Origin of the sequence: Peptoniphilus lacydonensis (assembly GCF_900106515.1) — a bacterium.
In the GTDB taxonomy this organism is placed as follows: Bacteria; Bacillota; Clostridia; order Tissierellales; family Peptoniphilaceae; genus Peptoniphilus_A; species Peptoniphilus_A lacydonensis.
Genome location: NZ_FNWF01000003.1, coordinates 576,717 through 807,402, shown reverse-complemented (window position 1 = coordinate 807,402; position 230,686 = coordinate 576,717). Strand labels below are relative to the sequence as shown.

Genomic DNA, 230,686 nt, shown 5'->3' with positions numbered 1-230,686 from the left:
GCAAATTCTGGTATTAATCTGACTAATGAAAATTTTGACTTTGTTGGAAACTTTAAGGATAGAATTTCATCGGGATCATGGGGAGTAAATTTAATTCCCTTTAGGACTATAAAAAATTATATAAAGTATTCTGGTTTTCTTCACACGCTTACAAATGTCTTTGGGAATATAATAATTTTTATACCTTTTGGGATTTTAATTCCTGAAATTTTTAAGAAATATAGAAATGTTTCAAAAATTGTTAAATTGTCTTTTTTCACATCTCTTTCTGTGGAGTTTATTCAATTTTTTATTGGAAGATCAGTGGATATTGATGATTTGATTTTAAATGTACTAGGTTCAGCTATTGGATATTTTATTTGGAAAAGTTCTTTGAGATTTAAATTTGCAAAGAAGAATAGACAAAAATAAAAAATTTGAGAGTGTACCTAAAATTGACAAAAATAGCAAATTTTAGTATAATTTTAATCTAATTAAATAGGGGGGCGAAAATGGTTTCGACGGGGATTTTGAGCTTTAAGTAGCGAGTCGTTGATGGATCATACAACGTAAAAATGGTCTATAAAAAATAAACGACGAAAATAATTTCGCACTAGCTGCCTAAGTTTAGGTAGCAATCCGGCCAGATGCCGCGAACTGTAACCGGGTTTCAAATTAGCGGGCAAACGAACTCTGTGATTCGCCATAGCAGAGGGGGTTAGTGGCGATACTCTGTATGAGTTTGACACTCTAGTAATGCAGAGGAAAATTAAAGAGGAGTCTGCACTCGGAGAATCTTTCTGTAAGAGGTCTTCGGACGCGGGTTCGACTCCCGCCGCCTCCACCAATATTTTAAGTCATTCGTTATGGATGGCTTTTTTTAATCCTATTTATTTAAGATGTAACGTATGCGAAACAAAAAATCACCTCAATATTATAATAGAGTTTTTTAGACATAAAATAATAAGAGGTAGTTATAATATGACTAAAAAGGCAAATTGATTATCACAGACAAATGTATGCGTAAATATAATATTGTATTTATCCAAAGGATATACGAAAATTATGTTTAATCGATACAGACCTGATTATTGGTGAGCAAGTAAGACAGAAACAAAAATAAGATGTTTCAGCATTAGTTATGGAATTTGTACACGAGAAAGAAAATTCAAAGCATGAAATGTTGTTGGTAAAACCATTATAGGAGGAGAGCAAATCATCTGATTAGAGGTGGTTATGATTAACTTATTAAGTATTGTATTTTTATATTTTTTAAGGTTAAAATTTATATTTTTTAAAATAATAAATACTTAATGATGGTACATAAATGTATTTTAAAGGATTTTGATGTTAATATTCAATTGAATTCAATTAATACATAAGAAATAATAGCTATCATTGTAAAAATGTTTTCTATTTTTTTAAATTAACTAGACGGTAAAAATCATTAAGGTTATAATTAATTTAATCATGCAATATATATGAGAGGAGAAATACAATGCAAGATTCACAAAAGAAAATTAAGTGGTATATGCTTTGCTTTATGGCGTTTTCCACTTTGTGGGGTTTTGGAAATGTTGTTAACGGTTTCGTATTCTTTAACGGAATTCAAGTAATATTTTCATGGGTCCTAATGTTCGTACTTTATTTTATTCCTTATGCACTCATGGTAGGAGAACTGGGATCTGCTTTTAAAGATGAAGGTGGAGGAGTTACTTCATGGATGAGGGCAACTACTACTGATAAAATTGCATATTATGCTGGTTGGACTTATTGGGCAGTTCATATAACATATATTGCCTCAAAGGGCTCTGGTGGACTAAAGGCACTTAGCTGGATGATTTATCACAATGCAGAATTTTATGATTCTTTGCCAACAGTTTATGTTCAAATTGCTACTTTATGTATATTTTTATTTTTCTGCTGGGTAGCAAGTAGAGGTCTTAATCCTCTAAAAAAATTAGCTACTATTGCAGGTTCTAGTATGTTTATCATGGGAATTTTATACATTTTAATGATGTTAGCTGCACCAAAAATTAATCCAAATGGTGGATATTTAAAAATGGATTGGTCCTTTGACAACATAATTCCAACTTTTGATATGAAGTATTTTACAAGTTTATCTATACTTGTATTTGCTGTTGGAGGAATTGAAAAAATGAGTCCCTATGTCAACAATATGGACGGAGATCCAGCAAAAGAATTTCCTAAGTCAATGATTTTTGCAGCTATAATGGTAGTTGTTTCTGCTATTTTTGGAACAATTGCAATGGGTATGATGTTTGATCCAGCTATTATAAATGCAGATCAAGCAACTTTTGATTCTTATGCAGCTAATGGTGCTTATTGGGCATTCCAAAAATTAGGAGATTACTATGGTGTTGGAAATTTAATAATGGTTATTTATGCTCTATGTAATATGATTGGACAGTTTTCAACTCTTGTTGTAAGTATTGATGCACCACTGAGAATGTTACTAGACGATGATAGAACTAATAAATTTATTCCGAGAAATCTTTTAAAGAAAAATAAATATGGAGCATATAAAAATGGAATTAAACTTGTAGTTGTACTTTCTGGTTCAATTATTCTTGCACAAATTTTGGTGCCAGGAGCAGCAACAGTTTTAAGACAACTTACAAAACTAAATTCCATTATGATGCCACTTCGTTATCTATGGGTATTTTTGGCATATATTTATCTTAGAAAAAATAATGATAAATTTGACAGAGAATTTAAATTTTCAAAAAATAATGGAGTAGCACTTTTCTTTGGATTTTGGTGTTTTCTAGTAACAGCATTTTGTTGTGTACTAGGTATGGCATCAGATGATCCTTTCCAATTAAAACTAAATATTATTACACCAGTTGTTTTAATTGCTCTTGGGGTAATATTGCCAGTTATTAGAGCGAAAGAAGATAAAAAATTAAGCTGATTTTAAAAGGAGGAAGTATGGGTTATTTAGAAATTTCAAAGGAATTATTAGAATTTATAAATAAAAGTTCAAGTATGTTTCATACAGTGGCAACTGTAAAAGAATATCTTGATGCAGAAAATTTTATAGAATTAAAAGAAGGTGAAAGTTGGAATATTGAAAAGGGAAAAAATTATTACACAACTAGAAATGGTTCAAGTATAATTGCTTTTAAAGTTGGATCTGATCTTTTAGATTATCACTACCAACTTGTAGCATCTCACTCTGATTCACCTACTTTTAAAATAAAAAGCGTTCCAGAACTTGAAGGCCCAAAGGATTATTTAAAATTAAATGTAGAAGTATATGGCGGTCCAATTGATTCGGTTTGGTTCGATAAACCTCTTACAATTGCAGGAAGGATTCTAGTCGAAGAAGATGGAGAAATTGTTTCTAAACTTTTATATATTGATAGAGATATTTTAATAATTCCAAATGTGGCAATCCACATGAATAGAGATGTAAATAAGGGTTATAATTACAATAGACAAGTTGATTTACTTCCGCTATTTACAACAGGTGCACTTAAAAAAGGTGACTATGACAAAATGATTGCAGAAGAACTTGGCGTAGAAGTAGATCAAATAATTTCAAAAGATTTATTTCTTGTAAATAGACAAGTTGGAAAAATATGGGGATATAAAGATGAATTTGTTTCATCACCAAAGCTTGATGATTTAGAATGTGCTTTTACATCATTAAAAGCTTTTATCTCAGGAGAAAATAAAAAAGCGGTAAATGTATATGCTTGTTTTGACAACGAGGAAGTTGGTTCAAATACAAAACAAGGTGCAATGAGTACACTTCTCCACGATACTTTAAAAAGACTTAATGTATCACTTGGTTTTGATGAAGAAGAATATTACAAAGCAGTAGCAAAATCATTTTTAATTAGTGCAGACAATGCCCACGCAGTTCATCCAAATCACAAGGAACTAACTGATGATGAAAATAGAACTTTTATGAATGAAGGAATTGTTGTAAAAGAGGCAGCAAATCAAAAATACACATCAGATGCTTTTTCACAAGCAATATTTAAAAAGATTTGTGCCCTTGCAGATGTTCCAGTGCAACATTTTGCCAATAGAAGCAATATGCAAGGAGGGTCGACTCTTGGAAATCTTTCTAACACACAAGTTTCCCTTCACGCAGTGGATATTGGACTTGCTCAACTTGCAATGCACTCAAATTATGAAACAGCAGGTGCAAAAGATCCAGAATATATGATAAAGGCACTTACAAGATATTACAGCACAAATATTAAAATTGATGGTGCAAATAAAGTTTCTATTGAAGAATAAAATTAAAAAGTTTTTAGTTAAAAGAGCGGCTCTTGAGGTTGCTCTTTTTTTTCGTGAAAAATTATTTAAATAATCTTGTTTTACATATTATTTACTCAAATTTATTTAAAGATTAAAAAAGTTAAACTATATTAACAATGAATACAATAATGGAGGTTTTTTAGATGAATAACAAATTTAAGAAAAAGTATTTGTCATTATTTTTGATTATTGCAATAATTTTTACTCTAATTCCAAATGGAATTTTTGCAAAATCAAATGTTGTGGCAGAATGGAATTTTAACAAAGATAATTCCACAGGTTCTATTGAAGATGGAACTCTTAAGATTAAAGATGAAAGTGGAAATAATAACGACTTAGAAATGCAAACTTACACAGGAGGACATCTTACTGATGATAAGAGTGCTGAAGAGTGGGAAAAATATTTGAAGTTTTCAAATGAATCAGTATTAGGAAAAGGTTCCGTTGAATTTAGTGGAATCGCAAAGGATAGAGGGGCAGATTTTATAACGACTCAAAATGCCCCAATAAATAAAGAAACTTTTAGTGATGGTTATACAATTGAAATTTTATATTATTTGCCAAAGACTTGGACTAATAGCGATAGATGGATGGGAATGTTGGCAAGACAAGTTGCTGATCCCAAAAATGTCAATACAATGGACGAAGCAGAACTTGGTTCAACATCTGTTGCAGTTTCAAATTGTAAAGAAATTCAATATTTGACAGTGAATGAAAAGGATTCACATCTTATGAATTCATCTGTGTGGTCTGTTGCAATGGATAAGGGTGGTCAATGGTATCATATTGCTATAACTTGTGATGATAAGGGAAATATAAAGTCTTTCTTAAATGGAGCGGAATCATTTAGAAATTATAATTCAACAGATGGAGGAGCTATGAAAGGTATTTTTGCCGATCCACAAGATGGAAGATTTAGAGTTGGATCATCTTGGTGGAAGGAAGGAAATCAAACTTTAGATAAATTTTTAAATGGAAATATTGAAACAATTAGAATTTCTAAAGGGGCACTAGATAGAAGTGAGTGGTTGATACCAAATCCAGAAAGTCTTGCAGGAGATTTTGGCACAAATAAGGAATTTGCCTTAGAAAATAAAGATAATTACAATTTTGTATTTTTACCAGATACGCAAAACACTGTCAAATTTAAACCAGATGTAATGGATAGTGCTATTAGGGGATTAATTAATGACAAAGACAAGGGAAATATTAAAGCAGTTTCACACCTTGGAGATATAGTTGAAGATTACGATTCAAAGGAACAATTTGAAAATTCTAAAAATACATTTTATAAGCTTGCCGATTCTGAAATAAAAACTTTGATTATTCCAGGCAATCACGACTATCTGCCTGAAGATGGATATGGTTATGATGATAAAGAATTCTATATGAATCCAAACAACAATCCTAAAGATTTATTTTATAAAGATTATTATGGAAAGGATTCAGAATTTACCAAAAAGGCAAATTATGTAGTAAATGATTCTCCTTCTGGAAGATCATCTTACATGAAAGTTAGAGCAGGTTCCTATGAGTATTTAATGATTGGCCTTTCTTGGTATGATCTTGGTCGTGACATGGATTGGTTTGAAAATATTTTAAGAAGTAATAAAGAAAATCCAACAATAATTGTGGCTCACAATGTAGTTGACTGTTCTGACACAGAGCCATCTTCTGTTCAGTTTTCAGGAGTTGGAGAAGAAATTTGGAATGTAATTAAAAAGTATGATCAAGTATTTATGACAGTATCAGGTCACTATCATGGAGCTGGAAATAAAGTTTATATGAATGACAATGAAAAGCCAGTCTTGACAGTTTTGGCTGATTATCAATTTTCATACAATGGCGGAAATGGATTTTTCAAGTATATAGAGTTTGACGAAGATGCGAATAAGATTTTCTTAAAAACTTATTCACCTTATGCTGCAAGTCTTTCTAATGATGAAAAAACTTTCTTTGATGTAAATTATATGCTTGGAAAGGGAAATGACGATGTAGTTAATTTTAACTTCAATGATAGATTTGACTTCGCAAAAAAATATGAATATGAAAAGAAAGATCAAGATTCGAAGAAAATTCCATGGACAGATATAGAAGACAATGCGGAATTAATTAAAGATAAAGAAAATAAAAATAATAATACTGAGGATAATTCAAAGGAAGATAGGGAAAGTTCAACCAAGAAACATCATTCTCATAACAGAAAAACTTATTCAGTATTTGCAGGAAGCACACTAAAGAAAGAAAATAAAAAAGAAAGTGTTGTATCAAATAAAACTTCAGATGAAAGTGACTATAAAGATCACTGGGCAAAAGAATATATAGAAAAAGTTTTAGATAAAAATCTAATGGACTTAAAAAGCGGAAAATTTTATCCAGACAAAAAGGCCACAAGAATTGAACTTGTAAAGGCACTTGCAAAGATGCAAAATGTAAGTCCTAAAGATTACAATGAAAAAATCTTTAAAGATTTGGACAAAGATTCAGATGACAATGGTTATGTAATTTGGGCAAACAAAAATGGGATTATCTATGGATATGAAGATGGCGAATTTAAAAAAGATAGAGAAATTTCAAGAGAAGAAGTTGCAGCTATCTTAAATAGATATGTTGAAAAGCTTGGAATTGAAAGAAAAGAGTTTAAAGACATTGACTTTAAAGATTCTGAAAAGATTTCAGACTGGGCAAAGGATGAAGTTAAAAAGGCTGTAAATAGAGGTCTTTTTGAAGGAAGAGATAATGGAGAATTTGCACCAAAAGATAATATAACGAGATCAGAAATATCAAGAGTAATTGTAAATTTACTTTAATAATTCCAAAATAAATTTATTTTAAAAGATGCTTAAGACGAATTAAGATTGTAGAAAAACTTCGCACAAAGGAGTTTTTAATTTGTAATCAATCTAAAAGACGTCAAAGGGCATCTTTTTATATTATTTATTTAAAAATTTAAAAAATAATTGTAAAATGAATTTGGAGGTAAAATTTATTTTATATAGGGGGGAATAGTGGAAAAGTTAAAGAAAATTTTAAAGAATATAAAGCCAATATTTTTATCTGGCGTTATTTTATTAATTGTTCTTGAATTTGGAAAACTTAGAAAAGAAATATCTTTAGAAGAAATTTCTAGGATATTTTATGAAATAAATTTAATAAAAATTTTTGCCATGGCAATTTTAGGATTTGTATCTTTTTTGCCAATGCTTGGCTATGATTTTTTGCTCAAGAAATTTTTAAAAATAAATAGGGACAAAAAGTATATTGTAAAGAGATCTATTACAATAAATTCTTTTAATAATTTAATAGGTTTTGGCGGAGTAATAAACTTGGGACTTAGAATGAGATACTTTGGAGAAGAAAAAGAGGACAAGCACCTCTTTGAATTTCTTGTGAAGTCCCTTCTCTTTGATTTGGCAGGAATTTCTTTTCTTGCAATTATATCTTTAATATTTTTGTTAATTTCAAAAAGTAAAATTTTAATAAATTATAAGATTTGGTTAATTGGAGGAGTGCTATATTATCCAGTTTTATTTCTCGCTTCAAAAATAAGAAATGATGGAGAATTTGCAATTTCAAAAAAATATGCAGCAGAAGTTTCTTTAGTTTCTTTCTTGGAGTGGTTTGGAGCTTGCCTATTTTTTATTTTTATTGGATTTGTTTTGGGAATAAAAGTAAAATTTTTTAATATACTATCAATTTTTGTAATTGCAAATATAATTGGAATTGCATCCTTTATACCGGGATCCATTGGTTCTTTTGATTTAGTGGCACTTGCTGCACTTACATCTGTTGGAGTTAAAAGCGAAGTAGTTTTTTCTTGGATTTTACTTTATAGAATTTTTTACTATATAATTCCCTTTGCAATTGGATTTTTATTTTTTATGGAAGATTTGGGCTCAGTCTTTGACGAAAAAAAGGACAATATCCCTTCAAAGATAATAAAATCTTTGGGGCTCGATTTATCCTCAACGATGCTTTATATAACAGGTGCTTTTATGATAATTTCCACCACAATACCAGATGAGCTTGGAAAATTTCAGTGGCTAAAAAATTTTAGTCCCCTTCATGCGAATTTAATTTATCAATTTCCAAGCCTCTTCTTTGGATTTTCTTTTATAATACTTGGGCGAAGCACAAGAGAAAAAGTAAAGAGGACTACAAAAGTTACTTTGATTTACCTTGTACTCGCACTTACCTATTCAATTTTAAGTGGATTTGGATTTATTGAAATGTTTTTTATAATTATTTTAATTTTCTTGACAATAACAACAAGAAAAATTCCTCATAGAGAGCAGCTTGTCTACTCATCTGAAGCTGTTACAACGGATATGGTTATACTTGGAATAATTTCTATTGTAACAATTTATTTTATGGCAATAAATTATAAATTAAAACCTATAAATCCAAAGGATTTCTTTATAGTGCCCTTTGAAAATAGCTTTTTACACTTTGCCATTGTATTTACACTTTTAATAGTGTCAGCGTCTTTTCTATCAAGATATTTAAAAGGAAAAAGGATAAAGCTTGGAGAGAAAATGGATCCAGAAAAAATCTTAAGCCTTTTAGAAATTTATGATTCTCATCCTGAATCAGGGCTTGCCCTTGTTGGAGATAAAGAAATTTATTATTACAAAGATGAGGAAGTTGCAACTTGTGGGATGTCTATTTACACTTATAAAGACAAAATAATTGTAATGGGCGAACCTTTTGGCAATAAAGAAGACTTTGATAAACTTTTGGATAAATTTATAAGAGATGCAGATACTTACGGATACAGTCCAATTTTTTACGAAATTGGAGAAAAACAAACTATAAAACTCCATGATTATGGATTTTCTTTTCTAAAATTTGGAGAAACTGCAAATATAGAACTTGAAAAATTTTCATTGGAAGGTAAAAAACACAAGATGCAGAGGAAAGTTCTTTCAAAATTTGAAAGAAATAATTATACATTCGAAGTTTTAAAACCTCCCTATGATGAAGAATTTTTGAATAAGTTAGAAAATATTTCCGCAAATTGGCTTGGCGATAAAAAAGAAAGAGGATTTTCTCTTGGGTATTTTGACAGAGATTATTTAAAGTTTTGCGACATGGCAGTAGTGCGAGATGAAGATAAAAATATCCTTGCTTTTGCAAACATTATGCCAAATCCAAATAGTGTTTGTGCCACAATTGATCTTATGAGATACAAAAAAGATGAAAATTTAGATAGTATTATGGAATACCTGCTTTTGAAACTTACGATATATTTCAAAGAACAAGGGAAAAAATATTTTGAGATAGGGATGGCGCCACTTTCCAATGTTGGCATTAATACAAATAGTTTTGTAGAAGAAAAGGTTGCATATTTAATTTATAAGTTTGGATATAAATTTTATTCTTTTGAAGGACTTAGGGCTTATAAGGAAAAGTTTTCACCAACATGGGATCCAGTTTATTTAAGTTATCCTAATAAAACTTGGATTTTAAACAATATGATTGCGATTTTTATTGTAGATATAGTTTCTGTAAAGTATAGGGAAAAGTAATATCACAATTTAAAAATTAGATGTAATAATTACAATTTCATATATTTATGATATAATTATTTTATTATGATTGGAGGATTAGTTGATTTTATGTTTTTATTTTCTGCGTTTTCAAAAAGTTTTTATCATAGAGATCATGGACTTAGAAACGCAATTTTTGCGACTAATTTTTCATATAGATAATTGAGGCTCATCTTTTGATGGGCTTTTTTATTTAGAGAAAGCAGTGGGTAATTTTATTTTAATTTGAAAATAATTTATAGAATTATAAGAGGGTGTTATTTTAATGTGTGGAGTTATTGGAATTTATTCTGAGAGTGATGTAAGTAAAAAACTATTTTATGGACTTAACTCTCTTCAACACAGAGGTCAAGAGGCAAGCGGAATCTGTGTATTTGATGGAAAAAATATGATATTAGATAAGGGTATGGGTCTTGTCTATGATAATTTTGATGATGAAAGTTTTTTGAAACTAAGTGGAAATATTGGCATAGGTCACGTTCGCTATGCCACAGCAGGTGGATCTTATGAGTATAATTCACAACCACTACTTGCTTTCTCAAAGAACAAAGAATTTGCTCTTGCACACAATGGGAATCTCGTAAATCACAAGTCAATTAGAAAAGAACTTGAAGATGAAGGTATGCTTTTCCAAACTGCAATTGACACAGAAGTAATTTTATCTCTTGTCGCAAAATATTATAAAGGCGATATAATTGAAGCTGTTAAGAAAACTATGGCAAAGATAAAAGGAGCTTACAGTGTTGTAATGCTTTTTGAAGATAAACTCATAGCCTTTAGAGATCCCTATGGATTTAGACCTCTTCTTATAGGAAGGGCAAAAAATGGTGAGGTTATAATTGCATCTGAAAATGCTCCTCTTGAAATTATTGGAACAGATGCCATAAGAGATGTAGAACCTTCAGAAATTATTGTTGTAGATAAAAATGGAATCCACTCAGATTTTTATGAAAACAAAGAAAAAAAACATTGCATCTTTGAATATGTTTATTTTGCAAGAACAGATGCAACACTTGACGGAGTAAATTCCTACAATTTCAGAAGAAGATGTGGCGAAATTTTGTCCAAGGAAGCACCAGTTGATGCAGATCTTGTCATTGCAGTACCAGACTCTGGGACACCTGGGGCAATGGGATATGCACAAGAATCAGGCATTCCTTTTGCAGAAGGTCTTGTAAAAAATAGATACATGGGCAGAACTTTTATAAAGCCTACGGCAGAAGAAAGAGAACTTTCTGTAAAATTAAAATTAAATCCTTTAGAAACAGTTTTGCGCGACAAGAGAATTGTAGTTGTAGATGACTCCATAGTTAGGGGAACAACTTCAAAGAATTTAATTACGAGAATGAAAAAAGCTGGAGCAAAGGAAGTTCATATGAGAATTGTTTCGCCTCCAGTAAAATATCCTTGTTACTATGGGATAGACACACCGTCTAGAAGAAAGCTTATTGCAGCAAATTATTCTGTTGAAGAAATGAGAGAAAAGATTGGGGCAGATTCTTTAGCTTTTATATCAATGGAAGGCATGCTAGATGCGACTTTAATGGAAGAAAATATTTTCTGCGAGGCCTGCTTTAATGGCAATTATGCAGTTGAGCCAAAGGAGTTAGTTGAAGATGAAAAATAATATTAAGAGAATTTATGTATGCAAGAAAGACGAATTTGACCACGATTCAAAAGCACTTCGAGAAGAAATAAAATCATCTCTTGGAATTGATGCTTTAAGTTTAAAAAAATACAGAAGATATGATGTTGAAATTTCTGACAAAACTTTGGAAGAAACAATTTCAAATGTATTTTATGAACCACCAGTAGAAGAAATTTATTGTGAAGATTACAAAAGATTAGAAGAAAGTTTTTACAAGACAATTGGAGTTGAGTATCAAGCTGGACAATTTGACAATAGAGAAGATGGACTTATTCAAACACTTGCACTTTTTACCGATGAAAAAATAAGGGCAAAGGTGGCAGAAGTTTATGACATAGAGGGCATAAGTGATGACGAACTTAAAAAAATTAAAGAATTTTTAATAAATCCTGTCGATTCTCACGAAGTAGATGTATTTGAAAAAATAGATTTAAAAGATGACGCAAAAGAAAATCACGAAAATCTAATTTATAATGGTTTTAACAATTTAGATGAAAATGGATTAAAAAACTTTGTAGAAGAAAAGTCCCTTGCCATGAGTAAAGAAGATTTAAAAGTTCTTCAAGATTATTTTAAATCTGAAAATAGAGATCCTAATGAAACAGAAGTTGCAATAATAGATACTTATTGGTCTGACCACTGCAGACACACAACATTTAATACAGAATTAGATATAGATTTTGATGTTGTGACAGAACTTGATAGAGAAATAAAAAGAGCTTTTGACTCATACATGGACATGAGAAAAGAACTAGACATAAAAAAACCAATTACACTAATGAGTCTTGGTACAATTTTGTCCAAAGAACTTAGAAAAAATGGAAAGCTAGAAGATTTAGAAGTTTCCTCTGAAATAAATGCTTGCTCTGTTAAGATAAAGGCAAAGGTAGAAGTAGATGGCAAAGAAGAACTTCGTGACTATCTACTTATGTTTAAAAATGAAACGCACAATCATCCGACAGAAATCGAACCAGTTGGTGGAGCAAGCACTTGCCTTGGTGGAGCAATAAGAGATCCACTTTCTGGCAGAAGTTATGTATATCAAGCTATGAGAGTAACTGGAGCGGGAGATCCTTTCACTCCAATAGAAAAAACTTTAGAAGGAAAACTTCCCCAAAAGAAAATCGTAACAGAAGCAGCACTTGGTTATGCATCCTATGGAAATCAAGTTGGTGTTGCAACGGGTCTTGTCGATGAAGTTTATCACAGTGGATATGTTGCAAAGAGAATGGAAACGGGTGCAGTAATTGCCGCAGCACCTCTTGAAAATGTAAAGAGAATTGAACCAATAGAGGGCGATGTAATAATTTTACTCGGAGGTAAAACTGGTAGAGATGGAATTGGTGGAGCAACGGGATCATCAAAGTCACACAATGTTTCTTCAATTGAAACAGAATCAGCACAAGTGCAAAAAGGTAATGCACCTGAAGAGAGAAAAATTCAAAGACTTTTCAGAAATCCTGATGCAGCAAAATTAATTAAAAAATGTAACGATTTTGGAGCAGGCGGAGTTTCCGTTGCCATAGGAGAGCTTGCAGATTCTATTGAAGTAAAGCTTGATAAAGTTCCTCTAAAATATTCTGGACTAAAGCCAAGAGAAATTGCAATTTCAGAATCGCAAGAGAGAATGGCAGTAGTTATAGATAAAGAAGATGTAGAAAAATTTATAAAACTTGCAGATAAAGAAAACTTAGAAAGCACAGAAGTTGCAAAGGTAACTGGCGACGGCAGACTTAAAATGTATTATGAAGATGAACTAATTTGCGACATGAGCTACGACTTTGTAAATCAAACTGGTGCAAAGAGAGAAGAAAAAGTTGAAGTAGTAAGCGAAGACTTCCCAGAATTTTTGACAAATAAAGATGGAGTAGAAGATTTAGAAAAGTACTTATCAGATTTAAATATCACATCAAAGAAAAATATGGTAGAAATTTTCGACTCATCAGTGGGAGCGTCAACTGTACTTCAACCTTTTGGCGGTAAAAAACAAAATACACCTTCACAAGTTATGGCAGCACTCATACCAACAGATGATGGCAATTCCAAAACAGCATCTGTTATGAGTTATGGCTTTAATCCAAAACTATCAGAAGAATCGCAATATCTTGGAGGATATTATGCAGTAATAGAATCAATTGCAAAACTAATTGCAGCAGGTGCACCCCTTACTGGAATTAGACTTTCTTTCCAAGAATTTTATGAAAAGATGGACAATAAAAAATCTTGGTCAAAGCCACTCAAGTCACTACTAGGAGCACTTACAGCATCAAGATATTTTGATGCACCTCCAATTGGCGGCAAGGATTCAATGAGTGGAACTTTTGAAGATATAAATGTAGCTCCAACATTAATTTCCTTTGCAGTAAATACACAAGATGCAAAAAATATTATAAGCCCAGAATTTAAAGGCAAGGGAAAAATCGGAGTTATAAAAACAGACAGAGAACACATTGGAACACTTAACTTAGAAGAAGCAAAAGAGAACTTTGAACATCTAGAACAAGAAATAAAAAGTGGCAATATAATTTCAGCAGCAGCAATAAATCACAAGGGAACACTTCCACAAATATATGAAATGGCAATAGATAATGTAGGTTTTGACTTACAAGTAGTTGACCTTTATTCACCACTTTATGGTTCTTTTGTCGTAGAATATTTAGAAGACAGAGATTTTATCGAAAAAATTGGCGAATTTAGAAGTGACATGAAGATGAAAGTGAATGGAAAAGAACTTGACAAAGGAAAATTAGAAAAAGCTTATCTTCACACAATGGACAAAATATTTAAGCCAACTGACTCCCATAAATTAAGTGACATAAAACAAAATAAAGCACCAGATAGAAGAAGAAAATCTAAAAAACCAGTTGACGAAGTAAAAGTAATAGTTCCAGCCTTCCCTGGGACAAATTCAGAGTATGATACAGCAAGAGCCTTTGAAAGAGCCGGAGCAAAAGCAGAAATTGTAATATTTAAAAATAAAGACGAGGCCAAAGTTTTAGAATCAATAGAGGAACTTGCAGAAAAAATATCAGAAGCACAAATACTTGCTATACCAGGGGGATTTTCATTGGGAGATGAACCAGGAGGATCAGGAAAATTTATTGCAAATGTAATAAGATCAGAAAAAGTAAAAAGAGCGATTGAAAAACTTTTAAATGAAAATGACGGACTGATTTTAGGAATTTGTAACGGATTCCAAGCACTTATAAAGACAGGGCTGCTTCCTTATGGAGAAATAAAAGAATTAAAAGAAGAAGATCCAACGTTAACGTATAACACTTGTACAAGACATATAGCAAGAGTAGTTGACACAGTGGTGATGTCTAACAATTCACCTTGGCTTTCAAAACTAGAAGTTGGAAAAACTTACAAAGTTCCAGTTTCACATGGAGAAGGAAGACTTATAGCAAGTGAAGAAAAAATAAAAGAAATGTTAGATAATGAACAAATCGCAATTTGTTACGAAGATGCACCAAATGGATCAGCACTAAATGTAGAGGCACTTATGTCAAAGGACGGAAAGATTTTAGGAAAGATGGGTCACAGTGAGAGAGTGACAGAAGACACATTTAAAAATATTGATGGAATAGAATTAGAAGATATATTTACAGCAGGTGTAGAATTTTTCAAAAAAGACTAAACACAAAATTAGGGCTATCAAAAGGTAGTCCTTTTTATTTAGTGCGAATGTAAAATCGTAGAAAGTTTTTATTTATATTTTACAATCATCTAAATCAATAGAAAAAATCTAAGGATTATGATATTATTGGATATGAAAATCGTTGATGTTTTCAAAAAATAAGGAGGGACTATTATGTCAAAAAGAATTAATTGTCTGGTCCTTGCATTAGTAATGGTTATGTTAACATTTGCAGATGTTTTTGCACTGCCAGAGTTTGATCATACTATTGGAAGAGATCAAAAAATCGAAACTTTACAAAAGAAAGGCTACCTACATGGTTATGCAGACGGATCTTTGAAACTTGAAGATAAGATTAAAAGAAGTGAATTCTCAACAATAATTGTGTACGCCTTAGAAAAACAAGAGGAAGCAAAGAAATTACAAGGAAAGGAAAAACCATTTACTGACGTAGAAAAAGAATATTGGGCAAATGGAATTATTTCGGTTGTAAAAGATGAAAAGAGTGCAAATAATATTGATATTATTGCAGGATATCCAGATGGAACTTTTAAGCCCGAAAATAAAATCTCTAATGCAGAAGTAATCAAAATGTTAGTTTGCTTAAAGAAAAAAGATTTGACTAAGGAAATGTATGAAAATGCTACATGGCCAACATCTTGGATAGCTTGGGCAAGGGAACTTGGAATTATTGGAAAAGACTCTAATATAAAAGAAGACTTAGATTTTTCAAAAGAAGGTCTAAGAGGCGATGTTTTCACAATGTTTTACAATGCTTTTATGGAAGAAGAAAAGACTACTACAAAAGTAGCAAAGAATTCTTTACCAGTAATGGATATTAAAGATAGCAAATGGCCAACAGGTGGAGGATCAAAATCACATAGAAGTACTAGAAAAGAATCAAGTCCATTAGTTCCATTAATACCAGCAGAAACAATAACACCAGCAGAACCATCAAAACCAACAACAGATGAATTTACTTTGAAGGTAATTGATGAACAAAGTGGAATAGAAAATTTAACAGCACCAAAGGAAAATGAAAAATACGACAAAGGTACAGAAATTTCATTTACAGTAAAAGCAGTGCAAGATAAAGTTGCAAAAGTTGAAAAAATTGTTGGAGAAAATTCAGAAGAATTATCAATAGGAGAAGATGGAAAATATACATTCACTATAACAGAAAACACAACAATAAAATTGACTTATGAAGATGAAGCATCAACATGCCCAACAGAAGATGAAGTGAAAAATAACTTTGCAAATGAAGTAGAAAAAGCAATAAATGAAATAACTTTGCCAGAAGGATTAACACAAACATTTGACAAAGAAACGAGAACATCAAAGGTAGAAATAAATAATTTACAAACAGCACTTGAAAATATAACAGGAACAAATGCAATAGTAAAGTTAAAAGATTTAGCAGCAAATCATGGACTAAAGTCTTTTACAATAGGCACAACAACTGTTGATAATATTGGAGAAAAAACAGATGAAAAATTAAAGAACGCTGTAATTGATGCATTATTAAATGCACCAGAACTACAAAATTTAAATATTACAACAGCAGATGGCTATAAAAAATTAGAAGGAAAGAAAATAGAAGCAACAGTAAAATTCGAATCAAAAGAAGAGAATTGTGAGAGAGAAGTAACAGATAATTACAAAATTGTATTTGACAAAGTGACAGTTCCAGAAGCACCTGTTTCAGAAGAAAAATTAAAAGAAGACTTTGCAAATGCCGTTTCTAGTGCGATAGATGAAATTAATTTTGAAGGAATGACAAAAACATTTAACAAAGAAACAAGAACAGCAACAGTTGATATAGAAAATTTACAAACAGCACTTGAAAATATAACAGGAACAAATGCAATAGTAAAGTTAAAAGATTTAGTAGTAAATCATGGACTAAAGTCTTTTACAATAGGCACAACAACTGTTGATAATCTTGAAGAAAAGTCAGATAGAGAATTAAAGGAAGCTGTAATCGAAGCATTATTAAATGCACCAGAAATAAATATAGAAGATTCATCCCCAGAAAGCATTAAAAAATTAGAGGGAATGACAATAACAGCAACTGTAAATTTTGAATCAACAAAAGATGATAAAACTGTTAGTGCTTCAGATGACTATAAAGTTAAAATTGGAAAGATTACTCTTCCAGATAAAGTAGAAGAAAATAATTAAATAAAATTTTTACAGCCCTGGCAATATGTTAGGGTTGTTTTTCATTCAATTATTTTTCTTCATATAAATCTCTTTTTATAATATAATTTATATTGTGAAGAGTAAAAATTAAATAAGATAAAGGATAAAAATTATATTATAAGGAGGACGGTATGGATCCTGTTAAAAGAATTACTGAAATGGAAAGAATTTTAAACGATCACGAAGATTTAATTAAAAACTTGAGAGATGCAATCGAGAAGTTTGAAAAACATCAAGGTGAATACCAAAAGCTAAGCGATTATTACAGCTCTGAAGTTTATTTTGACGATTTAAAAAGATATGATAAAGGCGAACTTCCTAAAAATTTGCCTTGTGGAGTTTTGTCTGAAGATGCTGTGTTTGATTTATTTGGGGACAATTTTAATGTTGCAATTGAAATGCTTGAGCTTGCAACGAATATTTTAAAAAATCACTAAATTTTAAATAAATATGATACAAATTAAAAAATCCGCAGGATAGACATTGTCAAAACTGCGGGTTTTTTATTATTTTTCAAAATTTTTGCTAATAGCTTCTCTTATAAGATTATTTAGAAAACTTAGCACGATACTTGCCCAGAAAGCCGTACCAAAACTTCCGATGGAAGAGTTTGGTGCAAGACTAAAGGAGATTTCCAAAACAATTGCGTTTACTACAAGTGAGAATATACCAAGAGTTACAATTGTAATTGGCAGAGATAATACTTTTAAAATTGGCTTGATTGTCATATTCACTAGTGCAAATATTATTGCCATGGCAACAATTGATCCAGCATTTGCGAAGTGAATTTTGTCAAATAGTAAATCTAAAATGTAAAATGATAAAAAGTTCGCCACTAAAGCGCCAAATAATTTTTTCATAAGCACCCCCATCCTTATATTAACTCAAATTACCCAAAGTTAAAAGCAGTATTTGTAAAATTTTGTTTATAATAGGTTTAAAAAGTTAAGTAAAAAATAAATACTTAGAATATAAGACTAAGAATATTAAAAATTTGACTAATAGAAAAAGAGAAAACGTATTAAAAAAAAAAAAAAAAAAAAAAAAAAACTCAAAATTCCTCATTTAATTATCTTTAAGTAATTAATTTAAAAATAAAAATTTGTTTTTGGTTATCAATTAAAGGAAAAAGCAAAGAATTTACTGGAATTATAGCCATTTTTTTTGATAATCCACGAAAATAGTATTGATATTTTTGCTCAGTTGTAATATTATACATATACCAATATTAGTGAATTATTATTTCCTAATATAGACAAAGACTTGTGATAGATAGGAGAGAAGTTATGGAGAACGCATCAAAAAGGGTTATAAGTTTTTTACTTGCAATGTTAATGATTTTAGAAGTTTTGGAGCCTACGATTGTAAGCGCCCAAAGTCTTTTAAATGAAGATACTGGACAGGTGCAACGAGAAGACAAAATATTTGACGACAGTCCAGGTGATAGAGGGAGTAGTAAAAATGAGTTTGTAATAGAGTCGAAAGACCCAAAAGAAAATGAGCAAATAGAAAAACCTAAAGCTGAACCTAAGAGGGAAGATACATCAAAAGGAACTCAAAGAAAAGAAAATCCAAAAGAAGAAAAACAAATTCCCAAAGAGGAAAAACAGAACTTCAAGGAAGAAAATAGAAAACAAAATCTCAAAGAAGAAGCTCCAAAGGAAGACATAAGTAAAAATGGATATGTGTCTTGGAGAATTAAGAGCAAGGGAAAGACAAAATATAAAAGTGGCGAAAAAATAAATTACGACGGTCTATTGATAGAAGTTACAGACCAAAAGGGAAACAAGAAAGAATTAAATTATAGAGAAGTTATAAACGATAAAAATATTCGTGCAAAAGAAGAATCAAGTGGTCTTTTTGGAGCAGGATCAGTTCCTCAAAAATTAATTCTATCAACAAATGGACTTAGAGATTTAGTAATTAATATTGATGTCCAAGATAATAACGACAAAAAAGAAGAAAAATCAAGTCAAGTTCTAGATAAGGAAAATTCTAAAGATAAATTAAATAAAGATGCTATATCAGAAGAAAACAAAAATTCCGAAGATAAAGATGAAGAAAAAGAAGGTCTACTAGATAAAATAAAAGAAGGTTTAGGATTAACAAATCTTCAAAGAGCAGACAAGGAATTAAAAGAGGCTCTTGCAGATGAAGAAAATGATATAGAAAAAATCCAAAGTCTTTTAACAAAATTAGGAGAAAAATACGACTTATCAAGAGAAGACCAAAAGAAACTAATGGAAGACAATGAAGATGCAATCAAGAAGTTAATAGATAAAGATGGGGAAAAGAATTTAAGACCAAATGTACTTAAGGGAGAAGAAGAAGGTCTAGAAAATAAAAAGTTTACTATTAGAACGGTTTTTAAAACATCGAATATAAGTGGACCAATCCAAAACTATCAATATTTTAAGATTCACCTAGATGATAAGCTTACAGTAAATGATCCATCTAGCCTAAAGTCAATAAAATATAATGGAAGAGTAATAGCAAGGCCAACTTATGATAAGGGAACTAATACTATTATCTATAATATAGAAGGAACTATTCCAGATGATATTCAAGTCCCAATTAATATTGATGTGGACTACAACAAAGAAAACATTAAACTTGATAAAGATGGAACTTTTACCGTTGTAAATAAAGTATCAGGCCTTGGAGTTAAAGCACCAAAGGATTTATTGCCACAAAAAGTTGACAGAAATGGTAATCCTGCAGGCTCTATTATCGAACCAGGTAGAAAAGATGTTGGTGAAATTATTGAGAGAGGTAAAGAAGGCTACAAAGTAAATACAGATGCTTATGCAAATCCAGTAATACAAGACGGAGAACTTAAAGGATATAATTGGACTATAAGAGTGATTTCAGATAAAGATCTAAAAGGCCTAGGGTATAAGGCTAACTTTACAACTGTAAAGGGCTCAGGTCTTGGAGATATTACAAGTAGAAGTGGATCAGTTAATTTATTAGATAATAATATAAAGGATAGTTTAGGTATAAATGATTCCAAACACCATAGTCTGGCATCACCTATGCATGAAATTACTTATGAGTTATATACACCAGTGATAAATAAACAAGGTTCATATATGATGGATCTATCTATTATTCTTACAGAAAAAGGTAAAGTTGGCGCAAAGAGAATAATTATCGATGAGGGTTATCCCATTGAAAAAGTAAAAGAAGCTACTCCAACACGTGTGGGGATGAATAATAGAACTACAATAATGGGTGAATTTTCTAGTAATAATAGTGCAAAATGGACAGTTACAGATGGAGTATCCACTGGAGATAAAGATGCAAAACTTCCACTAGAAGATAGAGAATTATTGGGAAATCAAAAATTTAATACTGGTCAAGTTGCAGTTTATAAAATAGATAAAGATACAGGTAGAATGGTTCAAGATGGGGCCATTGAAGTGGTGGATTCTATTCCTCAAAAGGAAACCAATCCTCAGACTATCCAAGATATTGGTACAATTGCAGTATATGAATACGATGCTAATATTAATCAAGAAGAAGATAAAAATCCATTGTCATTAAGTGGAGTTGAAATATCAAAATACGAAGATTTATTGATTGACCAAAATTGGAATCTTGAAGAAGGTCTAAAGATGCCAGAGCAAACCATAAAGGCAATTGATCCAAAGACAAATGATAAACTTGGGGAAGTTAACGTTCCAGCATCAACTAATGACGATTCTACAAGATCAATCTTAGTTCCATCTGCAAAAGTTTGGGATATTGATGAAAGAGGAAATGCAACTAGATTTATTCCAGAGATTAAACAAGACCTTCCAAAGACAAATACAATTGAAAGTGACACAGTAAATTATTACGAAAACGTCAATTACTATGATAGAAATATTGAAGGTTACTATATCCACAATAGAGCAACTAAGGAAAATATACCTAATCGAGGGAACTTCACTATTATTAAAACAGATAGCAAAGACCCTAATAAAAAACTTGCTGGAGCAACATTTAAGCTATTAGGCGGCTCACAAGTGACAACAGATGAAGAAGGCGCAGCTTTATTTTCAAATGTTGAACCAGGAACTTACACCCTATATGAAACAAAAGCACCTTATGGATATAAGGTGAACAAAGAAAATCCGACAATTACTGTAAGTAATGATGGTAGAGTAAGTGTCGTGGGAGGTAATGCAAGTATTTCTGTAGGTGACAATCCCACAAAGACTGTTGCACATGGAGGCTACCCAGAATACATGAATGCAATGCAGTATGCAGCCATCGACGAGGAAGGTAGAGTAGTAACTTATATATATTTAAAAGCTGACGAAGCGAGAAAGGGAGGCTCTACTAATAAAGACACAAGATTAAGTCTTAGAATGAATGATGGTTCTATATCCAATGTTGAAGTCTATGACGTAGATCCAACATATCAAAGAAGTAAGCTTAAGTCTAACATGGCACAGCAGACAGCTGAAGAAGTGATTCCTGAGCTAGGAGTAAGTGTATTAAATGCAGCCCATGAAGCACCTATTAGAGGCAATGGAAATGTAAGAGATTCTTTTACAAATAATCTTGGATATGAAGTAAAGATACCTGCATCAAGATTTACAAGAGATTGGGGATTTTTAGTAAAAGTTACAGGAAATGGAACAAGTCTAACTTATGATTGGTTGACAGAACAAAATACAGGCAATGAAGCAAGACTTCAAAATCAAAATGTAGTTCCCTCTTCTCCAACAGATAATAAACAAACGACAATCACAATAACAAATGATGCTTTCGAAACTCGCCCAGTAGAAGTAACAAAGATGACAAAAGATAAAACTCCTGTACAAGGAGCAACTTTTGTTATAAAAAATTCTAACAAAGATGTAATCGCAACAGTATCTTCAGATGAAAATGGTAAGGCATCTTTTGGAAACCTACAAGAAGGAAAATACACAATAGAAGAAACTGAAGCCCCAGAAGGCTACGTCAAATCAAATGTTGTATTTGATGTAACAGTGGATGGTTCAAATCAAGTAACCTACAAGCCAAGATTTAAATCTGGATTGGGTTCTCCTATAAATGGTGAAGACTACTGGTTAGAAGATACAGAAGAAAGCGACTCACAAGTTAATGCAAATGTTACAGGAGTAACTCAAGACTTAATAATTAACGAAAGCCAAGCAGGAGATATTGGTATAAAGCCAGGTGTATGGGAGGCCTATAGATTAGAGTCTTTGAAGTACAATGCAAGTATAGATTTAAGTGATTCTGCGCCAGGAAAGAGATTTTCAATTCAGTTTGACCCTAATTTGGACTTCACACAATATTTTGGAGAGTTTCCTAAAATAAATATTGGTGGAAGAGAAGTAGCAGACCCATATTTTAACTATGCTACAAACAAACTAACTTATGTGTTTAACGAGAAATCTAAAGGAGGAGTTGCTACAGCAAAGATTGAACTAACTGGTATAATACCAAATAAATTCTATGCACAAAATGATGGGGAATTCCCTTTTACAATAACAGTAGCACCAGGACAAACTGGTTTAGGAAATCAAACAATAACAAGAAATATAAAAGCGGACTATGAGCAATATGACTATGACCCTGCAGGAAGGAAAACATCACAATCATATTATTTTAGAGATGTTTACAAGGCTGAAGATGGTCAATGGTATGTAACAGCATTGGCATATTATAATCCAGTATACGCAAATAAAGGGAATAATGATGTCCTCAATTTCAACTGGAAGTCTACAAAGTACCAATCTGGCAACTATGTTAATTGGATGGGCAAGGGTATCACACCTGCATTCACATTGCGAGATGTGAAAGTGTATAGAACATCTCCAAAAATTATAGAGTTACCAATAGCAGGGGCTAATGATATGTATAAGAAGGTTAACACTAATATGCCATTGTCTTATGGTATAAGACCAGAGCAGGACTTAAACACATATCATCTTATATATAGCAAAAGCATAGACCCTAATCGTTCTATAACAAATGATAGACAAGGTAGCATCACACTTAATTACAATCCAGACAAGCTAGATACATTTGGTGAAATGAGAGATAAAGGGCCTTTAAATATACAAATGCCAAGTGTTGATAGATCTCATGATTACGGCTATATAATTGAACAAACATTTAAAATCGATGATATGGATAAGTTCAACAATAGTTGGAGAGCATTTAATATGTCCAATGGTTCATTTAATTCTGCATTCGTAACAAGGGCCAACTATAACAAGGCAAGCGGGGATCAAACTGGCGGAGAAATTCCTAAGTTCTACAGTCAAATAGTTGGACTAGTAAACAAAAAATACACTCCAGGTAACTTTAACATCAAGAAGCTTGATGATGCAAATAGAAGTAAAACTCTAGCTGGAGCAAGTTTCTCCTTAACAGATTCAGATAAACACGTTATTTATAGAAGCTCCGGAGAAGATGGAATTGTAAGTTTCGATAATCTAAAGCCAGGTATCTATACTCTGAAGGAAGAAATGGCACCAGATGGCTATATTAAATCTGACAAAGTGTGGAGAGTAAATGTAGGTAATGATGGTTATGTAACAATTACAGAAATAGGATTAGACTCAACAGGCGAAAGTTTGACAGGAAAAGATATCACTCTAGAAGTAACTAATAAGCCAAAAGCCACAAAGTTTGTAGTATATAAAAAAGATAATAATGATACACCACTTAAAGGAGCAGAGTTTAAACTCACTAAAAAGGGCGACAAGGATGCTTTTGCAAAAGGCACTTCGAATGAAAATGGTGTAGTAAACTTTAATAAAGAATTAAATAAAGGAACTTATATCCTAGAAGAAACAAATCCACCGTTGGGTTACAAGAAACTTAATAGTAAATGGGTGGTAGAAGTAGATGGTTCTAACAAGGCTAAAGTTTATAAATACATCGAAGGGCCTAAGAATGAAACAGATGCTAAAGTTAATGAGTCCTTACTTGGAGAAAGTGGAACTAAATGGGTCAATGTTTCTAAAAGACCACTCTATGGATGGAATTTAAATGACAATAGAAGCACTGGATATGTAGATAATTATCCAGAACCATACAAAATGGGTACGAGAATTGTAGCTATAAATAAAGAAAAAAATTACGTCATTCAAAGATATGTAATAAATCCAGAAGGAAATTCTGTAACTATAAATAGGGCAATTTTTCATAGAGAAAAACCTCACTATGATAATATGACTTGGTATTATGGCAACGAAGACATTAAAATCTTTAGTCTAGATAAGAAAGTTACTGGCAATGTAGAAGATATAAGGCTAGAAAACTATAAGCTAGAAGAATTAGATAGAAAAGTTGGGAAAAGCAAAGTTGTTGTTTCAGGTGAAGGTAGATTACAACTTGATTTCAAAAATCAAACTTACACTAAGCCTATAATAGTCGATGTCAAAGTCCCTTATAAATCTGTAAATGGAGGAGTAGGTACAGGCATGGACCTCTATTATAAGGATGGTTCAATAGCATGGAAGTCCGATTACTACGAGTCTGTTACTTATATAGTAGAAGGAGAACCCGTAGTAACAGGTAGTGAAGCTGGAAGTATTAAAGGTGCTTATGTATCAGAAGACTTTTTAGATGTAACTAATAGTCGAGAAGAACATGGATTTTCTTTCAAAAAGATAGATAATGATAGTCATGATGCAGTAACAGGGGCAACTTTTAAATTGCAAGGACCAAAAGTTGATGATAATAACTTAGGCGAAGAGAGATACCAAAGGTCTGGAACTGATGGTATGGTTAATTTCAAAGATTTAGTTCCAGGAATTTATAAACTTACAGAAACAGGTCCAGCTCAAGGTTACGAACCTTCCAAGACTGATTGGAGAGTAGCAATAACTAAAGATGGCAAGGTTTATATAAGAGATAATAATCCAAGTGCGGAAGTTCCAGAAGTGCCAAAATCAACATGGCAAAAAGTTACTGACATTAATGAACAAAATTCAAGTAGAACTAGAGCATTTGGGTCTTACGATAACAATCCAGCCAATTCTGGTAAGATTGTCAAAACTTATATAACAGAAGTTGACAAGAAAAATAATAAATTCAAACAGGTTTTTGTATTTAATAAACACCCTGTATATATGGGTAATCCAGTAGTGGAAATTCATTCTTATCCAGAAAATATAAGCTTAAACGAAGAGAACACAAAAATTTTGTCTGTCAAAGAAGTTAATAAAGCTTCTGAACCAGATAAAATAGTAAACCCAGGGGCAGATGTTTCATATAATCTAAAAACTACAAATAAAAATGGAAAAGATAGATTAGTTTTAGAAACTACTTTAGCTCAAAGCAAGACCTTTGCAATAGAAGTAGAATCAACAATACCAAATTCTGGTGGTTTTGGAATTGGTTCAGATCTTAAAAACCAAGGGAGAACATATTGGGGAGCAGAATCTTATGAGTCACTAGATGGAGTAAAATTAGCACCACTAGAAGAATCCACAAGTGATAGGAATGCTACATTATATGTTGGAGAAGATAGATCTGCTAGAACTGGTAATGGTGTAGAAAATAGTTATGCACTCAAATCTAACCCTATGATGCTAGCTTTCTCATATAATATAAAGGAAGAAGAATTAGATAGAGGAGAAACACCTATACCATTTAAAACTGACACAGAATTAAAAATTGAAAGTGTCAATAAAAATATGAACTCAGTCTATGAGGGTACAGTCCTTGCAGGAGATACCGATATAATAACAAATATTCAAAGAGCAGGATTTTCTGCATACACAGATGATAAAACTATAACATCTAAGATGGCAAATACAGAAATAGCATCTAATGCAAGTTCAGAAAACTCAAATGACGAATTAAATATAGAAGATGAAGAAATACCAACACCTCAAAGAGCAGGAAGTGGTTGGGAAAAAATTGATACATCAAGATCAGAAAAACCTGATTCTAGAGCAAATCCTAATAATCCTACAAGAGTTCATACTAAAATTACAGAAATAAATAAGGATACAAAGCAGTTTAAGCAAATATTCCTAATAGATGGAAGAGATAATGCAAACAATGATTTTAACCTTAATATTCATAGGCAACCTTCAGGTTCACTGAATAAAGGAGATGTAAGTGTAAGAGTATTTACAGTAGGAAATGGATCAACTGTGGATAATATATTATCACCAGGTAAGGATTTAGCATTACAGGGTCATGTAGTAGAAGATGGTCAAAATCCAGGGCAACTAAAGATAAGATTTAATGGAACTGGTAACAGGGGATTTTCAAAAAATAATTTATTTGCAATTGAGGTTACTTCAACTTATATTGATAAGACAGACCTAGGATTAGGTATGGATTATTACTATCATAGAATCGGTAGACCAGATCAATGGCAAAAATATTGGGGAGCACAATCCTACACAAGTGCAGATGCTATTAATAGAGAATCTTACTCTGTAAGTGCAAGTTCACAGGAAAATGGAAGTGTTACTGCTAATCCAAATAAAGACTTAAAGCAAGGTGATTCTGTAACTATTACAGTAAAACCAGACCAAGGCTTTGAACTTGATAAGTTAATAGTAAATGGAAAAGATGTAACTAGAAATGTAAATAATAATAATTATACATTTACTATGCCAAATAATAATGTTACAGTTTCTGCAAGCTTTAAAGAGAAAAAAGCTACAACTTATAGTGTTTGGGTTCAAACTGTAGAAGGTGGTTCTGTAATAGCGAATCCAAGTACATCTGTGACTGAGGGAGAAGATGTAAACTTAACTATAAATCCAAATGACGGATATGAATTAGATAAAATAACTTATAATGACCCTGAGGGAAATAGTCATAGGTTGACTTCAAATAAGTTTACTATGCCAGCCTATGACGTAACACTTATGCCTGTATTTAAAAGGATACCAGAAGCAAATTATAAAATCACAATTAACCAATCACAAAATGGTTCTGTGACAGCTGATAAACAAAGTGCAAAAGCAAATGAAACTGTAAACTTAACAGTAAGTCCCGATGAAAATTTCGTGCTTGATAGCTTAACAGTGACAGATGATAAAGGCGGTAATGTAAATGTAGATAATAATAAATTTACAATGCCAGAATCAAATGTTAGAGTCTCTGCGACTTTTAAGGAAAAAGAAAATTTGGCTCCTAGCGATCCAATAGATGAATTTATTCCAGAAGAAGGAAAAGATATTCTAATAAATCCAGATGGAGAGAGTCCAAAAATTGTAGAAATCACAAATAAAAAGGCAGGTATTACTCCAAAAATCTTTAAAAGAGATGGATTTGGAAATCCTCTTGAGGGAGCAACTTTTACTGTAAAGAAGATGACGGATGATACCTATAAGGTGGAAGATAATAGTTTTGCACCGTTTACCGGCACATCTGATAAAGAAGGAGTTATAAGTTTTAAAAATCAATCTGGACAAGAGATTAAGCTAGAAAAGGGTTACTATCTTCTTAAAGAAGATAAAGCTCCAATGGGATATAAAAAAGCCGCAGCTGACTGGAAGATTGAAGTAAAAGACGAAGGCGGTCGTATGTATGCTGTATATCAAGGGCCAGAAGATACAGCATCAAGCCTTATAAATGATGATGAAAAAGCTAATGCAGGGAAGTCCGCTGATAATGATGCAATTAAATACAAGTCAAGACTAACCTCAATAGATCCAGAATCAAAGACTTTCGTTCAAAGAATTTATGTAGATACTAGAGGATACAAAGGAAATGAACTATTAAATGTACAAATCATACCAAAGATTAAAAGAGAAGAAATAGATACTCCAGGAGAACATCCCAAGACTATAAAAGAAGGTGTAAAGACAGCTTATAGGACAACTTATGAGATAACAAACCCAGATGGCAATAGTGACATTAATAATGCTGAATTTGATAAGATTCTAAGAACTTATGACTTGTCAAAAAGGAATATGGCTATGATAAACACTGCAAGGTGGAGACCATTTGACTGGGGCTTTGATGAAGATCAATTAAATCTTGATAAGGGAGTCTATATAATAGATGTAGAAGGCTATTATGATGACAATATTACTGAGGAAGATATAGGAAAGATTGAACTTCACGTTGACTTCTATGAAGGAGCAAGAAAATTCGAACAGTTTACCTATAAAGATGGTAAAGAAGGCTGGTATGATGGCTATGATGCATCTTATCAAAAAGGTATGCAAGCTGTTAGAGATTTAATAGAAGAAAAATATGGAAAAGAAGAAGCAGATAAGTGGTTTGCTTCTAAGCCAGATGATCAAAAATATCAAAACTTTTTGAGTAAAGAAGCTTATTATGGTAGTGATAAATATATAGCTGGTAGAGTTACACCTTCTGTAAATGAAGAACCATTTTATCATGCAGATACTAGCATAGATATAAGTACTCTCTATAATTCAAAAAGTAAAGAAGAGATACCAAAGGATGGTTTGACAATAACAAATGATGAAGAATCTTATAATATCACTTTCTCTAAACATGGTCGTGATGATTCAGATTGGAAAGACAACAGTAAAGAAGTAACAAACAACAGACTTGAAGGAGCAGTATTTAAACTCCAAGTAAGAGGTCCAGGTGGTATTTATGAAGATATGCCAGGTACAACAGTAGCATCTGCATTCAATGGTTACTTTGGTTTTAGAGGACTAAAACCGGGACGTTATAGACTAATGGAAGTAAAAGCACCAAAAGGATACATTCCAATTGATGAGCCAATCCTCCACATGACAATAGCCTATGATAAGGGCGGCATATCAGAAGAAACTGGCGAAATTACACCAGGTAGAGGAGTTATAACTCTAGAATATAATCAAAACGCAAATGGTATTATCCAGTACGCGCCAGAAACTAGAGATGAAAATGGAAATCTGATTACTCCAGAGGATGGTAAGTTAGTAGACTATGTAACATCTGCCACAGCGAAGAACATGGGTAAAATCATTAACGAGAAACCAGACAAAGGTAAGATTACAATCACTAAGAAAGATGATGATATGAACTTACTAAATGGAGCGGAGTTCAAGTTATCTAAAATTTCTGCAACTGGAGGAAAGGAAAATCAAGGTCAAGTTGAAGTAAAAACTGGTGTAGTTGGTAAATCTCCTAATGAAAATGGTAAATTAGTATTTGAAAATCTTCCAATTGGCAAATATGTATTAGAAGAAACAAAGCCTGCACCAGGCTATGAAAATAATGCCAAGAAGTGGTATTTAACTGTAGGTGGTGAAGGTCTTGACCCATATGTAAATGACACAAGTTCAGGTGGTAAAGATTTATCTAATAGTATAGAGCTTATTTCATCTGATATGGCAGTTCTTAGACCACAAACAGATGATACATCTACTGAAAATAACATTATAAAACCTCATCAAGGTGAAAACTTACAATTTACAAATAAATTTAAAGTTAAAAGCAATGTTAAAATAAATCCTGGAGATTATTTTGTATTAAAACTAAGTGACAATATTGACTTGGAAGGAATTAAACGAGGAGATAGTGCAAACTTTGATTTATTTGCAGATGGTGTAGGGACTGTAGCCAAGGCAAAATATGACAAAGAAGCCGGAACTATTACCTACAAATTTACAGAGTATGCAAACCAATATGGCTTGGAAGAATTCTCAAATACTTTGGAAGCCTATGTTAATCTAGATAGGGTCAAAAAATCTGGAAATCAAAATGTGGGAATGGGTATTGAAAATGATACAAGTAAATACAAGAATGTTGATGTTAATTATATAATTGACACGATAGAATCTAGTGACGGATCTAATAACATTAATCTAGCATCAAAGATTGTAAGCTTTAATACAAAAACTGGCGAGTTTGAACATTATTTCTATATAAATAGAAATAGAGAAGATGATACAAAAGAATTGACATTTAGTTATTCACCAAATATTGATGTTTCAAATTTAAAGTTCACGTCATATATATTGAGAAATAACGGTGATGATTATTTGAAAGATAGCATGCCAGAATCCTTTGGAGTTGATGAAAGAAATTCCAACTTATATTATGCAGGAAGTCAAGGATTTGGAAATGTATCCGCTAATGAAAAAATTACAAATAGTATAGGAACTTTTCCTATTAACAAGTCAATGATTATCAAAGTGACTGGGAAAGTAGATACAAATGAATTTGAATATTTTAAGGGAACTTCTGAACTTTATCATAAGTATTACACAAATGATAGTAATGACAATTCACAGACAAATAAATACCCGTATGTATCTAGATTCGATGAAATTTATTCATTTGATCACTCTGTTGAGGCTAGTAAAGAATTAGATATTAGAGCCATAAATCCTAAAAATAAAATAAGATTTAAAAAGATTGACCAAGAAGGTAACGTGCTTGAGGGAGCTAAATTTGCTCTTGTTAAGTATGATGAAACTAATAAAAATTGGTCTGATGTAGCTGGTACAGAAAAAACTTCTGGAAAAGATGGTTTCATAACTTATGAAAAACTACCTTCTGGTAAATATGCCCTAATAGAAAAAGAGGCACCAACAGGATATAACAAGATAGAAGGTCATATCGAAGAATTTACAGTTGGGGAAAATGGTGTAATAACTAGAGAAGTAGAAAGAACTAATAGAGAAGAAACTTCTGGTGTTAATATTGCTAAAGCATTTTCTGAAACAGCTGAAGACCTGCGAAATATTATAACAAGAGGAAATGGAAATTCTAAAAAAGTAAGTGAGCCTGTGACAAACCCAATAGACGTAATAAACTACAAGGATATTGAATTTATTAAGATAGATGCTGATGATTCCACTAATAAGCTAGAAGGTGCAGAGTTTGAACTTTATTACAAGGAAAATGCAGACGACAAAAAGTATCAGCCTTATAAAGTTACAAATGATATTGGTAAAGAAGAAACAATGAAGGTAACATCTGATAAAAATGGTAAGTTCAAATTAAATATTTCTAAAGACGGCTACTATGCCCTAAAAGAAACTAAAGCACCAGATGGATATTCTAAATTCCCAGGTATGATTAAAGAATTTAAGCTAGAAAATGGCAATATTAAGATTTTAGAAAAAGATCCATTAAAAGAAAGTTACACTAAGAGTAATAAGGGAAAACTCACAAGTGAAATACTTGAAGTGGATAAAGATAAGAAGACTTTCAAGCAAAGGATAATTATAAATCCAAATCACGACTCTTGGACATTTGACTATGATACTCAGTTTAGAATCTATACAAATAATAATTGGAGCATAGACCCGACAGATAATGATTCTAAGAGTACTGTAAAAGTTGCTGTGGTAGATAAGAATAAGAAAATATCTGATCTTACAGACAAAGACTTTACTGATAAAACAAGTTTCAACTACAATAGAGTCGATAATATTAGAAGATTTAGACTAAAAGATTTGATAAATAATAGGAATCAAACTATCACAACAGAAGATGCAATAGTTGTGGATATAAGTGGAAAACTTGCTGATAAGGCAGCTGATCCGATAGAATTAAAATCAGATATACGTTTTGACTTACAAATAATAGACGAATTAACTTATGCATTTGATATAAATGCTATTGGTGAAGCTAAAGGAGCTTATGTAGACTTTGAGGGTAAAGAACCAATTCAAGTTGAAAATAAGAAGGGTGAATATCCTCACACAGGTGGTAGAGGTACTTTAATCTTTACAATAACAGGTTTAGTGATTATGAGCGCTGCTGCTTATGTTTACAAGAGAAAAAGGAGCGTGCCTTGTGATGAATAGTACAAAGGATAATCAGAAACACCCTCCGTGAATATTTTGGTATAAGTATGAAAAGAGTTTATTTATAAATATTTTAAATAAACCCTTCAATAAGATAAGTTTGAGAGCAGTTTTCATTTCTGCTCTCGGATTTATAATTTTTTTAAAAACACAAAGGTAATAATTTGCGTTGGCAAATAATTATAGAAAAATTATAAGGAGTTATATTATGAAAAACAAAAAACTTTTATCGCTAATTTTAGCATTAGTGATGATGGTGGGAGTTTTCTCACCACTAACAGCTCTAGCGGCTGGTGAAGATGAAGGTGAAAAACCTACTGCAAACACAGTAAAAAAAGAAGACATGGTTGGTACTATAAGTTCTAATGATGTTCAAAAAGCAAAACCAGATAACACTACATTAACTATCCACAAATTAGTTGCTGATAGTTATAATGGTGGTGTTCCTGTTGATCACAATGGAGGTTCTTTAACTAATGAACAATTAGGAAAATTAGGTACAAATGTTAAAGGCCTTTCAGGAGTTAAATTTACAATCTATAAGATTGAAAAAGAAGATGATTTCAAAACTATTAAAGAAGCTTCTCCTAAAACAGTTGAAGCTATGAAAACTTATGTTGACGGTGGAAAAGCTACTCTAGCAACAGCTACTGGTCTTACTAATGGTGAAACTAATGCAACTGGATCTGATGGTTCTGTAACTGTAAATCTGCCAGATGGAAATTATTGGGTAGTTGAATCCGAAAGACCTTCAAGAGTAACAAGTTCACTTGCAGTTCCATTTGGTATTACTCTTCCACTTCTTAACCAAGTTAAAGTTGGAGATAATGAAGCTGGAACTATGTATATGAAAAATGTTCACGTATATCCAAAGAACACTGAAAAGAAACCAGAAATGGATAAATACTTTGGTGAGCCAGTAGAAGGAACAGAATCAAAGAAACTAACTAAAAATCATGAAATGCATCCAGATTATCAAAAATATCTAGAAAAGAAAAAAACAATCGATGCAAGAGTTGGTTCAAAAGTTCCTTATGAAGTAAAAACTTCACTAAAAGCTGGACAAAAATATACAATATTATCATGGTCAGATATTATGACTACAGGTCTAAAATATGACCAAGGTAGTCTTCAAGTAACTTATAAAGACAACGAAAATGCTGAAACAATAGTACTTGATCTTAAGTCAACTAATAAAAAAGAATTAGTTAGTCAAAGTCAAAATAAAGAATCAGATTTTGGTTTTGATTTAACAATTAAGGATGAAGAAACAATTAAAGCTATTAATGAAGCTTTAGCTAAAGGTGATGTAGAATTTACATTAAAATACACTGCTACATTAACAAATGATGCTGTAGTTGATTTACCAGAATCAAACAACATTACATTTACTCCAGGTGAACCAACACATAAAAATGATAATGAGCCAATTAACCCAACTAATGGAGAATTAGCTGTTACAAAGACTTGGGCAGAAGGAACTGCTCCAGAAGGAGTTCTTGTAACTTATATCTTATTTGAAGGAGAAAATCCAGTAGCTTCTGTAACATTAAATAAAGGTAAAATTGAATCAACTAGTTTACCAGAAGGCGTTACAGTAACAAATAATGGTTATAACGTAACATTTAAAGGTTTAGATAATAATAAACAATATAAGATCGAAGAGTTTGCTAATGGATATGATCCAGAATACACTTCAGCAAATGGAGTAAAGAATAAAGTTAACCCTGATACAATTACTCCAACTCCACCACAAGTAGAAACTTATGGTAAGAAATTTGTTAAAACTGATGATACAACTGAAAAGAATAGATTAGCTGGAGCTGAATTCGTTGTTAAAAATGGTACTGGTGAAGGCGCTAAGTATTTAGTTGCTAAAACAGGTGATCAAATAGCAAAAGAACAACAAGCAGTTAAAGATGCAAAAAAAGCATTAGATACAGCAGTAGAAACATATAATAATTTAGAAAAAGCACAACAAACAGATGATGAAAGAGCAAAAGTAACAGCTGCTCAAGAAGATTACAACAAAGCAGTAAAAGCAGCAGGAAATGTTTATGAATGGGGCGATAAAGCCAAGGCTATAACTCTTGTTTCTGATGGTCAAGGTAGATTCGAAATTACAGGACTTGTAGAAGGAACTTACTACCTAGAAGAAACTAAAGCACCAGAAGGATTTGCAAAACTTACAAGTGATGTACCTTTCACAGTTAATAATAAATCTTACACAACAGGTGGAGAAAAAGCAATTGACTATGTTCCATCATCAAATAAAAATGATGCCCAACAAGTAGAAAATAAGAATTTAACTATCCCTCAAACTGGTGGTAAAGGTACTATTCTATTTACTATCGTTGGTATTGGATTAATGGCTGGTGCTATTGTTGCCATGAAAAAGAACAAGGAAGAAGCTTAATTTGTTAATAAGTATTAGTTTATTGTTGTCAATTGCATTGGCAATGTGAACTTGGTTATTTTATAATGTTTGTTGAATAATTATTAATATTGAAGGGGACTTCCCCTTCTGTTACATATTTTAAAAGAGAGGTAGAAATGAAGAAATTTAATAAGTTAATAATTTTATACATGGTGGCGATTATGATCTTCCTACCTCTTAGAGTGTTGGGAGCATCATCTGTAACCATAGATATAAATACTAAAGAGAATCTTAGTAAAAGTGATTTAGATGGAAGGACTGTTGCTATTTGGAAAATAAATCCAAAGTTTATTGACACTTCCATGGAAAAATCTATGATAAATTCTATTTTGGAAAATTTTACCAATGATGAGCTTGATAGACAGCTTGAAAATTTTTCTTATAAATGGATAGTTCATCCAAGGGAAGAAAATAATTATAATATTATTTTAGAGGATCTTGATCATGGTCTTTATTATGTGAGAGAGATTGGAGGAGAAGATAGAGATAGATTCCTTCTTCCCTTTGTGTTTTCTCCTGGAGAAACGAATATTATAGATGTGAAGTGGGCAAAGAAAGAAACTCCTCCACCTAATCCAGAAAAACCTCCTCATAAACCGCCTGAAGAGGAAGAGAAAAAGAAGAAGGACAATCCTCCCGATTCTCTTTTGTTAAAAAAAGTTGATGAAAAAGGAAGTTCTCTTGCTGGTGCAAAGTTTACTCTTCACTATGCAAATGGCGATTTTGTAAAGACTAAAAATGGCAAAGTTGATGAGAATGGTTCTGTTGAGGAATTTGTAACTGATGACAGTGGTGAAATTTTAATTGAAAGTATTGAGCCTGGTGCTTACTTTATGAAAGAAGTTGAGGCACCAAAGGGTTATGAGATTACAAATGACAAGACTATTTTTGCTATGTTTAAGGATGACAAAAAAGTTGTCACTGTTGAAAATAAAAGAAAGACTGGAACTTACAAGTTTTTCAAAACTGATGAAACTAGAGAAACTGGTCTTGTGGGGGCAAAGTTTGTAATAACTGAAGATGTTAATAATAAGAACAAGAGAATTCAAAGGGATGGAAAAGATTTAGTTCTAAATTCTGGAGAAGATGGCAATTTTGATTCCACAGAACTTCCTTATGGAACTTATTATATTTGGGAAACTAAAGCACCAGATGGTTACAATCTTCTTGAAGGTGGATTAAAGTTTGAGATTGATGATGATTCTGACGAAGAAGTTCTTTTTATTGAAAACAGCAAAAAATCTCCACTACCTAAGACTGGCGACATAACTTTAATTGTTCTTGTAATTGCCGGTGCTATTATGATAGCTTTGGGTAAATATTTAGTTAAGGACAAAAATTAAAAAAGGGCCTTTGGGCTCTCTTTTTATTTTAGGGAGAAAAAATGAAAAAGAAAAAATCTGATAAACTTTTTATATTTATTTTTATTTTGGGGCTTGGGATTTTGTCCTATCCAATGGTTTCTGATTATTATTATAGGATTGAGGCAAATTCTCAGATTGAAGATTTTAAAGATGCAAGATCTCTTTTAAGTGATGAAGAGATAGCTGATAGGATTAGGCTTGCAAAGATTTATAATGATGAGCTTTCTAATGTTATAAAAAAAGATCCTTACAGTGAAAAGGACAAGTCAGATGCTCTTTCAAATTATGCGAGGATGCTTGAACTTAGGACGAAGATTGGAGTTGTAAAAATTCCTTCTATTGATGTGGAACTGCCAATTTATGCTGGGACTAATGAGGAAATTTTACAAAAAGGTGCAGGACATCTTGAGGGGACAAGTCTTCCAATTGGTGGAGCTTCTACTCACACTGTTATCACCGCACACTCTGGTCTTCCAACTGCAAAACTTTTTACTGATCTTGAAAAAGTGAAGATGGGTGAAAAGTTTTATATTGAAAATATTGCAGGGACTCTTGCATATCAAGTTGACCATATTGATGTCATTGAGCCAAGTAATTTTGAGCAGCTTTTGGTGGTAAAGGACAAGGACTATGCAACGCTTTTAACTTGCACACCTATTATGATTAATACTCATAGACTTATTGTGCGAGGTCACAGAGTGCCTTATGTGCCAGAAGTTGATGATGATATTATGAGGGACAAGGGTAAAAACCTTGGCATTGATAAAAGACTTGTTGCCCTTTTAATTTTTGCTATAATTATTTTAGCGAGATTTATTATTTCTAAGATAAAAAAGAAGAAGAGAGAACTTGAAAGGGCAAAAAACATTGAAATGGCAAAGATGAATTCCACTAATGGATATAATAAGATAGAGGGAGATGACCATGAAAGAGAAGATTAAAAAAAATTGGAAAATAATTGTACTTTTTGTCATAGGTCTTTTGATTGCAATTTATCCCGTTATCTCCAACTATTATTACACAGTGGAAAACAACAACAAAATAAAAGATTTTGAAGAGGCTGTGCAAAAGTTGCCCGATGAAGAAGTAAATGAAAGGATGGATCTTGCAAAGGCGTACAATGAAACTCTTGATCCATCAAGACTTGCAGACCCATACACTGAAAGAGAGAAAAAGGGTGTAGAAAATTATGCAAGGATGATTGAAGTAAGAGAAAAAATTGGTTACATTGACATTCCAAAGATTAACCAAAAAATTCCTGTTTATGCTGGTACTTCTGAGGATGTTTTGCAACACGCTTGCGGTCATCTTGAAGGGACAAGTTTACCCATAGGTGGAGTGGACACTCACGCAGTTATAACTGCACACAGGGGTCTTCCTCAAGTTAAACTTTTTAGGGAACTTGACAAGCTTGAAATTGGCGATGAATTTTATTACACAAATGTGAGAGAAACTTTGGCATATCAAGTAGACCAAATTCTTGTAGTTGAACCATGGGATTTTGAACCAGTGCTTGTTGTGGAAGGCAAAGACCTTATGACCCTTCTTACTTGCACACCTTATATGATAAATTCACACAGACTTCTTGTTCGAGGTCACAGAGTTCCTTATATTGAGAAAAAAGCAAAAGAAGATAGTGTTAAAAAGGGATTTGATTACAAAACTTTAATTGTGCCAACAGTTATATCTTTGGCAATTATTTTTACTATTTATTATTATATAAAACGCAGGAGGAGAAAATATGAAGAGTAAGGGTAGAGTGGTCTTTGGATACTTTTTAATTATTTGCGGAATACTTCTGCCACTTGTTGCTTTTTCTTCAATGTCATATAGGGAGATAATGGCAAATAGAAATTATAAAGAATTTGTGAAAGATAAAAAAACTTTGACAAGGGAAGTTGAAAATTATAATGAAAGAGTTTTAAAGGGCGATGGCAATATTATTGACCCATTTAAGAACGAAGACTATGAAGGTTATTATGATATAGAAGGTTTGGATAAAGACGAAGTTTTTGCCTATCTTATTATTCCAAAGTTGGAGATGAAAAAGCCAATTTATCTTGATGCAACTTATGACCATTTGGACTGGGGTGTTGCCCAAGTTGAAGGGACAAGCCTTCCTCTTGGAGGAATGTCCACAAGGGCTGTTATAGCTGGTCATAGAGGTTGGTGGGGCGACCTCATGTTTTACAATGTTGAAAAGCTTGAGGCAGGCGATGAAATTTTAATTGACGGCAGAACTGGGCTTTTAAAATATGAAGTTGTGAATAAAGAAGTCATTGACCCAAGCGAATGGCAGAGAGTGCTACCAATAGGAAATAGAGATATGATTACACTTTTAACTTGCCATCCCAAAAGACCACCTAGACCAAAAAGACTTCTAATTAATGCACAGAGAGTGGAAGAAGTCCCAGAGAAAAAATTAGAAAGTAAAGAAATAACAAAGGATAAAAATACTTCCAATTTAAAATATGCAGTCTATGGAATAACATTAGTGGGATGGATAAGTTTTGTAATTGTATTTAGAAAAATGATTGGATTTTTGAGAGGTAATAGAAGATAATTTTATAAATTTGTTAAACTATGGGTTTAGGCTCATAGTTTTTTTGCGTAAAGTTTTCGCATTGTAGACTAGATTATTTAGAGAAAATTTTATTTTAAATATTTGTAGTATAATTATTTACAAATTATATAATTATGCTAAAATAAAGTTGGGAGTTGATATTGTGGCACAAATTAATATAAGAGTAGATGATGATGTTAAAAGAAAGGCAGAACTTGTCTGTCAAGATATTGGAATTTCTTTATCTTCTGCTATTAATGTTTATCTAAAAAAGATGGGAAGAGAAAGTAGAATCCCATTTGAATTATCAATTGATCCTTTTTATAGCAAAGAAAATATTGAATATTTAGAAAATAAATATGATGATTATAAAAATGGAAAATTAGAATTTGTTGAAAGAGAAATAGAATGACTAGGATTAATAGTATAAAGTGGGATTTTGAAGCATGGCAAGATTATTTATATTGGCAAAAGAATGACAGGGTAATTTTTAAGAGAATAAATCAAATTATTAAAGATATAAAGAGAAGTCCCTTTGAAGGAATAGGAAAGCCTGAGGCATTAAGAAATAATTTGTCAGGACTTTGGAGTAGAAGAATCAATAAGGAACACAGGGTTGTTTATTTAATAGAAGAAGATACAATTGTTATATTTCAATGTAAGGGTCATTATAAGTAAGGATAGATTTGTTAAACTATGGGTTTAGGCTCATAGTTTTTTTATTTTATGTAAAAAAAATACCAGAGTTAAATAATAGCTCTGGTATTAAGTCTTATGGTTTTAATTATCTGATTTGTTTTTATTTATCCCAAGCTGTTATTTCATCAATAAATAGTTCTAATTCTTTTACATCTCTTGGGTTGAATACTGGGTCTTTGCCGTCATTTCTTTGTTTAATATAATCATTGTAAACTCCAACGGAAATTTTTCCAAGGGAAATTAATACTATTAGGTTTATTACTGCCATGATACCCATGAATACATCTCCTACATTCCATACGATAGAGAAGTCGCCAATGCATCCTAAGATAACTGCTATTAGGACTAATATTCTGTAAATTGTTAGTGAGTTTTTGCCAAGGTCAAGTTTTAAAATATTATTTTCTCCGTAGTAATAGTTACCAATAATTGATGAGAATGCAAACATAAGTACGCAGAATGTTAAGAAATAATTTGCCCAATTTCCTACTTCATTTACTAGTGCTGCTTGTGTTATTTCTAGTCCCTTTAGGTCAGATGCATAGATGCCTTCGCCTGCTAGGATTACTACGAAAGCTGTTGCTGAACATACTAGAATTGTGTCAAGATATACTCCAAGTGCTTGGATAAGTCCTTGTTTTGCTGGGTGAGATACATCTGCTACTGCTGATGCGTTTGGAACAGCACCCATGCCTGCTTCGTTAGAGAAAAGTCCACGTCTTATACCATTTAGTATTGCTGTTCCAAATAGTCCGCCAAAGCCTGCTTTAAGATTGAAAGCTCCGCCAAATATTACGCCAAACATATGTGGAACAAGTTTAATGTTTTTAATTATTATAAATAGAACTACGCCCATATAAATGATTGCCATAACTGGAACAAGTAAACTTGTTACATCAGCAATTCTCTTTAGTCCACCAAAGATAATTATTCCTGCTAAGATAATTAGGAAAAGAGCAACTATTTTTTTGTCAAGATTAAAAGATGAATTAAATCCTGCTGCAATTGTGTTTGCTTGCATTGCGTTAAAGTTAATACCATATACTATTGCAATTACAACTGAAAATGTTGCTGCAAGTTTAGGCTTTTTAAGTGCTTTTTCCATATAAAAAGCAGGGCCACCTTTGAAAGTTCCATCAGGATTTTTTTCTTTAAAAACTTGTCCCAAAGTATTTTCTACAAAGGATGATGCTCCTCCTATTAGTGCTGTAATCCACATCCAGAATACTGCACCAGGGCCACCAATGGATACTGCTGCTGCAACTCCAACTATGTTACCTGTACCTATGTGAGATGCTGCAGAAATTGTAAATGCCTTGAAAGGTGAAATTGAATTTTCGTCTTTTGCAGGTGTTGCAATTAATTTTATTGCGTGATTGATATTTGATATTTGTCCACCTTTAATTTTAAATGTATAATAAAGTCCAATACCAAGTAGTAGTGGTATTAATAGATATGTATAGATGACATCACTAAGTAGACCTGTGGTCATGGAGAAAGCGTCGCTATACATTTTTTGTGCATTTAAGCTTCCTATTTCATGAATAGTTTCGATTATATTTATCATGTTTACTCCTTATAAAAAAATATTTAAATTTAAATCCTTTGATAAAATTTTCAAAAGATTTTTTCCTCTAACACTGTTGCCAGACTCATCTAGTCTTGGAGAATAAGTGCAAATTCCACATTTTCCAGGGACGATGCCAAGGATTGCTCCGCTGACGCCACTCTTTGATGGAATTCCAACATTTAATAAGAATTCTCCACTTTCTTCATACATCCCGCATGAAGCCATTTGTGCTAAGACAATTTTTACAGTTTCTCTGGAGATCATTTCATCACCAGTTACAAGGTCAGCACCTCCATTTGCAAGGACTGCACCTAAGTGGGCGAGTTCAGTTGCATTTATACCAATAGAACAATTTCTTATATATAAGTCCAATACTTCTTCTGCATCTAGAGAAAATATTTTTTTACTTCTAAGGTAGTATGCAATGGATCTATTGACATCAGTTGTTTCCATTTCAGAGGAATAAATTTCTTCCAAAAATTTAATTTTTTCGCTGTCAGATAATTTTTTAACCATATTTAAGACTCTTTCAAATTTTTCATCAACGTCTTTACCAACTATTAGTGAAGCGGTTGTTATTGCACCAGCGTTAATTAGTGGATTTGAAGGTTTGTCATCAATTGGTATAAGTGAATTAAATTTGTATTTAGTAGGTTCTGTTCCGACTTTTTCGAAGACATCGTGAATAGTATTGTCATTAAGTGCCATTATTAGAGAAATAATTTTTGAAATGGATTGCATAGAAAATCTAGTGTCCACTTCTCCAAAATTATAGACATTTCCAGCTGTTGTAACGATACTTAGGGCAAAACCATCTGGGTCTACATTTGCAAGTTCTGGTATATAAGTTGCAAGTTCACCTTCACCACAAAATTTTTCACTTTTTTTAATAGACTGTTCAATCTTTTCGATTACTTTTTCTTTCTTTAAAAACATAATTCACCTCCTTAGCCGGAAACTTATTATAGCACAAAAATGAAATCGATTCCACAAAAATTTCATAAAAGTTACAAATCCTAACAAAGTTTTGAAATTTTTACTTATTATGGTAAAATAAAAAACGAAAAGGAGGGTGATCAAATGAGAGATTACAAGTATAGTTCAGTTATTTTATGGCTTCTTACTGGTGGAGTTTTATCAATTATTTTTAATGCAATAATGGAAAAAATGGGAGTTCATGCAGGAGATTATGAAATTTTTCCAACATTTATTTCTTGGATAATAAATTATATTATCTGTGCAGGACTAATTAAAAATAGAATGGGAAGTTATGGGGATTATTTTTCTAATATAAAGACTATTAATTTAAAAGTTTTTTTGATGAATATTTTTATTGGTTTAATAACTTTTGCAATTTATATGCTTTTTCTAGTTGTTACAGTGGAGGGAGTAAATAAAAGTATAAATGATGAAAATGTAACTAGGTATCTAGTTGGATTTATTCCTTTTGTAGTAGTTTATACTATCATTTCTCTTATTTTTGCATATTCTAATTTTATTTTAGCAGATGAAAAATATAGAGATCTTGGATTTTTTGAAACTTTTTCTTTTATAACAAAAACTGGATTTGGTTTAATTGGAAAGACTTTTAAGACAATACTTAGTACTTTTAAAATTCCTCTTATTGTAATAATTGCCGCATCAATTATTGGTCTTGCAACGGCAAATAAAATGCCAATTACTTCAATAGGTTTATTTCCAATAATTATGATAGCAATAGTAGCTTGTTTTTTCATAGCACCAAATTATTTGGCAAAAATTTCAAATATTTATTTGGATAAGTTTGGGAGCATAAGATTAAATGAAAGTGTAGAAAATTCTGAAATTTGATTTTAATAAATAATTTTAACTACGGGTATTTGACTCGTAGTTTTTTTGAAAAGTTTTAAGTTTTGTAGAATTTTTATTAAAAATTAATGTCACTTATTGTCATAAATTCGTCTTTGTAATTTTAGTTTTTTTAAGAATAATAATTTTATTTGCCCTTTAAACTATAAAAGTTTGACAAATAAAGAGTATAAAAATAGAACTGTGAATTAGTCTTCCACAGTTCTATTAATTTTATAATTCTTTTGCACTGAAGGTATCCCAATTAGACAAGTCACCTGTTTCGTAACCTTTTTTAAACCAGCGAGTTCTCTGTGCACTAGTTCCATGGGTAAAAGATTCTGGCTTTACATGACCTTGTGATTTTTTTTGAATTGTATCATCTCCAATTGACCATGCGGCAGAAATTGCTTCATCGATGTCACCTGGGTCAAGATAGCCTTTGTCCTTTTGATATCTTGCAACTACACCTGCCAAGTAATCAGCTTGAAGTTCCAGTCGAACTGTAAGTGCGTTTTGTTCTTCTTCGGACAAATTTGCCATTTGTTCTTGGTACTTTTGCATGACTCCTGTTATAGTTTGGACATGATGACCAACTTCGTGACTTATTACATAGGATAAAATAAAGTCGCCTTCATCAGCACCAAAATCGTTTATTAGGGAATCGTAAAAAGAAAGATCCATATATACTGCTTCGTCACGAGAACAATAAAATGGCCCCATTCCAGCGTTGGCAATACCACAGCCACTTTTTACTTGATCTTTAAAAATATTTAATTTCGGTTCTCTATATTCAATTCCTTCTTTTCCCAAAATATCATGCCAAGCATCTTCTGTGTCTGCGAGAACTACCGCAGAATAATCATAAAGCTTTTGTTCCCTTTCTGAAAGTTCATAATTTTGTTTTGTGCTTTGCCCACCAGATCCAAGACCAGACCTTACAGCATCTCTTGGACTACCTGTTATTAAAAAAACTATTAGTGCTACTAAAAGACCTCCGCCGCCGAGAGCAACGCCACCCTTACTTCTTCCTACATTTGAACTTTTTCTTCGGCCCTGCCATTTCATAATATCTCCTCCTTTAAGATTTTTACCCAATTCTTTTTAAGGGGAACTATATTGGAATAATTTTTATTATTTACTATAATAAAAGTAAAGTGAAAAAAGTTTTAGATTTAAATTAAAGAGGTGAAAAATGAAAGTTGCAGTTTTCGCAGGAACTTATGGAGATACAAAAATGGGAGAGGAAATACTTGAGGAAGAAGGATTTGAAACTTTAAGTTACCCAATTTCCAAAAATCCAAAGGAGCAGTCACGACTTCAATATTATTCTAGAGAAGAACTCACAACAATTGTCAAAGAAAAAGTAGTTGATGCGAAAAAGAAGGGAGCAGAAAAAGTTTTTATCTACTGCAATTCTCTTTCTATTTCGATTGATGTAAAGAGTATAGAAAATTCACAGGATATAGAAATTATAACACCCATTGATTTTTATAAAAATTTAGATGATAGTTATAAAAATATTATAATTTTGGCGGCAAATTCTAAGTCTGCACATGAAATAGATAAAATAATTTCAGAAAAAAGATTTAGGGACACTATTTCTATTGGGATTTTACCTCTGGTAGAAGAAATAGAGAAAAAAGAAAATCCTGAAGAAATTGTGAAAAAACTTGGGCTAGAAAAACTTTTTCAATTTTTTAATTCAATTGAAGAAGTGCCAGATGCCATAATTTTAGCTTGCACACACTTTCCATACATGAAAAAAGAATTTGAAAAACTTACAGATATAAAAATTCTTGATCCTGCTGATGGAATGGTTGAAAGACTAAAGAGTTAACTTTACAAATTTGTAATTAAAAATTTTGGACAAAAAAAGCATCTAGAAATCTAGGTGTTTTTTTGTTTCTAAAATGCAAGAAATTGTTTTAAATATATAAAAAGATAAAATAATATAGTTTATTAAGCTCACAAATGTGGATGATTTTTTTAAAATTGTGGATAAGATTGTATATCTTCTGTAAAAATTTAGTGAAAAATTTGAAAATAGAGAGATTTCTTGTGTATAATGATAATTTTATCAAAATGTGTATGAAATGTGCACTATTTTTAAAGACAAATGTTTATATACCTGTGGATAATGTTAATAACTCTGGGGATAAAGTAGTCATCACAAAAAGATTGTGGAAGAAAATTTTATAACTTTTTTATTCTTCTTCTAATTCCATCCAAGATTCGTAAAGCTCATCGAGAGTATTTGCAAGGGTTTCACGTTTTTTGGATAAATTATTTGCTAAATTAAAATCGTTGTAAGTAGCACTATCTGCAAGCTTATTATCTATTGTGGATAATTTTTCTTCAAAATTTGCAATTTCACTTTCTAAATTTTCTCTTTCTTTCCTTAAAGCTTTATTTTTCCTTCGCTCTTCTCTCTCAAGTTTTTTCTCCTTGGCAATTTCTGTCTTAGATTTATAGTTTCCATCTTCTAATTCAACTTCAGTTGTCTTTTCAAGATAATAATCGTAATTGCCTAAGAAAACATTTATAGAATCATTTTTCATTTCAAAAATTTTGTCCACAGTTTTATTTAGGAAGTATCTGTCGTGAGAAATAGATAGAACAGTGCCCTCGTACTTTAAAAGGGCATCTTCTAGAATTTCCTTAGAGTCAATGTCCAAGTGATTTGTTGGTTCATCAAGTACTAGAAAATTTGCACCTTTTAACATAATTTTTAAAAGAGATAATCTTCCACGCTCTCCACCAGAAAGCTCGTCAATAGTTTTAAAAATATCATCCCCAACAAATAGAAATTCCGCCAAGTATTTTCTTATCTCAAAGTGTTCAAGTTTTGGAAATTCATCCCAGATCTCATCCATTACAGTTTTGTCTAAGTTGAGATTGTCCAGTTCTTGATAGAAAAAGGCAATGTCAACATTTGAGCCAATTTTAACTTTGCCAGAATTTGGAGAAATTTCACCTGCAATTATTTTAAATAAAGTTGATTTGCCCACACCATTTGGTCCAATTAAACCAATTTTGTCATTTTTATAGACAAAGGCATTTAAGTCATGAAAAATTAAGTTGTCGCCAAAGGATTTTGAAAGGTCTTTTATCTGCAAAACATCTTTTCCAGAAGTTTTATTGGTCTTAAAGGAGAGATTAGTTTTTTTATTAGAACTGGGCATTTCAATTCTTTGCATTTTGTCTAACATTTTTTTTCTGCTTTTTCCCTGTTTAATAAATCTGTCACGACCAAGGCTTAAGTATCTTTTAATGATTTCCTCTTGCCTTTTGATTTCCTTTTGTTGATCCTCGTATTGTCTTTTTAAAACTTCAAAGTCCTTTTTCCTCTGCTTCACATAATTATCGTAATTGCCAGAGTATGTTTTTGTAGCACCATTTTCAAGTAAGACGATTTTGGATACAATGTTGTTTAAAAAATATCTGTCGTGACTTATTACAATTATTGCCTTGTCGATGTCTTTTAAATATTTTTCAAGCCAAGAAATTGCATCAATATCCAAGTGATTTGTAGGTTCGTCAAGAAGCAACAAATCAGCATCCTCAAGAAGAAGCATTGCAAGAGCCACGCGAGACTTTTGACCACCAGATAGTGTTGCAATATCTTTTTCAAAATCATCTTCACTAAAGCCAAGACCAATTAAAGTACCCCTAATTTTGGAATGATAGGAGTAACCATCTCTTTTGTGAAATTCGTCTTGAAGATTTTGATATTTATTTAATTCTTCGTCTAAATTATCGGGGTTCTCTGCAAGAATATGTTCTTGCTTTCTCAGACTTTTCTCCAAATTAATTAAATCAGAAAAAATAGAAAGGCAATTTTCATAAATGCTGCCCTTTTGATGTAAATTCAACTGTTGTTCTAAGTATCCTATTTTTAAATCTTTTTTCCTAAAAATTTCTCCATCATCGCAGGACAAATTTTCTGTAATTATATTAAAAAGAGTGGACTTTCCGCTGCCGTTAATCCCAATAAGGCCAATTTTATCCCTTTCTTCAACTATTAAATTTGCATCTTTAATAGTATTTTCGTCAATGTAAGATTTTTTAATATTTGTTAAGCTAAGTATTGGCATAAAGACCTCCTAAATATATTTTAACAAATAATGAATCTCATTAAAAGATAAAGACATTGTTAAACATTGAAAAAGACCTGCACAGCAAGTCTTTTTTATAAATTTTCTATAAAATTTTTTCCCAAAGTATAAATTAAAGGTCTTTCCTTTATGACTTTTATAAGACCATCTTTTTCAAGTTCCTTTAGTTCTCTAATTTTTTTGTTTTATTATTCAAATTAAAAATAATGTTATCTTTATTTTTATTTTTGCAGTATAAAGTGTATAAACAATCCATAAATCCTCAAATAAAATCAAAAAAGCAGCAAATTTTAATTTTATTTTGAATTTTTTAATAAATAAAATCAGAAAAATATCAAAGTTTGATTTTATTTTTAAGCTTTTGGATTACAAAATCAAAAAATTTAGGAAAATAAAAAAGTTGCGTTTATTGACACAACTTTTAAATTTCAGAATAGCCTAAATTTTTTGAAAATTCAATGCCGCAGTTTTTCACTGCTTCTATATATTCTTTTTTACTTTCTTCTGTGACTCTTTCTCTTGGAATTACTACTCCAATTGCTCCCACTAAGTCATCCTTATAATTAAAAACAGGAGCACCAATTCCAATAGCTCCTTCAATATATTCAGAGTCAGAAACAGAAATTTTGGACTTTCTTATTTCCATTAAATCTTTTTTTAAAGTTTCCTTGTTCACAGAAGAATCCAAATAATCTGCAAGATTTTTTTTCAAATAATTTTCAATATATTCATCAGATTGAAAGGCAAGTATAGTTTTTCTAATTGCACCCTTATGTAAATCAATTTCAATACCAAAATTTTCGACTATTTTAAGAGAGTGTTTGCCCTCAGCTTTAGAAATCATAAGTCCTTTGTCGCCAGATTTTATGATAAAAAAAGAATCCTCTAGAGTTAAGTCAGATAATTTTTCTAAAATATTTCGCCCAACAGCTTGAGGATCTATTTTTGCAGAAGCTTTAATGCCAAGAGGAATAAGAGCAGGACCTAGGGAGTAAAGATGAGTCTTTTCGTCCTTAGACACGTAACGAACCTCTATTAAAGTTGACAAAATTCTGTGAGCAGTACTTGGTGGAATATCTAAAGATTCAGAAATCTCTGCAATAGTAAGCTCACGATTTTCATTTTTTAATATATCTAAAACATTGGTTGCCTTGACTAAACTTTGAATCATTTTTTCACCTTCCGATAAAATTATATCATATTATGGAAAGTATTTCACTAGAGGAAAATTAAAGGGAATTAGTTATATAAATTAAAAAAGTCGGATAATATTGTATCCGACTCAAAATTATATAAAGAAAGGGTAAAACGCGGTTTGATGTATTTCACAAGAATTAATTTATTTTTAGATTTATCTAAAATAATAAAGTCCCATCCAGTAAAAGTCGTATTGCAATAATTGGTAGTATTCAACTTCATATTAAATAAAAATAAAGTTTTAAAGTTATTTTGTGAAATATTATTTTCTAAATAGGATTGTAAATTTAGATGGGACATTATTAGCTCGAGATTTGAAGCTTTTTTTAATTTATACAATTTATTGTTTTCAAAAAAACTAAATGCAGTGTAAACTTTTTTGTCATTAATCTTATATTCATATAATTTTATTTCGTCTGAGTCGTTTAAACTGTGAAAAGTGTTCTTGTTTTCTAGTGTTAAAGAGTTAGGATTCTTTAAATTCAGAATTCTATAAATATAGTTCTTTTCTAGATATAAGTCTATTGAAAATAATAAAAAGTTTAGTAAAACAATTAAGAATATAAATAAAAGTGATTTATTTTTACTCCTCATAATATGGTAGTTGCTCTTTAAAGCCTTTTTTGTCATGGAGATACCAATATTTTAAGTGTTCTATAGCTTCGTGAGCTTTGGATTTAGCAGCTAAATCAGAATTGAACCCTTGATGAGCTTGTACATAAAAATTTTCTTTTGATGAAATTGCACTGTTAATAATTTTTTTAGCAGCCAAAACATCAATATCATTGGATTTATTTTGGTTTTTCAAATCCTCTGTTAGTTCAGATTCATGACTAAATACATCTAATCCTAATCCCAAAATTTTCTTTTCGCTATATAGTTTTAAAAGAACACTTTCAGGGGCAATTTCTCCTCTAGTAACATTTATAAAAATGAAATTTTTTTTATTTTTTCTCAAATATTCTTCACTAAAATAATTTACATTGTAAAATTTAGAATTTTTTATTTTTGTTAAGTTCATGACATTTACTATGATGTCAGAGTTTAAAATTGCATCTTCTTTATTTATAAAATTAAAATTTTTGTATTTTTCTTGAGATTTTAATTCTTCGCTCCTAATATCTACAGCTTGAACATTAAATCCTACATCTTCGAAGTATTTGTATACCCTAGAGCCAATTTTGCCAACTCCATAGACCGTTACAGTTCGGTTCTCACTAATTTCCATAAAAGAATTAGTTTTATTTCTTTCAAAGGACTGAGTGTTTTTAACGTATTCATTTAATAAGCCGCAAGTACATAGTCCAAATTTTAGAGCAGTTTGAGCAACTGCATTAACACAATATTCCCTAAGTGAAGCGATGTTTAGATTATCTTGATATTCTTCAAGGTGATCATAACCTGCACTTCTTGTGATTACATTATTTTTAGTTTCACTATTTATATAATCAGAAGGTAAAATTGAGTGAGTCTTTGTAGTAATTATCTCAGGTAATTTAATATTATTTTCTGATAAATATTCCTGAACTGTCAGAGGAGTTATAAGTGATTTAAAATCTTTTGGCAAAATATTTTCTTTTATTAAATTATTTGTTTCTATCTCCAAATAGTCAGCTTCTTTTCCTAAAGCTTCAAAATGTATAATATCGTAATTCATAAAGCACCTCACTTACGTTGATTTCCTTGCATTTTTCCAGGCGTCCACCATTTAAATATAAGAGCAATAATTGTAAGTACAATAAATGCTGCCCACATTACAAGGGTCGTATACATTGGATATCTTCCACCAAAGCTTATAAATAGTGGGGGTAAAACTTGTAGAGCAATAGCTATTGGTCGATTTAATAAATCTGTAAGACCAGTGTCTTCTAAGCCTCTAGATTTTTGATCTGGATCTACCACTCTATTTAATAAAACACCTGTAGCAACTACACCATTAGATCTACCAAAATTTAATATTCCTCTTTCAAACCAATTTTTGGATGAAGCGTATTTACTTACACATAAAAACCAAAGTACATTTAACGCAAAACCGAATATAAAGGTAATGGCAAGTGGTGCTAAATTTGATTTAATAACGCCAAGATTTAATGAAGAAACAGCAGATACTACTAGTAAGTCTGTTGAAGATCCACTGATTCTTTGCATTGTAGGTCTATCAATATATTGATCTGTTTTTGTAGCTTTAAGAATTCCCTGTATGATATATCCAAAAACTAGTGCTAAAACGAAGACAGGAATAGAGAGCCAATCTATTTTGCTACTTATAAATTTTGAAAGGGTTCTACCTGCATAGGCAGTTATTAAAGCTATAGACAGATGAAAAACTAGAGAGTCTAGGGACATATTTGAAATAGTAAGTTTTCCAGAAAATTTTTGTTTTTCTTTTGGAATAATACCTCTTCGTATTTCATCAGGAAGTTCCTTAGGAGATTCAACAAAGTTTGTATACTTTTTTCTTGTTCCCCAATTAATTAAAATCATTCCAACAATGATGCCACCAACAAGTCCTACAGTGGCTGATGTATTAGCTAAATCCAAAAATTCTGGATAGCCCATTTCTTTATACATCGCACCTAGAGCAGCTGCGGTACCATGTCCGCCATAGTATCCAGTAGCAAGTATAAGACCAAAAGAATTGTGAAGATCCCAAAATTTGTTTAATATACCTATAGATAAGGCCATACCAGATGCATATTGAAGAATTAATATACCAGTATTTTGATAAAAGAATCCCCCAACGCCTTTTATATCTTCTTTGGAAAAAGAGTCATCTCCAATAGGAGTACAACCGAATACAATTGCTATAAGTACTCCTGAGTAAGCAGATAGTTGACTTGAAAACGGAAGTATGTTAAAACCACTAGGGCCAAGAGCAAGGCCTATAAATCCACCAATTAGTGAAGCTGGCATAAGTAAACTTTGAAATATTTTTACTTTTGCTCTTAAAAATTGACCTAGTAACATTAACATTCCTAAAATGGCAGTATCTTGTAATAAATCCCATAATGTAAATTCCATAAATTCACCTCATAAATGGAATTATCCGGATAATTGTATTTTTCTTTAATTAGATAAAGAATAGAATTCTATGAACCTATTATATGGTGACTAAACGGAACTTGTCAAGAGATAAATCAAAATTATTCGTCTATTTGACACTTAGAATAAAATAATAAACTTATTGTGATATATTTTAAATATTCTTATATTGGGTGGTTTTATGACATTTGGAGATAATATTAAAAATTTAAGAATAAAAAATAATATGACTCAAAAAGATTTAGCAGGAAAGTTAAATTTATCAAGACCAACTATTGGTAGATATGAATCTGACGAAAGATTTCCAGATAAAGAAACAATAATTGACCTTGCAGAATTATTTGATGTATCAATAGATGAGATGTTTGGGAGAAAAGAAAATAATAACAAAAATGTTTTTATGGAAAATGAGTGTTCCTTTGATTTTAATAGTATTTATGATGTACTCCGTCAAAAAGGAATAGATAATAAATATTTAGAAGATAAAGAATTTCTTGAAGATCTTATTAACTTTGGATATGAAGCAGCAGTAAAAATAAAGCTAGTTAAAGAAGAAAAAGTTGAGAATAAATAACAAATTAATAATTAAAAAAAACCCCTTAAATCAAGACCATAAATCTAGATTTAAGGGGTTTTTTTAATTTGTAGATTTAATTTTAGAAAGAATTCATTGAAAATTCTACAAGTTCTTCTTTTAAAATGGATATAAATGCTTTTAAATAAAGAGGTTTTTCAAGATAAGGATTTGAAACTATATCCACTCTTAAAGGATAATTAAAATCTTTTATAGGGAAAAAATAAATTTCATTATTTTGTAAAAAGTTATTTGCTAGCATTTTTGGGATGATTGCTGACGTAACATTATTTAAACATAAATCTATCTGGACGTCGCATTCGCTAGTATAGCAAACTACATTATTCAGTTCTATTCCATGAGTTAATAAATGTTGTTGTAATAAAGTATTTAAAGCCCCAGTTTCATTATAAAGAGTCATGGGTATTTTTTCAAAGTATTTTAAGTCAACTCCTTTTTTAAACAATTAAACTTGACTGATAGATTTGAGTTATGTAAAGACGATTTCAAAAAAGCTATCACAGTATAGTAATTAATTTGTGATAGCTTTTTTTTATAATTTTCTATTTTGCCTTGAAATTTCTATTGGAAGTTTTTTTCTTTCTCTCTTTACTTTTTCATTTTCTAATTTTATAACTTCTATATTTTCTTCTTCGCCAAGGTCTTTTATTATTTCACCGCTTGGTGCTACGCACAGGGAGTGTGCATATGCGTTTTTAGATAGATTATCGTCTCTTGCTATTGTTGGCGATACTATATAGCATTGTGTGTCAACGGCACGTGCTCTATTTAAGAGATGAAAGTGAGCTTCTCCAGTTTTTTTCATAAATGTTGATGGTGCAAAGATTACTTCTGCACCATAATCTTTAAAGGTTTGAAATAGTTCTGGAAATCTAAGGTCAAAGCAAATTGCAAGTCCAAAAATTCCATATTCTGTTTCAAATACTCCAAGTGATTTTCCTCCAGAGATTGTGTTTGATTCTTTATAGTCTTCTATGTCGAAGAGGTTTATTTTTGAATATCTATAAATTTCTCTGCCGTCTTTGTCAAATACATAGGATCTGTTATAAATTTTTTCTCCAGATTTAATGGGGATTGAGCCGCCAATTAAATATATTTTATTATTCTTTGCAACTTCACTCATTTTTTTATAAGTTTTGCCAAAGTCTTCTTCTGAAAATTTTTTGAAGTAAGAATTTTGATATGGGCAATTCCACATTTCTGGAAGACAAATTACATCTGCACCTTTTTTCTTTGCGATTAAAACAAATTCTTCCATTGTGTTTAGATTTTTATCTTTGTCACCTGTTGTAGGCAGTTGCAATATGCCAACGTTGAAATCTTTCATTTTATTCACCTCAAATTATATTAAAAGCACTAAATAGTAGGACGATTATACCTAAAACTATTCTGTAATAGCCAAATGGGATGAAGTCGTGTTCTCTTATATATCCCAGGAATTTTTTGATTACAATTAATGCCACGATATAAGAAACAACTCCACCAATTAATATTAAGAACCATTGACAAAGAGTTAAGGAAAATCCAATCTTAACAATTTTTAGTACAGTTGCACCTAACATTGTTGGCACTGCAAGGTAGAAAGAAAATTTTGCAGAACTTGTCCTTGAACATCCAAGTATCATTGCACCAATAATTGTTGCGGCTGAACGAGATGTACCTGGCACCATTGCAAGACATTGGAAGAAACCAATAAGAAAAGCTGTTTTAAGTGTGATTTCGTCTAGATTTTCATATTTAAAATTCTTTCCTTTATTATTTTTTTCCATAATTATAATTATTATACCGTAAAAAATAAGTGCAACAGAAACTGTAGTAGTGTTAAAGAGATGAGCGTCTATAAAGTCGTCAAATAAATATCCAAAAAAAGCTGCTGGCAAAAATCCGACAATTATTTTTGCAATAAGTCTCATAGTTTCCATATCTCTATATTTAAACTTTTCATTAAAACTTAAACTATTATAAGTTTCTTCGCCGATTACTGGCACGAGTTTTTCTTTTGCAATTGGGTTTACATCGTAAAAGTATAAGTAGACCACTGCAAGAATTGCACCAAGTTGAATAATTACATTAAAGGCATTGGAAAAAGATTTTGGTTCAAGCTTTATGAAACTGTCTGCAATTATAAGATGTCCTGTTGATGAAATAGGAAGAAACTCTGTCAGTCCTTCGATTATTCCTAAAACAATTACTTTTATTAAATCTAAAATCATATTTACCTCCATATTTTATACAAACTTTATTATAACATTTGAGATAGAAAATATAAATAAAGGCTCTCGCTATAATATGCGAAAGCCTTAAAATTTTATTCATTTCTCTGTAAGTTTAAAAACTTTGTATATTCTTTTTTAAACATCAATTCAACGGTTCCTGTTGGACCATTTCTGTGTTTTGCAATTATTACTTCGCCGATGTTTGGCTTTTCTGATTCTTCTTTTGTGTAATATTCATCTCTATATAAAAACATTACAATGTCTGCGTCCTGTTCAATAGCACCAGATTCACGAAGGTCTGATAAGATTGGTCTGTGATCTGTTCTAAGTTCAGGCGCACGTGAAAGTTGTGAAAGTGCTATTACGGGAACTTCTAATTCCTTTGCAATTGCTTTTAAGTTTCTTGATATTGCAGAGATTTCCTGTTGCCTTGATTCACTTCTTGAACTCATTTGCATAAGTTGCAAGTAGTCTATGACGATTAAATCAAGTCCCTTTTCAACTTTCATTCTCCTGCACTTTGCTTTCAGTTCCAGCGGAGATATGCCAGCGGTGTCATCAATTTCTATTTTTAAGTTGGACACAATTGGCATAGTATTTATTATTTTTGTCCACTCTTCTTCATTTAAGTTACCACTTATAACTTTTTGAAGGTCTACGTGAGCGTTTGAAGAAATTATTCTTTGAAATAATTGGTTCTTGCTCATTTCAAGAGAAAATACTGCCACAGACGCACCACCACGAAGTGCAGCATTTGTAGCTATGTTTACCATAAGAGCAGTTTTACCCATAGAGGGTCTTGCTGCAAGTAAAACTAGATCTGATTTTTGAAGACCTGAGATTTTTCTGTCGAGATCTACAAATCCTGTTGTAAGTCCCGTGAGTGCATTTGGATTTTGTGCTTTTTTCTCTAAATCTGAAAAGGAATCTAGGGCAATATTTTTTATATTTACTAGTCCATTTTTTGTGGAATCTTGAGTGATATCAAAAACAGATTTTTCTGCAAGTTCAATTATTAAATCAGCTTTTGCATCTGGAGAATAAGAAGCAGAGATAATTTTGTCAGATGCATCTATAAGTTCTCTTAAAATTCCCTTTTCTTTTATAATATTGCAGTAAGATTTTATATTTGAAACTGCAGTTACATTGGAAGAGAGGTCGGCAAGATAAGTTATACCACCAACTTCTTCTAATGAATCAGTCTTTTTTAATTCTTCTGCAATTGTTATAACATCAGCAGGCTCATTTCTATTGTAAATATTTAGGATGGCATCGTAAATTTTTCTGTGAGCATCTTGATAGAAGTCTTCTATTTTTAGGATTTCTATTGATGATGTGATTGCTTCTTTTGAAAGCATCATTGATCCAAGGGCAGATTCTTCTGCTTCTAAGCTGTGGGGTGGAAGTTTTAAATTTCCACTTTCATTTAAATTTAATTCACTATTTGTTTCCATAAAATCAAGATTCAGGTCTAATGTTTACCTTTAAAGTTGCAACAACATCTGTGTATAATTTGATGTCAATTTTTTTAATTCCAGCTTCTTTTATATTTTCTGCTAAGTCAATTTTTTTCTTGTCGACGTCTATTTTGTATTCGCTTTTTAAATTTTTCGCAATGTCAGAAGATGTGATTGCTCCAAAAAGTCTTCCGCCTTCGCCAGCTTTTGCCTTAATTGTGAGAGTTATATCTTCAATCTTTTTCTTGTCTTCCATTGCTTTTGCACGATTTTCTTTTTCAATTTTTTCTTCTTCAATTTTATTTTTCTTCCAAGTTTCCATGTTCTCTTTTGTTGCTTCAATTGCAACTCCTCTTGGAATCAAAAAGTTTCTCGCATAACCAGTTTTTGCATTTACAATGCTTCCTTTTGGTCCTAGATTTTTGTCGTCCTTAATTAAAATTACTTTCATTTTTATTCCTCGCTTTTATTATCTTCTAAATATTCTTCTATCGCATCTATTAGAGTTTTTTCTGCTTCGTCTAGATCAGTAGTATCAAGTTGTGCACCAGCCATGTTTAAGTGACCGCCACCTCCAATTTTTTCAAGTATAAGTTGAACTGATACAATTTCGCCACGAGATCTTCCAGATATGTGAGTTTTGCCATCGTTTATTGTTAAAACAAAGGATGCGTCAATTCCGTTAATATCCAAAAGAGCATCAGCTGCTTGAGCTGCAACTAAGACAGAATTATTTGCAGATTTATTAAATCTTGAAACTGCAATATTATCGTGGATTATTTTTGTATTGTGAATTACTTCTGCTCTATAAAGCATAGTGTCCAAATCGTCTTGGAAAAGTGCCTTTACTTTAATCATATTTGCACCAGCTCTTTTTAAAACTGAAGCTGCTTCAAAAGTTCTGACACCAGTTTGAAAAGAGAAGTTTTTCGTGTCGACTACAATCCCACTCATAAGTGCATCTGCTTCGAAGTGAGTTAAGTTTAAATCATCTGACATATAAGTTAGCATTTCAGTTATTAATTCACAAGTAGATGAAGCGTAGGGTTCAACATAACTTAGAACAGGATCTTCTACAAATTCCTTTCCACGCCTATGGTGATCAATTACAACAATTTGATTTGTCTTGTCAATAAGTTCAGGACATTCTGTAAAAGAAGGTTTGTGATTATCGACTACTACTAGAAGTGAAGAATGTTTGATTCTATTTAGTGCAGTTTCTCTTGAAATAACTTTTTCATAAAGTTCTGGCTCTTCTTCCTTCATCCTGTCAATTAAATTGTCAATTGATGGATTAGATTTTTCAAGGACAATATAGCCCTCTTTATTTCTATTTAAAGTTGCACGAAGACATCCAATGGCAGCACCAATGGCATCCATGTCTGGATTTTTGTGACCCATTATATATACATTTTCAGATCTATCTATTAATTGTTTCAAAGCTTCGCCAATGACTCTTGCTTTTACTTTATTTCTCTTTTCCACAGCTTTAGATTTTCCACCGAAAAATTCATAATTGTCGTCAACTTTTACAACAGCTTGATCTCCTCCACGACCTAGTGCAAGGTCTAGGGAAGAATCCGATTCTATATAGGCATCTTTAAAATTAAGTCCATAGGAAGATACTCCAATAGATAGAGTTATTGGAATGGAATTGCCTTTGTTTAAATCTCTTAAATCATCTAAAATATCAAATTTCTTTTCCTTTAGCATCATTAAAGATTTAAAAGTCATAACTACAAGATATAAATCTTCGTCAGATTTTCTAACTAGTGCATCGTACTCTTCAAAGTAGGAAGAAATAGTAGAGTCAATTTCTGCAATTAGAATAGGCCTTATTTCTGATGGAGCAGAACTAACAGCTTCAGAGAAATTATCCACTTCTATTTTTGCAATAATAGGGTATTCATCTGTGTATTTATCCTTTAAATCTTTATAGGCAGTGTTGTCTACAAAATAAAGTAAAACAGATTTGCCATCATCTTTTTCAGATTTATCATCGACAACATTTGTATAGACGCTAAAAGATCTTTTATTGATTTCTACAGGAAGAGTGTTGGCACCGCTTCTATTTATAATATTTGAGATGTCAATTTCTTCTATTAAGTTTTCGAGATCCTTCTCGATAACACTCTCTTCATTAAATAAATTAATAAAGGGAGTGTTATACCAAAGAATCTTTGCCTTTTCATCTGTTACAACAAGAGGAAAGGGCATATCAAATATTACTTCCTTAGTAAGGGAGTCGAACCTGTCATTTAATTTTTCAATATGTTTTAAATTCTTCTCATTTTTTGTTGTTATTTTTTTATAAGTCATATATAAAACATAGGCCATTGCAATAAGTGCAATGATACCAATTATGGGTCTTAAAACTATTAAAAATATAACTATGCAAAGAGCAAAAACAATATATGGAAGAAAATCACTAATTTTAAAATTATTTTTCATAATATTCTCACTCAATTAATTTTTCTAAAGGTTACAATTTGATCAAGGGCCCCTATTATCATCACAAAAATTTGAAGTGAAGAAATAGTAAGGCATAGAGCAATAATTAAAAACTGTAAAAAACTTTTTAGATTTGATCTTGTCATATAAAATTTAATTACAGCTATCCCAGATGCAAAGAGCATAAAAAAGATTACATTCATCAAATTTATAATAAAAACTTGCCCAGAAGGGCCAAAATAATCGCCAGTTAAACTAAAAATAGCAACAGTTACAATTGACAGAATAATAACTTCTTTTGGAAGTTTTAGAAATTCCAAAGAAGAAGGTTGTCTTATAAATTTTCCCTTTGTAATTAAAGTTCTTCCAGCAGTAGTATAAGTTATATAAGAAATAACCACAGAAGAAATAACTAGAACAGAGGGCAAAATTTGCAAAAACTTTTTGTAATAGATTTTTGCATTTTCAGAAAATAAGGCAAGGTCAACATCATTTAGACCAGCTTCACTTGCAAAATTTGTATAAAAATTTATTAATTTATTAATAGTTTCACTAGAATTTAGAACATCTGCATTTATTCCAAAGGCAAAAAATAAAACCATTATGGATATAAAAAAGATTAAAGATGTAGCCAAAATAGTCATGGATACAGATCTATCTGTGATAATCATATAGTGAAAAATTAAAATAAAGGGGCCAAAAATTGTAAAGATAACAATTGCAACAATAGGTCCAGCTAAGGCACCAATTAAAAGCACAAGAAGAGCTAAAGTTGCCATTACTTTGAAAATTCCTTCTTTTACAGATTCAACTACAAACATAGAAGGAAATAAAACATAAAAAAAGGGAAAAATCATTCCAATAATGAAAATAAATAAAGACCTAGTAAAAAGTCTAAAAAGTCCCTTAAAATCAGTTTCTTTTTCCAATAAATCAACTCCTATCTTTTTTATTTTACCACAGAATTATAATTAGATAAAGAAATCTATATTTCATAGAAGAAATTATAAAAAATAATAAAAAAAGACATTTGCCAAAAGACAAATGCCTAAAATATTATTTGTTAAAAAATGCAACATATAGAGAACCTGGTCCTGTGTGAGTGCCAATAACACTATCAATTTGAACAAGTGGTGGATTTGGGACTTCTTTTTCGCAGAATTTTTTAACTTCCCTAAAGTATTTTTGAATTTTTTCACTATCTTTTCCTGTGTATCCAAATATGATTGGCATGGAAAAATCTATTTCGCCAGTCTTTTCAATCTCGTGTAAGAAAAGATTATTTGCATTTTTAGTTCCCTTTGCCTTTCCAATAGCAACAACTATTCCATCTTTCATAGCCAAAATAATTTTTACTGACAATAAATTTCCCACTAGAGCAGAGGCCTTTGAAAGTCTACCGCCTTTTTCCAAATATTTTAAAGTATCAACAACTGCCATAGTGCTAACTCTAAATTTTTCTTTTTCTAAGATTTCAAAAATTTCTTTTGCAGATTTACCTTCTTCGCTAAGTCTAAGGGCATATTCTGCTATTACACCTCCTCCAGTACATGATTGGAGAGAGTCAACTACAAAAATTTTGTCCTTAAATTCTTCGCTTGCCATAAGTGCAACTTCATATGTACCTGAAAAACCTGAAGTAAGACAAATCACGACAGCTTTGTCACCATTATTTACAACTTTTTGATACTCATCAATAAATGCTTGTGGAGATGGATGACTTGTTTTTGGAAGTTCATCTGAACTTTCCAGTTTTTCATAAAATTCGTCCTTTGTAATATCTACTGTATCTATAAAATCTTCTTCTCCAAAAGTAACATGAAGAGGAACTTTTATAAACTTGTCTTCCACATTTTTATCTACATCACAAGTAGAATCAATAATTATTTTTACCGCCATATATTTCCTCTCAATTTTATTCTAATCAATCCTAAATAATACAATATAAAACTAACGAAACAATTAAAATTTATTATGTAAAACTTTTCATAAAAGTTTATTCTATAACAATTAGTATAGAGAAAATTAGATTAAAAATCAACTTTTAAGATTTATCCAAAAGAAATATAAATTTGTGATAAAGATATTTATGTTTTATATGGTAGAATATTTAATAGGTTTTATTGGGAGATGATTTTATAAATAGGTATTCAAAGATAAATAATAAAAATAAAAGAGAGATAGTGCTTTTAAAAGCGAGGCCATGTAAATGGGGGAAGTGCACTTTTTGCGACTACATTTACGACAATGAAATAGATGAAGAAAAAATTGACAAAATAAATTTAGAAGTTTTAAAAAATGTAACAGGAGAATATGGCGTATTAGAAGTCATAGATTCTGCATCAGTTTTTGATTTGACACAAAAAACATTAGAAGAAATAAAAAGAGTTGTTGAAGACAAGAATATAAAAAAGTTATTTTTTGAAGCTCATTGGATTTACAGAAATAGATTAGATGAGATTAGAGAATTTTTTAATGTGCCCATAATTTTTAAAACGGGAATAGAAACCTTTGACAATGATTTTAGAGAAGAAGTGTTAAAAAAGGGTGCAGACTTTAAAGATTATAGAGAAGTGAAAAAATATTTTGACTCTCCATGTGTCATGGTTGGAATAAAAGGTCAGACTAAAGAAATGATAGATAGAGATATGGAAATTATAAAAAAATTTCCCCATGCCACAGTTAATATTTTTATGAATAATAGTACAAATATAAAAAGAGATGAGGAATTAGTCGAGTGGTTTGTTAAAAAATATAAATATTTGGAAGATGATCCTAATGTGGATATTTTATTTGAAATAACAGATTTTGGAGTAGGTTAATTCAGCATATTAATTTAAAGTTTATAATACAAAAATTCCCGATGAAAAAATCCATCGGGTTTATTTTTGAGAATATTAAAATTATTATATAAATAACATTGTAACCATGTCTTGTACATGAAGTGGTGCGTCAGGACCAACTGGAATTCCAAGTAGATACCACACAATCATTAGAAGTGTCCATCCAAGTAGGAAGAACATTGAGTATGGAAGCATCATAGATGTGAGGGTTCCGAGGCCAGAATCTTTGTCATATTTTTGCATAAATACAACTATCATTGCAAAGTAAGACATAAGCGGTGTGATAATATTTGTTGAAGAGTCACCAATTCTATATGCAACTTGTGTAAGTGCAGGAGATAGACCAATTTCATACATCATTGGCACAAATATTGGAGCCATTATTGCCCACTTTGCAGAAGCAGATCCCATAAATAAATTTAAAAATGCTGAAACTAAGATAAATATAATTAAAAGCGGAAGTCCATTTAAGTTAATTGATTTTAAGAAATCAGCACCATTTTTTGCAAGTATCAGCCCTAGATTTGTAGTGTTAAAGTAATTTACAAATTGAGATGCAAAAAATGCTAAAACTAAGTATCCGCCCATTCCTTGCATTGCCTTTGTCATAGTGTCAACAAAGTCATGTGAGTTTTTTATAGTTCCAACTGTTTTACCATAAACGATACCAGGAATCATAAATAAAAGTAACATTCCAGGAATTAAACCGTGACCTAAGAAAAATTTAAGTGTTTTTGCATTTTTGCCTTCTTCTAAAACTCTAAAAGGTGCATTAGATGGGAACATGAGAAGTGCCATTATTACTGCATAAATTATAAGAGCTATAAGAGCTTTATTAAGCCCCTTTTTTTCAAGGTCAGTAAGGGGAGTTTCATCTGCTTTATAAGATCCTGTGTAATTACCTAAATTTTTTTCTACAATTTTATTTGTTACAAGAGTACCTATTATTGTAATTAAAAATGTTGAAACAAATAAGAAGTACCAGTTACAAGTTGCAGCTAGTTCTAAATCAATGCCACCAGCTTTTAAAGCTTCGTTTGTTATGTTAGTGAGTAGCGGGTCAGTTGTTCCAAGTAATAAGTTTGCAGAAAAGCCTCCACTTACTCCAGCAAAGGCAGCGGCGATACCAGCAAGAGGGTGACGACCTGCATTTGCAAAAATCAAAGCTCCAAGTGGAACTACTACTATATAACCTGCATCAGATGCGATATTTGAAATTACACCTGCAAAAACTACTGTTGCAGTTAGAATTGTAGGGTTTACATTAGAAAGTAGTCTTTTTAAACTTGCGTTGAAAAGTCCGCTGTGTTCTGCAACACCAACACCAAGCATAGCTACTAAGACTGTACCCAAAGGTTCGAAGCTTGTGAAGTTTTCTGTTGCAGAGTTAAAAATATAAGCGAGTCCTTCCCAGTTAAGTAAAGATACAGCTTCTTTAGTTACTTTTTCCTTTGCTTTAGCATCAAAATATGTAACGCTAAGTCCAGACTTTGCAGTAAAATGTGAAATAATTATTACAATTAAACAAAGTAGTGCAAAAATCATGGCAGGGTGAGGTAATTTATTTCCCACTCTTTCGACGCCTTTTAAAAATCCGCCCACATCATTTTGATCTTTAACTTTTTTTCTTTCATAAATCCTCCTTGTATAAAGAATATTCTCAGAAAAATATTATAGCATATTTTACATACTTTAAATATCTATTTATTTTGAAATCAATTTTAACTACTAAATTATCTAGTGTTTTTAAAGTTTTTATTTTTAGGTATTGAAATTATTTAATAGTAAAAAGAAAGAAGATTTTGGGAGTATAATTTAATTCACAAAATTAACACTTTATGCTAAAATATCTTTAAAAGTAGGAGGTACATTTAATGAAGGAATACACTTCTTTTGAAATACTTGGACCTATAATGGTTGGTCCATCTTCATCACATACAGCTGGCGCTTGTAAAATTGGAAGAGTTGCAGCAAAAATTTGTCCTAAAAATTATGAGAGCGTGGATTTTTATCTTCACGGATCTTTTGCATATACATATAAGGGGCATGGAACAGACAAGGCACTTTTAGGTGGCATAATGGGTTTTGAAACTTTTGACGATTCTATAAGAGATGCTTACAAAATTGCCGATACAAGAGGAATTAATTATAAATTTATTCCTACTAATTTAGGTGAAGATTATCATCCAAATACTGTAAAAGTAGTGTTTAATTATAAAGATGGCACTAGTGAATATGTAATTGGATCGTCAATTGGCGGTGGAAATATAATAATAGTAGAGATAAATGGAATAAAAGTTAATTTTGATGGAAGATTTCCAACTTTTTTATTTCAATATCCTGAACAAACAGGAGTTATAGCAGAAGTTTCTACTGTACTTGCAGAAGAAGATTACAATATAGAGTCTATAAATACAGCAAAAGATGAACTTAAGAATATTGTAACTTTAACTGTTGAGCTTGATGAAAAAGCTAGTGAATCGGTTAAGAATAAACTTTTAGATAATAGTAGATATATTGAATCAAAATATGTGGAGGTTTAAATGTTAAATACAGCACAAGAGATAATTAAAAAATGTAATGATGAAAACATCCACTTTTATGATTTAGTTTTAGAAGATCAGACTAAGAGTTTGAAAATTAGTGAAGAGGAAATGAAGTCGCGCCTTAGAGAAATTTTAAATGTAATGAAAAAGTCTTCACAGAATACTTTAGAAAAATCTTATGATACTGAATATAAAATGATAGACGGATTTGCAAAAAAAATGTTCGACTATCAAAAAGAAAAAGAGCCTGTAACTAATAAAGCTTTAGTTAGAGCAATGGCTATGGCCTTTTCCACATCTGAAACAAATGCAAATATGGGAACTATTGCAGCTGCACCTACTGCAGGAAGTTCAGGTATTTTACCTGCTGCTTTAATGGCAATGAGTGACAAATTTGATTTAGATGATGACGTTTTAATAAATGGACTTTTGACAGCAATAGGAATTGGGCAAATCATTGGTAAATATGCAACATTTGCTGGTGCTGAAGGAGGATGTCAAGCAGAATGTGGCTCTGCAAGTGCAATGGCCGCAGGTGCAATAGTTGAAATGCTTGGCGGGACTGTCGAAGAAGCACTAAATGCAGCCAGCATTACTTTTATAAATGTAATGGGGCTTGCCTGCGATCCAATAGCAGGGCTAGTGGAATATCCTTGCACATTTAGAAATTCATCTGGTGTGATGAACTCTCTTATTTCAGTGGACATGGCTATGGCAGGAATAAAATCAATTGTTCCCTTCGATGAAGTATGTCAAGCTATGGGAGAAGTGGGGCATCTATTAAATGAATCAATTAGAGAAACTGGTCTTGGAGGACTTGCAGGTACAAAAACGGGTCAAGAAATTAGGGCTAAGTTTTTGAATCTTAAGGAGGATTAAATTAAATGAAAGAAAAGAAAAAAATAGGTCTAATACCTAGACTTATAATAGCAATTGCACTAGGTATCCTAGTTGGCCAATATTTACCAGAATGGGTAACTAAAATTGCAATTACAATATCAGGATTATTTGGAGCGTTTTTAAACTTCATTATTCCTTTAATGATTATTGCCTTTGTATCTAAAGGTATCGCAGATTTATCAGAAGGTGCAGGTAAATTACTTGGTGTTACAGTGGGACTTGCTTATGCATCAACACTTGTTGCAGGATCTCTTTCCTATGTAATGTCAACAAATATATTTCCAAGTTTTATTAGACCTGAACTTGCAGAAAAAGTTCAAGAAGCAACAGCAAATGAAGTTGCACCTTTCTTTGAAATTCCATTAGGAGCTTTCATAGATGTAACAGCTGCACTAGTACTTGCTTTTATGCTTGGACTTACAGTTTCTGGTTTGAGAACAAAGGGAAGTGGAGAAATTTTTTATAAGGCAATTAATGAATTTAATGAAATCATAAATTTAGTTTTAGTAAAATTTGTAATACCTTTACTTCCATTTTTTATTTTTGGTAATTTCTGTAACCTATCTTATTCAGGTTCAGTATTTGCCATTTTGGGAATTTTCTGGAAAATATTTTTATGTATTATTGCTCTACACCTTATTTATATGGTTATTTTATTCTCTATTTCTGGAGGATATACTGGAAGAAACCCATTCAAATGTTTAAAAGAAGCGATTCCTGCATATTTAACAGCAGTAGGAACTCAATCATCAGCAGCTACAATTCCAGTAAATGTTGCTTGTAACAGAAAAATGGGTGTAACAAGACAAATTAGAGAATTTTGTATTCCACTTTGTGCAACAGTCCACTTATCTGGATCAATGATTACACTTACAGCTTGTGTTTATACATTGCTTACAATGTTTAACATGGACAACTCTTTTGGATTATTGGTAAAATTCATAGCAATATTAGGAATTGCAATGGTAGCAGCACCGGGAGCACCAGGTGGAGCAGTAATGAGTGCACTTCCATTTTTGCCAGTAGTTGGAATTGATTCTTCAGGAACACTTGCTACAATTTTAATTTCACTTTACTTAACTCAAGACTCTTTTGGTACAGCAGCTAATGTAACTGGTGACAATGCTATTTCTATGGCAGTTGAAAAAATTTATTATAAACACATTATTAAAAAGCCAATACCGGAAGAAAATTTTGAAGAGGATGCTAGATTGGAAATTTAATAAAAAAGCATATTTACCTAAAAAACTATGTCGATTGGCATAGTTTTTTTGCGTCCAAAAAATTTAAAAAACTTTAAATCAACAAAATTAAATAAATTTGATATAATAAATTTTAAATGGTGGGTGAGAAATGAAGACTGTACTTATAACAGGGGCATCAAGAGGAATTGGAAGAGCTATTGCAAAAAGACTTGCATATGATGGATATAGAATAATAATAAATTACAATAAATCTGAAAAAGAAGCCATAGAACTTGAAAGAGAAATAAGAGATATGGGAGTCGATGCAATTTCAATAAAAGCAGATGTTTCAAAATCAAAGGAAGTCACTGATATGTTTAAAAAGATTTCAGATAAGTTTAAAGGCGTGGACATTTTAATTAATAATGCGGGAATATCAAGTTATTTTCTTTTTCAAGATATTGACGAAGAAATTTGGGATGAAATTTTTGATGTAAATGTAAAGGGAGTTTACAATACAATTCATGCAGCACTTCCTTATATGTTAGAAAAGCATTCTGGGAAAATTTTAAATATGTCATCTATTTGGGGAATTGTTGGCGGCTCAATGGAGAGTCACTATTCTGCAACAAAGGGAGCAATTAATGCTTTGACAAAATCTCTTGCGCAGGAGCTGGGATATTCAGGTATAACAGTAAATGCTATTGCACCTGGTGCAGTAAAAACTTCTATGACTGGGGAAATTGGAAAAGAAAATTTATTAACTCTTACTAGTGAAATCCCTATGGGAAGGCTTGCAAGTGCAGAAGAAATTGCAGAGCTTGTTTCTTTTATGATTTCAGATAAGAATTCTTACATGACAGGGCAAATTATTTCTCCCAATGGTGGCATGATTGTCTATTAATAAGAAGCTTTTAATTTTCAAATTTAGAAAGAGGTAAGTATGAAAATTTTATTTATTTATAATCCGAGTTCTGGAAATGAGAGTGGAGAAAAATTTATAGGAAAAATTGAATATAATCTTAAAAAATATTTTGATGAAGTTATTATAAAGAGAACTGAGAAAGAAAATGATGCAACTAAATTTGTTGGTGAAGTAAAAGATGCAGATGCCATAGGGGTTTATGGAGGAGATGGGACTATAAACGAAGTTCTTTTAGGGATGTATAAAAATAATTCAAGTGCAAAGCTTTTAATACTACCTGGAGGTACAGGAAATATTTTGGCAAAGAGATTGGGCATTCCAAGAAGAATAGATAATGCTATAAGATGCTTTGATTTTAAGAAAACTAAAAAGATAGATATTGGAAAAGCTAACGATAAGGTTTTTAGTTTATTTGCATCTATTGGGGCAGTACCTGAAGCGATACACGAAGTTTCATCAGATGAGAAATCAAGACTTGGAGGACTAGCTTATGTAAAAAAATCTGCGAGGAAATTAGCTTCTTCAGAAGAATATGATCTTATTGTGAAGTCTGATGATGGAAATTACTTTGGGGAAGTTGATCATTTAATCGTTGCTCTTATATCTAAGGTTGGCAAATTTGAATTTACAAGTATAAATAATAGTATGAATACTGGAAAGGCAAACTTGGTAATTTTAACCAATAGTGATTTAAGGTATAGGATGTCTGTTTTAAAAAAATCCATTGAGGGCGATGTGGAAGAAATTAAGGATATAAAGTATTTTTCAGTAAGCGAAGTAGATATAAGTTCAAATAAAAATGAAAAAATTTGTATAGACATAGATGGAGATAAGGGACCTGATCTTCCAGTAAATATAAGGATATTAAAAGAGGCGGTGGAAGTTTATATTCCAAATAAGGAGAATTAAATGACGAGGGTTTTATATGCTAAGGATTATGTTGAGAGCAAAAGCAAAAAGTTAAGCGAAAAAATAAAAAAAGAAAATTTAAATCCAATAATATCTACCATTAGAGTGGGAAAAAATCCGGGCAGTGTTTCTTATGAGAATGGAATTAAAAAGTCTGCCAAAAAACTTGGAGTGAGTGTAAATTTAAATATTTTTGATAAAGATGTAGAAGAAGATAAAATTTTAGAGAAAATAAGAGAGTTAAATGATGATGAAAAAGTTGGAGGTATAATTATTTTTAGACCTCTTCCAAAAAGTATAGATGAGGATAAAATTTCTCTTGCAATTGATCCAAAAAAGGATATTGATTGCATGAATCCAGTTAATATGGCAAAGGTATATAATGGAGATGTCAGTGGTTTTATTCCTCAATCGGCAAAGGCAGCAGACGAACTTCTAAAATTTTATGGATACGATGTAAAAGAAAAAGATATAGTTATAATTAATCATTCAAATGTAGTTGGGAAACCTCTTTCTATGATTTTATTAAATGAGCTTGCGACAGTTACCATTTGTCATGTTGGGACAAAGGATTTAAAAAAATATACTAAGGGCGCAGAAATTATTTTCACAGCAATGGGAAGAGCAGAGTCCTTAGATGAAAGTTATTTTAATAAAGATGCAGTTGTAATAGACATTGGTGTTTCAAAAAATAGTGAAGGGAAATATCGTGGAGATTTAGATGAAAAATCTGTAAATGGAAAGATAAGAGCTTACTCACCTGTTCCTGGTGGAATTGGAAGTATTACAAATTTACTTTTACTTGAAAATGTAATAAATTTCTACTAATTTATTAATTATAGATAATAATTTTATTAGAAATTTGCTCTCGCATTGCGGGAGTTTTTTCTTTTCGATATTATAAGATGAGGAGCAAAGCAAAATGATAACTAATAAAATAATAATGACAAGGCCCTATGCTTTTAAATTTAATGAAGAAACGGCGAGTGACAACATTTATCAAGAAGATTCAAATAAATTAAGTGATGATGAAATACAAAAAAGAGCTTTAGAGGAGTTTGATAGTGCAGTTTATCTTCTCCGAAAAAATAAAATTCATGTTGATGTAATTGAAGACTTTGATGACAGGACACCAGATTCGATTTTTCCAAATAATGTTTTTGTTACTTTTCCTGGAAAGATTTTTGTTGCACAGATGTACACAGAAAATAGAAATAAGGAGTATGAAAAACTACTTCCTCAGTTAAAGAAAGTTATTGATTTTAAAGATGTTCAAGTTATAAATTTTAAAAATGATAAGGGAAAAGTTTTGGAGGGCACAGGAGTTGTTGTAATAGACAGGTGGAATAGTACTGCTTATGCCAGCCTTTCAAAGAGGTGCGACAAAGATGAATTTTTAAAATTTGCAGACGAGTTTAAATTAAAACCAATTTATTTTAAGTCAAAGGACCAAGGATCTTATATTTATCATACAAATGTAATGATGAGTGTATCAGAGAAGTTTACATTAATTGCAGATGAATTTATTGTAGAAAATAAGGGTGAAGTTTTAAAAACTTTAAGAGAAAGTGGGAAGGAGATTATTTCTCTAACATACAATGAATTTATAAATTTTTCGGCGAATTCAATTGAGCTAAAGGGGGAAGGGAAGAATCTTTTTGTAATTTCCAAGGAAGGATACAATTCACTTTCTCCTGACAAGATAAGAATAATAGAAAAGTATGACGAGATTCTCCCCATTGATGTGAAAAATATTTCAAGATTTGGCGGAGGATCTATAAGATGTATGATTGCGGAGAATTTTATTTAAAATATTAATTGAAAAAAGTAGGCCTATCATTTTGATGTTGACCTACTTTTTTGATTATCTAATGTTCTCTTTTGTTGTGAATTTTAAAAAATACAATACCTAGTATTAGCCATACAAAAAATATTATAAGAGCTGTGTAGCCCATAAAAGAAGGAGTTTTTGGAATAAAAGTTGAAAGTACGATTGCACCAGAGATAAATATAGCGGGATAGATTGTAAACTTTCCTCCCGGAGCTTTAAAAGATGTGTAATAATCTTTTTCTTTATTTATTATAACCGCAAGTGATAGACAAGTTAAAAACCATCCTATTACAAAGGAAACAGATCCAAGGCTTGTAAGTGGATCTATTAAGTTCATTCCAACAAAGGGGCCAATGGCTGCAAAGAAAAAGCAAAATACGAGTGCAGTTATAGGTGTGCCATATTCAGAATGTTCTTTTGCAAAAACTTTTGGGATTAAATTATTTTTTGCCATTGACTGAATAAGTCTTGCTGATGCCATAAACATACCATTCCAAGTTGAAAAGAGTCCGGCAACTGTTCCTATTACAATTAATTTGTCTAGAGCGTATCCAAAAGATCCACTATAAGCATTTTTTAAAAGTGATCCCATTGCAGGGGGACTTGAAAGAGAATAATCTTGCCAATTAGAAACACTGCCTGTTGAAATTATGACAAGTGCATAAAAAACTCCAGCAGCAATAATTGAAAGAACCATGGAAATTGCAACATTTCTAAATTTCTTTTCTGGAGAAGTTTCTTCAACTGACTGAGCGATTGTGTCAAACCCAGACATAAAAAATGGTACGATTACAACAATTGCTATTATTCCACCAAAGAGTGAAGAGTGACTTCCTTCTCCAACATTTTTGTAAATTGGATATAAATTGCTTTTATCTCCTGCTTTAAAAGAAAAGATAATGACAATTATACCTATTATAATTATTATAATTGACAAAAGTGATTGAAGCTTTGATGCAAAATTAGAGCCTTTAAAATTTATAAAAAATAATAAAAGTGCGAGGATAACTCCAAGGACAAGTGAAGAAAGATAGATTGGATAACCTGCAACATAATAAAGTATTCTGGAATTTGAAAGCCATGGAATTAAATCAGTTAAAATAGTATTTATATAAATTGCCTCCCAAGGAAGGATAGTTATATAAGAAAGAGTCAAAAACCAAGATGAAATAAAAGATAAATTTTTGCCAAAGGCCTTATTAGTGTAGATCATTACACCTCCACCTTGAGGAAGGGTTGCAAGAAGTTCTCCGTGACAAAGACCAATTGGAATTAAAAGTAGCGTTGCAATTAAAAAACCGAGGAAGGCAGGTATTGGCCCACCAGCTTGTGCAATCCAGTGATTAGACGAAACTGCCCATCCAACTCCTACCATAGAACCAAATCCAAGCATAAAGAAATCAATATAACCCATGTCGCCTTGCTTTCTACTTTGTCTAATCCGCATAATTTTTTTGATATTTGGAATTTTCTTTTTCATTTCTTCATACTTATTTACTTTCAAAAAAAACACCTCGATATAAAATAATTTATAAATTTAGTATAAAAATATACATTATATAATAGTTTATATTGAAAAATAAATCAAATAAGGAGAGAACTTACTAAATTAAGATTAGAAATGATGAAAATTTTTAAGACCAAAATACAATAATTTATTGATACAAGATTTTCAGTACAGGGAATTTTAATTGAGATTGAGTTTTTATTTTAAAATGTTATTTTGGTTAAAAAGCTTATTGCAATATAAGAGTTACTTAATTTACAAAAACAGAAAAGATTGTTATAATATAAACAATTGGAGGTGTTAATTTGCTGAAAGATACAAGGAGAATTTCTGAAACTGTCATAAGAAGAATGCCAGTTTATCACAGATATTTAAAGGAATTAATTGACACTGGTATTGAAAGAGTTTCTTCAAAAGAATTAAGTGGAATGACTGGCTTTAGTGCTTCGCAAATTAGACAAGATTTAAATAATTTTGGCGGATTTGGTCAGCAAGGCTATGGGTATAATACGAGAGCTTTAAAAGAACAAATTGACAAAATTCTTGGAATTGACAAGAGCTATAATAGTATAGTAATTGGAGCAGGAAGACTTGGGCAGGCTATTGCTAGATATAATGGATTTAGAGAATCCGGTTTTAATGTGATTTCACTTTTTGACATCAAAGATGATATTGACGATATAAGTGGAATTAAAGTTAGAAATATGAAAAGTTTGGAAGAATACATAAAGAAAAAAGACGTTGATGTTGCAATTATTACTGTGCCAAAAGAATCTTGTGAAGATGTTGCAAGAAGAGCTATTAATGCTGGCGTCAAAGGTATTTGGAATTTTGCACCTTATGATTTAAAGGGACCAGAGGGAGTTGTAGTTGAAAATATTAGATTGAATGATTCGTTACTCACTCTTTCTTATTTTATGAAAGAAATTGGCTGACCTATTGTTTATTAATAGGCTTTTTATTTGTGGGAGTTTAAATGAAGATAAGTTTTGCTAAAGATTTTTGCATAATAAGTGATTTATATGAATTCGACCCAAAGGATATTTTTACTTGTGGACAGGCTTTTAGGTGGTTTGAAGAAAGTGATGGAAGTTTTACATTTGTAACTAATGGGAAAGTTGCAAATGTAAAAAAAATAAACGGAGAAATTGTTTTAAGAGGAGTAGATAAAGCATCTTTTTATCAAATTTTTTATAATTATTTTGACCTAGATCGAAATTATAAAGAGATAATAGATGAATTATCAAGAGATGAAATAATGAAAAATGCCACAGAATATGGCAAGGGAATTAGAATTTTAAATCAAGAAAAATTCGAAACTATTATTTCCTTTATCATTTCTGCAAACAATCAAATTCCAAGAATAAAAAAGTCTATTGAAAAAATTTCACAGATGTATGGAGATTTTATTTCAGAGGATGAAAATAGAAAGTATTTTTCCTTTCCAAGTGCAGATAGATTGAAAGAAGCTAAAGCAGAAGATCTTAGAGAATTTGCAAGAGTTGGATTTAGAGATAAGAGAATTGTTGAAACTGCGAAATTAATAGATAGTGGAGAAGTAAATATTTCTGAAATAGAAAAAATGGAATTAGAAGATGCAAGAGCTGCACTTCAAATTTTGCCAGGTGTTGGGCCAAAAGTGGCAGATTGTATTTTACTTTTTGCCTTTGATAGGAAAGAATCATTTCCCGTAGATGTGTGGATAAAAAGAGTAATGGAAAAACTTTACTTAAAAGAAGTCACACCAAAGTCAAAAATTGCAATGCGTGGCAGAGAAGTTTTTGGAAAAAATGCTGGATTTGCAAATCAATATTTATTTTATTATGGAAGAGAAAATAAATTGGGAAAATAATTTTTTGTAGCTTAATATTAAAAATATTAATTTGGTTTTATATAATTATTAAAAAATGTTATGGTGTAAGAAGAAATTTTTACACCATTTTTATAGTTATAAAGTTTTAAGAAAGCTATAATGATTTTTTAAATTTATTAAGATGCTATAATTTTAAATTCTTATATATTCTAAAAGTCTATGATATAATTAAATTGATATAAATAATTAAATATAATAAATGGGAGGAATCCTTTTGGATAAAATTTTAGTAAAACCAAATGGTCCACTAAGGGGAAATGTTAGAATTTCAGGTGCGAAAAATGCAGCACTTCCAATTTTGGCGGCAACAATTCTTGGAACAGAAGAAATTGTTTTAGAAGATGTTCCAGAATTAAAAGATGTGGAAATAATGACAGAGGTTTTGAGAAAACTTGGACTTGAAATAGATAAAGATGGGAATAAGCTTGTAATAGATCCAAGTGGTCTTAATTCTTATGAAACAGATTATGAACTTATGAGTAAAATGAGAGCTTCTTTTCTTGTGATGGGACCTCTTCTCGCAAAATTAAATAAGGCACACAATTCTCTTCCTGGAGGTTGTAATATTGGCACAAGACCAATTGATCTTCACTTAAAGGGATTTAGAGCTTTAGGGGCAGATATTGAGATGACTCATGGTGAGATAAAAGCAGAGTGTGATAGTCTTATTGGAAATAGAATTTATTTAGATTTTCCATCAGTAGGTGCAACTGAAAATATTATGACGGCGGCTGTACTTGCAAAGGGAGAAACTATTATGGAAAACTGTGCCATGGAACCTGAGATAGTAGATCTTGCAAACTTTTTAAATAAAATGGGAGCAAAGGTAATGGGTGCAGGCACGTCTACTATAAAAATAAAAGGTGTGGAAAAACTTAGGGGTTGCACACATCAAGTTATACCAGATAGAATCGAAGCGGGAACTTTTATGGTTGCATCTGCTATAACTGGCGGAGATATTACTATTGAAAATGTAATAACTTCTCATTTGAAACCTGTGATTGCAAAGTTAGAGGAAAGTGGTGCAAAGATAATTGAAAATGGAGATTGTGTTAGAGTTATTGGTACAAAAGATATTAAGTCAATTGAAATAAAGACTCTTCCACATCCAGGATTTCCAACAGATCTTCAGGCTCAATTTATGGCACTTTTAACACAAGCTGATGGTCAATCTTCCATAATTGAAACAGTTTTTGAGAACAGGTTTATGCATGCAGAAGAGCTAAAGAAAATGGGAGCAAAAATAAAAGTAATAGATAGAGAAGCTATTCTATTGGGTAAGAGTAAACTATATGGATCTAAGGTTTCTGCCACAGATTTAAGAGCAGGGGCTGCGCTTATTCTTGCGGGGCTTGTTTCTGAGGGACAGACTGAAATTTCTGAAATTCATCATATTGACAGGGGATATGAGAATATAGAAGAAAAGTTTAGAAATCTTGGAGCAGATATAAGAAGAATAAGAAGGGACGATGATTAATGAAGAAAAGAATAATAGTAGTTATGGCTTTAATGATTGCACTTTTTATGACAGGTTGCTCTAATAAAGAAGAAAAAGAGGGAGAAGCACCTGTACTAAAAGTAGCAGTTGCAGAAGATGCAACTACATTAGAAACAAATTCGATAAATGACGACTATGCAGAAAATATTATTATTCAAGTTTACGATACTTTAGTTAAAAGAAATTCAAAGGGTGAACTTGTAAATTCTCTTGCAGAATCAATTGAAAATCCCGATCCACAAACTTTTAAAGTTAAGTTAAGAGAGAAAGTTAAGTTTTCTAATGGAGATCCGCTTACTGTTGATGATGTAATATTCACACTTAAAAGGGCTGCATCAAGCGAAAAGTTTGAATCTTTCTATGGAAAGATTGATCCAAATTCTTATGAAAAGAAAGATGATTTAACATTTTCATTTAAACTTACAGAACCAGATGCTGCATTTTTAAATTCACTTTCACATCCTGCTGTTTCTATTTTATCTAAGAAGTATGTGGAAGGTGGAGCAGATCTTGCAACAAAGCCAATGGGAACAGGACCATTTGTACTTGACGAATGGGTACAAAATGACCATGCAACATTCTCAGTAAATGAAAATTATTGGGGCGATGCACCAAAAATTTCTGGAATTGAAATGAAAGTTATCCCAGAAGCATCTCAAAGAATTATAGAACTTGAAAGTGGTGGAGTTGATCTTGCTTATAGGATTGATCCAGCAGAAGTTCCAAATATTAAAGATCACGATGATTTGAAACTTTATAGAAAACTTGACAATTCAATTCACTTTATAGGATTTAACATGGAAAAAGCTCCTTTCGATAAAAAAGAAGCTAGAGAGGCAATGGTAAATGCCATTGACATGAATACAATTTTTGAAACTGTGTATATGGAAAGTGGAAAACTTGCAACAAGTCCTGTCAATCCAAATTTTAAATATTCTATCGCAGATTCAGTAAAACCAAATGGAGTAAATAAAGAAAAGGCTAAGGAACTTTTTGCAGCTGCAGGAGTTACAGAAGGCACAAATCTTTCTATATACACTTCTGATAATACTCAAAGAGTAAATGTAGCTACAATGATGCAAGATCAGCTAAAAGAATACGGCATTGGTCTTGATGTAGAAAGACTAGAATGGGGTGCTTTTATAGATTCTCTAAAAAGAAAAGAACATAATATGTTTATTATGAGTTGGAATCCTTCAGTTGTTGATGCACATTATGAATTGTTGCAACCTTTTTCTTCTGCAAATAAGGGGCAAGGTCCAAATTATATGTACTTTGGAAATGAAGAACTTGATAATTTAATAAAAGAAGGCCTTTTAACGGTTGATGATTCTAAGAGGGAACAAATTTATAAGAGAGCCCAAGAGCTTATAAACGAAGAATATCCATGGCTATATATTTGTTATGGAGAAACAATTGTGGCAAGTAATAACAAAGTAGAAGGTCTTGATCTTCTTCCAAAATATCCACAAGAACTTAAAGATGTATTTCTTCTAGAAAAATAATTTTTTTTAAATTCACCAAGGTCTTCTTTGGTGAATTTTATCTTTTCTGACAAATGAAAGGATTAGATATGACAAAATATATTTTAAAAAGACTTTTAATATTAATACCCACACTTTTAGGTGTGAGCTTTATAGTATTTCTTCTTCTATATTTATCACCAGGAGATGCAGCTCTTGCAGTTGCAGGGCCTGACGCAACAAAGGAAGCTGTAGATGCCATAAGAGAAAGCTTGGGTCTTAATAGACCTTTTATTGTCCAATATGGAAGTTATTTAAAAAATTTAATTTTCCATTTTGATTTGGGAACTAGTTACCAATCAGGCAAGTCAGTATCAGAAGCACTTCTAAGAGTATTTCCAACAACTATGAAACTTGCAGGGGGAAGCCTTGTTATTGCAATAGTTTTTGGAATTACTTTTGGTATAATTGCAGCTTTAAAGAAAAATACTATTGTTGATTCAATAATAACAACTGTTGGTATGATTGGACTTGCAATGCCAATTTTTTGGTCAGGGCTTCTATTAATAATTATTTTTTCAACAAAACTTAGAGTTCTTCCTGCTTCTGGATTTTCTTCTATAAAGCACATGATACTTCCATGGATTGCTTTGGGATTTCAATCTTCTGCAGTAATTATGAGAATGACAAGATCAGCTATGCTTGATGTTTTGGACAAGGACTATATTAGAACTTCAAAAGCAAAGGGTCTTAAAAAATCAAAAATTATTTTTGTTCACGCACTTAAAAATGCTATGATTCCTGTTATAACAACTATTGGGCTTCAAGCAGGTGGACTTTTAGGTGGAAGTATATTGACTGAAACAATTTTTTCTATTCCTGGTATTGGAAGATTAATGGTGGAGTCAATAAAAACTAGAGATTATCCAACTATTCTTGGAGCAATAATGCTTATTGCAATAGTTTATTCTCTAATTTCAATTGTAGTTGATATTTTATATGGATTTATAAATCCTAGAATAAAGTCAGAGTACAAGTAGGTGGGATATGAAAAAAAGACTAAAAAATTTTTTTAAGTATTATAGCAAAAATAAAGTTGCAGTAGTAGCTCTTGTAATTTTAATTTTAATAATTATTGTTGCAATTTTTGCAGATGTAATATCTCCCTATGATTATACAAAGCAATATCCAAAAGAGAATTTTTTAAAGCCAGGAAGCGCGCATTTAATGGGAACGGATAACTTTGGCAGAGATATTTTTTCAAGAGTTTTACATGGTGCAAAAGTATCCCTTAAGATTGGATTTACATCTGTCATAATTTCAACTGTGATTGGAGTAATAATTGGAGCTTTTGCTGGATATTATGAAGGAATTTTTGATGCAATTATAATGAGAATTATGGACACTATTTTATCCATACCACAACTAGTTCTTGCAATTGCACTTGCAGCAGCACTTGGAGGAGGAATGAAAAATTTAATTTTAGCGGTTTCACTTTCTTCCATACCAAGTTATGCTAGAATTGTTAGAAGTCAAGTTCTATCAGTGAAGAATCTTGAATATGTTGAAGCTGCAAAATTATCTGGTGTAAAAACTTTTAAATTAATTTTTACAGAAATTCTTCCCAATTGTTTTGCACCAATAATTGTTCAAGCAACAATTGGAGTTGGAACTGCGATTTTGTCTGCAGCTTCTCTTTCTTTTATAGGAATGGGAATTATGCCGCCAGAGGCAGAGTGGGGTCAAATGCTTTCAGAAGGAAGAGCGTATATTAGAAATTATCCGTATATGACATTTTTCCCCGGACTTGCAATTGCAATAACAATTTTAGTTTTAAATGTTGTTGGCGATGCTCTTAGAGATACTTTTGATCCAAAATTCAGGAGGTAGTATGTTATTAGAAATAAAAGATCTTGAAGTGTTTTTTAAAAGTTCAGATGGAATTGTAAAAGCAGTAAATAAAGTAGATTTAAATATTTTAGGTGGAAAGACAACGGCAATTGTAGGAGAAAGCGGATCGGGAAAATCTGTTACTTCACTTGCCATTATGGGGCTTCTCGATAAATCTTCCATTGAAAAGATTTCTGGAGAAATAAATTTTGAGGGAAAAAATCTTTTAGAACTTTCAGCAAAAGAGCTTAGACATATAAGGGGAAATGAAATTTCTATGATTTTCCAAGAGCCAATGACTTCTTTAAATCCTGCATTAAAAATTGGATACCAAATGTCCGAAGTTTTTAGGACTCATTTTAATATGGACAAAAAAACTGCAAAGGAAAAGTCTGTTGAGATGATAAAAAAAGTTGAGATAGATAGAGCAGAAGAAATTTATAATTCTTATCCTCACGAACTTTCTGGTGGGATGAGGCAAAGAATTATGATTGCAATGGCACTTTCTTCAAATCCAAAACTTTTAATAGCAGACGAGCCCACAACGGCTCTTGATGTCACAATTCAAAAAGAAGTTTTGGAATTAATGAAAAAATTAAAGAAAGATATGAACACTTCAATTATTTTTATAACTCACGATTTGGCTGTTGTTTCTGATATTGCGGACTATGTGAATGTAATGTATGCAGGAAAAGTTGTTGAAAGAGCTAGCACAGAAGAAATTTTTGAAAATCCTCTTCACCCTTATACAAAGGGATTAATAAAATCAATACCAAGTGCACACAAAAAGAGAGAAAAACTTTATTCTATAAGAGGTGCTGTTCCAAATCCAATTGGCCTAAAGGATTGTTGTTATTTTTGTGACAGATGCGATAAAAAAATGAAAATTTGTGAAGAGAAAATTCCAGAAGAAATTGATATAGATGGCCATAAGGTCAGTTGCTTTCTGTATGGGTGATGTTATGAAAGATAAAAAAATATTACAAGTTATGAATGTAACTAAAGAATTTAAGAAAAAAGATAAAATTTTAAAAGCAGTGGATAATATTTCCTTTGATTTAAAAAGTGCTCAGACAATTGGAATTGTTGGAGAAAGTGGATCGGGGAAATCTACTCTTGCAAGATGTATAATGGGTCTTTATCCTGATGCAAGTGGTAAAATAATTTATGAAGATAAAAATATTTTAGATTGTAATGAAGAAGATTTGCGAAATTACAGAAAAGATGTGCAGATGATTTTTCAAGATCCTTATTCGTCTTTGAACCCTAGGAAAAAGTGTGAAGATATAATTGCATCTGGAATAATAAATTTAAATCGTGAAAAAGATAGAAAAAAAATTCAAAAAAAAGTTTTGCAAACTATGGAACTATGTGGTCTTTCTAAGTACCACATGAATAGGTATCCTCACGAATTTTCTGGAGGACAAAGGCAGAGGATTTCGATTGCAAGAGCTCTTGCCGTTGATCCAAAAATAATTGTTGCAGATGAACCGACATCAGCATTAGATGTTTCAATACAGGCACAAATAATAAATTTATTGGAAGATTTGCAGAAAAATCTTGGCCTTGGGATTATCTTTATATCCCATGATCTTTCTGTTGTGAGATATGTTGCAGAAGAAGTTCTAGTGATGTATCATGGAAAATGCGTGGAGTATAATGAAACCGAAGAAATTTTTGAAAATCCAAAAAGAGATTATACGAAGAGATTATTGTCTTCAGTTCCTGGTGAAAAGCTAGTCAATTTAGATGTATAAAATTTTTTCTTAGGTATTATAAAAGTAATTGTAGAAAGCTGTAGAATACTACAGTTTTTTCTATATAGAGGTGAATTATGTCAAAAGATTACATAGATAATGATTTTGAAGAAGATAATATTTGCGATGAAAATTTGAAAGATCCCTCTTATTATGATGAATTTTATTTGGAAAGAATAGATGAAGTTGAAGAAATTTTAGAAGAAATCTGCGAAAGTATTCCAACTTATGCCTATGAAAACTTAAATGGTGGTATAATCTTGACAGAAGAAAAAAAGTATCATGATGAATCTACTAAGGAAGATCTTCTCATTATGGGTGAGTATCAAAGGTCTGTCATAGGTAGATTAATAAAAATTTATTATGGGTCTTTTATGGAAATGTATAGATATGCATCAAGAGAAATTTTAAAAGAAAAGTTAGAAGAAGTTTTGCTTCACGAGTTCACACATCACTTGGAATTTTTGGCAAATGAATGGGAACTTGTCATTGAAGATAATAAATTTATAGAAGAGTATAGAAAAAGGAAAGATAATGAATAAAATTTTAGGATATTTTTACAAAGGATTGGGTAAACTTTTTGACCTAATTTTGACTTTTTTGATAGTAATAGTAAATATTGCAGTGGATTTGTTTTCTGCTATTAGAAAATTTTTCTTGTATGTAATTTCCATGGGCGGATGTTTGATAATACTTTTATTGTTAAATCCCTTTGCGTGGCAAGGACTTTCTCAAAATAAATGGCTCTCTACAATAATTATATTGGCAATTGTAGTGCCACTTCTCGGGAATGTGTCAGAATCTTTTTTAAAGTATATTCACTACATGGTGACAGAATTTTTCTATGACAGGGCAGATCACTATCTACTTGGAAAAGAAAATGAATTTGAAAATATTTCTGGATATGGTAGAGCATATTGGGAAAAGAAAGAAAGAGAAAGGTTAAGACAAGAAGAGGAAAAGAGAAAACAAAGAGAAGAAGAATTTAACAGACGCTTTAGAGAGTTTGGAGGATTTACTTGGACAACTTTTGATGACTTTTCACAGTTTGACGAATTTTTTAGGCAACAGGGCTATGGAGGATATTATAATGGACAAGGTGCAAACTATGGAAACAGTCATGGAAATAGTAATTCATCACAAAACACAAGTTATGGATTTAAAGATCAATATGAAAAAGCTTGTGATACTCTTGGCATAAATTATAATGCAGACAAGTATGAAGTGAAGCTTGCATATAGAAAAATGGCAAAGAAATATCACCCAGATTTAAATAAGGAACCAGGTGCAAAAGAAAAATTTCAAGAAGTAAATGCAGCTTATGAATTTTTAAACGACTCTAATATTGAGATGTACAAGAAAATGAGTGGGGCAAATTAATTTTATGCAAATATAGAAAAAAGGACCAAGGCGGTCCTTTTTGTATGCTTTGAAGTTTCTAATATTTATTCAAATTATATCTTTTTAAAATTTATTTAATTATATCTCCTACCATATCAAAATATTCATTAACGTCCATATTTTCGTCGGCCATCATGGAATACTTAAGTCCATTGTAATCAAAAATTAAGTGTTTTGAAACAGATTTTAATCTTTCATGTGACGTGTCTCCAATTGCTATGTTAAAGAATGGATCATTTTTTGATCTTTCAAGTTCTTCTGCTGTTGCGTCATTTTCATCTGATATAAATAAGCTTTCAAGCCTTGAGTAGTAGACAGGAGTACCCTTTATTTCTCTCATTTCTTGATACTCCTCTTTAGAAATAGGTGTGGAAGCTTTATCGATTGATAGTATGATTTCTCTTTCAGCATCGTTTTTATAAGTTATAGCGATTTCTTTTCGCTTGTTTAATTTTGAGCCAGCATCATCTATATCTTCTGTATCAACCATCGTAATTCCATCAAACTTATATTTACCTAAATTTTCTGGAACATTTGCATCAAAACCAGCTTTCTTTTCTGCCTTAGCCATATCAGTGTAATTTGTGTAGTTATAATATGAACTTGAAGATGATATTGTTCCAGTTATTTTTCCTGCTGCGAAAACACCCATTGAAAGTACAAGTGCTCCACAAACTATTAATAAAACTTTTTTATTTTTCATTTTAAAATCTCCTTTTCTTTCTGTCGACTTAATTTCTAAGTCAATTTTATTTTTAATGAAATCAGAAGGAAAAGTATCTTCTACACTTTCATTTAATTTATTTTTTATATACTCATCAAAATTATTCATAAATACTCTCCTTCTCACTGTAATTTTGGTCTATTTTTATTAGTTCTTTTTTTAAGTTATTTCGAGCTCTAAAAAGTCTTGATTTGACAGTACCCTTAAATGTTCTTAAAACTTTTGCTATTTCTTCAATAGATAAGTCGTCATAATAAAAGAGAACAATAACTTCTCTTTCCTTTGGCTTGAGTTTTAATAAAGCTTCCTCAATTTCGTTTCTTGTTGCAAATTCGTCCTCGCCCTTTGAATCTATGTCTAAATCTACTTTATTTAAAATAAATTCATCTGGGAATTCTTTTTTTCTTTTTTTATATCTAGTGTAGCAAGAATTTTTTAGTATTGTAAAAATCCAAGGTCTTAGTTTTTCTTTGCTTGACAAGTTATTTATATTTTTGTAAATAGAAAGGAAGGTTTCTTGAAGAACATCTTCCGCATCTTCTTTATTTCCCAGTATGAGAAATGCACTCCTATATAGCATAAGGTGGTATTCTTCATAGAGAAGATCAAAGGAATCTTTATCGCCGGCTTTTAAGTTTTCAAAAAAATTATCTGTAATTACTTGGGCCATGTACTCCTCCTTTCACGATGCATCTACTTATAAGACTTTTGTAAGCGTAAAAAGGTTCATTATTGAGAAAATAAAAAAACCTCCTTAGAGGAGATTTTAAAAATTTTAATTTAAAGTTTTATCAGATATCCAACCTTTTATATTTTCGCCAGATATTTCACTTTTAACTTCGACATTGCACCAAATTCTTTCGCCCTGTTCGATTTTTGTATCTAATATATATAGTTCAGTATTTTTGTCTAAAATTTTAATAATTGCAGAATCTACGCTAGGTTCTTCTCTCAAGTTTGCTTTTTCTGTTGCCACATTTTTGTAAGTGTGCAATAGTTCACTTGCTTTTTTGGCAGTGGCAGCTGCATCTTTGTAATCAGTTTCCTTTTCAAAGTTTTCTTTTTGATTGTTAACTTGATTTATGTCAAAAGCCATATTATTTTCAATTTCTTTTCTTAAATTAATGGCTTTTGCAGACTCTGGCACAACTTCAATATAATTATCAAGTAGATCTATCCCTTTACTAACATTGCCATCTTTCACAGCAATTCTCGCATCAGATAAAATAATATTTTCTATAGACAAAAGTTTGTCTTGAGCATTTGTATAATTTTTTTCGTCTTCTTGTATTACTTTTTTAAAATTGTAAGCTGCATCAATATAATTTTTATTATTGTAAAGAGAAATTCCCTTTTGAAAATATTCATCTGATTTAATTAATTTTTTTAAATTTTCCATTTCACTTGAAACTTCTGGATTGAATTTTTCTTTTGTAGCATCTTTATAAATTGCAAGAGCGGATTTATAATTGCCACTTAATACAAGGTTTCTTGCATCTTCAATTTTACTTTCATTTCTATTTTTTGTAGTTATATTAAATACAAATAAAAAAACAAAGGACAAAAAAACAATTAGTATTAAAGAAAAGAGAAGCTTTTTTATGGGGAAACTTTTAGTGTTTTTTTGACTTATTTCATTAGTTCTGTCGATTTTAAGATTTTCAGTGTTGGGAGCAATTTTAGATAAATTAGTTTGAGTTAAATGTGTTTCTAAAGTTTTTAAGTTTATATCAGAAGATGATTTTGTGTGCTCTATTACATTTAAGATTTTAGAATTTATCAGAGGCTCTGTTAGATTGTTTAGGACAAAGTTTTTATTTCTGCCACAAAAGTTACACTCCTTAGATTCCTTTTCGTTTATGAAACCACAAGTGCAACGCCAGAAGTCAATATGATTTTCACCATAGGTTTTTATACCATCTCCAAGTGTTTCTTTTATTTGTGTGCGTTTCCTTTCAGGAATTACAGGAAGATTCATCTCACTGTTTTTTTCTGTTATGTTGTGAATTTTTCCGTCAGAGGCGTATTTTGTGATGTAAATATCTATAGCCCTTGCATCAAAAAATCTTTCGTCTAATAAGAATGGATCTAGATAATATCTTGTGTAGGGTTCTATTTCTACATTTTGTGAAAAATAAAATTCACTGCCATTAAATAAGTAAGATTTTTCTATTGATTTAAATTTAACGGCAAATTCAATATTTGTTACATAAGAGTCTGTAGCATTTAATATATCTATTGCAATGGCAAAATCTCCACTGGTGAGTTCTGCATTTGCAATTTGAATTTTTTCTTTTGTATTAAAACTAAGTTTAGTTGGCAAAGTTCTAAAAAAACTCATAAAGACTCCTTTCGATTTATAGATTAATTATAGTATACCTAAATAATTTTTACAATATTAATGCTATTTACTAAATTATAGTTTTAGAATATAATTTAAATATAATAATATGTAACTTATTTTAGGGGGCAAAAGATGAAATTAAAGAAAAATTATATAAATATAAATGGCGAGTCAATTTTTTATCTCTGTGGTGGAGAAAAAACAGATGAAAAAATTTTATTTGTCCACGGAAATATGTCTTCATCTTCTTGTTTCATAAATTTAATAGAAAGTTTAGATGGATTTGAGGTTTATGCACTTGATATGAGAGGATTTGGAGAAAGTTCTTACAATAATAAAGTGCAGTCAATTTATGATCTAGTAAGTGATCTAAAGAAGTTTATTTTAGACCTTGATTTAAATAATTTCACTTTAGTATCTTGGTCCTTTGGCTCAGGAATTGCTCTTGAAATTTCAAGGGATGATTTAATAAAAAAAAGAATTAAAAATGAAATTTTTCTAGCACCAGTGGGATATTCACCTTTTAATACCAATGGAGCTGACATTCTTACTAATAATTTTCAAGAGTATCTTTCAGACTTTGACTTTTTAAATCCTGAGAAGAATTTAGAAATTTTAAATAATTTTATGCATTTTAACCTTAGTTTAATTGAAGAAGGTTTTAAAAGTATGGGTATTAATAATAAAAAGTCTACAATTGATATTATAAAAATACTTTTTGAAACCTTTATATATAATGTCAATCTTCCAGATAAAAAAGAATTTGACAGGAATGTTTTAGCGGCGTCAAAACAGAAGAATTTAGAGGATATAGCATCTATTCTAAGAAATTATGAATATTTTGGAAATAATTTAAAAATAAATAGCATTGTGCTTCACGGTTATGATGATAAAGTTATTTCTTATATGGATGGAAAATTTTTGGCACAAAAGATAGGTGCATCTTTTAAAAAATTAGACGATTGTGGCCATTCGGTCATGACAGATAAATTTGACGAGGTTTTAGAAACTATAAAAAAATTTGCGGAGGAATAAATGAAGGTTTTGCTTGATACTTATCTTGAAAAAGAATATGGAAAAGTGATAGAAAAATTGGGATATGAAGTAGTTTCCTTTGATGGGAAAAATCCAAATAAAAGAGAAGATTATGGTGAAGATATTTTAATTGGAGCGAGTTTTTTAGATAAATTAAATTACAAAAATCATAAAAATTTGAAATATATATTTTTGACTTCTGTTGGAATTGACTTTATGGATTTAGATTATATTGAGAAAAAGGGAATAATTTTATCAAATAATAAAGGGGCTTATGACGATCCCATCTCTGAGTGGATTGTCTATGGGCTTTTACAAGTGGAAAAAGATGACAGAAAAAATATAGAAAACCAAGACAAAAAGATTTGGGAAAAGAGAAATTTTTCATTTAATCTATATAATAAGAAAACATTGTTTATGGGGACTGGAACAATTGCCGTTGCGGGGGCAAAAAGACTTAAAGGTTTTGATATGGAATTAAATGGATTTAATACTAGTGGAAGAAAGGTAGAGCCTTTTGATAATGTATATTCCATAGAAGAGCTTGATAAAATTATAGATCAGATGGATTATATTATAATGTGTCTTCCAGAAACGGAAAAAACTCGTCATATTTTAAATAGGGATCGTTTTGAAAAATTAAAAGATGGAGTTGTAATAGTAAATATTTCAAGAGGTGCCACAATTGATGAAAGTGCACTAATAGATGCTATTAAATGTGGAAAAGTAAAGGGAGCTGCACTAGATGTTTTTGAAGAAGAACCATTGAGTGGAGATTCGCCTCTCTGGGAAATGTCAAATGTGTATATTTATCCCCATATGTCATTTTCTTGCGAAGATATAGAAAAGAGGCAGTTTGATGCAGCTTATCACAATTTAAAAGCATTAAAATATGATGGAGATTTTAAAAATATAGTGGACTTTGACAAAGGATATTAGATATTAATAGAGGAAACTTACTAAATGAAAAACAAAAAAGAGCAGAAGCTCTTTAAATAAGATTTAAAATATATTTTGTTGCTATTCCAATAGCAGCACCTAGACCTATTAATTTGAATAGGTCTATTTTTTTTGTATATAAAGTAAAGCCAATTATAAAAGAAATAAGTGCAGATAGACTCATACCGTCAATTTGAAATCCTTCCGGAAATACTGATGACTTAAATAGCTTTAATGTTGTTATAAAAATAAGTGACACAACTCCAGCTTTTATGCCGAGAAGAGAATAGTCCATAATTTTAAACTTTTTATTTTTACTAAATAAATAATATCCAAGTACCATCATCAAAACAAATTGTGGAAGGATAAGACCCATTGTGGCAACAATAGAGCCAATTATTCCATATACATTTTGACCTACAAAGGTTGCAGAATTAATTGCAATTGGTCCTGGTGTCATTTGTGAAATTGAAATTAAATCTATAAATTCCCTAGTTGTGATCCAGGCGTTTTGCTCTACAACATATTTTGATATTAGAGGAATTACTGCATATCCACCGCCAAATGCCAAGCATCCGATTTTAAAAAATATTAAAAATAAATTAAACATTTTTATATCTCTCCATTACGCTAAAATAAGAAATACCTGCAACTGCACAGAATAAAATAATTAATCCTGTGTTTATATCTGTAAAAAATCCAACTAAGAATACTAAAACTAACATAAAAATAGTGAAACGTGGATTTTTTTGGTAGGAAGATTTTCCCATTCTAAAAACAGTTATAAATAAAACAGCTGAAATTATTCCGCTAATACCTTCTAGGGCTGCGTTTATAAAAAAATTAGATTTAAATTCTTGATAAAAATTTGAAATCACAGATAAGATTATTAAACAGGGTAAAGATGATGCTATAAGACAAGTTACAGCACCAATAGGTCCTCTCAAATAATATCCTGTCAAAACGGAACAAGATATCGCCATTGCACCAGGACCACCTTGAGAGATGGCAACTATATCCATCATTTCGTCTTCTTCAATTAATTTATAATCTGATACAAAAATGTCCTTTATTACAGGAACAATTGTATAGCCACCGCCAAAAGTTATTGCGTTAATTTTAAAAAATGTCAAAAATAATTTTGACAAAGAAATTTTTTTCATTAAATCACCTAATTAATTATAGCACATAAATGAAAATTTATATAAATTCGTGTATAATTAAGAAAAGGAGTGATTGCGATGAAAATGGGAATAATTGGACTTGGGAATATGGGATCTGCCATGGCAAGCGGGCTTTTAAATAATGAAATAGAAACTTTTTTATACGATAGAGATGAAGAAAAAAAAGAGACTTTTAAAGATTTTAAAAATGCTAAGATTGTAGATTCGGAAAATGAAGTTGTAAAAAATTCTGATGCAATAATTTTAACTGTAAAACCTTTTGTATATGATGAAGTTTTGGAAAAAATAAAAAAAGATATTACAGATCAGATTATAATTTCGGTTACATCAAGTTATGATTTAAAAAAATTGGAAGAAAAGCTTCCTGGGAAAAAATTACTTATGGCAATGCCAAATACACCTGCAAAGATTTTAAATTCTATGACTGGAATTTGTCCAGGGGAAAATATATCTCGTGAAGAATTAGAAGAAATTAGAGAAATTCTTTCTTCCTTTGGGGAAACAGAAATTGTTGAAGAAAAAAATATAAAAATTCACGAAGCAGTGTGTGGTTGTATGCCTGCCTATGTTTATATGTTTATAGAAGCAGCAGCAGATGCTGCAGTTTCACATGGAATGAAAAGGGATGTAGCTTATAAATGTATATCGCAAGCTGTATTGGGATCTGCAAAATTAGTAAGAGATAGTGAACTTCACCCAGGAGTGTTAAAAGACCAAGTTACAACACCTGCTGGCACAACTATTAAGGGCTTAAAAAGTTTAGAGAAAGATGGTTTTAGATCAAGTATAATAAATGCAATTGATTCTATAATGGAAAAATAATTTTTCTTAGGAGGATATTATGAAAGATTTATTAGTATTTTTAGCAGATGGTTTTGAAGAAATTGAAGCGCTAACTGTTGTAGATATTTGTAGACGTGCTGGACTAAAAGTTGACACAGTTTCTATTACTGACAGATACGAAGTAAGAGGAACACATGATGTAAAAGTAATTTCTGATAAAAATTTTGATGAAATAAATATAGAAGATTACAAGGCAATGTATATACCTGGAGGACAACCGGGAGCTACAAATTTGAAAAAAGATAAAAAAGTAGTTGAGTGTGCAAATTTATTTAATGATGAAGAGAAAAAAATAATTGCAATTTGTGCAGGACCACAGGTTTTAGATGCAGCAAATCTTTTGAAAGAGAATAAATTTACCTGTTATCCAGGAGTAGAAGAAAGCTTAAAGGTAAAAAATCCATTGGATGAAGCAGTAGTGGAAGATGAAAATATAGTGACAGCAATGGGGCCAGCACTTGCGATGCTACTTGGAATAAAAGTTGTAGAAATATTAGATTCAAAAGAGAAGGCAAAAGAAGTAGCAGAAGGATTACTTCTTCCAGAACTTAAAAAATTTATTTAAACTTTATACTTTAAATTAAAATTACTTTGGCGAGGAAACTCGCCTTTTATTATTTTTATAAAAAGACAATAATAAACTAAGAGAATAATAATATATTAATTTGTGAGTTTTGAGTAGCATATTTTCTTTGTCTTTAATAAAAAATATTCTAGTGCTATAATGTTTATAATTAGAGTATTTATTGCTATTTTCAAGTTGTTTTTAATTTTTTATTTTATGGAGATATAAATGTTTTGGAAACTCATTTTAAAAAGAGGTCAAAATAGCTATGGCTATGATAGAGTAAAAATATCCAAGGAAACTTCTTTTCTTGGATTAATTTCAAATATTTTAGTGGCTTTATTGAAAATAATCTTATATATTTTTACAGGCTCAATTTCTATTTTATCAGATGCTGTAAACAATATAACAGATTGTGTTAGCTCAATAATTTCTATTTTTGGAATAAAACTTGCATCTAAGCCAAAAGATAAGAATCATCCCTATGGTCATGGACGACTTGAATATTTGATTTCTCTGGTTGTTAGTGGTATTGTTCTTTCTGTTGGATTTCAATTTTTAAGAAGTTCTGTTTCTAGAATTATCCATCCTGAAAAGATTTTTTATCCAAAGTACACAATTGTAATTTTAATTATCTCAGTTATTGTTAAATTTTGGCAAGCGTCTTTATATTCTCATATAGCAGATGCTATTGATTCTGTGACAATTAAAGCACAAGAGAAGGATTCTCTTAGTGATACTTTGATAACTCTTGTGGTAATTATTTCTATAATAATTGAAAAATTTACAGAAAAGATTTTAGATGGATATGTTGGGGCATTAGTTGCATTATTTATACTTTACACAGCACTGTCACTTATTTACGAAACTATTTCTATAATATTAGGAAGAGGTTTATCTGAAGAAACAAAACATGAAATTAAATCTAAAGTTTCTAATTACGAAGGGATATCCAATGTTCACAATATTATGGTGACGGATTTTGGACCAGAAAATATTATCGTATTAATTGATGCTGCATTAGATTATAATCTAACTCTAGAAGAAGCCCACAACATTGTAGATAAAGTTGAAAGAGAAGTATCTAGGCTTTTGGGGATAAAGTTAGTTATACATGCTGATCCTCTAGGAAGTAGTAGTGCAATTATTAAATCTGTTTCAGAAGATTTAAAGAAAATTATAAGGAAGAGTTTGAATATTTATTCTTTTCACGACATAGTACTTGAAGATAATAAAATTTATATAGATATTGATTACAATGCTGATAGCATTGTAACTTCAGAAGAAAAAGATGCCCTAAAGGATGGGCTTGAAGAAAAATTAGAATCGCTTTATAAAGATTACGATTTTGAAATAAAATTAAATTCAATTTTTTAGGAGGAAGAGATGAAGGCTTTAGTTGTAGGTGCCGGGAAGTTAGGACATAGAATTGCAGCTTCGCTATTAGATGAAAATTATGAGGTAACTGTTGTAGACAACAATGAAGATGTAATTGAAAATATTTCAAATTCTCTAGATGTTTTTAGTATCTGTGCAAATGCTCTTGACTTTGGTGTATTGGAAGAACTAGAGATTTCTAATTATGATTATGTAATTGCAACGACTACAAATGATGAGGCCAATGTAATTTTATGTACAATTTCTAAAAAGCTTGGAGCAAAATTTGCCATAGCAAGAGTAAGAGATCCAGAGTATAGAAAGCATTTAGATTTTATTTCTGAGGAACTTGAGATAGATAAGATTATAAATCCAGATTATGCAACGGCAAGATCAATTGTAAAGTATTTGATGAAAAGATATCAACTTTATTCTGATGAATTTGCTGGAGGAAAAGTTTCTCTAGTTGAATTTAATATTGGAAATGACCCTAATTTTATTGGGAAAAAAATAATGGATATTGAGAAAATAAATGACCTCCTTATTTCTGCAATTTCAAGAAATGGAGAAGCAATAATTCCAAACGGTAGAACAGTACTAGAAGAAAATGATGTAATAATTTTCGCTGGGAAATCAGAAAGTATTGAAAATTTTGACAAAGAGCACACAGGGGTAAATAGAACTAAATCACTTAGGAACACAATGATTTTAGGTGGTGGCAAGACTGGTCTTTATCTTGCAATGTTACTTTTAAAAGAAAATATTGAAGTGACAATAGTTGAAATAAATAGGGAGAGATGTCTTCAATTAAAAGAAATGGTTCCAGATGCAAACATAATAAATGGAGATGGAACTGATATAGCAATACTTCAAGAAGAAATGGTACACACTTATGATTCTTTTGTAGCTGCAACGGGAATTGATGAAGCAAATCTGCTTATGTCCCTTGTTGCAAAACAGACGGGAATTTATAAATCTGTTGCAAAAATTTCTAGGACAAATTATGACAAAGTTTTGGACAGGTTAGATATAGATGCAGTTTTTAATACATCTTATATAACTGCTGCTGAAATTTTAAAAGAAATTAGAGGGAAGAGTTCTCTTTCACTTCATTTACTTTTAAATGGGAAAGTGGAATGTATAGAATTAATTATAAAATCAAGTCATTTAGTTTGTGGAAAAGAAATAGAGAATTTAAATTTGCCTGATGGAGTTTTAATTATCGCAATAGTTAGAAATAAAGAAATGCTAGTTCCAAATGGAAAAACTGTACTTGAGTCAGGAGATAGAATTATTTTATTTTCAATGCACCAAATTGCAGCAAAAGTCCAAAAAATTTTTTCGTCTGAAGGTAGGTTAAGCGATGTGATTAAATCTTTGAAAGGCAGAGGAAAAAAAGATGAATTATAAATTAATATCAAAAATACTTGGTTATATTTTATTAATTGAAACTGCTTTTATGATGCCCTCGCTTATTTTGGGATATGTGGAAAATGATGGAAGTGCAAAGGGATTTTTGATTCCCATGGCAATAGCAATACTTCTTGGATTTCTTTTGTTAAAGTTAAAAATAAAAAAGAGAGCTCTTTCGCCCAGGGATGGAATTTTAATTGTAACATTGTCTTGGATTGTAGCATCTCTTATAGGTGCACTTCCTCTTTTTATAGCAGGCGATATGAGTTATGTAGATTCTTTTTTTGAAATCGTATCAGGATTTACAACTACGGGAGCATCAGTAATATCCGATATAGAATCTTTTCCAAGATCTGTAATACTTTGGAGATCTACAACACATTGGATTGGTGGAATGGGTATACTCGTTTTTACTGTAAGTCTTCTTCCAAGATTAGGAGTAGGTGGTTTTCAAATTTATAAAGCAGAATCCCCTGGACCAGTTGCAGGTAAAATTGAATCAACAATTTCTGGATCTTCTAAAAGACTTTATATTATATATATGATTTTGACATTGACACTTTTTATGTGCTTAATTTTTGCAGGCATGCCTATTTTTGATTCAGTAGTTCACACCTTTGGAGTTGTAGGCACAGGAGGTTTTTCTTCCTATGGAGATTCTCTAATGAGTTATAGTGGATATTCAGTGCACTTTATATTGTCTTTTTTTATGTTTTTAAGTTCGACAAGCTTTACAATTTATGCTCTTTTAGCAAAGAAAAAATTTAAAGAAGTTTTTGCAAATGATGAGCTTAAACTTTGGATAAAAATTATAGTTATATCAATTATTTTAATTACAATTGACTTATATCACAATGATTATACAGAACCACTTATGGCTTTTAGGGATTCAGCTTTTCAAGTTACTTCGATAGCATCTACATCTGGATTTGCCAGTGCAGATTATGATTTGTGGCCAAGCTTTTCAAAATTTATTTTGCTAATACTAATGTTATTTGGAGGATGTGCAGGATCAACTGGTGGAGGAATTAAAATTACAAGAATATCTCTACTTTTAAAATTGATAAAAAGAGAGATGAAAAAAGCTACGCATCCAAAAGCAGTACTGCCTGTAATTTCAGATGGGAAGTCACTTTCCGATGAAGTTGTACTTGGTATAAATGCTTATTTAGGAACTTATTTTGTAATTGCAATTTTATCTACGGCAATTGTAACACTCTCAGGAGTAGATATTGTAACAGGTTTTTCGTCTGTGGCAACTGCACTTTCAAATGTGGGACCTGGATTTGGAGATATAGGGCCAACAAAGAATTTTCATTTTTATAGCGATTTTTTCAAAATATATTTTAGTGCTTTAATGCTTCTTGGAAGACTTGAGTTTTTTACAATTTTAGCATTATTTAGCAAAAGAAGTCATAGAAAGGAAATTATAAAATTATAATGAAAATTTTAATTGTTGGTTCTGGAAAAGTTGGTTCTACAATTGCAAATACACTTAGTCTTGAGAAGTTTGATATAGATGTTGTAGATAGGGTAGAAGAAAATTTTGGAAATATTACAAATACTGTAAATAAAATAAAAGGCGACGTTTTAGATGAAAAGTTCATTCTAAAAATTAACCTTGATTCCTATGATTATGCAATAATTGCAACAGATAGCGATAAGACGAATTTAATAATAGCATCTTTATTTAAAGATTTAGATGTAAAAGTAATTCTCCGTCTAGACGATATGGAGAATATATCAGAAATGGGAATTATAAAAAATGCACTTCCCAATATTGTAAATATTTTTAATTGTAGCATTGAATGTGCCAAACTTGCCACAAAATTAATTGGATCTTCAAATTATTATGAAGCAGATTATTTTGGAAGAGGAAAAATTGAAGTCACAGGTCATTTAATTGATATGGATGAAGATTTTGAAAATTTAAAAATTAAAGATATAGGATCTCTTTCTACGATTTTAGTTGTGGGAATTTTAAGAGAAGGTGAATTGATTGTTCCAGATGGGGACACTATTTTAAAAAGAGGCGATTATATTTATCTTATGGGTCTATCAAAGGACATAAGGAATTTTAAATATTCTCATTTTGAAATAAAAGAAAAAAAGGAAGAAAGAGATATTGTTATAGCATCAGGCGATGAAATTTTTAATGGAATTATATCAGATTTAAAAAATGCAAATTTAAAAATAATTGAACCAAATAGAGAAAAATTTAAAATTTATAGAAAAAAATTTACGAGAGCTTTTGTAGTAAATAAAAGTTTGAGAAATGAAGAAATTTTTGAAGATGAAGGTATTTCTAAGGAAACAGTATTTATTTCTATGACGGATTCAGATGAATTAAATGTAGTGCTTGGTCTTTTAGCTAGGAATCATGGAGTTAAAAGAAATATAGTTATTCAAAATGAAAATAATTATAAAACTGTGTTAGAAAATCTTGGAATACACAGAATAATTGATCCAAAAGTAATTGTTGCAAATGAAATTATTAAGCTTATTAATAGTGAGATGAAGGTTTCTGTAAATTATATGTTTGGAGGAAAGGCTCAGGTTTATGAAGTAAAAATCCCAGATGATTTTATTTATATAGGAAAAAAATTGTCAGAAATTAATTTGCACAAAGAAGTTGTTATTGGAGGCATAATTAGATACGACAATTCTGCTGTAATCCCAAGAGGAAATACTAAAATTGAAAAAGGCGATAGATTAGTAATTTTTGCAACAGAAAATAGCAGAAAAGAATTGGAAGAACTAATTGATCCAACTATCAAAAAGAGTATTTTTGATTTTTTCAGGAGATGATATTTTGAAGAAAATTTTTAATAACGATTGGCAAGAAATATTGGAAGGTGAATTTGAAAAAGACTATTATAAAAGTTTGAGAAAACTTTTAATTGAGGAGTATAGAAATTATGAAGTTTTTCCAAAGGCCACAGATATTTTCAATGCTTTTCACTATACATCTTATGAGAATTTAAAGGTTTTGATTCTAGGACAGGATCCTTATCACAATGTGGGGCAGGCACATGGGCTTGCTTTTTCAGTAAAAGAAGGAGTTAAAATTCCACCTTCTCTTGCTAATATTTATAAAGAATTAAATTCAGATCTTGGATTAGAAATTCCAAACACTGGTTATTTAAAATCTTGGGCAGATCAGGGCATTATGCTTTTAAACACAACACTAACAGTGAGAGCTCATCAGCCAATGAGTCATTCAAAAATTGGTTGGGAAATTTTTACAAATGCAGTGATAGAAAAAATTAACGAAAAAAAAGATCCAGTTGTATATATATTGTGGGGAAACCATGCAAAAGAAAGGAAGAAATTTATAAATAATAAAAATCATCTTATAATTGAGGGGCCACATCCTTCACCACTTTCTGCTCACAGAGGATTTTTTGGTTCAAAACCTTTTTCAAGAGCAAATGAATTTTTAGAGTCAAAGGGAGTTACTCCTCCCACATGGAAAGTAAAGTAATTTTTAATATTAAGAAATAAGCGCCACTCATAAATGGCGTTTTTTATTTTTAATTTCAAAATAAATGTGAAAATTTTTAATTTTAGATATAATAGAGAAGAAGGGAATTATGAAGTATTTAGAAATGGGTTTTCAGATATAGGAGAATTGAAGATAGGAGAAGTTCTAATAGCTATTGTAGAACATCAAGTAACTACACAAATAATTGAGTCTTCAATTATTTTTTCAAAGGAGATTGCGAGGTTTTAATGAAAATAGAAAAATATTTGGTAAATGAAAAGAAGAAGTTAGATTTATATAAGGTTCCAACTTCTTATAATGGAAAGCTTGAAAAAGAAGAAGTAAAAGAAGTTTTAATTCCAGAAAACATCGAAAAGATAGGAAAATATCAAGAGAAGTTATATGCAGAAAATAATAGAGCTCTCTTAATAGTTTTGCAGGCAATGGATGCAGCAGGAAAAGACTCTTTAATAAAAAATATTATGACAGGGGTAAATCCTCAGGGAACTAAAGTAGTGTCCTTTAAAAAACCAAGTGAAAATGAATTAGATCATGATTATCTTTGGAGAATAAATAGAGAATTACCTGGAAGAGGAGAGATTGGGATTTTTAACAGAAGTCATTACGAAGATGTTTTGGTTTCGAGAGTTCATAATCTAGTTTTAGATCAGCCTTTTCCAAAAAATTTGGTGACTAAAGATATTTGGGACAAGAGATTTGATGAGATAAATAATTTTGAAGAATATTTGTCAAACAATGGGATTAAAATTGTAAAATTTTTCCTTCATGTTTCAAAAGATGAACAAAAACAAAGGCTTATGGAGAGAATTGAAAATCCTGAAAAGAATTGGAAATTTGCAAGTTCTGACATAACAGAAAGAAAATATTTTGATGATTATATGAAGGCTTATGAAGATATGCTAGTGAAGACTTCTACGAAAGTTGCTCCATGGTATATTGTTCCTGCAGATAGAAAATGGTTCTCAAGGTATCTAGTTTCAGAAGTTATTTTGGAAAAATTAAAGGAAATGGATCCAAAATTTCCAGAGCTTTCCAAAAATGAATTAGAAGGTTTGGATAAGTGGAAAATTATTTTGGAAGAAAGTTAAAAATTTTAGAAGCCCTCTTTACTAAAAATTAGTAAGGAGGGTTTCTTTTTAATAAATGTTGATGAAATTTGTATAGTAATAAGTTCAAAAATTTTATAAGTTATAAATTTATTTAAAAGACAAGATGTGTTATTATAAGGATAATTTTATTTCAGAAAGGAAGGATATTTATGAAAGATCAATGGGCTTATGCCAATAGTCCGCTTCTTTATATAGCTTGTTCTGTTGGCATTATTCTTGTACTAGTTCAAGGAACTTATATGCTTAGGAAGGCTTTAAAAGCAAGTAAGGAAATGAATATGGACAGGGAAAAAGTAAAAAAAGGAATAGTAACTGCCCTAGTTTCATCTATTGGCCCTGCACTTGGAATTTGCGGATCTATACTTGCACTTATTGTAACATTAGGGGCTCCAGTCACAGCACTTAGAATGTCTGTTATTGGAGGGACAAATTACGAAACTATGGCTGCTAATTTTGGGGCGAAAGCTATGGGAGCAGAACTTTCAACTTCAATGAATCCTGTTGTTTTTGCAAATGCACTTTGGACTCCAGCTCTTGGAGTAATGGGTTGGTTAATATTTATGATAATCTTTGGCCATAAAATGGAATCTGTAAATCACTTTTTGACTGGAGGAAGAAAGGCAATGTTGCCAGCAGTTTCTGTGGGAGCAATGCTAGGAGCTTTTGCATATTTTTGTGTAGATAATTTATTAAAAATAAATACAAATCCAAAGATGACTTTTGCAACAGTGTTTGGATTTATAATTATGTTTATATGTCAAAAACTTGGAAGTAAATATACTTGGCTAAGAGATTGGGGTCTTACTTTTGCAATGTTTTTAGGCGCAATTTTTTCACAATTAATATTTTAAGGAGGACAAAATGACAGCTTACGAAAAATTCTCTAAATCAATTCACAAATTTGGAAGATTATCAATGTTATTAGGAATGATTGCTGTGCTTCTTCCACCAATGCTAATGACTTTTTATTATGGACTAAATCCAGGGATAGCTGCAATAGTTACAGGTGCAATTTCTCAGATGTCTGTTTCAGGAGCGTTTTATTTTTCTGAACCCATTGCAAATTATCCAATAGTTGGAGCTGCGGGTTTATATATGTCAACACTTTCTGGAAATAGTGTAAATTTAAAAATACCTGCAGCAGTTTCTGCGATTGCAGGATCTGGTTACAAGCAAGGAACAGATGAAGGATCAATGATGGGGACAATTGGAATTGCAGTTTCAATTTATGTTGCAACTTTTTTTGTAATTGTTTCTACAATTTTTGCTCAAACTGTAATTGTAAATTTGCCAGAAAATATAAAGGAAGTTTTAACTCTTATTATACCTGCACTTTATGGGGGAATCTTTGCACAATTTTCTGTAAAATCTTTTAAGACAGGAGTTTTTGCACTTGCAGTTTCCTTTGCAATGACAAAAATCGTTGGACTATTTCCATACAACTTGACATTTTTAATTACACTTGTGACAGTTTTTTCTTCAATTTACTTTGCAAGAACACAGCTGGATACTATAAATAAAAATTCTTAGGAGGAATTATGAAAGATTTTGATAAGGGAAAGCTTTTAGAAATTTTTGAAGAACTATTATTAATACATTCACCATCAAAAAAAGAAGAGAATGTGGCAAAATATATTATTTCTTTTTTGGAAGACCTTGGTGGAGAAATTTATTTAGATAAATCAAATGACAGATACGGAGGGAGTGCTCCAACAATTTTTGCAAAGTTTAAAGGAGAAGGAGGAGGAGTAACTTTTTCCAACCACATGGATGTAATAGAACCAAATAAGAATTTAAAAATAATTAAGGATGAAAAAGTTTGGAAAAGTGATGGCGCTACTACTCTAGGAGGAGATGACAAAGGTGGAGTTGCATCAGTCTTATATTCCATTTATTATATTATTAAAAATAATATAAAGCACAGAGATATTTATGCAATTTTCACACCTGGAGAAGAAGTAGGGATGCTTGGAGCTAGAAATATTAATTGGAATAAAGTTTATAAAAATATGAAGCCTGCAAAAAATATGATAGTTGTAGATAACGCAGGCTCTTGTGACAAAGTTGCCTACAAAGCACCAACATCTTATTCTTTTAAATTTAAAATAAAGGGAAGATCTGCACACGCAGGAATTGAACCAGAGAGGGGAATAAATGCCATTGTACTTGCAGCAAAGGCAATAGCAAAATTTAAAACTCTTAGAATAGATGAGTATACTACTTCAAATATTTCAAAAATAAACTCAAATTTCCCTAAAAATGTTGTGCCAGATTGCGTAGAATTTTCTGGTGAAATCAGAGGACATGATGAGAAACATGTTCTTGAAATATTAGAAGAATATGAAAAAATAGTAAGAGAATTTGCAGAAGACTATGAATTTGAAAAGTCCCTTGACTATCCAGCACTTAGACCTACTGATATGGATTTTTCTAAAGATATTTTAAAATCTTATAAAAATGTGGGAGTAGATGCAAAAGAAGTAGTAATAGGCGGAGGATCTGATGCCAACTTTTTTGCAGAAGAGGGTTTTAACTCTTTAATTATTGGAGTTGGAATGGAGAAAGTTCATACAAAAGAAGAATATATTGTCTTAGATGATTTAATTAAAACTACAAAGGCGCTAATTGATTATCTTGAAATTAATTAAAAATAAAAGGCTACTAGATTTAATTCTAGTGGCCTTTTATGTAAAAAAAGAAGGTTTTTACCTTCTTTATAATAAAATTATTCGGCTACTTCAAAGTCAGATTTTTCAGCTCCGCAAAGTGGGCAAGTCCAATCTTCTGGTAAGTTTTCAAATGCAGTACCTGCTTTAACACCGTTGTCTTCATCGCCTACTTCAGGATCATAAATATATCCGCAAAGTGTACATTCATATTTTTTCATTTTAATCTTCCTCCTATTAAAATTACTTGCCATTACAAGTATACTTTTATTATAACAAATTGATAAATATAATACAGTAGTATTTTAAAATAATTTATTGATAGTACAAAATCTTAAGAGTTTAAATTGTAAATAATTTGGGTAATGTTTAAATGGATGGAGTGAGAAGTATGAATACTTTATATAAATTCAAAGGTTCTGTCAACAGTGATTTGTCTTTAATAAAAAGTTTTTTAGATTCTGCAATAATGGATTTAGATTCATTTATAAAAGACGAAGAGAAGCTTTTTGATATAAAGGTTATATTAAATGAACTTGTAATAAATGGAGCAATGCATGGCAATGAAGAGGATTTAAATAAAAAAGTTTGTCTAAAACTTATTTTAGATGATGATTCTTTAAAGATAATTGTAAAAGATGAGGGACGTGGTGTGGACTTTGACACATCTTTATACAATTGTACAGAAAAAAGTTGTAATGGCAGAGGTTTATTAATTGTTGAAGCTTTGACAGATCAATTGATTTTAAATGAAAATGAAGTTATTGCAATAAAAAATTTGTAAATAATATTAAAAATAAAACTATTCGATTTATAAAGAATTAATATTACATATTGAAACCCGATTAGGTTTTTAGACTTATGACAAAGATAGGCATGAAAATAAAAAACACCTGTAATAAAAAAGAGATTTTTAAATTTTTGTATGTAAAAAGGAAGGCTATACCTTCATGGCTAGACCTTCCTTAATTTTTTATATTAAATGCTTTTAAGAACTTTTTTTAAGTGTTCATAAACTCTTTTGGTTGAAGAAATTGAAAGAGTTTCTTTTTGTGAGTGGGCTCCACTGATGTCTGGGCCAATGGAAATTATATCTAAGTCCCTATTTTTTGTGAAGAATACACCACATTCAAGTCCTCCATGAGTAAATTCTTCTTCCATCTTTCTTCCGTTCATTTCTCTGTAAATATTCTTTACAATTTCTCTAAACTGAGATTCTTTTTTGTATTCCCATTCTGGGTATGGATTTTCAAATTCAGCTTCTGCACCATAATTTTTTACAATATCCATATAAATATTTCCAAAATCTTCGGAAAGTGAAGAGCTTGCAAACCTTAGCGAAACAAAAACTTCTATTGTGTCTTCAATTAATTTTACTATTGCAAGATTTGATGAGGATTCAAGTACTTTTTTAGATTCATCTATAAAAGTGTGGGGACCAGTTGGAAGTTCAAGTAAGTATTTTGCAAGTTTTTTTGTATCTTTTGCTGTCAAAACTTTTCCTGTAGGAGAAATTTTTTCGCATCCAATAATTAATTCTCCTTCGACCCCCTTGAATTTATCTTTTACAAATGAGATTGCATCATTTAATTCTTTTTCTTCGCAGACAAGGGAAACTTTTCCTTCCCTAGGTATGGCATTTTGTTTTGTACCACAATCTAATTCGATTAGTTTGGCAGAAGGAATTTTATTTATAATTTCTGCAATTACTTTTATCATATTGCCCTTGTTGTTAGCAATTTCCATTCCAGAGTGACCGCCCAAAAATCCATGAAGGTTAAGTGCAAAAGCATTGCCAGAGTAGTCTTCTCTATCAATTTTTAATTTTGAGTGAAGTAATTTTCCACCGGCAGATGAAACTGTTAAAACACCTTCTTCTTCAGAATCAATATTAATTAAATATTTTCCATCTAAGTATTTTTTATCAAGATTTTTTGCACCATGCATATCAGTTTCTTCTGAAACAGTTACAAGAATTTTTAATGGGCCATGTTCTTCTTCACAAAGAGCCATTGCCATAGCAACACCAATGCCATCATCAGCACCAAGAGTTGTTTCATTTGCGTGTAGATTATCGCCATCTACGATAAGTTCAATTGGGTCAGTCAAAAAATTGTGTTTTGAATCTTTTCCCTTTTCACATACCATATCCATGTGACCTTGTAAAATCACTTTTTCTTTATCTTCAAAACCCCTAGTAGCAGGCACTTCCATAATTATATTTAAGTTTTCGTCTTGAACTACCTTATAACCTTTTTCTTCTCCATATTTTTTTAGGAAATCGGAAACTTCTCTTTCATTTCCAGATTCTCTTGGGATTTGTGATAATTTTTCAAAAAAATCAAAAACTTTTTTTGGTTCTAAATTCATATTAACCTCACTTTAAAATAACTTTGTGATAAACTTTTTTTCCTTTTCTTATAATAATTTCGCCATCTTTAAAATCATCTTTTGTAAGTTCAAGCTTAGGGTCATTTATTTTTTTGTCATCAATACTTACTCCACCTTGATTTATAAGTCTTCTTCCTTCAGAGTTTGTCTTTATAAGGCCAAGTTCTGACATTAAATTTAAAATTCCAACAGGTGCATTGAATTTGTCAGATGACATTTCTGTTGAAGGAATATCTTCGGAATTCTTGTCGCCACCAAATAGAGAACGAGATGCAGAAAGTGCAGATTTTGCAGATTCTTCTCCATGTATATCCTTTACAACTTCGTATGCTAGAACTTCTTTTGCTGTATTGAGTTCTGCTCCTTCTAATTTTTCATATTCAGCAATTTTATCAAGAGGAAGCATTGTTAAAAGTTTCATAAATTTAATTACATCGCGGTCATCGCAATTTCTAAGATATTGGAACATTTCGTATGGAGTAGTTTTTTCTGGGTCAAGCCAAATTGCTCCAGCCATAGTTTTACCCATTTTAATGCCAGACGCAGTTGTAAGAAGTTTAAAAGTCATGGCATAAACTTTGTCGTTTTCTAATTTTCTTACAAGTTCATAGCCACCTAAGATGTTTGACCATTGGTCTGAGCCACCGACTTCTAATTTGCAATGATGCTTTCTGTATAAATATAAAAAGTCATAGGATTGCATTAGCATATAAGAGAATTCAAAGAAAGTTAAACCTTGTTCCATTCTATTTTTGTAGCAATCAAATTGTAGCATTCTATTTACAGAGAAGTGTACACCTATTTCTCTTACAAATTCTAAGAAATTTAATTTCATTAACCAATCAGCGTTATTTTCAATATAGCCTTTGCCTTCTGAAAAATCTAAGAAGTTTGAAATTTGTTCTTTAAATCTAGTTGCATTGTAATTAATTGTATCTCTATCCATAAGAGTTCTCATGTCGCTCTTGCCTGATGGGTCACCAATAGTTGTCGTTCCACCACCTAGTAAAGCTATTGGAATATGACCTGCATTTTGCATATGTTGCATTACTCTAATTTGAATAAAGTGACCAAGAGTTAGGGAGTCAGCAGTAGCATCAAAACCAACATAAAAAGTTACAGGTTCTTTTCCTAACATTTCTCTTAGTTCATCTTCATAAGTACACTGGTCTAGATAGCCTCTTTCGTTTAAAATATCAAATACATTTTCCATAAATTCCTCCAAAAAAATAAAAAGAACCTCACGATGAAAGGACGCATTCGTGGTACCACCTTTCTTCGCCAAGGCCTCAAAATTAAAAAGACTCCGATATTGTAATTCAGCTTTCGCTTACTGTATATCTTCAACATCAAATATTCTACTGTTTATGATATAATAATCGAAAATAAAAGATTTGTCAAATGAGGTGATACATTGATTGGCATAGACATAGTAGATGTAAATAGAATAAAAAAAATAATGAATGAACACGAAAATTTTATAGAAAAAGTTTTTAATGAAGATGAAATAAAAAGAATACAAAAAAAGAAACATCCTTATGAAAGAGCAGCAGGTATGTTTGCGGCAAAGGAAGCAGTTGCGAAAGCAATGACAACAGGGCTTGGACAAATTTCTTTTCACGACATAAGAATAAAATACATAGAAGATGTTCCTCATGTAGAAGTTTTTGATAATAAATTTGAAATCTCAATTAGTCACGAGAGAAATTATGCAGTGGCAGTGGCAAAATTAATTGAAGAAAATTTTACGAAAGAAGAAAAAATAGGGAAAATTATTTTGAATGAAGAAATAAAATCAATCTGGAAAAATAGAGATGAAGACACGCACAAGGGCGACTTTGGAAAAGTTGCCATAGTTGGTGGTTCAATTGGAATGACTGGGTCAAGTTATCTTTCATCAAATGCATCATTAAAATCAGGTGCAGGACTTGTGTATAATATTGTGCCAAAAGAAATATTTGACATAATCTCTATAAAATTTATTGAACCCATAGCCAAAAGTTTTGATGATTTAGATGACATGGAGAAATTTTTAGAAGGAATTGATGTAATAGCTATGGGACCGGGCATGGGTCTTGGAGATTATGCAAAGTCTATTTTTTATAAAATAATAAAAACAGAAAAAGACCTTTTAATAGATGCAGATGGATTAAATCTTTTGTCAAAAAATTTAGAATTATTGAGAAAAAGAAAAGATTTTACAACAATTTTAACCCCACACGAAGGAGAATTTAGAAGGCTCACTGGGCTACCTTTAGAAGAGATAAAAAATAATAGAGAAAAAGTTGCAGTTGAATTTGCAAAAAAATATAAAGTTATTTTAGTCTTAAAGGGGCACAACACAGTTGTGACAAATAGCAAAGAAATTTATATAAATAAGACGGGAAACTCTGGCATGGCGACAGCAGGATCAGGAGATGTGTTGACAGGGATAATTTCTGCTTTTATGAAAAATTATAATTTATTTGATGCGTCAAAACTTGGAGTTTATATTCATGGACTTTCAGGAGATATTTATGCAAATAAAAATTCAAAAACAAGTTTAAGAGCAAGGGACTTAATAGACAATTTAGATAATGTTTTCAAATTAATTGAAGAATAAAAATAATTTTGATTTTTTTATGTATGAAGTATAATAAGATTAAGATAACGTTTTTAACAAAGAGTATATGTCATGTGAAAAAATTAAAAAAAGGTAAATTTATTGGTTATTATTGGAATATTATTTTCCAGTTTTTCAATAAATATTTTTGGAAGAAGTGAAGATGACAAGATTAATTTTGTCATTTTATACTAGGAGAAATTTTAATTTAATTACGTAGTATACAGTTTAGGAGATTTTATATGCAACCTTATCCAGCTAATGTTAGAGCCTTTTGGGAAGTACTAAATATTTTTGTCTTAATCACAATGTCTGATTTAGTCAAAAGTCATAAAAGTCCAATAATTGTAGCCTTGCCTGGTTTATTTGCTCTTATTTTAAATTTTATTTGGATAAAAAAAGAAAAAGACAATTGGACCAAGGGATACAAAATAGCTATGGGAGTTTATATAGCTGTTTTAAGTTTATTTACTATTGCTGCAGTTAGAATGGCAATGTAGATCAATAGCCTGAGGTTTTTCTTGGGCTATATTTTTAAAGGAGTTATTATGTTTAAAAATAGAAAGATACTTTTTATAATTTTATTTGCCCTAGATCTCTTTTATACATATTGTGCAATCACTGGAGTGGCAGATTTTTTTCATAGATTTAGAGGACCAATTTATGTGCAAATTCTTTGGTTTGTAGTGATTTGTGCTCCGGCGATTGTTCACTATCTACCAGGCGGAACAAAAGATAATTTAAAGGAAAGCAGAAAATATACGATTCCTCTTTTTGTAATTATAGCAATAAATATTATAATACCAATGTATGTTAAGTAAAATTAATAATACATTTATTGGACAAAAAATATTTTATATTATAGGGATATTACAAAATTTGTGTTAAAATGATGTAGAGGCTTATAATTAATCTTTCTCTTCAACCGTAAAAGGTGAAAACTATGATGATAAAAAGAGGGGATATATTTTATGCCGACCTGTCACCTGTTATTGGGTCTGAACAGGGAGGAGTAAGACCTGTGGTAGTTGTCCAGAATGATATTGGAAATAAATATTCGCCAACGACTATTGTTGCAGCAATTACATCTCAATTAAATAAGGCGAAGTTACCTACGCATGTAAATGTAAAAGCAAAAGATGTTCCGCTTCCCAAAAATTCCGTAATACTTTTGGAACAGCTAAGGACCATCGACAAAAAAAGGTTGAGAGAGAAAATTGGTAAATTCGACAAGGAAGTTATGCAAGAGGTGGATGCTGCTATAAAGATAAGCTTGGCGATGAAGTTATAAAGGGCAACATACATATTAAAGGTAGTGTTGCAGAATGATCAAAAATCATTCTGTGACACTACTTTTTTGATTTTCCCGTTGCTAACTGCCTTTAAGTTTATAGTTTTTTCTTTTGAAATTTTTTAGAACAGTAATTTCAGCTAAAAATGAGTACACAAAAAACACCTTAGGTATTTTTTCCTTTTTTCTTCAAACTGCTTTTCTGTACTTGATTACCTCGGTTTGATTTTTTAGTAGTTTTCTATGTAATTGATTTAAATTCATTCCCATTGCAATTAAATGTATATCACAGATTACTGCTCTTAAACCTCGATGTCTAAACCTATTGTAGTTTAATCCTTCTTTTAGTTTTGAAAACATTCCTTCTGCTTGAATTGACCTATTTAACCTTTCATCAATTCCTTCAGCACTTGTAATATTTGCATATGATTGTTCTCTGTATTTAATAAACTTGGCATTAAATCTTAGGCTTTTTGTTTGTGGATTATCCGATTTTGAATATTTGTTGCATGATTTTTGATATATGCATTTATCGCATTCGAAACATTTGTAGATTTTTATGCTTTCCTTAAATCCACTTTTCCTAGTTTTAATGTAATCTTTTTGTCTTGTTAATTTTTTTTCCATTTGCACATATATAAAAGTCACCTTCTTTATCATAAATCATGTTCTCTCTTTTGCTAATGTCTGTTTTGTAGGTTCTTTTTTTGCTTATCTCATAATTTGATGGCTTGATGTATGATTCTAATTTTTTATTCTCTAGATAGGTGTAGTTTTCAATACTTTCATATCCTGAATCACAAACTATTCTTTTTAAATGTTTATCGTATCTTGGATATAATTCATCTAAAAATAAAGGTAATGTATTCATATCGCTAGGATAGTGTGAACCATATGCCCCAATAATAAATTGACCACTACTTGCAAATTGGATATTATAGGCTGGTTTTAGTTGACCATTTTTCATGTGATCTTCTTTCATTCTCATAAATGTTGCATCATGGTCTGTTTTAGAGTATGAGTTTCTTTCTCCCATAATTTCTAAGTGTTTTTCATATGATTTTAGTCTTTCTAACCATGACTGATATAGTTCATAGTCTCTTTGTATATGTGTTTTTCTTTTTCCTTTGCCATGCACAAAATCTATATTTTTTGCTTTTTTAATTAATTCATTAAATATCAATAAAAGGTGTTTTTTTACTTCTATTATGTCTAAACTATCTAATAGTCCTAATTCTTTTATGATTTTAATTCTTAATTTTTCTTGATTTTTAAGTACTGCTTTTTTCCATACAAATGTGTATTTGTTTGCGTAAGCTTCAACTTTAGTTCCATCTATGTATATACTTGATAAATCAATGTGTTCATCTTCAATTAATACATTAATATTTTTAGAAAAGATGTCTTTTATTAACGGTTCAAGCTTTTTTCTGTATCTACTAATTGTTGAATGGTCTGGAGGACTATCTTCTTCTAGTAAATATTTTAATCTTAAATCATACTTGCATGATTTTTCTATAGCTCTAGATGAATATATTCCTTCACTGTAACAAAATATTAATATTTGTAGCATTGTAATTGGGTTAACTACTGGCTTTCTTCCTACATTCGAGTACATTTTGACTAAACTTTTTAAATTCATCCTTTCAACTAAATTTTGTACTAAGCCAATTTTACCATCATCTACAAAACTTATTTCTGTATTAAAGTTCATTTTAACTTGTAATAATGAACGATTTAATGTAAGCTTATTATGATAATTATATGTATTAGTCATACGTTAATTATATCAAAAAACCGGCAAACTCATAAGAGTAAGCCGGTTTTTTATTTGGAACTATTTTGCAACAGCCCCTTATTTAGATTTTATCCTTATATAAATAAATATACTTAAGTTTATTAATATACTTACATAGGTCATAACATTTAAGCCCCAAATTATATCTGGATCTATTCTTAATTCTTTAGATATATAATACATAGCTATTAAAATAAGATTTAAAGTATTAATAATAATAGATTTATGTAAATTATATCTTGTCTTTACATCCTTTAAATCAAGTATATTAAAATAAGTTATTATTATAAATAGATATAAAAAACACATGGCATATAGATTACTCATTTTTTTCCTTCTTCTTTAATTTTTAGTTACAAGTAAATGGATTAGTGTATTTTTTGCTCGGTTCTATATTCCATCTAGACTTATATTTTGCTAAAGCAACATGACAATCAAACTGTCTTTTCATTGAATCAGTATTATCCCATCTCCAATCATTACTAAAGTTTCTTGATATAGTATACCACGCCATTCTAGCCGTATATAAATTTGGAGAAGACATTCTAACATTATTTTTTGGATCCATAGATAATGACTATACTCCATCTCTATTAATCCATTCAACTGAATTAAAGTAATTATTTAAATCATAATCATATGAAGCACTTCTTAATTCCGTTGCTTCATAAGTATTCATTATATTACTCGCACTATATAATGAATTTATGGAATCTTTATTTTTAGATTGGAAAACAACTTCTTTTTCTAAAATAGGTTTGTTTTCCAATTCATCATATATTACTTCATATAAATTTTGATTATTATTACATGTATTTTCTGTTTCTGCAAATACTTTATTTTGACTAATACTAAATAAAGCTACCATTGATAAAATTATAATTGATTTTTTCATATATTTACCTCCTTATTACCCAATTACAAATATTCTATTTTAAGAATAAATAAGTTACAATAATAATTGTTATCGATAACAATCATTATTGTAACTTATTTAGATTTAATTTACTAATCTTATAATAAATTAAATTATATGATATAATTATTTTTTAACTCTTATAGTGTCCCTTTGCAACTTATAATATCTATGTTATTATTTTCAATTCTATATATAAATTTATATTCATTATTAATCCTTCTACTATCCATTGACCACTTCTTTTTGCCGTAAGTCCTTTTCCATGAATACGAGGATTTTCACAATTCACAAAATTTTTTTCAATTCAAACTTTAATTATTTTTTTGGTTTATTTGTCTAGCTTTCTAAAAGCTTTATCAAATTTATCTGTTGTAATTATCCGGTATATCATATTCCTAAATCTTCCCAAAGTTCATTAATCGGTCTTGTTTTTAATGTTCCTTTTGCTTTTTCTACTTCATACTCTTCAAAAACTTTAAGATCATATTCATTTTCGATATGTTCAAGCATTGTAGTTCTAATTATTTCAGATAGACTTTTATTATTAAGCCTTGCTTAGGCTTTAAAAATATTTAGTTCGTTCTCTGGAACTCTCAAACTAATTGTAGACATGTGTATACTCCTTTATTCTATGTAATACAAATTTTATTACATAGAGTGATGTTTGTAGAGATAATATTAGTATGATGGCATAAGTATCTTGTGTGAAATAAAATTCCAAATTTATTTTTTATATATTATTAATAGCTTTTAGAGCCTATATAGCCCAGTGATATCAATGGATACAGAAGACATAAAACAACCAAAAATCCAAATAAAAAACTTTTTATATAACGGGTTTTCATTTTAATTGTTACTTAGTAAAATAAAATGAAATATAAAAACATAAGGGGCTGTTGCAAAAGTCCCTTATAAATATAGTTGGGAATATATTAGTGAAGTTATCTCAAGTCCTTAAAACTAAATGATGTAATAAGCTTGAAAGAAGTTATAATATATTTCTTTTATTCTCTCATAGTAAATGTAATTAGCCACTACGTTTGAAAATGGCTGGATGAGAATTAATAAAAAGATAGCCAGTATAATAAAAAAGGTGATGTTGCAGAATAGATGATTCTACTCTGCGACATCATTTTTTTATCAAGTATTTAAGTTTAACCATTGTGTTTTTTGCTTTTAAAATATTTTCTAGATAAATTTTTCTTGTTTCTCTTAAAAATGGGTGCACTTAATAAAGCTATACTTTTGAAAATTTTTTCTCAAGCAGCTTTGTATTTTATGATTTCTAAATTCTTATTTTCTATTTTTGATGCCAGTTTATTTAAGTTTAGTGCTATTGATAATAGACATATTTCACTTATTATGTTTTCTTTTCCTCTGTGGTGGAATCTGTTATAGTTTAAGCCTGACTTTATTTTGGAAAATGCTCCTTCGGCTTGAATCGATCTATTTAATCTTTCTTCTATTCCTTGGTCGAATATTATGTTTTTTAAGGTTTCTTCTCTATATTTTTGAAATGCTTCTGTTATGTAGATTCCCTTGCTTTTTTGTCCTTCTTTGTTCCAATCGAAACATCTGTAGACTTTTGTTGTTGTTACGTATCCACTTTTTCTTTTTCTGTATCTGTCATTACATCTTATGAATTCTTTGCCCTCTTGTGATATGTATTTGTCTTGTCTTTCATCGTATTTTAAGCTTTTCCTAAATTCTTGTTCTTTTTTGTATTTTCTTGTTTTCGACTTTTCATAGTTTGATGGTTTTATATAGGATGTTAAATTATTTTCTGCTAAGAATACATAGTTTTCTTCGCTTTCGTATCCTGCATCTGCGACTATCCTGTTTAGTTTATTTGGATATTTTTCTAAAAGGTCTTTTAAGAATGGTTTTAGTGTGTACATGTCACTTGGATGATGGGATATGTTTTCTCCTATGATGAAGCCTGATGCACTTGCTAATTGGATATTGTAGGCTGGTTTTAGTTGGCCGTTTTTCATGTGGTCTTCTTTCATTCTCATGAAGGTTGCATCATGGTCTGTTTTTGAATAGGAATTTCTATAGTCTCCCATAATTTCTAAGTGTTTTTCATATGATTTTAGTCTTTCTAACCATGACTGATATAGTTCATAGTCTCTTTGTATATGTGTTTTTCTTTTTCCTTTTCCGTAAACAAATTTTATTTTTTTCTGTTTGCAATATTTTCTCAATTGATTAAAGATTGTTGTTACTGCTTGAAGTACTTGGTCTGGAATTAGACTTTTACTTAATCCTAGTTCTTCTTTTATCCTCTCTATTAATTTTTCTTGCCACTTTTCTATACTTCCTCGCCATACAAAACTATATCTGTTGGCATAGACTTCTATCTTTGTTCCATCTATATAGATACTTGATAGGTCTATCTGATTTTCTTCTATCAGTATTTGAACCATTTGTTTTAATATATCTGGTGTTAGTTCTAGTATTTTTTGTCTAAATCTGTTAATGGTAGTGTGGTCTGGTGCTTTACTTCCATCTAGGAGATATCTTATCCTTAAGTCATACTTGCATGATTTTTCTATTTCTCTTGATGTAAATATTCCTTCTGAATAGCAGTATATTATTATTTCTAGCATGGTTACTGGATTTACTTTGGGTTTTCTTCCAAATGATGAGTAGACTTTTTTTAGTTCTGTTAAGTTTAACCTTTCTATTATATTTTTTACAAGCCTTATTTTAACATCATTTTGAATATATATTTCTGTATTAAAGTTTAATCGTAGTTGAATTGTATCATTAACTAGTGTATAGTTATTTAATGATGATGTATTTTTAAAGGTTTTCATAAATACATTTTATCAAAAAAAGACGAGGATTTTTATATTTCCTCGTCTTTTTCTATGATGGGACTTTTGCAACAGCCCCTTTTTATTTTAAAGTTTTAGTTAAATTATTTCTTTATAGAAAAGCTCTTTTTTATGTGATAAACTTATTATCGGAGAGGATTATGGAAAAAGTAAAGATTTTTGGTGTTGAAATTTTTAATATTAGTAATGATGATTGTGAAAATATTTTGAGAGATTTTTTAAAATCGGATAAACTTAATAAGATTTATACGCCAAATACAGAGATTGTAATGGCAGCTAAAAGAGATGAGAATCTTAAAGATTTAATTAATTCAGGGGATTTAGTTTTAGCTGATGGGATTGGTCTTATACACGCTTCTAAAATGAGAAAGAAGCCTTTAAAAGAAAGAGTTACAGGGTTTGATACTTCTATTAAGCTTTTGGAGCTTGCTGACGAGATGGGTCTTAATTTATATTTTCTCGGTGGAAAAGAAAGCGTGGCAAAGGATGCTGCAAGTGCTGTAAATAAAAAATATAAAAATGCCAATGTCGTTGGATATCACAATGGATATTTTAATTCTAGAATTGACGGAGAAAATTCAAAGGAAGAGAAGAAAATAATTGAAGAGATAAATGATAAAGATGTGGATATTGTTTTTGTAGGTTTTGGTTTTCCGCGTCAGGAAAAATGGATAGATGAATTTAAAGATGAAATAAAGGCAAAGATAATTATTGGAAATGGCGGCGTTTTAGATATTTTGTCAGGAAGGGCAAATAGAGCACCAGATGTTTTTATAAAACTTGGACTTGAGTGGTTATACAGGCTGATAAAAAATCCTTCTAGGATAAAAAGGCAAATTGACTTGCCAAAGTTTTTGTTCGCAGTTTTAAAAGATAAAAATTCAGTTGAGTGAGGAGTGGAATTTTGAATATTGATAATAAAGCTATTAATACTATAAGGATGCTTTCAGTGGATCAAATTGAAGAGGCAAATTCAGGACATCCAGGGCTACCCCTTGGTGCAGCGCCTATGGCCTATGCTCTTTTCAAAAATCATATTGTAAGAGATTCTAAAGATTTAAATTGGACAAATAGAGATAGATTTATTTTATCTGCAGGACATGGTTCTGCACTTTTGTATTCACTTTTTTATCTTTTTGATTATGGTCTTACTATTGAAGATTTGAAAAATTTTAGGCAACTTGATTCTAAGACGCCAGGTCATCCTGAATATGGGCACACAAAAGGTGTAGAGGCAACTACTGGACCTCTTGGACAGGGAATTGCAATGGCAGTAGGAATGGCAATTGCAGAAGAAAAACTTGCCGCAATTTATAACAAAAAAGATTTAAAACTTGTGGATCACTATACTTATGCTTTAGTTGGTGATGGATGTCTAATGGAAGGAATTTCCAATGAAGCGTCTTCTCTTGCAGGAACTTTAAAATTAAATAAGTTAATTGTACTTTATGATTCTAACAGAATTTCCATAGAAGGATCGACAGATCTTGCTTTTTCTGAAAATGTAGTGGATAGATATAAAGCTCTGGGATGGGATACTTTTGTCGTAAATGATGGCAATGATTTAGAAGATATAAATGCAAAAATTGAAGAAGCAAAAAAATCTAGTGGGCCTGCACTTATTGAGGTAAAGACAAAAATTGGATATGGTTCACCTAGAGAAGATTCTGCAAAGGCACATGGAGAACCTCTTGGTGTTCAAGATAGAAAATCTACAAGGAAATTTTTTGGTCTACCTGATGAAGATTTTTATGTTTCAGAAGATGTGGCAAAATATTTTAATAAAATTGTTGAAGAAAATACAAGAAAAGCAAAAGAAAAGAAAAAAATTGAAGAAAAATATAAAGAAAAGTATAAAGAAGAATATGAAAAATATTTAAATTCTTTTAAGAATGAAAAGAGAGAACTATTAGAAGATTCTTATTATGATAGTTTTACAAAGGACATGGCAACTCGTGCCGTTTCTGGAGAAGTTTTAAATAAAATTGCAAAAGAAAATACAAATATTTTTGGTGGTTCAGCAGATTTAGGACCATCTAACAAGACAATGCTAAAGGGAGAAGAATATTTTTCAAAAGACAATAGATACGGCAGAAATTTAACCTTTGGTGTTCGTGAAAACGCAATGGGTGCAATTACAAATGGAATGCTTCTTCATGGAGGGCTTAAAACTTACGCTGCAACATTTTTAGTTTTTAGCGATTATTTAAAACCGACAATTAGGCTTGCTGCTCTTATGAATCTTCCAAATGTTTATATATTTACTCACGATTCTATTGGAGTTGGAGAAGATGGTCCAACTCATGAGCCAATTGAACATTTGGCAATGCTTAGATCGATTCCAGGCTTAGTTGTAGTAAGACCAGCAGATGGAAGAGAAACTGCATCAGCTCTTAACCTTGCTTTTAATTCACAAAATACACCTTTTGTACTTGCACTTTTAAGGCAAAATTTGCCACAGCTTGAAAACTCTAAAAAAGATATAAAAAAAGGTGCTTATATAATTAAAAAAGAAGAAGGAGAACTTGAAAAAATTGTAATAGCTACAGGTTCAGAAGTACATCTTGCATTAGAAGCAGCAGAAGATTTAAAAGGTGTTCGTGTAGTTTCAATGCCTTCAATGGAACTTTTTGACGCACAAAATTCAGCTTACAAAGAAGAGATTTTGCCTTCAAAAGTTACTAAGAGAATTTCAATTGAAGCACTTTCGTCCTTTGGATGGCACAAATATATTGGGACAGGCGGTATGGCAATTTCAATAGATACTTTCGGAGCTAGTGGAAAAGGCAAAGAAGTCTTTGAGAGATTTGGATTTACAAAGGAAAATATAAAAAGAAAAATAGAAGAATTTTAAAATATTTTTGGAGATGTTTTGGCATCTCTTTTTTTATTTCAATTAAAATTTAAAAATAAAATTATAAATGATATAATTAACCTGGGAGTGATATTTTTGAAGATAAAAAAAAATCACGCAATTATTTTAATATTACTTATAATTTTTTTAGGATTTATATATTTTAATCACAATAATTTTTCAAAGGACAGAACTATAATAAGACTTAAAGGCGTCAGTACAAATGAACCTATAAAGGATTTTAATATTGCATCTAAGTCTGTATTTTTGTGGGCAGACCCAGTTTTATATATAACTGATAAAGATGGAAATATTATAAAGAAGATTCAGCGTGAAGATGAAAATGTTGAAGCATTTTTTGCGGGCAATTATGCTTTTTTATATGAAAAAGATTTGGGAAAAGTTCACATGTATTCTGAGATGGGAGAGCTTCTTAGTTCTTTAGAAGTTAAGGGAAATGTTTTTAATATTTCTTATGAAAATGCAAATATTGTTTTTCACATAATGGATGAGAACAATGAAATTTTATATTTAATGGACAATGATTCTACGCTTTCAGAGATTTATAAGACGGGCAATAAAATTTTGACTCACGATGTCCTAGATTCCAAAAATCTTTCTGTGGCAGAAATGAAAAATGATGCAAGCGGTTATAGTTCTCTACTTTACTCTTTAGATAAGGGTGAGAAAAAAAGCGAAGTTATAAATCATGAGATAATTATGTTTGTAAAAAAAGATAAAAAATCTGTTCTTGCACTTACAGATAAATCTCTTTACAGATTTTTGGATTCGGGAACGAAATACGAAGAAAAAGTACCGAATATTTCCGATGTGTTAGTAGATGGTAGAAATACTTACCTTCTTCATTCTGGAATTATAACAAAATATAATTATACGTTAAATCCAGTAGACAAAAGAATTATAGCTGCAAATGTAAATAAGATGGAAAATGTTTCAGGCTCCATTTATGTTTATGGTCCAAGTGATATTGGTGGAGAAATTGGGAACAAAGGAGAGTTTTATACGAGGCTTGGATATTCTTTAGATAAAATAAAGATAAATGGACTTTTAATTGGAGCACTTAGAAATGGAGAAATTGATTTATACTCCGTTGTGAGTTCAAATACAGTTAGAGAAGGCGAAGATAAAATAGAAACAACTTACAAAGAAGGTGCAAAGTGAATTTAAACAAAAATACAAATCATGTGGCAAATGAAGCTGATAAAGCACTTAGATCTACATTTAAAGGTATGGGATCTTGGCAGAAGATTTTTATTGTAATAATTATTATAGTAGGAATATGTGTCCTTTTAAAAATAATAGATGGATGTATAGATAGGCAACTAAGTTCAGAAAAAGTTAAAGAAAAGGGATCTTATAACAGGATTGTTACAATTACAAATTTAATAAAAAGAATAATAAAAATTATACTTATTTTTATTGGGGTTACAATAATTATGAGTGTATTTAATATTTCTATTGCACCTATTCTTGCAACTCTTGGAGTATTCTCTCTGGCAATAGGTGTTGGTGCACAAAATCTTGTAAAAGATGTAATCAATGGATTCTTTATAATTTTGGAAGATCAATATTCTGTTGGAGATTTAGTTGAGATAGAAGGGATTGAAGGAGTAGTTGAATATTTAGGACTTAGAGTTACTAAAGTACGTGACTTTTCTAAAATACTTCACATAATTCCAAATAGCAATATTTCAGTTGTGTCAAACAAACAAAGAGCAAATATTAGGACAAAAATAGAATTTTATGTAGATAATTCTTGTGATCCAACTTTTGTAAAAGAAAAAATAGATGAAAGTTTAAAGAAATTTAAAAATGACAGAAAAATGGTTATTGGTCCAGATCTTTGGGGAGTAACAGAAAATGATAAAGACGCATATAAGATGAGCCTTGTTTATTACACAAAGCAAGGCAATCAATATGATTTAGAATATGCAATAAGAGCAGAAATATTAAAAACTATGCAAAGAGAAAATATAAAGACGCCAGTAGTAAAAAACAAAATATTAAAAGTGGAGGATAGCGATGCTTTATTATAATCTTGGGGATATTGTAACTTTGAAAAAAGGGCATCCCTGTGGTGAAAATAAATGGGAAATTATGAGAAAAGGTGCAGATATAAAGTTGAAATGTCTTGGCTGTGAAAGAGTTATCTGGATGAGCCGAATGGACTTTGAAAAAAGGGTTAGAAAGATTTTGGAAGATGATAAATTTGTAAGCATAGTTCATCATAAGAAAGAAGGAGAATAATATGGATGTAAAAGAAATTTATGACGCTAGAGAAAGACTTAAAGGTCACATAAAAGAAACGCCTATCGTATATGCACCTAATCTAGGGGAAGACGTTTATTTAAAAGTAGAAGTTTTACAAGAAACAGGTTCTTTTAAATTAAGAGGAGCATACAATAAAATTGCAACACTGACAGATGAAGAAGCATCAAAGGGAGTTGTAGCTTGTTCAGCAGGAAATCACGCACAAGGAGTTGCTAAGTCAGCAACAGAGCGAGGAATTTCTTCAATAATATGTATGCCTTATCATGCACCGTTATCAAAAGTAAAAGCCACAAAAAATTATGGAGCAGAAGTAGAACTTGTAAGAGATTCCTTTGATGATGCAGCAGCTTATGCACAAAAACTTTCAAGGGAAGAAGGCTATACATTTATAGCACCCTTTGACGATGAAAAAGTAATTGCAGGACAAGGAACAATAGGACTTGAAATACTTGAAAAAATTCCAGACCTTGACATAATAGTTGTGCCCATAGGAGGCGGCGGACTAATATCAGGAATTGCATTGGCAGCCAAAAATATAAATCCAAATATAAAAATAATTGGAGTTCAAACAAAAATATCTCCAAGCATGTATGAGTCAGTTAGAGAAGGAAAAATTTTGACAGTAAAAGGAGGATCTACAATTGCAGATGGAATAGCAGTAAAAACTCCAGGTAAAATTACATATGAACTTGTAAAAGAATATGTAGATGACATAGTTCTAGTAACAGAAGGTGAAATTTCTTCTGCAATTTTGACGCTTCTTGAAAAAAACAAAATAATAACAGAAGGAGCAGCAGCTTCAACAGTGGCAGCACTTATGTATAAAAAATTTAACTTCAAAGGAAAAAAAGTTTGTTGTGTTCTCTCTGGAGGAAACATTGATGTCACAAGAGTTTCAAAGGTTATTGAAAAAGGCCTTTACAAAACAAATAGAAGAATGGAACTTAGAATAAAATTAAATGACCAACCAGGTGAAATGACCCGCATGACTAAACTTTTAGAAAGAGAAGGAGCAAACATAGTTAAAATTGAACAAAATATAGATGTAGTAGGAGATACAATCGATTCAATGATAGTGAGTGTGGTAATAGATACTAAAGACAAAGAACACCAAGAACAAATAATAACCACATTAAACGAAAACTTTTACGTGTTTAAGGCAAAATATAATGACCTACAATTTTAAAATAATTTGTTTATAATATAGTTTAAAGACTGGGGGAAACCTCAGTTTTTTATTGAAAAAAGTAGTGTCGACTTAACAAAATAATAAAGTAGATGAAAATTTTTTTATTTATTATAATTAAGCTGGAGGTATTATGTTAAACTCTAATATTGTTGCAAGAATAGCGACCTATGCTCTTATATATGAAGTTTCACTAAGCCCTAAGCCTGGTCTTGTAAGTTTAATAGATAGAGGCGCTCACAAGGACATGGATTATATAGATTTTTTTAAGTCAGCTTTGGTTCTTCACGATTATTTTAAAATTGCCTATGAACTCGGAGAAAAGTCAGATGGTGAAGATTATGATGAACTAAGAAATTTTGGAATTATATACGAAAAAAAGATGAAAGATGCAACAGGCGGGGCCAACACACACAAGGGAGTTATTTTCTCTCTAGGCTTAATTGTATACGCCACGGCTATTGAAATAAGAAAAGAAAAATTTTCTTTTGAAAAGATAACTTCACGAGTTGCATATTTGAATCGAGGGATTACCAGAGAATTAAATAAAAAAAATGCGACAAGCCATGGAGAAAAAAATTATAAAAAATATGGCTCAAAGGGAATACGAGAGGAAGCTGAGGATGGATTTTCTAGAGTACTTTTGGGACTCGATCTCTTAAAAAAAATTGAAAAAGAAACAAATCTTGATTGCGCACTAAATGGAACCCTTTTTTATTTTATGTCTTTTGTTGAGGATTCAAATATAATAAAAAGAGGGGGGCTTGAGGGTTTAGAGTTTTTAAAAGAAACTTCTGGATATGTTCTTAAAAACAAGTTGTACGAAAATGAAGATGGAATGAGAGAAATCCAAAAAATAAATGAAGAATACAAGAGGAGGAACTTAAGTCCAGGTGGATGTGCCGACTTTTTGATTCTGACACTGTATTTTTATCTCTTGGAGGGAAATATTGATTGATTATAGACAAGTAATGAAGTTCGAGAAAAAAGATGTTGAGAAATTTTTGGAAGGCTTTGATATAAAATATGAGAGAGACGTGGACTACACAATTGTTGCTCTTGATGGCGATAAAGTTGTCGGGACTGGGTCTTGTGCCGGAAGGATCTTAAAGTGTTTTGCCATTGACCCAACTTATCAGGGCATGGGGATTACAAACACAATAATAACTAGACTCCTCGACCACCAATACCAAGTAGGAAATAAGCATCTTTTTATTTTTACTAAGCCAAAAAGTATTAAAATCTTTACAGATTTTGGATTTTCTATAGTTGAAAAGACAGAAGATGTTGCCCTTTTAGATAATAAAATTGAAGAACTCAATCAGCTATTAAAAAATATTGAGGATCAAAGGGAGTCTGGAGCAATTGTTGTAAATGCCAATCCTATGACAAAAGGACATTTGTACTTAATCAATGAAGCGAGAAAGATGACAGACCTTTTACACGTCTTTATGGTGGAGGAGGACGAATCAACCTTCCCTTATGACTTTAGGTATAAGATTGTAAAAGAAGAGTTGGAAAAGTTTGATGACGTGCTTGTTCACCCCGGCAACAACTATATAATTTCAAAAAACACTTTTCCGACATATTTTTACAAGGATGAAAAAACTATATTAAAGGCCTATTCAGAGCTTGACTCAAAAATTTTTGGAAGGTATTTTGCTAGGACCTTAAACATAAAAAAAAGATTTGTTGGGACAGAAGATAAGGATTTAGTTACAAAAAATTATAACGAAACTATGGAAAGAATCTTGCCAGATTATGGAATAGAAGTTGTTGAAATTCCAAGGGCAAGTCTGGACGATGAAATAATATCAGCCTCAAAGGTTAGATTATTTTTAAAAGAAAGAAAATTTGAAGAAGCCTACAAGTTTTTGCCAGAAGCCACAATTAAAGCTCTAAAGTCAGAAGAAGGGCAGAGGATAATAAATGAAAGACTCTAAAACAATTGCAATGCAGAAAATGCTTGATTCCAAAGAAAAGAGATATTACAAAATTAAAAGATTTGTGGAAGAAAATAAAAAGCCTGTACTTTCTTTTATGTTAAATATTCCTGGAAGTGAAAAAAATTTTGAAGATGCAGTAAATTTTCATAAAAAATATATAGAAGAGATTAAAAAAGTTTTAGAAGAAAATAAAATAGAAATTTTATGGGAAGAGTACAATAATCTTGACACAGGGATGGAGTATATTGCACTTATTGATGGAGATGGAAAGTTCATAAAGAGAGAAATGATGAAACTAGAGGAAGGAAACGAATCTGGAAGACTTTTGGATATAGACATATATGACGAAAATTTTAGACAAATATCAAGAGCAAATTTAAACCTGCCTGAAAGAAAGTGTATAATATGTGAAGATGTAGCAAGAAATTGCATAAAAGAAGAAAGGCATAGTTTGAGAGAGCTTGAAGAAAAAGTAAGAAATATATTAAGAAAATAGTATTTAAACATAAGTTTTATTGGAATTTTTGGTGGTATTAAAAACTTGGTTTTAAGTACAAAGATTCTATTAATTTAAAAAAAGCAAAGATAAAATTAAGAAATTTAGTTTTAGCTATTATTATAAATGTGTTATGGATTACAATATTTACTGAAAAATAAGTTTATTAATCCTATAATTTATTGTATGGACTAAATTTCAGATAATAAACTTTAGAATGTTGAACAATATATGCATAGTGATGTATTATATTAACAAAGGAGGTTTTTTCTATGAAGAAAAAATATTTTGGATTAAATCTTCCAATGTTGCTAGTTTTGTCGGCAATTGTTTTTATAGCAACTTATTTGGGAGTTTTATCTAAAGATTTAGCAGGGGGTGTTGCCCTTATGTTCGCAATTGGTATTATTTTATATGAAATTGGTGAGAGAATTCCTATTTGGAACACCTATATTGGTGGTGGACTTGTTTTTGCATTTTTAGGTACAGCAATATTAGTTTTTTATAATTTTATTCCTGAGGATTATGTTGAACTTATTAAGTCTGTTAATTCAAAACCAATGGGTTTGTTGAACTTTTTTATAATTATGCTTATTACTGGCTCACTTCTTGGACTTGACAGACAACTTATGTTGAAGTCTTTTGCAGGTTATATTCCAGCAATTCTTGGAGGTGTACTTGGTGCGTCAATTCTTGGAATTCTTGGAGGATTTATTTTTGGAGTTTCTCCTGCTGACACTGTTTTAAAATATGTTCTTCCAGTAATGGGCGGAGGAAATGGTGCGGGAGCTGTTCCTTTAAGCCAAATTTATCAGAGAGTTACTGGAGATGATGCTGCAAATTATTATGGATTTGCTATTTCAATTCTTACTATTGCAAATATTTTTGCCATTATTGCTGGCGGTATTTTAAACAGAATTGGTGAAAGCAATCCTAAACTAACAGGAGATAAGAAAACTCTTATGAGATCTGCTCCGGAAATTGGAAAGGAAGAAGAAAAATTCACAACTCAAATCAAAGATTATGCTGGAGCAATTCTTATGGGTCTTACTTTTTATCAACTTGGAAATCTTATTGCAGATAAGATTTGGGATCCACTAGTTCCTTCTGTGCCAATTCATCCTTTTGCATTTATGATTATTTTAGTAGCTTTTGCTAATGGATTTGGAATTATTCCAGGACAATTGAGACAAGCTGCAAAGGAAGTTCAAACATTCTTTACTAAGAATATTGTAATTCTTATAATGGTTGGTGTTGGTGCTGAAACAGATTTATTTGAGCTTAGAGCAGCGATTACACTAGGAAATGTTGTAATGGCTTTATTAATTGTTATTGGTGCAATTATTGGTTCAGGTTTAATTGGGCATCTTGTAGGATTTTTCTTTGTTGACTCTGCTATTACAGCAGGATTATGTATGGCTAATAGAGGTGGATCTGGGGACCTTGCTGTTCTTGGAGCAGCTGACAGAATGGATCTTATTTCTTACGCTCAACTTTCATCAAGACTTGGTGGAGGAATTATACTCGTTATAGGATCAATACTCTTTGGAACGCTCATGTAGAGAAGTAGGAGGGATATTTTGAAATTAAAAAAAGAGGCTATGGCTGGAACTCTTGAATCAAATGATATTTTAATTACAGTTGATGATGGAGAAGGAATAACTATTGAACTTGAGAGTTCAGTAAAAAAGCAATTTGGAAAACAAATTGAAAAAGTTATAAGAGAAACTTTAAAGGAATTAGATGTAGAAAATGTAAAGGTTATTGCAGTAGACAAGGGAGCCTTGGACTACACAATTAAAGCGAGAGTAGCGGCAGCGTGCTTTAGAGCAGCTGAAAGTACAGAATATAATTGGAGCTGATATTTTGAAAGAGAGATTGAGAAGAACAATGATGTTTCTTCCGGGAAATAATCCTGCTAATATTACTGATGCTCACATTTATGGACCTGATTCAATTATGATCGATCTTGAGGATGCGACTAGTATCAATCAAAAAGATGCGGCAAGATTTTTAGTTTATAATGCACTTAAAACTTTAGATTATGGCGATACTGAGGTTGTTGTAAGAATAAATTCCCTGGATACACCATTTGGACGTGAAGATATTAAAGCAGTTGTTAAGGCTGGGGTAGATGTAATTAGACTTCCTAAGTCAGAAACGGCTCAAGATGTTAAAGATGTTGATGAAATTATTACTGAAGTAGAAGAAGAAATGGGATGTCTCGGCAGAACTCTTATGATGGCTGCTATTGAATCTCCTACGGGAGTTATAAATGCCGTTGATATTGCCAAGGCATCACCTAGGATGATGGGAATTGCACTAGGAGCTGCTGACTATGTTACTAATCTTAAAACTCAAAGATCCAGACATGGATGGGAGCTTTTTGCTGCAAGAAGTCAAATTGTTTTGGCTGCAAGGAATGCAGGCATTGCTTGTTTTGATACAGTTAATACAAACCTTGATGACATGGACGCTTTTAGAGAAGAGGTTCAATTCATAAAAGATTTGGGCTTTGATGGAAAGAGCGTGATTCACCCTAAACAAATTGGGGTTGTAAATGAAGTTTACACACCGACTGAAAAGGACATTACTAAATCTCTTAGGATTATTGCAGGTTCAAAGGAAGCCGAAAGAAAAGGTTCTGGGGTTATTACAGTTGATGGAAAGATGGTTGACTATCCAGTTATAGCTGGAGCACAGAGAGTTCTTGATCTTGCAGTTGCAAGTGGAGTGCTAGAAAAGGAGGATATTGATGAACTATAATAAAAATGCAGTAGGAAGAGATATCCCTGAATATATTGAAGGCATCGGAGAACTTGTTCCTTTTAAAGGCGAAGGAAAATATTTAAGAACAGATAGAAAGGCATCTCCGAAGGTTAGATATGGAAACAGAAATGAAACTAAACTTTTAAATTCTATTGAAGAAGCTGTAAAGAAGAGTGGACTTAAAGATGGAATGACAATTTCTTTTCACCATCATCTAAGAAATGGAGATTATGTTGTAAATACAGTTATGCAAGTAATTGCAGATATGGGCATTAAGGATTTGACTCTTGCACCATCATCTCTTTCTCCTTGTCACGATAAGTTAATTCCACTTATTGAAAGGGGAGTAATCACAGGAATTCAGTCATCTGGGCTTAGAGGAGAGCTTGGTGAAAAAATTTCTGAAGGAATTTTGAAGAAGCCATGTATTATTCGTTCTCATGGTGGACGTGCAAGGGCAATTGAAGATGGAGAACTTCATATTGATGTAGCTTTTTTGGCAGCACCATCTTGTGATGAATATGGGAATATTAATGGTAGAGAAGGTAAATCTGCCTGTGGTTCACTAGGTTACGCAATAGTGGATGCACAGTATGCAGACTGTGTAATTGCAATTACAGATAATCTTGTCCCATTTCCAAATATTCCTGCATCAATTGGCATGATGTATGTTGATTATGTAGTTGAAGTAGACGCAATTGGAGATCCAAAAGGAATTGTTTCTGGATCAATTAGATTTAACGACAATCCAAGAGATTTATTGATTGCAAATAATGCCGTTAAAGTAATTAAAGCATCTGGACTTTATAAAAATGGATTTAGATTCCAAACTGGTGCAGCTGGATCAACTCTTGCAGTGGCAAAGCTTCTTCGTGAAGAAATGAAAAAAGATAATATCAAGGCATCCATGGCACTTGGCGGTATCACAGGTTACATGGTGACAATGCTTGAAGAAGGATTAATTGATGGAATTTATGATACACAATCTTTTGACCTTGATGCAGTAAGATCAATTCGTGAGAACACAAAACATTTTGAACAAACAGCATCATCTTATGCAAATCCAAATAATCCAACTCCCGCAGTAAATACTCTTGATTTTGTGCTTCTTGGTGCACTAGAAGTTGACACTGACTTTAATGTAAATGTAATGACTAGATCAGATGGAGTTATAAACCAGGCAGTTGGAGGACATCAAGATACGGCGCCTGGTGCAAAGATGTCACTAATTCTTGCTCCTCTTGTTAGATCAAGAAATCCAATTGTAAAAGATAAAGTTACAACGGTTTGTACACCAGGAGAATCAGTTGATGTTATATGTACAGATTATGGTATTGCTGTTAATCCAGGTAGAAAAGATTTAATTGAAAAATTTGAAGAAGCTGGAATTGAAATAAAAAGTATAAAAGAATTACAACAAATGGCAGAAAAATTAACTGGAAAACCAGAAGAAGTTAAATTTTCAAATGATGTAGTTGCCCTTGTAGAATATAGAGATGGTTCTATAATTGATGTAATAAGAAAAGAAGCTTAAAACTAAAAGTTAATTATATTAAGGCGATATTTTAGGATAGAAAATTCTATTTTAATTATCACCTTTTTATTTTAAGTTTAGAAAATTTTAAAGACTATTTTATATTTATAATTTGAATGTATAGTTGACACGAGTTCTAATAGGTGCTATTATGTCTATAAAATTTAAACTCAACAGGAAGAAGAGTAACTTATTTTAATGATTACAGAGAGCTTCGTTTGGTGAAAGAAGTAGAAGAGAAATAGGCGAATATGGTCTTTCTTGAGCACTTTTCGATATTTAGATAAGTGCGGGCGTGCCCGTTATAGCAATAGAGTATGATAGTACTTGAAGAGTTTCTTATTGTGAGGTAAGGGAAAATTAAGGTGGTAACACGAATTTGCTTTCGTCCTTTGTGGACGGAGGCTTTTTTTATTTTACAAGTACAAAATTATAAAATTTTATAAGGAGATAAAAGATGCCATTAATAATACCGAAAGAGTTAATCGTTGAAGATGTTTTAGAAAGAGAAAATATATTTACTATGAGAGATTCTTCTGCAAAGGAGCAGGATATAAGACCTCTTAGTGTTGCAATTGTAAATTTAATGCCTAAAAAAGAAGAAACTGAACTTCAACTTTTGAGAATGCTTTCAAATACTGCACTTCAGATAAATATTGATCTTGTGAGGATGGAATCATATAATCCAGCAAACAGTGATTTAAAAAGATTAAAGGCTTTTTATAAAACCTATGATGATATTAAAGACAATAAATACGATGCTATGATAATTACTGGTGCACCGATTGAACTTGTTGCCTACGAAAAGATAAAGTATTGGGAAGAATTAAAGACAATTTTTGAGTTTGCAAAGGAAAATGTGTTTTCTACAATGTTTATATGTTGGTCTGCACAGGCAGCTCTTCGATATTATTATGATATTGAACACAAAGTTGCAGATGAAAAAATATTTGGAGTTTTTGAGTTTGATAAATTGAAGGATAATAAAATAATAAAGGGGTTTGATGATACTTTTTTGATTCCAACGTCAAGGCATACCTATGTAGATGAAAAAGATTTAGAAGACATCTCTGATCTTGAAGTTCTTGCTGCAAGAAGTGACACTGGGGTTTCTCTTGCAACAACGAAGGATCATAGATTTATTTTTAACTTTGGTCATTGGGAATATGATAGAGAAACTCTTCATAATGAATATATTAGAGATTTAGCTAAGTCTAAAAAAATAAATATTCCGCTTAATTATTATAAAGACAACGATCCGAATAAAGATATTAAGATGAAGTGGAGATCCTCGGGAAATTTATTTTTCTCAAATTGGCTAAACTATTGCGTTTATCAAGAAACACCTTTTGCTATTGAAACTATTAAAGGTAAATCTGTGTCAAAGTTTGGAGGAAGTTCTCTAAAAGATGCAGGACAATTTGCAAAAGTTAAAAAAATTATTTTTTCTAAGAATGATAGAGATGTAATAGTTGTTTCTGCACCTGGGAGAAGATTTAGCGAGGATACAAAAGTAACAGATGAACTAATAGGTTTATCTCAAAAGAATAATAAAATAGAAGAGTTAAATCAAATAATAAAATCTTTGGAAGAAAATTTAGAGCTTCAAAAAGTATATAGAGATACTCAACTGGAAAAGATAAGAAGTAGATTTTTTTCAATAGCAAAAGATTTAAGACTTGAAGGCTTTTGGGATGAAGAACTAAAATATGTCTTTGATGAAATTGAAAATTCCACAGATAAGGATTTTATAGTAAGTAGGGGAGAATTTTTAAATGCAAAAATTCTAGCAAAATATTTAGAATATGATTTTATAGATGCCAAGGATTTAATAATTTTTGATGTAAATGGGAAAGTAAACTTAGAGAAGTCTACAGATGCTATAAAAAGTAAAATTGGAGAAAATAAAAAAGCAGTTGTTCCAGGGTTTTATGGAAGAAATACAAATGGAGATATAGTTACTTTTACAAGAGGGGGTAGTGACTATACGGGAAGTTTAATTGCTTATGCACTTGACAGCAAAGTATATGAAAATTGGACTGATGTAAATGGAATAATGACATCAGATCCAAAAAGTGATCCCCATGCCAAGACAATTGACAAATTAAATTATAGTGAGTTAAAAGAGATTATAGAAAAGGGTGCTGAGGTCTATCAAGGAGATGCAATTAATCCTGTGAAGAAAAAGAATATAACTATAAAGATTTTAAATACAAATGAACCAGAAAATAGTGGAACAATTATAAAAGATTAAAGTAGATTTTTTAAGAGTATGTTTTTGCTTTTGATAAATTATTTGTAAAAGACTTACCTAAATTGGCAAGTCTTTTACATAAATTAAATTATAAACTTTTGGCAATTTTTTCTGTTAGGTCAATTACTCTTTCAGTGTAACCCCATTCGTTGTCGTACCAAGAAATAAGTTTAACCATTTTTCCATTAACTGTTGTTAGAAGGGAGTCAAAAATAGAAGAGTGAGTGTTGCCAATAATGTCAGAAGAAACAAGTTCGTCTTCAGAGTATTCTAAAATTCCTTTTAGTTCATTTTCGGAAGCTTTTTTGATTGCTGCATTGATTTCTTCTACGCTTGCGTCTTTTTCAAGTTCAAAAGTTACGTCGACAAGTGATCCTGTTGGGACAGGAACTCTTAGGGCAAAACCCGTAAGAATACCGTCAACTTCTGGAATAACTTTTCCAACTGCTTTTGCTGCACCAGTTGAAGTTGGGATAATATTTTCTGCACCCATTCTTGCACGACGCATATCCTTTTTGTGGACTCCGTCGTGGATGTTTTGGTCATTAGTGTAAGCGTGAACTGTAGACATAAGTCCTTTTTTAATTCCAAAGTTTTCTAAAATAACCTTAGTAACTGGAGCAAGACAATTTGTTGTGCAACTTGCATTTGAAACTATATCGTGAACAGTAGGATCATATTTATCATCATTTACACCCATTACAACTGTCAACATATCGCCTTTGCCTGGAGAAGTTAAAACGACTTTTTTTGCACCACTTTCTAAGTGACCTCTTGCTTTTTCTTCGTCTTTAAATGCGCCAGATGAATCAATTACAATATCAACACCAAGTTCTTTCCAATTCATTTGGTCTGGAGTTTTTGATTCGACAAAAGTAACTTTTTTTCCATTGATTATCATACCATCTTCTGTAAATTCAATTTCGCCGGGGAATTTTCTATAAATTGAATCAAACTTGAATAGATGAGTTCTTTCTTTTAAAGTTTTTTCTAAATTTCTAACGGCTACATGGGTAACTTCGAAGTTTACATCATCTCTTAGAGCCCAAATTCTTAGAGCATCTCTTCCTATTCTTCCAAAGCCCATTATTCCAACATTTTTTTTCATAAAAACCTCCTGGTTATTCATTGTTACTTTTATTATAACATAAGTAGAAAAAAGTGAAGTTCAAATATTATTTTGGATTTCAAAAGTTTATGTTTAGAGGAATCTAAAAATTATAAAGAAAGAATCAAAATAGGTGTAATCTAAAAAATTACCAAAAAACGTATAAATTCGTTGATTAGGATGGCTTGCTGTGTTAGAATTTATATGTTATAGAAATTTAAGGGAGGTATAAGTTTGCAAACTTTATTATCTGTTATAATTATTATTGCGAGCGTGGTTATAATAGCGATAGTAGCACAAATGGAATCAGAACAAGCTGGTTTGGGAACTCTTCAAGGCGAAGAAACTGCTATGTGGGGTTCACACAAAGGTTCTAGTAAAAAAGACATTCAAAACAGAATTGTCATGATTACAAGCATTGTGTTTGCGATTGCACTTATTATTTTGGTTGCAATTTAATTAAAATTTAAGGAGGATTAGGATTAGAATGAATATTTTAAATCTAGCTCCTATAGCCGGTGTTTTGGCACTTTTATTTGCTTTTTATAAAGCAAGCTTTGTGTCAAAACAAGATGCCGGTAATGAAAGAATGGAGGAAATTTCTTCATATATTTCTGAAGGAGCTATGGCATTTTTGAAAAGAGAGTATAAGGCTCTCGTTGTATTTGTAATAGTACTTGCAATTATATTGGCAGTAGGATTAAAATCAGTTCCAACTGCTATATGTTTCGTTGTAGGAGCTATCTTTTCAGTAACTGCTGGTTATGTTGGTATGAAAGTTGCTACTAAGGCAAATGTTAGAACAACTAATGCAGCTTGGAAAGGTGGACTAGGTAAAGCGCTTGATGTTGCTTTCTCTGGTGGAGTTGTAATGGGAATGTGCGTAGTTGGACTTGGAATTATTGGTATTAGTTTAGCATATTTCTTTACAGGAGGACAAACTGAAATCATTACAGGATTTTCATTAGGAGCATCTTCTATTGCACTTTTTGCAAGAGTAGGTGGAGGAATTTATACTAAAGCAGCGGACGTTGGAGCTGATCTTGTAGGTAAAGTTGAAGCGGGAATTCCAGAAGACGATCCAAGAAACCCTGCAGTTATTGCAGATAATGTTGGAGATAATGTTGGGGACGTTGCTGGAATGGGAGCAGACCTTTTCGAATCTTATGTTGGAGCACTTCTTTCAGTTATTACTCTTGGAGTAGTTGCTTATGGAGATAATGGTGTTAAGTTTGGTCTTTTAGTTGCAACAGTTGGAATTATTGCATCTATTATTGCTGCATTTTTTGTAAAGGGAGATAAAAACCCACAAAAAGCTCTTAATGCAGGAGAATACGTTTCAGCTGCTGTTACTATGATTGCTTCAGCAATTTTATCAAATTCTATTTTTGGAAGTTTAAAACCTTTTGCACCAGTTATAATTGGTATCGCAGTTGGTCTTATAATTTCAAAATTCACAGAATATTACACAGCAGATAATTATGCACCAGTAAAAAGAATTGGAGCTGAATCACAAACAGGAGCTTCTACAAATATTATTGCAGGACTTTCTGTTGGGATGATGTCAACAGTTGGGCCTATTATTGTAATAGCAATTGGAATTATTGCAGCATATGCTGGAGCAGGTGGAACTACAGATCCAGTTATTGGACTTTATGGAATTTCTCTTGCAGCAGTTGGTATGCTTTCAACAACTGGTATGACAATTGCCGTTGATGCTTATGGACCAATTGCAGATAACGCTGGTGGTATTGCAGAAATGTGCGACTTACCAGAAGATGTTCGTGAAATCACAGACTCACTTGATTCTGTTGGTAATACAACTGCAGCTATAGGAAAGGGATTTGCAATTGGGTCAGCAGCACTTACTGCTCTTGCACTTTTCGTTTCTTATATTAATGCAACAGGACTTACAGGAATTGACATTTCTAAGCCACAAGTAATTGCCGCTACTTTTATTGGCGGTATGCTTCCGTTTGCTTTCTCTGCTCTAACAATGTCAGCAGTAGGTAATGCGGCTTCAGAAATGATTGACGAAGTTAGACGTCAATTTAAAGAAATTCCTGGAATTATGGAAGGTAAAGGAACTCCTGACTATGCAAGATGTGTAGATATTTCAACAGGAGCAGCTTTAAAACAAATGGTAGTGCCAGGTCTTATTGCTGTAATAGTTCCAATTTTAGTTGGACTTTTATTTGGAGCAGAAGCATTAGGCGGACTTCAAGCAGGAGCTCTTGTAACAGGTGTATTAATGGCAATCTTTATGTCAAACGCAGGTGGAGCTTGGGACAATGCTAAAAAGTATATTGAAGGTGGAGCACATGGTGGTAAAGGTTCAGAAGCTCACAAAGCTGCTGTAACAGGAGATACTGTTGGTGACCCATTCAAAGATACATCAGGACCATCCCTAAACATTTTAATTAAACTTATAACTGTTGTATCCCTTGTATTTGCACCACTATTTGTATCACATGGTGGATTATTCTTATAAAAAAATAAGTCTGCTAGAGAGAAATCTTTAGCAGATTTTTTAGTTTCTATAATATCTGTTGGGGGAGTAAATCTCTAACAGATATTTTTACATAAAAAATTTGCACTTATACGCATTAAGTCCTAAACTTAAAATAACTAAAAATAAAGTTTGAAGGTGCATATAAATTAAGTTTTTTGTAAGTGATATGTCTAATACTTTTAAGTCTGTTAAGAATAGGTTCTTTAGAAATTCTATTCATATAGTTGATAGGTATCACTTCATAAGGCAAGTTTCATGGGCTCTAGAGAATGTTAGAAAGAGAATTCAAAAGGATATTTCTTTTAAGCTTAGAAAATATTTTAAGAAAAGTAGGAGTTTACTCACAAGACCTCCTTTTGAGCTAACTTCTGAACAGGCTAAAGAGGTTTCTTTAATGCTTGATTTTAGTGAGGATTTAAAATTAGAATATAGGTTAAAAGAATTATTTCACTGTGTGCCCTGTGGGTGCTACTATGTTCTTAGTCAACCCTAAATATTTAAGAGAATGGATAAAAAGAGCAGAAGAATCTAATTTAAAAGAATTTGAATTGGCTCTATGTCAAATAAATTTAATGAAAAACCAAGTGGGCTTAATGTTCATTATATAAAAAAGTCTGTCTAACTTGGGTGTCATATAAATAGAGATAATGTTTGGCAATAAAGTAAGATTATATTTATATGAAAAGACGCTTTGTGATTTTATTTTTTATAAGGATCAAATGGATATAGAAGTCTATGAAAAATTAGTCCGTTCATTATTCTTCATATAAGGAGAAAGATATACACGCTCTTTATAATATAGCATTAAAAATGGGATTGAAAATAAAGTAAGAGAAATTATGGAGCTGGTATATAAATAAAACAAAGTTAACAGTTTTTTGCCACAAGATTAGTAATAGGACAGGCCTACTTTTAATTTAGCAATGGTATATTATTTTTTGAAAGTATATTAAAAAATTAGAAGTAATGGGATTATTTAAAAAAGTTTAAGAAAAGTTAGATATGAAATTATAAAAAGACGATAGTTTGAGAAATCAAGCAATCGTCTTTTTTATATATGAAGAAAAAAAGGAGGTTTTTAGCATATAGAAAATAATTGTAATTATATGAATATCGTTGAATAAGCTGGAATGAAAGTTGGTAGAATCAGTAAAAAGCAAAGATGCAACTAAAATGCAATCAGTAGTTGCGAAAGTGTAATCTTAAAGTTATAGACTGGAAAGAAAAAAATAATAAACTCTAAATATGAAAAGGGAGGTTTTATACAGATGGAAATTTTAAGAACAAACAATTTGTGTAAATTATACGATTCTAAATTAAGCTCTGGAGAAATCATAAGTAATGTAAACTTAAATATTGAAGAGGGAGAGTTTATAGCAATAAAGGGAGAAAGTGGATCAGGGAAAACAACATTATTAAATTTGTTAGCTGGATTTTTAAAACCAACTAAAGGTGAAGTATTCATTAGTAATCAATGCTTAAATGAAATGAATGAATCTCAGAAAGCTATTTTTAGAAGAGAAAATATAGGTTTTATATTTCAAAACTATGATTTACTACAGGAACTTACAGCGTTAGAAAATGTTATGTTGCCATTATTAATCAATGGTATTAAAAATAAGGACGCTATGATAGAGGCAAAAAAATTTATATCCTATATAGGATTAGAAAAGTATATTTCATATATTCCAAAAGAGTTATCTGGTGGTCAGCAACAAAGGATTGCAATTGCTAGAGCTATAGTAAATAGACCAAAAATTATTTTTGCAGATGAACCAACAGGAAATTTAGACAGTAAAAGCAAAAAAATAATTCTAGAAATATTTCAAAATATAAACCGAGAATTAGGCACGACAATATTGATGGTTACACACTCTAATCAAGATATGGAATATGCAAGTAAGGTTATTACAATAAAAGACGGGAAGATAGAATGAATGAAGTATTATTTTATTTAAAAAGGAAGATGAGAAAAAATATTACAAGAAATATTTTATCAATAGCCTCAATAGCTTTAGCTATCATGATTTTTGTTACAACAATAATTTGCGCTGCTTCTACTAAAAATTATTATAACAACTATATTGGTAATAGAGCCTCTGGAACAGATTTAATAATCGAATTAAATGGTGGAGAAAATGATTTAGGCTTAAAAAATAAGTTACAAAATAATAAAGCGATAAAATCAATAATTAGTTATTCAGAAATGGAGAAGAATGTAGAGTTAAAAGATAAAATAGCAACTATATTATTAATAGGAACTAACCCTAAGATTGAGGTAAATAATGGAATCCTATCTGTAGTAGATGGAACTTTACCTGAGAAAAATGAATGTATGATAACAGAATTATTGCGTGATGATTATAAACTATCAATTGGAGATAGTATAAAAATACAAGCAGGCGGTGGCGAAAAAGAATACTTAATATCTGGAATCTTAAAAAATAGTGGAACAGTTATGAAACATTCTTTTTCGTGCATTGTAATTGACCAAGAATTGAATAATGTAATAAGTACAAAAGAATATAGAGTAAATTTATTTAAAAAAACTCAAGTTGAAGAATCGATAAAAAATATTAGCTCTACAATTGGAAGTAAGTACAAAATAGAAGAATCAAGATACAAATCTACGTCTTTTGATAAGGAATTGAATATATTTTTTAATCTTTTTTATATCGTTTCAGCTATAATTATGATATTAGCTTATTATTTAACTTGGATTACAATAGGTTTTTATATTAAAAAAATGAGAAACGACATAGCCATACTAAAAGTATTAGGAACTAGGAAAAGGAATTTATTTTTTATAGTAGGTGGGATTGGAGTATTTATAACATTAATAGGCGTGCTTTCAGGGATATTCTTTGGAATAATAAGTTCTAAGATAATTTTAAATATTATTGGCGGATTATTAAAGGTAGATAAAATACCGTATCTGTTTCCGTATATAGGAATATTTTGGGGAAGTGTAATAGTTGTTTTTATAGGATTTATAACATCTATTATGCTGGGTAAAAAATACTTAAATGAGAGTATTGCAGATGGATTAAATGAAAGAGAAACAATAAGTACGAAAAAAGTCAGTGATAAAAAGATATATTTTTTAATTATTGGTTTTGTTTTGGGAATGAACTTAATATTTAACCATCTTCCTTTCAAACCATATGAAATAATTTTAAGGATAGTTAGTGTTGTTCTTTTGGTAATATCTATTACAAAAATATTCTTAGAAATATTTATAAAGAGAATAATAGGCAATAAATATTTCATAGATAACTGTAATGGTTTGTTAATAAAAAATAATTTTAGTAATAATAAAAATCGAGTTCAAAAAGTGGTAATTCTCACAACATTAATAGTAACATTAGCATTAGGAATGGCGGCTACAGGGAATCAATTTAACAAATTGATAGATAATTTATTGAACTATTCATATTTTGGAGATGTAGTTTTAAATGCTAATTCAGATTCAACCGTTACAAACATGAATTTGGAAAATACAAGAAAAACAAATATGGTTGAAGAAGTATATCCTTTATATCAAAGATACATTGACTATAAAGGTATGGAAATACAAGTTAATGGATATGTAATTGATGATAGAATGGAAAGTCAACTAAAAAGGTATTTGAATTTAAATAATGAAGATCTAAAAAATGTTAAGAATACAAATACTTTGTTGGCTTCGGAACTTGTATTACAAAAAAATGGCTTAAAAATTGGAGATACAATAAAAATTGGGAAAAAAGATTTTGAAATTAAAGGAAGTTATAAATCAGTGATTAATGATGGAAAGTCATTAATTTTGAGTAAAGAAGGTTTTTTGTCAGCTGATGAAAGATATAAGATTAGAAGTGCTAATATAATTTTAAAAAAAGGAAAGACCTTTGAAAATTTTATAAATTCATTTCAACAAATAGATAAGGATTCTAATATATCAATAAGAAGTGTGAATCAAGCGAAGACATACGAGGAAAAAATTGATAAGCAGTTTATGTATATTTTAGATAGTGTAGTAATATTTATTTTACTATCAGGAATATTAATTATCGTAAATTCTATTATTTCTGAAATAAAAGAAAATAATTATACTATGACAATTTTAAAAAGATTGGGATTTACAAAAAGACAAATTAAGAGCAATTATGTTTTTGACATATTAATAAAATCAATATTCTCATGTACATTGGCAGTATTATCTTCTATATTTTTAAATTGGATTTTCATAGATGGAATAAATTCAACTTTACATTGGGGATTGCTTTTTAAAATTGATTACAAATTTTTAATAATATCTTGGACTGTTTTAATTATATTAAATTTGGCAATTGAGTCATTGATTGTAAAAAAAATGTATGGGAAACTTTAAGATGATTTAATTGTAGTACAAAAGGAGAAAATATTGATGAATTTAGGAGAAAAAATTTATAAGTTAAGAAAAGAAAAAGGGATGTCACAAGAACTACTGGCAGAACGATTAGGAACTAGCAGGCAGGCTATAAGCAAGTGGGAAAATAATCAAGGTTATCCTGAAGTAGAAAAATTAATGATGTTATCAAATATTTTTGAGGTGAGTACCGATTATTTAATTAAAGAAGATAATGGAGAAGAGAATAAAAGCGGAGATGATAATTATTATGTCAGTAAAGAGAGTGGAGAAGGATATTTATTCTACAAAAGAAAAATAATAAAGTCAGAATCCATAGGTATAGGAATAATGATTTGTTCGCTTATACCATTTATTTTAAATAATAGTGAGACCTTCATCAATTATATCTTATCCGCGTGCATATTAATTATAGGAAGCATATTTTTTCTAAAGAAGAATATATATAAATCAAATTTAGATAGCTATAAAAAGTGGATTAATAAAAAGTTAATATTTGATCCAAATTATTATAAACAGTTAAAAGATGAGCTTAAAACAATTCAAGAAAAACAGCTAAGAGTAAAGTTGCCAATGATTATATTATTATTTATAGGAGTATTATTATGTATCTATGGAGATGAATTCGACACATCCAAAGGGGCTTTATTTAATTCACTAGGAGTTTTATTTATTGCATTTGCGGTGTCTATGTTTACTTACGTTGATTCTATAAATAGAGAGTATAAATTTTTAATAAATAATTTAGCCTATAGAAATAGTTTTATAATTCGTTTGAAAAATAAAGTAATAGAAATATTTAACAAAAATTAAAGAATGTTCTATTATATATAGATGACTATTTACACCAAAGTGTAGAAGTCCCCTTTTTTATTCTTAAAAACCAGAATTAGAGAGTAGAAAAAGGGGTATATTTATGAACTATAAAGATAAGATTAAAAAATATCTTGAAAATTCAGGATGAATTATAACATGTAAATATTGTAGAGAAAATAATGTACCTATTGTTTATCTTAGTAGATTATCAAAAGGAGTAGAACTTTTAAAAGTTAAAAGTGGAATTTATACTATGTAAAATTAGTCTGTTCATATTCTTCATATAAGGAGAAAGATATATACATTCTTTATGATATAAGATGAATGAGAAGTCAAAGGATTGAACTTATCTATCGTATACGATAAAATATATACGATAGATAAGTAAAGGTTGGTGAGTAAATATGATTAGAGATGAAAATGAAATTCTAAGTCTTATGAGGGAGAATAAGGGTATTTTATCAGCAGAAGAATTAGATAAACTTGGTATTAGTATAAGAAAACTTCAACAAATGGCTAAGGATAAAAAGGTTGAAAGGCTGGTAAGGGGCTTATATCTTCACCCAGAATTTGTAGAAGATCCCTATTACATTACTCAGTATAGGGCTCCTAAGGCAATTTTTTCCAATGAAACTGCCCTTTATCTCCATTCCCTAAGCGATGAAAATCCAGTAAAGATTGTAGCAACTATTCCCAGCGGATATAATAGCAGTCTTCTTAAGGATAAGGGATATAAATTTTATTACCTAAAAGAGGAACTATGGAAATTGGGTCAGGTGGAAATAACAAGCCCTTTTGGAAATAAGATTTGGGTTTATTCAAAAGAAAGAAGCTTGGCTGAAATGATGGCTAAAGTAGAAAGTGGAGATAGAAACTTACTAGTTAATGCTCTGAAAGCAGGCTTAGAGGCAGGAATTTTAAATAGCTTAGACTTAATTAAATATGCAGAAATCTTTGGGAGCAAGGAGCAGATGAGAAATTACATGGAGGTCCTTATATGATATTTAAAGATCCTAGACAATTAAAAGATACAATAAAAAACAAGGAAAAAGAATTAAAATTACCAGCCAACACCTTAATAAATTATTATATGATGGATTGTTTTATAGAGCGTTTATATCACAGTAAGTATAGAAAAAACTTCGTCATTAAAGGAGGCTTTTTAAATTCCTCTCTAATAGGCATTAACATGAGAAGCACCATGGAACATTGATACAACTGTAAAAGGTCTAGCAATAGATCAAAATAGTATAGAGAAAATTATAGAAGAAATACTATCTATAGAATTGGATGATAATATAAATTGGCATATAGAAAAAATTATAAATATTCATGAAATTGGAGAGTATGAAGATTTTAGGGTTACACTAATAGCTAATTTTTTTAATATGAAGGTAGCGGTAAAAATAGATATTACTACAGGAGATCTCATTATTCCTAGAGAAATAGATTATTCTTATCTGCCTATTTTCTCTGATGAGGAAATATATTTAAAAGCCTATCCAATTACTAGTATATTAGCTGAAAAGATAGAGAGTATTCTTGTAAGAAATATTTTAAACACAAGAGCTAGAGATTATTATGATGTATATACCTTATTAAAACTAAATCCCACTCTGGACATGGATAAATTGCTTGAAGCAGTAAAAGCAAAGGCAAAAGAGAGGGAAACTTTAGACTATTTTATAAATCGAAATATTTATATAGACGCCATAAAGGAAAGTGAAGATCTAAGAAATATTTGGAAAAATTATCAAAGAAAAAATGAATATGCTAAAAACATTTCATGGGAAGAAATACTAGCTTCTATAGAAACATTCAGACATAAAACTTAACTATCGTATAAAAAGAAGAATCTACGATAGAAAAGTATATGGTTCTTAAAATTTATATTAAAATCTAAAATAATTTGTGAAACTAAGAGAAGATAATAGTTTGTTAATAAAAAATAAATAAGTGATGTAGTAAAGACTATGATAAATTGCGAGCGAAGGAGAAATCTTTCGCTCTTTTTTTATAAAAAATTAAGGAGGAAAAATGAAATTAGTTATAGCAGAAAAACCAAGCGTTGCAATGTCAATAGCAAAGCTTATAGGAGCAAAGAACAAAAAAGATGGATATTATGAGGGAAATGATTATAGAGTATCTTGGTGTGTAGGTCATCTAGTTCAGATGGCAAATCCTGATAGTTATGATGAAAAATACAAAAAGTGGAGAATAGAAGAGCACATATTGAATTTATACCTAGATATAGAATATTACAGGATATAAAAAAGATTATTTTTATGGAACTTTTTTAGAGAAAACTTTTTTTAGAGTAAGCGAGCCCGTAAAAGTTAATAGATTTGCGGATGGAGAATACATACTAGTATTTGAATAGTCAAAAAAATATAAATAAAAAACAGACGAAAATCGTCTGCTTTTTAGCAATCTGTAGGATCTAGCAAGTTATTTAAGGTCTTTACGTGAACTCCCGTTGCTCTTTTTGGAAGGTAGTTTTCTGCTTTTGATTTGTATGCAGTTGCAGCTATATCAAGGTGTACCCAAGGTATATTTTCTTTAACGAAAGCTCCCACGAAAAGTCCTGCTGTTACTGAACCAGCACCATTGTTTGAAGTGTTTTTAATATCAGCAACTTCTGATTTATTTAATTTTTTGAAATCTTCATCATAAGGGAATGCCCAAATCTTTTCGCCAGAAATTTTCCCTGCTTCTTCTACATCTTTATAAAATTCTTCATTATTTGATACGGCACCAGTATAAACTTCTCCAAGAGCAGAAACAACTGCACCAGTAAGAGTAGCAAGGTCAATAATTTTCTTTGCACCAAGATCATTTGTAGCATAGTGAACTGCATCTGCTAGAGTAAGTCTTCCCTCTGCGTCTGTGTTATCAACTTCAATAGTTAGTCCTTTCATTGAATCAATAATATCTCCTGGTTTGTAAGATGTTCCAGAAATCATATTTTCACAAGCGGCGACAACTCCAACAACATTTACCTTTGCTTTATTTTTTGCTAGAGCATACATTGTTCCAATTACAGTTCCTGCTCCGCCCATGTCGCAGTGCATATAGTTTATTCCAGAGGCAGATTTAAGATTGTATCCGCCAGAATCATAAGTTAATCCCTTTCCGACTAGAGCAATTTTATCTGTGTTAGCATTGTTATATTCCATCACAATAAGTCTTGGTCTATTAGATGCACCTGCTGCAACTCTTAAGAATGCCTTCATGCCAATTTTTTCTATTTCATCTTCTTCGTAAATTTTTACATTTACTCCAACTTTTTCCAATTTTTCTTTTGTTATATTTGCAAGACTTTCTGGATATATTACATTGGCAGTTTCATTTACAAGATCTCTTGCTAGAAAAACTCCGTCCATAATATTTGTGATTTTTTCTAAGCCTTCTTGAAGTTTTTCTTTTGGACCATTAAAAGCTGAATAATTTACTGTGAGTTCAAAGTCTTCTTTTTTATCTTCTAGATCAGTCTTTTTTGTAAATTCATATTCACTTTGGCGAAGTCCTTCGTAAGAAGCCATGAGAGTTTTTCTGTTGCAAAGAGAAAGTTTTGGCATTTTGATTTCAACTTTATGTTCTTTGTTCTCTCTCAAGATATTTCCAAGTTTAAAGAAAATATTTCTAATATCTTCAAGACCAATTTCGTCTTCTCCAAGACCAATAAAAATATGAGAATCATCATTTAAAATTGGAAGATAAATCATTTCATTTAGTTTTCCAATAAATTTTTTATCCTCTAAAAATTTATTAAATTCTCCTTCAGCTTTTTCATTTTTTTTAAGGAAGTGGACTTTTAGTCCTCCTTCTTCGTACAAATTAAATTTAATCATAAATTCACCTCTACTACTATTATACAATAGATTAAAAAAACGTCTATTAATTAAGCACTTAAAAATAATATTGTGAAATATTATAATAAATTTTATTTATCAAATATAAAAAGTGAAAGTAAAAAAACTATAAATAAAATCTCTAGCCAATAATTTTATTTTACAGAGGTATCGAATACATAAACACTCACTTCATAAATTTTTCCATTTATATTTTTTCTAAGATATGCAAATCCACAATTTTTGGCATCTTTATTCAATAAATTTGCGTTGTGACCAGGGGAATTTTTCCACTCAGCAAGTGCTCTACCATTTACATTTTGTTGATTTTTAGTTTTTCCAAATTGAAATCTGCCATAAATATTTTCGCCAAGATTTGCATTTGCATTGGATGCGCTAATGTGGTTTATATTATTTTGTGTTATGTACTGATTGATCTCTTCTTCACATCTTTTTTGAGCAATCTCGACAAGCTTTCTATCTTCATTAACTTCTTTTAGACCAAGAGAAAATCTATAAGCATTCATCATATTTGTGAATTCAGTGGAATTTCCAATGAAGCCTTCTTCCAATTTGTTTTTTGTAGGTAAATTAATATTGTTTTCTTTTGTATTTGAAATAGGTATTGCATTTAATTCTTTAAGGGTCGAAGATATATTTTCATCTTTTGCATAAACATTTGCTGTAAAAAGAGATGTTACTAATAGAGAAATAGACAAAAGTTTCTTCAGATTTTTCATAATTCACCTCCTTAGAATTTTATTTAATGTGTATTAAAAGTTTATAGATTAATAGATAAATATTAAATAATATTTTTACAATATATTAACATAATCTATATAATATAAGATTTAAAATTTTGTGAAATCTTTTGCTCAACTAGATTATACCAAAAAATAGCTAAATATAAACAATAAAAGAATAAAATGAAAAATATATTTATGAAAATACACTAAACAAACATATAATATATAGATACATGCAAGAATTTGGTACTTTAAAATATAGAATACTTCGATACATGAACGTGTGTGGTACTTTAAAGGCATAAAAATATTTTGAAATAAAATTTAAATAAAAAACAAGAAATAAATTTTTATACATTATTGTTTTTGTAAGGTAAATTATGATATTATTGAATAAAAGAAACTAGCACCAATTTAGTTGATTATAATCTTCTGGATTGGTGTTTTTTTGGAGGTGTTTTGATGAGTAGAGAATTTAAATCTTCAATAATGTTATTTGTAACTTCAATAATTTGGGGACTTGCTTTTGTGGCACAGTCAGCTGGAATGGAATATTTGGGGCCTTTTACTTTTACTGCTGCAAGGTGTTTTGTTTCTGTTATTTTTTTGTATCTCACATATATATTATTTAAAAAAAAGTCAAAAACCTTTAGAGAAGAGAAGTTTGATATAAAGAAAACAGTCCAAGGTGGAATTGTGTGTGGAATTCTTTTTACTATTGGAATTAATTTGCAACAGACAGGACTCATTTACACCACTGCAGGCAAAGCTGGATTTTTGACAGTGCTCTATATAGTTTTTATTCCAATAATTGGATTTTTTAGAGGAAATAAAATAAGTAAAAAAATAAGATTTTGTATAATTTTTTCTATGACGGGGACTTATTTTTTATCTGTAAATGGTGGCTTTAGAATAAATAAAGGTGATATAATAATTATTTTTTCTGCAATAACTTTTGCATTACATATTTTATCACTTTCAAAATATTCAAGAGGAACAAATACAGTTTTAGTTTCGACTATTCAATTTGGAGTTTGTGGAATTATTTCTTTTGCTATGGCTTTCTTCTTAGAAGACATAAGTATGGAAAATATTTTAAAATCATACACAACTATTTTATATGCGGGGATTTTGTCCTCTGGAATTGGATTTACTTTACAGATACTTGCACTAAAAGATTTGGATCCAGTTATAGCATCTATGATAAGTTCCCTTGAATCAGTTTTTGGAGCTCTTTTCGGTTGGCTTATCTTATCTCAAAGAATGGACAAAAGAGAGATAATAGGTGCGACTATAATTTTTGTTTCTACACTTTTGGCACAGATACCAATAGAAAATTATTTAAAGAGAAGATTTGAATAAATTTTGAAAATTTTTCACAATAATTTAATATTAATTAAAAAATATTTCACACAGATAGTATATAATATTACAGAGGTGAAGATATGTCACTATTTGGAAAGATTTTTGAGAAGACGGACAAAAAGTTAATTACAATTGACGGCGAGTATGGCAGCGGTGCAAATGAAATTGCAAAAAAAGTTGCAGACAAGTTGCAGTATGAATTTTACGATGAGAAATTAATTGAGTTAATGAGCCTTGAGGGAAAACTTAAGCCTGAAGATATAAAAAAAGATGATTCCTTTTTACAGGGAACAATTTATGATTTGTATAGACAAAATTATTCATATTCACAGGAAGATATTGCTACAAATGATGCAGCTTTTTTGTTGGATTCAAGAACAATAAGAGAAATTGCAAAAAATAAAAAGGCAATAATCTTTGGCAAGTGCGGAGATTTTGTCTTGGAAGATTTCCCAAAACTATCTGTATTTATCTATGCTTCTAATGATTTTAAAGAAGAAAGAATTTTGAATACTTATAACGTGAAGAAAGAAAAGCTTGAGCTTAAAATGAATCGAGAAAATAACAGACGTGCAAATCATTATAGCAGGAATACTGGGAAAACGTGGGGAGAAATTTCAAATTATGATATTTGTATAAATTCTTCTGTTTTTGATTTTGAAAATATTGCAAATTTAATTGTAGATATGTCAAAAAACAAAAAATAATTATTTAGATCTCAACTTTTTGTTGGGATTTTTTTTAAAACTTTAATAAAGTGGACTAGTTTATTTTTATTTATTACAATATTGTTGAGGTGTATTATGAGAAGACGAGATAGAGAAGTAGAGGATATTAAGAAGATAGAAGAGATAGTTTCATCTGCTAGATTTATGCATCTTGGGTTATTTGATGGTGACTATCCTTATGTTGTCCCTTTGCATTATGGATACAAATTAAATGAAGAAAAATTTATTTTTTATATGCATAGTGCAAAGGAAGGTCACAAGTTAGATTGTATCAACAAAAATGAGAATGTTTTTGTGGAAATTGACAAAGACGAAAATATAATTACAGCAAATACTGCTTGTGGTCATGGCGCAGAATATGAATGTGTAATGTGTCGTGGAAAAGCTAGCATAGTTGAAGACATAGAGGAAAAAATAGAAGCTCTTGAAGTTTTAATGAAGGTGCAAACTGATAAAGAATTTAAAGTCACAGAAGAAATGACAAAGTCTGTTGTTGTAATAAAAGTTTTGGCAGAAGATATTTCTGCAAAAGTTAGAGTTAGATAGTTTTTAAATTTATAGAGGTTTATTTTATTTCTAATAAATTTAAGTAAATTATGATTTTAGATAAATGTTTTAAATATGGGGATAATATGATTAAAGATGATTTAATTAAAGAAGAGATAGTTGGAAATGTGGGTGTGATTTATTTAAATAGACCAGAAAAAATAAATGCACTTAATTTTCAGATGATTATAAAATTAAGAAATATACTAGAAAAATGGGAAAAAGATAAAAGAGTAAAGGCAATACTTTTTGATAGCAAGTCTGAAAAGGGGTTCTGTTCAGGAGGAGATTTAAAAGAACTTTATTATGATTTTGTAAATAATTTTGATTGTGATAAAAAAGATGGATTTTTTTCTAAGGAGTTTTCTCTCGATAAGTATATTGCAAATTACAAGAAACCTGTTGTAAGCCATTGGTATGGTGTTGTAATGGGCGGAGGGATCGGACTTAGTATTAATTCTGATTTAATAATATGTGAAGAAAATGTTAATTGGGCTATGCCAGAAACTGGTCTCGGTTTTGTACCAGATGTTGGAGTTTGCCATTATATATCGAAACTTCCTAAAGCTTTAGGACAGTATGTAGGTTTGTGTGGAGCAAGTTTAGAGTCTTATGATTTAATAAAATATAATTTAGCAGATGTTTGTGTAAATTCAAAGGATTATAAAAATATAGTAGAAAAACTTTTTGAGTTTTCCGAAATTTATAACGGAGAAGAATTAATAGAAAAAGTAAAAAAGGAGGCTGAAAAGTATGCAGTAGAATCTGAAAAATCTTTTTTAGATAAAAATATGGAAAAAATTGAAAAACATTTCTCTCACTCCAGTTTAAAAGAAATATTTGAAAATTTAGAAAAAAATTTAGAAGATAAATTTTTACAAGAAAGTTTTGAGAATTTAAAGAAAAAAGATCCCTTTATGCTTGCAACTCAGTTTGAAAAATATTTTGTTTGTAAAAGTTTAACTTATGAAGAAACTCTAAATTTAGATCTTAAAGTATTAAATTATGCAGTAGATACAAGATCTATGAACGAAGGAATAAAATCCAAAATTATAGAAAAGGGATATGAACCAAAATGGAAATGCAAGTCTTTAGACGATGTTTCTTTAGAAAAAGTAAAAAAATTACTTAAAGTAGAAGAAACTTATAGAGAAAGAAAGGATTAATATAAATTTAAAAGATGAGTACTATAAAGATGAACCTTATAGTGTTATCATTTAAGATTTATTCTTTTTTGGATTTACGATCTTGAAAGTTTTTTCGCTTCAATCAAAAGAATCTAATAATTAAAATAACCCTAAGTCACATAAAGACTTGGGGTTACTTTAATTATAAAATATTTAATTTTAAAAAATCAATTTAGTTTGCTGTCAGTTATAATTTGGATATTGTAATCTTTTAAAATAGTATCTGTTGAGAGTATATCTTCTATTGCTCTTTTTGCAGATGTATCCGCTTCTTTTAAAAGGCCTTTTTTAATTGCGTTTTTTTCAACTTCCTTCTTTTGATCCTTTGAAAAGTTGTTGTAATCTTCAATATCAATTCTATTAAAGATGGATTCACGCTCATCAAAAACTTTTAGAGAATCTTCAAAAATTTCATGACTCAAAATTTTTGTGGGAGGAATTTTTATTTTTATATTGTTATCATTTACGCTTACCTTAATTTTATCAAGATCAATTCCTGCATTTATAACTCCATCATAGGAAACGATAAATTTTTTAGAAGTAAAGGGAACTTTGTATCCATAAAAAGTATTTTGATTTTCAAATTCACCTACATTTGTGTAGTAATACTTAAGGGTTGTGAGTTCCTTAGCATTTACAAGTTTATTTTTTATAAGGGAAGAAGTTATAGTTGGTGTCATTTCTTTTTCCATATTTTTTTTGCCAACAGAAAAGGCTATTAAAAGTGCAACTATTAAAATCACAATCCTAAAATAAGGCTTCTTAAATATTTTTTTTAAGTTTTTCATTTAAAACCTCCAATTTCATGAATTTAATTTAAATATACCACAATAATTTTAATAAAAATAATAGAGTTAAACGTTGATTTAATCTAATTTATATTTTTAAAATTTTGTTTTCTTTGTTATAATAAGTTTAAAAGATAGAAAGGAAGATGTCAATGGACGATGGGGCCTTGTGGGCTAAACTTATTTTAATAGCAGTACTAACAGGAATTAATGCGTTTTTTGCTTCAGCTGAAATGGCAATGGTTTCAGTAAATCATAACAAAATAAAAGAGTTGGCAGAAGAAGGAGATAAGAAAGCAAAAATGCTTTTAGAAGTTTCTTCTGATCAGACTAGATTTCTATCAACAATACAAGTTGCAATAACTCTTTCTGGATTTTTCTCATCAGGATCTGCAGCGACAAGTATATCGCAAGTTTTTGGTAGATTTTTGAAGAATCAGGGCGTTACATATGGAACAACAGTTGCTTTTATTTTAGTGACTTTTTTGCTTTCATATATAACTCTTGTTTTAGGTGAACTTGTTCCAAAAAGAATTGCACTTCAAAATTCTGAGAAAGTTGCACTGAACTCAATTCAAGTTATTTCAGTTGCATCAAAAATATTTTATCCTTTTGTGAAATTATTATCCTTTTCAACAGTTTTTGTATTGAAGATGATGGGAAAATATTCTGAAGATGTAGAAGAAAAAATTTCAGAAGAAGAATTAAAAAGCTATATAAAAGTATCCACACAACAAGGTGTGATAAATTCTGCTGGCGAAGAGATGATTGTAAATATTATGGACTTCGACGATAAGCTAGCTTATGAAATAATGACACCTAGGACGTCTATTTACATGGTAGATTACGATGAATTTACTACAGAAACAGTTACAGAAATTTTAAAAAACGGTTATTCGAGAATGCCAGTATATAGAGAGAATACGGATAATATTCTCGGAACTGTTTATATAAAAGATTTATTTGTGGAGTATGCAAAAAATAATTACAGTTCTATAAATCTTGACAATTGCATAAAGTCACCTTATTATGTGCCAGAAACTAAAAAGATTGATATGTTGTTAAAAGAACTTCAAGCATCTAAAAATTATGTTGCGATTTTAATTGATGAATATGGTGGATTTTCTGGCATGGTAACAGTAGAAGATATAGTTGAAGAAATTGTTGGTGAAATTGAAGATGAGTATGATGATGAAAATCACAATATAGAAAAAATTGCCGAAAACGAATATATTGTAGATGGATCAATGGATATTGAAGATATAAATGATGGTTTGGGAACATCTTTATATTCAGAAAATCACGAAACTATTTCTGGGCTTATAATAGAAAAACTTGGATTTATTCCAGACGAAAATGAGAAAAAGAAATTTAGCGTAAAATCTTCAGGTTGTATTTTGACAGAACTTGCAGTTGCAGATAAGAGAATAATAAAGGCTAGCATAAAAGTAATACAAGAAGAGCAAAAAAAAGCGAAAAGAGAATATAAAGAATTTAATTCATAACATAAATAAAAAGTAGGAGTCATAAATGTGATGTGGCGCCTGTTTTTATTATATTTGGAATTTTTCATATTATAGAACTGAAGTTTTTAATCTCTCTAGTCACAAAATATGAATTATAAAATCTGTAATATTAATTATAATTTTGTAATTAGACTTATTAAAGTTATATTAATTTTATTAATAAATATTTCCTTTTTAAAATAGTATTTTATAGATAATAAAGATGTAATGCCATTTAATTTAAGATTAAAGGACACTACATCTTTTTGTGATTATAAAAATTTATTATCTCTCATTAGCTATTTTACAAATTATATATGCAATATCTAAGATTTTTATTTTATTTATTTCTCAAAAATTCGTCAATTGATTTTGCTGCATTTTTTCCTGCACCCATGGCAAGTATTACTGTGGCAGATCCAGTTACTGCATCTCCACCAGCAAAGATTTCTTTACGAGAAGTTTGAGATTCTTCATTTACAATTATTCCGCCCCATTTTTCTATGTCAAGATTTTTTGTAGTTGAAGAAATAAGTGGATTTGGATTTGTTCCAAGCGCCATTATTACAGTTTGGAAATTTTCTTTGTATTCGCTTCCCTTTATTGGAACGGGTCTTCTTCTTCCAGATGAATCAGGCTCTCCAAGTTCATTTCGAACACATTTAAGCGATTTTACCCATCCATCTTCATCGTCAATAATTTCTACTGGAGCAGTTAGCATTTCAAATTTAATGCCTTCTTCCTTTGCGTGGTGAACTTCTTCTGTTCTTGCAGGAAGTTCTTTTTCTGTTCTTCTGTAAACAATAGATACATCTGCACCAAGTCTTTTTGCAACTCTTGCAGCGTCCATTGCAACATTTCCGCCACCAACGACAGCAACTTTTTCTCCAACATTTACTGGTGTGTCATATTTTTCGTCAAAGGATCTCATTAGATTATTTCTTGTCAAAAATTCATTTGCAGAATAAACTCCATTTAAGTTTTCTCCAGGAATATTCATAAATTTAGGAAGTCCTGCACCAGATCCTATAAATACTGCTTCAAAACCTTCTTTTATTATGTCGTCAATTGTCATAGTTCTTCCAATGACAAAATTATTTTCAATTTTAACGCCAAGATTTTTAATATTTTCTACTTCATATTCCACAACTTCATCTGGGAGTCTAAATTCAGGAATACCATAAATTAAAACGCCGCCACTTTGTTGCAAAGCTTCAAAAATTGTCACATCATAGCCCATTTTTGCAAGTTCACCTGCACAAGTAAGTCCAGCGGGGCCAGCACCTATAATGGCAACTTTTTTATTTATTTTTCTTATTTCGGATGAATCTTTTATTTGATGGCGTCTTGCATAGTCTGCTGTAAATCTTTCGAGTTTACCTATAGAAACTGCATCGCCACGATTTGCAAGCACACATTTCTCTTCACATTGTGTTTCTTGTGGACAAACTCTTCCACAGACAGCGGGAAGGGAAGTGTATAGAGAAAGAACTTTGTAAGCTTCTTCGAAATTACCATTTGCAATTTCTTTTATAAAACCAGGTATATCAATTGAAACGGGACATCCATCAACACAGCCAGGTTTTTTACAATTTAAACATCTGCTAGATTCTTCTACAGCTTCTTCTGCAGTATATCCCAAACAAACTTCTTTAAAATTTTTATTTCTTTCGTCAGGGACTTGTTCCTTTATAGGTACTTTTTTAAATCTATCTTTTGCTTTTTTTATTACAAAGTTGTCGTGCTTTTCTCCTTCTAAGTTTTCGTCTTGCACAGATTTTTCTGCCAAGTGATCGGACACAGCAAGATCCATTGTGCAGTGGTGATCATAAATAGTTTTTGTCTTTTTGTTGTCGATATATTGTCTTTGCCTTTTCATTGCAGAATCAAAATCCACAAGGTGACCGTCAAATTCGGGCCCGTCAACGCAAGCAAATCTAGTCTTTCCGTCAATGCTAACACGACAAGCTCCACACATTCCAGTTCCATCCACCATAATTGGATTAAGAGAAACAGTCGTAGGAAGATTATATTTTTTTGTAGTTAAGCATACAAATTTCATCATAATCATTGGTCCAATGGAAACGATGTGGTCATATTTTTTATTTTCATTTTCAACTAAATCTATGATTTTGTCAGTTACCATTCCCTTGAAGCCATAACTTCCATCGTCTGTTGCTATGTATAAATTGTCGCAGACCGATTTTAATTCATCTTCCAAGATCACAAATTCTTTGGATTTTGCTCCAATTATAATGTCACAATTTAGTCCATTTTCTTTAAAGAATTTTGCTTGAGGGTAAACTGGTGCAGTTCCCACACCTCCGGCAACAAATAAGTATTTTTTATCTTTTAATTCTTTCGTATTCATTTCAAAGAAATCAGATGCATGACCGAGAGGACCAACAAAGTCTTTAAAGCTTTCACCTTCTTTAAAAGATACAATTTTTTTTGTTGATTCACCAGAAGCTTGCACAACTATTTGCACACTTCCTCGTTTAACATCGTAATCGGAAATTGTAAGAGGAATTCTCTCAGAATATTTATCGGCTATTAAAATAATAAACTGACCTGGTTTTGCAGAAGCTGCAATCTTAGGTGCATATATGTCAAATAAATAAATATTTGGCGCAAGTAATTCTTTTTTTAAAATTTTTGGCAAAATAATCACACTCCAAAAATATTATAGCATATTGAAAAAGTAGGAGGGTAAAATTTTAAATCTTATGATTATTTATTTAAAATATACTTTTTTAGAAAAATAGAAAAATTATTTACTAAAATTAAGATTTAAAGTATATTATATCTAAGGTGATTGAAATGAGAAATTTTTCAAAAGAAATAAAAAAAGTTGTTATAAAAGTTGGTTCATCTTCCATAACTCATGACAATGGAAAGATAAATTTACAAAAAATCGACGAACTTTGTTTTGAAATAGCAAATTTAAAAAATAGAGGGATAGATGTAATTTTAGTTTCAAGTGGAGCTATTGCAGCAGGGCGTGAAAAATTAAATTTGTCAGAAAGACCAAGGGAAACATCAGATAAACAAGCAGCAGCAGCAGTTGGCCAAGTTGCTCTAACAAATATTTATGACAGGTCTTTAATATCTTATGGATATAATTCTGCACAAATTCTTTTAACTAGGCAAATTGAAAAAGATGACGAGATGAGAAAAAATGCCAAAAATACTTTTGAAAAACTTCAGGGGATGAATGCCATTCCAATAATAAACGAAAATGACACAATTTCCACATACGAAATAAAATTTGGCGACAACGATACACTTTCTGCAATAATTGCAAGAATTACAGAGGCAGACCTTCTTATAATGCTGACAGATATTGAGGGACTTTATACAGATGATCCAAGGAAAAATTCTGATGCAAAAATAATTCGCGAAGTTCAGGATATTAGAGAGATAGAAGGAATGGCAAAAGAAACCGAATCTAACGTAGGCACAGGTGGAATGTATACAAAAATAAAGGCAGCAAAGCTTGCAATAGAAAAAAATATTGAAGTTGTAATTGCGTCAGGGGACAATATGAAAATAATTAGAGATATAGTGAAGGGAGAAGAAATTGGAACATATTTTAAGTGTTAAAGAGTTGGGGCAAGTTGCAAAAGGTTCATCTCATAAATTAAAAAAATTAAACACATCTGAAAAAAATAAAATGCTTGCTTCAATTAAAAATTCACTTTTAAACGAGAGTGAAAATATTTTAAAAGCAAATGAAAAGGACATAAAAAAAGGAAGAGAAAACAATATGCCTGAAGGTCTTATTGACAGACTTCTCTTAAATGATAAAAGAATAGAATCAATGGCAAAGTCAATTGACGAAGTGATTGATTTTAAAGATCCTGTGGGAAAAGTTCTCTCTATGGAAGAAAATTCAGCAGGACTTTTAATTGGTAAAAAAACTGTTCCAATGGGAGTTATTGCAATTATTTATGAGGCAAGACCTAATGTAACTCTTGATGCTTCTATTTTAGCCCTAAAGGCATCTAGTGCAATAATTTTGAGGGGCGGCAAGGAGTCAATAAATTCAAATATTGCAATAGCAGATGCAATTAGACTTGGAATAAAAAATGCAGGATATGATGAAAATTTTGTGCAAATTGTAAAGAATACATCAAGAGAATCCGCAAAAGAACTTATGCAACTAAAGGGTTATGTAGATTTATTGCTACCAAGAGGATCTGAGTCTTTAATTAATTCAGTTGTTGAAAATGCAAAGGTGCCTGTAATTGAAACAGGTGTTGGCAATTGCCATATTTATGTAGATGAAGACTGTGATGTAGAAAAAGCAGTTAAGATAATAGAAAATGCAAAGACACAGCGAATTGGAGTTTGTAACGCAGTGGAATCTTTAGTCCTTAACGAAAATTTGCCTGATGAATTTTTTGATCTATTAAATGAGGTTGTAGAAAAGTATGATATAAAAGTTCACGCAGATGATGCATCAATTTCAAAATTTAAAAATTCAGTTTCTGCGACAGAAGATGACTTTTTTCGAGAATATTTAGACTATGAATTTTCTGTAAAGACGGTTAAAGATGTTGATGAGGCAATAGAACACATAACTAAATACTCCACTGGACACTCAGAATCTATTTTGACAAATTCCTATGAAAGAGCTATGAAATTTTTAGAAGAAGTTGATTCAGCTTGCGTCTATGTAAATGCGTCTACAAGATTTACAGACGGTGGAGAGTTTGGGAAAGGAGCAGAACTGGGAATTTCGACACAAAAACTTCATGCAAGAGGACCAGTTGGTTTAGAAGAGTTAGTTAGCTATAAATATATAATATTTGGTCATGGAGAGTTTAGAAGTTAAAAAGACCGCAAAATTTAAATCGTGGCCTTTAGAGATTATTCGTCTGTTAATATTTTTAATATTTCCGAATAAATATTTTCTGCATTCTTTTTAAAGTTTGCAGAAATTTTTTTTGCCATTAAAGCATCTGATGCTTCAATTTTTAAGTTGAGGACTGGGATTTCTCCATCAATTATTTTCAAATCTGCATAGTGAGATCCATTTTCTTCTAAGGAATTTGCAATAATTGAATTTTTAACTGCAAGTTCGTGATTATATTTTTCCATTTTTTCATCTAAGAAATTTATATTTTCTTTTGGAATTTGTTCATAGAAAATATTTAAAGTTTTTTTACCGTCATCTGACAAATAATATTTTTTATCACTGTCAAAGAGAACCAGACCATTGGATTCCAATTCTTTTAAATATTGTTTAAAATAAAAATAATTAAAAAGTTCTATATTTAAAACAAAATAACTTAGATCGTTTTCTTTTAATTTATGGTTAAAATTATCTATAATATATAAAATTAGAAGTTTATTTAGTGCAAGTTCAAAGGAACTATTTTTCATAAGATCACCTTCCAAATAATTATACCAAAGTGAGGTATACAATATCAATTAAAGATGAATTTTCCAACAATTTTGTATATAATAGATGTGACAAGAAAAATTTTTGATAAGAGTTTATAAGGAAGAAGAATGAGTAATTTTAAAAAGAAAACTTTAAATGTAATGAGTGTAAATACACTCACGCTTATACTTGCAATAATATTTTTAACAATTGGTTTTAATATACAAGAAAAATTTAATTTTTTGGGGACCTTTATTACAGAAGTATTTATAATCTTATTACCTGCAATTTTGATTTCTTCAACGGGGAGTCTTAAAGAGGTTTTAAAGATAAAAAAGACTTCCTTTGAAGTTATTTTAAAAACTATTATTATAGTGATACTTTCCTATCCGATTATTCTATTGATGAATGGAATTTTTTTGTCACTTCTTTCAAACTTTATTGAATACAAAAATTTTCCTATGGAAATAATGTTGCAGAATGTGCCAATTTTTAATTATTTAATTTTTATGTGCCTTGTGCCTGCAATTTGTGAAGAAATTTTTTTCAGAGGGACTCTTGTTAACGCTTATAATGTTTATGGAGAAAAGTTTGCCATAGTTGTTTCTGCTCTTGTGTTTGCATTGTTTCACTTTGATATACAAAATTTTATCGCTCCATTTTTGTTGGGGCTTTTATTTGCTACTGTAATTGAGTACACAGGTTCAATCTTGCCATCTATTGTGGCACATTTTGTGAATAATATAATTGCAGTTTTCACAGCGAGATATGTGAATGAGAGATTATTTGAATTTTTGCGTCGCACGAAATTATCGCGAGAAATTGGCTCTCTTGAACTTTCTATAATTATTTTGCTAATTCTTATTTCAATTCTTTCTGTAATTTTAATTAGAGTTATTTTAAAAAATTTGAAAAAAGAAAGAGAAAGCAGAGAGAACGTAAGAATTAGATATAGAGATGTGGAAGGAATTGATTTGTTTAATTTCGTTCCAATAATTGCACTTGTGATTTTGTACTTTGTGTATCACTATATTGTTTTTTAGGAGGTCGACATGGATAAGATAAAAGAAGCTTGTGATTTAATTTTAAATTCTAAAAAAGTTTTTGCACTAACAGGTGCAGGAATTTCTACTGACTCAGGGATACCAGACTTTAGAAGTAATACAGGTTATTATTCAAAGATGGATCCAGCACTTGCACTTTCAAAAGATAGACTTTTAAATCATCCAGAAATATTTTACAAAGAGGGCTATAAAATTTTAGAAGATTTAAACGATCAAGAACCAAATAAGGGACATATTGCTCTTGCAAAGTTAGAAGAAATGGGATATCTTTCTGGAATAATTACACAAAATATTGACAATTTGCATGCAAAAGCGGGTTCAAAAAATATTTATGAAGTTCATGGAGAAACGAGGGGAATACACTGCATTAATTGTGGAAGTGAATATCCTTTCTCCGTTATGCGTGAAAAAGTAGAAAAAGATGAAATTCCGCCAAAATGTGATAAGTGTGGTGGAACACTTAGACCTAATGTAGTGATGTTTGGAGATATGATGCCTGATGATTTTGAAAGAGGAGCAAGAGAACTTGATAATACAGAAACATTAATTGTAGTTGGTTCGTCCCTTACAGTTTCTCCTGTAAATTTTCTTCCAAATTATGTTGACCACTTGATTATTATAAATAATGATAAAACACCAATGGACAGGCGTGCTGATGTAGTTATAAATGAAAATTCCACAATTGTTTTAGAGGAAATATTAGAGGAGATTGAAAAAAGAATATGATGTACGGAGATTTTGCTTATTTCTACGACAAGTTGATGTATGATCTAGATTATGAAAAAATTTATAAATTTGTAAAAGAGGTTCTAGAGAAAAGGTCACTAGAGCCTAAATTAATTTTAGAGATGGCTTGTGGAACAGGGGGTTTGACAGAAAAACTTGCAAAGAATTTTAAAATTCACGCTTTTGATCTGTCTTACGATATGCTTTCTGTATGTGAGAATAAAATTAAGAGTAAAAATTTAAAATTATTTAGGCAAGATATGGCAGGATTTTCTGCGCCATCAAATTACGATGCAATTTTTTCTGTTGGCGACAGCTTAAACTATTTAACAGAGAAAAAAGATTTTGAAAGAGCAATAGAATCAACCTATAAGCATTTAAATGAAAATGGAATTTTTATTTTTGACTTAAATACAGAGTACAAATTTAAAAATATTGACCCTGTAACAGTGGATGAAGTGGAAGATGTACTATATATTTGGGAAAATATTTATGATGAAGAGGAAAAATTAAATACCTATGGAGTCAATTTTTTCAGAAATGCCAAAGACAATTTGTACGAAAGATTTTATGAAGAACATTTAGAGAGAGCCTATGACTTATTTTATGTGAAGAAATTATTGGAAGATATAGGATTTTTTGAAGTAGAAATTTACGATGACTATGAATTTAAAGATGTTAGTGATAAAACTTCAAGGTATACAATAGTTGCAAGAAAGTAGATTATACTTATTTAAAGCATTATAAAAATTAAATTTGTTTAAAAATATTAAGGATGGCATCTTTTGAAAGTTTCATAACCTGCACTTATTGCTTCTTCTCTATTTATAAGAATACTTAGATTAGAGATTTTCATATTAACCTGTTATAATAATAGATGGTGATATGATGGGATATATTTTAAGGGCAATTGATGAAACTGAAACTATAAAAATTTCTGCTGCTATAACAACTGATGTAGTTGAAGAGGCTGCGAAAATTCATAAGTTATCAAAGACTACTAGTGCAGCTTTAGGTAGAGTTTTAACTGCTGCAGCAATTATTGGCTCTTGGCAAAAAAATGAAGAGGACTCAATAACTCTTTCTATTAATGGAAATGGACCTGCTGGCAAAATTGTTGCAACTTGTAAAAACGATGGATATGTAAAAGGTTATGTTACAAACCCTTTGGCAGATCTTCCTATTAGAGAAAGCGATGGAAAAATAGATGTGTCTGGAATTGTTGGAGATGGAAGCTTAACCCTTGTGATGGATACTGGTATGAAAGAGCCTTATACAGGCACTGTTAATCTTACAACTGGTGAAATTGCAGAAGATCTTGCAGTTTATTTTTTGCAGTCTGATCAAGTTCCATCGGCTGTTGGTTTAGGGGTTTTAGTTGATGTTGATTATTCAATTAAGGCTGCTGGTGGCTTTATAATTCAACTTATGCCGGGTGCAACTGAAGAACAAATTTCAAAGCTAGAGGAAAATTTAAAAAAGGTCACAAATGTAACGTCAATTATTGATGAGTATAATGATGCAGAAAAGCTAATTGAAATTTTGATGAAGGATATTAATTTTAAAGTTTTGGAAAAAAGAGAGATAAGTTACAAGTGCAATTGTTCTCGCGAAAAAGTTGAAGATGCAATTATATCTGTGGGTCCAAAGGAAATAAGAGAGATACTTCATGAAGATAAAAAGGCAGAAGTCAGTTGCTATTTTTGCGATAAGGTTTATAGTTTTGATGAAAAAGATTTGGAAATAATGCTAAAAAAAGCAGAAGATATAAATAAGAATAGAGAGATTATTATAGAAGATAATTTTTAAAATTAAAGATTATAATAAGAAAAGATAGCGAAAGGGCTATCTTTTTTGATGTAAAATTATTTTATATTTTTAAAAACTTTCTCCATTGGTTTTAATATTACAAGTACAATTACAGATGAAACTGCAATTTGAATTAAGTTTCCTGGAATTGATGCAAGTGGTGTTATGAATGATGATAAAATAAAAATTTCGCCGATATAATAAACTGCAACTTTTACAATTGCAACAAGTACAAAGGAAATAATTAAATTTTTTGTATTTAATTTTCCATAATTGAGTTTATTCAATATGTATCCCATTATTAACGCAGAAATGATAGTCATTGGTGCCCACAGTACCCAGCCGCTTGTTAGGTCAAAGAGTCCCATTCCAATTGCTCCTGCAGTCATGCCTACTCTTTTGTCAAAAAATATTGCTGCTAAGAAAAATGGAACATTGCCAAGATGAATTAGTCCTCCGTTGGGTGCAAAGGGAAGCTGAATTTTTACAATCCACGTAAATACATATACAAGAGCGATGAAAAGCGACGTTATTACTAAGTCTTTTACTTTAAAATTTTTCATAAGATCTCCTTTGTTTTTAATTTTATGATAGCATTATTTGTGTAAATAATAAAGAAAAAAAGGTATACAAATAGACTTTAAAAATAAAATGATAGTTTTTAAATTATAAAAGCACCATTGTCATCTATTTCTAAGGGAAGTAAAGTGTAGTCATTTTTTAGATTTTTTATTTTTTCTTCAATGAATTTTTCCGATTTGTGGTCATCTTCTTTTAGAATAATCATAATAGTTGAGCCTGCACCACTTAGGTAATAAGTTATAGCAGAACTTTCATCTATTATTTTTTTAATTTCATTTATCTCAGGAATAAGTTTATATCTGTAAGGCTCGTGAATTTTATCTTCGAAAGCAATCTCTAAATTTTTATAATTGCCTGATATAAGAGATAAAGTCAAAAGGGAAACTCTTGATATATTAAATATTGCATCTTTTTTTGAATAATTTTTTGGAAGAACACCTCTTGCTAAATCTGTTTTAAGTTTAAAATTTGGGATAAGTGCCAAAAATTTTATTTTGTCAGAAATTTTAAATTTTTCTACAAAGACTTCATTATTTTTTAGTATTGATACAGTTGCACCTCCAAAAATAGCAGGTGAAACATTGTCGGGGTGACCTTCTATTTCTGTTGCAATTTTTAAGATTTCATATTTATCAAGATTTTCACCCATTACATAGAAAGCAGCCATAACTCCCATTACTACACAAGAAGCAGAAGAACCAAGACCTCTTGACATTGGAATATTAGAATCTAAATTAAATTCTACTGGTGTTATTTTTTCGCCAAAATATTCAAAGGTATGTGCATAGGATTTATAAATTAAATTATTTTTAATATTTTTTTCAAATGTTTTCTCATCTGCTATTATTTTAAATTCACATTTATTATAAAGTTTTAGTGAAAGTCCTAAAGTGTCAAAGCCTGGGCCCAAGTTTGCAGAAGTTGCAGGTACAGCTATTCTATTGCCCCTTCTTGCAAATTTTAAAACTTCGTTTTCTATCTCACTTTTATTTATTTTATTGTTGTGAATTGTTTTTTTATTTTTTAGTTTCCCAATTTCTGTTGGAATTTTTACATTTGTAATTTTATTTAAAGTTTTTATATTTTCAAATTCATTGTAAGAAATATTTTCGTTAAGGGCAGATAAAACTGATGATGAAAATTTATATGGACTTGCAGTTGAAAGTATAACAGTGTTTTTTAAATCTAATTTATCCACAATATTTTTCGCCACAGCTGTGTGTGGGTCAATGAGGTATCCATCTTCCTTAAAAGTTTTGGCAATTGTATTTTTTGTTTCATCTTCTGTTGCAAAGCCACGTAAAAAATCAGAGAAATCATAATCAAAATTAAAGGCATGAGAATTTTGTAGTTCGTTCATTTTTTCTTTAACAATTACATCAGAAGATTTGTGATAAATTAATCTTTCCAAGTTGCTAGAAATCAAAATATCCATGGATGGAGAAATAGTTTTCTTAAGTTCTCTATTTGCATCGTAGGTGCCTGTTGTGAAAAAATCTGTCAAAATATTATTTGAATTTGATGCTATTACAAGTTTGTCAATTGGAAGACCCATCTCTTTTGCGTAGTATCCGGCCAATATATCGCCAAAGTTTCCAGTTGGTACGCAAAAATTTATTTTTTCACCTGTATTTATTTTTTTGTTTTTGATTAAATCAGCGTAGGCATAAAAATAATATACAATTTGAGGTAGCAGTCTTCCAATATTTATTGAGTTTGCAGAAGAAAGATAAATATTTTTTCTTGCCAGTTCATCTTTTATTTTTTTGTCATTAAAGATTTTTTTCACAGCAGATTGTGCATCATCAAAATTGCCGTCGATAGAGATGACTTTTGAGTTTAGAGAGTCTGTTGTGTCCATTTGAGATTTTTGAATGGAACTTACACCTTCTGTTGGATATAAAACTAAAATGTCAATATTATCTATGTTGTAAAAACCCTCTAGGGCAGCTTTACCTGTATCTCCAGATGTTGCCGTTAAAATCAAAGTTTTTTCTTTTATGCCAAGGGATTTTTTGGCATAGGATAAAAGATTGGGCAAAAGACAAAGGGCAAAGTCTTTAAAGGCAGAAGTCTTTCCATGATAAAGTTCAAGATAAATGTTTTTATTGTAATCTATTTTTGCAATCTCATCTTCAAAACTATCATAGGATTTTTCAATTATTTTTTTCAAATCATCCTTATCAAAGTCTGTAAGGTAAAGTGATAAGATTTTGTGGGCTAAATCTGTGTAACTTAAATCTAGATTTTTAATTATGTTAAAACTTGGAAAAGATTCAGGAACAAAAAGACCGCCATCATCAGAGATGCCCTTTACAATTGCCTCGAGTCCAGAGATTTTTAAATTTGAATTCCTTGTAGATAAAAATTTCATATTTCTTCCACCCTTGCAATAAAAATTTCTTCTGTATAGTTTTTTACAATTTCACTTATTTGAAAAAGAGAAACTTCTTTTGTAATTATATGATGATCTTTTTCTATTAGATTATCTTTTGCGATAATATCTTTTAATATATCTGAAATTTCAGATGTTCTAATATAATATTTTCCTGTAAATTTTTTTGAAACATCAAAGTTATTTTCGTTATTATAAAAGGTTTTGATTTCTCTTTTGGAGAGAATTCTTAAAAGGTCACGCATAATGGCATCAGCTGTTTCAAGCTTTCCAGCCCCAGCACCCTTTAGTTCATATTCACCAAAATTATCTCCCAAAACTTTTATTGCATTGGTGCTGTCAAAAGTTTTGGTAAAGAAATCATCATTTAGTAGAGTGGGCATTACAAAGATATTTATTTTATCATCAATTAATTTTGATTTTGCAATTAGCCTAATGAAATAGCCTTCTTTTTTTATGAAATCTAAATCGGATTTTTTAATATTGGAAATTCCAAAGGTAAAAATCTCTTCTTCATTAATTTGTGCATTGTAAAAAAGAGAAGAAAGTATTCTAATTTTTCTCATTGAATCCAAGCCATCCACGTCAGCAGTGGGGTCAGATTCAGCATAACCGAGAGCCTGTGCCTCTTTTAAAACTTCCTTATAATCTAAATTTTCTTTTTCCATTTTTGACAAGATATAATTAGATGTGCCATTTAAAATCCCACAAATTTCTTTTATTTTGTTAAAGGGAAGTTCTTCCGTAATAGGATGAATAATAGGTATAGCAGCAGCAACAGAAGCCTCATAAGAAAAATAAATATCATTTTCTTTAGCAAGTTCATTTAATTCTTCAAAATGTTTTGAAACCACAGCCTTATTTGCTGTTATAATATTTTTGCCAGATTTCATAAGAGATATAATCCTATTATAAGTTTCATCAACAGAAGATGTGGCGTCAATGACTGCGTCAACGTCAGAATTTAAGATTTCATCAAAATTATCTGTAAAAATTAGATCTTTATTCCAAGGATTTCTTTTTTTATTTACATTTTTAATTAAAACTTTTTCAATTTTTATATCAAAATTATTTTTTAAAAGGTTATCTTTTTTTTTATATAAAATTTCTTCGACACCTGTGCCGACAGTTCCAAATCCCATTAGTGCAATTTTCAATTTAAACCTCCAAAAGTTTCTTTGCAATTTGCACTGCATTAGTTGCAGCACCTTTTCTAATATTATCTGCACAAGACCACAAGTTTATTCCGTTTTCGACAGTAAAGTCTCGCCTTATTCTTCCCACATAGACATCATCTGTGTCCTTTGAAAGAAGTGGCATTGGATAAATTTGATTAGTTGGGTCATCTTTCAAAATCATTCCAGGATAATTTTTTATAATTTCTTTAACATCAGAAATTTCAAAAGGCTTTTCAACTTCTACATTTATGGAAATGCTGTGAGAATTCAAAACAGGAACACGAACAGTTGTCGCTGTCACAAGTAGAGAGTCATCGTGAAGAATTTTCTTAGTTTCATTTATCATCTTCATTTCCTCTTTAGTGTATCCATTTTCTAGAAAGTCGTCGATTTGAGGGATGCAATTATTTTTAATTGGATATTTGTAGGCAAGATTAGTTCCTTCATTTAAGTCAGAAATACCTTTTATCCCAGAGCCAGAAACGGATTGGTAAGTGGAATAAATGACTCTTTTAATTTTGTATTTGTCGTGAATTGGTTTTAGAGGTAAAACTGATTGAATTGTAGAACAATTTGGGTTTGCAATAATTCCATTATTATAAAGAATATCTTCTGGATTAATTTCTGGAACAACTAGGGGAACTTGCGGGGCCATTCTAAAAGCAGAACTATTGTCAATAACAGTTACCCCAGCTTTGGCAGCTATTGGTGCAAATCTTTTACTAACAGATCCACCAGCAGAAAATAAGGCAACTTTTATATCTCTATATTCAAAAGAATCTTCTTTTAACTCTTCGACAGTGTAATCCTTGCCACAGTAATTTATAATTTTACCAGCAGATTTTTTGGAACTAAACAAAAATAAATTGTCTATTGGAAAATTTTTCTCACTTAATACTTTTAACATCATACTTCCAACAAGACCAGTTGCACCAATAACAGCTACATTATATTTCATCTTTTTCCTCCTTATAAAATTCACGATAGATTGCTTCGATTGCCTTTTCAAAATCTTTTGTTTCAACACCAATGATTATATTAATTTCACTAGAACCTTGACTTATCATTTTTATATTTATGCCATACTTTGCAAGGACAGTAAAAATTCTAGCAGAAACACCTTTTTCATTTATCATGCCACGACCGACAACAGCAATGAGAGAAATATCACGTTCCCAACTAATACTATCCACATTTAAATAAATTTTTAATTCTTCCAAAACTTTGTTTAATTTTGGAGTAATGTAAGAATCAGCGACAATTACAGAAACAGAATCAATACTTGAGGGCATATGTTCAATAGAAATGTCATTGCTTTCAAAAACAGTAGTTAGCTTTCTAAAAAAATCTTTTTCAGAGTTCATATTGACTTTTTCAAGATTAATTACAGTAAAATCTTTTTTGCCAGAAATTCCAGTTACAATATTTTTATTTCTAAAATTACATTTAGATAAAATTAAAGTCCCGTCATCATCGGGGAAATTTGTATTTTTAATATTAATGGGAATATTTTTGTCACGAAGAGGAAAAATTGCATCTTCATGAAGAACTTTTGCACCCATATAAGACAATTCTCTAAGTTCTTTATAAGTAATTGTGCCAATAGGGGAGGAGTCTTTTACAATTTTTGGGTCTGCCACCAAAAATCCACTTACATCAGTGAAGTTTTCATAAATTTCTGCATAAAGAGCAGAAGCAATAACAGAACCAGTGACATCTGATCCGCCTCTTGAAAAAGTTTTAATTTTATTATTTTCATCAAGTCCATAAAAACCAGGAACAACAACTCTTTCGTGAGAATTTAAAATATTTTTTATTTTTTCTGTTGACTTATCAAGGTTCAAAACACCCTCAGTAAAGACAATTAAGTCCTTTGCGTCAACAAAATCATATCCAAGATAATTGGCAAGGACTTTGGCACTCATGTATTCACCACGGCTGACAACAAAGTCGTAGCTTGCACCTTCTGTGATTTCATCTTTAACATCTTTTAAAATTTTATCAATGTCAATATCCAAAACAAGATCATCAACAATATTTTTAAAAATATCTTCGATGATCTTGTAAACTTCGTTAAAATTTAAAGCATGGGCACTTAATTCGTGACACATTGCTAGAAGGTCAGTAACCTTGTGATTGTTTCCCACACCCTTTCCAGGCGCAGAAACAACGATGTATTTTCTCGCATCGTCTTTTTTTACAATTTTCTTAACTTTTTTAAGCTGAGTGGCATTAGCGAGAGAACTGCCACCAAATTTTACGACTTTCATCTTTTTCTCCTTTTTAAGTAAATATAAGATGCCTAAAAATAAACAATAAAAATTAAAAGTAATTTTTAAGATTATACAATTATTTAGTAAAGTTGTCAATTAATATGGACGATTGGATTGAAGTTATATTATTATTTATGTGCAAATCAAAAGTAGTTCTATGTATTTTTTAGATATTAAAAAATTTTATCCCCTACGTTTTTATTGATAAGGGGATAAAATATTCAGTGAATTTTTATAAATCAAGATCGGGGACTATTTGAATCTCATAATCTGGATATAATTTTTCAAAATCATTTCTTAATATTTTGAGAGCATCTTCTCTATTTATATCAAAACTTAAAACAACGTCAAATCGCAGAGTCTTTTTTTCTGTATCAGCATATAATCCGTGGACTTGTAGAGCCCAATCATAATTTAAAATTTTCTTTTCAACAGTTTTTCTAATTTCTGTAGCTTTTTTATTTTTGGTATTAAAAGAATAAACTCCAAGGGCAATTAAAATTATGCCAGTATTTTTATATACCTTGTATTGCAATTTTCTAGTGAGTTTATCAACATCAGAAACTGACATAGTGTCAGGAAGTTCTACATGAAGAGAACAGTAATATCTGTTTGGTCCGTAATTAAATAGCGCCAAATCGTAAACACCAAGTACTTGTTCTTCTTCATTTATCAAATCAGCAATTTTTTTCACCATGTAGCGGTCTGCTCTGTGTCCAATGAGATCGTCAATAGTTGAGAGCATCATTTCTATTCCCGCTTTTATCATAAATATGGAGATGATAGTTCCAACGTAGGCCTCAAGAGAAATCTCCCAAGTCATAAAGATTATAGCAGATATAAAAACTGAAAGAGAAAGAATTGAATCGAATAAAGAGTCAGAACCAGATGCAATTAATGCAGTGGAGTTGATCTTTTTACCTTGGCTCTTTACGTATTTACCTAAAATAAATTTTATAACGACAGCAATACCAATAACTATAATAGAAAGCTTTGTGTAGGATGCTGGACTTGGATTTAAAATTTTTTTAACACTTTCAACTAGGGAAGTTATCCCTGCATATAGCACTAGGGCAGATATAATCATTGACGAAATGTATTCGATTCGCCCATAGCCCATGGGATGTCTTTTATCTGGAGCCTTGCTTGATAGCTTCTCGCCAATAATAGTAACAACAGAGGAGAGAGCATCAGATAAATTATTTACTGCATCTAAAACAAGAGCGATTGAATTAACAAGTATACCTAAAGTTGCTTTAAAGGCTGCTAATAAAACGTTGGTTAAAGTTCCAATAATACTTGTCCTTACAATTGTCTTACCTCGATTTTCTGATAATTCTAAAATATCATAATTATCCTTTTTCACTTATAGCTTCCGAATCTAATTTAAAAATTTCTTTGCAAAATCTTTAGCAGCCATTAAATCCTCTTCATTAGGTCTTCCTTTGTGAAGTCCCTTAAACTCTCCTTTGCAGTGAAATTCTCTTTCGTCTAAAGAAATTCCAACTTTATCAGATTCTTTTTTTACCTTTTTCCAAGTAGAATTTAACATAGCAGCAGACCCAAAGTTGACAATTTTGCCAACCATGTCCTTATTGAGAGAATCAATAAATTTAATAACTTCTGGGTCAATACTAAAGGCATAATAAGAATTACCTAAAAATAAAATATCTACAGCTTCATCTATGGGAGTGCTAATAGGCAAAGCTTCAACTCCAAGGACCTTTGCAATAGCATCGGCAAGTTTTTTTGTATTTCCAGTTTTTGTATAATAACGCACAGCAAATTTCATAAAAATACCTCCAATTTTTATATTTAATTTATTCCCAAACAATGTAAATCTAAAACTTAAAGATTAAGTATAAGAAGAAATAGAGTATAATTTTTGGGAAAGAATAGTTGTATTAGATATTAAATTGTATAAAAATAAAAAACCAGAGATATTTTTTCTCTGGCATAAAATTTATTTTATATTTTGTTTTATATCATAGGTCCTTTTCTAATAATTTTCCTGTTGCAATGTCATAACTATAGGAAATATCTTCGCCATCTTTTTCCAATTTTACCTCTACAATATAATTCACATCGTCATAGTAAAGTTTATATTCTGTTACTACATAACCTTCACCTGCATCTTGGAGAGATTTTTGAGTAATACTATCGATTGATTCTAGCATATTTTTTTGAATATCAGAAACTTTGTCTTCATTTTTTTCTTCCTTAACTCCGTCTTTTACTACTTCACCAGACTCTGCATTAAGTTCAAATTCGTATTCTTTTTGAGAATCATAACCTTGGATTACGTAAACTAAATCTTGTTTTTTTGTTTCCAACTTGAAAGATTCTACTTTTGCATCTTGGTGCAATTTTTTAAATTCATCGAAAGCATTTTCTTTTGTGATTTGCACATTTAATAAATCCTTTTGAGAATCAGCACTTTTTTCATCCTTAGAATCTTTTGAATTTTGATTTTTATTATCTTTAACATTGGACTTATTTTTTTCAAAAGATTTATCATCCTTTTTATTTGTTTTATCGTCAGATTCTTTACTAGATTCAATTTGTGAATCATTCTTTTTAACTTCTAATGCTGTATTTCTTGGAGCTTCACAAGCAGAAAGAGTAAGGGCTAAACCAATACCTAAAGTTACTAAATAAATTTTCTTTTTCATATGTCCTCCCTTAAAATTAATACAATTATTCTAATTTTATATTTATTTTTTACCCTTAAATAAAAAATTATAAACAAAATAAAATTATATGATATAATAAAAAAGAAGAAAAAATGTGATTCAGGAAAACATTTTATTAAAAGGGAGGAGGGAAAATTTTGGATCTTCGTAGCAATAAAAAATCACTTAGTAATTTGGTGTACAGAGATTTGAAAGAAAAAATTTTAAAAAATAAATTATTGCCAGGAGATAAACTAATTGAAATGGAAATAGCTTCAGAACTTGGAGTTAGTAGGACTCCAGTTAGAGAAGCCTTAAAAAAGCTTGAGGAAGATGGACTTGTTACAAGCTTTCCGAGAAAATCTTACATAGTTTCTAAAATCTCTGTAAAAGAAGCCAAAAATCTTTATATAGTTAGGAAATCGCTAGAGCCACTTGCTGTTGAACTTTTGGCACAGAATGGTCTTAATAAAAAGACAAAATATTTTGAAGATGTGAATGAACAACTGCGTGTTGCAATCGATAACAAAGATGATGAATTGATTCAGAATTTGATTATTGAATGGAATATGGCACTTGTCAGTTCTCTTAATAATGAAATTTTAATTGAAGTTATGAACATGATAAATCAAAGACTTTACAGATTTGGAAATTTTATTTTTAGAGATAAGAAAAATTACAAAAAACATTTTAATAATTTACAAAAAGTTTATAAATTAATTGAAGAAAAAAAACCTAAAGAAGCAAGAAAAGCTAGTGAAAAAACTATAGAGAATATTTACTCTATGTTTGAAGAACAAGCTGATTATAAAATGTTTAAAAGTTGACTAAAAAACACTTGACAAGAGTGTTTTTTTTAATTATAATATTTTTTGTTGCATTGGTAATGTAAAGAGAAAATATCAAAAATGTAAAATTTGCACCTTTAGCTCAGTTGGTAGAGCAACTGACTCTTAATCAGTGGGCCAACGGTTCGAGTCCGTTAAGGTGCACCATCTAGAAGCTTGTAATCTCAATGGTTACGGGCTTTTTTCTTTGCGATAAACAGTTATATATTTTCTGATAAAAAATATTATTTTGATTAATTTATAAATTTAAGTTAAAATATTTTTTAGTTTATAATTTATTATTTTTTTGTGTTATTATAATAAAAGAGCGGGTGATTTAATGGGCAAAAATTTGATTGGATTTTATGACAGTGGAGTTGGTGGCCTTTCTGTTTTAAAAGTTGCTTTAAATAAAATCAAGAATAAAAATTTTGTTTTTTTTGGAGATACTTTGAGGATGCCATATGGTGCAAGAAGTGCAGAAGAAATAAGAGATTATACCATAGAAGCCATGGGGTTTTTTAATGATCTAGGTGTTGATCTTTCCATTATTGCGTGCAATACTGCAACAAGTTATGGGCTCAAAAAGTCAAATGGAACCTACGATTATCCTATTATTGGTGTTGTCAAACCTGGAAGTGAAAATGCAGTAGAGAGGACGAAAAATAAAAAAGTAGCCTTGGTAGCTACAAAATCCTGCGTTGAAAGTGGAGTTTATGAAAAAGCTTTAAGAGAAATTGATCCTACTGTTGAGCTTAGAAGTGTATACTGTCCTGCGCTCACTCTTGCTGTGGAAAGCGGAGATTTTGAAGAGGAATATGTTGATGGAATTGTAAAAAAATACATAGATGAATTTGGTGATTATGATTTTGATACTATGATTTTAGGATGCACTCACTATCCAATTGTTGAAAATTCTTTTAAGAGGATTTTAAAAAGAGAAGGGAAGAAAGTTTTGATGGTAGATCCTGCATATCAAACTGTTTTAGATGCCATGGATATTTTGGATATAAATGAAAATGAAGTTGAGTATAAAAATCGTAAAATTGATTTTTACATTACAGGTGACATAAAAAAGTTTAAGTATACTATGGAAAAAATTGTTGATTTAAGTAGTTTTGAGGTAAATTTTCACAATGTTAAAATAAAAGATTTAGAAAAGTATAAAAAATAAGACTTCGAATTATGAAGCCTTATTTTTGTTTAAGTCATAAATTATTTTTAAACCCTCTAGACCGAGCATCTCTTCTTCAACAAATTCAAATTCATTGTTATCAAGAAGATTTGCATAAATCCCTGTGGTTAAGATTTGTGTGTTTTTTTTATTAAGTGAATACTTTTTAAATATTTCATTTATAACACCTGAAACTGCATTTTTATATCCAAAGTATATTCCACTTTGGATTGCTTTTTCTGTGTTGTTTCCCAAAATATCTTTACATGATTTTATTTCAACTTGTGGAAGTTTTGAGCTTTCTCGAACAAGAGATTTTTGAAGTAAGTTTACTCCAGGAAATATTAAGCCACCTAAAAATTCTTTTTTTGCATTGATATAGTCGATAGTTGTAATAGATGATGCAGAAATTATTATTAAGTTATCTTTATATTTGTTTGTTGCAGCAACAGCTCTTATTATCCTGTCACTACCAACATCTCGGGGGCTTTCACATTTTATATTAAGACCTGTTTTTACTCCAGCAGAAATAATTTTAGGTTTTTTTCCAATTAAATTTATGGAAATGATTTCGTAATTTTGGTAGAGTTCTGGCACTACTGTTGAAAGTATTATGTCGTCAATATCTTCTAGCATTATATTTCTGTCCTTTAAGATTAATTTTAAAATGAGTTTAACTTCTTCTGTGGATCTATTTCTATCAGTCATAATAGAAAATTTTGTAATAATTTTATCTTCATCAAATACGCCAAAATTAGTATTTTTATTATTTATATCAATTGCAAGTAACATATTAGCTCCTTTTTGATTTTAAAGCTTTTATAACCGCTGTTGTTACAATAACAGATATTATAGCTTCAGGGATGCCTGATGTAACAGAAACACCCAATATCGCAGATTTTGCACTTTCCATGGGAATGTTTAGTGCTTCCACATATCTCTTTGCATAAATTAAATAAATGCCACCAAGGACTAAAATTGTGTTAGTCATTGAACCGATAAAGGCACCTATTGCAATTGGAAAATCTATTTCATTAGATTTAAGAGAATAGATAAAAAGTCCAATACATAAAGCAAGTAAAATTACAACAAAGGTTATATTAATAGTTGATGCTCCCGTCTTAATATCTTTAACAAGCAGTAGAATTAAGAGAAGAGTTACAATTCCCCAAAGAATTTTTGTCAAAACTTTTAGGTTTTTGTCCTTCACTTTTTTCATAGAAGCATAACTGTAATAAGATGTTATTCCAATTAAAACTCTTGGCACAATTGAAATAAGCGGATTATAAAATACAAAAGCAACGGGGCTTGCATTTTTTAAGATGGCATTTAAAAGAGAAGAAATACCAAAAATAAGTCCAACAAGTGCACCAACAATAGGTCCTTCAGCAATGGCTGCAATTATTACAGGAATGTGCATAGTTGTGGCATTAATAAAGCCAAGGGGAATAAGACCAAGTGGAGTCATCCCAAGCACAATTGTAATCGCACCAAGCATTGAAGCTATCACTAGCTTTCTGTTTTTGTTTCGAGCAGTAATTTTATTCATTTTTTCCTCCTGATAGGGTTCTATGTAGATACCCTTCGATAAATTATTTAATACCGTTATAGCTTACCAGTCCGCCAGAATCTTTTGCAGAATAAATTGCATTTGCAATAGATCTAGAAATAGATTTTGCAGCAAGAATTCCAACTAAATTTAAATCTGTATTTACTTCACCACTTGCAAGAGTAAAAATAGTATCTCCATCGTTCATAGTATGCACAGGATTAATACTCCTAGCATAACCATCATGAGCCATTTGTGAGATCTTATTACAATTTGCCTTTGTGAGTTTTGCATTTGTAGAAATTACAGATATAGTCGTGTTGGCAGGACTAAATAGATTATAGTCTTTAAACTTGTTTTCGTAAAGAGTATTAGTATCTAAAAACTTTTTATTTTTTCTGTCATAAACTCCAGCAATTCTTTTTCCAGTTTCACAATCAAAAATATCGCCCAAGGCATTTAGAGCGACAATAGAAGATACAACTAAGTCACCAACTTTTACAGAAGACTGACCAATGGCTGACTTCATTGCAAAATCATTACCTAGAATTTTCCCGACGCTTGCACCACAACCTGCGCCAAAGTTTCCCATAGTTTCATCTTTTTTCTTTGCATTTTTTGCTGCAACATAACCCATATTAAAATCAGGACGAACTTTAGAATCTCCAACAGCAAGATCAAATAAAACCGCACCAGGAACTATTGGCACAACACCGACACCAACATCAAATCCATGATTATTTTCTTCCAAAAATTTCATAATGCCGCCGCCAACATCAAGACCATAGGCAGAGCCACCAGTTAAAAAAACAGCGTGAACCTTCTGAACCAAATTTTCTGCCCTTAGAAGATCAGTTTCGCGAGTTCCAGGCCCAGCACCTCGAACATCGACACCACAAGTAAAACCGTCTTCACACAAGATCACACTTGTCCCAGTTAGTGCAACATTATCTTCTGCGTGGCCAAGCTTTATTCCATTAACATCTGTCAAAAAACCTTCGTACATATTTTCTCCTTATAGAATTATTTTATTAAAAATTTTATCAAAAGCCCCATCAAAAGATGAGGCTTAATCTTCATTATCAATTGTTTATTTTTCTCTTTTCATTTACAGAAGTTACCTTGTCCTTAAAAGTATAATCTTTGTCACGCCTGTCGTCAATTTTAACAACAGAGTAAACTCTATCTGCTCCATTTTCAAATACAGATTCTTGCATTCTTCTTATGACTTCATATAAAATTTTTAGATCGTCATGAGCTAAAGTTGTGCCCATTGGATTAAGTTCATAAGTTAGTCCTTCGATTTTTTCAATAGAATCAAGTGCACCTGCTATGTATTTACTTACAGATGTCGTCTTTGTTCCTATTGGTATTAGTGTTAATTCTGCTACTGCCATTTTATTCCTCCTCTTTTGAAATTCTTGGCAAGTTCCAATCTTTTTTTACGGCTAACAGTCTTATAATTAAAACTGTTAGAAAACAAATTATCATAGAAATCTCGTAAGAAAAGAAGTGTCTTGTAATTATAAAAGTTGTTGCACCCAATATACATGCGCCCGCATAAATTTGTTCACGAAAGATAAAAGGAATAGTACCTGCCAATACATCGCGAATCATTCCTCCACCTACACCTGTTATTGTTCCTACAAACATAAGCAAAAATTTTTTATAATAACCAAGAGAGATCACTGTTGCCATTCCTGTGATTGTAAAAGATGCAAGTCCTATTGTATCAAATATAATCATAAATTTATTCGTTATCTTTAGCCATTTTGGATTTTTAAATTTAAATTGAATGTAAAAGAAAATAAAGACAATTATAGAAAAAATTGTAGATATAATTGCACTTTTTGAGTCTTGAAACATTTTAGGTGGAGTTATTCCAAGTACAAGATCTCTTACAAATCCACCTCCTAGAGCTGTTACAAGTCCAAGTACAATTACACCTAATATATCCATATTCTTTTTACAGCCTAGAATTGCACCAGAAATTGCAAAGGCAATTGTTCCGATTAAATCGAAAAAAATGTTAAAGTCTAAATAATTTCCCTTCATAAATTTATTATATCAAAGTTTAATTTTTCTAGTAACTTATTTGAATAATTTGAAAAAATTTTTTAAACTTTGCTATAATAATACTATTGGAGGAATTATGAGCTTACTTATAAAAAATATTTCTTATTTAGATATAGAAAATGAAAAAATTGTTGATGATGTAGATATTTTTATTAAAAAAAATAAAATAAAAAAAATTGGAGAAAATTTAGATTTAGATGCAGATGAAGTAATTGATGGAAAAAATAAACTTTTAACACCAGGATTTGTAAATGCACATACTCATCTTGGCATGAGCTATTTTAGAAATTATGCAGATGATTTAAATTTGATGGATTGGTTAGTAAACGAAATATGGCCACTTGAAGAGAAACTAAACGCAGAAGATATTTATTATTCTTCAATGTTATCTATTATTGAAAATATAAAATCTGGTGTTACAACTTTTTGCGATATGTATTATGAAATGAATAGAGTTGGGGATGCCGCAATAGAGTCAGGGATTCGTGGAGTTCTTACTTGTGGCATGACAGATGTGGATAAAAAGGGAGAAGAAAAGCTAGAAGAGTTTGATGAACTTTACAAAAATTATCACAATAAGAGTGATGGAATAATAAAAGTCGTGCCTGCACCTCACGCAATTTACACTTGTAGCACAGAATTTTTAAAAGAAATTGCAAAAAGAGCAAAAGAAAATTATGACGGTCTAATTCATATTCACCTTTCAGAAACATTGACAGAAGTTGAAAATTCTAAAAAAGAATATGGAATGACTCCAATTGAATATGTAAATTCTATTGGACTTTTGGAAAATCAAATAATAGCTGCACACTGCGTTCACATAACTGATGAGGAAATTGAGATTGTAAAAGATAAAAAGTTCTACCCAGTTTATAATCCAAGTTCAAATTTAAAACTTGCAAGTGGTTTTACACCAGTGGATAAAATGTTAAAGAATAAAATTATAGTGGCACTTGGAACTGATGGTGACTCATCAAATAATAATCAAGACTTTGTGGAAGAAATGCACATTGGTGGAATTGTAAATAAGGCTGTCACTATGAATGAAAAGGCTGTGCCTGCAATAGAAATTTTAAAAATGGCAACTGTAAACGGGGCAAAGGCTTTAGGATTTGAAAACCTTGGACTAATAAAAGAAGGTTATATTGCAGACCTTACAACTTTTAATTTAAATTCAAATTCCTTTACACCAAAGAATAATTTAATTTCTGCACTTGTTTATTCTGCAAATTCATCAGATATAGAAAGTGTTATTTGTGATGGAAAATTTATTATGAAGGACAGAGAAATTGTAAATGTCGATGAAGAAGAAATTAGAGAAATTGTAAATGAAAGATGGGAAGATATAAAGAAGAGGTAGTAAAATGGATGATAAAAAGATAGTTTATAGTGGGATTCAGCCTTCTGGTTCACTCACTATTGGAAATTATATTGGAGCACTTAAAAATTTTATCGGGCTTCAAGATGAATACAATTGTCTTTATTGTATTGTAGATATGCACGCAATAACAGCACCACAAGAGCCAAAAGACCTTCGAAAGAATACTTTAGATGTCCTTGCACTTTACCTTGCGGCAGGGCTTGATCCAGAAAAGAGTATTATATATATTCAATCTCACGTGCCTGAACACGCAGAACTTGGTTGGGTTTTAAATACGATGACAGGTCTTGGTCAACTTCAAAGGATGACTCAATTTAAGGATAAGTCTAAAAAATATTCTGACGTTCAAGCGGGAATATTAAATTATCCTGTGCTAATGGCAGCTGATATTTTGCTTTATGGGACTTCTTATGTACCCGTAGGTGAAGATCAAAAACAACATCTTGAACTTACAAGAGATTTGGCACAAAGATTTAACTCAAGATATTCTGAAACTTTTGTAGTTCCAGAGATTTTGACGCCAAAAGTTGGGGCGAGAATAATGTCACTTAAAGATCCAAGCTCTAAAATGTCTAAGTCTGATTCAAATAAAGATTCTTTTATTTTAATTTTAGATTCAGAAGATGACACAAGAAAGAAAATAAAAAGGGCAGTTACAGATTCATCTGGCGAATTTAGATATTCAGATGAACAACCTGGTCTGAAAAATTTAATAAATATCCATGCATCCTTCTCTGGCATGAGTACAGAGGAAATTGTAAAGAAATATGAAAATCTTGGCTACGGAGAATTTAAAGAAGATCTTGGAGAAGTTGTAGTTGAAGGTCTAAGACCACTTCGTGAAAGATTTAAGGAGATAAGAGATGACAAAGCTTATCTTGAATCTGTTTACAAAGAGGGGTCAGAAAAGGCATCTTATCTTGCAAGGAAAACTCTTAGAAAAGTTTATAAAAAAGTTGGATTTATCCCTAGATAAAATTTATAAGATTATTGATTTTAAAAGATTTTTGTGGTATCTTTCTTATAAGAAAGTGGGGTTAATTGTGAATAAATTAATAATTATAACAACGATTAGCTTGTTAGGTGTGGGAAATTTATATAATTCAGATGGAGCTGCATCTATTGGAATAATTGGAGGAACAGACGGCTCAACTGAGATTTACACCGAAAAGAAAGAAGACAATGACAAAAATGACAAAAATGAAGGTATAGAAATAACCAGTGGATCAGACGGCTCGACTGAGATTTATACTGATAAAGAATAAAAATAAGCAATAAAAAAGAGGATTGTAAAAATTTATATTTAGAGAAAAACTGCTTGGTGAAAAGTTTTTATAAATTTTATAATTGTAGCTTTTTTGCTTCTTTGGTGAAAATAGTAGCCTTAGACGACTTATCTCGTTAAAGATTCTAAAGTGTTTATTGAAAAATAAAAATTAAGGTGGTACCGCGTCTTTCGTCCTTAGGGATGGAGGACGTTTTTTATTTTTAATTTTATAAAATTGTAAAAATGCAAAAAAAAGATAAATAGTAGGAGGAAAAATGAAGGAATTAAACAAAACTTATGATCCAAAGGATTTTGAAGAAAAAATCTATGATTATTGGATGGAAAATGATTATTTTAGAGCAGAGGTTGACGAAAATAAAAAGCCTTACTCAATTGTAATGCCACCTCCAAATGTTACAGGAAACTTACACATGGGTCATGCTCTTAATAATACAATTCAAGATGTGCTAATAAGAACAAAGAGAATGCAAGGTTACTCTGCTCTTTGGATTCCAGGAACTGACCACGCATCTATATCAACTGAAGCAAAAGTTGTAGAGAAACTTAGAAATGAAGGAATTGCCAAGGAAGATATTGGAAGAGAAGAATTTTTAAATCGTGCATGGGATTGGACTCATGAATACGGTGGAAATATTGTAAATCAACTTAAAAAACTTGGAATTTCTTGCGACTGGTCTAGACAAAGTTTTACCCTTGACGATAATTTATCCAATGCAGTAGAAGAAGTATTTATAGAACTTTATGAAAAGGGACTTATTTATCGTGGCAATAGAATTATAAACTGGTGTCCATCTTGCGAAACGTCTATTTCTGATGCAGAAGTTGAGCACGTGGAAACAGATTCAAATATTTGGTATTTTAAATATCCTTTTGCAGATAGAGAAGGTGGAATTGAAATTGCAACTACAAGACCTGAAACAATCCCAGGAGATCTTGCTATTGCAGTAAATCCTAATGACGAAAGATACACTGATTTAATTGGTGAATATGTAATGATTCCTGTAATGGACAATAAAAAAATTCCAATTATTGCAGATGAATATGTCGAAATGGATTTTGGTTCTGGTGCAGTAAAAATTACTCCATCACACGATCCTAATGACTTTGAAGTTGGTGCTCGCCATGACCTTGGTCAAAATATTATTATGGACGGCAAGGGATATTTGAATGAAAATGCAGGTGCTTATGCGGGTCTTGAAAGATATGAGGCTAGAAATAAAATTATAGAAGATTTTGAGAAGTTAGGTTACTACATTGGCAAAAAGCATCATCACAATGCTGTTGGTCACTGTGAAAGATGTAAGACTGTAATTGAACCACTTATATCAAAACAATGGTTTGTAAAAATGGAACCACTTGCGAAGCCGGCTCTTGAAGAATACAGGAAGGGAAATTTAAATATTGTTCCTGAAAGATTTGGAAAAATTTATGAAAATTGGCTAGAAAATATTCGTGATTGGAATATTTCAAGGCAACTTTGGTGGGGACACAGACTTCCAGTTTGGTACTCAGACTCTGATGATGAAATTGTAATTTCTAGAGTTGATCCATCAAATACAAAGGGACACGAAGAAAAAACTTATACTCAAGATGAAGACACTCTAGACACTTGGTTTTCATCTGCGCTTTGGCCTTTTTCAACAATGGGTTGGCCAGAAAAAACTCCTGAATATGAATATTTTTATCCAACAAATGTACTTGTAACGGGATACGATATTATCTTCTTTTGGGTAATTAGAATGGTATTTTCTGCACTTGAACAAACTGATGAGCTTCCCTTTAAGGATGTACTTTTAAATGGACTTGTTAGAGATGATCAAGGTAGAAAGATGTCTAAGTCCCTTGGGAATGGAATTGATCCACTTGATATTATTGACGAATATGGTGCAGATGCTCTTAGATTTACTCTTGTAACTGGAAACACACCAGGCAATGACATGAGGTTTTATACAAAAAGAGTTGAAGCAAATAGAAACTTTGCCAATAAACTTTGGAATGCAACGAGATTTCTCATGATGAATATGTCTTGTGATATTAAAGATTCAAAGTTTGATTTAGAAAAACTTCATTACGAAGATAAGTGGATTATTTCAAAATTACAAAAAACTATAAAGTCAATTACAGAAAAAATTGAAAAATATGAAATTGGACTTGCAGCAGATGATATTTACGATTTTGTATGGTCTGATTTTTGCGACTGGTATATTGAAATTGTTAAACCAGTTTTATATTCTGATGAAGTAGAAGAAAAAAATAATACTGTAAAAGTTCTTCTATATGTTTTAGAAAATATTTTAAAACTTCTTCATCCATTTATGCCTTATATCACAGAAGAAATTTGGCAAGCACTTCCTAATAGAAGTGAAGCACTAATTGTTTCAAATTGGCCAGAATACAGAGAAGAATTTGTATTTGAAAAGGAAGAGCGTGCCACAGAATATATTGAAAATGCAATTCGTGAAATTAGAAATGCAAGAAGTGAAATGAATATTGAAAATTCAAAGAAATCGAATACAATTGTCTACACGAAGGATGCTGAAGTTAGGGAAATTTTTGAAGAAATGAAAAGTTTACTTTTAAACCTTGGATATTCAAATTCAGTTGAAATAACAGACGATGAAAGTAGAAAAAATTCAGAAAATATTGCAATTGTACTTGATAAGGCAGAAATCCAATTACCATTAAAAGAACTTGTTGACTTTGAGAAAGAACTTAAAAGACTACAAAAAGATAAAAAAGAGGCTGAAGCTGAACTAAAAAGGGCGAAGGGAAAACTTTCAAATGAAGGTTTTGTATCAAAAGCTCCAGCAAAATTAATTGAAGAAGAAAAAGAGAAAGTAACAAAATATGAAGAAATTTTAAAAACAGTAAAAGCACAAATTGAAAAGGTAGAAAAAAATCTATGACATATCAAGAAGTTGTAAAAGATATTGAAAGAAGAATTGGCAAATTTAAATCCAAAGGTAATGTTAGGATAAGAAAATTTTTAGAAAAAAATGGCTCTCCTCACAAAAATTTAAAGGTAATTCACGTTGCAGGCACAAATGGCAAGGGTTCAACAGTTAATTTTATAAAAGACATTTTAAAAGAAGATTACAAAGTTGGGTCTTTTGTATCACCGCATCTAATAACTTATTGTGACAGAATAAAAATCGGAGATGCTGAAATTTCTAGGGATGACTTTGCAGACATTGGAGAGTTTATAATAAATAGAGAGTCTGAAATAATAGAAGAATATGGAGCACTAAATTTATTTGAGTTCTTGACAATAATGGCAATAGTTTATTTTGAAAGAGAAAAAGTTGATTTAGCAATTCTGGAAGTTGGAATGGGAGGTCGTGCCGACTCAACAAATATTTTTACAAGTCGTGAGAAATTAATTTCAATAATCACATCAATTTCTATGGATCACATGGAATACCTGGGAAGTACTATTGAAGAAATTGCAAGTGCAAAGGCTGGTATAGTAACAGAAGGTGGACTTGTTGTAACCACAAATAAAGATAGGAAGATTCTTAGGATTATAAATAAAGAAGTAGAAGAAAAAAATGCAGAAATTTTTTATACAAAGAATCTTGAAAGTGAGATAATAAAGTCAAGTTTGTCTGGGATAGACTTTAAATTAAAATTAGATGATTGGGAAAGTTTTATTTTAACTCAAATTGGCGACTATCAAGTGGAAAATGCAATTGGAGCAATTTATGCACTTTATCTTTTAAATAAAAAGAAAATTTTAAAAATTTCTTTGGAAAAAATAAAATCTAGAATAGAAAAATCAACTTGGGCTGGCAGAATGGAAATTGTATCAAGAGATCCATTAATGATTTTAGATGGGGCACACAATTTTGACGGCATTAAAAAATTAGTCGAATCAATTGACAATTTTAAATTTAAAAAATTGCATCTTATTATGTCGATTTTGTCGGACAAAGAGCACAAGAAGATGCTTGAAGAAATTTCAAATTATACAGATGAAGTTGTCTTTGTGAATTTAGACTATAAAAGAGGAACAAATCCTGAAGAGTTAAAAAGAGAGGCTGCAGATTATGGGCTTCATGCAGAGGTTATGAATGTGGAAGATGCAATAAATTATTACAAAGAAAAATACCAAGATGGTGATTTAATTTTAGTGACGGGCTCACTTTATTTTGTAAGTGAAGCAAGATCAGTTATTTTAAATTATAAATACAGTATTTAGAAAATTTGTAAGAAATTCGGAATAAAGTTTTAAAAATGATTTTATATAATGATTGTGGTGATATTATGAAAAAAATTAGAACTGCAATCATTATTTTTTTATTAATTTTTCTTGCGAGAGGATATTTTAATAATAGAGAAAATATTTCAAGAGAAGTTACTTTAAAAGATAGTGAAAATTTTGTTAGAAGAGAAGACTTATCAGACAAAATAGAAATAATAAAAGAAAAAGCAAAGGATGATAAAAATTATGCTTATGTCTACGAAAATATAGATAAGCTCCCAGATCTTATGGTAAAGCTTGCAGCTAAAAGAGAAGAATCTCTTGGATTTATTATTGGATATTTAAAAGATGACAAAAGTATTGCAATGAAAAGTGAAGATTGTGGCGTGGATAATCCTGTAAAATTTTATCTTCAGTATGATCCTCGCTGGGGATATGTTAAATATGCTGGTGGAATAATTGGCACAAGAGGTTGTATGCCCACAACTCTTTCCATGACTTTAAGTGGATGTGGGATAGATAGAAGTCCAAAAGAAATTGCAGAGTTTGCAGAAAAAAGTGGTTATGTGGAAAGTGGAATGAGTTCGTGGAATCTTGTGGAGGATTATTTAAGTAAAGAAGGTATAAATGTTCATGGAATTATGAAAAGTGAGATAATTAGTGAACTTGAAAATGGAAATTATGTAATTTTATCCTTTGGTCCAGGTTATTTTACAGATAGTGGACACATAGCTTTGGCAAGTGGACTTGACGATGAGGGAAGAATTATTTTAAATGACCCAAATTCTATTTATAATTCAAAAAATAGATGGAGATATGATAGAATAAAAAAACAAATAAAAGCAGCTTGGGCTGTAAATAAAGATTTATAAGTAATTTATTAAAAATGATTTTTAAAAATTTTCAAAATAAAAAAGCCATGGAAAAACCATGACTTTTTTGGTTAAGCTAAATTATTTTGCTTCTTTAGCGTCTTTATCTTCTTTAACTTCGTCTTTTTTATCTTCTTTAACTTCGTCTTTTTTATCTTCTTTAACTTCTTTTTTGTCAGTTTTTTCTTCTACTTTAGCGTCAGCTTTAAGTCCAAGTTTTTCTTGAGCTTCTACAAGAGCCTTAAGAGCATTTTCAACTTGTTCTGGCTTAGCTTCTTTGTCATCTACAATTGATTTTGCAGCTGCAATTGCATTTTCGTAATTAGTTTGAACTTTTACATCAGCTTTTTTGTATTCGTCAGATTCACGAACTTCTTTTTCTTTTGCGATTTCAGATTTAAGAGATTCTTTTACTTCTTCTAATTTTGGAGCAACTTTTTCTTCTTTAGTATCTTTTTCAGAAGTTAATAAAACGGCATTAGCTTCTTTGTCAAAATCTACGCCAAAGTTAAGAGCTTCGCCAAGATCTCTTAATTTGTAGTAATTGCTATCATCAACTTTGTATGCTGTTGCAGTTAATTCTTTGTCGCCAACAAGAACTTTATCGTTTGTAACTGAACCTTTAGAATCAGCTTTAACTTCTTTTTGGTCAGATTCAGCAACTTTGTAATCAGCACCCTTAGTTAGAGTAACAACGTCATCTTTGTATTCAACGCCAAATTTAGCTTTAGTGTCTTTAAGAACAGCAGCTAAATCTCTTAATTTGAAGTAGTTGTATCCATCAATGTTATATCCGTAGATAACAACATCTTTTCCGTCAAGTTTAACTTTTTGAGTAGTAGCTTTAACATCTTTTACTTCAATTTTAACATCTTTAGCTTCTTCTTTTTTGCCAAGTTTTTCGCAAGCTTCATTAAGAGCTTTTAGAGCATTATCAACTTGTTCTTTAGAAGCGTCTTTATCATCTACAATTGATTTTGCAGCAGCAACTGCATTTTCGTAATTAGATTGAACTTTATCTTCAGCTTTTTTATATGCTTCTGATTCACGAACTTCTTTTTCTTTTGCGATTTCAGATTTAAGAGCTTTTAAAGTTTCTTCAGAAGGCATTTCTTTTTTAGCTTCTTCTGATTTACTTAATTCTTCTTCACCTTTTTTAACTAATTGTTCTACTTTGCTAGGTTCTTTAACTTCCTTTTCTTCAGTAGCAGCAAGAACAGGACTTGCAGTAGAAAGTAGCATTACTCCTGCTAAAGATAAAGATGTAATTTTTTTATTCATTATTTATTCCCCCTAAAAAATATAAGTTACCTCCATTATACAGATTTTTAAAGAGAAATCAATTCTAATTGGCAAATTAATGAATTAATTTAGAATATTTAATATTTTTGTAATAATGATTAATTGTTTGAATAACAGTATATAAAACTACCACTTGCATCAATAAATATATAAATGTTTTGTGGAAAAATTATAAGTGCAAGCTTCAACTTTTCTATTGCGGTTCCATTGAAACTATAAATAGATTTTCAGCAACAGTGCGAAGGATAATACAAATTCTATCGTTCTTAACCACAAAAACTTTTTCAAAAACAAGATTATTAATAACAAGAGTTATTTTTTTCTTTAGCAGCAAGAACATTAGCAAAAATAAAAATTAAAGTAACAAAAAGTAGTTATCTTTTTTTAATAAATTTTTCAATAATGGCAATTATATTATGATTATATAACAGTAGAGTGACTTAAATCTTAGATAAGAACTTATTTTTATTATTTAAGTAATTAATTATTATTTTACTCAAAGTATTTACTTTATCTTCTAAAAATGGATCTCTATAAACTATTGTTATATCTGCATAATCTCCTTCTATTGCAAAAAATTCGCAATTAGAAATAGGGTTTATCATACTTAATGAAGATTCATAGACGAAGGTTACTCCTTTTTTTGCAAGAACAAAACTAACGCAATTCATAATACTTGATGTCATCTTTATATTCGTAGGATAAAAGTTATAATCACAAAATATGTCTTCTACAGATTTCCTCAAATTCTTTATAGGATTTAAAAGGTAAAATGTTTCATTGGAAAAATCTTTCAAATCTTTTTTGCTTTTTGATATTGATTTTGGAAATATTAAATATATTTTGTCAGAAGTTACATACGTTGATTTTAATTTTTTATTGTTAATAGACCTGTTAGTTATAAATAAATCTATCTCGTTATTTAATAATGCCCTTTCAAAACTTGATGAGTCATATTTGGTTAAACTTAGTTCTAAGTTAGGATAGGAGTTAATTAGTTTGGGAACTATATTGGGAATTATATATTGCGATAGGAAGCTAAGAGATCCTATTCTAATGAAGTTATTTTTCCCTTCAATTCTTAAGGAATTAATAGAATTAAACATTTCTCTTTCTAAAATTTCCATTTTTTCAATATATTCAAAAAGTATTTCTCCTTCTGGAGTTAAATTTAATGGAACATTAGATCTATTAAAAATTTTAAAGCCTAAATTATTTTCAATTTTTTTTAAAGATCTACTGAGATTGGGTTGAGCTGTGAAAAGTTCCTTTGAAGCTTGACTTATATTTTTGACATTTTTTATTGTTTTTATTATTTCAATATTTTTATGATCTAACATTTATATCACCAAACACATCATATCATTTTTTATATGCAACATATAGCACATTAAGTATTTGTTTTAAAATAGGCCTTTATGATATTATCATGACAAAGATTATAAAAACGTTATCAAGAGGTTTGATGTTTTTATAATTTATTGGGAGATTGTCGTTATTTTGTTATTAAGAGAGGTGTTGTATGGAAAAAGTAAAGAAAAAGAAAGTTCCTCATACTTTGGTAATTCTTATAGTGATTATACTATGTGCAGTAGCGTTAACTTGGATAATACCAGCAGGAGCTTATGAAAGAGTAGAAAGTGCACAAGGTGTTAAGGTTATCGCTCCTGATAGTTTTCATTATATTGAAAAAAGTCCAGTAAATCCATTAAAGATTTTTAATATTGGATTAAATGGATTTAATGAGACGTCAACTTTAATATTTTTAATATTATTTTCAGGAGCATCCTTTAATATCATTACAATGAGTGGAGCATTACAATCACTTATTGGTGCTGTTTCTAAAAAAACAAAGAGTAAGGAATACTTATTTATACCAATTTTGACATTTATATTTGGATTAATCTGCACAACTCAAGGAGTTAATACATTTATTGGGTTTGCTCCAATTATGGTTATGATTGCCTTAGCTATGGGATTTGACTCGATTGTTGGAGCTTCAATTATATTGCTAGGTGGAGCGGTTGGATTTTCAACGGGAACACTTAATGTTAATACAACAATAGTTGCACAAGAAATTGCTGGTTTACCACCATATTCTGGTCTGGGTTATAGATCTTTATGTTTTTTAATATTTTATATTGTTACTAATTTATATCTAGTTAGATATGCTTTAAAAGTTAAGAATAATCCTGAATTAAGTCCAATGTATGAATTAGACAAACTTAGAGTAAAAGATGCAGATTCAAATGATGAGTTTAATTCACCTATGAATGGGAGTAAATGGATGGTTATGCTAATTTTATTTGCTGCTTTAGGTACAATTGTTTTTGGTGGAATAAAATTAAAATGGAAATTGGAAGAAACAGCGGTAGTATTTATTTGGCTAGCTATCGTCGCAGGATTTGTGGCAGGATTTTCTCCATCACAAATAGCAAGGTATTTTGTTGAAGGTGCTAAGAAAATGGTTGGAGCAGCACTTATTATAGGACTTGCGAGAACTGTTTCTGGTGTCTTAGATGCTGGTAATATTATGGATACAAGTATTCACGCAATGACTAATTGGTTAAATTTCTTTCCACATTTGATAAAAGGACCATTAATGTTTATTGTTAATCTTATCGTTAATATGTTTATAACCTCAGGAAGTGGTCAGGCAGCTGCAATTATGCCGATATTTGCACCGCTTGCAGATACTATAGGAATCACAAGACAAACAGCTGTATTAGCATTTAATTTTGGAGACGGATTTTGTAATTATATATTGCCAACATCTACTGCATTGATGGGAATATTAGGGGCAACAGACATCCCGTATGATAGATGGATGGTATTTATGGGCAAATTGTTTGGAATATGGGTAGTAGTTGGCTCAATAATGATGATTGGAGCTCAGATGATAAATTTTGGACCAATGTAAAGGAGAATTATGAAGAGCTTAGTAGTAAAAGAAGTAGACAAAATAAAAGAAGAGTTATTTGAATTATCAGATAAGATTTTTGATAAACCTGAACTATGCTTTGAAGAGTATTTTGCAAGCAAACTACTGGAAGATTACCTCGAAGAAGGGGGATTTAAAGTTGAGAGAGGGCTTGGAAGTTTAGAAACAGCTTTTAGAGCAAAATATTCCAATGGAGATGCAAAATATAACATAGGTCTTTTGTGCGAATATGATGCCCTTCCCATGGGACATGGATGTGGACATCAGATGCAAGGGCCAGCTATAATTGGTGCAGCAATTGCAATTAAAAATATTATAGGGGATTTACCATTCAATTTAATTGTTTATGGAACGCCAGCAGAAGAAGGTGGCGGGGGTAAAATTATAATGTTAGAAGAGGGTTATATAAAGGATATAGATATAGCACTTATGATGCACGGTGGCCCGGCAACACAAGTTGATGTAAAATCTATGGCATTGTCATCTAGATTTGTTAAATTTTTTGGAAAGTCATCTCATGCAGCGTTAAAGCCAGAAGCGGGTAGGTCAGCTTTTGATGCATTACTGCTGGCTTTTCAAGGAGTAGAGTTTTTAAGGGAACATGTAAAGGAAGATACTAGAATGCATTATACAGTGCAGTCTTTGCCTGGACCAGCAAACGTAGTACCAGATCGAGCGGAAGGACATTTTTCTTTAAGATCTTATAATTCGAAATATTTAAATGAAGTTGTAGAAAGGTTTGATGATATTATAAAAGGGGCAGCCTTAATGACGGGAACAACTTATGAGATTATAGAGGATAGAAGACTTGAATCAAAAATACCTGCATATATTCTAAATGAACTAATAATGAAAAATGCAAAAAATTTGGGAGCACCTAGGATTAGAGAACCAAGAGAAAAGACAGGATCTACAGATTTTGGGAATGTAACATATATGTTGCCAGGATCTTGTGCAAGAATAGCTTTTGTACAAGAAGGAACGTCTTCTCATTCTCAAGAGTTTGTTGATTTGGGAAAAACAAAAGAAGCTCATGATTGTGTAGAGTATGGGGCAAAGATAATTGCTACAACAGTGTATGACTTAATTGAAAATCCAAAACTAATAGAAAAACAAATTCGAGAGTTTAAAGAATATAAATCAAAAATGTAAGAAATAAATTATTATAAATCATCCTCCTTAATATATTTTAAAGGGATGATTTTATTTTTATAAAGTTTATGAAAAAAGAAGCGATAGACGCCTCTTAACTTTTTATCTCAAATTTTTTTCCACAATTTTTACAAGTTACTCGTATTTTGCCTTTGCCTTTTGGCACTTTCATTTCAAACTTGCAATTTGGGCATTTTATGTATTTATAAACTTTTCTGTTTTGATATTTATTTTTTGATTTAAAAAATTTTTTTCTAAGTGGGTCTACTGCGTCTAGGTACTTTTTATTTTCAGCGTATCGTGCATTTACATCTTTTGAAAAGGCTCTGTAATAAAAGTAAATTAAAAGGATTATGGCAGTTGTAGCTAGCCAAGTTTTTTTAAGAAATATATTTATTCCACAACATATTATTACTAAAAACAATATAAATTTTCCAAGTTGGTCATTGCCATATCTTCCCATCATAAATTGTCTAAATTTTTCTTTTGTTTTCAAAAAATCAACTCTTTCTAACAAATGATCAAATAAAATTTTAAGTTCAAGATCATTATATTACATGGGGAATTACAATTCAATTAAATTAAAACCTAAAACAATTTTTGTTTGTAGTACTGCATTATATTTTATAAATATGTGATATTGTGATATGATAAATTTAAAATTTTATAGTATTTTATCTTATCTTTGATATTTTAACTTGAGTTTGTAAAATTTTCATAAAAAACTTATAAAAAAGTATTGACAAAGAATAAAAATGTACGTATAATATATTTTGTTCTTAACACTTCATGCGGGAATGGCGGAATTGGCAGACGCGCTAGACTTAGGATCTAGTTCCATTGGAGTGGGGGTTCAAGTCCTCTTTCCCGCACCATTGTTAATCACTATCTGATGTTTTAATTAGATAGTGATTTTTTTTGCACTTTTTGCTTTTAAAAGTTCTATAAATGTTTACAATATTCTTACATTTTAAAGTTTCTGTCGAAAAAATTTTTCTTCGATGTATAATATATTGGGAGGAATTATGAAGAAGACTTTTAAAATATTCTTTACAATTTTAATTATTTTAATTATTTTTATATATGCAGCAGGACTTTATTTTTTTAAGGACAGGTTTATGCCAAGGACTTATGTAAATGGAAGAGATTTTGGACTTACAAAAATTTCTGAGTTTGAAAAAAATTACAATGATTTGTCCAAAAATTTTGTTTTAGAAGTAGTTTCTAAGGACAAGGAGAATAATGAAAAAATCACTGCAAGTGAAATTAATTATGAAGATAATATTGGCAGTGAATTTGTGGATCAGACTCCTTTTTATTGGCCTGTCGCTTCTTTAGTTCCAAAAAATTATGAAATTGAACATGAGATGCACTATGATGATAATGCACTTTCAAATAGGATAAATGATTTAAAGGTTGTAAAAAATGAGAAGGTTCATTCTGCTGATGCCAAGGTCATTTATAATGGAAGGGATTTTGAAATCGAAGAAGAAGTTTATGGAGATTTTGTAAAGAGAAATGAACTCAGGAATTCTATTTTAAATCATTTTGCGGATAAGGATGACAAACTAAATTTAGAAGATGAAAATCTTTATATTGAACCTAAAATAACTTCTGATAGTGATTATATTAAAAATCTGCTAAATTCTTATAAAGAGGTTTATAAGAAAAAAATTATTTATGATTTTGATGACAGAAAGGAAGAAGTTACTGGACAAAATATTATTGCCATGTATTCTAAAACAGATGACGGGAATCTTGTTGTTGACGAAGAAAAAGTTGCAAAGTTTGTAGGGAATCTCTCATCTAAATATGATACTTTTAAAACTTCTAGAGTTTTTAACGCCACAGGAATTGGAAATGTAAAAGTAGATGGTGGGATATATGGTTGGCTCACTGACAGAGTAAAGACGAAAGAAGAATTGATTGCAGCTTTAGATAAAGATGGTGAGGTAATTTTAAAACCTGTTTATAGACAAGATGCCATTAGTAGAAGTGCAGATGATATTGGCAAAACTTATATTGAAGTTGACCTCGCTAGGCAAAAACTTTGGTATTACAATAATGGAGTTATGGAACTTGAAACAAATATTGTTTCAGGAAATCCCAACAGAGGAAATGGAACTCCAACAGGCACTGATAGAGTTTGGTCTCGTGAAAGAGATAGATATTTGACTGGAGAAACTTATAGGTCTAAGGTAAATTATTGGGTTCCAATTAATTGGTCGGGAATTGGGCTTCATGATGCTACATGGAGATCAAATTTTGGAGGAAATATTTATCTTTCAAATGGTTCTCATGGTTGTATAAATGTTCCGCCAAGTGTAATGGGGAATTTATACGGAAAAACTTTTAATGGGATGCCTGTCATTGTTTATGACTCTGCAACTCAAAAAATTTAAAAATATATAAAATTGATACAATTTATCATTGAAAATTTTTTAACAAATGTTATAATTAAATATAAGAAATAAATATTAATTTAAATCTTCAGGGAAGGGTTAAAGTCCCAACCGGCGGTAAAGTCCGCGAGCGAAAGCTGAATTGGTTAGATTCCAATACCGACAGTAAAGTCTGGATGAAAGAATGATTTAAACTTTCATACCCCGAAGGTTCGGGGTTTTTTTATGCCCCAACAGGAGGTAAAATGAATAAAGTAAATTCAAGTTCTATGATTAGAACAAAAGACATGACAAAAATTGGAATGCTATCTGTGATTGGTTTTGTGCTTATGTATTTTCAGTTGCCGCTTACTTTTGTGGCACCACCTTTTATGAAACTAGATATATCAGATCTTCCAGTTCTTATTGGTGCTTTTACTATGGGACCAGTTTTTGGAATTATAATAGCAGCATTAAAAAATATTTTGGCACTTGTTTTTAAGGGGACTATGACAGCGGGAATTGGAGAACTTTCAAATTTTATAATTTCTGCAACTTTTGCTTTTGTATCAAGCTTTCTTTATAAAAGACATAAAACTTATAAAGGGGCAATTTTTTCACTTACAATTGGAGTTCTTGCTATGACTACACTTGCAATGATTTCAAATTATTTTGTAGTGTTCCCACTTTATGCAAAGGTGATGCCAATGGATGCTATAATAGCAATGGGAAGTGCAATCACTTCAAAGATAACAGGGTTATTTTCTATGATGATTTACTCTGTTCTTCCTTTCAATTTAATAAAAGGATTTACAACATCTGCAGTTATGATGTTAGTTTATAAGAAAGTGAGTCCAATTTTTAAAAAATAATTTATTTTACAGGCTGTCTTGTGGCAGCTTGTTTTTTTACGACTATATAATATAATTTATTCAAAAGAAATTTATAAGAAAGAAGGAAGTAAAATGAAAATTTTGTGTGCAGGTCCAACATCAATTGATGAAGAAGTTATGGAACTTATGGGAAAGTCCCTCACGAATCCAGATATTGATCCAGAATACGAAAAGATACATAGAAGAGTAGAAAAGAAAATTTCAAAGCTCTTAAATACAGATGCTACATCTTTTTTAATGCTTGGTGAAGGGATTATTGGTCTTGAAGCTGCAATTTGCAATTTGGTAGAAAAAGGTGACAGAGTTCTTGTCTTAAATAATGGGGTCTTTGGGGCAGGTTTTGCAGATTATGTAAAATTTTATGGTGGTGAAGCTGTTATCTACGAAGATGATTTTAGACGAGGATTTAATATAGAAAAATTAAAAAGATTTTTGGAAAAAGATCATGATTTTAAAGTTGCAACAATGGTTCACTGTGAAACTCCTTCTGGAATAACTAATGATGTTAAAAGCATTTGCAATTTGTTAGATAAATATGGAATTTTATCTGTTGTGGACACAGTTTCTGGAATGGGTGGAGAAGAATTTGATTTTGATGATTTTAAAGTCGACATAGCACTTGGCGGAAGTCAAAAATGTATATCTGCACCGACAGGTATTACTCTTATTACAATTTCAGATAATGCTAAAAGAGTAGTTGAAAATAGAAAGACACCTGTGCCAAGTTATTATATGAATTTTTTAAACTATTATAATTATTCAGATGGTTTTGCCTTTCCTTATACAATGAATGAAAATTTAACTTATGCTTTGGACCTTGCTCTCGACAAACTATTTGAAAAAAATAGCATCGCACTTCATAAAAAATATGCGGAAGTTACAAGAGAAATTTTTACTCATGCAGGTTTTGAACTATATGCAAAAGATTCATGGTCAAATACTTTGACAGCTGTTCTTGTGCCAGAAGGCTTCGTTGCAGAAGATATTTTAGCATCACTTAGAAATAAGGGAATTTTAATTTCAAAGGGTGCAGGAGATATTTTTGAAAAAGTTTTTAGAATAGGTCATATGGGAAATAATATTTCCTATGAAAATTTTTTGGAACTTTATGAAAAGTTAGATGAAGTTTTTGACGAACTTGGAATAGAGAGAAAAATTTCTTTAAAAGATGAATTTAAAAAAATAATGGATAGATAAAAAAATTTTAATAAAACCTTTTGCTATATTATTTTGGCAAGAGGTTTTTTACTTTTAAAGATTTTGTTTTCCTAGAAGTAATTAGATTTATGAATTTTTTAAAATATAAGTATAGTAAAAATTTTAAATTTACTCTTGCATTTTGACGATGAAGAGAATATAATAATTATTGTATTAAGGAATTGACACAACAATACAAAGGAGTTTAGTATGGAATTTGATAATAATAGACCTATTTATATACAACTTCTAGAAGATTTCAAGTTAAAGATTTCAAGTGGGGATTGGAAGAGCGGAGAAAAAATGGACACAGTGAGAAATTTGGCAAAAATTTATGGAGTAAATCCCAACACTGTTCAAAGAGCTTTGCAAGAGTTGGAGCGAGAGGGACTTGCAAAATCTAATAGAACCACTGGTAGATTTATAACAGATGATGAAGAATTAATTGAAAAGATAGCTAAGGGAGCTTTTTATAAATCTTGTGATAATTTAATTAGCGTCGCAGAAGAATTAAATCTCACGAAAGAAAAATCAATGACACTTTTAGATGAATATTGGAGGGAAGTATGAGTAAGTTAGAAATAAAAAATTTAAACATGGGATATAAAAATAAAGTCCTAGATGATTTAAATTTAGAACTTGACAAGGGACAAATTGTTGGACTTGTTGGACCAAATGGTGCTGGAAAGTCAACTTTGCTTAGAATTTTAGCAGGACTTGAACAAACTTATAAGGGAGAAGTTCTTGTAGATGGAAAAGAGTTGGATTATAAAATGGCAGACATTATTTCATATCAGCCAGATAAATTTGCATTAAGCGACAAGCTTGCTGTTAAAGAAGTTGTAAATATCTACAAATTATTTTTTAAAGATTTTGATGAAGAAAAATTTTACAAAATTTTTAATGAATTTAAATTACCTGAAAAAGCAAAGGTAAAAGAAATGAGTAAAGGTATGAGAGAAAAGATGCAAATTGCACTTAGCCTTTCAAGAAATGCAGATATATATTTATTGGATGAACCAATCTCTGGAGTTGATCCTTCTGCAAGAAAAAAGATTATAGATATTATTTTAAATAATTTTCAAGAAGATTCTCTCATAATTTTATCAACTCATCTTATAAATCAAATTGAACCACTACTTGACAGAGTTTTATTTTTATCAGATGGAAAAATTTCCATAAATAAAACTGTTGACGAAATAAGAAGTGAAGAAAATAAGAGTATTGAAGATTACTTTACGGAGGTATTTTAATGGGAAAATTACTTGGACATCAAATAAAAAGACATTTTAAATCTAACTGGTTTATTCTTATATTGCCAATAATATTTGGAGTTACAGGTTTAGCTTTTAATACAATAAATATTAATTGGGGAGGTACAATTTTTGGACTTTGCATTACTTCTGTGATTTTTGGTTATATTGCAGCTGCAATAACTGTTGTAGTAGGAGATTACAATATGTTTTTTGGAGATAGTGCTCTTTTTTATGAATCCATACCAGTTAGCCCGTGGGCAAAAACTTTTTCAAGAGTTTTATATTATTTTATAATGTTTTTAATTTATTCAATATACATGGGACTATTATTTTTTGTACTTGCATCTATTGCTTTAGATTCAAGTCCATCTAATTTCCAAGGCTTTAATTGGAATAGTTTTATAGAAGAATTAAATAAAGTTGGATTAAAAAATATTCTTATTGCACTTTCTTGGGGAATTATAATTTTGATTAGATCAATATCAAAAATAATTTTCGCTATAAATTATGGCAGTGTTAAAAAAATGGGTAGATTCGGTTCTGGAGGCTCAGTTTTAGTTTATATAGCACTATCCATAGGAGAAGGCATAATTCTTCATCTGCTAGATAAGTCTAATGTAATGACAAATATTCAGTTGTATTTAGGCAATGGAGGTGTGTTTATAAAGATGGGATATGCATCTTTAATTCTAATAGCAATTGAGGCAGCTTTATTTATATATGGAACATACTATTCACACAAAAATAAAATTTCAGTAAGTTAAAAATTTAAAATTAATTTTTTAGAGCTTGTCATGAGATAAGCTCTTTTTCCATCATATATAGTGAACTTAAAATAATAATAAGTTGACAAAACTATTTTTTGATGGTACTTTATTTAAAGTAAATATTTACAATAATAATTATGGAGGAAATATTTGAAAAATTCAAAAGTAAGAGATTTAGTTTTGTGCTCTTTATTTGTTGCACTGGTTATTGTGGGAACTTTTATAAGAATACCAATTCCAGTTTTGCCTTTCACATTGCAACTTTTATTTACAATGCTTGCAGGACTTTTATTGGGACCAAAACTAGGTGCTACTTCTGTAATAATTTACATAATTTTGGGACTTATTGGTATTCCTGTATTTACAGAGGGAGGTGGCATAGGATACATTTTTAAACCGACTTTTGGATACATTGTTGGGTTTGCAGTTGGTGCTTATGCGACAGGAAAAATTGCAAATAAAGAAAAAAATCCAAGTATGAGAAGACTTCTCATAGCAAACTTTATAGGACTTTTTATAGTTTATGCTTTTGGCATGATTTATTATTATATAATCAGCAAATTTTATTTGGCGTCGCCAATTGGAGTAAAGGCAATTATTCTATATTGTTTTGTGCTTGCAGTGCCAGGAGATATTTTTCTTTGCTTTTTGGGAGCAATGCTTGGGAAAAGGCTTATTCCAATGATAAATAGAGGATTTAATTAAAACAAAGGAGAAAAAATTGAGCAAAAAGATTTTTGTAACAGGAACAGAAACTGAAATAGGAAAGACTTATGTAGCAGGTCTTATGGTAAAAAAATTAGCTGAAGCGAATCTAAAATCAGCTTATTATAAAGCGGCTATGAGTGGAAATGAAAGGGACGAGAAGGGAGCACTTATTCCAGGAGATGCGAAGTTTGTAAAAGATTTTGCTAATATAGAAGAACCATTAGAAAAAATGTGCCCATATATTTACGAGAGAGCAGTATCTCCTCACTTAGCATCGCAAATAGAAGGTAATCCCGTTGATTTAGGTGTAGTTATAGAAAAGTTTGAAGAACTTGAAAAAGAATATGAATACATAACTTTGGAGGGCTCTGGTGGAATTTTATGTCCCCTTCGATTTGATGAGGAAAAAATATTCTTAGAAGATTTTATAAAAAAAGCTAATCTTTCTTGCGTGATAGTAGCAGATGCAGGACTTGGAACTATAAACGACGTTGTACTCACAGCTTTTTATATGAAAGAAAATAATATAGATTTAAAGGGAATAATTTTCAACAATTTTATTCCAGGAGATTTAATGCAAGAAGATAATATAAAAATGTGCAAATATATGACAGGATCAAAAGTTATCGCATGTATAAAAGAGGGAGATAAAAATCTTGACATTGATGTAGAAGATTTAAAGAAAATTTATGAATAGGAGTTATTATGATTTGGTATCCTTATGAACAATTGAAAACAATGAAAGAGCCTTATAAAGTAGTTGATGCTAAGGGAGTTTATCTCTACACAAAAGACAATAAAATGATAGATTCAGTTTCATCTTGGTGGAGCAATATTTATGGTTATAAAAATGAAAAATTAAATGATGCAATTATAAATCAAGTGAATAAGTTTTCTCATGTGATGCTTGGTGGAATTACTCACGAGCCTGTAGAAAGACTTTCTAATAAACTAAAAGAATTTTTGCCGGGAGATTTGGATTATCCATTTTTTTCAGATTCGGGGTCAGTTGCAGTTGAAGTTGCTCTTAAAATGGCACTTCAATTTTATATGAATAAGGGCGAAAAAGACAGAACAATGATCCTTGCACTTAATCACGCTTATCATGGAGATACTTTTAAAGCCATGGAAGTAGGAGATGACGAAGACTATCATTTTGTTTTAAAGGCCTATGGAAAAAGCAAATATGTAGTTCACATTCCAACAGAAATTGATGCATTAGAAGATGCTTTTGAAAAATATGGAGATAAATTAAATTCATTTATAGTTGAACCACTTCTTCAAGGAGCTGGTGGTATGAGAATGTATGATATTTCTTTCTTAGAAAGAGCAAGAGAACTTTGTGATGAGTACAATGTACTTTTAATTTTTGACGAAGTTGCAACAGGTTTCGGAAGAACTGGAAATAGATTTGTAGCAGATTTAGTTTTACCAGATATAATTTGTTTAGGAAAGGCACTAACTGGTGGATATATTGGTCATGCCGCCACAATTGCAAATAAAAAAGTTTTTGACGCTTTTTATGATGATGATCCAACTCATGCACTGATGCATGGACCAACTTTTATGGCAAATCCTATTGCTTGTTCAGTAGCTCTTCGTGGAATAGAAATTTTTGAAGAAGAAAATTTTATGGAAAAGATAAAGAGAATAGAAGCAATAGAAAGAGAAGAAATGGATGGGTTCACACATCCTAAAATAGAAGATGTAAGAGTAATGGGTGGATGTGTATGCATTGAAGTAAAAGATGAAAAAGATATCTGCGGCTTTCAAGAATTTGCTTATGAAAGAGGAGTTTTTGCAAGACCTTTTATAAAATATATTTATTCAATGGTTCCTTATGTAATAAGTGAAGATGAGCTTAGAAAAGTTATGAGAACTATGAAAGAATGGTTTGAAAAATAATTTTATATTTTATTAATTTTTAAATCCCTTTGATTTGTAAAAACAAGGGGTTTATTTTATTGTAGTATGTCAGAAACTAAAAATAATTAAAACAGGTATAATATAATTGAAAGTATAATGCTGGGGTTAAATACTGAAAACAGTAAAAATTTCAATTTTTTTAATGGATGGAGAAGTTATAGGAAGAATAAAGTGTACTTTATTAAATTGGACAGGTATTGCTTATAAAATTCCAAGACCATATCGTTATAGATGTTAGTATAGAAAAGATTAAAAGCAAAGTGAAGTATGATTTTTATTTTCATCAAGTCCTTACTTGTTTAGTTATATATGCTTTTTGTATATGGCATTTTCTTTGTATTAAAGGTTTAATTTTTCTCTTTATAGCTTATACAAGTAAAAAAGTTTTTCCTTAAGACTTTTTAAGTCGGACTAATTTAAAAGATTTGCACATATAAAATAAAAAATCTGTTAGAGATTTACTCCCCAACAGATTTTTTTAAGTCAAGCTGCATTTTCTTTTAAATATTTTATAATGTCTAGTGATTCATAAAGAGGTTTGTCACCTACAAATAGGCACGGAACTTGTTTTTTTCCTCCATTTTCAACTAAATATTTTTCAGCTTCTTTGTCTTCATCAATATTTTTTATTTCTACGCCATGAATTTTATTTTCATCAATGAAAGATTCTACTTTTTTACAAAATGGACAAGTTGTTCTAACGTACAATGTTAATTTTTCCATAATATCCCTCCACAATTATTTTACCCAATTGAGAATAAAGAAAACAAGGCGAGTGTTTAAAAGACCTTTATTTTTTGGTATAATAACATAGATTCGAGGTGATATTTTGGGATTTTTTGACAGTATAGATGGAAATGTAAATGATATAATGGGAAATTTAAATTATCTAAAGAAAAAGATTGTAAAAGAATCTGCTGAGATAAAGAAAACAGCAAAAATTAAATATGAAATTTTAAATGAAGAGAGATATTTAAGTGAGCTTTTTGAGAAACTGGGACGTCATGAGTATAAACTTATAAAGGGAGAAATTTCCAATTTAAATGTCGAAAGTGCTTTGGAAGAAATTGAAAGGCACAAGGCAAGAATCTCTTCTTTGAAAATGGGCCTCGATTTAAGTGAAAATTTAAATAATATTGATTTTGTAAATGAAAAGAAAGATGAAAAAGATTTTAGTGGACTCTATGTCGATAAAAGTGAATCAGAAGAGAGTGATGGGTCTATTATTTTTATAAAAGAAGATGAAGATGAAGGTAAATAAAGAATTTGTTGATATAGATGGAATAAAAACTGCATATATAAAAAGAGATGGCGGCAAAAAAATTGTTGTAATCTTACATGGATGGGGAGCATATATTGAATCAATTATGCCAATTTTTAATTCTGTGCCAGAGGATTATACAGTCTATGCTTATGATGCACCAGGCTTTGGAGATAGCGATGATCCAAGTTTTGTGATGGGGACCTATGATTATTATGAATTTCTTTTGAAATTTTTAGAAAAGTTTAGTATAAAAAAAGCTACTTTTATAGGTCATTCTTTTGGAGGGAAAACTCTTACCATTTTAGGTGCAAGAAACAAAGAAATTGTAGATAAACTTGTTATGATTGATGCCTCTGGTGTTCTTCCAAAGAGAAAACTTTCTTACTATGGGAAAGTTTATTCTTTTAAGGCGGCAAAGAAGTTATATATGATTACACATGGAAATAGTGAAGAATCACTTGAAAAGTTTTACAAAAAACATGGCTCTGATGATTATCAATCTGCAAATGGAATTATGAGAAAGTGTTTTGTAAAAGTTGTAAATGAGTCCACAAGGGAAGAATTTAAAAACATTGATGCAGAAACTCTTCTTATTTGGGGCGATAAAGACGAGGCAACTCCATTTTATATGGCAGAGATTTTTGAAAAGGAGATAAAGAATTCTGGACTTGTCATTTTAAAAGATGCGGGGCACTATTCGTATATAGACAAGTTTAGTCAATTTAATGCAGTTTTAAATTCATTTTTAGATTAGGAGAATTAGATGAAAAGTTTGTTGAAAGATTTACCAATTTATATAATAGATTTTGTAATAATTTGTTTTGCACTTTATTGTTCCTATAAAAGAAGCAATTATCCAATTCACATGCTCCAACTTGAGGGGTATGACAATGATGAATACAAGACGTTTTTAAAAAATAATAAAAATAAAGTAAATAAATTAGTTTATAAATTAGATAAGGAGCAGAAAACTCCCCTTGTCTGGACTGATAGGGCAAAAAGACTTTTAAAGAAACATAAAATTGTAAATATTATTTGCTTCGTGGTTGCGATAATAATTTCATTTATAATGCTTAATGTTACAGATTCTCATATAGTTTCAGTTTTGGTAACTATTGTACTATCTTTTCTAGTTTATTTTTACCAATATAAAGTTTTAATTTTATCAAATAAGTGGGCAAAGCCAACAGAAGATAGAATAAATATGGGATTTTTCAATCAAGCACAAGATAAAATAAGAAATTATAAGGAGAATTATGATTTAAAAGTTCTTGGGATTACAGGATCTTTTGGGAAAACATCTGTAAAGTTTATTACAGATACAATTTTGTCAGAGGGATTAAAAGTAAAAAATACTCCATCTTCTTTTAATACACCTATGGGACTTTCAAAAGTTATAAATAATGAACTTGAAAGCGATAGAGAAGTTTTTATTGCAGAACTTGGAGCAAAAATTCCAGGAGAGATTCACGAAGTTGCGAGTCTTGTGCAACCAGACATTGGTATAATAACTGCTATTGGGCCAACTCATATGCACCTTTTTAAGACAATTGACAATATAATGAAGACTAAGTACGAATTAATTGAAGATCTTCCAATGGATGGAGTTGCAATTTTTAATTACGACAATGATTATGTAAAAATTTTGGCAGATAAAACTGAAAAGAAGACTTTGAGATACGGAACAAAGGACATTGAAAAGCTTGATGTCTATGCAGATGAGATAAAAGTTGACGAAAATGGTTCGGAATTTATGCTACACATAAGAGGTGAAGGAGAAATAAAGTGCAAGACAAAACTTCTTGGAGTGCATAATATTTCAAATCTACTTGCATCAGCCACTGCGGCGAGTGTTTTGGGACTTAGTTTAGAACAAATTCAAAGTGGGATTGCAAAAGTTGAGCCAGTGGAGCATAGACTTAGTCTTATACCATCAAAAAGCAATACAATTGTAATTGATGATGCCTTTAATTCAAATCCAGTTGGATTTAGAGCAGCTCTTGATGTTTTAAAAGAGTTTAAAGGGCACAGAAAAATAATAATTACACCTGGAATGGTCGAACTTGGCGATATGGAAGAAGATGAAAATAGAAAAATTGGTGAAGTTATCTCAGATGTTGTTGATTTTGTAATTTTAGTTGGCAAAAAGAGAACTGTTCCAATTTACGAAGGGCTAAAAAATAAAGATTTTAACGAAGATAATATATATAGAGTTTCTTCTCTTGCTGAGGCGACAGAAGTTCTCGCAAAAATTTCTATGCCAGGAGATGTTGTTTTATTTGAAAATGATCTTCCTGACAATTACAATGAGGAGTGAAATTAGTGGAAAATATAGGAGTAATCTTTGGAGGAAGATCTGTTGAACACGAAGTTTCTGTGATAACAGGAATGCAAATTATTGAAAACATGGATAGAAGTAAGTACAATCCAATCCCAATTTATATTACAAAAAGTGGAAAGTTTTTGTCAGGAGATAGCTTAAAAAATTTTAAATCATATAAAAGTGAAGATTTTGATGATGCAGTGGAAGTTTTCTTCAAACCAATTTATGGTGACAAAAATTTATACTGTGTAAAGCATAATGAAAAGAAACTTTTTAAACCTGAGTACAATTCTGTTGAGGTTTTTGAAAAGATAGACGAAATATTTTTTGCACTTCATGGAACTTTTGGAGAAGATGGATGTACCCAAGGACTTTTTGAATTAATTGGTATGCCTTACACCGGTTGCGGTGTAATGAGTTCGGCCGTTGGGATGGACAAAGTTGTCATGAGAAAAGTTTTTGAATCAGAAAGTATTCCAATGACAAATTATAAATATTTTTACAAAGAAGAACTCAAAAATTTACAAAATATTGTTGAAAAATGTAAAAATTTAAATTACCCTCTATTTGTAAAGCCAGCAAATCTAGGCTCATCAATTGGAATTTCTAGAGTAGAAAATGCTCTTGATCTTTCAAAAGCTCTTGAAGTTGCTGCAAATTATGATAGAAAAGTAATCGTGGAAGAAGCTGTTGTTAATCCAAGGGAAATTAATGTTGCTGTTTTAGGCTATGAAAATGAGTTTCAAGTTTCTGCAGCAGAAGAGCCAATTGGATTTAAGGACCTTTTGAGATATGAAGATAAATATGTTGCAGGGTCAAAGGGTGCAAAATCTTCACAAAAGAATCAAAATAAAAAACTTCCGGCAGATTTGACGCCTGAACTTGAAAAAGAAATAAAGAATCTTGCAAAAAAAAGTTTTGCAGCAATTGATGCTTCAGGGGTTGCAAGAATTGACTTTTTAGTAGATGGCGACAAGGCTTATGTTAATGAAATAAATACACTTCCTGGTTCTATTGCCTTTTATCTTTTTGAAGTAGAGGGTATTAAAATAGGGGAGTTAATTACTAAGTTAATTGAACTTGGATTTGAAAGACATAAAGAGAGAGCAGAAAACAATTATTCCATTGATTCAAATTTATTTAATATGACAAGTTATGGAGCAAAGATTTAATGATTAAAGATAAGATTTTAAAGATTATTGAAAATTCAAAGCCAAAGTCAAAGGACGAACTCATTAAGCTATTTAAAATTAAAAATAAAGAAAAGAACCAGTTTATGAAAATAATAGAGGAACTTGAATGTGAAGGACTTATTTTTAAGGACAGCAGAAAAAAATATAGAGTCGTCGACAATGAAAGATATTTTTATGGAAAACTTCAGACAAATGCAAAGGGTTTTGGATTTTTGATAACTGAAAATCTTGATGAAGATATTTATATCTCAAGGAATAATTTAAACTCAGCATTAAATGGTGATGAAGTAGTTGTTAAAAGATACAATGATTCTTCAGGAGATAAGCCAGAGGGCAAAGTTATTTCCATTGCCAAGAGGGGCAACACTAAGTTTGTAGGTGTATTTCAAAAGAAAAAAGATTTTGGCTTTGTAATAGCTGATGAAGAAAAAATGACTATGGACATTTACATTCCAAAGAAAAAAATAAATGGAGCAAGAAATGGTCAAAAGGTCGTCGTTAAAATAGAAAAATGGCCAGAAGAAAATAAAAAGCCTGAGGGCAGGATAATTGAAATTTTAGGTTATCCAAATGATCCTCATGTAGATGTGATGTCTGTTGCAAAGTCACTTGATATTCCCATGGAGTTTAACAAGGCAGTTAAATCTCAAGCAAAAAATCTTCCACAAAAAGTTTCTGAAGAAGAAATAATTGGAAGGCTTGATTTAAGAGATTTAATTACATTTACAATTGACGGAAGAGATTCTAAGGATTTTGACGATGCAATTTCTCTTGAAATATCTGATGAGGGAAATTATATTTTGGGAGTTCACATTGCTGATGTGGCACATTATGTTGAAGAATATGGTGCGATTGATGAAGAGGCTTTTAAAAGAGGAAATTCTATTTATCTTTTAAATAAAGTGATACCGATGCTTCCCTTTGAACTTTCCAATGGAATATGTTCACTAAATGAAGGTGTGGATAGACTGACTTTATCTTGTATTATGGAAGTAAATAGAGAAGGCGAAGTTGTAAAATATAATATCAAAGAATCTGTAATAAATTCTCACAAAAGACTTGTCTATGATGATGTTTCTGATTATTTAGAAAATGGAGTTGTGCATGAATCACTTCGTGGAATTGAAAACATTTTGGACAATATGTATGAGCTTTCTAAACTTTTGCAAAAAAAGAGAGAAGAGGGCGGAGCAATAGATTTTGACATTCCAGAGGTTGTAATAGATGCAGATGAAAAAGGATGGCCAAAGGATATCCACAAAAGGGATAGAAGATCTGCTAATAAATTAATAGAAGATTTTATGCTACTTGCAAATGTCTGTGTTGCAAAAGAATATTTTTTTAAGAAGGTTCCATTTTTATATAGAATTCACGAAAGACCTAAGGAAGAAAAAATTTCTGAACTTAATTCTTATTTAAGACCACTGGGATACGTGATAAATTATGATGAAAAAGTGGAACCAGTTGATGTGCAAAAAGTTCTTGAAAAAGCAAAGGGAACAAAAGAAGAAATGTTTATATCAACACTTACACTTCGCTCTATGACAAAAGCAAAATATTCTGAAGTAAATGATATTCACTTTGGACTTGCATTTGAGCATTATTCACATTTCACATCTCCTATAAGAAGATATGCGGATTTGACAATTCACAGAATTATAAAAAGGTATTTAAAGGGAAAACTTTCAAAGGGAATAGTGAAAAGCTTAAAGGTGGTTTTGCCAGAGATTGCAGAGCAAGTTTCGAAGACAGAAAAGATTGCCCAAGATGCAGAAAGACAAGTTGAAGATATAAAAATGGCAGAGTATATGTCTGAGAGAATTGGAGAAGTTTACAATGGGCGTGTTTCAAGTATTACAAATTTTGGTATTTTTGTAGAACTTGATAATTTAATAGAGGGGCTTGTGAGTTACAAATCCATGGATGACTATTATGAATTTGATGTAGATCACTATAAAGCTGTGGACTATGAAACAAAAAATGAATTTCATATTGGCGATGAAGTGAAAGTTGAAGTTGTAAATGTAGATTTAAATATGGGAAATATTGATTTTAAATTAGTAGGTGATAAAGATGAGTAAGGAAAAAGATAATGCAATTGCAAATAATAAAAAGGCGAGCCATCTTTATTTTATTGAAGACACTTATGAAACAGGCATAGAACTTTTTGGCACAGAAGTAAAATCAATTAGAGCAGGACAAGTTAATATAAAAGATTCTTACTGCGATATAAATAATGGAGAAATTTTTATTCATGGAATGCATATAAGTCCTTACGAACAAGGAAACATTCATAATGTAGATCCAATGAGAAAGAGAAAACTTTTGATGCACAAAAGTGAAATCCTACGTCTTGAAAAAGTAAAGACTCAAGATGGCTATACAATTATTCCACTAAAGGTCTACCTCAAGAGGGGAAAAGTAAAGGTCTTAATAGCAAAGGCAAAGGGTAAAAAACTTTGGGACAAAAGAGAAACAATGAAGAAAAAAGAAGTTGATAAGAAAATAAGGCAAGAGCTCATGTATTGAGTTCCTGTCTTATTTTTTATATATTTAATTTTTTCTTTCTTTATAAAATAAAAAACACTCAATTAAGATAAATATAGATGGAATTATAAAAAAATAATTATCATTTAGAGAATTGGCAATATCACCTGACGTAGCTACTGCATCTATAACATTAAATGAAATTAAAATGAGATAGAAATTAAATCCTATTATAGATTTTTTTATTAAAAATATTCCCAGTATATTAAATGTAAGTAGACTTATGAAATAACTAAGAGTTTGGTTATTTTTGGTAAACTTGTTAAAGGCAATGTGACTTCTACTTGAAAGAGATACTTGAAAAAGTATATAGAGTATGGCAAAAATAGATACATATTTTAAAATTTTTTTGCTTTTGGCATTCATAATTTATCTTAATATATTTCAATTTAGATTTTAAATAAACTACTTGTTTTCATAACTTAAAACTAATCAATAAAATAACCATCCCAGAATATAAGTTATAAATACATAATATTATATAATACTGTCATTAAAAAAATATTATCAAATTGAATTATAAAATAAAATTTGATTTACAAATTTTTTACGAATTATATATTTTTTCTATTTAATTTATAAGTAGAATAGTTCAGGTAGAGGGAGGAGAGAAATTGTCCAAAATTAGCTTAAAAAATATATGCAAAAAATATGAAGACAATGAGGAATATTCTGTAAAGGATTTTTCCATAGATATAAGAGAAAATGAATTTATAGTTTTTGTAGGGCCATCTGGTTGTGGAAAATCGACAAGTTTAAGGATGATTGCAGGGCTTGAAGATATAACAAGTGGGGAACTTTATATTGATGGAAAATTATCCAATGAACTAGCACCAAAAGATAGAAATATCGCCATGGTATTTCAATCTTATGCACTTTATCCTCATTTATCTGTCTACGATAATATAGCTTTTGGATTAAAAATAAGAAAATTTGACAAAAATATAATTGATAAAAAAGTAAGGGATACAGCTGAAATGTTAAATCTTACTAATTACTTAAATAGAAAGCCTAAGGATTTATCTGGAGGTCAGATGCAAAGAGTTGCTTTGGGAAGGGCAATTGTAAAAGAGAGTGACATCTTTTTAATGGATGAACCTTTGTCAAATTTAGATGCAAAACTTAGGGCTGAAATGCGTGAGGAAATTTTAAATCTAAAAAATAGACTAGGTTCAACTGTAATATATGTGACTCACGATCAAACAGAGGCCATGACTATGGCAACAAGAATAGTTTGTTTAAATGAAGGAGTAATTCAACAAATTGGAACGCCAAAGGAACTTTACACCAATCCAATTAATGCTTTTGTAGCTGGATTTTTAGGATCTCCATCTATGAATTTTATAGAAGGCAAAATAAAAGATGGAATATTCTATGACGACAATAAAAATAAATTAGTTGAGAAGATAAATATTTCTGATGGCGAAGTTATTCTTGGAATAAGGCCGGAATCTATTGAGCTTTCTAGAGATGAAGGGTTTGATTTTGACATAAATTTAATTGAACTTTTGGGATCTGATTACAATATATCAGGTAAACTTTATAGAAATAAGATAATTTTAAAATGCGATCTTGAAAAAAATCCTAGAGATAATGGTCCTTTATTCGTAAAATTACCAAGAGAAAAAATATATTTTTTTGATAAAGATACTGGCAATAGAATTTTTACAGGTGAAAATCATGAAGAGTAATTGTAAAAAAAGTTATAAGAGGAAGTTGGGACTAAAAGAATTTTTAATTTATTTTTTAGTTCCTTTGACACCATTAATAATTTTTTGGTTTTTGCCTATGATTACTTCTATTTTAATTTCTTTTACAAATTGGAATTATGTAAGCCCAAATTTTGATGTTGTTGGAATAGACAATTATAAAGGTATTTTGCAAGATGAATTTTTTTGGCAAGCTTTTAAAAATACTATTATTTTTGGAGTTGGGACTGTTGTGCCAGTTTTATTTTTTGGGTTTATATTTGCGCTCTTGTTACAAGGAAATATAAAGGGAAAAGTTATATATCAAGGATTTCTATTTTCCCCTTGGGTAACTCCAATGGTTGCTATGTCTATTGTATGGTCTTGGATGCTTAGAGGGGATGTGGGTCTTATAAATAGAATACTTGAAATTTTTGGAATTAATGGACCAGAGTGGCTCTCCAATGAGAAGACGGCGATGTTTGCTGTTATAATGGTAACTATTTGGAAAAATGCTGGCTGGGCAATGTTATTTTATACAGATGCAATGAGTAAAATTCCAAAAAGTTTATTTGAAGTTGGAGAGGTCGAAGGAATAAATACTTTTGAAAAAATAAAATATATTTATTTTCCCATGACTAAGAGGACAACTTTTTTTCTATTAATTATGAATTTAATTACATCAATTCAGGCTTACGATCAATTTTCAGTTTTGACAAGAGGTGGGCCTGCAGGCTCAACTAGAACGCTCCTATACTTGTTTTATCAAAAAGCCTTTGAAGAATTTAACATGGGAAGTGCAAGTGCAATATCTTTAATTATAGTAATAATAACTGCAATATTATCTCTATTTATGATTCATATGAAAAAGAGGTTGGATGCATGATGAAGAAAATATTTAGACATATTATTTTAATAATTCTATCCATAATAACCTTCTTTCCACTTTTGTGGATGATTTCAAATTCTTTTAAGACGACAGAATCTATTATGCGAAAGCCTCTTAGTTTTGTGCCGGATTTTTTGGATTTTAGAAATTTTGCTGGAGCATTAAATTTGGCACCCTTTGATTTATATATTATAAATTCAATTGTGACATCTATAATAATTGTAGTTTTACAAATTATTACAGGAGTTTTACTTGCTTATGGGATGTATAGATTTTCTTTTAAAGCTAGAGGAGTTTTGTTTAAGGGCATTCTTTTAACTTATATGTTACCTGCTGCCACAACTTATGTTCCAAGCTATGTAATAATTGCAAAGATGGGTTTAATAGATACTTTGACAGGAATTATTATTTCAAATGCAGTTGCAGTTTTTACAATCTATATGCTTTACAATACCTTTAAAGAAGTCCCAAAAGAGTTAATTGAAGCGGCAGAAATGGATGGTGCAAGTGACAGAGATATACTTTTAAAAGTAATACTTCCCATTTCAAAATCAACAATACTTACTAGTGCCCTTATACAATTTGTAACAATGTATAACAATTATATGTGGCCATCTCTTATTACCAATTCAAAATCAAAATATTTGATAAGCGTTGGACTAAATAAGTTTTTCACATCACAGGGAAATTTTGGAGAAAATTTGCCTCTTCTTATGGCAGGAAACACTATATCTGTATTGCCACTTTTAATACTTTTTGTAGTCCTACAAAAGTGGTTTATAAAAGGAATATCTGACAGTGGAATAAAGGGATAAGAATTATATTTATAAAAATAAAAAGTTAAAAAGGAGAAAAAATGAAGAAAATTACAAAAAGATTATTAATTATTTTGTGTGCTCTAATGCTATTTACAGGTTGCTCAAATGCATCAAAAACAGCAATGAAAGAAGATGACCAAAAGGAAAATGGTGATGGGCCAACTGAAATTGAATTTTGGTATGGTCTAGGTTCAGTTGCTGGAGAAACTATGGAAGAAATCATAAAAGAATTTAATGAATCTCAAGACAAGGTGAAAGTTGTAGGTGTACAACAAGCTGATTATGCAGAAACTTTCCAAAAGGTTCAAGCTGCTGTTGCAGCAAAAAAACCGCCAGCAGTTTATATTGGTTCAAATGTTGAACTTAGAGTTAAAGATGGAATGCTTGCAGATTTATCAGAATATATTGACGATAAAAAGACTCCACTAGATGATTACTTAGATGTATTTATGAAACCAGAAGTGATAGATGGAAAAATTTATGGATTTCCTGCTTATGGAACTACTCAAGTAATTTATTATAGAAAAGATTTACTTGATAAAGCAGGACTTGATCCAAAAAAAGTTTACGATACTTGGGAAGATGTTTTTAAATATTCAAAAGAAATTCAAGACAAGAAAATTGCAGACTATGGACATCTTGTTATGTATAATCACGAAAATTTAATTGATATGGCACTTTCAAATGGTGGAAAAATACTTTCTGACGATGGCAAGAAAGTTTTAATTAATAGCAAAGAGTGGATTGATGCTTGGAATTTTGTGAGAAAGCAAATTTTTGATGACAAAACTACGAAAATTGAATCAGGTGGACAAGGTTGGGAATATTGGTACAGAACTATTGATGATGTAATGAATGGAGATGCAATGTCCTACACAGGTTCATCAGGTGACAAGGGAGACCTTGATTTTACAAAAATTTCATCACTTCCACAACCAGGATTAAATGGAAATCCAGGAAAGCCAGTAGCAGGGGCACATTCACTTTTAGTTCCAGCTGCTGCAACAAAAGAGCAACAAAAAGCAGCTTACGAATGGATTGCTTATTTTACAAGCCCAGAAGTTTCTGCAAAGTGGTCTAAAAAGATTGGATATATTCCAGTGAGAAAGAGTGCCGCAGAAGTAGATGACTACAAAAAATTTATAGAAGAAAATCCATATGCAAATGTGCCTTATGAACAAGCAATGCACGCTTCACCTGCATTTATAGATCCAACTGATGGAAAGATTACAGATGCATTAAGTATTGCAGCTGACAAAGTTGAACTTCAAAATATTGATGCAAAAGAAGCTCTTGATGAAGCAGCAAAGACTGCTCAAGAAGCACTAGATGCAATTAACAAATAAAATTTTATAAAAAATTAGCTTTGGGACACATTACACTCAAAGCTTTTTTTAAGGAGAATTATGGAAAATATTATAGAAAATCTAAAAGATGGATACAATGAAATTGATTTAAGAATAAGTAAGAATGACGTGAAAGAAGATTCCATTGAAATAAAAATTTGTGGCGAAGAATTTTTTATAAGTTTGTTTATTTATAAAGATGAAAAAATTTGTGGCAGTATTACAACTAATAGAAGTGTAAATAGATTTATGTCAAAGGACATTTTAAAATCTTCAGATGGATTTAAAAGTCTTGAAAGCGGAGATTACAAAATTTCTTATCTTCTATATAAAAAAAGTGATGTTACTTTGACCATCGGAGAAAAGAAAAGTGAAGTCAATTCAAAAAATGAAATTGATATAGAATCTTCAGAAGTTAAATCAAAGGAAGAAAAGTGGTATGCAGGAGATTTCCACACTCACACATTTTATTCTGATGGGAAATTGTCCCCAGAAGAAAATATAGAAGTAGCAAAAAAGAAGGAGTTATCATTTTTTTCGCCAACAGATCACAACTTTAATCACACAAAATTTCCAGAAAGCGAGCTTTTAATAATAGAAGGAACGGAAGTAACATCAAGTTTTGGTCACATAAATATATTTTTTACGAATCAATCTATATTTGATAAGTTTTCTCTTGAGATTTTAAACACGGAAGAGGGACTTTTAAAGATACTTGAAAGTTTGGATGGAGAAATTTATTCTATAAATCATCCATTTATGGAAACTTTTGAATTTTTAGTAGATGATTATAATTTAAAAAATTTGAAATTTATGGAAATAATAAATGATCCAACATATATGACTTCTGTTGACGCCATGGAAAAGGCACTTTTTGCATGGGATATACTTTTACAAAATGGCTATGAAGTCTATGGACTGGGCGGAAGCGATTCCCATCTTTATCCAGATGAAAAATATGAAAATTCAAATTATCCCTCTTTACTTGGAGATCCTAAGACATTTGTATATTCAAAAAATCTTTCAAAGGATAAGTTAAAAGATGGTATGTTATCTGGGAAAATTTCTGTATCTAGGGAAAAGTTAATTGAGCTAAAAGAAATAGAAGATTGTGAATTTTTTATGAAATTAGAAGAAAATACTTTTCACAATAAAAAACTTTTTATAGAATTTATATTAGATGGAAAAATATTAAAGACTTGTGAAAAATCTTTAAACATAAAGCTTGATTTAGATGAAAATTATCATTATGCAAGAGTAAATGTTAGATGCGAAGATGGAGAACTCTATGGATTTACGAATCCCTATTTTTATAATTTAGATAAGAGTTCTAAAAAAATAAAAACTTGGAAGGAATTGAGGAAATTAGTAAATGATAAAAGCAGTATTATTTGATAAAGATGGGACTCTTCTTGAATTTTCAGACTTGTGGATAGATTCTGTCATAGGATTTTTAAAAGAGAAAGATTTGACAGAAGAAGATAGAAGAAGTTTATATAAAAAAGTTGGAATAAATGAAAATAATAAAGTAGAAGAAAATTCCATACTTTCATCAGAAACAGCGAGAGATTTGGCAGAGATATTTTCAGAATTTATAAAAGAAGACGAAGAAAAAATTTATAAAGAATTAGATAATTATCTATTAGATTTTTTAAAAAATAGTAAAAGTGAAATAAAAGAAACTTGTGATTTAAAAAAATTGTTTGAATATTTAAAAAGTAAAAATATAATAATAGGCATTTTTACATCGGACAATTATAGACAGGCAAAATTTTCTATGGAGTATTTGAAAGTAGACAGTTTTATAGATTTTTATGCAGCTGCTGATTTGTATAAAAAGAAACCAGATACTGAAGGGCTTGAAATTTTTAAAGAAAAGTACAATTTAAGAGATAAAGAGATTATGATAGTGGGAGATTCTAAAGTTGATATGATATTTGGAAAGGACACTATAAAGGTAGGAGTGCTCTGCGGCACAGGTTCAAAGGAAATGTTGGAAGAATACACAGAAAATATTGTAGAAAATCCAATGGAAGTTTTAAATTTTATATAAAGTTTTCGTAATAAAAAATAAAAGGGCTCAAAAAGCCCTTTTTAAATATAAATTATTCTTCAGTTTCTTCTTTCTCTTCACTTTCTGAAACAGTAGGAACTTCTGCAGAAGCTTCTTCACCTGTTTCTTCTGGTTCTTTTTCTTCTGTTGGTTCAACAAGAGTTGCAACTGTTTCTTCACTAGCAAGGTCAATTTTAATATTTTCATTGCCGTAAATGTCTAAGTCAGCAACAGTTACAACATCGCCAATTTGCATATCAATAACATTTACAACAGCTTCAGATGGAAGATATTTAGGAAGACAAGTTACTTCAACTTCATTTAATACTTGAATTAATGATGATGGTTGAACTCTAATGTCATCTCTACCTTCAAGAATAACTGGAACTTCAACAGTAAGTTCAGAATTCATATCAACTTCATATAGGTCAAAGTGAACCATTGAATTTTTAATGTGGTGCATTTGAACTTCTTTGAAAAGAACGGATATAGTTTCTCCATCAACTTCGATTTCAAAAATATTTGAGTATCCTTCTTCAGAAAAAGCTTTCAATAAATCTTTTTCAAGACCACTTAATAATTTTGCGTCTTCTCCTTTAGAGTAAAGAACTCCAGGAATTTCGCCATTAGCTCTAAGTTTATCAACTTTATTTTTACCCTTAGAATCTCTTTTGTTTAAAACTAATTTCATATAAACCTCCAAAATTTATTAATTATTTTATAATACCTGAACCAAGACAGACATCATCTTGATAAAAAACACACACTTGACCAGGTGTAACACCCTTTAGTGGATTTTTCAGTTTTACAACATATTTATTATTTTTAATTTCTAAAGTCGCATCTTCATCCTTAGCTCTATATCTTATTTTAACAGATAAATCTAAAGGAAGAGAGGGGATTTCTGTAATCCAAAAAACATCTTCAACTTCAAACTCATCCCTATAAAGAACAGGATTATTAATGCCTTGTGCGACAATTAAAAGATTATTTTTTAAATCTTTGTCGGCGACAAAAAAGGGCTCTCCACTTCCTACGCCTCCAATTCCAATTCCACGTCTTTGACCAATTGTATAGTGCATAAGACCGGAATGTTCTCCAATTACATTGCCCTTTTCGTCCACAATTTTTCCAGGCTTAGTAAAAAGAAACTGATCTAAAAATTCATTAAAATCTCTTTCACCAATAAAGCAGATCCCAGTAGAATCTTTTTTTGAAGCAGTAGATAGATTGTATTTTTTTGCAATATCTCTAACCTCGTTTTTATTTAAATCACCAACTGGAAAGAGGGTCTTTGAAAGTGCATCAGATTTAACTCGTGATAGGAAATAGGATTGATCCTTGTTTGAATCAATCCCCTTTAAAAGGTAAGTTTTTCCATCAATTTTTTTAGTCCTAGCATAATGACCCATTGCAATATAATCAGCATCAAAGTCCATCGCATAATCTAGAAAAGCTTTGAATTTAATTTCAGTATTGCACATGACATCGGGATTTGGAGTTCTGCCTTTTTTATATTCACTTAAAAAATAAGAGAAAACTCTATCTCTATATTCTTTTTCAAAATTGACAGTAAAATATTTTATATTAAGTTGTGAACAAACAGAAACTACATCAATGTAATCTTCTCTTGCGGTGCACATTCCATCATCTTCAGCCCAGTTTCTCATAAAAACAGCAGTGACATCATAGCCAGCTTCTTTTAAGAGAATAGCAGCAACAGAAGAATCAACACCGCCGCTCATTCCTAGAATGACTTTTTTGTTTGTTTGCATCAATACCTCCAATCCACTCAATAACAATACATAATTATACAATAGTTGTACCAAAAAATCCACCCTTATTTCATAAAACTAAGCTTACAAGCAAGTTTAAGAAAAAATAATTATGCGAAAAATTATAAATATAAGTTAAAAATTTTTAAATTTATAAAACTACAAAAAAATTATAAAAAATATTGACAAAGAAAAAAATATAGAGTAAAATTATAGATTTATTTGACAAGAGAAGATTTTTAATGTATAATAATTATGTATTAAAAGTCTTTGGAAGGAATTGATAGCATATGAATCAAATGGAATTAATAAAGAGAGAGCTGGAGAACCATATTGGGAAAAAAGTGATTGTAAAAGCCAATAAGGGTAGAAAAAAAATTGTCACTAGAAAAGGAATTTTGAAGGCAATTTATCCAAGTCTTTTTGTACTTGAAGTCTTTAATGGAGAAGAACTTGTAACAGCAAGTTATACTTATTCAGATGTTTTGACTTCAACTGTTAGAGTTACAGTTTTGGATGAAGATGTTAGTTATAAGGATGCAAAGATGATTTCATAAAGATAGCTGCTTAGGCAGCTTATTTTTTTGCACAAATTTATATAGTTAAGTTAAAAAAATATTTAATTAATTTAAGATTTACAGATTAATTTCAGAAATTTATTTAAGTTAATAATTGTAAAAATAAATTAGTTTTAGATTTGGTTAAAATAAATAAAAAAATAGAAAAGAGTTAAGATGCAAAAAATTTATTTATGAATTATAATTATCTTGAGGTGTTTTATGATTATAAAAAAGGCACATGCCAAATTGAATTTATCTCTAGATATTTTAAAAAAGAGGGAAGATAATTATCATGAAATAAAAACTTTAATGGTTATGACGAGTTTATATGATGAAATGAAATTTGTTAAAAATGACAAAGTTGAGATTTTTCCGAATTTTGATTTTGATATAAAAGATAATTTGATATACAAATCTTATGAGGTTTTAAAAACTGAAGTGGGTTTTGACCTTCCTTTTAGAGTAGATATAAATAAGAAAATCCCCATAGCAGCAGGACTTGCAGGGGGTACTTCTAATGGTGCGGCGACTTTTTATGCTTTAAATGAGCTTTATGATTTAAAAATACCCAAGGATAATTTAATAGAAATGTCCAAATGCATTGGTGCAGATTTTACATATATGATGACTGGAAAAAGTAAGATTGCAAAAGGAATTGGAGATATTTTAGAAGATGTGCCAAATATAGAATTAGAAAACGTGCTTATTGTAAATCCTGGATTTGGAATTTCTACAAAATATGTTTACGATAGGATGAAAGTTGATAAAAGTAGAATTCAATTTGATAGAATTTTGAATTCTATTTACTCTTTAGATATAGAAAAATTAAATGATTGTCTTGAAAATAAAATGGAAGAAGTTGTATTTTCTATGTATCCAGAAATAAAAAAAATAAAAGAAAAATTGATTTCTTTTAATTCGGCAGCGCTTATGAGTGGGAGTGGTGCCACAGTTTTTGGGATTTTTGAAAATAAATATGATTTAGAAGAGGCATTTTTATTTTTTAGAGATAAGTATGAGAATACTTTTAAAGTGAGGGTAGGTGAAGATTTTGGCTGTTTTTGACACAGGACCTGGTATTGTGGGTTTATATGAAAAGCACATTGATAATTTAAATTATTATGTAGATGATAAATTTGAATATTATGGACTTTATAAGAGAAAAGATGTAAATGACAGAATAGAATTTTTAAAAAGTTTTTTCAAAAAAGATAAAAAGATTTATGTAATGGACTTTGATGCAATAAATTTTTTTAAAAATTCTAGTAAAGCAGAATTCGGAGAAAGTTCTCTTAGGAAAAATTTAAAGGACAAAAAAGTCTTATGCCTTTCCACGCCTCTTACTTTTTTCGAGAAATCTTTAGACTATTTTTCCAATGGGAAAGTTGATTATATAAGTGTTCCAATTTTGATAAATGCTTCAAATGACGGTGTTGCTGATGAAATTGTGAGAAAGATTTGCGATGAATATTTTTGTAAAGTAGATTTAAAAAACTATGATTTGATTTTTTTGGCATCAAGTGGTCTGCATTTAAAGAAAGATTTTTTTAAAAATTATTTTTGTGATAAGGAAATTTTTTCAAATACAGATGCAATTTTGGAAGATTATGAGTATAGAAAGGAAAATTATATTAGAGATTATTTTTATGTGACATATTCAAAACGGGGATTTTATTCTCGTGGTGAAAAATATTTAAGGGAGAAAAATATTTTAAAGAGAAATGAAATTTTAAATGTTTCTAAATTATTAAAAAAAGACAATAAAAAAAGTCCCAATAAATGGGACAATATGTAGCCATGCACTCTGTGTCGAAAGTTAGTTTCACACGGTACCCTTACAGTTAGCTCAAACTAGGCTACCCTTGCGGCACACAAAAGATCTTACTTAGTGCTGCTTCGATCAGGACCTGACACGGTTCATAAGTTTCTGTTGCGCAGGACCCAATTATCAACACCACTTATAAGGGGCAGTCTGCAAAAATAAAATCCTCGACAGAGAATTCAGCCCTGCTCTAGCGAATTGCAGGTACAGGACATCGCTAATTTCCCGCTTAGCATGGCAGTGGCGGAGAGAGGGGGATTCGAACCCCCGATACATTTGCATGTATACTCGCTTTCCAGGCGGGCTCCTTCAACCTCTCGGACATCTCTCCACAGTCTAGAAAATAATTTTACAGTAGATTTAATAAAAAGTCAAGAATAAGGTGATAAATTGAAAACTAAAGATATTGTTTTAAAAGAATTAGAAAGAAATAGGGCAAATTATATTTCAGGACAAGAACTTGCAGAAAGGTTAAATATTTCAAGGACTGCAATTTGGAAAGCTATAAATAGTTTAAAAGAAAGTGGGTTTCAAATTGAATCTCAGACAAAACTAGGGTATAGATTGATAGAAAGTGACGATAAGTTGTCTAGCGAAGGTATAAAAAAGGGTCTTCGAGATGAATTAAAAGATATAGACGTAATTGTTTTTGACGAAATAGATTCTACAAATACAGAGGCAAAAAGAAGACTTTATTCAGAAAATGTCAAGGATTTTACAGTAATAGTTTCTGATATGCAAAAAGGTGGACGTGGAAGGACAGGAAAAACTTTTGAATCGCCAAGGGGGAGTGGAATTTATTTTAGTATAATTTTACACCCAGAGGATTATTTTGACTTTTCATATTTTGATTTAATCACTGTAAAGGCAGCTGTATCAGTTGCAGAAGGTATAAAAAATGCCACTGGAAAACAGGCAGAGATAAAATGGGTAAATGATTTATTTATGAAGGGCAAAAAGATTTGCGGAATTCTTTCTGAACTTGATGCAGATTTTGAATCTAGAAAAGTTAATTCTGTAATAGTTGGAATTGGAATAAATGTAAATGAACCAGAAGATGATAGCTTCAAGGATTTAAAAGATATTGCTGGATATATTGACACAGATACTATAAGAAATGAAATTTTATCAAGTATTTTAAATTCTTTTTATGAAAATAATTTTGTAAAAAAAGAAGAAGATGTGATTGATTATTATAAGAAACATTCCCTTGTAATTGGAAGAGAACTTAGCTTTGAATTAAATGGGAAAAAATATTTTGCAAAGGGAATTGATATAAATAAAAAAGGCAACTTAATTGTAGACACTGGAGAGGAAAAATTAACTTTATCCAGTGGAGAAGTTTCCATAAAAGGAGATTTTTATAGATAGGGCTAACTTTTAAATGATAAAAAGTTATAGTATAATTAATTGTAAGATTTAGAGGGAAAAGATGAACACTCCATTGAGAGATGAAATTGAAAAAGTAAAAAATAAAATATCTTTTGGAATGCCAGGGCATAAAGGAAATAAATTTTTTGATCTGTCAGAGGAGATGGATTTGACAGAAATTTTGGGGACAGATAATTTATTAAATCCAGAGGGATCAATAGCAGATCTTCACAAAGAGATAAAAAATCTTTTTGAATCTAAGGAATCTTTCATGACAACCAATGGTTCCACTGGGGCACTTCATATTGCTATTTCTATGGTGACAAAACCAAAAGATAAAATTTTAATTCAGAGGAATGCTCACAAGTCAATTTATAACGCACTTTTATTAAATGATCTTGATCCAATTTATTTAAACACCATTTATGATAAAAATCGTGGAATGTATTTTGGAATAGATAAAAGGGAATTTTTGAAAAAAATAAATGATAATGATATAAAGGCTTGTGTACTGGTAAGTCCAAATTATTTTGGAGGAATCTTAAAATTAAGAGAAATTATACGTATTTTGCATGACAAAAATATTGTAGTAATAGTTGATGAAGCTCATGGAACTCACCTTTATTTCTCAGATTTAAAAAAATATTCTGCACTAGATGCTGGGGCAGATCTTGTCATAAACTCTACACACAAGATGATTCCATCTCTAACACAAAGTGCAATTATACACAGAGGAACAGATAGGTTTTCTCATGAAGATCTTTTAAAATATATTAATATTTATAACACAACTTCGCCTTCGTATTTACTCATGCTTTCAATGGAAGCTGGACTAAAATATATGGACGAAATTGGAAGAAGTGAAATAAAAAATAGAATCTTAGATTTAGAAGAACTAAAAAATGAAATTAATTATAATTTAAATTTAAGCCATGAATCTATAATAGCAAATGACCCAATGAAATTTTTATTCAGAATTCCTAATATGACAGGAAAAGAAATTGTGGAGGATTTTTTAATAAATAAAAACATACGACTTGAAATGGGTGATTTATACTATGCCCTCGCAATAATCTCCCCGATAAATACTAGTAAGGAAATAAAAAAATTAAAAGAGGCAATCTTAAGTTATGACATAAACGAATGCAGAAAAATTTTTCCTATAAATTTTGAGATACCCAAAAGAGAAATGTTTCCTAAAGAAGCATTTTTAAGTGAGGGGGAATATGTAGATTATAGAAATGCTTGTGGAAGAGTTGCGAAAACTATTATTGCTGCTTATCCACCAGGAGTTCCTTTGGTTAGTTTTGGTGAAGTTATTAATAAAGATATAATAGAAAGTATAGATAAATTTTTGAGTGAAGGCATTGAAGTAATTGGTCTTTTAGACAAAAAAATTGAGGTAGTTAAATGAGTGCATTTATAACTTTTGAAGGGCCAGATGGTTCTGGGAAGTCGACAATTGCAAATTTAGTTTATGAAGAAATTCTAAAAAAAAATAAAAAGGTTTTAAAGACAAGAGAGCCTGGAGGCACTAGAATAAGTGAAAAAATAAGAGAACTTATTTTAGATAAAGATTTAGAAGAGATGGATAAAAGAACTGAGGCTCTTTTGTATTCTGCTGCGAGAGCTCAGCACACTTATGAAAAAATAGTTCCTGCTTTAAGGGATAGCTATATAGTTTTGTGTGAAAGATATGTGCTGTCCTCTCTAGCTTATCAAGGTTTTGCAAGAGGACAGGATTTAGAAGATATAATGGCGATAAATAATTTTGCAACAGGAAATATTAAGCCAGATATTGTTTTTATTTTTAGGACAGATAAAAAAACTCTTCTTAGAAAAGACAAAAATTCTTATGACAGATTGGAAAGAGAATCAGATGAATTTCACAAAAAGGTCAGAGAGTATTACAATAATCTGGAAAAAGAGGATAATTTTTATTTTATAGATGTTAGTAAAAGTATTGAAGAAGTTTTTTGCGACTGCATGAAAGTTCTTAAAGAAAGGATGATTGTGTGAAACTTGTAATCGCAATAGTTCAAGATGAGGACAGCGAAAGATTAGTAAAAATTCTTAACGGAAATGATTTTAAAGTTACAAAGATAAGTTCTACTGGTGGATTTTTAAAAGCTGGGAATGTAACTCTTCTTTCAGGAATAGAAGATGAAGACCACGACAAGTTCATGGATATAATCGAAGAAAATTCAAAGACTAGAGAAGTAAGAAGGACAATTCAACCTATAAATATTCCTGGGCAAGCCATGATTCCAGTCCCAATAACAGTAAAAGTTGGGGGAGCGACTATTTTTGTAATTGATGTTTTTGATTTTAAAAAGTTTTAGGTGATATTATGAATACGAAAATGATGATAGCAATAGTGCAAGAGAAGTATACAGATGCGATAATAGATAGATTTTTAGATGAAGATATTTATGTTACTAGATTGTCTTCTACTGGTGGTTTTTTTAAGTCAGGTAATACAACTCTTTTATTGGGTTGTAAAGAAAGCGAACTTGAAAAGATTTATGAAATATTTAAAGAATTAACTGAGCCAGAAGATATTCACAGAGAAGAGGGAGATTTCAAAGTTTCTGGAGCTACAATTTTTGTTGTTGATTTGGAAGAATCAAAGAGAATTTGATGTTTTTAGAAAATAGAAGGGCAATAGATAGCTTGGAAGTGGATTTAAAAAATAAATCCTTTAGCCATGCTTATCTTTTTTGTGGAACCAAGGGAATAGGAAAATTTTCTCATGCAAAAAATTTTGCAAGAGCGATTTTAAAAGAAGATCCAGAGACTCTTAGATTTTTTAATGGGATTGATGAGTATGAAGATACTGATTTATTAGTGGTAAAAAGTAAAGACAGTATAAAAAAACAAGAAATTGAAGAGATAATTGAAGATTCTTTTTCAAAGCCCTATTCTGGAAATTATAAAGTTGTAATTATAGATGATTTTGATAAAGTGACAGTTGAGGGGCAAAATGCACTTTTGAAGACTTTGGAAGAACCTATGGATTACCTGATACTTATTTTAATATCAAGTACAGTGAAAAAAATTCTTCCCACAATTATTTCAAGATGTAGAGTTTTAAAATTTTCAGATATTTCAGAAAATAGAATTGAAAAATTTTTAATTTCTAAAAATATTTCAGAAAAAAATGCCAAACTATTTTCAAGGCTGTCCAATGGAAATGTAAGTCTTGCCCTTAAATATTCAGAAGATCCAGAACTTTTGTCAAAGAGAGAAGAGATTATAAGAGCTTTAGACGAAATTATTAGAAGAAGTGAATTTATCTTTGATGAGATGAATTTTTTTAAGGAAAATAAAGATGATTTTAGAGATATTTTAAATTTTATGCTGATTTGGTATTTGGATCTTATTTACTTAAAAAGTGGAAGAGAAGATAATATTGTAAATGTCGACAAATTAGATCTTTTGAAACTTCAGGATGTTAGTATACAAAGAGCTTTGAAGTCCTATGATGCAATAATAAATGCAATTAAAAGAAGTGAAAATAATATTAATTTTGATTTAAATATAGAAAACTTGTTGATGGAATTGGGGGAATGAGATGCTAAAAATAGCTGGAGTTAGGTTTAAGAGGACTGGCAAAATCTATTATTTCGATCCCGTTGATATAGATATAAAAACTCGTGATTACGTAATTGTAGAAACTATAAGAGGTCTTGAATTTGGAAGAGTTGAGATTGTAAAAGAAATAGATGAAGAAATTATAAAGGGAGAATTAAAACCTGTAATACGTCTTGCTACCGAAGAAGATAAAAATATCAATGTGGAGAATAGAAATAAAGCAAAAGAAGCAATAATAATTTGCGAGCAAAAAGTTGAAGAACATGGGCTAGATATGAAATTAATTTCCTGCGAATATACCTTTGATCGTTCTAAATTATTGTTTTATTTTACAGCAGATGGAAGAGTTGATTTTAGAGAATTAGTAAGAGATTTGGCTGCGATTTTCAAAACTAGAATTGAGCTTAGACAAATTGGCGTGCGTGATGAAGCAAAGTATGTTGGGGGCCTTGGTTGTTGTGGAAGAGCAACTTGTTGTTCCACATTTTTAAGCGAATTTTCTCCAGTTTCAATAAAAATGGCAAAGGATCAAAATTTAAGCCTGAATCCTGCAAAAATTTCCGGAATATGTGGAAGACTTATGTGTTGTTTAAAGTATGAACAGGACGGTTATGAATGCATAAATAAAAAAATGCCTAGACTTGGAGAAATTGTAAAGACTGAAATAGGAAAAGCAACAGTAATTTCAACTTACACAATACAAGAGCTTGTAAAAGTCATCTACGAAATTGAAGATGAAAAAGAAACTGCTTATTTTGAGCTTTCTGAAGTTAAAAGAACTTATGAATTTAATAAAACTTTTATAAATGAGTCTAGGTCTTTAAATGTTGAAGAATATGACGAGAGTGAATTAGTAGAATTAGAGAGGGATTAGGGATAAGTTTAGGGCTTATCCCATTGTTATGAAAATAAATAATTTTTTAATAAAGATTTCAAATAAATTAAATGAATTTTTTAAAAAGCATTTTGGAAGAGCAAGTGAATTTAGAATAGTGACAATATTTATAATGTCACTATTTTCGGCTATATTTTTTTATTACTATATTTCAGATTTAAATGTGCCAAAGATATTAGCTTTTATTATTTCGACACTTATTTTTTTTGTGGGATATTTTGTATTGTATTTCTTTTTAAAATATATTTTTACTTTAATAAAGAGAATTAGGGCAAAAAATATGGCAATTTACGGAATTTTGCTCTATGGGATAAAGTATTTCTATGATGAATGTCTTTATTATGTTGATATTAATCACTTCGAAATAATTTTTATTGTTGTAACATTTCTTATAATTATTATTTTTTCGAAGTCACTTATAAGTTTTACAAAAAATAAAAGGAAAAAAGCCCTAATATTTTTAATACCAAGTACACTTGTTGTTGGAGCATCAATTTATTTTATGCTTTTTAGTGGATTTAATGGCTCTGAAATTTATAGTTTAGATTTAGAAAGGAATAAAATTGCAAATAAACCTGAGAAATACAAAGTTGAGATAATAGATTACGAAGCAAATTCAGCTGATTTGACGGATTTTGTAAGTTATAGCGGGAGAAAAAAGAAAATCAGAGATAAATTCTTTGGAAGAAGCCTTAATGAAACTGAAGTAAAGGGAAGAATTTATGCACCAAAAAATTTAGAGAAGGCTCCCGTACTTTTTGTAGCCCATGGAAATCATAGATTCACAACAAAAAATTATCTTGGATATGATTATCTTGGCAAGTATCTTGCAAAAAGAGGTATAGCTGTTGTTTCAGTTGATATGAATATGTTAAATGGATTTATGAAGTATGGACTTTCAAACGAAAATGATGCAAGAGCAGTTTTATTTCTTGAAAATATACAAAATATTGTTTCTAGGAATAAAAATAAAAATAGCATTCTATTTAACAGATTTGACCCAGAGAAGATTGCACTTTTGGGACATTCTCGTGGTGGAGAAGCAGCTGCCATCGCATATAATTTTAATGAATTAAATCTCCATCCAGACGATGGAAATATTTCTCATAAGTATAAATTTAATATATCAGCTGTGATTACTATTTCACCAACGTATGATCAATATTCTCCAGCTGATAAAAATATTGTTTTAAAAGATGTAGATTATTTGTCACTTGGGGGGACAAATGATGCAGATGTTAAAGGATTTGAAGGGATGTTACTTTATGACAATGTATTTTTCACAGGTGAAAAAGACAAATTTAAAGCTGCACTCTACATAGGATATGCAAATCATGGGAATTTTAATTCTCTTTGGGGGAATTATGATTTAGATCCAGCAGAAGGATTTTTCTTAAATAGAAAAGAACTTTTGGATGGTGAAAAGCAAAGAGAAATACTTTGCACCTATGTTTATAACTTTTTAGAAAATTCCTTTGGAAAAACTTATAATAGAGAAATTTTTAAAGAAGGGCCAGAAAAATATAAAGATCTTCTAGAAACAAATTATTACAGTAGATATATGGATTCAAATTTTATAAAATTGGCAGATTATGAAGAAGACTATGATTTAACAACAGGCTCTATCAAAGGCAGTCTTATAAATTTTTCTAATTTAAATGAAATTTATGAATATAGTCACGACTATGGAAATAGCAGTTCAGATACAACTGCAGTTTTTGTAAAATCAAAAAAAGATTCTAATTATGGGATAAGATTTACAGAAAAAATTCCAAATAAAAAGTATTTGCAATTTGATATAGAAAATTTAAATTATCAAGAAGTTTCAGATGAAATAAATATTGAAGTTCAAGATACTTGGGGAAATAGTGCAAATTTAAATTTAAATAAGTATAAGAATTTAACTCCAATGACAAAATCCTTTATCTATAAGACTGATTACTTGACTGATGATTTTGTAAAGAGATTTGCACCTCAGACAGTAATAATTCCTCTAGATGATTTTAAAGCTAAAAATAATAATTTAAATTTGGAAGAAATAAATAAAATTGAATTTAAATTTACAGGTAATATAAAAATTTCAATAGATAATTTAGGATTGTCCAGTTAATTGTTTTAAAAATAAAAAAGAGGGTAACATATTTACGTAAGCAAATAGAATTTATTGCTAATATAATTATAAATAATCTTAGGAGGAATATATTTATGGAAAGTAAGTTATTAAAAGGACTTAATGAACAATATAACTTTGAAATTGAATCAGGATATATTTATATATCTATGGGACATTATGTAAAAGACAAAGGAATGGACGGATTTGCAAATTTCTTTTACAAACAAGCTTATGAAGAATTTGGACATGCAGAAAAATTGAGAAACTTCTTATTCCAAATAGATGAAAAACCAGTTCTTAGAGAACTTCCAAAACCACAAGAAGAATTTGGAAATTTTACAGAAACATTTAAATTTGCATTAGAACACGAAAAAGAAGTTTCTAAGAGAATTCATAATTTAGTTAATCTTGCAGTAGAAGATGATGACCAAAGAGCAACATCATTACTACAATGGTATGTTGATGAACAAGTTGAAGAAGAAGACACATTTAGAAATATAATTGAAAGACTTGAAAGAATTGACGAAAGCTGGTCTGGACTTTATATCTTTGATGCAGAACTTGCAAAAAGATAATATATAATATAACTTAAAGTTTTACAAAAGATACATCGAGAGAGGTATTTTTTATATGGCTTGAATTACAAAAAACGGGTGTGTGTCAGAATTCAATTATTCTGACACACACCCGTGTAAACTTTTCTTGACTTAATCAGTTAGTTTATTATTAAATTAAAATATATTTACTGCTTACTTTTACAAGAGATTTAAAAGAGTTTACACAAAAAACTTGACACTACCAAATCTTTTATTTTTGTAGTTAGATGATATAACATATAATATATAGGTATTATAAATTTTTATACAGTTTTTAATAACTGCTAAAATAGTATTATTTTTTTTATTATAAAGTTTATATTATTTGTCAAATTAACATCTACAATTTGATTTTGACGGGATATATATTTTTTTATTATTTAAGCATTAGAAATTAAACTTTTTATAGAAACGTTATCAAGGGTATTATCATTATAATAAAATCGAGGTGAGTTAAGATGTTTATACTTTCAAGAGGAGTTAAGAAAATAGTATGTATTTTGCTATTACTCATAACTTTTACTACTGCATGTGCAAATAGAAACCTATATCAATTAAAAACCAACCTATCAGATAGAGAGGGTGTGGAGAATATAATCTCTCAAATGGATTGGGACGGAGATAAGGTAAAAGATTTTGAAGTCAAGGGCAAAAATATAGCAATTACTATGTCAAAGGACTACGAAGATTATGATTTAAAAAATGCAAAGAATTTTGTAGTAAATGCAATAAACTTAATTATATTGACAGATGCACAAAATGTAGACTACTTATATGATGAAAACCTATTTTTCTCTATAGATTATGAAATTGTAGATATGATAATTAATACGAAATCTAAAAAGAGTGTAGAATATTATAGAAATGATGAAGAAGAATTTAAAAAATTACAAAAGTATTTAAAAGGTTTTCAAGTTAACGGTGTTAAACATTAGACTAATATATTATAGGTGGTGATTCCAATGGTTAAGTTTTAATTGTAGTGTATAATATAGTTACAATCAGGAGGGATTTTATGAAAAAGCATATTAGTATAATGTTGTTGTTAACTTTAATTTTAATACCATCTATTATTTTAGCAAAAGAGGATAAAGATTTAAAAGATAAGAAAGTGAGTAAAATTGTTACAGTTGGTTATTCATTAAAAGATAAAGAAAAAATATTTGGGGATAAATCGCTTGATGAAATTGATCAAATTCTGAAACAAAAGTGCGAGGAAATTATGGAAGATGACAGTAAGTATAAAGTAAAAATGAATGCAGATAATTTTATAGATGGAGATTTAATAATAAGTGTATATTATCCCAAACGTGATTTAAGTAAGGATGATTTAACCACAAATTTATATTCTAAATCAAATATATTGCCTTTAGGAAACTCATTTCATGAAATAAGAGATCGCTTTAGGTATACGGTAGGCTTTGATGTTGGTGACATAGGAGTTGCAGCTTATGGAGGCTATCAAAGCAATTTAAGAGGGTCTTATTCTGATGTACATCAACAAGGAGTTATAGATAGCCTAAATACTTATAATATTGAAGGGGCTTATTATCCTGTGAAAGATTATGCGTTCGGTAAATCTAATGCGTATAATGTCTTTTCTAAACCTTATGACATAGGAAGAATAACACTTGGTAGAGGAGATTTTAATGTTGTTAGTGGTGGAAGAATAATATTTTCAGGTATAAGATAATAAAATTTATAACTATATATTATCTTGAGTATTGTGCTTACAAATAATATTTTTTAAAAGCTAATAAAAATTTAATTTAAATTACAAGGCGAGGGTTTTTATTTTCCTCGTCTTTTTAATAAAATATATTTATGAAAAATACTGCATCGTATTGAATAATTTTACTATAGCTAGTGTTAAATATAAAAGTGGACAAAAAATATTGTTTTATAATATAAAGAAGAAATCATTTGGGATTTATGCGAAGATAAAAAATTTTATAGACAAGATTATACATCTGCCTAATTATTATTTTGATAAGTTAATGGATTGTTCATACCTTAATTTTATCAAAAAAATGGTTTTCGCATATGCGAGCCGTTTTTTTGGTTTATTCTATTTTGCAACAGTACCTTTTTTGTGTTATTTTTCTTTAATCTTTTTAATGATATAATAAAGGTGATAATAAACTGAGGTGTTATATGAATTTTAATGACTTTGATATATATAAAAATTTGGGCGAATTTTATTATGATGAACCTATGAAAAATCACACATCTTTTAATGTTGGTGGTCCTTGTAAACTTTTAATTAAACCAAAAGATGAGGATTCTCTTATAAAAATTTTAAAAGAAATTAAAAAAAATAATTACAATTATTATGTATTGGGCAATTGTACTAATGTAATTGTTAGAGATAATGGTTTCGATGGAATTATTATTAAATTAAAGAACAATTTAAATGATTTAAAATTAGTTTCTGATACAGATATTTATGCAGGTGCTGGTGTGAGTCTTAAAAAAGTTAGTGAATTTGCAATGGAAAATTCTCTTACAGGTCTTGAGTTTTGTCATGGTATTCCAGGTTCTCTTGGTGGTGGAGTTACTATGAACGCAGGTGCATACGATGGAGAGATGAAAAATGTAATTAAAAGTGTTAGACTCCTTGATGAAGACTTAAATATAATTGAGGTTTCCTGTGATGGTATGAATTTTTCTTACAGGAATTCTCTTGTGCAAGAGAAAAATTTAATTGTACTTGGTGCAACTTTTTCTCTTAGCTATGGAGATAAAACTGAAATCAGAGAAAAGTATGAAGAATTTGACAGAAGGCGAGAAGAAAAACAACCTTTAGATTTGCCTTCTGCTGGTTCAACTTTTAAAAGACCTACTGGATATTTTGCAGGGAAATTAATTGATGATTCTGGACTTAGGGGTTTTACCCACAATGGAGCTGGTATTAGCGAGAAACACTGTGGATTTGTTGTAAATAAAAATAATGCCACTGCAAGTGATGTTTTAGAAACAATTGAGATTGTGCAAAAAGTTGTCCAAGATAAATTTAATGTTAAGCTAGAAAGAGAAGTAAAGATTATCGGAGAATAATAAATATTTGGTGATTAAATGGAACTTATTATAATTACAGGAATGAGTGGGTCTGGAAAGTCCTTTGCTTTAGATGTTTTTGAAGATTTAGGGTATTATGCAATGGATAATCTTGCACCAGCACTTCTTCCAAAGTTTTGCGAAATGGCGCTTGATGCCAAAAGTAAAAATTTTGACAAAGTTGCAGTTGTCGTTGATTTAAGAAGCAGAGAATTTTTTAATTCCTTTTATTCTGCGTATGAAGATTTAAAGGGAATGAATGTAAAAATAAAACTTTTATTTTTATATGCAGATATGGAAGCTATAATTGCAAGATACAAGGAACTTAGACGACCTCATCCAATGAATAGCTCCATAGTTGAAGGATATAAATTTGAAGAAAAAACTCTTGAAAAAATAAAAAAAGAGGCAGATTTTGTTATTGACACCACAGGTCTTTCTACTAGAAATTTGAGGACTCAACTTATGGCATTTGTATCTTATGAAGAAAAGGACAAATTTGCTATTGAAGTTACAAGTTTTGGATATAAAAATGGAATTTTGAGAGATGCAGATTTAGTTTTTGACGTTAGATTTTTGCCAAATCCTTTCTATATAAAGGAGTTAAAGCATTTAAATGGAAAAACTGAAGAAGTTAAAAATTATGTAATGAAGTGGGACCTTACAGAGGAATTTCTAGAAAAAATAATAGATCTTCTTAAATTCTTAATTCCAAATTATATGGCAGAACAGAAGAGAGTTCTTACAATTGGAATTGGTTGTACAGGAGGCTTTCATAGATCTGTTGTAATAGCAGAAGAGATTGGAAAAATTTTAAGAGAAGAGTATAAATCCACCTATGTTACTCACAGAGATATGGAGAAAAATTTATGGAAAAAAAGATAGCGGTATTGGGTGGAGGTACAGGGATATCTACGATTTTACGGGGACTTAAATATTACACAAAAGATATTTCTGCAATTGTATCTATGTCAGATGATGGAGGGGGAAGTGGAATTCTCAGGGAAGAGTTAAAAATACTTCCTCCAGGAGATGTGAGAAGATGTTTAATAGCTCTTTCTAATACAGATAAGACTTTAAAGGATTTGTTAAATTATAGGTTTAGTTCTGGGAGTCTTGACAATCAGAATGTGGGTAATATTTTAATTGCGGCACTCACTGACATAGCTGGATCCTTTGATAAAGCTGTAATAGAGATGAGTAATGTTTTTAATGTAACTGGAAAGATTATTCCTGTAACTTTAGACGAAACTAATTTAGTTGCAGAATTTCTCTCAAAGGATAAAGTAGTTGGTGAATCTTACATTCCAAAAATGTGTTACAGATTGAATACAAAAATTGAAAAAATGAGTATGATTCCTCACTATCCTAATGCAAATAAAGAGGCTCTAGAGGCAATTTTGGATGCGGATATAGTTATAATTGGTCCAGGATCTCTCTATACTTCTATAATTCCAAATTTTTTGATTAAAGGGATAAATGAAGCTCTTTATAAGACTAGGGCAAAGGTTATCTATATTGCAAATGCAACTACTCAAAGAGGAGAAACAAAAAATTATTCTCTAAAAGATCATGTGGATGCAATTTTTAGGCACTCACAATTTGAATTTATTGATGAGGTAATCGCAAATGACTTTGAAAATGATAAAGAGAAATATAAAAATTATTATAATGAAGAAGAGTCAAGTCCTATTTTTGTAGAAGAAGAAGATAGAAAATATTTTAAAGAAAAGAATATAAGATTAACTGAGGGGAATTTTGTCGAAATCAAAGATGGTCTGATAAGGCACGATGGCAGGAAAATAGGAGCGCATATTTTTGAAACTCCTTTGTTGTAAAAAAATTTTAAAAATGATATTATTTATTTGTTAAAGGAGCGGATTAAATGAGAAAGTATAGAAAGACAGAACATATAGAAAATTTTCTTCGTTCAACTTATGTTGGCGACGCACTTTTTTCTGACATCTTTTTGTACAATGATTCTATTCCAGAAATAGATTATAATGAAATTGATACAAGCGTTGATTTTTTAAATAAAAAAATAAAATTCCCACTTATGATAAACGCAATGACAGGTGGCAGCAGTCTTTCCGAAGAAATAAATAAAGGTCTTGCAAGCGTTGCTCTTGAATTTGATTTACCTATGGCAGTTGGATCTCAATCTATTGCCCTTGAAGATGAAGATTCAAGGAAATCCTTTGAGATTGTAAGAGAAATTATAAAAGAAGGAATAGTAATTTCAAATTTAAGTGGTTTTTCAAATGCAGAAGATGCCAAAAAAGCAGTTGATCTTTTGAATGCAGATGCAATTCAAATTCACTTAAATCCTGCGCAAGAACTTGTACAAATTGAGGGTGAAAGAAATTTTTGTGGAATTTTAAAAAATATTGAAGAAATTGTAAAAAAATCTGGAGTCCCAGTTATAGTAAAAGAAGTTGGTTTTGGAATGTCTAAGAAAACTGTAAAGACTCTTTATGATATAGGAGTGAGAAATGTAGATGTATCTGGATATGGAGGTTCTAACTTTTTTGAAATAGAAAATTTAAGAGATCCAAATACAGATTTCTCTGATCTTTTTTCGTGGGGAATTCCAACATCACTTTCTATAATTGAAGCAAAAAGTTTAAATTTAGATGATTTATATATTATTTCAGCAGGTGGAGTAAAAAATTCAATGGACATAGTAAAGAGCCTTGCAATTGGTGCTTCCATGACTGCGATTAGTGGTGAGATCCTTGCGTATATAGTTCGTGGTGGATATGATTACACGCTAAGATATATTGACGGACTGATAGAAAAAACAAAAATGCTAATGGTTTTAAATGGTGCTAAAAATATTTCTGAACTTCAAAAAGTAGATTATAAAGTTACTGGAAAATTAAAAGAATTATTGGAGGGCTAAATGAAATTTATAAAGAAAAATGAATTTAAAGATTCAAAGTGGTCAGCAGGAGTTACTACGGAAGTTTTTATATATCCAGAGGATGCAAGTGTAGGAGAAAAAAATTTTGATTTTAGAATTTCTACTGCAACTTGCAATGAAAAAGTTTCAAATTATACACCTTACACAGGATTTAATAGATATATCACACCAATTAACAATGTGATGAATATTGAAACTGGCGAAGAAAAATTTAGACTAAATCCCTTTGAAGTTTTGTTTTTCAATGGAGATGACGAAACAAAATCTTCAGGAGATGTGAGAGATTTTAACTTAATTTACAAAAAAGGTCTTGATGCCAAGATGTACTCACTTAATATCAATAATTTTGTTTTTAAATCAGAAAATAAATCTGTAATCTTCAATTACGAATCAGATTTAGAAGTTGATGGAAATAAGTTTGAAAAGTTTTCTGCAATTTATCTTGAAGATGAAAAGATTGAAATAAAGGGAAAGGGCAAAATTATAATTTGTGAATTTTAATTTAATAGATTAACTATTTAGACAAAATAGAGTTGTGAAATAAAAATCACAGCTCTATTTTTGTTTTAGCTAATTTCTTGTGAGAAGACTATCGCCGACAAATGAAGTTTTAAAGGTTTTGTAAAAGTCATCTTCAAAAAATATTTCATATCCACTTTCCTTAGAGTTCTCATAAATTTTTTTAATATTTTCAGTTGTAAGCCCAAAAGATATTGCGAGGATAGTTGCATCTTCTACATTGACTTTGCAATTTAAAAGATCTTTTTCAATTTTTTCAAGTTCTCTAAATTTTTGATTGCCAAGTTCTGTCATTTTTGAAAAGCTTGTTACAAAAAAGGCGTAGCAAATTATTGAGAAAATTATACTAATGGCACCCCAAAAATTTTCGTTATAAACTGTGACAGTTCCAGTGAAAAACAAAAGTGAAAAAATTACAAAAGCTAAAAACATTTTAAAAGTTTTCTTTTCCTTGGAAAAAAGTTTTTTCTCCACCATTTTGTTTTCCATAAAATAGATAAAATCATTAAATTTTTTGTTGTAACTATCTGGTTCAGTTCTTCTTATTTTGTCAAGAGTTCTTGTTGAAATTTCACCATTTCCAAAGGAAAATAAGATGTCTATAATTTTTTTCTCTGCATCACAAAGATTAGATTTTTTTACATTTTTTAAAAGATATTCTTTTTTATTTTCTCCACTTTTTGTAACATAATTATTTTTTTCTATTTTGAGATTTCCTTCGCCATAAATTTTTAAAATCATAGCAATAATTGTATTGTATATAAAATTAGCACCTTTATATAAGTAGCCCTTTTCATAATATTTTAAATTTATAGAGCTGTCTTTAATATTTTTTACTTTTTTATTTTTTAAAATAGTAATCATAATTATAGATAAAATTATTAAAATAATATTTACAAATAAAAAATATGTACTGCTAAAATTCATTTTTAAATTCATTTAATCACCATATACTATTATATACAAAAAAGTAATTTTGGGTATAATAAATATATTGGAGGGATTTAATGTACGATATTATAATAATTGGAGGAGGGCCAGCAGGACTCACTGCAGGTCTTTATGCAGCTAGAAGTAAAAAGAAAACTTTAATAATAGAAAAGGGAATCGAGGGCGGACAAATTGCAGAAACTACTCAAGTTGAAAATTATCCAGGAATCGACACAATAGACGGAGTAGAACTTGGGAAGAAAATGGCAGATCAAGCTAAGAAATTTGGTGCAGAAATTGTAATGGATGAAGTTACTGACCTTGAGCTTGGTGGAGATATTAAGAAAATAAAGGGTCAAGTTGATAATTATGAAGCTAAGGCTGTTATTATTGCAACTGGAGCATCTCCAAGAGAGATTGGAGCACCAGGAGAAAAGGAATACAAGGGACGTGGTGTAAGTTATTGCTCAACTTGTGATGCAGCTTTTTATGAAGATGAAACAGTTTATGTAGTTGGAGGCGGAGATTCTGCTGTTCAAGAAGCAATTTTTATTACGAATTTTGCAAAAAAAGTTTTTATAATTCACAGAAGAGATGAACTTAGAGCATCAAAAGTTTTGCAAGAAAAAGCTTTTAACAACGAAAAAATTGATTTTATTTGGAATACAACTGTTGAAGAAATAAAGGGCGATAAAATTGTAAATGAAATGATTTTAAAAGATACAAAGACAGGTGAAATTAGATCAATTAAATCAGATGATCCATTTGGAATTTTTGTGTTTATTGGTTATATTCCTAAGACAGATTTGTTTAACGGAAAAGTTGAACTAACAGAAGATGGCTATGTAAAGACTGATGAAGAGATGAAAACAAACGTAAAGGGAGTTTTTGCAGCAGGGGACATTAGAAAGAAAAGTGTTCGACAAGTTATAAATGCAGCAGGAGATGGTGCAGTTGCAGCTATGAATGCACAGAAATATATTGATGAAGAAGAGGGAAATCTCTACGAAGGTTTTAAAGAAAGTAAATAAATTGTAAAAAAAACATTGCTGGTGTTTAAAATCACCTAAAGCAATGTTTTTTATATAAAAGTTAAGTTTTACTTTTTAATTTAAATGTGTTTCATCCAATCCACCTTGACAGTGTATATAATCATTAAAATTGTTCCTATAGCCCATGATATTGGATATAACATATATACATTTTCAATTGTGTTATAGTTTGGAATTATAAATTTAACTGCGAGAATTCTAAAAGCACAAAGTGACACTAAGAGTATTATCATTGGCGGAACTGTTCTTCCTGTTCCTCTAACTGTACCGGCAAGTGAGTGCATAATTGCCAAAAGAAAATAAAATGGACAGAAAAATTTAGCGGCGAGGACTCCTGATTCTATTACCTTTGTTTCTTTTGTAAAAAGTGATATTACATTTGGGGCAAATTTGTAAAGTAATGTTCCAGTTATTATCGTATAAATAATGCTCATAATTAAAGTAATCCACATTCCTTTTTTTACTCTTTCAAATTTTGATGCACCATAATTTTGTCCTGAGAATGTTGTTATTGCCATACTTAAACTCATTACAGGCAAAATATTAAAACCGTCTATTTTTATAAATGCGCCAAATCCTGCCATGGAAAAAGCTCCAAATACATTTACACTAGATTGCATGATTACATTGGAAAGTGATATGACTGTGTTTTGTATTGCTGTGGGAATTCCCACTTTTATTATTTTAAGGGCCATTTTCTTGTGTATTTTTATTTTTGAAAGGCGAACTTTATAAATTTGTGGAACTCTCATCAAAAATAAAAGAGCAAGTATAGAAGAAATTGCTTGGCTTATATTTGTTGCCACAGCTGCACCCTTAACTCCATAACCGAGCTTTTTAATAAATAAAAGATCTAGTATTATATTTACAAAAGAAGCTATAAAAAGATATAAAAGAGATCTTTTTGAATTACCTACTGCATTAAGAATCCCTGCTTCCATATTATAAATAATATTAAACACAAGTCCAAAAGAAAATGTTCTAAGGTAACTAATGGATTCTTTCATGACTCCTTTTGGTGTGTTCATACTCTTTAAAAGAAATGGCGCAAGAAAATATCCCAAAATAGATATTAGAAGACCAAGTACAATTGAAATTGCTATTGAAGTGTGAACTGAAGTCCTAATATCTTTTTGTTTATCGCTTCCCATGGATTGAGCTACTATTATGCCACATCCTACTGCGATACCTTGGCTAAAAGATATTAATAAATTAATTAAAGCTGTGCTTGATCCAACAGCTGCAAGTGCATTGCCGCCCACATAATTTCCTACAATCATTGAGTCAACAGTATTATAAGTTTGTTGCAATAGATTTCCAAAAATTAGAGGGATTGAAAATAATAAAATTGTTTTCCAAATGTTACCCTCTGTCATTAAATTTTTTTCAATATTTGATATTGATTTACTTTTCACCTTTGAATCATTCCATATAATTATTTTAAAAAATTATTAATTCGTGTTACTATTAATTAGTAAATATTTTTATAATACAATCAATAATATTGTACTTTAAAAAATAAGAAAACACAAAAATTAGGAAGACATTATTATAATATTTGATTATATATCTATAAGTATTATAATAAATTGTGAGATTTTTACTCTTTTTAATAAATGATAGGAACTTTATGGACAGAACACTAAATATTTGTGAAAAATTTTATAAAACTAAAAATATTTCTTATGATGATTTTTTATATCTCATGAAATTGGAAGAGGAAGACGCTGAAAAACTTTACAAATTTGCAAGAGATTTGACTATTAAAAATTTTGAAAATAAAATTTATATAAGAGGTCTTATAGAGATAAGTACATATTGCAAAAATAATTGCTTTTATTGTGGTCTTAGAAATGCAAATGAAAAAGTTAGTAGAGTTAGGCTATCTAAAGATGATATTTTAAATTTGGCAGAGCATTCTGTGGATTTGGGCATAAAAACTATTGTCCTTCAAGGTGGGGAAGATGATTTTTATACCTTAGATTATTTGAAGAAGATCATTGAAGGTATAAAAAATAAATTTGAAGATACTGCAATTACTTTGTCACTTGGCGAAAGAGATTTTTCTGATTTTGAAGAACTTAAAAATATTGGAGCTGACAGGTACTTACTTCGACACGAAACTTATTCAAAAAGTCATTACGAGAAACTTCATCCAAATTCAATGAGTTTTAAAAATAGGATTGATTCTATTTTTAAATTAAAAGAAATTGGATTTCAAACAGGATGTGGAATGATGATAGGATCGCCTTTTCAAACTTATGATAATTTGTATGATGATTTGAATTTTATTTTAGAATTAAAACCTCAAATGGTTGGATTGGGACCATTTATTCCGCACAAGGATACACCTTTTAGAAATTATAAAAGAGGAAATTTATCTGATGTTCTAAAAATTTTATCAATTGTTAGAATATCAGATGAAAAAATACTTCTTCCAGCAACTACTGCTCTTGGAAGTATTGATGAATTTGGACGTGAAAATGGAATTCTCGCAGGGGCAAATGTACTTATGCCAAATGTAGGTGCAAAGAAACTTAGGAAAAATTATAAATTGTATGACAATAAAATTGGGACAGAAGTTGAAAATTCTGACGATTTTAAAGGCTTAGAAGAAAAACTTAAAAAGATTGGCTATGAAATTTCTCCATATAGGGGAGATTACAGGTGAGAAAGAAGGATAAGATGTATAAAAAAGATTCAAGAGTTGCAGAAGAATTTATAAATCACGAAGAAATTTTGGATACACTTGATTTTGCGGAAAAAAATAAAAATAATAAAGAAGTTTTGGATAAAATTTTAGAAAAAGCAAAAATAGAAAAGGGACTAAGTCACAGAGAAGCAGCTGTACTTTTATTTACTGAAGATAAAGAAGTTCAAAGAGAAATTTATAAACTTGCTAGAAAAATAAAAGAAGATCATTATGGCAATAGAATTGTTTTATTTGCACCACTTTATCTTTCAAACTACTGTGTAAATGGTTGTGTTTATTGTCCATATCATGCAAAAAATAAGAATATTAGAAGAAAAAAATTAACTCAAGAAGAAATAAAAAATGAAGTAATTGCACTTCAAGACATGGGTCACAAAAGGCTTGCAATTGAACTTGGGGAAGATCCTGTAAATAATACTATGGAATACATCTTAGAGTCCATAAAAACTATTTATTCAATAAAACATAAAAATGGACAGATAAGAAGAGTGAATATAAATATTGCAGCTACAACTGTGGAAAATTATAAAAAATTAAAAGCGGCTGAAATTGGAACTTATATACTTTTCCAGGAAACTTACAACAAAAAATCCTACGAAGAACTTCACCCAACAGGGCCTAAACACAATTACGCTTATCACACAGAGGCAATGGATAGAGCAATGGAAGCAGGAATTGATGATGTGGGAATTGGCGTTTTATTTGGTCTTGAAACTTATAAATATGAACTTGTTGGACTTTTAATGCACGCAGAACATTTGGAGGCGACTTTTGGAGTGGGACCTCATACAATTTCTGTTCCAAGGATTCAACCAGCTGATGATATTGATCCAAGTGAATTTAAAAATGAACTTGCAGACGATATTTTTGAAAGATTAATTGCACTTATAAGAGTTTCTGTACCTTACACTGGCATGATTATTTCAACTAGAGAATCAAAAAGAGTAAGAGAACGTGCACTTGAACTTGGAGTCAGTCAAATATCAGGAGGATCAAAAACGTCTGTTGGTGGTTACGTAGAGGAAGAAAAGAAAGAAGATAATTCGGCCCAATTTGATGTTGCAGATAATAGAACTTTAGAAGAAGTAATAGATTGGCTAATAGAACTGGGATATATTCCAAGTTTTTGCACAGCTTGTTATAGAGCAGGACGAACTGGAGATAGATTTATGCAACTTTGTAAATCTGGACAAATTTTAAATTGTTGTCAACCAAATGCTCTTATGACTTTAAAAGAATATATGTTAGATTATGGAAATGATAGGACAAAAGAATTAAGCGACAAATTAATAGAAGAAGAACTTAAAAAAATTCCAGATAAAGTTGTAAAGGGGAAGGCAACAGAATATATAAATGAAATGGAATCCGTTGGAAAGAGAGATTTTAGATTTTGATGGAGCTAAACAAGACAAATTCTGGAAATAGAATTCACATAGGCTTTTTTGGAAAAGTAAATTCAGGGAAAAGTTCTTTAATAAATGCCTTTGCAGATAGGGATATATCTATTGTGTCGAGTAAAGAAGGAACGACGACTGATCCTGTATATAAATCAATGGAAATAAAAAGCCTAGGGCCTTGTCTATTGATGGATACTCCAGGGATAATTGATAATACAGAATTGGCAGAAAAGAGGCTAAAGAGAACTGAAGATGTGATTTTGAAAACAGACATAGCAGTAATAGTTATCTCTGATACAGAAACTAAAGATGAAAAAATTTAATAAAAAGTTTTAAAGATACTCCAATTATTGTAGTTATAAATAAAATTGACATCTTGAGCTGTAGTGAAATAAAAAAAATAAAAGATGATTTTAAAAATTATTCCATTGTAGAAGTTTCGGCACTTAAAAAACTTGGTCTAGATTTATTCTTAGAAGAACTTTTGAAGTTTAAACCAGAAAGAGAAGAAAAACTTTTTGATGGCATGGTAAAAGAAAAAGATTTAGTATTATTAGTAATTCCACAGGATATCGCAGCTCCAAAAAACAGATTGATTTTGCCTCAAGTGCAATCCATAAGAGAACTTTTAGATAAAAATTCAATTGTAACTATGGTTAAACTAGAAGAACTTTCCGATGTACTTTTGCTTTTAAATAAAAATCCAGATTTAATAGTTGCAGACTCATCAGTATTTCTAGAAGTTTATGAAAAGAAGCCAAAAGATGTA

General features: G+C 30.4%; 203 protein-coding genes, 3 tRNA genes, 2 other RNA genes, 2 pseudogenes, 1 riboswitch and 1 other annotated feature (2 of these 212 only partly in view). Of the genes and pseudogenes, 149 read left to right on the top strand and 61 right to left on the bottom strand.

The features are described 5' to 3' along the window. The 10 genes from BQ5450_RS05535 to BQ5450_RS05490 form a co-directional block, all read left to right on the top strand. Window positions 1–411, top strand: the 3' portion of a protein-coding gene (locus tag BQ5450_RS05535; RefSeq protein ID WP_234347000.1) for a VanZ family protein. 66 nt of this gene lie to the left of the window's left edge; only the last 411 of its 477 coding nucleotides appear in the window; its start codon lies off the left edge, out of view; its stop codon occupies window positions 409–411. Window positions 412–481: 70 nt separating this feature from the next. After that, window positions 482–826: a transfer-messenger RNA gene (gene ssrA, locus BQ5450_RS05530) on the top strand. A gap of 651 nt (window positions 827–1,477) precedes the next feature. Continuing rightward, window positions 1,478–2,914: an APC family permease gene (locus tag BQ5450_RS05525; RefSeq protein ID WP_010246196.1), complete on the top strand. Its 1,437-nt coding sequence runs from the start codon at window positions 1,478–1,480 to the stop codon at window positions 2,912–2,914. A gap of 17 nt (window positions 2,915–2,931) precedes the next feature. Then, entirely contained in the window at window positions 2,932–4,254 is a 1,323-nt protein-coding gene (locus BQ5450_RS05520) for a M18 family aminopeptidase (protein WP_071126222.1), read from the top strand. A gap of 164 nt (window positions 4,255–4,418) precedes the next feature. After that, window positions 4,419–7,085, top strand: coding sequence for an S-layer homology domain-containing protein (locus tag BQ5450_RS05515; RefSeq protein ID WP_071126221.1), 2,667 nt, complete (start codon window positions 4,419–4,421; stop codon window positions 7,083–7,085). A 198-nt stretch (window positions 7,086–7,283) separates the two neighbouring features. Next, window positions 7,284–9,803 carry a bifunctional lysylphosphatidylglycerol flippase/synthetase MprF gene (gene mprF / locus BQ5450_RS05510; protein ID WP_071126220.1) on the top strand — a complete coding sequence of 840 codons (2,520 nt, stop codon included), beginning with the start codon at window positions 7,284–7,286 and terminating at the stop codon, window positions 9,801–9,803. A gap of 286 nt (window positions 9,804–10,089) precedes the next feature. Beyond that, window positions 10,090–11,451, top strand: coding sequence for an amidophosphoribosyltransferase (gene purF, locus BQ5450_RS05505; RefSeq protein ID WP_010246184.1), 1,362 nt, complete (start codon window positions 10,090–10,092; stop codon window positions 11,449–11,451). Continuing rightward, on the top strand, window positions 11,441–15,112 hold the full coding sequence (locus BQ5450_RS05500) for a phosphoribosylformylglycinamidine synthase (protein WP_071126219.1): 3,672 nt from the start codon (window positions 11,441–11,443) through the stop codon (window positions 15,110–15,112). The genes purF and BQ5450_RS05500 overlap by 11 nt, the downstream gene beginning before the upstream one ends. 174 nt (window positions 15,113–15,286) lie before the next feature. Further along, the gene (locus BQ5450_RS05495) at window positions 15,287–17,296 is read left to right on the top strand and encodes an S-layer homology domain-containing protein (protein WP_071126218.1); all 2,010 of its coding nucleotides are present in this window, start codon (window positions 15,287–15,289) and stop codon (window positions 17,294–17,296) included. A gap of 152 nt (window positions 17,297–17,448) precedes the next feature. Then, window positions 17,449–17,754: a DUF4298 domain-containing protein gene (locus BQ5450_RS05490; RefSeq protein WP_010246175.1), complete on the top strand. Its 306-nt coding sequence runs from the start codon at window positions 17,449–17,451 to the stop codon at window positions 17,752–17,754. A 69-nt stretch (window positions 17,755–17,823) separates the two neighbouring features. Here BQ5450_RS05490 and BQ5450_RS05485 read toward each other — a convergent pair whose 3' ends face one another. Next, the gene (locus BQ5450_RS05485) at window positions 17,824–18,177 is read right to left on the bottom strand and encodes a phage holin family protein (protein ID WP_010246172.1); all 354 of its coding nucleotides are present in this window, start codon (window positions 18,175–18,177) and stop codon (window positions 17,824–17,826) included. A 426-nt stretch (window positions 18,178–18,603) separates the two neighbouring features. Between BQ5450_RS05485 and BQ5450_RS05480 the strand changes: the two genes are divergently transcribed. The 8 genes from BQ5450_RS05480 (at window position 18,604) to BQ5450_RS05445 (ending at window position 39,064) form a co-directional block, all read left to right on the top strand. Beyond that, window positions 18,604–32,022 carry a SpaA isopeptide-forming pilin-related protein gene (locus BQ5450_RS05480; protein WP_071126217.1) on the top strand — a complete coding sequence of 4,473 codons (13,419 nt, stop codon included), beginning with the start codon at window positions 18,604–18,606 and terminating at the stop codon, window positions 32,020–32,022. A 208-nt stretch (window positions 32,023–32,230) separates the two neighbouring features. Continuing rightward, window positions 32,231–34,438 carry a pilin N-terminal domain-containing protein gene (locus BQ5450_RS05475; protein ID WP_071126216.1) on the top strand — a complete coding sequence of 736 codons (2,208 nt, stop codon included), beginning with the start codon at window positions 32,231–32,233 and terminating at the stop codon, window positions 34,436–34,438. Window positions 34,439–34,575: 137 nt separating this feature from the next. Further along, on the top strand, window positions 34,576–35,802 hold the full coding sequence (locus BQ5450_RS05470; RefSeq protein WP_234346999.1) for an LPXTG cell wall anchor domain-containing protein: 1,227 nt from the start codon (window positions 34,576–34,578) through the stop codon (window positions 35,800–35,802). 41 nt (window positions 35,803–35,843) lie between these two features. Next, on the top strand, window positions 35,844–36,764 hold the full coding sequence (locus tag BQ5450_RS05465; RefSeq protein WP_010245704.1) for a class C sortase: 921 nt from the start codon (window positions 35,844–35,846) through the stop codon (window positions 36,762–36,764). Next, on the top strand, window positions 36,748–37,575 hold the full coding sequence (locus tag BQ5450_RS05460; RefSeq protein ID WP_071126214.1) for a class C sortase: 828 nt from the start codon (window positions 36,748–36,750) through the stop codon (window positions 37,573–37,575). Before BQ5450_RS05465 ends, BQ5450_RS05460 begins: the two co-directional genes overlap by 17 nt. After that, a complete protein-coding gene (locus BQ5450_RS05455) occupies window positions 37,565–38,386 on the top strand; it encodes a class C sortase (protein ID WP_071126213.1) in 822 nt (273 codons plus the stop codon). Before BQ5450_RS05460 ends, BQ5450_RS05455 begins: the two co-directional genes overlap by 11 nt. Window positions 38,387–38,549: 163 nt before the next feature. Beyond that, window positions 38,550–38,798 carry a type II toxin-antitoxin system RelB/DinJ family antitoxin gene (locus tag BQ5450_RS05450; protein WP_071126212.1) on the top strand — a complete coding sequence of 83 codons (249 nt, stop codon included), beginning with the start codon at window positions 38,550–38,552 and terminating at the stop codon, window positions 38,796–38,798. Then, a complete protein-coding gene (locus BQ5450_RS05445; protein ID WP_071126211.1) occupies window positions 38,795–39,064 on the top strand; it encodes a Txe/YoeB family addiction module toxin in 270 nt (89 codons plus the stop codon). Before BQ5450_RS05450 ends, BQ5450_RS05445 begins: the two co-directional genes overlap by 4 nt. Before the next feature lie 121 nt (window positions 39,065–39,185). Here BQ5450_RS05445 and BQ5450_RS05440 read toward each other — a convergent pair whose 3' ends face one another. Together BQ5450_RS05440 and glsA are read right to left on the bottom strand one after the other, a co-directional pair. After that, window positions 39,186–40,652, bottom strand: coding sequence for an alanine/glycine:cation symporter family protein (locus BQ5450_RS05440; protein WP_083379728.1), 1,467 nt, complete (start codon window positions 40,650–40,652; stop codon window positions 39,186–39,188). Between the two features lie 9 nt (window positions 40,653–40,661). After that, window positions 40,662–41,591, bottom strand: a complete 930-nt coding sequence (gene glsA / locus BQ5450_RS05435) for a glutaminase A (protein ID WP_010245722.1) — start codon at window positions 41,589–41,591, stop codon at window positions 40,662–40,664. 144 nt (window positions 41,592–41,735) lie between these two features. Here glsA and BQ5450_RS05430 point away from each other — a divergent pair, with 144 nt between their 5' ends. Beyond that, window positions 41,736–42,485: a hypothetical protein gene (locus BQ5450_RS05430; protein ID WP_071126210.1), complete on the top strand. Its 750-nt coding sequence runs from the start codon at window positions 41,736–41,738 to the stop codon at window positions 42,483–42,485. A gap of 231 nt (window positions 42,486–42,716) precedes the next feature. Here the strand turns inward: BQ5450_RS05430 and ypfJ are convergent, their stop codons facing one another. Continuing rightward, the gene (ypfJ, locus tag BQ5450_RS05425) at window positions 42,717–43,550 is read right to left on the bottom strand and encodes a KPN_02809 family neutral zinc metallopeptidase (RefSeq protein WP_010245729.1); all 834 of its coding nucleotides are present in this window, start codon (window positions 43,548–43,550) and stop codon (window positions 42,717–42,719) included. Window positions 43,551–43,677: 127 nt separating this feature from the next. Here ypfJ and BQ5450_RS05420 point away from each other — a divergent pair, with 127 nt between their 5' ends. Further along, a complete protein-coding gene (locus BQ5450_RS05420; protein WP_010245733.1) occupies window positions 43,678–44,322 on the top strand; it encodes an aspartate/glutamate racemase family protein in 645 nt (214 codons plus the stop codon). A gap of 367 nt (window positions 44,323–44,689) precedes the next feature. On the opposite strand, the gene BQ5450_RS05415 is transcribed toward BQ5450_RS05420, so the two are convergent. From BQ5450_RS05415 to BQ5450_RS05400, 4 genes are all read right to left on the bottom strand, one after another. After that, window positions 44,690–46,579 carry an ABC-F family ATP-binding cassette domain-containing protein gene (locus tag BQ5450_RS05415; RefSeq protein WP_010245736.1) on the bottom strand — a complete coding sequence of 630 codons (1,890 nt, stop codon included), beginning with the start codon at window positions 46,577–46,579 and terminating at the stop codon, window positions 44,690–44,692. 442 nt (window positions 46,580–47,021) lie between these two features. Next, on the bottom strand, window positions 47,022–47,771 hold the full coding sequence (locus BQ5450_RS05410) for an IclR family transcriptional regulator (RefSeq protein WP_010245738.1): 750 nt from the start codon (window positions 47,769–47,771) through the stop codon (window positions 47,022–47,024). 609 nt (window positions 47,772–48,380) lie between these two features. Then, window positions 48,381–49,454, bottom strand: coding sequence for an NAD(P)-dependent oxidoreductase (locus BQ5450_RS05405; protein WP_071126209.1), 1,074 nt, complete (start codon window positions 49,452–49,454; stop codon window positions 48,381–48,383). Window positions 49,455–49,462: 8 nt separating this feature from the next. Continuing rightward, on the bottom strand, window positions 49,463–50,818 hold the full coding sequence (locus tag BQ5450_RS05400; protein ID WP_071126208.1) for a sodium/glutamate symporter: 1,356 nt from the start codon (window positions 50,816–50,818) through the stop codon (window positions 49,463–49,465). A gap of 202 nt (window positions 50,819–51,020) precedes the next feature. Between BQ5450_RS05400 and BQ5450_RS05395 the strand changes: the two genes are divergently transcribed. Continuing rightward, the gene (locus tag BQ5450_RS05395; RefSeq protein ID WP_071126207.1) at window positions 51,021–51,413 is read left to right on the top strand and encodes a helix-turn-helix domain-containing protein; all 393 of its coding nucleotides are present in this window, start codon (window positions 51,021–51,023) and stop codon (window positions 51,411–51,413) included. 82 nt (window positions 51,414–51,495) lie between these two features. Here the strand turns inward: BQ5450_RS05395 and BQ5450_RS05390 are convergent, their stop codons facing one another. From BQ5450_RS05390 to BQ5450_RS05355, 8 genes are all read right to left on the bottom strand, one after another. Next, window positions 51,496–51,879, bottom strand: a complete 384-nt coding sequence (locus BQ5450_RS05390) for a LysR substrate-binding domain-containing protein (protein ID WP_234346998.1) — start codon at window positions 51,877–51,879, stop codon at window positions 51,496–51,498. An 87-nt stretch (window positions 51,880–51,966) separates the two neighbouring features. Next, window positions 51,967–52,761, bottom strand: coding sequence for a carbon-nitrogen hydrolase family protein (locus tag BQ5450_RS05385; protein ID WP_071126206.1), 795 nt, complete (start codon window positions 52,759–52,761; stop codon window positions 51,967–51,969). A gap of 10 nt (window positions 52,762–52,771) precedes the next feature. After that, entirely contained in the window at window positions 52,772–53,647 is an 876-nt protein-coding gene (locus BQ5450_RS05380) for an undecaprenyl-diphosphate phosphatase (protein WP_071126205.1), read from the bottom strand. Between the two features lie 95 nt (window positions 53,648–53,742). Further along, on the bottom strand, window positions 53,743–55,104 hold the full coding sequence (gene dnaB, locus BQ5450_RS05375) for a replicative DNA helicase (protein WP_010245761.1): 1,362 nt from the start codon (window positions 55,102–55,104) through the stop codon (window positions 53,743–53,745). 4 nt (window positions 55,105–55,108) lie between these two features. Then, window positions 55,109–55,558 carry a 50S ribosomal protein L9 gene (gene rplI / locus BQ5450_RS05370; protein WP_010245764.1) on the bottom strand — a complete coding sequence of 150 codons (450 nt, stop codon included), beginning with the start codon at window positions 55,556–55,558 and terminating at the stop codon, window positions 55,109–55,111. A gap of 2 nt (window positions 55,559–55,560) precedes the next feature. Then, window positions 55,561–57,558 (bottom strand): DHH family phosphoesterase, encoded by a 1,998-nt coding sequence (locus BQ5450_RS05365; RefSeq protein WP_071126204.1) that lies wholly within the window; start codon window positions 57,556–57,558, stop codon window positions 55,561–55,563. Window positions 57,559–57,569: 11 nt separating this feature from the next. Then, window positions 57,570–58,487: a DUF2232 domain-containing protein gene (locus tag BQ5450_RS05360; protein ID WP_083379726.1), complete on the bottom strand. Its 918-nt coding sequence runs from the start codon at window positions 58,485–58,487 to the stop codon at window positions 57,570–57,572. A 127-nt stretch (window positions 58,488–58,614) separates the two neighbouring features. Then, window positions 58,615–59,457 (bottom strand): DegV family protein, encoded by an 843-nt coding sequence (locus BQ5450_RS05355; RefSeq protein ID WP_010245771.1) that lies wholly within the window; start codon window positions 59,455–59,457, stop codon window positions 58,615–58,617. A gap of 239 nt (window positions 59,458–59,696) precedes the next feature. Between BQ5450_RS05355 and BQ5450_RS05350 the strand changes: the two genes are divergently transcribed. After that, entirely contained in the window at window positions 59,697–60,380 is a 684-nt protein-coding gene (locus BQ5450_RS05350) for a radical SAM protein (protein WP_026038596.1), read from the top strand. An 84-nt stretch (window positions 60,381–60,464) separates the two neighbouring features. Here the strand turns inward: BQ5450_RS05350 and BQ5450_RS05345 are convergent, their stop codons facing one another. After that, a complete protein-coding gene (locus BQ5450_RS05345; RefSeq protein WP_071126202.1) occupies window positions 60,465–62,039 on the bottom strand; it encodes an AbgT family transporter in 1,575 nt (524 codons plus the stop codon). Window positions 62,040–62,275: 236 nt separating this feature from the next. Between BQ5450_RS05345 and sdaAB the strand changes: the two genes are divergently transcribed. The 7 genes from sdaAB (at window position 62,276) to BQ5450_RS05310 (ending at window position 68,675) form a co-directional block, all read left to right on the top strand. Continuing rightward, a complete protein-coding gene (gene sdaAB, locus BQ5450_RS05340) occupies window positions 62,276–62,944 on the top strand; it encodes an L-serine ammonia-lyase, iron-sulfur-dependent subunit beta (RefSeq protein ID WP_071126201.1) in 669 nt (222 codons plus the stop codon). Beyond that, window positions 62,945–63,826, top strand: a complete 882-nt coding sequence (sdaAA, locus tag BQ5450_RS05335) for an L-serine ammonia-lyase, iron-sulfur-dependent, subunit alpha (RefSeq protein ID WP_010245784.1) — start codon at window positions 62,945–62,947, stop codon at window positions 63,824–63,826. Between the two features lie 5 nt (window positions 63,827–63,831). Continuing rightward, window positions 63,832–65,070 (top strand): dicarboxylate/amino acid:cation symporter, encoded by a 1,239-nt coding sequence (locus tag BQ5450_RS05330; protein ID WP_071126200.1) that lies wholly within the window; start codon window positions 63,832–63,834, stop codon window positions 65,068–65,070. A 130-nt stretch (window positions 65,071–65,200) separates the two neighbouring features. Continuing rightward, complete coding sequence (ymfI, locus tag BQ5450_RS05325; RefSeq protein WP_071126199.1) at window positions 65,201–65,935, top strand: elongation factor P 5-aminopentanone reductase; 735 nt, start codon at window positions 65,201–65,203, stop codon at window positions 65,933–65,935. Between the two features lie 39 nt (window positions 65,936–65,974). Continuing rightward, window positions 65,975–66,865 (top strand): diacylglycerol/lipid kinase family protein, encoded by an 891-nt coding sequence (locus tag BQ5450_RS05320; protein WP_071126198.1) that lies wholly within the window; start codon window positions 65,975–65,977, stop codon window positions 66,863–66,865. Further along, window positions 66,866–67,693: a bifunctional 5,10-methylenetetrahydrofolate dehydrogenase/5,10-methenyltetrahydrofolate cyclohydrolase gene (locus BQ5450_RS05315; RefSeq protein WP_071126197.1), complete on the top strand. Its 828-nt coding sequence runs from the start codon at window positions 66,866–66,868 to the stop codon at window positions 67,691–67,693. A gap of 94 nt (window positions 67,694–67,787) precedes the next feature. Continuing rightward, on the top strand, window positions 67,788–68,675 hold the full coding sequence (locus BQ5450_RS05310) for an arginine deiminase-related protein (protein ID WP_071126196.1): 888 nt from the start codon (window positions 67,788–67,790) through the stop codon (window positions 68,673–68,675). A 58-nt stretch (window positions 68,676–68,733) separates the two neighbouring features. Here BQ5450_RS05310 and BQ5450_RS05305 read toward each other — a convergent pair whose 3' ends face one another. After that, entirely contained in the window at window positions 68,734–70,200 is a 1,467-nt protein-coding gene (locus BQ5450_RS05305; protein WP_071126195.1) for an APC family permease, read from the bottom strand. Window positions 70,201–70,508: 308 nt separating this feature from the next. On the opposite strand from BQ5450_RS05305, the gene BQ5450_RS05300 reads away from it, so the two are divergent. The 10 genes from BQ5450_RS05300 to BQ5450_RS05255 all read left to right on the top strand — a co-directional run bounded on the left by BQ5450_RS05300 (window position 70,509) and on the right by BQ5450_RS05255 (window position 80,064). Continuing rightward, window positions 70,509–71,138 carry a redox-sensing transcriptional repressor Rex gene (locus BQ5450_RS05300; RefSeq protein ID WP_071126194.1) on the top strand — a complete coding sequence of 210 codons (630 nt, stop codon included), beginning with the start codon at window positions 70,509–70,511 and terminating at the stop codon, window positions 71,136–71,138. 41 nt (window positions 71,139–71,179) lie between these two features. Further along, on the top strand, window positions 71,180–72,055 hold the full coding sequence (locus BQ5450_RS05295; RefSeq protein WP_071126193.1) for a DNA-3-methyladenine glycosylase family protein: 876 nt from the start codon (window positions 71,180–71,182) through the stop codon (window positions 72,053–72,055). Window positions 72,056–72,290: 235 nt separating this feature from the next. Beyond that, window positions 72,291–73,553, top strand: a complete 1,263-nt coding sequence (gene murA, locus BQ5450_RS05290; RefSeq protein WP_071126192.1) for a UDP-N-acetylglucosamine 1-carboxyvinyltransferase — start codon at window positions 72,291–72,293, stop codon at window positions 73,551–73,553. After that, window positions 73,553–75,079, top strand: coding sequence for an ABC transporter substrate-binding protein (locus tag BQ5450_RS05285; RefSeq protein ID WP_071126191.1), 1,527 nt, complete (start codon window positions 73,553–73,555; stop codon window positions 75,077–75,079). Before murA ends, BQ5450_RS05285 begins: the two co-directional genes overlap by 1 nt. 68 nt (window positions 75,080–75,147) lie before the next feature. Continuing rightward, window positions 75,148–76,077 carry an ABC transporter permease gene (locus tag BQ5450_RS05280; protein WP_071126591.1) on the top strand — a complete coding sequence of 310 codons (930 nt, stop codon included), beginning with the start codon at window positions 75,148–75,150 and terminating at the stop codon, window positions 76,075–76,077. Window positions 76,078–76,084: 7 nt separating this feature from the next. Next, window positions 76,085–76,927 (top strand): ABC transporter permease, encoded by an 843-nt coding sequence (locus BQ5450_RS05275; RefSeq protein WP_071126190.1) that lies wholly within the window; start codon window positions 76,085–76,087, stop codon window positions 76,925–76,927. A gap of 1 nt (window position 76,928) precedes the next feature. Further along, the gene (locus BQ5450_RS05270; RefSeq protein WP_071126189.1) at window positions 76,929–77,885 is read left to right on the top strand and encodes an ABC transporter ATP-binding protein; all 957 of its coding nucleotides are present in this window, start codon (window positions 76,929–76,931) and stop codon (window positions 77,883–77,885) included. A gap of 4 nt (window positions 77,886–77,889) precedes the next feature. Then, window positions 77,890–78,684: an ATP-binding cassette domain-containing protein gene (locus BQ5450_RS05265; protein ID WP_071126188.1), complete on the top strand. Its 795-nt coding sequence runs from the start codon at window positions 77,890–77,892 to the stop codon at window positions 78,682–78,684. A gap of 77 nt (window positions 78,685–78,761) precedes the next feature. After that, on the top strand, window positions 78,762–79,226 hold the full coding sequence (locus BQ5450_RS05260; RefSeq protein WP_199820673.1) for a metallopeptidase family protein: 465 nt from the start codon (window positions 78,762–78,764) through the stop codon (window positions 79,224–79,226). Then, window positions 79,219–80,064: a DnaJ domain-containing protein gene (locus tag BQ5450_RS05255; protein ID WP_010245834.1), complete on the top strand. Its 846-nt coding sequence runs from the start codon at window positions 79,219–79,221 to the stop codon at window positions 80,062–80,064. Before BQ5450_RS05260 ends, BQ5450_RS05255 begins: the two co-directional genes overlap by 8 nt. Before the next feature lie 91 nt (window positions 80,065–80,155). On the opposite strand, the gene BQ5450_RS05250 is transcribed toward BQ5450_RS05255, so the two are convergent. The 3 genes from BQ5450_RS05250 to BQ5450_RS05240 all read right to left on the bottom strand — a co-directional run bounded on the left by BQ5450_RS05250 (window position 80,156) and on the right by BQ5450_RS05240 (window position 83,150). Beyond that, complete coding sequence (locus BQ5450_RS05250) at window positions 80,156–80,917, bottom strand: hypothetical protein (RefSeq protein WP_071126187.1); 762 nt, start codon at window positions 80,915–80,917, stop codon at window positions 80,156–80,158. Next, window positions 80,910–81,479 (bottom strand): RNA polymerase sigma factor, encoded by a 570-nt coding sequence (locus BQ5450_RS05245; RefSeq protein WP_071126186.1) that lies wholly within the window; start codon window positions 81,477–81,479, stop codon window positions 80,910–80,912. The genes BQ5450_RS05250 and BQ5450_RS05245 overlap by 8 nt, the downstream gene beginning before the upstream one ends. A gap of 105 nt (window positions 81,480–81,584) precedes the next feature. Continuing rightward, on the bottom strand, window positions 81,585–83,150 hold the full coding sequence (locus BQ5450_RS05240; RefSeq protein ID WP_071126185.1) for an SH3 domain-containing protein: 1,566 nt from the start codon (window positions 83,148–83,150) through the stop codon (window positions 81,585–81,587). A 135-nt stretch (window positions 83,151–83,285) separates the two neighbouring features. Between BQ5450_RS05240 and BQ5450_RS05235 the strand changes: the two genes are divergently transcribed. Together BQ5450_RS05235 and BQ5450_RS05230 are read left to right on the top strand one after the other, a co-directional pair. Further along, on the top strand, window positions 83,286–84,188 hold the full coding sequence (locus BQ5450_RS05235; RefSeq protein WP_071126184.1) for an alpha/beta fold hydrolase: 903 nt from the start codon (window positions 83,286–83,288) through the stop codon (window positions 84,186–84,188). Next, window positions 84,189–85,127 carry an NAD(P)-dependent oxidoreductase gene (locus BQ5450_RS05230; protein WP_071126183.1) on the top strand — a complete coding sequence of 313 codons (939 nt, stop codon included), beginning with the start codon at window positions 84,189–84,191 and terminating at the stop codon, window positions 85,125–85,127. 52 nt (window positions 85,128–85,179) lie between these two features. On the opposite strand, the gene BQ5450_RS05225 is transcribed toward BQ5450_RS05230, so the two are convergent. Together BQ5450_RS05225 and BQ5450_RS05220 are read right to left on the bottom strand one after the other, a co-directional pair. Continuing rightward, complete coding sequence (locus BQ5450_RS05225; protein ID WP_071126182.1) at window positions 85,180–85,737, bottom strand: chromate transporter; 558 nt, start codon at window positions 85,735–85,737, stop codon at window positions 85,180–85,182. Then, window positions 85,730–86,290: a chromate transporter gene (locus BQ5450_RS05220; protein ID WP_071126181.1), complete on the bottom strand. Its 561-nt coding sequence runs from the start codon at window positions 86,288–86,290 to the stop codon at window positions 85,730–85,732. The genes BQ5450_RS05225 and BQ5450_RS05220 overlap by 8 nt, the downstream gene beginning before the upstream one ends. A gap of 78 nt (window positions 86,291–86,368) precedes the next feature. On the opposite strand from BQ5450_RS05220, the gene proC reads away from it, so the two are divergent. The 11 genes from proC to BQ5450_RS05160 all read left to right on the top strand — a co-directional run bounded on the left by proC (window position 86,369) and on the right by BQ5450_RS05160 (window position 97,771). Then, window positions 86,369–87,133, top strand: coding sequence for a pyrroline-5-carboxylate reductase (gene proC, locus BQ5450_RS05215; RefSeq protein ID WP_010245859.1), 765 nt, complete (start codon window positions 86,369–86,371; stop codon window positions 87,131–87,133). Between the two features lie 19 nt (window positions 87,134–87,152). Continuing rightward, entirely contained in the window at window positions 87,153–87,719 is a 567-nt protein-coding gene (locus BQ5450_RS05210; RefSeq protein WP_010245862.1) for a DJ-1 family glyoxalase III, read from the top strand. A 228-nt stretch (window positions 87,720–87,947) separates the two neighbouring features. Beyond that, window positions 87,948–89,096 carry a cation diffusion facilitator family transporter gene (locus BQ5450_RS05205; RefSeq protein WP_071126180.1) on the top strand — a complete coding sequence of 383 codons (1,149 nt, stop codon included), beginning with the start codon at window positions 87,948–87,950 and terminating at the stop codon, window positions 89,094–89,096. A 9-nt stretch (window positions 89,097–89,105) separates the two neighbouring features. After that, window positions 89,106–90,506 (top strand): Trk system potassium transporter TrkA, encoded by a 1,401-nt coding sequence (trkA, locus tag BQ5450_RS05200; protein WP_010245869.1) that lies wholly within the window; start codon window positions 89,106–89,108, stop codon window positions 90,504–90,506. After that, the gene (locus BQ5450_RS05195; protein ID WP_010245872.1) at window positions 90,496–91,950 is read left to right on the top strand and encodes a TrkH family potassium uptake protein; all 1,455 of its coding nucleotides are present in this window, start codon (window positions 90,496–90,498) and stop codon (window positions 91,948–91,950) included. The genes trkA and BQ5450_RS05195 overlap by 11 nt, the downstream gene beginning before the upstream one ends. Next, on the top strand, window positions 91,950–93,317 hold the full coding sequence (locus BQ5450_RS05190; RefSeq protein WP_010245875.1) for an NAD-binding protein: 1,368 nt from the start codon (window positions 91,950–91,952) through the stop codon (window positions 93,315–93,317). The genes BQ5450_RS05195 and BQ5450_RS05190 overlap by 1 nt, the downstream gene beginning before the upstream one ends. Before the next feature lie 4 nt (window positions 93,318–93,321). Then, a complete protein-coding gene (locus BQ5450_RS05185) occupies window positions 93,322–93,993 on the top strand; it encodes a uracil-DNA glycosylase (protein ID WP_026038599.1) in 672 nt (223 codons plus the stop codon). Between the two features lie 248 nt (window positions 93,994–94,241). Next, the gene (locus BQ5450_RS05175) at window positions 94,242–95,102 is read left to right on the top strand and encodes a polyphosphate kinase 2 family protein (RefSeq protein ID WP_071126179.1); all 861 of its coding nucleotides are present in this window, start codon (window positions 94,242–94,244) and stop codon (window positions 95,100–95,102) included. A 170-nt stretch (window positions 95,103–95,272) separates the two neighbouring features. Continuing rightward, window positions 95,273–95,974, top strand: a complete 702-nt coding sequence (locus tag BQ5450_RS05170) for a DUF5058 family protein (protein WP_010245889.1) — start codon at window positions 95,273–95,275, stop codon at window positions 95,972–95,974. A 10-nt stretch (window positions 95,975–95,984) separates the two neighbouring features. Next, entirely contained in the window at window positions 95,985–96,653 is a 669-nt protein-coding gene (locus tag BQ5450_RS05165) for a hypothetical protein (protein WP_010245892.1), read from the top strand. A gap of 8 nt (window positions 96,654–96,661) precedes the next feature. After that, window positions 96,662–97,771 carry a M20/M25/M40 family metallo-hydrolase gene (locus BQ5450_RS05160; RefSeq protein WP_071126178.1) on the top strand — a complete coding sequence of 370 codons (1,110 nt, stop codon included), beginning with the start codon at window positions 96,662–96,664 and terminating at the stop codon, window positions 97,769–97,771. Between the two features lie 77 nt (window positions 97,772–97,848). Here BQ5450_RS05160 and rd read toward each other — a convergent pair whose 3' ends face one another. After that, window positions 97,849–98,010: a rubredoxin gene (gene rd, locus BQ5450_RS05155; protein ID WP_010245898.1), complete on the bottom strand. Its 162-nt coding sequence runs from the start codon at window positions 98,008–98,010 to the stop codon at window positions 97,849–97,851. Between the two features lie 170 nt (window positions 98,011–98,180). Between rd and BQ5450_RS05150 the strand changes: the two genes are divergently transcribed. Further along, window positions 98,181–98,573 (top strand): ATP-binding protein, encoded by a 393-nt coding sequence (locus BQ5450_RS05150; protein ID WP_010245902.1) that lies wholly within the window; start codon window positions 98,181–98,183, stop codon window positions 98,571–98,573. A 194-nt stretch (window positions 98,574–98,767) separates the two neighbouring features. Here BQ5450_RS05150 and pepD read toward each other — a convergent pair whose 3' ends face one another. Together pepD and tyrS are read right to left on the bottom strand one after the other, a co-directional pair. Further along, complete coding sequence (pepD, locus tag BQ5450_RS05145; protein ID WP_071126177.1) at window positions 98,768–100,159, bottom strand: beta-Ala-His dipeptidase; 1,392 nt, start codon at window positions 100,157–100,159, stop codon at window positions 98,768–98,770. A gap of 7 nt (window positions 100,160–100,166) precedes the next feature. Next, entirely contained in the window at window positions 100,167–101,393 is a 1,227-nt protein-coding gene (tyrS, locus tag BQ5450_RS05140) for a tyrosine--tRNA ligase (protein ID WP_071126176.1), read from the bottom strand. A 201-nt stretch (window positions 101,394–101,594) separates the two neighbouring features. Here tyrS and BQ5450_RS05135 point away from each other — a divergent pair, with 201 nt between their 5' ends. From BQ5450_RS05135 to BQ5450_RS05120, 4 genes are all read left to right on the top strand, one after another. Further along, complete coding sequence (locus BQ5450_RS05135; RefSeq protein WP_071126175.1) at window positions 101,595–102,782, top strand: NAD(P)H-hydrate dehydratase; 1,188 nt, start codon at window positions 101,595–101,597, stop codon at window positions 102,780–102,782. 242 nt (window positions 102,783–103,024) lie between these two features. After that, window positions 103,025–103,282, top strand: a complete 258-nt coding sequence (locus BQ5450_RS05130; protein ID WP_010245911.1) for a hypothetical protein — start codon at window positions 103,025–103,027, stop codon at window positions 103,280–103,282. A 48-nt stretch (window positions 103,283–103,330) separates the two neighbouring features. Then, the gene (locus BQ5450_RS05125; RefSeq protein WP_010245913.1) at window positions 103,331–103,603 is read left to right on the top strand and encodes a hypothetical protein; all 273 of its coding nucleotides are present in this window, start codon (window positions 103,331–103,333) and stop codon (window positions 103,601–103,603) included. A gap of 122 nt (window positions 103,604–103,725) precedes the next feature. Further along, window positions 103,726–104,073: a type II toxin-antitoxin system PemK/MazF family toxin gene (locus tag BQ5450_RS05120; RefSeq protein WP_010245916.1), complete on the top strand. Its 348-nt coding sequence runs from the start codon at window positions 103,726–103,728 to the stop codon at window positions 104,071–104,073. A gap of 189 nt (window positions 104,074–104,262) precedes the next feature. Here the strand turns inward: BQ5450_RS05120 and BQ5450_RS09140 are convergent, their stop codons facing one another. The 6 genes and pseudogenes from BQ5450_RS09140 to BQ5450_RS05085 all read right to left on the bottom strand — a co-directional run bounded on the left by BQ5450_RS09140 (window position 104,263) and on the right by BQ5450_RS05085 (window position 109,609). Then, the gene (locus tag BQ5450_RS09140; RefSeq protein ID WP_010245918.1) at window positions 104,263–104,700 is read right to left on the bottom strand and encodes a transposase; all 438 of its coding nucleotides are present in this window, start codon (window positions 104,698–104,700) and stop codon (window positions 104,263–104,265) included. Then, on the bottom strand, window positions 104,663–105,787 hold the full coding sequence (locus BQ5450_RS05110) for a transposase (RefSeq protein WP_010245921.1): 1,125 nt from the start codon (window positions 105,785–105,787) through the stop codon (window positions 104,663–104,665). The genes BQ5450_RS09140 and BQ5450_RS05110 overlap by 38 nt, the downstream gene beginning before the upstream one ends. A 433-nt stretch (window positions 105,788–106,220) precedes the next feature. After that, a complete protein-coding gene (locus BQ5450_RS05100) occupies window positions 106,221–106,439 on the bottom strand; it encodes a DUF2599 domain-containing protein (protein ID WP_071126174.1) in 219 nt (72 codons plus the stop codon). Between the two features lie 9 nt (window positions 106,440–106,448). Beyond that, window positions 106,449–106,766, bottom strand: coding sequence for a hypothetical protein (locus BQ5450_RS05095; protein ID WP_071126173.1), 318 nt, complete (start codon window positions 106,764–106,766; stop codon window positions 106,449–106,451). A 411-nt stretch (window positions 106,767–107,177) separates the two neighbouring features. Next, window positions 107,178–107,333, bottom strand: a pseudogene (relB, locus tag BQ5450_RS09315) (type II toxin-antitoxin system RelB family antitoxin); the annotation flags it as partial. A 716-nt stretch (window positions 107,334–108,049) separates the two neighbouring features. Continuing rightward, entirely contained in the window at window positions 108,050–109,609 is a 1,560-nt protein-coding gene (locus BQ5450_RS05085; protein WP_071126172.1) for an IS1182 family transposase, read from the bottom strand. A 161-nt stretch (window positions 109,610–109,770) separates the two neighbouring features. Between BQ5450_RS05085 and BQ5450_RS05080 the strand changes: the two genes are divergently transcribed. The 14 genes from BQ5450_RS05080 (at window position 109,771) to BQ5450_RS05015 (ending at window position 124,961) form a co-directional block, all read left to right on the top strand. Then, window positions 109,771–110,523, top strand: a complete 753-nt coding sequence (locus tag BQ5450_RS05080) for a WecB/TagA/CpsF family glycosyltransferase (protein ID WP_071126171.1) — start codon at window positions 109,771–109,773, stop codon at window positions 110,521–110,523. 11 nt (window positions 110,524–110,534) lie between these two features. Continuing rightward, window positions 110,535–112,484: a transketolase gene (gene tkt / locus BQ5450_RS05075; protein ID WP_071126170.1), complete on the top strand. Its 1,950-nt coding sequence runs from the start codon at window positions 110,535–110,537 to the stop codon at window positions 112,482–112,484. Between the two features lie 87 nt (window positions 112,485–112,571). After that, window positions 112,572–113,666, top strand: a complete 1,095-nt coding sequence (locus BQ5450_RS05070) for a hypothetical protein (protein WP_234347015.1) — start codon at window positions 112,572–112,574, stop codon at window positions 113,664–113,666. Then, complete coding sequence (locus BQ5450_RS05065) at window positions 113,663–114,541, top strand: mechanosensitive ion channel family protein (RefSeq protein ID WP_010242997.1); 879 nt, start codon at window positions 113,663–113,665, stop codon at window positions 114,539–114,541. Before BQ5450_RS05070 ends, BQ5450_RS05065 begins: the two co-directional genes overlap by 4 nt. Further along, complete coding sequence (locus tag BQ5450_RS05060; RefSeq protein WP_010242996.1) at window positions 114,528–114,752, top strand: DUF951 domain-containing protein; 225 nt, start codon at window positions 114,528–114,530, stop codon at window positions 114,750–114,752. The genes BQ5450_RS05065 and BQ5450_RS05060 overlap by 14 nt, the downstream gene beginning before the upstream one ends. Before the next feature lies 1 nt (window position 114,753). Then, window positions 114,754–115,962, top strand: coding sequence for a threonine ammonia-lyase (gene ilvA / locus BQ5450_RS05055; protein WP_010242994.1), 1,209 nt, complete (start codon window positions 114,754–114,756; stop codon window positions 115,960–115,962). A 133-nt stretch (window positions 115,963–116,095) separates the two neighbouring features. Continuing rightward, window positions 116,096–116,920, top strand: coding sequence for a triphosphoribosyl-dephospho-CoA synthase (locus BQ5450_RS05050; protein ID WP_071126169.1), 825 nt, complete (start codon window positions 116,096–116,098; stop codon window positions 116,918–116,920). After that, window positions 116,913–117,905, top strand: coding sequence for a [citrate (pro-3S)-lyase] ligase (gene citC / locus BQ5450_RS05045; protein ID WP_083379724.1), 993 nt, complete (start codon window positions 116,913–116,915; stop codon window positions 117,903–117,905). Before BQ5450_RS05050 ends, citC begins: the two co-directional genes overlap by 8 nt. Continuing rightward, window positions 117,892–118,404 carry a citrate lyase holo-[acyl-carrier protein] synthase gene (gene citX, locus BQ5450_RS05040; RefSeq protein ID WP_010242988.1) on the top strand — a complete coding sequence of 171 codons (513 nt, stop codon included), beginning with the start codon at window positions 117,892–117,894 and terminating at the stop codon, window positions 118,402–118,404. Before citC ends, citX begins: the two co-directional genes overlap by 14 nt. Window positions 118,405–118,676: 272 nt before the next feature. Continuing rightward, window positions 118,677–119,966 (top strand): 2-hydroxycarboxylate transporter family protein, encoded by a 1,290-nt coding sequence (locus tag BQ5450_RS05035; protein WP_010242985.1) that lies wholly within the window; start codon window positions 118,677–118,679, stop codon window positions 119,964–119,966. Between the two features lie 18 nt (window positions 119,967–119,984). Beyond that, a complete protein-coding gene (gene citD, locus BQ5450_RS05030; protein WP_010242982.1) occupies window positions 119,985–120,266 on the top strand; it encodes a citrate lyase acyl carrier protein in 282 nt (93 codons plus the stop codon). Between the two features lie 4 nt (window positions 120,267–120,270). Further along, the gene (gene citE, locus BQ5450_RS05025) at window positions 120,271–121,170 is read left to right on the top strand and encodes a citrate (pro-3S)-lyase subunit beta (RefSeq protein ID WP_071126168.1); all 900 of its coding nucleotides are present in this window, start codon (window positions 120,271–120,273) and stop codon (window positions 121,168–121,170) included. Then, entirely contained in the window at window positions 121,160–122,707 is a 1,548-nt protein-coding gene (gene citF / locus BQ5450_RS05020; protein ID WP_071126167.1) for a citrate lyase subunit alpha, read from the top strand. The genes citE and citF overlap by 11 nt, the downstream gene beginning before the upstream one ends. Window positions 122,708–123,164: 457 nt before the next feature. Then, window positions 123,165–124,961, top strand: coding sequence for a homoserine O-acetyltransferase/O-succinyltransferase family protein (locus BQ5450_RS05015; RefSeq protein WP_071126166.1), 1,797 nt, complete (start codon window positions 123,165–123,167; stop codon window positions 124,959–124,961). Between the two features lie 88 nt (window positions 124,962–125,049). On the opposite strand, the gene gap is transcribed toward BQ5450_RS05015, so the two are convergent. Next, a complete protein-coding gene (gene gap / locus BQ5450_RS05010) occupies window positions 125,050–126,069 on the bottom strand; it encodes a type I glyceraldehyde-3-phosphate dehydrogenase (protein WP_071126165.1) in 1,020 nt (339 codons plus the stop codon). 234 nt (window positions 126,070–126,303) lie between these two features. On the opposite strand from gap, the gene BQ5450_RS05005 reads away from it, so the two are divergent. From BQ5450_RS05005 to BQ5450_RS04965, 10 genes and pseudogenes are all read left to right on the top strand, one after another. Next, entirely contained in the window at window positions 126,304–126,528 is a 225-nt protein-coding gene (locus BQ5450_RS05005; RefSeq protein ID WP_010242968.1) for a preprotein translocase subunit SecG, read from the top strand. A gap of 28 nt (window positions 126,529–126,556) precedes the next feature. Next, window positions 126,557–128,560: a sodium-translocating pyrophosphatase gene (locus BQ5450_RS05000; protein ID WP_010242966.1), complete on the top strand. Its 2,004-nt coding sequence runs from the start codon at window positions 126,557–126,559 to the stop codon at window positions 128,558–128,560. A gap of 166 nt (window positions 128,561–128,726) precedes the next feature. After that, on the top strand, window positions 128,727–129,074 hold the full coding sequence (locus BQ5450_RS04995; protein WP_267888188.1) for a transposase: 348 nt from the start codon (window positions 128,727–128,729) through the stop codon (window positions 129,072–129,074). 775 nt (window positions 129,075–129,849) lie between these two features. Further along, complete coding sequence (locus tag BQ5450_RS04990) at window positions 129,850–130,518, top strand: ABC transporter ATP-binding protein (RefSeq protein ID WP_010242964.1); 669 nt, start codon at window positions 129,850–129,852, stop codon at window positions 130,516–130,518. Next, window positions 130,515–132,950: an ABC transporter permease gene (locus BQ5450_RS04985; protein WP_071126163.1), complete on the top strand. Its 2,436-nt coding sequence runs from the start codon at window positions 130,515–130,517 to the stop codon at window positions 132,948–132,950. The genes BQ5450_RS04990 and BQ5450_RS04985 overlap by 4 nt, the downstream gene beginning before the upstream one ends. Before the next feature lie 36 nt (window positions 132,951–132,986). Next, window positions 132,987–133,781: a helix-turn-helix domain-containing protein gene (locus BQ5450_RS04980; protein WP_071126162.1), complete on the top strand. Its 795-nt coding sequence runs from the start codon at window positions 132,987–132,989 to the stop codon at window positions 133,779–133,781. A 407-nt stretch (window positions 133,782–134,188) separates the two neighbouring features. Next, complete coding sequence (locus tag BQ5450_RS04975; protein ID WP_071126161.1) at window positions 134,189–134,785, top strand: type IV toxin-antitoxin system AbiEi family antitoxin domain-containing protein; 597 nt, start codon at window positions 134,189–134,191, stop codon at window positions 134,783–134,785. After that, window positions 134,782–134,997 carry a hypothetical protein gene (locus tag BQ5450_RS09310; RefSeq protein WP_234346996.1) on the top strand — a complete coding sequence of 72 codons (216 nt, stop codon included), beginning with the start codon at window positions 134,782–134,784 and terminating at the stop codon, window positions 134,995–134,997. Before BQ5450_RS04975 ends, BQ5450_RS09310 begins: the two co-directional genes overlap by 4 nt. Next, on the top strand, window positions 134,993–135,619 hold the full coding sequence (locus BQ5450_RS04970; RefSeq protein ID WP_324609662.1) for a nucleotidyl transferase AbiEii/AbiGii toxin family protein: 627 nt from the start codon (window positions 134,993–134,995) through the stop codon (window positions 135,617–135,619). The genes BQ5450_RS09310 and BQ5450_RS04970 overlap by 5 nt, the downstream gene beginning before the upstream one ends. Before the next feature lie 202 nt (window positions 135,620–135,821). Then, window positions 135,822–136,010, top strand: a pseudogene (locus tag BQ5450_RS04965) (toprim domain-containing protein); the annotation flags it as partial. A 197-nt stretch (window positions 136,011–136,207) separates the two neighbouring features. On the opposite strand, the gene BQ5450_RS04960 reads toward BQ5450_RS04965, so the two are convergent. Further along, window positions 136,208–137,635 carry a leucyl aminopeptidase gene (locus BQ5450_RS04960; protein WP_071126160.1) on the bottom strand — a complete coding sequence of 476 codons (1,428 nt, stop codon included), beginning with the start codon at window positions 137,633–137,635 and terminating at the stop codon, window positions 136,208–136,210. Window positions 137,636–137,790: 155 nt separating this feature from the next. Then, complete coding sequence (locus BQ5450_RS04955; RefSeq protein ID WP_071126159.1) at window positions 137,791–138,375, bottom strand: CAP domain-containing protein; 585 nt, start codon at window positions 138,373–138,375, stop codon at window positions 137,791–137,793. A gap of 468 nt (window positions 138,376–138,843) precedes the next feature. Between BQ5450_RS04955 and BQ5450_RS04950 the strand changes: the two genes are divergently transcribed. The 4 genes from BQ5450_RS04950 to BQ5450_RS04935 all read left to right on the top strand — a co-directional run bounded on the left by BQ5450_RS04950 (window position 138,844) and on the right by BQ5450_RS04935 (window position 142,186). After that, window positions 138,844–139,743, top strand: coding sequence for a DMT family transporter (locus BQ5450_RS04950; protein WP_010242948.1), 900 nt, complete (start codon window positions 138,844–138,846; stop codon window positions 139,741–139,743). Window positions 139,744–139,826: 83 nt separating this feature from the next. Continuing rightward, the gene (locus BQ5450_RS04945) at window positions 139,827–140,453 is read left to right on the top strand and encodes a cytidylate kinase-like family protein (protein WP_071126158.1); all 627 of its coding nucleotides are present in this window, start codon (window positions 139,827–139,829) and stop codon (window positions 140,451–140,453) included. 96 nt (window positions 140,454–140,549) lie between these two features. After that, complete coding sequence (locus BQ5450_RS04940) at window positions 140,550–141,020, top strand: pyridoxamine 5'-phosphate oxidase family protein (protein ID WP_010242944.1); 471 nt, start codon at window positions 140,550–140,552, stop codon at window positions 141,018–141,020. An 86-nt stretch (window positions 141,021–141,106) separates the two neighbouring features. Beyond that, window positions 141,107–142,186: an enoyl-CoA hydratase/isomerase family protein gene (locus tag BQ5450_RS04935; RefSeq protein WP_010242942.1), complete on the top strand. Its 1,080-nt coding sequence runs from the start codon at window positions 141,107–141,109 to the stop codon at window positions 142,184–142,186. 188 nt (window positions 142,187–142,374) lie between these two features. Here BQ5450_RS04935 and BQ5450_RS04930 read toward each other — a convergent pair whose 3' ends face one another. Continuing rightward, window positions 142,375–142,995, bottom strand: a complete 621-nt coding sequence (locus BQ5450_RS04930) for a DUF4230 domain-containing protein (RefSeq protein WP_010242940.1) — start codon at window positions 142,993–142,995, stop codon at window positions 142,375–142,377. A 152-nt stretch (window positions 142,996–143,147) separates the two neighbouring features. Here BQ5450_RS04930 and BQ5450_RS04925 point away from each other — a divergent pair, with 152 nt between their 5' ends. Continuing rightward, a complete protein-coding gene (locus tag BQ5450_RS04925; RefSeq protein ID WP_071126157.1) occupies window positions 143,148–144,500 on the top strand; it encodes a hemolysin family protein in 1,353 nt (450 codons plus the stop codon). A gap of 340 nt (window positions 144,501–144,840) precedes the next feature. Here BQ5450_RS04925 and BQ5450_RS04920 read toward each other — a convergent pair whose 3' ends face one another. Continuing rightward, window positions 144,841–147,162, bottom strand: a complete 2,322-nt coding sequence (locus BQ5450_RS04920) for a bifunctional dihydroorotate dehydrogenase B NAD binding subunit/NADPH-dependent glutamate synthase (RefSeq protein ID WP_071126156.1) — start codon at window positions 147,160–147,162, stop codon at window positions 144,841–144,843. A 158-nt stretch (window positions 147,163–147,320) separates the two neighbouring features. On the opposite strand from BQ5450_RS04920, the gene proB reads away from it, so the two are divergent. Both proB and BQ5450_RS04910 read left to right on the top strand, forming a co-directional pair. Continuing rightward, complete coding sequence (proB, locus tag BQ5450_RS04915; RefSeq protein ID WP_071126155.1) at window positions 147,321–148,103, top strand: glutamate 5-kinase; 783 nt, start codon at window positions 147,321–147,323, stop codon at window positions 148,101–148,103. Beyond that, the gene (locus BQ5450_RS04910) at window positions 148,081–149,337 is read left to right on the top strand and encodes a glutamate-5-semialdehyde dehydrogenase (RefSeq protein WP_071126154.1); all 1,257 of its coding nucleotides are present in this window, start codon (window positions 148,081–148,083) and stop codon (window positions 149,335–149,337) included. The genes proB and BQ5450_RS04910 overlap by 23 nt, the downstream gene beginning before the upstream one ends. A gap of 35 nt (window positions 149,338–149,372) precedes the next feature. Here the strand turns inward: BQ5450_RS04910 and BQ5450_RS04905 are convergent, their stop codons facing one another. Beyond that, the gene (locus BQ5450_RS04905; RefSeq protein ID WP_071126153.1) at window positions 149,373–149,888 is read right to left on the bottom strand and encodes a DUF4364 family protein; all 516 of its coding nucleotides are present in this window, start codon (window positions 149,886–149,888) and stop codon (window positions 149,373–149,375) included. Between the two features lie 129 nt (window positions 149,889–150,017). Here BQ5450_RS04905 and BQ5450_RS04900 point away from each other — a divergent pair, with 129 nt between their 5' ends. From BQ5450_RS04900 to hslO, 4 genes are all read left to right on the top strand, one after another. Continuing rightward, window positions 150,018–150,932, top strand: a complete 915-nt coding sequence (locus tag BQ5450_RS04900) for a type II CAAX endopeptidase family protein (protein ID WP_010242928.1) — start codon at window positions 150,018–150,020, stop codon at window positions 150,930–150,932. Between the two features lie 9 nt (window positions 150,933–150,941). After that, window positions 150,942–151,679 (top strand): SIR2 family NAD-dependent protein deacylase, encoded by a 738-nt coding sequence (locus tag BQ5450_RS04895; protein WP_010242926.1) that lies wholly within the window; start codon window positions 150,942–150,944, stop codon window positions 151,677–151,679. Continuing rightward, window positions 151,676–152,401, top strand: a complete 726-nt coding sequence (locus tag BQ5450_RS04890; RefSeq protein WP_071126152.1) for a class I SAM-dependent DNA methyltransferase — start codon at window positions 151,676–151,678, stop codon at window positions 152,399–152,401. Before BQ5450_RS04895 ends, BQ5450_RS04890 begins: the two co-directional genes overlap by 4 nt. Before the next feature lie 166 nt (window positions 152,402–152,567). Further along, window positions 152,568–153,488, top strand: a complete 921-nt coding sequence (gene hslO, locus BQ5450_RS04885; protein ID WP_010242922.1) for an Hsp33 family molecular chaperone HslO — start codon at window positions 152,568–152,570, stop codon at window positions 153,486–153,488. A gap of 56 nt (window positions 153,489–153,544) precedes the next feature. Here the strand turns inward: hslO and BQ5450_RS04880 are convergent, their stop codons facing one another. The 8 genes from BQ5450_RS04880 to BQ5450_RS04845 all read right to left on the bottom strand — a co-directional run bounded on the left by BQ5450_RS04880 (window position 153,545) and on the right by BQ5450_RS04845 (window position 162,588). After that, window positions 153,545–154,051: an ECF transporter S component gene (locus tag BQ5450_RS04880; RefSeq protein WP_010242920.1), complete on the bottom strand. Its 507-nt coding sequence runs from the start codon at window positions 154,049–154,051 to the stop codon at window positions 153,545–153,547. Window positions 154,052–154,149: 98 nt separating this feature from the next. After that, a complete protein-coding gene (gene thrB / locus BQ5450_RS04875; RefSeq protein WP_071126151.1) occupies window positions 154,150–156,444 on the bottom strand; it encodes a homoserine kinase in 2,295 nt (764 codons plus the stop codon). After that, window positions 156,441–157,622, bottom strand: a complete 1,182-nt coding sequence (locus tag BQ5450_RS04870; RefSeq protein ID WP_071126150.1) for a homoserine dehydrogenase family protein — start codon at window positions 157,620–157,622, stop codon at window positions 156,441–156,443. Before BQ5450_RS04870 ends, thrB begins: the two co-directional genes overlap by 4 nt. 1 nt (window position 157,623) lies before the next feature. Further along, window positions 157,624–158,601, bottom strand: coding sequence for an aspartate-semialdehyde dehydrogenase (locus tag BQ5450_RS04865; RefSeq protein ID WP_071126149.1), 978 nt, complete (start codon window positions 158,599–158,601; stop codon window positions 157,624–157,626). Then, complete coding sequence (locus tag BQ5450_RS04860; RefSeq protein ID WP_071126148.1) at window positions 158,591–159,913, bottom strand: aspartate kinase; 1,323 nt, start codon at window positions 159,911–159,913, stop codon at window positions 158,591–158,593. The genes BQ5450_RS04865 and BQ5450_RS04860 overlap by 11 nt, the downstream gene beginning before the upstream one ends. A gap of 235 nt (window positions 159,914–160,148) precedes the next feature. Next, complete coding sequence (locus BQ5450_RS04855; RefSeq protein WP_083379722.1) at window positions 160,149–161,282, bottom strand: cation diffusion facilitator family transporter; 1,134 nt, start codon at window positions 161,280–161,282, stop codon at window positions 160,149–160,151. A 15-nt stretch (window positions 161,283–161,297) separates the two neighbouring features. Further along, window positions 161,298–161,708: a flavodoxin family protein gene (locus tag BQ5450_RS04850; RefSeq protein WP_010242912.1), complete on the bottom strand. Its 411-nt coding sequence runs from the start codon at window positions 161,706–161,708 to the stop codon at window positions 161,298–161,300. 193 nt (window positions 161,709–161,901) lie between these two features. Next, a complete protein-coding gene (locus BQ5450_RS04845) occupies window positions 161,902–162,588 on the bottom strand; it encodes a PepSY domain-containing protein (protein ID WP_071126147.1) in 687 nt (228 codons plus the stop codon). A gap of 158 nt (window positions 162,589–162,746) precedes the next feature. On the opposite strand from BQ5450_RS04845, the gene BQ5450_RS04840 reads away from it, so the two are divergent. The 3 genes from BQ5450_RS04840 to murI all read left to right on the top strand — a co-directional run bounded on the left by BQ5450_RS04840 (window position 162,747) and on the right by murI (window position 164,589). Continuing rightward, complete coding sequence (locus tag BQ5450_RS04840; protein ID WP_010242910.1) at window positions 162,747–163,415, top strand: GntR family transcriptional regulator; 669 nt, start codon at window positions 162,747–162,749, stop codon at window positions 163,413–163,415. Window positions 163,416–163,507: 92 nt separating this feature from the next. After that, a tRNA-Lys gene (locus BQ5450_RS04835) sits at window positions 163,508–163,583 on the top strand. A 172-nt stretch (window positions 163,584–163,755) separates the two neighbouring features. Then, complete coding sequence (murI, locus tag BQ5450_RS04830; protein WP_010242774.1) at window positions 163,756–164,589, top strand: glutamate racemase; 834 nt, start codon at window positions 163,756–163,758, stop codon at window positions 164,587–164,589. A 9-nt stretch (window positions 164,590–164,598) separates the two neighbouring features. Here murI and BQ5450_RS04825 read toward each other — a convergent pair whose 3' ends face one another. From BQ5450_RS04825 to BQ5450_RS04805, 5 genes are all read right to left on the bottom strand, one after another. Continuing rightward, window positions 164,599–165,381: a type III pantothenate kinase gene (locus tag BQ5450_RS04825; protein ID WP_010242773.1), complete on the bottom strand. Its 783-nt coding sequence runs from the start codon at window positions 165,379–165,381 to the stop codon at window positions 164,599–164,601. A gap of 1 nt (window position 165,382) precedes the next feature. Continuing rightward, a complete protein-coding gene (locus tag BQ5450_RS04820) occupies window positions 165,383–166,138 on the bottom strand; it encodes an ECF transporter S component (RefSeq protein ID WP_071126146.1) in 756 nt (251 codons plus the stop codon). 43 nt (window positions 166,139–166,181) lie between these two features. Next, a complete protein-coding gene (locus BQ5450_RS04815; RefSeq protein WP_071126145.1) occupies window positions 166,182–167,144 on the bottom strand; it encodes a P1 family peptidase in 963 nt (320 codons plus the stop codon). Between the two features lie 76 nt (window positions 167,145–167,220). Next, window positions 167,221–167,535, bottom strand: coding sequence for an MTH1187 family thiamine-binding protein (locus BQ5450_RS04810; protein ID WP_010242770.1), 315 nt, complete (start codon window positions 167,533–167,535; stop codon window positions 167,221–167,223). A gap of 1 nt (window position 167,536) precedes the next feature. Continuing rightward, window positions 167,537–168,193 (bottom strand): trimeric intracellular cation channel family protein, encoded by a 657-nt coding sequence (locus BQ5450_RS04805; protein WP_010242769.1) that lies wholly within the window; start codon window positions 168,191–168,193, stop codon window positions 167,537–167,539. A gap of 97 nt (window positions 168,194–168,290) precedes the next feature. On the opposite strand from BQ5450_RS04805, the gene BQ5450_RS04800 reads away from it, so the two are divergent. From BQ5450_RS04800 to BQ5450_RS04775, 6 genes are all read left to right on the top strand, one after another. Then, the gene (locus BQ5450_RS04800; RefSeq protein ID WP_071126144.1) at window positions 168,291–169,574 is read left to right on the top strand and encodes an amidohydrolase; all 1,284 of its coding nucleotides are present in this window, start codon (window positions 168,291–168,293) and stop codon (window positions 169,572–169,574) included. A 4-nt stretch (window positions 169,575–169,578) separates the two neighbouring features. Beyond that, window positions 169,579–170,571 (top strand): tryptophan--tRNA ligase, encoded by a 993-nt coding sequence (gene trpS, locus BQ5450_RS04795; RefSeq protein ID WP_071126143.1) that lies wholly within the window; start codon window positions 169,579–169,581, stop codon window positions 170,569–170,571. A 67-nt stretch (window positions 170,572–170,638) separates the two neighbouring features. After that, complete coding sequence (locus BQ5450_RS09035; RefSeq protein WP_159052467.1) at window positions 170,639–170,860, top strand: hypothetical protein; 222 nt, start codon at window positions 170,639–170,641, stop codon at window positions 170,858–170,860. Then, window positions 170,861–171,062: a binding site (T-box leader), on the top strand. A gap of 75 nt (window positions 171,063–171,137) precedes the next feature. After that, window positions 171,138–173,789, top strand: coding sequence for a valine--tRNA ligase (locus BQ5450_RS04785; RefSeq protein ID WP_071126141.1), 2,652 nt, complete (start codon window positions 171,138–171,140; stop codon window positions 173,787–173,789). Further along, entirely contained in the window at window positions 173,786–175,081 is a 1,296-nt protein-coding gene (locus BQ5450_RS04780) for a bifunctional folylpolyglutamate synthase/dihydrofolate synthase (protein WP_071126140.1), read from the top strand. The genes BQ5450_RS04785 and BQ5450_RS04780 overlap by 4 nt, the downstream gene beginning before the upstream one ends. A gap of 65 nt (window positions 175,082–175,146) precedes the next feature. After that, on the top strand, window positions 175,147–175,956 hold the full coding sequence (locus tag BQ5450_RS04775; RefSeq protein WP_010242760.1) for a C39 family peptidase: 810 nt from the start codon (window positions 175,147–175,149) through the stop codon (window positions 175,954–175,956). 81 nt (window positions 175,957–176,037) lie between these two features. Here the strand turns inward: BQ5450_RS04775 and BQ5450_RS04770 are convergent, their stop codons facing one another. Both BQ5450_RS04770 and BQ5450_RS04765 read right to left on the bottom strand, forming a co-directional pair. Beyond that, window positions 176,038–177,237: an FIVAR domain-containing protein gene (locus tag BQ5450_RS04770; RefSeq protein WP_071126139.1), complete on the bottom strand. Its 1,200-nt coding sequence runs from the start codon at window positions 177,235–177,237 to the stop codon at window positions 176,038–176,040. 461 nt (window positions 177,238–177,698) lie between these two features. After that, window positions 177,699–178,598: a LysR substrate-binding domain-containing protein gene (locus BQ5450_RS04765; protein ID WP_071126138.1), complete on the bottom strand. Its 900-nt coding sequence runs from the start codon at window positions 178,596–178,598 to the stop codon at window positions 177,699–177,701. 182 nt (window positions 178,599–178,780) lie between these two features. On the opposite strand from BQ5450_RS04765, the gene BQ5450_RS04760 reads away from it, so the two are divergent. Together BQ5450_RS04760 and BQ5450_RS04755 are read left to right on the top strand one after the other, a co-directional pair. Continuing rightward, window positions 178,781–180,178, top strand: a complete 1,398-nt coding sequence (locus tag BQ5450_RS04760) for a YfcC family protein (protein WP_071126137.1) — start codon at window positions 178,781–178,783, stop codon at window positions 180,176–180,178. A gap of 9 nt (window positions 180,179–180,187) precedes the next feature. After that, window positions 180,188–181,351 (top strand): amidohydrolase, encoded by a 1,164-nt coding sequence (locus BQ5450_RS04755; RefSeq protein ID WP_071126136.1) that lies wholly within the window; start codon window positions 180,188–180,190, stop codon window positions 181,349–181,351. A 94-nt stretch (window positions 181,352–181,445) separates the two neighbouring features. Here BQ5450_RS04755 and BQ5450_RS04750 read toward each other — a convergent pair whose 3' ends face one another. Then, entirely contained in the window at window positions 181,446–181,847 is a 402-nt protein-coding gene (locus BQ5450_RS04750) for a hypothetical protein (RefSeq protein WP_083379720.1), read from the bottom strand. A gap of 295 nt (window positions 181,848–182,142) precedes the next feature. On the opposite strand from BQ5450_RS04750, the gene BQ5450_RS04745 reads away from it, so the two are divergent. From BQ5450_RS04745 to bioA, 10 genes are all read left to right on the top strand, one after another. Then, window positions 182,143–182,226, top strand: a tRNA-Leu gene (locus BQ5450_RS04745). Window positions 182,227–182,376: 150 nt separating this feature from the next. Next, window positions 182,377–183,753, top strand: coding sequence for a L,D-transpeptidase family protein (locus BQ5450_RS04740; RefSeq protein WP_071126135.1), 1,377 nt, complete (start codon window positions 182,377–182,379; stop codon window positions 183,751–183,753). 80 nt (window positions 183,754–183,833) lie between these two features. Continuing rightward, a riboswitch (FMN riboswitch) is annotated at window positions 183,834–183,946 on the top strand. Between the two features lie 52 nt (window positions 183,947–183,998). Beyond that, on the top strand, window positions 183,999–184,604 hold the full coding sequence (locus tag BQ5450_RS04735; protein WP_010242750.1) for an ECF transporter S component: 606 nt from the start codon (window positions 183,999–184,001) through the stop codon (window positions 184,602–184,604). Window positions 184,605–184,697: 93 nt separating this feature from the next. Beyond that, window positions 184,698–185,822: a pyridoxal-phosphate-dependent aminotransferase family protein gene (locus BQ5450_RS04730; RefSeq protein WP_010242748.1), complete on the top strand. Its 1,125-nt coding sequence runs from the start codon at window positions 184,698–184,700 to the stop codon at window positions 185,820–185,822. A 210-nt stretch (window positions 185,823–186,032) separates the two neighbouring features. After that, on the top strand, window positions 186,033–186,392 hold the full coding sequence (locus BQ5450_RS04725) for a GntR family transcriptional regulator (protein ID WP_010242746.1): 360 nt from the start codon (window positions 186,033–186,035) through the stop codon (window positions 186,390–186,392). Further along, complete coding sequence (locus BQ5450_RS04720; RefSeq protein ID WP_010242744.1) at window positions 186,389–187,075, top strand: ABC transporter ATP-binding protein; 687 nt, start codon at window positions 186,389–186,391, stop codon at window positions 187,073–187,075. The genes BQ5450_RS04725 and BQ5450_RS04720 overlap by 4 nt, the downstream gene beginning before the upstream one ends. Continuing rightward, on the top strand, window positions 187,075–187,842 hold the full coding sequence (locus tag BQ5450_RS04715) for a hypothetical protein (RefSeq protein WP_071126134.1): 768 nt from the start codon (window positions 187,075–187,077) through the stop codon (window positions 187,840–187,842). The genes BQ5450_RS04720 and BQ5450_RS04715 overlap by 1 nt, the downstream gene beginning before the upstream one ends. A gap of 153 nt (window positions 187,843–187,995) precedes the next feature. Then, complete coding sequence (locus tag BQ5450_RS04710; protein WP_010242740.1) at window positions 187,996–188,550, top strand: biotin transporter BioY; 555 nt, start codon at window positions 187,996–187,998, stop codon at window positions 188,548–188,550. Between the two features lie 16 nt (window positions 188,551–188,566). Next, window positions 188,567–189,250: a dethiobiotin synthase gene (gene bioD / locus BQ5450_RS04705; RefSeq protein ID WP_071126133.1), complete on the top strand. Its 684-nt coding sequence runs from the start codon at window positions 188,567–188,569 to the stop codon at window positions 189,248–189,250. A gap of 8 nt (window positions 189,251–189,258) precedes the next feature. Then, window positions 189,259–190,458, top strand: coding sequence for an adenosylmethionine--8-amino-7-oxononanoate transaminase (bioA, locus tag BQ5450_RS04700; RefSeq protein WP_071126132.1), 1,200 nt, complete (start codon window positions 189,259–189,261; stop codon window positions 190,456–190,458). Window positions 190,459–190,962: 504 nt separating this feature from the next. Here bioA and BQ5450_RS04695 read toward each other — a convergent pair. Beyond that, window positions 190,963–191,202: a glutaredoxin family protein gene (locus BQ5450_RS04695; protein WP_010242734.1), complete on the bottom strand. Its 240-nt coding sequence runs from the start codon at window positions 191,200–191,202 to the stop codon at window positions 190,963–190,965. Between the two features lie 106 nt (window positions 191,203–191,308). Here BQ5450_RS04695 and BQ5450_RS04690 point away from each other — a divergent pair, with 106 nt between their 5' ends. The 12 genes from BQ5450_RS04690 (at window position 191,309) to BQ5450_RS04630 (ending at window position 204,600) form a co-directional block, all read left to right on the top strand. Continuing rightward, window positions 191,309–191,740 (top strand): hypothetical protein, encoded by a 432-nt coding sequence (locus tag BQ5450_RS04690; RefSeq protein WP_010242732.1) that lies wholly within the window; start codon window positions 191,309–191,311, stop codon window positions 191,738–191,740. Then, the gene (locus BQ5450_RS04685) at window positions 191,727–192,497 is read left to right on the top strand and encodes an alpha/beta fold hydrolase (RefSeq protein ID WP_010242730.1); all 771 of its coding nucleotides are present in this window, start codon (window positions 191,727–191,729) and stop codon (window positions 192,495–192,497) included. The genes BQ5450_RS04690 and BQ5450_RS04685 overlap by 14 nt, the downstream gene beginning before the upstream one ends. A gap of 9 nt (window positions 192,498–192,506) precedes the next feature. Further along, window positions 192,507–194,060 (top strand): UDP-N-acetylmuramoyl-tripeptide--D-alanyl-D-alanine ligase, encoded by a 1,554-nt coding sequence (locus BQ5450_RS04680; RefSeq protein ID WP_071126131.1) that lies wholly within the window; start codon window positions 192,507–192,509, stop codon window positions 194,058–194,060. Window positions 194,061–194,065: 5 nt separating this feature from the next. Continuing rightward, on the top strand, window positions 194,066–195,238 hold the full coding sequence (locus BQ5450_RS04675) for a D-alanine--D-alanine ligase family protein (RefSeq protein ID WP_071126130.1): 1,173 nt from the start codon (window positions 194,066–194,068) through the stop codon (window positions 195,236–195,238). After that, window positions 195,238–197,340 (top strand): ribonuclease R, encoded by a 2,103-nt coding sequence (gene rnr, locus BQ5450_RS04670; protein WP_071126129.1) that lies wholly within the window; start codon window positions 195,238–195,240, stop codon window positions 197,338–197,340. Before BQ5450_RS04675 ends, rnr begins: the two co-directional genes overlap by 1 nt. Further along, window positions 197,333–197,788, top strand: a complete 456-nt coding sequence (gene smpB, locus BQ5450_RS04665) for an SsrA-binding protein SmpB (RefSeq protein ID WP_071126128.1) — start codon at window positions 197,333–197,335, stop codon at window positions 197,786–197,788. The genes rnr and smpB overlap by 8 nt, the downstream gene beginning before the upstream one ends. A gap of 632 nt (window positions 197,789–198,420) precedes the next feature. After that, complete coding sequence (locus BQ5450_RS04655; protein WP_010242722.1) at window positions 198,421–199,497, top strand: ABC transporter ATP-binding protein; 1,077 nt, start codon at window positions 198,421–198,423, stop codon at window positions 199,495–199,497. Beyond that, window positions 199,487–200,380, top strand: a complete 894-nt coding sequence (locus tag BQ5450_RS04650; RefSeq protein ID WP_010242721.1) for a carbohydrate ABC transporter permease — start codon at window positions 199,487–199,489, stop codon at window positions 200,378–200,380. Before BQ5450_RS04655 ends, BQ5450_RS04650 begins: the two co-directional genes overlap by 11 nt. Continuing rightward, window positions 200,377–201,198: a carbohydrate ABC transporter permease gene (locus tag BQ5450_RS04645; protein ID WP_010242720.1), complete on the top strand. Its 822-nt coding sequence runs from the start codon at window positions 200,377–200,379 to the stop codon at window positions 201,196–201,198. Before BQ5450_RS04650 ends, BQ5450_RS04645 begins: the two co-directional genes overlap by 4 nt. A 41-nt stretch (window positions 201,199–201,239) precedes the next feature. Next, the gene (locus BQ5450_RS04640; RefSeq protein WP_071126126.1) at window positions 201,240–202,547 is read left to right on the top strand and encodes an ABC transporter substrate-binding protein; all 1,308 of its coding nucleotides are present in this window, start codon (window positions 201,240–201,242) and stop codon (window positions 202,545–202,547) included. 60 nt (window positions 202,548–202,607) lie between these two features. Further along, on the top strand, window positions 202,608–203,942 hold the full coding sequence (locus BQ5450_RS04635; protein ID WP_071126125.1) for a CehA/McbA family metallohydrolase: 1,335 nt from the start codon (window positions 202,608–202,610) through the stop codon (window positions 203,940–203,942). After that, window positions 203,920–204,600, top strand: a complete 681-nt coding sequence (locus BQ5450_RS04630; protein WP_071126124.1) for an HAD family hydrolase — start codon at window positions 203,920–203,922, stop codon at window positions 204,598–204,600. Before BQ5450_RS04635 ends, BQ5450_RS04630 begins: the two co-directional genes overlap by 23 nt. 52 nt (window positions 204,601–204,652) lie before the next feature. Here the strand turns inward: BQ5450_RS04630 and BQ5450_RS04625 are convergent, their stop codons facing one another. Further along, complete coding sequence (locus BQ5450_RS04625; RefSeq protein WP_071126123.1) at window positions 204,653–205,291, bottom strand: 50S ribosomal protein L25; 639 nt, start codon at window positions 205,289–205,291, stop codon at window positions 204,653–204,655. Window positions 205,292–205,313: 22 nt separating this feature from the next. Beyond that, entirely contained in the window at window positions 205,314–206,375 is a 1,062-nt protein-coding gene (gene mnmA / locus BQ5450_RS04620) for a tRNA 2-thiouridine(34) synthase MnmA (protein ID WP_071126122.1), read from the bottom strand. 290 nt (window positions 206,376–206,665) lie between these two features. On the opposite strand from mnmA, the gene BQ5450_RS04615 reads away from it, so the two are divergent. The 3 genes from BQ5450_RS04615 to BQ5450_RS04605 all read left to right on the top strand — a co-directional run bounded on the left by BQ5450_RS04615 (window position 206,666) and on the right by BQ5450_RS04605 (window position 208,730). Then, window positions 206,666–206,932: a Veg family protein gene (locus BQ5450_RS04615; RefSeq protein WP_010242711.1), complete on the top strand. Its 267-nt coding sequence runs from the start codon at window positions 206,666–206,668 to the stop codon at window positions 206,930–206,932. A gap of 222 nt (window positions 206,933–207,154) precedes the next feature. Further along, a complete protein-coding gene (ispE, locus tag BQ5450_RS04610) occupies window positions 207,155–208,000 on the top strand; it encodes a 4-(cytidine 5'-diphospho)-2-C-methyl-D-erythritol kinase (RefSeq protein ID WP_071126121.1) in 846 nt (281 codons plus the stop codon). Next, window positions 207,978–208,730: a hypothetical protein gene (locus tag BQ5450_RS04605; protein ID WP_234346994.1), complete on the top strand. Its 753-nt coding sequence runs from the start codon at window positions 207,978–207,980 to the stop codon at window positions 208,728–208,730. Before ispE ends, BQ5450_RS04605 begins: the two co-directional genes overlap by 23 nt. Here the strand turns inward: BQ5450_RS04605 and ffs are convergent. Together ffs and BQ5450_RS04595 are read right to left on the bottom strand one after the other, a co-directional pair. Next, window positions 208,731–208,995, bottom strand: an RNA gene (ffs, locus tag BQ5450_RS04600) — signal recognition particle sRNA large type. It lies immediately after the preceding gene. 3 nt (window positions 208,996–208,998) lie between these two features. Continuing rightward, window positions 208,999–209,088: transfer RNA gene (locus tag BQ5450_RS04595), tRNA-Ser, on the bottom strand. A gap of 59 nt (window positions 209,089–209,147) precedes the next feature. On the opposite strand from BQ5450_RS04595, the gene BQ5450_RS04590 reads away from it, so the two are divergent. The 16 genes from BQ5450_RS04590 (at window position 209,148) to BQ5450_RS04515 (ending at window position 223,807) form a co-directional block, all read left to right on the top strand. Beyond that, entirely contained in the window at window positions 209,148–210,128 is a 981-nt protein-coding gene (locus BQ5450_RS04590) for a biotin--[acetyl-CoA-carboxylase] ligase (protein ID WP_010242705.1), read from the top strand. Between the two features lie 61 nt (window positions 210,129–210,189). Next, window positions 210,190–211,542 carry an aminotransferase class I/II-fold pyridoxal phosphate-dependent enzyme gene (locus BQ5450_RS04585; protein WP_083379718.1) on the top strand — a complete coding sequence of 451 codons (1,353 nt, stop codon included), beginning with the start codon at window positions 210,190–210,192 and terminating at the stop codon, window positions 211,540–211,542. Beyond that, window positions 211,539–212,147 (top strand): dTMP kinase, encoded by a 609-nt coding sequence (gene tmk, locus BQ5450_RS04580; RefSeq protein ID WP_010242702.1) that lies wholly within the window; start codon window positions 211,539–211,541, stop codon window positions 212,145–212,147. The genes BQ5450_RS04585 and tmk overlap by 4 nt, the downstream gene beginning before the upstream one ends. Next, complete coding sequence (locus tag BQ5450_RS04575) at window positions 212,144–212,470, top strand: cyclic-di-AMP receptor (protein WP_010242700.1); 327 nt, start codon at window positions 212,144–212,146, stop codon at window positions 212,468–212,470. Before tmk ends, BQ5450_RS04575 begins: the two co-directional genes overlap by 4 nt. Window positions 212,471–212,478: 8 nt before the next feature. Then, entirely contained in the window at window positions 212,479–212,769 is a 291-nt protein-coding gene (locus tag BQ5450_RS04570) for a cyclic-di-AMP receptor (protein ID WP_010242698.1), read from the top strand. Continuing rightward, complete coding sequence (locus tag BQ5450_RS04565) at window positions 212,769–213,701, top strand: DNA polymerase III subunit (RefSeq protein WP_071126120.1); 933 nt, start codon at window positions 212,769–212,771, stop codon at window positions 213,699–213,701. Before BQ5450_RS04570 ends, BQ5450_RS04565 begins: the two co-directional genes overlap by 1 nt. Window position 213,702: 1 nt before the next feature. After that, a complete protein-coding gene (locus BQ5450_RS04560; protein WP_071126119.1) occupies window positions 213,703–214,596 on the top strand; it encodes a PSP1 domain-containing protein in 894 nt (297 codons plus the stop codon). A gap of 28 nt (window positions 214,597–214,624) precedes the next feature. Beyond that, window positions 214,625–216,727 carry an alpha/beta hydrolase family protein gene (locus tag BQ5450_RS04555; protein WP_071126118.1) on the top strand — a complete coding sequence of 701 codons (2,103 nt, stop codon included), beginning with the start codon at window positions 214,625–214,627 and terminating at the stop codon, window positions 216,725–216,727. Between the two features lie 95 nt (window positions 216,728–216,822). Beyond that, on the top strand, window positions 216,823–217,305 hold the full coding sequence (locus BQ5450_RS04550; protein WP_010242690.1) for a ferritin: 483 nt from the start codon (window positions 216,823–216,825) through the stop codon (window positions 217,303–217,305). Window positions 217,306–217,784: 479 nt separating this feature from the next. Next, entirely contained in the window at window positions 217,785–218,261 is a 477-nt protein-coding gene (locus tag BQ5450_RS04545) for a hypothetical protein (RefSeq protein WP_071126117.1), read from the top strand. Between the two features lie 80 nt (window positions 218,262–218,341). Then, window positions 218,342–219,019: a hypothetical protein gene (locus BQ5450_RS04540; RefSeq protein ID WP_071126116.1), complete on the top strand. Its 678-nt coding sequence runs from the start codon at window positions 218,342–218,344 to the stop codon at window positions 219,017–219,019. Between the two features lie 461 nt (window positions 219,020–219,480). After that, a complete protein-coding gene (murB, locus tag BQ5450_RS04535) occupies window positions 219,481–220,383 on the top strand; it encodes a UDP-N-acetylmuramate dehydrogenase (protein WP_071126115.1) in 903 nt (300 codons plus the stop codon). Window positions 220,384–220,401: 18 nt separating this feature from the next. After that, window positions 220,402–221,268, top strand: coding sequence for an RNase adapter RapZ (gene rapZ / locus BQ5450_RS04530; RefSeq protein WP_071126114.1), 867 nt, complete (start codon window positions 220,402–220,404; stop codon window positions 221,266–221,268). Further along, window positions 221,253–222,221 (top strand): gluconeogenesis factor YvcK family protein, encoded by a 969-nt coding sequence (locus tag BQ5450_RS04525; protein WP_010242680.1) that lies wholly within the window; start codon window positions 221,253–221,255, stop codon window positions 222,219–222,221. The genes rapZ and BQ5450_RS04525 overlap by 16 nt, the downstream gene beginning before the upstream one ends. Window positions 222,222–222,268: 47 nt before the next feature. Further along, window positions 222,269–223,285, top strand: coding sequence for a type 2 isopentenyl-diphosphate Delta-isomerase (fni, locus tag BQ5450_RS04520; protein WP_071126113.1), 1,017 nt, complete (start codon window positions 222,269–222,271; stop codon window positions 223,283–223,285). Beyond that, window positions 223,286–223,807, top strand: coding sequence for a HutD family protein (locus BQ5450_RS04515; protein ID WP_071126112.1), 522 nt, complete (start codon window positions 223,286–223,288; stop codon window positions 223,805–223,807). A gap of 69 nt (window positions 223,808–223,876) precedes the next feature. Here the strand turns inward: BQ5450_RS04515 and BQ5450_RS04510 are convergent, their stop codons facing one another. Further along, complete coding sequence (locus tag BQ5450_RS04510) at window positions 223,877–224,764, bottom strand: DUF2207 family protein (protein ID WP_071126111.1); 888 nt, start codon at window positions 224,762–224,764, stop codon at window positions 223,877–223,879. Between the two features lie 68 nt (window positions 224,765–224,832). Here BQ5450_RS04510 and trxB point away from each other — a divergent pair, with 68 nt between their 5' ends. Continuing rightward, window positions 224,833–225,786, top strand: coding sequence for a thioredoxin-disulfide reductase (gene trxB / locus BQ5450_RS04505; protein ID WP_071126110.1), 954 nt, complete (start codon window positions 224,833–224,835; stop codon window positions 225,784–225,786). Window positions 225,787–225,866: 80 nt separating this feature from the next. On the opposite strand, the gene BQ5450_RS04500 is transcribed toward trxB, so the two are convergent. After that, window positions 225,867–227,222 (bottom strand): MATE family efflux transporter, encoded by a 1,356-nt coding sequence (locus tag BQ5450_RS04500; protein ID WP_071126109.1) that lies wholly within the window; start codon window positions 227,220–227,222, stop codon window positions 225,867–225,869. Between the two features lie 215 nt (window positions 227,223–227,437). Here BQ5450_RS04500 and hydE point away from each other — a divergent pair, with 215 nt between their 5' ends. The 4 genes in view from hydE to hydF are tightly spaced (at most 53 nt apart) and all read left to right on the top strand, a layout consistent with a single transcriptional unit that may run on beyond the window. Further along, complete coding sequence (hydE, locus tag BQ5450_RS04495) at window positions 227,438–228,478, top strand: [FeFe] hydrogenase H-cluster radical SAM maturase HydE (RefSeq protein ID WP_010242670.1); 1,041 nt, start codon at window positions 227,438–227,440, stop codon at window positions 228,476–228,478. A gap of 14 nt (window positions 228,479–228,492) precedes the next feature. Then, window positions 228,493–229,914 (top strand): [FeFe] hydrogenase H-cluster radical SAM maturase HydG, encoded by a 1,422-nt coding sequence (hydG, locus tag BQ5450_RS04490; RefSeq protein ID WP_010242669.1) that lies wholly within the window; start codon window positions 228,493–228,495, stop codon window positions 229,912–229,914. Next, entirely contained in the window at window positions 229,914–230,240 is a 327-nt protein-coding gene (locus tag BQ5450_RS09305; protein ID WP_234347014.1) for a GTPase, read from the top strand. The genes hydG and BQ5450_RS09305 overlap by 1 nt, the downstream gene beginning before the upstream one ends. A 53-nt stretch (window positions 230,241–230,293) precedes the next feature. Continuing rightward, window positions 230,294–230,686, top strand: partial view of a [FeFe] hydrogenase H-cluster maturation GTPase HydF gene (hydF, locus tag BQ5450_RS04485; RefSeq protein WP_234346993.1) — the 5' portion only. 402 nt of this gene lie beyond the right edge of the window; only the first 393 of its 795 coding nucleotides appear in the window; its start codon is at window positions 230,294–230,296; its stop codon lies beyond the right edge, outside the window.

Excerpts from the sequence above, each read along its gene's own strand:
- BQ5450_RS04645 (WP_010242720.1), top strand. The coding sequence starts at position 200,377 with ATGATGAAGAAAATATTTAGACATATTATTTTAATAATTCTATCCATA.
- BQ5450_RS05280 (WP_071126591.1), top strand. The coding sequence starts at position 75,148 with ATGACAAAATATATTTTAAAAAGACTTTTAATATTAATACCCACACTT.
- BQ5450_RS04515 (WP_071126112.1), top strand. The coding sequence starts at position 223,286 with ATGAAATTTATAAAGAAAAATGAATTTAAAGATTCAAAGTGGTCAGCA.
- BQ5450_RS05315 (WP_071126197.1), top strand. The coding sequence starts at position 66,866 with ATGACGAGGGTTTTATATGCTAAGGATTATGTTGAGAGCAAAAGCAAA.
- BQ5450_RS04930 (WP_010242940.1), bottom strand. The coding sequence starts at position 142,995 with ATGAAAAACTTAAAAAAAATATTTAAGAAGCCTTATTTTAGGATTGTG.
- BQ5450_RS05245 (WP_071126186.1), bottom strand. The coding sequence starts at position 81,479 with ATGGCCCAAGTAATTACAGATAATTTTTTTGAAAACTTAAAAGCCGGC.
- BQ5450_RS04810 (WP_010242770.1), bottom strand. The coding sequence starts at position 167,535 with ATGGCAGTAGCAGAATTAACACTAATACCAATAGGAACAAAGACGACA.
- hslO (WP_010242922.1), top strand. The coding sequence starts at position 152,568 with ATGGGATATATTTTAAGGGCAATTGATGAAACTGAAACTATAAAAATT.
- BQ5450_RS04785 (WP_071126141.1), top strand. The coding sequence starts at position 171,138 with ATGAAGGAATTAAACAAAACTTATGATCCAAAGGATTTTGAAGAAAAA.
- BQ5450_RS04925 (WP_071126157.1), top strand. The coding sequence starts at position 143,148 with ATGGACGATGGGGCCTTGTGGGCTAAACTTATTTTAATAGCAGTACTA.
- BQ5450_RS04540 (WP_071126116.1), top strand. The coding sequence starts at position 218,342 with ATGAAAAAGCATATTAGTATAATGTTGTTGTTAACTTTAATTTTAATA.
- ispE (WP_071126121.1), top strand. The coding sequence starts at position 207,155 with ATGATTATAAAAAAGGCACATGCCAAATTGAATTTATCTCTAGATATT.
- BQ5450_RS04780 (WP_071126140.1), top strand. The coding sequence starts at position 173,786 with ATGACATATCAAGAAGTTGTAAAAGATATTGAAAGAAGAATTGGCAAA.
- BQ5450_RS04900 (WP_010242928.1), top strand. The coding sequence starts at position 150,018 with ATGAGTAATTTTAAAAAGAAAACTTTAAATGTAATGAGTGTAAATACA.
- trkA (WP_010245869.1), top strand. The coding sequence starts at position 89,106 with ATGAAGGCTTTAGTTGTAGGTGCCGGGAAGTTAGGACATAGAATTGCA.
- BQ5450_RS04775 (WP_010242760.1), top strand. The coding sequence starts at position 175,147 with ATGAAAAAAATTAGAACTGCAATCATTATTTTTTTATTAATTTTTCTT.
- BQ5450_RS05415 (WP_010245736.1), bottom strand. The coding sequence starts at position 46,579 with ATGCCAATACTTAGCTTAACAAATATTAAAAAATCTTACATTGACGAA.
- BQ5450_RS05420 (WP_010245733.1), top strand. The coding sequence starts at position 43,678 with ATGAAAGTTGCAGTTTTCGCAGGAACTTATGGAGATACAAAAATGGGA.
- BQ5450_RS05515 (WP_071126221.1), top strand. The coding sequence starts at position 4,419 with ATGAATAACAAATTTAAGAAAAAGTATTTGTCATTATTTTTGATTATT.
- BQ5450_RS05110 (WP_010245921.1), bottom strand. The coding sequence starts at position 105,787 with ATGAACTTTAATACAGAAATAAGTTTTGTAGATGATGGTAAAATTGGC.
- BQ5450_RS05255 (WP_010245834.1), top strand. The coding sequence starts at position 79,219 with ATGAATAAAATTTTAGGATATTTTTACAAAGGATTGGGTAAACTTTTT.
- BQ5450_RS05225 (WP_071126182.1), bottom strand. The coding sequence starts at position 85,737 with ATGTTTAATTTATTTTTAATATTTTTTAAAATCGGATGCTTGGCATTT.
- BQ5450_RS05080 (WP_071126171.1), top strand. The coding sequence starts at position 109,771 with ATGGAAAAAGTAAAGATTTTTGGTGTTGAAATTTTTAATATTAGTAAT.
- BQ5450_RS05265 (WP_071126188.1), top strand. The coding sequence starts at position 77,890 with ATGAAAGATAAAAAAATATTACAAGTTATGAATGTAACTAAAGAATTT.
- BQ5450_RS05270 (WP_071126189.1), top strand. The coding sequence starts at position 76,929 with ATGTTATTAGAAATAAAAGATCTTGAAGTGTTTTTTAAAAGTTCAGAT.
- BQ5450_RS04545 (WP_071126117.1), top strand. The coding sequence starts at position 217,785 with ATGTTTATACTTTCAAGAGGAGTTAAGAAAATAGTATGTATTTTGCTA.
- BQ5450_RS04715 (WP_071126134.1), top strand. The coding sequence starts at position 187,075 with ATGGGAAAATTACTTGGACATCAAATAAAAAGACATTTTAAATCTAAC.
- BQ5450_RS05100 (WP_071126174.1), bottom strand. The coding sequence starts at position 106,439 with ATGGATCCAAAAAATAATGTTAGAATGTCTTCTCCAAATTTATATACG.
- BQ5450_RS04820 (WP_071126146.1), bottom strand. The coding sequence starts at position 166,138 with ATGAATAAAATTACTGCTCGAAACAAAAACAGAAAGCTAGTGATAGCT.
- BQ5450_RS04975 (WP_071126161.1), top strand. The coding sequence starts at position 134,189 with ATGATTAGAGATGAAAATGAAATTCTAAGTCTTATGAGGGAGAATAAG.
- BQ5450_RS05205 (WP_071126180.1), top strand. The coding sequence starts at position 87,948 with ATGTTTTGGAAACTCATTTTAAAAAGAGGTCAAAATAGCTATGGCTAT.
- BQ5450_RS05380 (WP_071126205.1), bottom strand. The coding sequence starts at position 53,647 with ATGATTTTAGATTTAATAAAAGTAATTGTTTTAGGAATAATCGAAGGA.
- BQ5450_RS04695 (WP_010242734.1), bottom strand. The coding sequence starts at position 191,202 with ATGGAAAAATTAACATTGTACGTTAGAACAACTTGTCCATTTTGTAAA.
- BQ5450_RS05395 (WP_071126207.1), top strand. The coding sequence starts at position 51,021 with ATGACATTTGGAGATAATATTAAAAATTTAAGAATAAAAAATAATATG.
- BQ5450_RS04815 (WP_071126145.1), bottom strand. The coding sequence starts at position 167,144 with ATGTACGAAGGTTTTTTGACAGATGTTAATGGAATAAAGCTTGGCCAC.
- BQ5450_RS04755 (WP_071126136.1), top strand. The coding sequence starts at position 180,188 with ATGAAGAGCTTAGTAGTAAAAGAAGTAGACAAAATAAAAGAAGAGTTA.
- murI (WP_010242774.1), top strand. The coding sequence starts at position 163,756 with ATGGGCAAAAATTTGATTGGATTTTATGACAGTGGAGTTGGTGGCCTT.
- BQ5450_RS05480 (WP_071126217.1), top strand. The coding sequence starts at position 18,604 with ATGGAGAACGCATCAAAAAGGGTTATAAGTTTTTTACTTGCAATGTTA.
- BQ5450_RS05465 (WP_010245704.1), top strand. The coding sequence starts at position 35,844 with ATGAAAAAGAAAAAATCTGATAAACTTTTTATATTTATTTTTATTTTG.
- BQ5450_RS05285 (WP_071126191.1), top strand. The coding sequence starts at position 73,553 with ATGAAGAAAAGAATAATAGTAGTTATGGCTTTAATGATTGCACTTTTT.
- BQ5450_RS05220 (WP_071126181.1), bottom strand. The coding sequence starts at position 86,290 with ATGAAAAAAATTTCTTTGTCAAAATTATTTTTGACATTTTTTAAAATT.
- BQ5450_RS04555 (WP_071126118.1), top strand. The coding sequence starts at position 214,625 with ATGAAAATAAATAATTTTTTAATAAAGATTTCAAATAAATTAAATGAA.
- BQ5450_RS05275 (WP_071126190.1), top strand. The coding sequence starts at position 76,085 with ATGAAAAAAAGACTAAAAAATTTTTTTAAGTATTATAGCAAAAATAAA.
- tyrS (WP_071126176.1), bottom strand. The coding sequence starts at position 101,393 with ATGGAAAATGTATTTGATATTTTAAACGAAAGAGGCTATCTAGACCAG.
- BQ5450_RS04720 (WP_010242744.1), top strand. The coding sequence starts at position 186,389 with ATGAGTAAGTTAGAAATAAAAAATTTAAACATGGGATATAAAAATAAA.
- BQ5450_RS04895 (WP_010242926.1), top strand. The coding sequence starts at position 150,942 with ATGGATAAGATAAAAGAAGCTTGTGATTTAATTTTAAATTCTAAAAAA.
- hydG (WP_010242669.1), top strand. The coding sequence starts at position 228,493 with ATGTATAAAAAAGATTCAAGAGTTGCAGAAGAATTTATAAATCACGAA.
- BQ5450_RS05210 (WP_010245862.1), top strand. The coding sequence starts at position 87,153 with ATGAAAGATTTATTAGTATTTTTAGCAGATGGTTTTGAAGAAATTGAA.
- citF (WP_071126167.1), top strand. The coding sequence starts at position 121,160 with ATGAACTATAATAAAAATGCAGTAGGAAGAGATATCCCTGAATATATT.
- citX (WP_010242988.1), top strand. The coding sequence starts at position 117,892 with ATGAAAGACTCTAAAACAATTGCAATGCAGAAAATGCTTGATTCCAAA.
- BQ5450_RS04510 (WP_071126111.1), bottom strand. The coding sequence starts at position 224,764 with ATGAATTTAAAAATGAATTTTAGCAGTACATATTTTTTATTTGTAAAT.
- BQ5450_RS04635 (WP_071126125.1), top strand. The coding sequence starts at position 202,608 with ATGGAAAATATTATAGAAAATCTAAAAGATGGATACAATGAAATTGAT.
- BQ5450_RS04565 (WP_071126120.1), top strand. The coding sequence starts at position 212,769 with ATGTTTTTAGAAAATAGAAGGGCAATAGATAGCTTGGAAGTGGATTTA.
- BQ5450_RS05150 (WP_010245902.1), top strand. The coding sequence starts at position 98,181 with ATGAATACTTTATATAAATTCAAAGGTTCTGTCAACAGTGATTTGTCT.
- ypfJ (WP_010245729.1), bottom strand. The coding sequence starts at position 43,550 with ATGAAATGGCAGGGCCGAAGAAAAAGTTCAAATGTAGGAAGAAGTAAG.
- BQ5450_RS05175 (WP_071126179.1), top strand. The coding sequence starts at position 94,242 with ATGAAAATAGAAAAATATTTGGTAAATGAAAAGAAGAAGTTAGATTTA.
- fni (WP_071126113.1), top strand. The coding sequence starts at position 222,269 with ATGAGAAAGTATAGAAAGACAGAACATATAGAAAATTTTCTTCGTTCA.
- BQ5450_RS05410 (WP_010245738.1), bottom strand. The coding sequence starts at position 47,771 with ATGATTCAAAGTTTAGTCAAGGCAACCAATGTTTTAGATATATTAAAA.
- BQ5450_RS05460 (WP_071126214.1), top strand. The coding sequence starts at position 36,748 with ATGAAAGAGAAGATTAAAAAAAATTGGAAAATAATTGTACTTTTTGTC.
- murB (WP_071126115.1), top strand. The coding sequence starts at position 219,481 with ATGAATTTTAATGACTTTGATATATATAAAAATTTGGGCGAATTTTAT.
- BQ5450_RS04730 (WP_010242748.1), top strand. The coding sequence starts at position 184,698 with ATGAAAATTTTGTGTGCAGGTCCAACATCAATTGATGAAGAAGTTATG.
- BQ5450_RS04980 (WP_071126162.1), top strand. The coding sequence starts at position 132,987 with ATGAATTTAGGAGAAAAAATTTATAAGTTAAGAAAAGAAAAAGGGATG.
- BQ5450_RS05485 (WP_010246172.1), bottom strand. The coding sequence starts at position 18,177 with ATGAAAAAATTATTTGGCGCTTTAGTGGCGAACTTTTTATCATTTTAC.
- pepD (WP_071126177.1), bottom strand. The coding sequence starts at position 100,159 with ATGAATTTAGAACCAAAAAAAGTTTTTGATTTTTTTGAAAAATTATCA.
- BQ5450_RS05235 (WP_071126184.1), top strand. The coding sequence starts at position 83,286 with ATGAAATTAAAGAAAAATTATATAAATATAAATGGCGAGTCAATTTTT.
- sdaAA (WP_010245784.1), top strand. The coding sequence starts at position 62,945 with ATGTTAAATACAGCACAAGAGATAATTAAAAAATGTAATGATGAAAAC.
- BQ5450_RS05130 (WP_010245911.1), top strand. The coding sequence starts at position 103,025 with ATGCAACCTTATCCAGCTAATGTTAGAGCCTTTTGGGAAGTACTAAAT.
- BQ5450_RS04945 (WP_071126158.1), top strand. The coding sequence starts at position 139,827 with ATGTCACTATTTGGAAAGATTTTTGAGAAGACGGACAAAAAGTTAATT.
- BQ5450_RS05195 (WP_010245872.1), top strand. The coding sequence starts at position 90,496 with ATGAATTATAAATTAATATCAAAAATACTTGGTTATATTTTATTAATT.
- BQ5450_RS05050 (WP_071126169.1), top strand. The coding sequence starts at position 116,096 with ATGTTAAACTCTAATATTGTTGCAAGAATAGCGACCTATGCTCTTATA.
- BQ5450_RS05365 (WP_071126204.1), bottom strand. The coding sequence starts at position 57,558 with ATGAAAAATAATTTTAAAATTAGTGATTTTCTTCCATATATTGTTTTT.
- BQ5450_RS05190 (WP_010245875.1), top strand. The coding sequence starts at position 91,950 with ATGAAAATTTTAATTGTTGGTTCTGGAAAAGTTGGTTCTACAATTGCA.
- BQ5450_RS09310 (WP_234346996.1), top strand. The coding sequence starts at position 134,782 with ATGATATTTAAAGATCCTAGACAATTAAAAGATACAATAAAAAACAAG.
- ymfI (WP_071126199.1), top strand. The coding sequence starts at position 65,201 with ATGAAGACTGTACTTATAACAGGGGCATCAAGAGGAATTGGAAGAGCT.
- BQ5450_RS05490 (WP_010246175.1), top strand. The coding sequence starts at position 17,449 with ATGGATCCTGTTAAAAGAATTACTGAAATGGAAAGAATTTTAAACGAT.
- ilvA (WP_010242994.1), top strand. The coding sequence starts at position 114,754 with ATGGATGTAAAAGAAATTTATGACGCTAGAGAAAGACTTAAAGGTCAC.
- BQ5450_RS04935 (WP_010242942.1), top strand. The coding sequence starts at position 141,107 with ATGATTAAAGATGATTTAATTAAAGAAGAGATAGTTGGAAATGTGGGT.
- BQ5450_RS05430 (WP_071126210.1), top strand. The coding sequence starts at position 41,736 with ATGAGAGATTACAAGTATAGTTCAGTTATTTTATGGCTTCTTACTGGT.
- BQ5450_RS05095 (WP_071126173.1), bottom strand. The coding sequence starts at position 106,766 with ATGAAAAAATCAATTATAATTTTATCAATGGTAGCTTTATTTAGTATT.
- BQ5450_RS05260 (WP_199820673.1), top strand. The coding sequence starts at position 78,762 with ATGTCAAAAGATTACATAGATAATGATTTTGAAGAAGATAATATTTGC.
- thrB (WP_071126151.1), bottom strand. The coding sequence starts at position 156,444 with ATGAAATTTTTATCTACAAGGAATTCAAATTTAAAAATCTCTGGACTC.
- BQ5450_RS04765 (WP_071126138.1), bottom strand. The coding sequence starts at position 178,598 with ATGTTAGATCATAAAAATATTGAAATAATAAAAACAATAAAAAATGTC.
- gap (WP_071126165.1), bottom strand. The coding sequence starts at position 126,069 with ATGAAAAAAAATGTTGGAATAATGGGCTTTGGAAGAATAGGAAGAGAT.
- BQ5450_RS04800 (WP_071126144.1), top strand. The coding sequence starts at position 168,291 with ATGAGCTTACTTATAAAAAATATTTCTTATTTAGATATAGAAAATGAA.
- bioA (WP_071126132.1), top strand. The coding sequence starts at position 189,259 with ATGATTTGGTATCCTTATGAACAATTGAAAACAATGAAAGAGCCTTAT.
- BQ5450_RS05525 (WP_010246196.1), top strand. The coding sequence starts at position 1,478 with ATGCAAGATTCACAAAAGAAAATTAAGTGGTATATGCTTTGCTTTATG.
- BQ5450_RS05405 (WP_071126209.1), bottom strand. The coding sequence starts at position 49,454 with ATGAATTACGATATTATACATTTTGAAGCTTTAGGAAAAGAAGCTGAC.
- BQ5450_RS05035 (WP_010242985.1), top strand. The coding sequence starts at position 118,677 with ATGAAGAAAAAATATTTTGGATTAAATCTTCCAATGTTGCTAGTTTTG.
- BQ5450_RS04760 (WP_071126137.1), top strand. The coding sequence starts at position 178,781 with ATGGAAAAAGTAAAGAAAAAGAAAGTTCCTCATACTTTGGTAATTCTT.
- BQ5450_RS04685 (WP_010242730.1), top strand. The coding sequence starts at position 191,727 with ATGAAGGTAAATAAAGAATTTGTTGATATAGATGGAATAAAAACTGCA.
- rd (WP_010245898.1), bottom strand. The coding sequence starts at position 98,010 with ATGAAAAAATATGAATGTACACTTTGCGGATATATTTATGATCCTGAA.
- BQ5450_RS04865 (WP_071126149.1), bottom strand. The coding sequence starts at position 158,601 with ATGAAATATAATGTAGCTGTTATTGGTGCAACTGGTCTTGTTGGAAGT.
- BQ5450_RS05240 (WP_071126185.1), bottom strand. The coding sequence starts at position 83,150 with ATGAGTTTTTTTAGAACTTTGCCAACTAAACTTAGTTTTAATACAAAA.
- BQ5450_RS04770 (WP_071126139.1), bottom strand. The coding sequence starts at position 177,237 with ATGAATAAAAAAATTACATCTTTATCTTTAGCAGGAGTAATGCTACTT.
- BQ5450_RS04850 (WP_010242912.1), bottom strand. The coding sequence starts at position 161,708 with ATGAAATTTGCTGTGCGTTATTATACAAAAACTGGAAATACAAAAAAA.
- BQ5450_RS04880 (WP_010242920.1), bottom strand. The coding sequence starts at position 154,051 with ATGAAAAATTTTAAAGTAAAAGACTTAGTAATAACGTCGCTTTTCATC.
- BQ5450_RS09305 (WP_234347014.1), top strand. The coding sequence starts at position 229,914 with ATGGAGCTAAACAAGACAAATTCTGGAAATAGAATTCACATAGGCTTT.
- BQ5450_RS05330 (WP_071126200.1), top strand. The coding sequence starts at position 63,832 with ATGAAAGAAAAGAAAAAAATAGGTCTAATACCTAGACTTATAATAGCA.
- BQ5450_RS09140 (WP_010245918.1), bottom strand. The coding sequence starts at position 104,700 with ATGGAAAAAAAATTAACAAGACAAAAAGATTACATTAAAACTAGGAAA.
- glsA (WP_010245722.1), bottom strand. The coding sequence starts at position 41,591 with ATGTTTTTAAAGAAAGAAAAAGTAATCGAAAAGATTGAACAGTCTATT.
- BQ5450_RS04950 (WP_010242948.1), top strand. The coding sequence starts at position 138,844 with ATGAGTAGAGAATTTAAATCTTCAATAATGTTATTTGTAACTTCAATA.
- mnmA (WP_071126122.1), bottom strand. The coding sequence starts at position 206,375 with ATGCAAACAAACAAAAAAGTCATTCTAGGAATGAGCGGCGGTGTTGAT.
- BQ5450_RS05160 (WP_071126178.1), top strand. The coding sequence starts at position 96,662 with ATGAAAGATTTTGATAAGGGAAAGCTTTTAGAAATTTTTGAAGAACTA.
- BQ5450_RS05230 (WP_071126183.1), top strand. The coding sequence starts at position 84,189 with ATGAAGGTTTTGCTTGATACTTATCTTGAAAAAGAATATGGAAAAGTG.
- BQ5450_RS04940 (WP_010242944.1), top strand. The coding sequence starts at position 140,550 with ATGAGAAGACGAGATAGAGAAGTAGAGGATATTAAGAAGATAGAAGAG.
- BQ5450_RS04985 (WP_071126163.1), top strand. The coding sequence starts at position 130,515 with ATGAATGAAGTATTATTTTATTTAAAAAGGAAGATGAGAAAAAATATT.
- BQ5450_RS04845 (WP_071126147.1), bottom strand. The coding sequence starts at position 162,588 with ATGAAAAAGAAAATTTATTTAGTAACTTTAGGTATTGGTTTAGCCCTT.
- purF (WP_010246184.1), top strand. The coding sequence starts at position 10,090 with ATGTGTGGAGTTATTGGAATTTATTCTGAGAGTGATGTAAGTAAAAAA.
- BQ5450_RS05170 (WP_010245889.1), top strand. The coding sequence starts at position 95,273 with ATGAAAGATCAATGGGCTTATGCCAATAGTCCGCTTCTTTATATAGCT.
- BQ5450_RS04890 (WP_071126152.1), top strand. The coding sequence starts at position 151,676 with ATGATGTACGGAGATTTTGCTTATTTCTACGACAAGTTGATGTATGAT.
- BQ5450_RS04650 (WP_010242721.1), top strand. The coding sequence starts at position 199,487 with ATGAAGAGTAATTGTAAAAAAAGTTATAAGAGGAAGTTGGGACTAAAA.
- BQ5450_RS05475 (WP_071126216.1), top strand. The coding sequence starts at position 32,231 with ATGAAAAACAAAAAACTTTTATCGCTAATTTTAGCATTAGTGATGATG.
- BQ5450_RS05120 (WP_010245916.1), top strand. The coding sequence starts at position 103,726 with ATGATGATAAAAAGAGGGGATATATTTTATGCCGACCTGTCACCTGTT.
- BQ5450_RS05400 (WP_071126208.1), bottom strand. The coding sequence starts at position 50,818 with ATGGAATTTACATTATGGGATTTATTACAAGATACTGCCATTTTAGGA.
- BQ5450_RS05320 (WP_071126198.1), top strand. The coding sequence starts at position 65,975 with ATGAAAATTTTATTTATTTATAATCCGAGTTCTGGAAATGAGAGTGGA.
- hydE (WP_010242670.1), top strand. The coding sequence starts at position 227,438 with ATGGACAGAACACTAAATATTTGTGAAAAATTTTATAAAACTAAAAAT.
- BQ5450_RS04560 (WP_071126119.1), top strand. The coding sequence starts at position 213,703 with ATGCTAAAAATAGCTGGAGTTAGGTTTAAGAGGACTGGCAAAATCTAT.
- rnr (WP_071126129.1), top strand. The coding sequence starts at position 195,238 with ATGATTAAAGATAAGATTTTAAAGATTATTGAAAATTCAAAGCCAAAG.
- BQ5450_RS05520 (WP_071126222.1), top strand. The coding sequence starts at position 2,932 with ATGGGTTATTTAGAAATTTCAAAGGAATTATTAGAATTTATAAATAAA.
- BQ5450_RS05060 (WP_010242996.1), top strand. The coding sequence starts at position 114,528 with ATGCTTTATTATAATCTTGGGGATATTGTAACTTTGAAAAAAGGGCAT.
- smpB (WP_071126128.1), top strand. The coding sequence starts at position 197,333 with ATGAGTAAGGAAAAAGATAATGCAATTGCAAATAATAAAAAGGCGAGC.
- BQ5450_RS05445 (WP_071126211.1), top strand. The coding sequence starts at position 38,795 with ATGACTAGGATTAATAGTATAAAGTGGGATTTTGAAGCATGGCAAGAT.
- BQ5450_RS04860 (WP_071126148.1), bottom strand. The coding sequence starts at position 159,913 with ATGAAAGTCGTAAAATTTGGTGGCAGTTCTCTCGCTAATGCCACTCAG.
- BQ5450_RS05250 (WP_071126187.1), bottom strand. The coding sequence starts at position 80,917 with ATGAATAATTTTGATGAGTATATAAAAAATAAATTAAATGAAAGTGTA.
- BQ5450_RS05085 (WP_071126172.1), bottom strand. The coding sequence starts at position 109,609 with ATGAAAACCTTTAAAAATACATCATCATTAAATAACTATACACTAGTT.
- BQ5450_RS04615 (WP_010242711.1), top strand. The coding sequence starts at position 206,666 with ATGAATCAAATGGAATTAATAAAGAGAGAGCTGGAGAACCATATTGGG.
- BQ5450_RS04585 (WP_083379718.1), top strand. The coding sequence starts at position 210,190 with ATGAACACTCCATTGAGAGATGAAATTGAAAAAGTAAAAAATAAAATA.
- BQ5450_RS05385 (WP_071126206.1), bottom strand. The coding sequence starts at position 52,761 with ATGAAAGATTTCAACGTTGGCATATTGCAACTGCCTACAACAGGTGAC.
- BQ5450_RS04805 (WP_010242769.1), bottom strand. The coding sequence starts at position 168,193 with ATGAAGGGAAATTATTTAGACTTTAACATTTTTTTCGATTTAATCGGA.
- BQ5450_RS05310 (WP_071126196.1), top strand. The coding sequence starts at position 67,788 with ATGATAACTAATAAAATAATAATGACAAGGCCCTATGCTTTTAAATTT.
- sdaAB (WP_071126201.1), top strand. The coding sequence starts at position 62,276 with ATGAAGGAATACACTTCTTTTGAAATACTTGGACCTATAATGGTTGGT.
- BQ5450_RS04570 (WP_010242698.1), top strand. The coding sequence starts at position 212,479 with ATGAATACGAAAATGATGATAGCAATAGTGCAAGAGAAGTATACAGAT.
- BQ5450_RS05015 (WP_071126166.1), top strand. The coding sequence starts at position 123,165 with ATGCCATTAATAATACCGAAAGAGTTAATCGTTGAAGATGTTTTAGAA.
- BQ5450_RS04640 (WP_071126126.1), top strand. The coding sequence starts at position 201,240 with ATGAAGAAAATTACAAAAAGATTATTAATTATTTTGTGTGCTCTAATG.
- BQ5450_RS05295 (WP_071126193.1), top strand. The coding sequence starts at position 71,180 with ATGAAGATAAGTTTTGCTAAAGATTTTTGCATAATAAGTGATTTATAT.
- trxB (WP_071126110.1), top strand. The coding sequence starts at position 224,833 with ATGTACGATATTATAATAATTGGAGGAGGGCCAGCAGGACTCACTGCA.
- BQ5450_RS05000 (WP_010242966.1), top strand. The coding sequence starts at position 126,557 with ATGAATATTTTAAATCTAGCTCCTATAGCCGGTGTTTTGGCACTTTTA.
- BQ5450_RS04735 (WP_010242750.1), top strand. The coding sequence starts at position 183,999 with ATGAATAAAGTAAATTCAAGTTCTATGATTAGAACAAAAGACATGACA.
- BQ5450_RS04725 (WP_010242746.1), top strand. The coding sequence starts at position 186,033 with ATGGAATTTGATAATAATAGACCTATTTATATACAACTTCTAGAAGAT.
- proC (WP_010245859.1), top strand. The coding sequence starts at position 86,369 with ATGAAAATGGGAATAATTGGACTTGGGAATATGGGATCTGCCATGGCA.
- rplI (WP_010245764.1), bottom strand. The coding sequence starts at position 55,558 with ATGAAAGTAATTTTAATTAAGGACGACAAAAATCTAGGACCAAAAGGA.
- BQ5450_RS04960 (WP_071126160.1), bottom strand. The coding sequence starts at position 137,635 with ATGATTAAATTTAATTTGTACGAAGAAGGAGGACTAAAAGTCCACTTC.
- BQ5450_RS05125 (WP_010245913.1), top strand. The coding sequence starts at position 103,331 with ATGTTTAAAAATAGAAAGATACTTTTTATAATTTTATTTGCCCTAGAT.
- BQ5450_RS04625 (WP_071126123.1), bottom strand. The coding sequence starts at position 205,291 with ATGAAATTAGTTTTAAACAAAAGAGATTCTAAGGGTAAAAATAAAGTT.
- BQ5450_RS04825 (WP_010242773.1), bottom strand. The coding sequence starts at position 165,381 with ATGTTACTTGCAATTGATATAAATAATAAAAATACTAATTTTGGCGTA.
- BQ5450_RS05470 (WP_234346999.1), top strand. The coding sequence starts at position 34,576 with ATGAAGAAATTTAATAAGTTAATAATTTTATACATGGTGGCGATTATG.
- rapZ (WP_071126114.1), top strand. The coding sequence starts at position 220,402 with ATGGAACTTATTATAATTACAGGAATGAGTGGGTCTGGAAAGTCCTTT.
- proB (WP_071126155.1), top strand. The coding sequence starts at position 147,321 with ATGAGAAATTTTTCAAAAGAAATAAAAAAAGTTGTTATAAAAGTTGGT.
- BQ5450_RS04550 (WP_010242690.1), top strand. The coding sequence starts at position 216,823 with ATGGAAAGTAAGTTATTAAAAGGACTTAATGAACAATATAACTTTGAA.
- trpS (WP_071126143.1), top strand. The coding sequence starts at position 169,579 with ATGGATGATAAAAAGATAGTTTATAGTGGGATTCAGCCTTCTGGTTCA.
- BQ5450_RS05165 (WP_010245892.1), top strand. The coding sequence starts at position 95,985 with ATGACAGCTTACGAAAAATTCTCTAAATCAATTCACAAATTTGGAAGA.
- BQ5450_RS05500 (WP_071126219.1), top strand. The coding sequence starts at position 11,441 with ATGAAAAATAATATTAAGAGAATTTATGTATGCAAGAAAGACGAATTT.
- BQ5450_RS05495 (WP_071126218.1), top strand. The coding sequence starts at position 15,287 with ATGTCAAAAAGAATTAATTGTCTGGTCCTTGCATTAGTAATGGTTATG.
- tmk (WP_010242702.1), top strand. The coding sequence starts at position 211,539 with ATGAGTGCATTTATAACTTTTGAAGGGCCAGATGGTTCTGGGAAGTCG.
- BQ5450_RS04740 (WP_071126135.1), top strand. The coding sequence starts at position 182,377 with ATGAAGAAGACTTTTAAAATATTCTTTACAATTTTAATTATTTTAATT.
- BQ5450_RS04990 (WP_010242964.1), top strand. The coding sequence starts at position 129,850 with ATGGAAATTTTAAGAACAAACAATTTGTGTAAATTATACGATTCTAAA.
- BQ5450_RS04680 (WP_071126131.1), top strand. The coding sequence starts at position 192,507 with ATGAAAAGTTTGTTGAAAGATTTACCAATTTATATAATAGATTTTGTA.
- BQ5450_RS04630 (WP_071126124.1), top strand. The coding sequence starts at position 203,920 with ATGATAAAAGCAGTATTATTTGATAAAGATGGGACTCTTCTTGAATTT.
- BQ5450_RS05455 (WP_071126213.1), top strand. The coding sequence starts at position 37,565 with ATGAAGAGTAAGGGTAGAGTGGTCTTTGGATACTTTTTAATTATTTGC.
- BQ5450_RS04955 (WP_071126159.1), bottom strand. The coding sequence starts at position 138,375 with ATGAAAAATCTGAAGAAACTTTTGTCTATTTCTCTATTAGTAACATCT.
- dnaB (WP_010245761.1), bottom strand. The coding sequence starts at position 55,104 with ATGGAAACAAATAGTGAATTAAATTTAAATGAAAGTGGAAATTTAAAA.
- BQ5450_RS04905 (WP_071126153.1), bottom strand. The coding sequence starts at position 149,888 with ATGAAAAATAGTTCCTTTGAACTTGCACTAAATAAACTTCTAATTTTA.
- BQ5450_RS05440 (WP_083379728.1), bottom strand. The coding sequence starts at position 40,652 with ATGATAAATATAATCGAAACTATTCATGAAATAGGAAGCTTAAATGCA.
- BQ5450_RS05355 (WP_010245771.1), bottom strand. The coding sequence starts at position 59,457 with ATGGCGGTAAAAATAATTATTGATTCTACTTGTGATGTAGATAAAAAT.
- BQ5450_RS04525 (WP_010242680.1), top strand. The coding sequence starts at position 221,253 with ATGGAAAAAAAGATAGCGGTATTGGGTGGAGGTACAGGGATATCTACG.